The following is a 230,686-nucleotide window of genomic DNA, read 5'->3' on the forward strand; positions in this document are numbered from 1 at the left end:
TGTAGTCATAGTAGGTGTATTGATCCCCGGTGAGAGGGCCGGTCACCTCAGTTAATCCGGCAAGTTCCAGTTCGGCGAAGGCGACACGTTCGGCGGTGCCCACAGAGGTGTGGCCGGCGAAAAGGCTGCGATCCCACACATCGTTGTCGGTGGGGGCGACGTTGAAATCGCCCACATAGACCGCTAGCCGGTGGGGATCGTCGACGAGTTTCTGCCGGGCAGTTTCCGCGATCGCTTCGAAAAACTGCAGCTTATAGTCGTAGTGGGGGTCACCAATACCCCGGCCGTGCGGCACATAGAGGCTGGTGACTTCGACTGGGCCACATTGGGCGGTAATTGCGCGGGCCTCAATAACTGGCTGTGCATCGTCGTCTTTGCTGAAACCTGGCTGATAGGGCAGGGCAGTGGACACATTGCTCAACCCCACCCGGGACAGCAGTGCGACACCGTTCCATTGGGAGAATCCGACTTGGGCGGACTCGTAGCCGAGTTCGGCGAATGCTTCGGTGGGGAAGTGTTCGGCTTTGCATTTGGTTTCTTGCAGTGCAAGCACGTCAATATTGTTGCGTGTCAGCACAGCGGTGACATGGTCGACTCGTGCTCTGACTGAGTTGACATTCCAGGAGGCGATCCGCATGCAAGTGATCCTAGCCAACCTTGGAGTGGTTGTGTGCCCGCACCCGGTTTCGGGATGGTTGTGCTTTCTTGTCATTGGTGGTGTGCGGCGCTGGTTGGATGTGGTTTTTCAAAGCGGGATGTGGGTTTGCTGGCAGAATGCTTTCTGCAGCGTCAATGTTGCGGCGGGTTCGTCGCTGGTGCGCTACAACTAGTACACGCGCTGCGGTTGTTTTTATTGTTCGCAAGAGCAGCCGGCGTTGTTGGAGAAGGAAGATGTGACAGCCTTACACCATGGGGCGGTGCTGTCTTGCTTCGTGGTGAGAGTTCTTTGAAAGTGTTGGTGTGATGAAACGATCGTTGTCGCTGCTGGAGCCTACGCCGCAGCCGTTTGCCCGCCAGGTGGCACGGGTGACGGGGATGTCTGTTGCCGCACAGGTAATTATTCCGTTCTTCCTTGGGATTGCGGTGTTGTTATTGCTGCCGGCGGTGGGCACGGTTGTTGTTGCGCTGTTGACCGGCGAGTCGTTGGAGCAGACTCTGTCGTGGGCGTCGACAGCTGGCATGTGGGTGGCGGTGCTCGGCGGGGCGTGGCTGATCACTCGGGTGTCGCGGATCTCTTGGCGGGCGTTGGGGTTTGATGTGCACCGATGGTGGCAGCAGTTGACGTTGGGATTTGTTGCCGGCAGCGGTCTGATTGGATTGGTCACTGCAGTGCTGGTGGTCACCGGTGCAGTGTCGCTGCGGTGGGTGTGGAGTGCTGATGCTGCTACCGCTTTAGCAGTGGCAGTGTTGTATTTCCTTGCCCAGGGCATGCTCGAGGAGTTGGTGTATCGGGGTTATTGGATGCCGCATTTCGCAAAATATTTTGGGCAAACTGCCGCATTGGCAGCAACTGCTTTCTTTTTTGCGATTATGCACGGCGCTAACCCGGGATTGGGGGTGATCCCGTTGCTCAACCTGGTGTTGTTTGGGCTGGTGTTTGGCCTGTTGTATTGGCGTACCGGTTCGTTGTGGATTACTGGTGCTGCTCACAGTGCCTGGAATCTTACCCAGGGGGTGGTGGTTGGTGCGCAAGTCTCCGGTAATTCCACTGGGGTGCGGCTGTGGGAGGCGACAGCTACTGGTGCGCCGTGGCTTTCCGGGGCAACGTTCGGTTTTGAGGGGTCTGTGGTGGTGACTGCCCTTGGGCTGGTGCTTGTGGTGTTGCTGCTGCGGGTTGGTCGCCCGGCGGGTAACTAAAACTGTTGCCCCGCAGTCGCGGTGGAAACCGGGTGGTGGCCGCCTAGCTGCCATCTTCCCGGTGCACATGGCATATAACTAGCCGAAGTGTTGGTGGCTGGTTTATGGATTGGTGCACTTGCTGGCTGAACCCTATGTTGATGCATGTGGTGTTGTTGTGGCCAGGCTAGCTGGTGGCAATTGCACAGCGGTGCCGATGGTGTTCGGCGAACCCGAGTCGGCGATACAGTGAGATTCCGGCGGTGTTGCTGCTCACCACTTGCAAAAGGGCGTGTTCCGCATTGTGGGTGGCACCCCATTCGAGCATGGCCTGCCCCAGATAGGTGCCGAGTCCTTGGCGGCGGGCATGGGGGATGACTTCGACTGCCGAATACCCCAGCCAGGTACGGCCATCGTCGCTGGCGGTGATAGTGCCGCGGGTGATGGCTACCACTTCGTTGCTGTGGCGATCAATCAGGGAGGCGAAACACATTTGCCCGTTGATGTGTTGCCGCAGTAAGTCGAGTGCATGGGTGGGCAGTGGCTGGCCGCGGAAGTGGTAGAGGGCAAGCCACTGGCTGCTGGGCTGGTCGTCGATGTGCACCGTATAGCGTTCTGCCAGGGCAGCGTGGTGCGCCGCAGGAAGAGGGTTGGTGTCCTGGTCGGGATAATGCAGGGCGCTATAGTCACGTCCCGGGTTTGGTGCCTGCAGTGGCCGGGTCATGACCACAATGTCTGGGCCGAGTTCCCAGCCTGGTTCGGTGCTGATAAGTACTTCCGCCGGTGCCCCGATGCGATCCGGAATAAGCAGCCGCGGCGGCAGCTGGTGGGTGGCATAAAACTCGCGGATTGCAGCGATTGGCACAGGTTGGAAGGCTGCCCCAGGACCGACGGGCACGCTTGAGTTTGACCGTTCGGTGATGCCGTCACCGGCCCGCAGCAGCCAGTCGCCGACCCGGCGGTGGGCAATGCCGGGGAAGGCTTGTGCCGTGGCCTGTTCAACCGCCCGAATATCGGCGTTGCGCACCGGCTGTGGGGCAAGGACTTTGATGACTTCAACGAGGTGGTGGTCGATGGTGATAGCTGTCGCCGCGGAGCGGAGGCCACCAACAGACTGAGGAAGAATCACCAGGGGTTTAAGGCTTGCAACATGCCCAATCACGTCGGTGAGATGACCGGGGGTGTCGGGCAGACGGCGACGAACCAGCACCCGGTCGCCGACCTGTGGGGTGGGGCGGCCGGCGATTCCCCCCGGCAGGCGGCGTCGAATGGCCATCAGGGTGGATCCTTCCTGCAGCGGTGCTAGATCGAATAGGTGCCTGATTGGGTTGTTCCGCCCGCCAGCGGGTCTGGAAGCATCAGGTTCGTGGCGTGGTTACGACTCCGGGGTGGTGCGGAATGCAGCCGCTGCACTGTCCTCGTCGGAGGTGTGTTCAGCAGTATCGTGGCCGAAGGGGTCAGCGTCTTCGCCGGGCATCCAGGTGAGCCCCGGCACTGTCCAACCATTGGCTTTGATCTGTTTTTTCGCCGCCCGCTTCCACCGGCCGATTAATGTGTCGGTGTACAGGAACCCGTCGAGATGCCCGGTTTCGTGCTGCAGGCAGCGGGCAAACAGCCCGTAGCCTTCGATAGCGATTTCGTTGCCGTGCTCATCTAATCCGGTGACCCGTGCCCAGTCCGCCCGCCCGGTGGGGAAGGATTCCCCGGGAACTGACAGGCAGCCTTCTTCATCGTCACCGTTGTCCCGCGGCATCGTTTGCGGGATCGCTGAGGTTTCCAACACTGGATTGATGACACAGCCTTTGCGGTAGGGGCCGCCTTGGGCGTCGATCTCTTCTTGGGTTTTCATTGTCCCATTTGGCCCTTCCACATCGGGGCAGTCGTAGACGAAGAGTCGTTTCGCTACCCCGATTTGGTTTGCCGCCAGCCCAACCCCATTGGCCACTGCCATGGTTTCATACATGTCAGCGATCAGTTCTTGGAGGTCTTCCACCGGTTCGGTGACCGGATTGGTGGGATTGTGGAGTACTGGATCGCCGTGGATCACAATGGGTCGAACTGTCATAGGTCACTATGTTAGAACAAAGCAGGCGTTTACGCGCCCTGCGCGAATATCAAGCCTGCCGGTGGTGGTGGCCGGAATCGGTGGGCAAGCGGTGTTCGGATACCTGGCGAAAGGCTGTGTCGCACACGCTAAGGTAGCAGCACGGTAATCCGTCAGGGTGCCTTGGGCATCTGGTCGGGATGATGGTGGGATTCGAATTGGAGTGTGTCTATGGTGAACGAGCAGCAGCCAGCGCCAGTACCCGCAGCTGAACCAACTTTGCCATTTGGTGAATCCTCGGCGCGCACAATCGCGTCACCCGAGGTGGACTCGGCCAGTGATTTCCCTGTGCCGGATTCTGGTGAATCCGCCCCTGGCAGTGATGACGATCGCCGCCAAGCGGTGTCGCTTGCTGCACCGGCAGCGGATGACCACCATGCACCCGGCGAAGCGCGACCAGATGATGTTGCAACCCACCACGGTCAGGCGGCGACAGCGGAAAACCCGGCAGACGTGGAGGAGGCTGCAGGCGATAGCGTAGAAGACACTGGTGCGGCACCAGCGTTGACGCCAGAGGAAACGATGCTGCTGCAGCTGGCGAAACAGTTAGAGACTTTGCCTGCTGGTGCCCGTGACGAAATGATTGTGCGCCGGACGGGACGATCGTCGTGGCGGTTTTATCAGCAGCTCTATCGCATGATTGACCGGCCTGAGGTGATCGAATTTGATCCGTTGTTTATCGGGCGGCTGCGGCGGCGAGTCGAACGCGGCACCACCTTGGTGTAGCGCTGCGACGGCACCTGGTGCAACAGGATTGCTTGGCGGCGGCGGCCTTCCACGACTCGGGTGAAAAACGCCAGCTTGGCTGTGGCGGGTGTTACTCAAGTGACTGATGTTCTATTGTGGTGGTGTGCGTGATGAAGATCTTCAGCGGAATACTCCAACCCCACAGCCCCGCAGTGGCAGCAATGAACCCGAGGTAGTGTTGCCCGGCGCGGATGCGCTAGCCGACCTTACTGCGGTGCCTACCAGCCCTGCCCCGAGCCGGGGGCAAACCCGTGATACGCAAGGGTTTTATGACTCGCTGCGAGCAGCGCATATGACCAGTCGTCAGGAGGTCAACGACACCGCCAGCAGCGACACAGCTGACAATCCGAAGCAGAATCCTGCGGCAACACACCCGGCAGATCCCGCCGCAGTGGGGATGCGTGCCGCTGATCCTGGCAGGGATGCCACAGATCCGCGGCCCGCGCTTCGCCCCACTGCAGTCTCTGCTGCGGATGATCACCGCCAGCCGGGTGCACCATCCCCGCACGGCGAAGGCACCTATAGTCGCGCCTATATTGCTGCCGCCGATGAGGAAGATGATGTCGACCGCGTCGCTGGGCTGGTGCTTGCCTCTGACGGGGTGTTGCACACCTTAGACGGCGACCAAGCAAATCAGGGGAATCATCGCAAACCTGATTCGACAACTAGCGAAGCTCATAGCCTGTCGGTGCACGCGCAGCAGGATGCTGCCCCTGGTGTCGCTGGTGCCACAGGTGCGGCTATCACCGTTGCCGGCGTTGCCAGTGCTGCCGGTGCTGCCGGTGCTGCTACCGTGCACAGTGGTGGGGCAGGTGTTGATAGGTCGCGTGGATACAGTACAGACAATGATCTGATTGCTGCGGCGCATACTGACGCAATTGGCGACGACGACCAGGCTGCTGTTGCCGACACCACCAGTGCCACAACTCCTGATGCCAACCTCACCGGTGTGGTTGCAGCACCGCTATTAGACAGTGCAGAAACCACAGGTGCCGAGCAACCAGCCGGTGATGAGGTCGCGGAAACTGACGACACCGCCGGCGAGGACACTACTGGCGGTGGGCTGCCGCTGCGCGGCATCGCCATGGTGCTGATTGCAGCTGGTGTGTTCTTCGGCGCATGGGCATTGATGACCATGGGTGGTGGGGATACCACCGATGATGCGGCCACCACCGCACAGCAGTCCAACAGCACCAATGCCACCACAGGTGCTGCTCGCGGGGGGCAGGCCGCACCGCAGCCAACCCAACCAGGTCAGCCACCAGCCAGCCAAGCAAACACCACCCCAGGTGCCGCGGCACCTCGTGCGGATGAAGCAGCCCCCGGCGAGACTCCCCAGCAGCCGACCACACCGGGTGATCCCGCCCAACCGGCAGCACCGGCACCAGGGCAGCCGGCAACCGCCCCCGGTGCACCAGTCGATCCCGTAGGGATTGCGGCGCAACGACGAGTACCGGTGGCTGTACAAAACAATTCACTGGTCAATGGCTGGGCCAACGAAACCGCAGATCAGCTCGCCAAAGCCGGGTGGACCATTGGGGAAGTCGGCAATCTGCCTGGCTACGCCTTCCCAGAAACCACAGTGCTTTTTACCCCCGGAAACAAGCTAGAGGAAGCAACCGCCGCATCAGTTGCCGCCGAATTAGGGGCAGTGACTGCTGCCCGCGACGGCGATAATCCGGGAATGCCACCGGGGGTAGTGGTGGTGCTTGCCGGCCGGTAACACCCGCTAGCATCCAACAAATCGGTGCACCCCGTAACCGGGGAAACACTGCCCTATTGCGGTTGTGGCCATCGCTGACCAGCATCGGTCGGCGATGGCCACACCTGTCTGCCGAGCAACGTCCCTTAAGCGACCATTTCCCGACCGTCTGCTGTCCCTCCCTTGCGCGGCAGTGGTGCGGTGGCGGCATTTGCACAGTGTGCTGCAGCGATATGTCGACAAACCTGCGGTGGATAGCAGCCTGTGGCTGACAGTCGTGGCGAAAAAGCTAGGTTGCAACCCCCACCGATTCGTTGGGACGCAGGCTTGCTGCATACAATAAAGACCACTTTGCACGGCGCCGGGACATCTTGGGTAGCATCGCCGCGTAGCGCTGCTGCCGCAACGAAGTGTGCGCAATATATCGCTTGCGTGAACAGCGAGTTCGCATCGCCGCCACCAACGCTGCGCAACCAGGCGTGCTTGACAGCCTACGGTTGCCACCAGCGTCGCCTGCCGGGGAACCGGAGTTGGTGCCCAGACAGGTGTGGGGTTAAGGAACCATTCGCGCAGCAGGAAGGCAGATCATGTCGCTTCAATTCAACCGATCGCCGCAACCGACAGTCGGTATCGAATGGGAGATCGCCCTCGCCGATCCCACCACCTATGATCTTTCGCCGCACGCCCCGGAAGTCATTGACTATGTCACCAACCATCACCCGTCGGTGCATATTGAACGGGAGTTTTTACAAAACACCGTGGAACTCGTCACCGGGGTGCATGACACCGTGCCCGCCGCGGTCACAGAACTCGCCACCGGGTTGGCGGCTGTGCAAGCCGGGGCGAAAGCTCACGGGGTGCTGCCATGGTCGGCCGGATCGCACCCATTTAGCGACTGGCGCACCCAACCAGTGTCGTTGAAACAGCCCTACACAGAGATCATTGAACGCACCCAATTCTGGGGTCGACAAATGCTGATCTGGGGTTTACACGTCCATGTGGGGGTGAGCCATGAAGATAAAGTGTGGCCAATTATTGGGGCGTTGATGACTCACTATCCGCACCTGTTGGCGATCTCTGCATCGTCGCCGGGCTGGAACGGCAGCGACACTGGCTACGCCTCCCACCGAACCATGCTCTATCAGCAACTGCCCACCGCCGGCATCCCCTACGGTTTCCACAACTGGGATTCGTGGAGTGACTATGTTGCCCAGCAGGCAAAATCCGGCGTGATCTCCCACACGGGGGCGATGCATTTCGATATTCGCCCGGCCAGCAAATGGGGCACCATTGAAATTCGGGTCTCAGATGCGCCAAGCAACCTCAAAGAGCTGGGGGCGATCGCCGCACTCACGCATTTGTTGGTTATCTACTATGACCGGCAGCTTGACGAGGGTGCCCAGCTCCCTTCCCTACAGGCGTGGCATAACCGGGAAAATAAATGGCGTGCCTGCCGCTATGGGATGGATGCCGAGATCATTATCTCCCGCGACACCGATGAGACATTAGTGACCACTGATTTGCTGCGGTGGCTGACCATTCTGGAACCCTTAGCGAAAGAATATGACTGCGTCGAGGAATTGCGATTTATTGAGCAGATCATCACCGGCGGTGCGGCCTATCAGCGGCAGCGTGCCCGCTATGAGCGCAGCGGCACCTGGGCAGATACGGTCGCGTTGACTGTGGAAGAGATGGCCAACAATCAGCCTTTGTGGTTGCCTGCCGGGAGCAAAGAAGACGCGCAGAACCCAACGCAGGTAACCAATGAGGAACACCGCTAGCGAGAAACGTCGGGCAATCAAACCCCCAACCACCCAAACACCCGGCCACCTGCCGAAGGGAAGATCTCAGCAGGTGGCCGGGTGTGGTCATGTTCAGGTGTTTCGCGCTGCGGATTGGTGGTTTCGCACCACCGCTGCGGTTAAGCGTGCACCGCCTTGGGGGTTGCCACTTTGGTGGGGATGACAACGGGAAGATCCCGGTGAGGGAAGACATCCGCGTCGACGTTATACACCTGGCGGATTGCCTGTGAGGTGAGCACCGCTGTAGGGGTTCCTTGGGCAAGCACCTGCCCGTCGTGGAGGATGATAAGTTCATCGCACACCCGCGCGCTGAGGGTGATGTCGTGAATAGCGACCAGGGCAAGTGCTTGGGAATCGACAGCTCGCTGTTTTACGGTTTGCAACACAAAGAGTTGGCGATGCAAGTCCAATGCCGAGGTTGGCTCATCAAGGAGCATTACCTGCGGGTTGGTGACAAGCATTTGTGCCAAAGCCACCATTTGCCGCTGGCCGCCGGAAAGCTCCCCGAGCTGTCGGGAAGCAATCGCATCAAGCCCTAACTCGTGGATGATCGCAGCAGTTGCCTGCAGCGGATCGGTGGCACTGCGCCGGGCAGGAATCAGCACTGCTTCAAACGCCGACAGTGCCACCCCGTCGGGGAGGCCTTGCGGCACATAGCCTGGCCGATCAGTCACCCCGGTGATTGTTATTTCACCGGCGCTTGCCTGATGCAGTCCAGCAATGGTTTTAATCAACGTTGATTTGCCGCAGGCGTTTGGTCCTAGCAGACCAACGAGTTTCCCACCGGTCAGGGGGCGCACAGTAATGTCGTGCAGCACCTGTCGGTTGCCGTAGCCAACCTGCAGCGAGTCAATGCTCATCGTTACCACAGGTTTCGCCTCCTAGTCAGTACGATCCCGAGGAAGAATGGCACACCCAGCACCGCGGTAACAATCCCGATCGGGATTGCCAAGCCTGGTTTGACCAGCAAACTTGTCGCATGGGCGGCGCACATGACCGCCGCACCGGCGGCCATTGCCGCCGGAATGAAGGTGCGTTGATCTTCCCCGACCAGCATCCGGGCAATATGTGGACCGACCAGCCCGATAAAACCGATAATGCCCGCAAACGCCACGGTGGTCGCGGCAATCAGCGACACGAGAATTAGCACCACGATCCGCAGCCGGGCGACGTTAATACCCATTGCTTGGGCGCGGGCATCCCCCAGTCGCAGCGCGGTGAGCTGCCAAGACAGCATCCAAAAGATTGGCACGGTGACAACAAGAACCGCGGTGAGGATGGCAACCCCCGCCCAGTTCGCGCGAGTAAGCGATCCCATCTGCCAGAACACGATCTGTTGGAGGGCATCCGCGGAGGAATGATATTGCATCAGCGCCAGCAGTGCTTGGAAGAAAAACACCAGCCCGATTCCGAGCAGCACCATCGTTTCAGCAGATGCGCCCCGCAGCACCGCCGCCAACACGATCAGCCCGGTGGCGATCATGGCACTCAGCCACGAGACGATGGCGATGTTGATCTGCGGCTGGGCAACCAAGGTGACATGGGTGACAATTGAGGCAGCGCCACCAAATGCGGCTGCGGCAGAAATTCCTAACGTAAACGGTTCCGCCAGCGGATTGTTTAATATCGTTTGCATCTGTGCACCGGCCAGGGATAGCGCCGCCCCAATGAGGAGCGCCATAACCGCCATCGGCAGTCGCAGCTTCCACAACACGGTGCGGGTTTGCTCATCGATACTGCCCGGTTGCGCAATACCGCGCACCACATCGCCGAAGCTGATCGGTAATGCCCCCACCGAATTGGACACAATAAACGCCACAACAGTAATCACTACAAGCAGCGCAACAATTGTCAGCCGTTTAAGGACATGCCGGCGATGCTGGGCAATCAGTGCTGCCGTCGCCGCTTGCGCGGAAGAGGTGTCCGCCTCGGGGGAGGGGTTCACCGGTGAAGCAGTCTGGTTAGTGGACAGTGTGAGTGACACTTATTTCGCCTCAGCGGTGCTAAAGAAGGTGCCGGCAGCACTTACTGGCGAATAGGTGTCTTGCGACGCCTTCCAGGCAGCAGCAACATCAATGTCGGCGAAGGCTTCCGGGTTCACCCATTTTGCGATCTGCAGCAGCGCAACATAGTTAAACGGCGAGTTGTAGAACTGGTGCCACATGGCGTGGAAGTCACCGGTTTGTACCGCTTGCAGGGTATCGAAACCCGGCTGCAGGTCAGGGCCGGCGTTGACCGAGGCCTGCGCCTGATCAGCGGAAATGTCATACCCTAAGGCGATATAGCCGACCGGGTTGCCTTCCTTGTCCTTCTTAGCTGACCAGTCGCCGCCAGTGGCAATAATGACCTCTGGGTTTTGTTCGATGACCTTCTCTGGGGTCACGGCACCAGATTCACCGTCGAGAATCGAGTCGCCAATATTTTTCCCGCCGGCAGCATTCACCAATTCGGAAATATTGGAGTTATTCCAGGTGCCACAGCAGTCCGAGACACCTGCAGCCCGCCACACGAAGACACTCTTGCCATCCGGGGTGGCTTTTGCCTTGATGGAATCAACGGTTTGCTGCCATTCCTTGTTGAATGCGGCAGCCTCATTTTCGTGGCCAAATACTGCCCCGAAAATCTCCATGGAACGGGTGGTGTTCTCTAGGGGATGCTGCCGGAAGTCGGTGACAATATAGGTCAGGCCAGCATCATCGATTTGCTTATCCAGGCCGGTGGTCTGTGCCGCGTCGTATTGATCCTTGGTAAACAGGATGACATCCGGGTTGAGGCTTACCAGGTTTTCAACAGTCACATCGCCTTTCGCAATGTGGCCGATCTCTGGGAGGGATTCCACTTCCGGGAACTGGTTGACAAAGTGTGTGTAGTAGTCGGGCACATTGGCTTTGAGATCCGAGCCGATTGCCACAATATGTTCCAGCGGATCGGTTTTATCCAGAATGCCGGTGGCGAACACGCCGCGGCCTTCGCCGAGGATGATGCGCTCGGGCAGTTTGTCGAGGGTTACCGTGCGACCAACAATGTCGGTGACTGTGATCCCCTCGGAAGATTGGCTCGTCGTGGTCGAGGTCGCGGAGACACTCGACGAGGTGGAGCTAGTCGACGATGCGGACGAGGTGGATTCTTCCGCCCCGGAGCATCCGGCAAGAGCAAGACCGGCACCAGCTAAGACTGCGGTAGTACGGCGCAACAACGACAACGACATTCATTCCTCCAACGATAGGATTACACAACTTGATGTAGGGAGCATCGCCCAAATGGCGATAAATCCTGCCCTATCTTAGGAGATCCTTATTTAGGTAAGGCAAACATCAAAATGACATAATGCGTGATCCGCAGCGAGAAAATTGCCGATACCCTGCACCCATAGGCAAACCAGAACAACCAAGGCCTGCCCCCGTCTACCCCCGGTTACGGGGAACTGTGGCTCGTTATGGCATCTGGCTTGGTCGGCTTCGCCGGTGCCCGGTCTGCTGGTGCCAGATTGACTCGCCGGCAAACCGTCAAGTGGCTGGCGTGTGCAGTTGCGCCGGGATCATCCACCGAAAGGGGGCAGGCCGCATCAATATTCCCATCCCTGTCACGGTGCATGGTTATAAGCCAAGTATCGGCAATTGGCAACGACGGCTTAAGGGTCAAAAAGTGTGTCTCAAACCGCCGATTTCTACCACCTGAACAGCAATGACAACAAAATAATAAGCCTAGAAAGCTTATTCCCCTCTTTTTTCTCCATAACCCTTGACGGCACCACCACCCCATGGTATAGATCCTGTTGGCTTCAGGGTTATGTCAACCAATCGTCCCCGCTGCAGTATCTGCGGTAACCCCACAAAGAAAAACGGCACAACAACAAAAGGCACCACACGATGGCGTTGTATCCACTGCGGTGCCTCTACAAGTAAAACCCGGCCCGATATCACCGCTCGAACCTGGATGAATGAGTTCATCTCCCACCTGACGAGCAATAAAAGCATCGCCGACATCGCCGCTGCTCGTGGCACATCCCCGAAAACAGTTCACCGCCACTTCCAGCCACTGTGGCTGATCAGCGTGCCCCAACCACACAACCACCCCGTCTACGATCAAATCTTTCTCGACGGAACCTACCTCAACGGCGGCTGTCTCCTCATCGCAGCAACCCGTGACTACGTCCTTGCCTGGCGCTGGTGCAAGCAAGAAACCACCTACGACTACACAACTCATCCGTGATATCACCCCGCCACTTATGGCAGTCATTGACGGCGGCAGCGCCTACACAGCGATGACCTCATGCTGGCCACAGACCCTATCCAACGCTGTCTCGTACACGTCCAACGCAACACACGACGCGATATCACCAGCCGCACACCCCAAGGCACCATCATCTACCAACTCGCACTCCAGCTCACCCGCATCACAACCCGTGAACAAGCCGACCAATGGATCGACTACCTCCACCAATTCACACAAGACTGCAACAGCTGGATGAACGAAAAAACCACCATCACCGACCCCCTCACCGGGAAAAAGAAAAAAGTCTTCACCCATCAACGCGCCCGACGCGCGTTCTACAGGCTCTACCACCTGGCAAAAGACGGCAAACTCTTCGCTTACCTCACCCCCCATCCCAGCGCGAAGAACCCTGAGGCGTTCGCCTCCACAACCAACTGCCTCGAAGGCGGTATCAACGGGCCTTTAAAACTCATCGCCAGACAACACCACGGTAGAAAAGGAGAACGTCAACGAACCAATATCGACTGGTGGCTCCACTTTCGCACCCGAGATCCGCTTGATCCCCACATCATCGCGAAACAACAAAACTGGGGCAAAGACTCACTCGCTAAAGTAGAAACCCTCACCCCAGTCAACAACAACGAAGCAAACCATCAAACCGGACGCCCCGCGCTGTACGACAATCATATCGACATCGAGTACACACACTCCGTCGGGATCAGAAAAGGAACGATCTAAACCCCCACAGCCACCCCCACCCCCAGACACACATTTTGTCCCTTAACCCGCAACGACTAGCAATGAATTAGGTTCGGGGCAGGAAAGGCCTGCTCGCTGCGGTATCTGTCGGATATGCCCTGCGGCGCAATGAGAAAAAAGAAAGAAGCCTTTGCAGTGCAAAGGCTTCTCCGGAATTTTCCTAAAGGGCGCGGACGGGAAGGTGGAAGAGCCGAATTCATCAGGGGGGTGTTGTATCGGCAGTGGCAAATCAGGGGGGTGCAGCCACGCGGAGCTTAGCTCAACGCCATCCAACCTTTGGGGGAAAGGTCTCCCCGTCCGACGCGTTAGTCTTGCGAACAAGACTGAGGCTTATGTTATCCCCTTAGGCAAGACTGCGGCAACATAGTGTGTAAGAACTCACAAATCACTCCCCAAAATGCGCTAGGTAACGCTTGCGACCTGGACATTTAGAAGCCGGGTGATGCACCAATTCGGGGGTATGGGCAACGATGATGGGCTGTCAACATCTCCCTTTGTGTAAGCCGCTTGCTGCAAACCTTTACCCACCGGATTGGATGATCACAGCCTTCCTTGGCGTGCCGGAGAACGCAAAGAGGTATCTACGACAGCCGCATTCTTTGCTGTCCATGACAGCTGGCGGGTGATCACAGTGTGGGCACTGCTGCACCAAGTCGCCCACTGGAATACCTGTGACATAACGGTGCTTTGTACACAACACAACAGCCGATCATCAGTAGGTGATGATCGGCTGTTGTCTTCACGTTGGGGGGGTGACCGGGTCCGTTAGGCGCGGGGACGCAAAAATTCGGAACGCACGAGGGGGGAATCGTGCCGTGGAGCTGGGCTCGACACTGCCCGGTCGCAGCTTGCGCCGTAAACGGTGCAAACTATGAGCGCGGAATGAGGGGGATATCCGTCACTCACAGAAAGAAACCTTAGTTCCAGGGTCGGGTCTTGCATAGGGTTTGCACTCGTAATACCAATTTTTTGCAGCTCAGCGCCACTGTGGATACCCACTTTCGTGGGGGTCAAATGGCGTTTTTGGCGTTACAACATGTCCACCTTGCTCGAAGAAACTGCGCACAACTTGCGCAAAGTAGCGCATATTGCGCACATTTCGTGCGCAATGTCACGAAGGAAGTTCTTATCCTGCTCCCGCGGCGAGCCCTGGTTTTTCATCTCGGGGGTGCTACCGGTTGGAATCACACCTCGTATCCATCTGGCAGCGACAGATCCGCGCCGTGGGTAGCAATCACCTTCGCATACCAGTCAAATGATGCTTTCTTCTGCCGGGCAAAACTGCCATTGCCTTGATCATCCCGGTCAACATAGATAAACCCGTAGCGTTTACTCATCTCCCCGGTCGATGCGCTCACCAAGTCAATCGGCCCCCAACAGGTAAAGCCCAGCACGTCGCAACCATCGATAACAATGGCATCTTTCAACGCCTGCAGATGGTCGCGTAAAAATCGCATACGCTGCGGATCGTCAATACTGCCATCCGGATTGACTGTGTCCTTGACACCGATTCCGTTTTCCACAACAAACAGCGGTTTTTGGTAACGATCCCAAATGTCATTGACGGTGGTGCGCAGCCCCAGCGGATCAATCGACCAGCCCCAATCGGAATACTCCAGATAAGGGTTTTTTACAGTCGTAAACAGATTGCCGGACATCTGTTCTGCTGCAGTGCTGCTGTCGGCGGTGGTGCGCGAATTGTAGTAGGAAAACGAGATGAAGTCGACAGTATGCTCGGCGAGAATTTCGGCATCACCGGGTTCCATCACCGGCATAATGTTGTTTCGTTCCAAATAGCGCAGTGCATAGTTTGGGTAGGCGCCGCGGGACTGAATATCGATAAAGAAATACGAATCCCGATCTACCTGCTTTGCTGCCCACACATCTTCCGGGCGGCAAGAGAAGGGATACGCCACCCCGGCGGCGAACATGCAGCCGACCGCGAAATTTGGATCAATCTCATGCGCCAACTTGGTAGCTAAGGCACTAGCCACCAATTCGTGATGGGCAGCCTGATATTTCACTGCTTCTTCATTGTCGCCTGGTGTAAAGACCAGGCCGGCACCTAAAAATGGGGCGTGCATGATCATGTTGATCTCGTTGAAGGTGAGCCAATATTTCACCCGTCCGGCAAAATGGGTAAATAGTGCCTGACACAGTTGGAGATAGTGGTCGATCATCTGGCGGCTGCGCCAGCCCCCGATGGTGTCAATAAGATGCACCGGACAGTCAAAGTGGCAGATGGTGACCAACGGTTCGATGCCGTGGGCGCGGCAGGTGTCGACGATCCGGTCATAAAACGCGAGTCCGGCGGCGTTTGGGGTGGTTTCTTTACCGGTGGGGAAGATGCGTGTCCACGCAATAGAGAAGCGATACACGCCACAGCCCATCTCGGCTAACAGTGCAATGTCTTCTTCCACATGGTGATAGTGGTCAACCCCAAGATGGGAAGGATAGTGTTGTGCCGGATCCAGGCTCAGCGAGGACAAATGTCCGGTGATCACTGCTTCGCGGGCACTACCGGCAGGGCAAAGGTCAACGTTGGCAAGACCGCGCCCGTCTTCGTTGAATCCGCCTTCAAATTGGTTGGCGGCGGTTGCCCCACCGAAGAGGAATCCGGTCGGAAATGGTTGTGCAGCTCCTGTGGTTGCGACAGATGACATGGTGAAAACTCCTGGTGTGGTTGAAAATATCGGGCTGTGGATGTGGTTGCACTATCGTGCTGCGGGATCAGTGGGGGCAAGTACCTTGTGAGGGCTCATCGGTGCCGGTGCACCCGCAGCCCCTGCACACCACTGGCTGCTCGCCAGTGGCTATGCAGTGACAACTGCGGTAGATAAACCTCAAGTTGCTGCTGTCAGTATGCGCCCCACGCCCGGTGATTGGTATCTGGTGTGCTCGACTGGCAGGTGCAGATGGATTGTGCTTGGGCGTTTCTCTGCTAAGTGCCCCACCGATGTGCCGATGTGCCGGTGGGACGGTGGGACGGGAGCACCCAGATTCCGGTGCTTGCTAGCTACCGGTGTTTTCCGGGGCGCTTGCTTCTGCGAATGTGCTTGCGGCATGGAGCAGTGCTTGTCCTGGCGTGACTGTCGCACCACTGGTGACTTGTTCAGTGACAGCAGTAAATCGCTGATGGTTGACAACTACAACCGGTGTGTCGCTGGAATAGCCCCGCTTGGCAAGCAGCTGCAGATCAACCTCGATAAGTCGCTGTCCTAAGGTGACTCGGTCGCCTTTGGCAACTAGTGGATGAAACCCATCCCCGCGCAACTCTACGGTGTCCAGACCGATGTGAATGAGTAGCTCGGCGCCGCTATCGGCGGTGATACCGATGGCGTGACCGGTAGGAAACAGGGCACTGACTGTGCCGTCGACGGGACTGACTACAGTGCCGTCGGTGGGGCGGATCGCCACACCGGCCCCAAGTTTGCCGGAGGCAAACACCGGATCGGACAATGCAGTCAAAGCAAAGACTTCACCGGCAAGAGGGCTTGCAATAGTGGTGGTGGTAACCGTTGGCTTGGAGGCAACTGTTGGCTTGGTGGCAACTGTCTGTTTTGTGGCCACCTGGGTTGCCCCGGTTGTGCCGTCAGCCACGGCGGCTGTGCCATGCTGAACCTCAGCGGGCGCACTTGCCGACTGTGGCATCGCTACAGTTGATGCTTCGCTGGTTGTGGCGGCAGATGCTGCTGGTCGATAGAACACCATCGTCAAGACGAAGGCGACGATCATGGTGATGACGACACCACTGACGGCGACAATAATATTGCCGTTGGTGCCATCAGGGTTGATCATGCCGGGGAATTCGAAAATCCCCATGCCACCCATGATGAATTTGCGGAAGTTCATCGCCCCATAGAAGGCGCCACCGATACCGCCGGCGATACAAGAGATCACGAACGGGGTTTTCAAAGGCAGCAAAATCCCGTAGATCGCCGGTTCGGTCACGCCGAAAATCCCGGAGATAAAGTTCGGCATGCACAGCTTTTTGATGGTGTCATCCTTGGTTTTGAAAAACACGGCCAGCACCACCGCAGAGGTGGCGAAGGTGCAGGCGAAAAACGGCATCATCACATTGTCGTAGCCGTTGACCACAATGTTGTTGATATATACCGGAATAAATCCCCAGTGCAGGCCGAAGATCACTAGGATCTGCCAGGTGGCGCCGACGACGAGTCCGGCTAACAGTGGGGAGAAGTCCCGCAAAGCAATCACTGTGGAGGCAATAGCGTTCGCGCCGAACGATGCCACCGGCCCAATCAGTAAGAAACCAAGCGGAACTGCGACAAGCAGCGTCAACATTGGAGAGAAGAAGAACTTCACCAAATCAGGCACATATCGGTCGAAGAATCGGGCAAGTTTTGCAGCTACCCACACGACGAAAATCACCGGGATCACCGTTGAGGTGTAGTCCATGGCGATCACTGGAATGCCGAAGAAATCAAGATAGACATCGGCAGCAAAATCGGTGCCGGCAAACACAGTCCGTATTGCTTCACGTTCTCCTGACAGGCTCGAGGCTTGGATGGCTGGATAGAGCATGCTTACCCCGACAGCCAGGCCGAGCATGGGTTTCAGGCCAAACTTTTTCGCAGCGGTAAATCCGAGGAACACCGGCAGGAAGAAGAACATGCCATCGCCGACGGCGTTAAATATCTGGTAGGCGCCGGATGTGTCGGCATACCATCCGAGGTGGCTAAACAGCAGATTGAGGCCTTTGATCATGCCGCAGGCGGCCATCAGGCCAAGGATTGGTTGGAAAATCCCGGAAACAATATCGACAAACCGGTGCAACAGGTTGCCGTCCGCTGGGGCAGTGTCTGCGGGGGAATCCTCGTCGGAGAGCTGCGGCAACAGTGGCATGACTTCCGCGTAGACGTCAGCAACCTGGTTGCCGATGACCACCTGATATTGTCCCCCGGAGCGCATCACTGTCACCACCTCCGGGAGGGCTTCTAGGGCAGCAGTGTCGGCGATTGACTCGTCTTTGAGTTGAAACCGCAGGCGGGTGATGCAGTGTGTTAAGGAGGCGACATTATCTTTGCCGCCAACAAGTGCCACGATCTGTTTCGCGGCAGGTGCGTAGGTACCCATCATTGTCCTTTTCTGATGAAACAATTTGGGTCGGATGCGGTTAAGCCACCAAGGTCACAGCAGGTGAATCCTGTGGTGTTACTTCCCGCAACGGTGAATGATGTTGCAGTGTTGCAGGTGGTAGCCACCCAGCCCGGCGGAGCAGCAACCTTCCGGCAGCCCTAGGGCGGGCTGGGATCGGTGGTGGATGCCGGCTCGGTGGGGGCTTGTTGGATCAGGCGCGCTAAATGAATCGCCAGATACAAGCCTTCAGCTTCCTCAACGTGGAAGTCGTAGGTTGCCAGCAGGAAGAGTCGAATTTTTTCACTACAGGCACTAATCCGTGGATGAGTGGTGGTGATCTCTTCCAGCATCCGCTGGGCATGTGCTTGGCTGGTGCCCAGCGGTAAGGATTCGTTGCGAACCAGCCGGCGGATAAAAAACTTCAAGTGGGTGATGAAACGCTGATAGCTCAAGGAGGAAGGATCCAGGCGCAGCCGCAAGTCTTGTTCGACAAGTTTGGTGACTTCCCGAATCACATGGGTGATCTGGCTGACTTCCTCTGGCTGTTCGCCATTGCTCGCGTTGATGATGTGCAGTGCCACAAATGCGGCCTCCGCATCAGTGAGACGCACCGCGAACTGTTCGTTGACCAGGCGGACAGCAAGCAGACCGGCTTGGAATTCTTCCGGATAAAATTCGGCAAGCTCCGCAAAAAGCAGCGGCGGCAGTTCATTGCCGTGCCGGGCACGGTGGAGCGCCCCTTGCAGATGATCAGCAAGCGGCAGCAGCACATTCGTTGTCATAAGGGTGGGCAGTGCTGCTGCGGCCACGTCGAGCACATGCTGGGCGATCGACAGCAGTTCGGGATCGATTGCTGCCAAGACGGCAAGTGCGTGGGGATCCTCCCGCACCGGGGTGCGCTGGCCGGCAAGAGAAAATAGCTTCTCAATTTTGGTCTGGTCGACCGGGCCGCCGACTGTCACCCCAAATCCGACGCCTTTGCCGGTGACGATCGCTTCCTCGCCGCGACGGGTTGCGACAACAACGGCATTGTTGTTGAGGCGTTTGATAACCTGCATCGGGGGCTTAAGGGTCAAAAAGTGTGTCTCAAACCGCCGATTTCTACCACCTGAACAGCAATGACAACAAAATAATAAGCCTAGAAAGCTTATTCCCCTCTTTTTTCTCCATAACCCTTGACGGCACCACCACCCCATGGTATAGATCCTGTTGGCTTCAGGGTTATGTCAACCAATCGTCCCCGCTGCAGTATCTGCGGTAACCCCACAAAGAAAAACGGCACAACAACAAAAGGCACCACACGATGGCGTTGTATCCACTGCGGTGCCTCTACAAGTAAAACCCGGCCCGATATCACCGCTCGAACCTGGATGAATGAGTTCATCTCCCACCTGACGAGCAATAAAAGCATCGCCGACATCGCCGCTGCTCGTGGCACATCCCCGAAAACAGTTCACCGCCACTTCCAGCCACTGTGGCTGATCAGCGTGCCCCAACCACACAACCACCCCGTCTACGATCAAATCTTTCTCGACGGAACCTACCTCAACGGCGGCTGTCTCCTCATCGCAGCAACCCGTGACTACGTCCTTGCCTGGCGCTGGTGCAAGCAAGAAACCACCTACGACTACACACAACTCATCCGTGATATCACCCCGCCACTTATGGCAGTCATTGACGGCGGAAACGGCGCCTACACAGCGATGACCTCATGCTGGCCACAGACCCCTATCCAACGCTGTCTCGTACACGTCCAACGCAACACACGACGCGATATCACCAGCCGACCCCGCACACCCCAAGGCACCATCATCTACCAACTCGCACTCCAGCTCACCCGCATCACAACCCGTGAACAAGCCGACCAATGGATCGACTACCTCCACCAATTCACACAAGACTGCAACAGCTGGATGAACGAAAAAACCACCATCACCGACCCCCTCACCGGGAAAAAGAAAAAAGTCTTCACCCATCAACGCGCCCGACGCGCGTTCTACAGGCTCTACCACCTGGCAAAAGACGGCAAACTCTTCGCTTACCTCACCCCCCATCCCAGCGCGAAGAACCCTGAGGCGTTCGCCTCCACAACCAACTGCCTCGAAGGCGGTATCAACGGGCCTTTAAAACTCATCGCCAGACAACACCACGGTAGAAAAGGAGAACGTCAACGAACCAATATCGACTGGTGGCTCCACTTTCGCACCCGAGATCCGCTTGATCCCCACATCATCGCGAAACAACAAAACTGGGGCAAAGACTCACTCGCTAAAGTAGAAACCCTCACCCCAGTCAACAACAACGAAGCAAACCATCAAACCGGACGCCCCGCGCTGTACGACAATCATATCGACATCGAGTACACACACTCCGTCGGGATCAGAAAAGGAACGATCTAAACCCCCACAGCCACCCCCACCCCCAGACACACATTTTGTCCCTTAACCCGCATCGGGGCTCCTTCGAGATTTCGTCATTTTGGGGTGGAAATGCGAAATGACCTGCCCGAGAACACTGGTCTGTTCGTCCGGAAGGGGCGATACAATCCAGCGCACAGCTGCAGGCGTGCACGCGCACGAGGTGTAAAACCCGGTGCGGAAACACCGTCCAAGCTGTGCTGTGTACAGCGATCGAATACTTTTCCCCAGGTGTCGACTGGTTCGTCGCCTTTGCGCGGCGGGAACCTTAGCAACCGTGCGGAATGGTTCGAAAACAGCACACAGTGTGGCAGGTCAAGCTGGCAAGCTTCAGCGATCTGAAGCGCCATCACTATCCTTGTAGTTGTCCTCACGCTAGCACTATCGCCGTGATGAGCGCAATAGCCGTCGGTGTGATGTGAGCATCTCGTGGATTGGGGGATGGGTTTGCTTGCAGGTTCCCCGATGCAGCGTTCGCGGGACGGTCAGGGGAGTGGATTTGGCACATGGTGGGGTGGTTGGTGAAGGGGGGAAGGTAGCGGCAGGGGGATCGCTGCTGGTGGGGATAGTTGATCGGGGTAGGGTCGCTGCACAAAGCTGTGCAAACCATGCCGAACTAAGCGGTTCACTATTGCGGGAAAAAGGCTGCTAAAGCAGCGCAGCTACCCCCGGCAACCAGGATGTTTTTATTCAGTTTAGCTTTGGACTACTCTGTCTAGTCATGGCTGAATATCCGGCGAAACGTGATCTGCTTGCCGCCCTCAAACAACGGGTGGTGATCGGCGACGGTGCTATGGGCACCCAGCTGCAGGAATATGACCTCGATGTGGAGCAAGATTTCCTCGGCCACGAAGGCTGTAATGAGGTACTCAACCGCACCCGTCCCGATGTGGTCGCCGCCATTCACCGCAGCTATTTTGCGGCCGGCGCCGACCTGGTGGAGACCAACACCTTCGGCTGTAATCATCCAAACCTCAACGACTATGGGATTGCCGACGAATGTCGAGAACTTGCCCGGTTGGGGGCACAGATTGCCCGCGAGGTCGCTGACGAATTCGGCCCCGGTGACGACGGTATTCCCCGGTTTGTGGTCGGCGCCCTAGGTCCTGGCACGAAACTCCCCTCGCTGGGTCATGCCCCCTTTGGGTTGCTGCGCGACTACTACCAGCAAGCAGGTCTTGGCCTGGTCGAAGGTGGTGCGGATGCGATTCTGATCGAAACCGCCCAAGATCTTTTGCAGGTCAAAGCTGCGGTTCACGGGGTGCGGGCAGCATTTCAAGAACTCGATCGGCAACTGCCAATTTTGGTGCATCTCACCGTAGAGACCACCGGCACCATGCTGGTGGGTTCTGATATCGCCGCCGCCTATACTGCTGTTTCTGCCCTGGGCGTGGACGGTATCGGGCTCAACTGTGCCACCGGTCCTGATGAGATGAGTGAGCATCTGCGGTATCTGTCACAAACGTCAACCGTGCCAATCAGTGTGATGCCAAATGCTGGCCTGCCCGAACTTGGCCCCAATGGGGCGGTGTATCCGCTTGCGCCAGCAGGTCTTGCTACCGCCTTGGGGAAGTTTGTCACCGACTATGGGCTGCGCCTGGTGGGCGGCTGCTGCGGCACCACCCCGGAACATATCCGACAGGTCAAAGACGTTGTCAGCACCCTCACCCCGAAAACCCGGGACACAAGTGCAGGTACCATCCCCGGCGGCTGCGTGTCATCGCTCTATGCACAAGTACCACTCACCCAAGACACTGGTATTACCCTCATCGGGGAGCGAACCAATGCCAACGGCTCTAAAGCCTTCCGGGAGGCGATGCTGGCCGGCGACATGGACACCTGTATCGACATTGCGAAAACCCAATCCCGCGACGGTGCTCACCTCTTAGATCTGTGCGTCGACTATGTTGGCCGCGACGGGGTGGAAGACATGCGCCGGCTGGCGCCGCTGATCGCCACCGCCTCCACGCTGCCGGTGATGATCGACTCGACGGAACCTGCCGTCATTGAAGCCGGATTGGAATGCTTCGGTGGCCGCTGTGCTGTGAACTCGGTGAACTTTGAAGACGGCGACGGGCCGGATTCCCGCTACCGGAAAATAATGGATGCAGTTGCCCGCCACGGCGCTGCTGTTGTTGCACTGACCATCGACGAACAAGGACAAGCCCGCACCCGGGAAGATAAAGTCGCCATTGCCTCCCGGCTTATTGACGACATCACCGGCACCTACGGTCTGCAGCAGGAAGACATTATTGTCGACTGTTTAACCTTCCCGATCTCCACCGGCCAGGAAGAAACCCGCCGCGACGGTATTGAAACCATCGAAGCGATCAGGGAACTGAAACAACGCTACCCGCGGGTGCACACCACCCTTGGGCTGTCGAATATCTCCTTTGGACTCAACCCTGCCGCCCGGCAAGTCTTAAACTCGGTATTTCTTCACGAAGCGATCGCGGCCGGCCTTGACTCGGCGATCGCCCACTCGTCGAAACTCTTGCCGATGAACCAGATTGATGACCGGCAGCGTGAAGTCGCCCTCGACATGGTGTGGGATCGTCGCCGTGACGACTATGATCCACTAGCTACCTTTATGGAATTGTTTGCCGGAGTCGATGCGAAAGGGGCAGCCGATGCACGGGCGGAAAAACTCGCCGCCATGCCGCTGGCCGATCGTCTCGCGCAGCGGATTATCGATGGGGAAAAACACGGACTGATCGAAGACCTCGATCTTGCCCGCCAAGAAAAAGACCCGTTGGCCATCATCAATCAAGACCTCCTGCGCGGCATGCAAGAAGTCGGGGAACTCTTCGGCTCCGGGAAAATGCAGCTGCCCTTTGTGCTGCAGTCCGCTGAAACCATGAAACTTGCAGTCAGTCACCTAGAACAGTTCATGGCGGCAGAATCTTCCGGCAGCAACAAAGGCACCGTGGTGCTGGCCACCGTCAAAGGTGACGTCCACGATATTGGGAAAAACCTTGTCGACATTATCCTGTCGAATAACGGCTACGATGTCGTCAATCTGGGAATTAAACAACCCATTGCCACGATTTTATCCGCCGCCGAAGAGCACGCCGCCGATGCGGTAGGCATGTCTGGTCTGCTGGTGAAATCCACCGTGGTGATGAAAGAAAACCTGCAAGCCATCAACGAGGCAGGGCGATTCGATATTCCAGTGATTCTCGGTGGGGCGGCGCTGACCCGCGGCTATGTGGAAGATGATCTCACCAAGGTCTATGAAGGTGACGTCCACTATGCCAAAGACGCCTTTGAGACCCTTCGCCTCGTCGACGAGATTATGGCGGAAAAACGCGGGCACACCACCGATCAGGACAACCCTGAACTCGTCGCTCAAGCGCAGCAGCGGGCTGCCGACCGGGCTGCCCGAGCGGCGCGCCGGGAACGGGCAAAACAAATTGCGGCGAAACGGAAAGCGGAAGCCGCCCCAGTGGAAGTCCCGGAACGTTCCGCGGTGGCGGCTACGATCCCGCGTGCAACACCACCATTCTGGGGAACCCGAGTGGTCAAAGGGTTGCCGGTGAGCGAATATTTAGCGAATTTGGATGAGCGCGCCCTGTTTATGGGGGTGTGGGGTTTGAAAGGCACCCGTGGCGGGGATGGTCCGACCTTCGATGAGCTGGTGGAAGAAGTTGGTCGCCCGCGGCTGCGGGGCTGGCTCAACGAGCTGAAAGCGGAAAAAATCTTAGACCATGCGGCAGTGGTGTACGGCTATTTCCCGGCGGTCAGCGAAGGGGATACGGTGCATCTGCTCACTGAGCCGGATCCGAATGCGCCGATTCGAACCAGTTTCACCTTCCCCCGCCAGCAGCGGGGCAGGCATCTGTGTATTGCTGACTTTATTTTGGATCAAAAGCAAGCCCGGGAAACTGGCCAAGTGGATGTGTTCCCGCTGCAGCTTGTCACGATGGGGAATCCTATTGCTGAGTATGCAAATCAGCTGTTTGCGGCCGAACGATACCGGGAATATTTAGAGGTGCACGGGATCGGTGTGCAGTTGACGGAGGCGCTAGCAGAATATTGGCATTCCCGGATTCGCAAAGAGCTCGCTTTGGACGGTCAGGAAATGGTTGGTGACTATGATGCGGTGGATCCGAAACGGTTCTTTGATCTGGACTATCGGGGCGCCCGCTATTCCTTCGGCTATGGCTCCTGCCCGGATCTTGCGCCGCGCCGCACTGTGGTGGAGCTGCTTGATGCGCAGCGTATCGGGGTAGAGATCTCGGAGGAGTTGCAGCTGCATCCTGAACAGTCGACAGATGCATTTGTGCTCTACCACCCGGAGGCCAAATACTTTAACACCTAGCATCGTCGTAATAAGACCAACAGCAGCGCACAGGACTGGTTCCTGGCGCTGCTGTTTGCGTATCCCCTACTGCTGCTGATGCTGCTGGTGGTGATAGATCCTTACTGCTGTTGGTGATGGATCGCTGCTGCTGTACTGATTGGTAAGGCACAGTTTTTTTGGGGTGTGGTACCAGCGTGCCGGTCGGGTGATGCTGGTCAGGCTCGGCGGGTGCCTGAGGGTTGATCTGGGAAGGTGCCAGAGGGTTGATCTGGGACACATTGGGCAGAAGGGGGCTGCTAGACCGATTTGTCTATTAAGGGCTCACTGTTGGCGGATGATTATTTACTGTTGCCAGACGGATAGCGGGGCGGGGATTGATGTGTTTTTTGGTGGGTGTCCTGCGCTATTCGGGGGTGATAAAGGGGGAGTGATTGGCGGGGGAGGTTTCCGTATTGACGCAGGTCGCTGTGGTATTGCTGTTACCTAGACTGCTCTGTCTAGACTTGAATGGACTGAGCGGTCTATATTTCCTAGCTATGAACAACGCATCACTGCTACACCGCCCCACCCGGCGGGGAAGCGGACAACGAACCCTCCTCGCTATCCTTGCTGCAATACTGCTCGTCGCCGGTGGAATCATCATTTTCGACAACACACGTGCTACCGCCGAAACCAGCAACACCATCACCTATCTTGACCAAGCCAACTGGACAACGCTCTATCCACCCAATGCGGGCTACTATCCCAATGGCGGCATCGTCGGCAACATCACCGACCGGCTGCTCTATCAGGACCCCGAAACCCTTGAACTGTATCCGTGGATCGCCACCGACCTCCCCGAGATCAACGCCGATGCCACCGAATACACCTTCCACCTTCGCCCCGGGGTCACCTACTCTGACGGCAGCCCGTTAGATGCTGCCAATGTGGCGAAAAACTTTGACCTCTATGGGCTGGGCGATAAAAGCCGGAAGCTGTCAGTAAGTTCACAAATCAGCGGCTACTCGCACAGCGAAGTTATTGATCCGCTCACCGTAAAATTCTATTTTCACAGCCCCGCCCCCGGATTCCTGCAATCGACCAGTGCAATTAACTCCGGACTGTATAGCAACGCCACCTTAGACCGCAGCCTTGACGAATTCGGTCCCGGCAACGCCCTTGCAATCAGCGGATCAGGGCCATATGTCATCACCGGGGAAACCATCCGCAAACAAACCGTGCTCACCGCCCGGGAAGACTACAACTGGGCACCCCCAGTATTAGCGAAACAAGGCAAAGCCGACATCGCCCAAATCACCGTCATCGCCACCCCGGAATCCGCTGTCCGGGTCGGTGCCATTGTGGCCGGTCAAGCCGACATTATTCGCACCGTCGATGCGCCGATGGAACAACACCTGCTGGCCAAAGGCATCGACATAGTTTCGGCAAGCACCCGCGGCACGAATAACGGTTTTCATCTTCGCTTCCGGCATCCACTTCTTGCCGATATTCGCGTGCGGCAGGCAATCACGTTGGGCATTAATAGGGACGAGATTTTAACGACCCTGTTCTCCCCGAGCTATCACCGCGCCGATGGGGCTGTTGCACACAATGCACCCGGCTTTGTGGATCTGCGCGCCCAGCATCCCGAATGGTTTGCCTACGACCCTGACCGGGCAAACCAGCTGTTAGATCAGGCCGGCTGGCGTCGTGGGGAGGACGGCATCCGGGTGAAAGACGGGCAGCGTCTCTCCTTGCAAGTCTCCTATGCGACAGTGATGCCCCGCAGCCGGGATGTCATCACCAAAGCGAAGGAACACTTATCCCGCATCGGCGTTGAGATCAACCCCTACTCCGGGGACAACACCGCCCAAACCGTCGCCTCCAGCGACATCACCAAAATCCAAATCTCCCACTCGGTATTTGGCCGCGCCGAACTGGACGCCATGAAAAGCCAATTTTCGGCCGACAATGTGAACAAAATTCTCAACGGTCTGCCCGACGGCACCGTCGGCGACCAGCAGCTGGAAGATCTGCTCCAGCAGATTGCTTCCAGCGCGCAAACAGCTGATCGGATGGCGGCAAGCGCCGCCGCCCAACAGCGCCTGCTCGCCGAAGCCTATTTCATACCACTGTTTGAAGAACCACAGGTGTATGCCGTGGCGCCGAAGATCAGCGGTTTTACCACCGAACCCGTTGGACGCCCCAATTTTTATCTGCTGCACAAGCAGGAGGGATAGTTATGTCGAATCTGCCTCAGCAGCACTCACACCACACTTCGCTGTTGCCACCAGAACTTGGGACGCCGTCGCCGGTGGCTGTCGCGGCTGCCTCCCCGGGGCAAAGCAACGCAACGCCGAACCCCGCAGCAGCAGACAGCAATTCCACCGACCCGGACACATCATCGGCGGTTCCAGCTGCTGTGCGTGGCACCGCCACAGGATCAGCCGCGACCCTGCCCGCAAGCTATGTCATTCGCCGGCTGCTTTCCGGGATCGCCGTCTTATTTGCCGCGTTTACCGTCACCTTTATCCTGTTAGCAGCCCTGCCCGGCGATGCGGTGGCCGCCCGCTTCGAAGATCCTCAACTTGGGCTGACCCCGGAACAAATCGCTGAAATCCGTAACGCCTACGGGCTCGATAAACCACTGCTTGCCCAATATTTTATTGTGCTGAGCGGATTTCTCACCGGAAACTTTGGCTACTCGGCGGCCAGCGGCGCGTCAGTGACCACGCTCATCGGGCAAGCACTACCCGGCACCCTGGTGCTTGCCGCGGCGGCGCTTACTGTTGCACTGATCGTCTCGGTGGCCATTGCCTATCTGTCCTATCGGGTGCAGGCGGGCTGGCTGCGAAAACTTGTCACTGCCCTGCCTGCCACCTTCGTTTCCCTGCCAGTCTTTCTAGTCGGCATTGTCCTCATTCAAGTGGTGAGTTTCCGGCTTGGGCTAGTACCCGTGATTGGGGCAAGCCCCCTGCAGGCATTGATCCTGCCCACGGTAACCCTGGCAGTGCCGATTATCGCCCCCGTCGCACAAGTATTGGTGCGCAGTGTTGCCGATGTCGCCAACCAGCCCTATGTCACGGTTGCCCGGGCCAAGGGTGCCTCCCGCAGCTGGTTGTTCTTCCACACCATTGTCCGCAACGCCCTGCTGCCAGCGGTCACCATGATCGGTTTGATCTTCGGTGAACTCATCGGTGGGGCAGTCGTGACTGAGGCAGTGTTCTCCCGGCCGGGTATAGGTTCCCTGACGGTGTTGTCCGTCGCCAACCGGGACACCCCAGTGCTGCTGGCGATCGTTGTCCTTGCAGTCGCCGCCTATGTGGTCGTCAATATTGTCGTTGACCTGCTCTATCCGCTCCTTGATCCGCGGCTGCAGCGCCGTGCCCCCAACACTGCTGCCCAATCTGCTGCCCAATCTGCTGCCGCCCAACCTTAAGCTTGAGGAACAACCCGTGAACACCCTTTCCCTGCCACCCGCTGCGCCACCGCGCACCACCTCTCGTCGCCCCCACACGAGTTGGCGATTACCATCCGCGGCCACAGTGCTATCCGGATGTGTCCTGTTTATTGCCCTACTGTGGGCACTGGTGCCGCAACTGTTTACCCATTTTGATCCCACCACCGGCACCGACCCGGGGTTGCTTGCCCCGTCAACCACGCACTGGTTTGGCACCGACGCAGTCGGCCGTGACGTGTACGCCCGGGTTGTCTATGGCACCCGCCAATCCCTGCTGGGTGCGACTATTGCTGTGAGCCTCGGCATGATTGTCGGCACCACCATTGGGGTGCTAGCAGCGGCGAAAGGCGGCATCGTCGATAACCTGCTCATGCGGATTATCGACGTACTGTTAAGCATCCCTGGGCTGCTGCTCGCATTAAGCATTGTGGTGCTGCTCGGCTTCGGCACCATCAACGCCGCCATCGCCGTCGGTATCACCAGTATTGCCACCTTCGCCCGACTCTCCCGGGCACAAGCCCTCCAAGCGGCAACAAGTGACTATGTGCAGGCCGCCTACGGCACCGGCTCATCCACATTCGCCGTGCTCTACCGCCATATTCTGCCGAACTCCCTGCAAGCCGTGGTGGCACTAGCCGCAGTCCAATTCGGCTCGGCGATCCTCCAATTATCTGTCCTGGGATTTTTAGGTTACGGCACCCCGCCACCCACCCCGGAGTGGGGAGTCATTATTGCGGAAGCCCGCGACTATGTTGCCACCTCCTGGTGGCTCACCCTCCTCCCCGGCGCCGTCATTGTGGCTGTGGTGCTGGCCACCAACACCATCAGCCGCGCCCTGCAACGACTCGACTAACACCCGGCAGCGACCCGACTCCCGCATTGCTGCGTAGCGTAGTGATCACCCACCACACCAGGAGCCTGTTCGTTTGGCACCACTGCTTATGGGCATGTGCCGCCAGCGCTGTACTGGCCACCAATAGTCCCCCCCAAGAAGAAGAATTGCTTGAATTTCACCGCCATGACTTCACCTACCACCACCACCACCTGGCCGGTGTCACCAACACCAGCCCCCGCCGCCCACACCCTGCCCGAACGCCCCGAATATCCGCTGCTTGATGTGCGTGACCTGTCTATTAGCTATCACAGCAACAACGCGACCCGGGCACGGGTCGACGCCGTCACTGCTGTGAACCTCACCGTCTATCCGGGGCAGGTGACCGCCCTGGTCGGCGAATCCGGGTCAGGGAAGTCCACCACCGCCCACGCCGTCATCGGACTCCTGCCCGACAATGCGCTCATCGGCGGCGGGGATATTCTCTTCCAAGGACAGGTGATCAGCGTCCTCGATGAGCAACAGCTCACCGCCTATCGTGGCCCGGCCATCGGGTTTATCCCCCAAGACCCAGCGAACTCGCTCAACCCCACCAAAACCATCGGGGCAAACCTCCGAGAAATCTTCGACCTGCATCCGGCCGCAACCCGCGCACTTGGGATAAGCGACATCACCGCGGAATGCGAACGCCTACTCGCCCGGGTCGGCATCGACCAACCAGCCCAGCGGCTCAACCAATATCCCCATCAGCTTTCCGGCGGAATGCAGCAACGGGTTCTTATCGCCGCAGCCCTCGCACTACGCCCCAAACTCATCATCGCCGACGAACCAACCAGTGCACTCGATGTGACCGTGCAACGCACCGTCCTTGACCTGCTCGACGATCTCGCCCGGGAATACTCCCTCGGCGTCCTGCTCATCACCCACGACCTGGCAGTCGCCGCCGATCGCGCCAATCAGATCGTGGTCATGCAACACGGCCATGTCCGCGAACAAGGACTCACCGCGGCTGTATTCAGCAACCCTCAAGACCCCTACACCCGACAACTGATTGCTGACGCACCGGCAATCGCCGCCATGGTCGCCCCCACCGCACCAACGATCCGCCAACCCCACACCACACCGGCCGTGCCAGCAAACACACCGCAACCTGCGCCGCTGCTCGAAGTCGACCATGTGGCCAAATATTATGGTGATTTCACCGCCGTTGACCATGTGCATTTCACCGTCGAATCAGGCACCACCCATGCCATTGTGGGCGAATCCGGATCCGGAAAATCCACGTTGGCAAAAATTATTGCCGGTTTCACTGCACCATCACAGGGACAAGTGTTACTGCACGGCAACCCAACAACAATAAACCGGGACTTCCGCCGCCAAGTACAGCTGGTTGCGCAACATCCACTGAGCGCCTTGAATCCGCGGCGCACCATCGGCCAATCGATTGCCGAACCGTTGCAAAATCTCACAAACGCTTCCAAAGCAGAAATCCGCGAACGAGTAGCGCACATGTTATCGACTGTCGCACTCGACCCGGCATTGGCGAAACGGAAACCACGGGAACTCTCCGGGGGTCAACGGCAGCGGGTTGTGCTGGCACGGGCGCTCGTGATCGAACCGGAACTCGTCGTCCTTGATGAGGCAGTCTCGGCGCTCGATGTGACTGTGCAGGCCCGCATTCTTGATCTGCTGCAGCAGCTGCAAGAAAGCCTACAGCTCACCTATGTGTTCATCTCCCACGATCTGGCTGTGGTTCGCCAAATCGCCGACACCGTTTCTGTGATCGGTAACGGAATCCAAGTTGAACATGGGCCGATTGGACAAGTCTTCCAACATCCCCAAGCGCCCCTGACCACAGCCTTGTTAGAGGCTATTCCCGGGCGCGGCTACACCAGTGGTGCTTTCAACCTCGGCCTGTAACCAGGGGTTGCCCAACCTTGCCAACACAGCACCTGCCGTAGCAACCTCTGCCCGCAGGTGCGTTGGGTATGTCGCCGCAAGATCTGGGGTCTAGCTGTGCCGCGCACCGCCTTTGTTTTTGGCAACACTACTCAACACACCGTGCCGGAATGCTGCACCGGTGTTGTTGGCGCTGAAGTTTGCAGGCGTCGTGCTGGCAGGTAATGCTGGCGTATCAAGATAGTGCCGTATCCGCCACTGAGCTGGTGCAGCAGGGCACTAGTGTGCGGCCGCGCAGCTGGGAAGGCCATGGCTGAACACTTGTCGCGCCCACCTGACCGGTGGCGCACCGATACTGCCTTCCATCTTGTTTGCCGCGGTGCTGTTTTGGCGGTTGCACGGGTAAAGTGCAAGCGCTGTCGGGCTGATCGGTGGATTTCTGCAAGCTGCCGTCATTGGATTAATCGCTGGGGTGCGCGACACTATCACCTACTACACCAGTGCCATGTTTCATGTCAGTGACTCTGTGTATTTTTGCTGCGAACCTGGCGCTGCTGGCCATGGTGTGACCGGGTGATGGATGGTACCTCCACCATGTTCGAGATTGCGTTGATTGTCGGGGTGCAGCGGTTTTCCGTCGCATCTGCGCCCCGCGAAGCATGCACTGGGTGCAATATGGCAACCCTAATAACCCCGCAGCGGTGACCCGGGTCTTTGTCAGCGCAACCAACTTACTGCCGGTGCCCCTGTTTTCGCTGACGGCGAGCCGCGCCGGGGTGGTGGTTGCAGTCAGCGGCAGGGGCACTGAAATTCAATCTATCCGCGACCAACTAGAGCAGCCCGTTAGCTTTCAAAGCTGCTTCCACCTCAGCGTTGGAAGGTTCAACCTGGTGGCTGCCGTCGGGATAGACGACGACCGGAATATTCTTCCGCCCAGCGATAGTTTCCGCCTCGTCGGCAAGCGCCGGATCGGTAGCAACGTCAAGATACTCGTAGGCGATACCAAGCTCATCGAGCTGTGCTTTCGTGCGGCGGCAGTCGCGGCACCAATCAGAACCAAAGACACGAAGTTTCATGGTTGCCCAGTGTAGGGCACAACGCGTAAACACAGCACCTGTGCACCCGTCTCTTGGGGACCTGGTTGTCACAGCGCAGGAACAAAACCCGCGGGACAGGCTGCCCCACCACCCGCTTTGCGGAGGATTACTTGTTACCGGCCAACAGCTACTGAGTGCCGTGCCCAGTTGGGGACGGTGTGCTTGAGTCGCGGCCGTCAGCGACTGTGACATGGCCTTTCGCATAAAGCCCTTCCTGGGCAGCTTTCCGACCGACTCGCTGCGCAATCACTGGGGCAGTGATGAGAGAAAACACTACGGTGAGCACAATAATGCCAATATCGCCATGTTCCGCGGCAGTCGCCTGTGGATGGGTAGCGATCCGAATAATCGCCCCGGCGACGGTGACGATCAGTCCAAGGGTTTGCGGTTTAGCGACCGCATGCATGCGGGAAAGCGTATCGGGGAAACGCACCAAACCAATGCTTGCGGTTAACGCCAACACCGCACCAAGAAGCACACATCCCGCCGAGATCACATCGGCGACAACAAGATAGGTGGGGGTGGTCATGACAGATCAGCTTTCCGGTAGCGGGTAATCGCAACGGTGGCGATAAACCCGAGCAGGGCGATGACGATCATTGCCGCGGCGACAGTAGTGTCCAGCGTTAAACAAATATAGGTGGCGAAAACACATTGAATCACCGCCACCATGCCATCCATGCTCACCACCCGGTCGAGCGAATTCGGGCCGACAAGCAGCCGGTAGAGGGTGAAGAAAAAACTCACCCCAAAAAGTGCGGCGGCGATCGCAATACACCACTGGTAGGCATCCACGGTACAGTTCACGCTCCTGAAGGGGAAGGAAAAAGAAAGAACATACACAGCATCAACAGCCAACTAGGCGGTATGCGGGGTTGCTGGTGTCACTGGGGGGATCTGAAAAATCCGACACAGCTTGTGGGCAAAGCGCACTGTCACCTGCTGCTGGGTGCGGATTGCCGCATCAGATCCAGCGTTCAGTAGATGCATGGTGACGGTGTGATGTGTCTGATCAAAGAAGATCACCGTGCCACCTGGTTGAAGATTCATCAACAAAATCCCAAACGCCGCCACAATATCGTCGCTGACTGGATAGTCGCAGGTAATAATGGCTGTTTTCGGTGGTGGCTGGGTGCCAATTGCCAGCTTTGCCACCGCGAACGAACTGGTCACCAGTGAAATCGCAACCTCCCCGAGCAGGGCAAGCAGGGCGACAATGCGGATACGGCCGATCGTGGATGGCAGTGGTGGCAATGGCAGCAGTGCCATCACGGCCACCGCCAACAGGATTCCGGCCAGCACATTGCCGAGGGTGATCTGGCCGACGAGTAAAACCCACAGCAGGGTGAGCACTACCACGGGGAAGGGACGGATGCGGGCTGAGAGTTTCGCCCGTATCGGCAGCCGCGACGAGGGGACAGCAGTATTATCTGTGGCCGGTTTGTGCCCGGTGCGGGAGGTGGAAACATTCCCAAGCTGGTCGGTCATCGCATTTCCTCCGATGAGGTCGGCACTGCCGGCACCCCACTGCTGGTGGGGGTTGCCGGTTGGGTGATTGCCGGTTGGGTGATTGCCGGTTGGGTGGTGGTTGCCTGTGGGGGTGTCGGCTGTGGGGTTGTTGAGTCGTGAACAATCCCGTCACCGCGACTGGTTTTATCATCCGGTCGGGGCTCCTGCGGGGTGGAAGGATCGTCGTCGATCGTTGGCAGGGTTTCACTTCGGCTGGGGCGCAGATAATCTTCCCCCAGCACCGCGGCGCGATAGTTGCCCACATCTTGTGCTGATTCGGCGCTGCGGCCAGTTACCGCACTTAACGGGCCGGCCATTACCGTAATAGCAACACTGGCCGCCACCATGACCGCCGTCGGCACCACAGTACCCACTTTGAGTGGCTTTAACGTGGTCTGATGTGCGGTGGAGTGCGCCGGGTTGGCGGCTGCCGGTTTGTGCAGCGGATGATAGTCCGGGGCGTCGGCCCGGTCACGCCAAAACGCTTTCTGCCACACCAGCGTCATCGTGTACAGCGTCAACAAACTCGTGACGACTGCGGCAGCAATACCGATAAACGCCACCGCGCCACCTTTGGCGGCTAATGCCTGCAAAATGATGACTTTGCCTAAAAAGCCGGACAGTGGCGGAATTCCGCCCAAGTTCAACGCCGGCACAAGATAGAGCAGCCCCACCAACGGGGACAGATAGGCAAGCGATCCTAGCTTTCGCAGCGACGATGTGCCGGCCTGTGCTTCGATGAGGCCGACAACTAAAAAGAGTGCGGTTTGCACCACAATGTGATGCACCGTGTAGAAAATCGCCCCGGCCAACCCCACAGCGGTGGCGCATGCCACCCCAATGAGCATGTAGCCGATGTGGCTGACCAGTGTAAACGACAACAGTCGTTTGATGTCGTTTTGGGCCATTGCCCCTAAAATTCCGACCACCATGGTGAAAATCGCTGCCCATAACAGCACTGTGTCAAGGGAACCATCGGGAAACACCACAAACCGCAGACGAATAATGGAATACACACCAACTTTTGTCAGCAGCCCCGCAAACACTGCCGACACCAGCACCGGGGCGGTGGGGTATGAGTCAGGCAGCCACGAATAGAGCGGGAAAATAGCGGCTTTAATCCCGAAGGCAACCAGTAGGACGGCGAATATTGCGGTTTTGGTGCCGGTCGGTACCAACTCCATGCGTTGGGATATTTGGGCAAGGTTCATGGTGCCAACAGCCGCATACACCAGTCCAATACCGATGACGAAGATCAGCGACGACAGGGTGGAAACCATGACATAGCTCACCCCGGCGCGTACTCGTGCCGGGGAGGCGCCGATGGTGAGCAGCACATAGGAGGAGACGAGGAGTACTTCGAATCCGACGTAGAGGTGGAAGAGATCCCCGGAGAGGAATGCAATGTTGACTCCCATGGTGAGGAGGAGATAGGCGGGGAGGAACACTTCGTTTGGGGTGTTGCGGCCGCTGCCGTGGCCCGTTTGCCCGATGGCGTACCACATGACGGTGAGGATGACGAGGGAGGAGACGGCCAGCATGAGGGTGGAGAGCCGGTCGGCGACGAGGGTGATGCCGACGGGGGCGTCCCAGCCGCCGAGTTGCAGGGTGGTGATGCCGATGAGGTCGGTGGCGGCGATCATGGAGAAGCAGATCGCGATGGTGGCGGTGAGGGCGACGGTGGCGAGGATGCGGGCGGTGCGGGTGAAGCGGGCAAGCAGGAGGCAGCCGCCGGCGGCTGCTGCGGGCAGGATCACCGGCAGAGCGATGAGATACGGCATGATGGTTGCCGCGAGGGTGGGGCTCATCGGGGATCCTTTCGGATGGTGTCCGGCTGGTGGTCGGTGTGTTCGTCAAATGGTGGGGTGTCGTCGACGGCGAGGGGTTGTTCGAAGATGTGGGGGCCGAAGTTGTCGCCGTCTTTGGTGGTGCGGCCAGTGGTGGGGTCGGCGGAGGCGTCGTGGTCGGGGGCGGCAGATGCGACGGTGGGCCGGGCGGCGATGACTTTGTCTTCGGTGTCGTCGCTGACAATGTCGGCGGTGCGGTAGCGGTATTGCCGGTAGGCCAGGGCGGCGAGAAACGCCGTCATGGCCATGGTGATGACAATGGAGGTGAGGATCATTGCTTGGGCGAGCGGGTCGGCGTCGGCCGCGGAGATCAGGGAGCCGCGCCCCATGATGGGTGGGGCGCCGGCGGAGCCGCCGGCGGTGAGCACCAGCAGGTTGACTCCATTGCCGGCCAGCAAAAGCCCGAGGATCATTTTGGTCATTGCCCGGTCGAGCAGCAGATACATACCGCAGGCAAACAGCACTCCGGCGGTCACGAGCAAAGTGAGGTTGGCGCTCATCAGCGGTGTCCTCCTGTTGTAGGGGAAGCGGTGGGCTGCGGTGGATTGCCGGTGGCAGGCGGGGCAGGGGAAGTGTGTATCCCCGCAGCCGTTGATGGCGGGGCGGTGGTGTTGGTGGTGGTGCTGGTGCGGCGGCTGCGCCGCTGGGATTCGGCGTCGAGCCGGATACCGAGGGAGGACAAAATGTGGAGCACTAAACCGACAACGATAAGGAACACACCAATGTCGAGCACCATCGCCGAGACCACATGCAGTTCGCCGATCAGCGGCAGATGCAAGTCCACGACACTTGAGGTCAAGGGGGCTACACCGAAAAGCAGCGGGACAATGGTGGTGCCAGTGGCGATGACGAGGCCTGCGCCGAGCAGCGACGACGGGTTGACTGGCAGGGTTGCTTCAAGTTCGGCGGCACCGCCGGCGAGATAGCGCAGGGTCAACGCCAAACCGACGACCAGCCCGGCGGCGAAGCCGCCGCCGGGGCCGTTGTGTCCGGAGAAGAAGAAGTAGGCGGCAACGATGAGCATGGGGTGAAACAGCAGCCGGGCGGCAACATCGACCATCAGCTGCGGCCGATGCGGCCGGGTTTGCTGCCCGGGGCTCGCCACAGATGATGCGGCAAGGGTTTGTCCGGTACCAGGTGGGCTAGGTTGCCCCGCTGCCGGGTCAACCACCACATCAGACGTCAGCAGGGTTGCCCCATGGGTGGGCAGGGTGGGGCGTTTAGAGCGGCGGGTAAAAGGCCGGGTGCGATACACCAGGGAGGACACGCCCACGGCCACCACTGCGAGCACGGAGATCTCCCCGAGGGTGTCGAAGGCTCGAATATCAACCAGCAGCACATTGACCGCATTCGCACCGTGGCCGATCCGTTTCGCAAGATCGCCGATGACTGCCCCAACCGGGGTGTGCTCCCGCGCATTTGCGGCATACACCCCCAGTACAGTCACCATCAGTCCGCTGGCGGCTGCCAGCCATCCCCGCAGACGTGGATCATAGTCCGGGTCAACTGCGGGGGGACGGTGCGGCAATTTCCGCAGCAGCAACACCATCACCACCACGGTGAGTGTTTCCACGACCGCCTGGGTGAGCGCTAAATCGGGGGCACCATGCAGCGCAAACACCACAACCGTACCGAAGCCAGTCACCCCGACAACCAGCAGCGCAGAGAGACGATGCTGTGCCGCTGTGGCGGCAACAGCTGCGATCATCATCACTGCACACACCACTGCCTGGACGGGATGATCCCACAGCCGCAACGTCACCGGCGCCCGCTCCCCAAGGAGCAGCACGATCCCGGGCAGTGCCACAAACGTTGCCAAAATCACTGCCTCGTTGACTGGCAGCGACCCTTTCTGTGTGGAGGCGGTAATCCGCTGGGACACTAGCCGCAGCTGCTGCACAATCCACTCGTAGGCGTGATCGGCGCTGCCTAGTGCCGGTCGGGTGAACATCAACGTCCGAATCACCCGCAGCTGGGATACAACGATCGCCCCGGTAGTAAACACCACCAGGGTTAAAGCCAGCGGCACTGTCCACCCGTGAAACAGGGCAATATGGCCAAGATTGAAAGCCTCCCCGGCTGTCGAATCATTGCCATGGGCACCGGTAAACCGTTGTCTCACCGGTGGCTGTATCAGCTGTTCAACCAGCTGCGGCAGAATCCCGAAGAGCAGCGACAATCCGGCAACAATCGCCGGTGATGCCAGCAGCAGCACACCAGGACGGTGCACTGTGGCCGGATCGATAAGCCCCGCCGCGGCAGGAACGGTATCTGCCGCAGATGGCTCTTGCCGTCTCCGCCCTGGATAGGCGACAAGCGACCGGCTGCCGAAGGCGCCAAGGAAAAAATATGCCGAATAGGCGAAGGTCAACACTGATCCGGCAACCACCGCAACAGTCATAGCAATCGCCGGCATACCAGCGAAAATCGGTTCCTCGACTACCGTTGCCAGCACTGCTTCTTTCGCGATGAACCCCACCGTCGGCGGCACCCCGGCCATCGAGAAACACGCCACTGCCGCAATGACCGCCGGAATCGGCAATAGCCGACCAAGGCCTTGCAGCCGCCGCAGATCACGGGTGCCTGTCGCATGATCAATTGCCCCAACCACCATAAAGAGCGCCGATTTGAAACAGGCGTGCGCAACCACGGTGAGCAACCCGGCCTGCATAGCCTGTGGTGAACCAATGGCAAACACTGCCACCATAAAACCTAATTGGCTGATCGTGCCGTAAGCCAACACCAGTTTTAAATCAAAGGCTTTCAGCGCCATCCACCCGCCCAGCAGCATGGTGAACAACCCCAGCGGAATGACAATCACATGCCACATCGGCCACTGGCTTGCCGTGGGCGCCAGCCGGGCAATCAAATACACCCCAGCTTTCACCATCGCCGCCGAATGTAAATAGGCAGACACAGGTGTCGGTGCCGCCATCGCCTGCGGGAGCCAAAAATGCATTGGTGCCAGCGCCGACTTGGTGACAGCCCCGGCCAGCAAACACACCACCGCCACCTGCAGGGTGACCTGATCAAATGCATCTGCGGGAAGGGTTTCAAACTCGCTAAACCGCCAAATACCGTGGCCAACCCCCAACAGCACAATGCCGACGAGCATTGCCAGGCCCCCAGCCACCGTCACCATCAGCGCCTGGCCGGCGGCGCGGCGGGACGATGCACGCTCCCCGTAGTAGCCCACCAGCAGAAACGACAAAATTGAGGTGATTTCCCAAAAAATGTACATCACCAGCAGTGAATCGGCGATTACCAGCCCAAACATGGCGGCAGCAAATGCCACCATTTGTGCCCCAAAGAGGGTTAGACGGCGGGCAACCTGGTCAAAATAGCCGGCGGTGTAGCACAACACCAGCCCGCCCACCGTCAACACGATCAGCGCAAACACGGAAGCCAGCCCGTCCATGCGGAAATCGAGGGACAGATGCGCCTGCGGCATCCAGTCATAGGTTGCTGTCGGTGGCTGGTCGCCGGTGAAGAGCCCTGCGCCGATTGCCTGCAGCAGCCATCCGGCACAGGCAAATAGGGCAAGGGCTGCAACGATGAACCCGTAGCGTCCACATGTGCGAACCAATAGCGGCATCACCACAGCGGTAACGGTTACAACACCCAAAATCGTCAACATCGCGCCACCTACTTACCGCCATACCCGCATCAGCATCACGCCGCGGCGGCTGCCACACATCAGGTGGGTGTTGCAGACCACGGCAATTTCAATTCCCAATGATGACATGAATTCGCCACAGTTGCCTATTACAGCGCAAACCCCAGCCACCCCAACAGCAACCCGTCCAGCCCGAATTTCAACCCGCCCATGACGGCAGCCGAACACTGCCCAGACCCCGTCCGGTAACAACTGTTGCGATAAATTATTCTCACCAAACCGGCAGCGTGACACATGCTGTCGTGTTTTCTGCCGCGGCGCGAGTCATTGAGCAGGAAAGACAACACCACGATCCACCGGAAGTAGTTTTCCAACGCTGCATAGCTGACAACGCTCAAACATATCCGATGGATCGTGTTGCAGATTCCCGGCACCTGCGGCTGGTTGCTGTACCTACCAGCCGTTGGCTGCTGTATCAATCGCACACAGCGCCGCGAGGTGCAGGTTCCTGCGGTGATTAGTCCTGGCTGCCGTAGCGCAGCAGGAAGAGTGCTTCAGCGGTGGCGATGGATTCGATCTCGGCGGGGGAGACTGATTCGTTTGCTGAGTGGATCGCGCATTGAGGTTCCTCCACCCCGTAGAGGGCGATAGCAGCGTTTGGATGCAGCTCCTGGAGGGCGGTGGTCAGCGGAATGGATCCACCCGAGCCGATTGCCACCGTCTCCTTATCGTCGAAGGCTTGGGACATGGCGGTGGAGAGAATCTCAGCAACCGGTCCTTCCGTCGTGCCTTGGAATGGCGGGTTCACATCAACGATCGTGACTTCCGCCTGGGCGCCCCATGGGATGTGCCGTGCAACGTGTGCTTTGAGCGCTTCAGCAGTTGCTTGTGCATCCATGCCGGCAGGTACCCGCAGATTGAGGCGGGCGCTGGCAGTGTGCGGCACCGCATTGACTGCATCCTCTACCGGGGTGGAGGTGAAGCCAATGACAGTGACTGCGGGACGGGCCCACACCAGATCGGCTGGTGTGGCATCGTCACCACCGAGCACTGCAACCCCGTCGAGCACACCTGCGTCGGCGGCGAAAGTTTCCTTGTTGTAGGGGGCGCCTGTCCAGCGGCCAGAGCAGTCAACCCCGTCGATGGTGGTTGCCCCGGTGGCGGGATCTTTCAGGGTTGCCAGTGATTGCATCAATGCAGCAACCGCATCAGGTGCCGCACCGCCGAAACTTCCCGAATGGACTGCATGCTGCATGGTGTTGACGGTGACATCAACCAGTGCCCCACCACGGAGCGAAGTCGTCAGGGTTGGCACACCGACGGCCACACCACCTGTGTCGACGATCATAATGGCGTCAGCAGCAACCAGTTCAGGTTGTTCGTGAATCAGGTCGTGCAGCCCTTCGCCGCCCCGTTCTTCACTGCCTTCAATGAGCAGGGTAATACCCACACCAGTGTCGCCGAAGTGGTGCAGTGCCCGCAGCGCGGCAAAGTGCGCCACCACATTGCCCTTACAGTCCGCGGCGCCTCGGCCATACCAGCGGCCGTCCCGCTCGGTGAGCTCGAGCGGATCGGAGATCCACGCATCGCGATCAGGAACAGGCACCACGTCATAGTGGCAGTAGAGCAGCACGGTGGGTTGGTTGTTTTTCGGTGCGCGGTGGGCAACGATCGCCGTTGACCCGTCGCTGGTGTCAAACGTTTTCGTGACAAACCCCATGTTGAGCTCGTCGATGCTTGCCACCAGCAGATCGACAGCCTGCTGCCGGTCGGCAGCGGTGTCGGTCTCCCCGTGGACGGTGTAGAGCGCAACCAGCTTGGCCAGCTCTGCAAACAGGTCGTTGCGCTGCGCGTGAATAAAGTCTTTCACTGCCGCCGGGGTAGCCGATGAGGCAGTGTTGGATGGGCGTTGATTTGAAGTACTCATAGTGGTTGCCAGTTTAGCGGTTTCGCTGAAAGCGAACCTTGCCGCAGTTTTCTTGCACTGTCGATGGCAGACTGCTAAAAAAGCAGTTAGCACTCTCCAGTGCCAAGTGCTGAATTTGCAGGTGTCATTATGGCGATGACCCTGCGCTTGGTGCGTGACACTGGGTGAAGAACAATTCCAGATCCGCCACCGATACCGTCACTGTTGGGTGTCGCACACCAGGGAAACATTGGGCAACGTGCCCACTGCCCCTTGTGGCAGATGCACCACTATCTCGTGGTGCAACTACTGCGGCGATACTGCTTGATCGCCCCTCGTGTTGTCCGGTGATTACCAGTTACCCCGAGCGACGCATCGGCATGGCCTTGTCACCTGCCCGGTTTAAGGAGGTTCGGCGATACGCCGGATTCCCACCGGCGGTGGATGGATCGTTTCGGAACTTGCCGTCGCGGGCACTTCACCTCGAAGCAGTGTAGAGACCGTGGCATTGCCGATGCGGCAAGCTGCAGCACAGTTCCTGCGCACACTGTGTGCCGTGCCAGGAGTTGACTGAACACGCAAGTGTTTTCGCAGCTTGGGCTTCAGGTCACTGTTGCGGCATCACATTTTTGCAACACAATAGAACAAAAAACCATCACAAACATTTGGTGAGTACAGCAAACACTGTCTGCCCCGGCAGAAAGATTCTGCGCGGCCGGTGTTGTCGAAGCGCTGGAAAAGCAGCCAAGAGTGTTGTCCCACAACCTCTCGGATGTGCAATCAGCTGCGGCAATCCACTCGGGAAACAGCGAAGAACACAGGAAGTTTGCTGCACCCATATCAAGGAGAAGTACACCTACATGGCTAAGATGATCGCCTTTGACGAAGAAGCACGCCGCGGCCTGGAAAAGGGCCTGAACACGCTTGCTGACGCGGTGAAGGTCACCTTAGGGCCAAAGGGACGCAATGTTGTCCTGGAGAAGTCCTGGGGTGCCCCGACTATTACCAACGACGGTGTGTCCATCGCCCGCGAAATCGAATTGGAAGACCCTTACGAAAAGATCGGCGCTGAGCTGGTTAAGGAAGTCGCCAAGAAGACTGACGATGTCGCCGGTGACGGCACCACCACCGCTACCGTGCTGGCACAGGCGCTGGTTCGCGAAGGGCTGCGTAACGTCGCTGCAGGCTCCAACCCGATGGGCATCAAGCGCGGCATTGAGCAGGCTGTAGCAAAGGTTACCGAAGAGCTGCTGGCTACCGCGAAAGAAATCGAAACCGAAGAAGAGATCGCTGCAACCGCTGGCATCTCTGCCGCTGATCCGGCAATCGGCAAGAAAATCGCGGAAGCAATGTATGCCGTTGGCGGCGGCAAGCTGAACAAAGAATCCGTGATCACAGTGGAAGAGTCCAACACCTTCGGTGTGGATCTGGAAGTTACTGAAGGTATGCGCTTCGACAAGGGCTATATCTCCGGCTACTTCGCCACCGATATGGAACGCCTCGAAGCTGTCCTGGAAGATCCATACATTCTGCTGGTCAGCTCGAAGATTTCCAACATTAAAGATCTCCTGCCGCTGCTGGAGAAGGTCATGCAGACCGGCAAGCCGCTGCTGATCATCGCTGAAGATGTGGAAGGCGAAGCACTGTCCACCCTCGTGGTGAACAAGATCCGCGGCACCTTCAAGTCCGTGGCTGTCAAGGCCCCAGGCTTCGGCGACCGCCGCAAGGCACAGCTGCAGGACATGGCTATTTTGACCGGCGGCCAGGTTATCGCAGAAGAGGTTGGCCTCTCCCTGGAGACCGCTGATCTGCCACTGCTCGGCCGCGCCCGCAAGGTGGTAGTCACCAAGGATGACACCACCATTGTGGAGGGTGCCGGTTCCGCAGACCAGATCGAAGGCCGGGTCAAGCAGATCCGCGCTGAGATCGAAAACTCCGACTCTGAATATGATCGGGAGAAGCTGCAGGAACGCCTGGCGAAGCTCGCCGGTGGTGTGGCTGTGATCAAGGTAGGCGCCGCCACCGAAGTTGAGCTGAAAGAACGCAAGCACCGCATCGAAGATGCTGTTCGCAACGCGAAGGCTGCAGTGGAAGAAGGCATTGTTGCCGGCGGTGGTGTGGCGCTCTTGCAGGCCTCCCACGTGCTAGAGAACCTCGAACTTGCCGGTGATGAAGCAACCGGTGTGAAGATCGTGGAAGCAGCTTTGGCTGCACCGCTGAAGCAGATCGCTGTCAACGCAGGCCTGGAACCAGGTGTAGTTGCCGACAAGGTTTCCCAGCTGCCTGCCGGCCAGGGTCTCAATGCCGCTACCGGTGAATATGTTGACCTGATGGCTGCAGGTATCAACGATCCGGTGAAGGTGACCCGCTCTGCCCTGCAAAACGCTGCCTCCATCGCGGCATTGTTCCTCACCACTGAGGCTGTGGTCGCCGACAAGCCAGCACCAGCCGGCCAGGGTATGCCGGATGCTGACGCTATGGGTGGCATGGGCGGTTTCTAATCCGCCACCTTCGGAAACCGCCAAATCTGCCGGTGATCACAGCAGCAGGCCGTTGCGCGTTGCGTGAGTTTCCCTGCTCGTGACAGGTTGTGCACACCTGCTACCGGCGGCGTGTTTCCAGCGAAAGATGTGTATGCGCGCCAGCTGCTCCCGTGTGGAGTAGCTGGCGCGTTGTGTATTTCGGCGCCCGCGTTCCCTGCTGCACAGCCTCGTCACAGAGCCAAGCGTGTCGTGGAGAGGATTCCGTTTTTTTCGGGGGATACCTACCTGAGTTTTACCAAGGTTGCAGTCACGCATTGTGGGGGAAGTCGGTGCACGGTGTGCTGCATCAGGGTTGGAGCCTTCAGTAGCACCAGATTGGGGCGGTTGGTGCTGCGACACTGGCAGCAGCTTCAGTAAACCCAAACGGGGGCAAAATTCTCAGTTTCAATTGAAAGAAATCTTATCTATCACGGGTGTATTAGCTGGCCCGGCAGGCAGTGTGGGGATGCCGGGTCAATGCAATAAACCCCCGGTACCAGCAGTGCTACGTCCATCTTCCCGGATGGTTGCAGGAACCCCGCGCCGAAACACATGCCGTCATTGGCGGATTTCCGGCGCTTCGGATTTGTCTTTTGCTGTGGATTTTTTTAGCGATTTCCGGCATTCTATCGACCAACGACTCAGCAGCATGTGTGCTGTTGTCGATTGATACAGCATGTCATTTATTGATGCTTCGAAACCATCAGTGTGATCGCCTTACCAATGGGAAGAGTCAAGCGATCAGCGTTTTCGTACGTCTGGATTACTAGCAGTGTTGCCCATGCCTGGGGTCTGCAACATTCCAAGCATCGCCTCATAGTGACGTGCTTGTCGGAAGGAACACATTACAACCTGGGCGAGGATGCTCGCAGTACAGCAGCAGCAAGTGTGTCTCGGTTTAGAGATATGCAAGTGGCCAGCTTGTGCAAGTGCGCATCGTTAGCCTCACATGACGGTCTCTGCAGCCAAGGGAACGTTACAAGGTGATGGTTGCAGCAGCATCAGCACGCTGTTGCAACTATGCCGGGCCTGGTTACCGCTGCGCTTAGGGATTGTCGGAAGGGACACCACACGTTGATGAAATCACCTCACGTCCGCAAGATTGGACTGTTAGCGAACGGCTCTCGCGTAAAGGTCATTGCTGCTGTTTGCTCAGTAGCGTTGGCAATGCCTGCAGTCGCCGCGGTTGATACCCCGTTTGCTCCTGCTCCACAAGCGCATGCTGGTACCGCAGTAGCCGACGCTTGGCCAATTCCGGCAGAAGTTGGCACTGTCAGCGCAGCCCGCAAGGGTAAGGTGCTGCAAACCGACGTTCGTTACGGCGGCCTTGTTGCGCCTGATGTGGTGCGGCTACAGGTGGCATATCGTGCTTCACTCGATCCAGGAGCCGAATGGCTGTATCTGAAGTTTGACGATCAATTCGCCAAACATATCGTGAGTATTGACGGCCGGTCCAATAAACCAAAGGTTGGGAGCTACGTCCGTTACTTCGAAAAGGTTGACGCCAATTCTAAAGACGGTGTGAACTTTGACGGTTCGTCCACAGCTAATCCTGATCCGTACGCCAAGACCGCCGACGGGACGATTTGGCGCGTTCTGAACTCCTTTAAGGGTGCGCACGCGCCAAACGCGTTGCAATCCGACCAGTTCTATCGCGGTGCGCTGAGCGGTAACTGGGGGCTGTTCGGGCGGCTGAGCCTGTCCGTCGACAACCGGGTGGCGGAGATCAATGTGCACCTGGACAAGCCAGTGAGCGAGATCATTAAGTCAGATGGTGCTCGGTCGACGGTGTATGCCCGCTGGCAGTCCAACCGGAGTAGTGGCCTCGAGCCACTGTTGTTTAAGGGCGTTTTCGAGGAAAGCCCCGACAAGGGTGCAACGATTGACCTCAACGAAACCAATATCGGCGAAGACGACCTCTCCAGCGTTACCACCTGGATTCAGGGTGTCGCTCGGATGAGCCTGAAAAACACCAACAACAATGTGTATGTCGGGGAAGGTGGGAAAACATCGGCACCTGCAGGTACGAGCGTTGTTCGGGCTAGTCACTCAGCCCTGTACAACGTAACTTATAACGGGATCGCTGACTCGAAGCCTTATCGGGTAAAGCTGCATGTAGATCCAACGGTGCTCGCGAATTTGGCCGATAATACCGTGCACGTCTGGCGCCCCGCTCTGGCCGCTGATACGGACAATAATAGGGCGGCGGAGCCAGTGATCTCGATTCCAGTCGACAAATTTGATGACAACGGTGATGTTTGGATTGCTCCAGATAATCCGATGAACGCGGACAACTATGTTCGCGCCAACGTGGCACAGTACATTTCCAAGAACAACTCATTGGACTTCGCTGGCGCGCTCGTCGTTGACATGGTCGTCAAGGATAGCTTCTTAGAGGATACGAACGCTGTCGCCAAGGTACCCAAGGATTCCGTAATTGTGGAGTTCTTCAAGTCCGGCAAGGACAATGAACAGCTTCCGGTGCCGAACTCCCGTGCCAGCGCTCCACTACTAAATCACAGCCTTGTCGACACCGATAATGACGGTATCCCTGATGTAACCGACACCGATGATGACAACGACGGTAACTCGGATAACAACGGCGGCAACGACGGTAACTCGGGTGGCAACGGCGGCAACGGCGGTAACTCGGATAACAACGGCGGCAACGGCGGCAACTCGGATAACAACGGCGGCAACGGCGGTAACTCGGGTGGCAACGGCGGTAACTCGGGTGGCACCGGCGACACTGGTGACACCAATGACAAGGGCGGCCGTGGTCTTTCCTCTGCGGTGATCAACGCCAACAGCACTTCGTCGAATTCTTCTGCTGCCGGCATTATCCCGATTCTGCTGGTGCTCGGGGCACTTGGTGCTGTCATCGGGTTCGCTGGAAACAGCGGATCCGCTGGTGGGGCGATTGTAGCCGGTGGCGGTATGGACGTTCCACTGCGTGACCAACTCTTGCGCCAAGGATTCCCGAAGAATATCGCGGACTTTTTGGCTAGCGCTGCCTGGAACTTGGGCTATCGCACACAGCAGCAAAATGACCAGTAGCCCATATTGGGCTGTTGCTTGAGCTTTCTGATCCTGTGGCGGAGCGCCAGTGCCCGGACTCTCCCGGAATGAGCACTTCTCGACTGGGTTTTGCCAGATGAGCTTCGCCACTGTTGCGGTGCCCACTATGCGGGATCGGAGCAAGCTCTTTGGTGCACACATAGCTGTGGCCACAATTGAAAAAGCACTCTCATCCCATCGGTGATCTGCGCTGCAATGTTGCACCGCACCCGGTGGGATGAGTTTTGTCCCAAGCGCTACATGGACGTTTGTGGGTTGGTTATTTTTGCATCGGCTGCGCTTCCCAGAAACGGTGTCGTTTCAAACAGTCGCCAAAATGGAAGCAATGCCACGGCCGGCTCTGTGGTGTGGGTCGGGTCACTTCCGGCGGTGGCTCTTTGGAGCAAGCACCAATCCCGGCAGTTAGCATCGACGATTTGGTGCTGCGCCACAAGTAGGGCTCTTCAACGAATGAGTCGGTATTGTTCCTAAACCAGCCGGTGCGCTGCATAAAGATAGAGTTGGCAAGAAAAACAACAGACACGTTTTACGCCCCCTGGTTGCAGTGGATTGTTTTGCTGCGCGCTTACTGTTTCCCCGGGGTGCACGGGTGCCAGGCTTAGGGGGAATATCGTGAGCATGAAAAGACCAGATCACAGCCCGATTACAGATGAAGAAACCCTGATGGTGGATGAGGGTAACTGAAGCTCAAATAAAGTATCACCTATGGTAAGTTAGCGCCGAACCATTCACCGGCGGCACATTGCGTGTTTTCGCACCCACCGGGTGGGACTTGCGTTCATGGATTCTTTGCAATGCTTGGGATACACCTTGGAGCGCGCAACGCTGATCGTTTCAGCACCGTTGCAAGCCAAGCGCCGCCGCGTTCCGGTGGATGGGGACTTACTGACAAAGTTTTCAAGAAAAACGACGCACAAGTCATTTCAACTTGTGTTCGATCACAAGGAGAAAAACAATGAAATTCCGCCGTTCTGTACTGTTGTTGTCCGCTGTCGCGGTTACCGCTAGCCTGGCAGCTTGCTCCGACGATGATGAAGCAAAGGTTGCCAAGGTGGAGGGTGTCGATGGCACCACCACTACGGTGGTTGCAACCGAGGATCGCGACCGTGACGACATCCACGACAAGGATCTTGACGACAAGCTCGACAAGGATTTGGACGACAAGATCATTGGCGACGTCAACGGTCTGGCGCTGCTGAAGACTGCACCGGCATGGCTCGTCGGCGACTGGGAAGCTGACGGTCGCGAACTCGAGATCGACGACGACGGCTCGATGTCGATTGAGGTGAACAACCCATTCGACGGCCAATACATTGACGCTGAATTGCAGCTTGCCGCGGTGGAAGGCGACCGCACCGAAGGTGAAGTCACCGCAGTGGTGATGAGCGTTGATAGCGACAACAATGATCCGAACTTCGCTCCAGAGTCGGTAATCAAGTTCACCGTTCGGGAAGGTGTCATTCGTGAATCGACTTCGACGGCGACCTTCTGTGACTCTCGGGCGCTGGTTGATCCGGACAAGGTGAATGTCTGCGCTAAGGGCTAGGATCCTCTTTTTTCGCTCTGCACATGCTGCCATAGTGGTCTGCAGATAGACGGAGTACAACGGTATCCAACACGTGCTGTGTTGGATACCGTTTTTTGTTGGTTGAACAGGTGTTGTTACACCCCACGGTGGGTGCGATATGCATGGGTTTTTGTGCACCGCGGTTCGGTGCGTACCGCCCCTGGTTTTCGCTGTCACGGGGTACAACTTCGGTGCAACCGTTGCCTGCAGCGTGCCGTTTTTCTCTTCGGCTGGTTTAGTGCGCCGGATTGGGGTGTACAAGATCAGCGAGCAGGGTGGCAATCCCGAGCACTAGGTCGTCGATGGTGGTCGGATTGTGCACTGCAGTGTTCGCGGCGCTTGCGGCTGGTAATTCGGTGTTGGGGGATGATGGTGCAGTAGTCAAGGGGTGTGCCGGTGGGTGGAACAGTGCGCGCACCTGTTGCGCAGTCTGTGCGGTGATAGGCTGCTGCAGATCAGCAACTGGCAATGCCGGAATATGGCAAAAACCGCCAGGAATGTTGGATTGTGCCAGGGTGTAGGCCGTCGTGTTGCACACGTATCGTCCCGGATCGTCAGATATTTCGGCCGCCAGTTGTTTGCTGTGGAGGCAAGCTACCAGTCGTTCCGGATCCCAGTTGGCTTTCAGTGGGCTGCCCACGGCGGCGGTAGTGGTGATGGCGGCATTGGTTTTGCGTATTCCATCATTGTCAGCCATGGTCGCGTGGCATTCGTTGTAGGCGTGACGTTCGATCTGTAATGCTTTGCGGGTGCCATCTTCGCCTAAACACAACATGGCTGCTGGGTGAAAATGATCGATGATTTGTTGAAGCTGGCTGCGGGCGCGCCGGAAACTCACCGGGAGTTCTACTGCGAGCAGGCAACACTTTGCTTCCTGGCTAACAAGATCGATGGTTGTGGTGGGCTGCCGCCAAACGCCTGTGGTATCGCCTTGCGTATCGCGGTTGGGATGCTGCGGCGGCGCGGATTGGGGTGTTGACCCGTTGGTATGCGACGGGTCTGTGAGCAGTATGTGGGTGAGCGCGGTGGCTGCTTGTTGTGTGGCGTTGACGGGGCGTCGCCCAAATGGCTCAAAATAGGTCATCACGATGGTGCGATCCATAGGGTTGACGTTAGTTGGTGGGAGTTCCCTGCCGCAGACAAGGGCTAGCCAGATTCCTCTTTTCCCTGCGTGGGAGCGCAGCAAAGGGGTGGATTGTTCGGTATGGTGGTCATCCGCGCAGCATCAGGTGCCAGGTTCCTGAGACTGTGACTGCTCGCAGGTGGTGTTCACCGATTGTTCCCGTCGCTTGCCTGCGGGGCACAGTTGCGCGTTGTTGCTCTTTTTCACCCACGGCAGGCAAATATGGCGCTCGATCTTTCTGTGCTCAACGAACTTTCTTCTGTTGCAGAGGTGCAACAAACTACGAGGGCGTTGCGGGCCACGAACCGGCCGGTGGTGTTGGTTCCGATATTTGGCCGTCCGCACACTGCCCATGCGGAGTTGATTGCGGCAGCGAAAAGTTTGCCGCGGGCTGTGGTGTTTGTCGTAGTGCTGCCGGGGATATGTAAACGGGATGAGGAGTTGACGGCGGCCGCAGCGCAAACAAGGGTCGAGTTTTCCGCGCAGGAAATCGACTATCTGGCGCAAGCTGGTGCGACATTGTTGTGGCGCCCGACAGCCGCGGAGGTGGCCGTTGCGGATGGTCGCACGATGGTGGATGCTGGTCGGTTGGCAACTGCGTTGCAGTCGGCGGTGTCGCCGAAAGCCGTCAACCGGTTTGTGACCACGATGGTCCGCCTACTGGGTTTGACTAGGGCGTCTGATGTGGTGATCGGGGAGCGATCCTATGTGCAACTTGTGGTGTTGCAGCAGGCCGTAAGCGATTTGGCTATGGGGGTGCAGGTGCACACGATTGGAGTGTTGCGAACCAGCAGTGGGCTGCCTTGTTCGCGCATGTTGGGGCAGGCTTCGCCGGCTGTGACGCAAGCTGCAATGACGATTTCGGCGGCGCTGGTGGCCGGCACCCATGCGGCCACCCAAGGCATTGCGGCAGCTATTGCGGCGACTCAGCAGGTTGTCGCGTTAGCACCGGGGCTGGACAGTGTGACGGTGACCGTAACCGATGATTGGTTGCAGGAAGTGACCGATACGACTGTTGGTGCAGCTGAGGATGCATATCGACTGCATGTTGTCGCAACGTGTGACGGTGTGACGTTATATGACCAAGGGACAGTGCTGGTGGGGGATGTGCGTCGGCGGCAGGAAAAAGAGATTGCTCAGGCGGCGTTAGCCGCCGCAGGTTTAGATGCTGAGCTCACTGAGGAAGAGTTCAGCGAATTGCAGCGGCTCCGGGAGTTGGTTGCGCGTCAGCAGACAGTGCGCAAAGCCTTCGGCAACGATGCCTCCGAGTAGTTCTTGGAAGGCGGCGGTGCTCTTGAGGTGTGTATGGTTCGTGTCTTGTTTCCCTCACACCAAGTTCACAGCTTTCACAATATTCACAGTAATTCACATCCGTCACAGCCTTGGCGTGGCCTGTCAAGAGTTTTGCAGGAAAAAGTCTAGTTAGTGCACCGTAATAACCGGCCATAATCGGTGGGGTTATCGCTGTAAAATCGGGCAACTAGCTGTGGCGACGGGGCGACCCCTATCAATTTCATAACAGCCATCCCGCGGCGCCGAGAAGCCCCCGAATTGGGGTAGTTTGCAACGATGCATATCGCCCGGAACGGGGAAATTTTGCACTATCGAAGAAGCATTTCCGGGTGTTACGAAATTTGAAAAATCCCTCTATCGACAATGGGATGCGAGCAGTCCAGAATGCTGCGTATTCCCAGGTGATACGGTTTGCGTCGCAGGTCAGGTGTGGCCTGTTTCACACAGGGTTGTCAATTGTAATGAGGGCGTTACGGAACCGTAATCAAATTTGCTGCTGTGAAAAAGTTGAAAAAACCGCTTGACGGGTGCTCAGGTGCGGAATAAGTTAGTTGCTGACGTCCTGAGGGGCGTCAGCAACTGGAAACATCTACCAGCTCCAGAGCTGGTTCCTCTCAAGGAGTTCACACATGGATCTCTCCCTCATCAAAACCCAGCTGGGCCAGTTCAAGACCTTCGTTGAAGCAACCGGTGGTCTGCTCGAGAACCTTCCGACCGTGCTGTATGACATCTACGGCCTGTTCAGCGGCAAGCTGAGCCTCTTCGGCAACTCTGCTGATTATAACCAGTCTGTCCTCGACTTCGGCAAGGAAATCGCTGAATCCAAGGCTAAGTAATCCAGTAGGTTACTTCAAGCAAATTCATCTCACCTTTTGACATCGCCTGAACAGGTGACCTGTCTTCACGTTCAGGCCGAAATTTTTTCCTAGGAGCTAACATGCTGGATTTCCTTAACACCGTTACCGGTTTCTCCACCGACGGTATCCTTCCTAACGTCTTCGACTTCCTGAAGCCATTCGCGAAGCTCGCTGGCAACGTCAAGGATCTGCTCGGCCTGATGCCGAAATAATCACTCGGCACTGCAGTAAATAACTGCAGAATCTCAAGCCTTTCAAAACCGCTTCTGTCACCAGACGTCTGTGACAGAAGCGGATTTTTGTTGCTGCAACTGCGGAGCCTTCGCTGCGCTGCCCGACAAACGCTGCCGGGGGTAGCTACAGGGGGAGAAACACAGAATGCGGGAAGAAGCACTGTGATAGCCGGGTGGAAAAACGCAGGTGGTCTACACCGTAGAAAAAGGTTGCCAAAAGGTCGTAAAACATCTGACATGCAGCGCCCCCGCGGGCTAGTGTTAAACCTATGGCAGACAACACCGACGAACTCCCAGTTATCAACCTCGCTGCAACCGAAGGATATGTTGTCGACGATTCCGACGATGACGATCCAGTGCTCATCAAACCAAATGGTGAACCTGTGGAAACGTGGCGGGAAAATTACCCCTACGACGAGCGGATGAGTCGTAAAGAATACGACCACATTAAACGCGCCCTGCAGATCGAGCTGCTCAAGTGGCAGAACTGGACGAAAGACACCGGGCAGCGGCATATTATTTTGTTCGAAGGTCGCGACGCTGCCGGTAAGGGTGGCACAATCAAGCGCTTCAACGAGCATCTCAACCCGCGTGGCGCCCGCACCGTGGCCCTGGAGAAGCCCAGTCCACGGGAATCAACTTCGTGGTATTTCCAGCGTTATATTCAGCACTTCCCAGCTGCCGGCGAAATCGTGTTCTTTGACCGTTCCTGGTACAACCGATCCGGTGTGGAACGAGTCATGGGTTTCTGCACCGAATCACAGCATGCCGAATTCCTGCGCGAAGTCCCCATGCTTGAAAATATGATCCTCGGTTCAGGGATTTCACTGACGAAGTTCTGGTTCTCGGTGACGCAAAAGGAGCAACGAACCCGGTTTGCTATCCGCCAGGTGGATCCGGTTCGCCAGTGGAAGCTGTCCCCGATGGACTTAGCATCGCTGGACAAGTGGGATGACTACACCTCAGCGAAAGAGGAACAGTTCCGGTACACGGACACTGATGAGTCCCCGTGGATTACCATCAAGTCCAACGATAAAAAACGTGCCCGCATTAATGCGATGCGCTATGTGCTCTCCAAGTTTGAATACACCGGCAAAGACTATGACATTGTCGGTGAGCCGGATCCGAAGATCGTGCTGCGTGGCCGCGATCAGATCGGCGACTAGCGCAGATATTGGGATTGTCTCGGTGACTTGTGGGCACACCCGCAGCACGGTGTGCTCTACAGAACAACGCCGCCGCCAGAAAACCTGGCAGGCGGCGTTTCTGCTTTCTTCTTCGGTGAACTGCCCAATGTCAAGCCAACATGAGTGCTGTGACCTGGCAATTTGGCGGGTGTGTTGGCTGCGGTGCCGGTGGCGCTTGCGAAAATGTAGTGCTGCGTATAGGGGAGAAAATCTGCAGTCAGCACCAATTGCCTGGGTGTACTATTGGTTCCCATGACCGATTACCGGGAAGCCAAGCAAGCAGCCCCGCGGATCCGAGCCTCGCATGCGGAACGGCAATTTGTTATGGATCGTATTGCTGACGCATTCGCTGAAGGGCGGCTGCTTCTTGCCGAATTTGAAGAACGAACCACAATAGCAGCCGGTGCAGTATTCCGCGATGAACTCACCCACCTGGTGGATGATTGCGGCGGTCTTCCGGCCTGGCCCAACGACACAGCCAATGGGGAAGTCACAGGTCATCAGGTGGATGTGCCAGGTCATACCGCGCAGCTGAGCAATCTGCCGGCTGCGAGAACACCTGAAACCACAGCTGTTGTACCAGCGTTGGTGCAGTCACCGAAGTGGGTTGTGTTGAGTTCCACCACTGAGCACATTGCTACCGCACCCGGCGGCTGCCATCGCACCATCACCGTCTTTGCGGATAGCACGCTTGACACCCGCGAATACTTCCGCAGTGGCAACCATGACCTGGAGATCAATCTGCACGTCGTCTTTGGGGATTGCAAAATTATCGTTCCGCCCGGCATCACTGTTGAGTCGGCGACGCAAGTGATCTTCGGTAATGTTGCGAGCCGGGTGAAGCCACCACGGAAGAAGATGATGCAGCGGGCGCTGCCAGCACCAAAGCACGGCGTGCTGCGCCTGACGGGTCGCGTCATATTCGCCAATGTCAAACTGCAGGAAGGCTAACCCTTCCAGGGGAAGGCTGCCCGGGGTTATCCATCCTGCTCGGTGACGGTGATCTCCTCGGTGGCGATAATCGCTTTCGCCAGCCCACGTAAGTGTTTCAGCTGCTTTTCACTCGACTCGTCCAAGGCCCGCTGTTCAGCTTGCTGAATTAAGGCAGCGAATTTCTTTTGCGCATTGCGACCCCGTTTGGTCGCCGCAACCTGCTGGCGGCGGCGATCTTTCTTATCCCGGGTGCGTTTCACATAGTTGCGTTGTTCAAGACCATCAAGCAGCCGCACCATGTCAGAGGCATCGATAGCAAGGAGTTCCCCTAACGCCGCCTGGGAGGCGGTCGCTTCCTCCACGAGACACGTCAATACCCAAAATTCCCGCATTGTGGTGTCATGTTCGGCCAGGGCGGCTTCCACTTCGTCGCGGGTTCGGCGGCGCAGTCGTTCAAGCTGAAATGAGGGGGATGCAAGAAGCTGCTGGGGGATCGCATCATGGTGCGGCATAGGGGTTAAGTCTACCTGGTAGCAGCGCATTGTTGCGGCAGGTTTCGCCGCGCGTTATGCAGTGGCGTTTGGCAGATTATTCCATTGCTAAACCGGCCGCTGCCCACGCGGAGGTGCCACCATCGATATTGATAGCGGAAATCTGTTGCTCGGCAAGATACGAACACATGCGGGAAGAACGGCCACCGCCGTGGCAGATAACATAAATATCCTGCGACTGGTCTAGTTCGGCGAGACGGTGAGGAAGTTCCCCAACCGGAATGTTTTTCGCCCCTTTCGCATGGCCGGCCTGGTATTCATCAGGTTCGCGAACATCGATGATTTGTGCGCCGGCGGGAACTTCGTTGACAGAAACTGCAGAGATAGCCATGAGTATTGCGTAGTCCTTTTGACTGTGTTCACACGTTGGGATGGGGGAGGTGATGGGATGTGCCGGTAGCTCACCTATCGCCTTGGCCACCAGCACATCGAAGCTGGTGATCAGCGGCGGCGAGGATCACCAACGGATATCACCATGGCGAACGTCGCTGCGCCACGACCTGCAGGTCGGCTGCCTGGCAGCACTAAGCAGACCTGGCAGGTTGCACGTTCACCGGATCAGATCAGAATATGGCCAGCGGTGCGCTAATGCCAACACTCGCCCCTGTACGGATGTGAACGCTCACCGGGGAGGGGAAAGATTCTGCCGCTGCTACAGCAAACGAGGATGCCGCGGGTAGCCATCCCGCCGGCTGTTGGACCTGGCGGGAAAATACGGCACTACCTGGCAGCATCAAGCAGTAACTATGGTGTAGTGCTGTCCTCATCCGCCGGATCCGTGGCGGCAGCTGCTGGTGGTTCGAACGCTGCGGTGTCTGCCACTGGCGGCGGTGGTGCAGCCGGATGTGGGCTGGCAGGTCTAGTCGAATGTGGGCTGGTTGGGGGAGTTGAATGCTCATCCACCGCAGGTGATGGATGATTCGGTGATGCGCTGCGCCGGGTGGGATCGCTTGGAATCTGGTTGACACTTGGGGAAGGGGAGCTCGCCTGAGGGGTGGTAAATCCTTCCCGCTGCAGGCGACGACGGTGCACTGCGGGGGTGGGCTGCTCGTTGTCGGATATCGACGGTGAATCAGCCACTGCTGAAGATTCGGGGGAATCCTGCCGGTTGCTGGCCGGTGGGGTTGGCTTTGCCACCTGGTTTGTTGTCGTAGGTGTTGCAGGGGATGGCGGACGGTGGCTTGTTGGGGGAGTGTCGGTGGCAGGTGGTGTTACCGAATCCGGCTGCGAGATACCGCTGCGACGACGACGTCGCTGCCACCAATGGCTGGGGGAGGCAGGATCGTTGCGGTGATGATCTGACGGTGTTGGAGTGTGCGGCGGCACGAGTGTGCCAGCTTCGTCCAAATAGCGTTTCAACGACGAGGACATGTGGCGTCCCACGAGTTTCAACCCTTCGGTCAACGTGTATTGCTGCACAGCCTCCGGGGCGTGTGGCACACCACCGGTGTGTGCAGGCGGCAAACTGTCGGCCGATATGCCAGGATTTGCGGGATGATCGATCTTCGGTGGGCATTGGTGCTGCCCAGGTTCGGTGGTGTTTTGTTCGGCACAACCCGCATCAGGTGCAGGATTGCTTCCAGCCGAGGGGGTTCCAATGCGTGGAAGCGCCTCATTGCGGGATTCCTCCGCGAAGCCAGTCGGGGAAGATAACCCTGCTGTATCCCCTGCAGCATATGGGGGGTAGGTTGCCGCACCGTTTGCAGACCCTGTAGCCGGAGCAGTCGACTGGGCGAGTTCCCGGCGCAGATGATGCAGCTCTTGGCGCAAAGTTTGCACCTCGTCGAGCAGCAGTTTCCCCTGCACCTCGTTGGCTTCATCGTCGCTTACTTGTTGCACCAACCAGGCGGCCACTGTAGCGGTCACAATACCGGCAACCGCAATACCGCCGATCATCAACACCACCCCGACGCCACGGCCAAAACTCGTCACCGGTGTGATATCGCCATAGCCGACAGTAGTGACCGTCACAATCGACCACCACAGTGCATCGCCGAAGGATTTAATCTGGCTGCCTGGCTGCCCATATTCGGCGTCATATATTGTCAACGCGGCAACCAAAATCATCAATGTGGAACCGATCGCCGTATAGATCGCCACTGTCACCTGCTGGCTTTTCGTGGAGAAGCGTTGCATCAAAAACAGCACCGGCACGACGCGCAGCACCCGCAGCGGTCGAAACCAGGGCAGCAGCACCACAATCAACTCATGCAAATGGGTGAAAAACCATTTCAGGCGGGGTTTCGCTAACGCCAAACGGACACAGTAGTCGATACCAAACACCAGCCACGTCAACCACATGCCCAATTCGGCGATTTGGGTGCCGCGGGCATCCGTTTTGCCTAAGGCTGCGCCGGTAAACAGCACCAAAAACACCACCGAGGCCAACAGCATTGGCCCTTCAACGCTGGCCTCCCATTTCTTTTGTGGGGGCGCATCTTCGGGAACATCCGGATAAAACACCGCATTGTAGGCATAGCGAATCCGGGCAAGACCCTGCCGAAGCGTATGCACTGCTGCTGGTGGGGTGTCTGACGAATGCGAATCAGCCATGGGCATAAGTTTGCCATGAACTCGTCAATTCCGGTGGCCGCAAGCACCCAGCAGCCGCCGCGCCTGCGGTGGGTAACACCTGAGCAGAACAACACCGACACGTGCAACAAAGCCACAGTTGCACCTTGTCCCCGCGGAACCCCCGCCGCATCCTGGTGGGTGAACCCCGGCCACACACCGCCCCCGCACCCCGGCGCGCCCGCACCGGGGTGATAAACCAATCCAGGCAAGCCACAGGCGCGCCCCTGGCCAGAACCTGAAACAATCGCAATCCGGCGAAGCCACCATCGGGGAGAACCACAACCCGAAAAACCACACCACCCGGACTGCTGCCAGTTGTGAGCTGTGCCAGCAGTCCGGGTGGGACATAAGAATGTTCGGCAAACCAGCGCACTATTTGGTGTGGGCAACCCCCGATTGGTGGAAGGTGTGCCGGTGCGCGGCGGTTACCGCCACTGAAGCCGTGCCCACCAAATCGTCGGGGGCAGTACGTTCAGCGTTGGGGAAAATCGATTAGCCCTGGTAGCGGTCTTTCGCCTCGGCAAGGATCTGTTCCGCGGCGGCCTTGTCGCCCCAGCCGGTGCCAGAGACTTCCTTGCCCTTCTCGAGATCCTTGTAGTGGACGAAGAAATGCTCAATTTCGTCGCGCAGATGCTGCGGCACATCGTCGATGGTCTGCATGTGGTCGTAGCGGACATCATCAAGCACGCAGATCAGCTTGTCGTCGCCGCCGGCCTCATCGGTCATGTTGAACACCCCAAGCACGCGGGCATCCACCAGGCAGCCGGGAAATACCGGCTCCGGAAGGATGACAAGTGCATCCAGCGGATCGCCGTCTTCGCCGAGGGTGTGGTCGATAAACCCATAGTCGGTCGGATAAGCCATCGGGGTAAACAGATAACGGTCAAGCTTCACCTTGCCGGTCTCGTGGTCAACCTCATACTTGTTCCGGGAACCGGCCGGGATTTCGATAGTAACTTCAACGCTCATAGCAGCACACATGCCTTTACTTGGGTGAGTATCTTGCGGCCAACAGCTGCCGGGAAGATACCGGGCTGGCTGGCAACAGGTACAACTGATCAATGATCTGGTGTTCACACTGTGGGCAACAGCAGCAGATTAAGGCAGCGGACAGCACGATGCTGCTGCCGCGCAGCTGAAAAACCCGTGACCGGTGATGCCACAGGCGTCTGTGCACATGTGAAAACACCCAGCAGTCTAGTCGTATTCGCCCGGCTGCGTGACACTGCCCAACGAAAACCGGCGACTTTGAGGATGTGACCATCGTCGCGGAAACCGGGGACAGCGGGGCAAAAGAAGTACCTGGTGCTGCCGGAAGTAACAATTGCCGCATACCCCACCTGCTCTTCGGCCAGATCCTGCCAGATCTACGGATCATCCCAGCGGAATAACAGGTCGCTGCCAGGAAACGGCGGCATACTATGCGCAGTAGGAACGCAAGTCTGCTGTGTGAAAATTCACGACTGCACACTGCAGAAGATAGCCAAGCTGACAGGTGGAATACTGCTTGCTTCGTGTCGCAGCAGGCACCGCACCCCGGTGCCTGTGACATGTATGTAGCCGCCGCTGATCCCGGCTGGGGTGTAGCAGCCGTGGCACGCCGCCAGGATTGCCCTTGTGTTCCGCAGTTTGTATCCCCGTGTATCTCCCTTACCGCAAAGGAACACCGCAATGCGTCGCGACTATGGCCGGATCCTTCGACTCATCGCAATCTACTATTTGCTGGCGGCAACCGGATTCGGCATCGCCCACTACGGATTCGGGATCAACTACACCGACCAAGCCATGATGCTTGCCGGTATCCCCATGATGGGCGTCCTCGCCGGTGTGGTGTGGTGGAACCTGCGAACACTGCACCCGCAATGGAATACCTGGCGTCAATTCACCTGGCGCTGGGACTATACCCCGATAGCGGCCGTACCAATCCTCACCCTGCTCGGGGTGGTGTCCACCTATGTGGAGGCCGCGATCGCCGGCACCTTCAGCTGGGTACTCCCCGCAGCAACCGTAGTCGCCGCCTGCATCGGATTTGCAGAAGAAGGCATGTTCCGCAGACTCATCCTCGATATGCCTGCAGCTCGCAGCAGCCTCGGCGGGATGATCCTTGCATTTGCTACCTCGGTGATCAGTTTCGCACTGTTGCACATGATGAACGTATTCGCGGGACTGTCTATCAGCGATGCCTGGAATCAGACGCTCTACACGGTGCGCTTCGGCGTGGTTGCGGCACTCATCTATCTGGTGACCCGCAACTTTGTGGCCGTCGCCGTCTGGCATATGGGCATTGACTACAGTCTTTTTGTGAGCCAAGTCGGTGTGTTTCGCGCTGATGCAATCCTTGGCCTGGGGGTGGACTGGATCTGTAAAATCACCACCATCTTGTGCCTGTGCTACGCGCTCGTCGGCCTCTATCGGTGGTGGAAAGCAGGCCACCGGGGTGCACCCCAACTCAACCCGTGGGCGACACACACGCTATAGCGCCACAGCTGAAAAGACACCGCCCTGGCATGCCTGGTGTTTCCAAGGTGTGCACCTTATCTCGTCACACTTACCGCGCCGGGCCGCATCACACCGCGCCGCAAGCTACAGACTGCAGCGATAGCGCTAGGCGACGAGCAGTGTTGCACGGGAAAACTGCGAGATCCCTAACACTGGCTAGTGGCACATCGGCCAGATCACCACAGCCGGTGGCGCGCCGGGTTATTCACGAAAACCGTGCTCATACTAGCCACCCCAGGTGGCCGCGTTTTATTCTTACACTTTATCTGCCTGCCAGGAGCGCAACAATGATTGTGCATCCCGCACTGCTGTGAAGCTGGCAGGCGCTGCAGAGCCCAGAAAAAACACTGCAGTCACCGATGTAGCTGAAGAATGGTGTAACCAACGCTTTGATGAATACGCAATCCCAACAACCCGGCAAACAGCCAACCACAACACAACAGCAACCCTCCCCTTCACAAACCGGGGCACGTCCCTTAGTGCAGGAACAGCTCGCAGCCACTGATCATCTGCAGCCGGCCGCACCGAAGGGGGATGCTTCCCAAACCCCGGTCGTGGAAGGCATGGGTGCAATTCCGCTGCCCGATGGTGGCTACGCCTTCCGGGTGTGGGCACCCAATGCGACATGTGTCAGTGTGGTTGGTGATTTCAACAATTGGAATGACACTGCCCATCCGCTGCACAGCGAAGGTGCCGGCAACTTCTACGGGGTGGTGCCGGAGGCTGCCACCGGTGACGAATACCAATTCGCCATCGTCAACGGTGATGCCACCTTTTTTCGCATCGACCCGCGGGCATTGAAAGTCACCAATTCGGTGGGCAACGGTGTGCTGTACAACCATGCCGATTTTGACTGGGAAGGCGACAATTTTGTCTGCCCTGGTCTGCACGAGCTGGTGATCTATGAAACCCACATTGGGTCGTTTGTCGACAATGGTCTCGACAAGCCAGCCAATATTGACGATTTGGCCGCCAAGCTGGACTATTTGGTGAACCTTGGGGTAAACGCCATCGAACTGATGCCGCTGATGGAGTTTGCCGGCGATTATTCGTGGGGCTACAACCCGGCAAATATTTTCGCCGTCGAGTCTTCCTACGGCGGACCAGATGCCCTGAAACACTTCATCAAACATGCCCACGCCCGTGGCCTGGCAGTGATAATCGACGTGGTGTACAACCATTTTGGTCCATCGGATCTATCGCTGTGGCAGTTTGACGGGTGGAGCGAAAACGACAAGGGCGGCATCTACTTCTATCAAGATTGGCGCTCCTCTACCCCATGGGGTGATACCCGACCGGACTATGGGCGCAGAGAAGTCCGCGATTTTATCGCCGACAATGCGCGCATGTGGCTTTCGGATTATCACGCCGACGGGCTGCGGCTCGACATGACCCCATATATGCGCAAAGTGGACGGGTTCAGCGGGGATATTCCTGACGGCTGGTCGATGATGAGTGAAATTGGCTGGCTCGTGCGGGAAAACTTCCCAGGCAAGATTGTCATCGCGGAAGATTTGCACAATGATCCAGCAGTCACCTCCGCGGAGGCATATGGCGGCAACATGCACGCCCAATGGGATTCGCAATTTGTCCATCCCATCCGGGAAGCGATCACCACCAGCGATGATCATGCCCGGTCGGTAGAGGCGGTGAGCAACGCGGTCACCCACCAATATCATCACAGTTTTGATCGGGTGATCTACACCGAATCCCATGATGAGGTGGCCAACGGCTCGGCCCGGGTAACTACGGAAGTCGATAGTGCCAACCCGGATGGATGGGATGCACAGAAACGGGCTACGTTAGGGGCGGCATTGGTGTTGACCAGCCCCGGTGTGCCGATGCTATTCCAAGGCCAAGAGTTTTTAGAAGATGAATGGTTCCGGGACACGGTGCCACTTGATTGGGAGCAGGCCTGGAAGTTTCGGGATATCACCCGAATGTTTAGGAACATGATTAGTCTGCGGCGGAATCTGGACGGTACCACCCCCGGGCTGACCGGCCCGGTGACCCGTGTTCTCTTCAGCGATGCAGCCGCCCAAGTGCTGGTGTATAGCCGGGAAACGCTGGACGGCAATGCGACGGTGGTGGCAGTGAATTTTGCCCGCGATCCTCGCGAAGTAACAGTCACCATGCCTTATGACGCGACCTGGAAGGTGCGGTTAAACACTGATGCATCCACCTATTCCACCGTGTTTGGTGGGCATGAAACCTTTGGGTTTACTGGCCGCACCGGGCAGCTGTCGATAGGGCCGTTCACTGCCACGGTGCTCAGCGCCGGATAGGGGATGTGGTTGGCCAGTGTTTGCTGGCAAAAAAGGGGGAATAGGCAGGTGGCGCACATGCGCCACCTGCTTTGTGCGGTGTTGTTCACGGCTGGCATAGGGTGCGTGCTTGCCGCGCACACTAGCGGGATGCGTTGCCGCGCTGCCAGGTGTGGCGGTACAACTCGGCGGGTTGTGCAACAAGTGGGTGGGGAAGTTGTCTGATTGCGGGGGTGTCGGGGGTGATGGGATTGGTTGGGGGATGGCGGCGGAGTTTCGCGTGAGACTGTGGGGGAGGATGCCGCGATCGGAGCGGGGATGGGGGATTTTCCAGCAGCATTAAGCGTGTGTAACTTGGGGTGATTTTTCCTTACAAGGTTGGGTGCTTCCTGCCAGAATCCGGAAGTGTCCGTCATGTGAGATGCGTGCTAGTGTCCTGATGGGTTTGCATGGGGACGCAGCGCGTATGTTGTTGTGGCCTTTGCGACCTTGCATAGGGAATGCTCGACGAATGTTGCCACCGCCAGGCGTGGATGGTTTTTCCGTCGTCTGCCTCCTTATGTGTTATTTGTCCGGCACATCGTTTGTAAGGACTCCGGTTACCATGTCAGATGCTTCACAAGCTTCCGCGGCGATTGTGCCTGCCCCCAGCGCCGCCGCGTCGCGGCCACGGATTTTCGCCGCCACTTTTGTCTCTGAGATTGCTGTCGGCGCCCATGTTGGTGGTGTTGGTGCGCTTATCGCACTGCTCAGCGTCGATTTCGGGTTGCCGATCAGCCACTTTGCGATCCTCGGATCATTCCTCGGGGTTGGCATGGTCGGTTTTTCGCTGCTGTCGAAATGGTTGATGAAAGCTACCGCCGGGATGGTGCTGCAGCTGGCAGCAACCCTGGTGATTGTTGGTGCCCTCGGTTTGGCGTTCGCCCCGTGGGCGAATGTGGCTATCGCTTCGGGATTGTCGGTGGCTTTAGGTACATCGCTGGTGATTTTGATTGTGCCGGCGGTCCTCGCCGGGCCGCGGCGCGCCCGCGATATTGCGCTGGCTAACGGTGCATCGTCGGCGGCTTCCATTGTCAGTCCGCTGCTCTACGGATTGTTTGCATCCATTCCGTGGCTGGAAGGCCGCTGGGCAGCGTTGATGCTTGCTTTGCCAGCAATCTATGTGTTGGCCACTATTCGCCACGTCGACTTTGTTGATACGCCTTCCGCGTTTGCGGAACGGTGGGCTGGCCGCCGGACGAAACGTCGCAAAGATCTTGCCGACAAGTTTGGGGCGGTGGAATCGGTGCAGGCCTTTGGCGGCGCCGAACAGGTTGCTGAAGACGAAATGGGTCGTGCTGCCCTCCCGCAGGCGGCTGGTGCTGTCCACGAGCCGAATATTAGCCAGGGTCGTGCACCGGTGACGAAGAAGCAACGCATCCAGGTTGGTATGGGGCTTGCCCGGGTCGCCTTGTCGCTCGTCGCCGAGTTTGCGCTCTACACCTGGGGTGTGGCGCGTCTGCTGGAGATCGGGGTGCCGAATGCGACCGCTGCCACCTTAGGTGCGGTGTTCCCGCTGGGGATGGCTGCCGGGCGTTTATCGGCCGGTATTTTGATCCGTTGGCGCTATATTTTCGTCACCTCCATTGCCGCTTCGATGATCGGCACCATCATTATCGGTACCGGCACGTCACTGCCGTGGCTGATTTTCGGGTTGCTGCTGGCCGGTTGCGGCAACGCGCTGCTGTATCCGATCACGGTCGACGATTTAGTTGCCCAGCCGTCACTGTCGGCAAACCGGGCGGCTGCCCTGTCCGCGCTTTCCGGCGGGGTAGTGGTGTTCATCATGCCGATTTTGCTGGCATGGGTGCAGCAGTTCCTTTCCCTCGGGCATTCGCTGCTGCTGTTATTCCCCATTACGCTGCTGTTGTTTGTGCTGCCCAGCGGACGGCATTCCAGCACGGTTCGCCGATCCCGGCGGCGGGGCAAACGCATCGATGCGGAAATCCACAACTCACCGGCACCGCGGGTGCAATAGGTGCGGCCATACGAGCCGGAAAACCCCAGCGGGGAACAGTCGGTGGGTGCACTACATGCACGGTGGTGGGAACATCACTTTGCCACGGTGCTGGCGTGCCAGCACCGCTGCGCCGACGGGCGCTCACCGGCTGCTGCAGGCCGAGTAGCCGCTTGGTGATAGACGCTGCTCACTGTTGCCGTGTTTCGCCGCGCCACGGCCCAGGGAGGGTATAGCTGGTGGTAGGTTGGTGCGAATCGGGCTATGTTGCCTGGAATAACACTGGGGAAGGGTGATGGTGTGCAGCGCGGATACATGGCAATAGTGGCGGCAGCAGTAGCTGCCGTGGTGGCAGTTGGTGGGGTGGCTGCCGCAACCGGGCAGCTGGATCGTCCGCTTGTGGTCGATCCGCCACGCACACTGCCCCCGCTGCCGGAGCTGCCCGCCCCGGCAACTATTCCCCTTGACCCGGGGCAGAAACATGCCCTGGCAGCCGCCCTGCAAGAGGCAGCCGCCGATCCGGCGTTGGGAAACTTCACTGCCGCGGTCGTCGATGCCAACACCGGGGAGCTGCTGGTTGGGATCAATCCGCGGGCTGCCCGACCGGCCAGCGTTACGAAACTCTTGACCGCGGCCGCTGGGCTGTGGACACTCGGGGAACAGTATCGGATTCCCACCACGGTGGTGGCAGGTGTCACCCCCGGTGAGGTGATTCTTCGCGGCTTCGGTGACCCCACCCTCAACGAGCAGCGCCTCACCATGCTTGCCCGTGACGTGCTGCAGACCGTCGACGGTCCAATCACCGCGGTCGCTGTGGATACCTCCACCTATTCGCCGGTGACGATTGCCCCTTCCTGGCATGCCGAAGATATCCCCGGCGGATTTATCGCCCCAGTGGAGCCGCTCATGGTTGCCGGCGGCCGTGTCGACGGGCAGCCAACCGGCGATGTGCCCCGCAGCATGACCCCAGCGCTTGATGCCGGCAACCAATTCGCCGCTATTCTTGCCCGGGAAGCGGCTGCTATGGACAACATGTTCAGCGGGAATGGTGAGCCGCCGGCTGTGGTGGACCTGGCCCCGGTGCGGCTGCTCACCGCCGAAGAGGCAGCCAGCCTGCCGGCATATCAACCAACCCCTACTGGTGAACAGTCGTCGGGCAACACGGCAACTTCTGCGAGTGGACAACGTGCCCTTGCCGACGGTGACAACCTGTTAGCGGTGAGCTATGCACCGCCGCTGCGGGAGGTGTTAGCGGTGATGTTAGAAGACAGCGACAATGTGTTGGCGGAAACCGTGGGGCGGCAAGTCGCCCTCGCGCAAGGCGTTACTGCCCCCGACTCGGCGGCCGCGGCAGCCGCGGTGCGGCAAGCACTTGCCGCACACGGAATCACCAGCGACGATCTGGTTCTGGTTGACACCTCTGGGCTCAGTGACGACAACCGCATCAATCCCCAACTACTTGCCGATCTGCTGCAGCACACCACCAGCGACCGGCGACTAGACGCGTTAACCGATGGCCTGCCGGTGGCAGGCGCCACCGGCACCCTTGCCGGCCGCTACCTTGCACTGCCCGGCGCCGGGTTTGTGCACGCCAAAACCGGCACCCTCATCGGGGTGTCCTCACTGGCTGGCACAGTGAGCAACCCCGCCGGCAACGCATTCGTTTTCGCCGCAATCGCCGAAGACACCAACGCGTTGGATGCCCGCCCCGCCCTTGACCGGTTCGCCAGCATCCTGGCGCAATAATCCACCGCTTTGCAACTACTCCTGCAACACTTTTCCCACTGAGCCCCCATACGATCGTTGCGCACCCCACCTATGAGCCGCCACCCACAACCGCTACCTCTTCCAACCCCCGCCACCCCGCCGGCAGAACCCTCCTATTTTGGGCGGATTCGCTGCACCCCTGCGCGGCTCTACCCGCCGGAGCCCAGCCGCCAATTTCTCCGCGTCCGCAACGCAGTTGCCCACCTGCTCAACACCGTCCCCAGCCCGGCTGAGCACCGGCAGCAACCGATCAATGTTGGCTTCTCCGGGGGTATTGACTCGCTGCTGCTTGTTGTGGCGCTGCGCACCCTCGGCCACCCAGTGCATGCAATCATTATCGATCACCAGATACAGCCAGGCCACGAACACTTCAGCGGGCAGGCAGCCCACATCGCTACCCAACTCGGATGCACCACCACTGTTGCCACCGTCACCGTTGACACCACCAGCAGCAACGGGCTAGAAGCGGCCGCCCGGGAAGCGAGATATGCAGCGTTTCGCTATCTCACCAGCACTATCGAATACCGGCCAGGGCAGCGCACCGTCGTCACCGCACCACCCGGGCATCGCCCCACCGAACTTGCTATTGTCGCCACCACCGTCACCCAACCCACCGCCACCGGCATGATCATGCTTGCGCACACCGCCAACGATATGGCCGAAAATGTGCTGTTGAAAATGCTGCGCGCCGAGCCCCAAACCATGCACAGCCACACCGCAATTGGGGAACTTGCCATTGTCCGACCCCTGTTGCGCATCGATCGGCCCACCCTGCTGGCGGCCGCCCGCGAACTAGGAATAGACCAATTCGTCTTTCACGATCCCATGAATGACGACCCCCACTATCGACGCGTCGCCATGCGCAACACCGTTTTGCCGATGCTGGCTGAAATCCATGGCGGCGACGTCATTGCACCACTAGCCGACTATGCCGATCAGCAAGCCCGTGAACAAGACTTTCTGCACGAACTTACCGTTGAACGGCTCGCAAACTATCAGCCCACCGCCACCACCCTGACCACCGCAATCGGTGCCGAACACAAAGTTCTGCAAGAACGCATGGTGCGCCTGTGGCTGCGTCCCACCCAGCCCCGAGTGAACACTGCTGCACTCAACGCAATCCTGGCGCAGGTAAACAACTGGAAAGGACAAGGCCCGGTCGCCATCGGTACCCGCCCCGACGGGGTACGATTGCAGGTAGCCCGCACAGCGTCAACGCTGGTCATCCAACCTGTTGACGCCCCTCCAGCCACCCCGCCCACCCCACACCCGGGTCGGTCACAGTAGCGGGCACACCACCAGTTGCATACTATTTGACTTGCTACATCCGTCGAGCAACAACCAAAGGCGCCACATGACTGCCAATGACAATGCCCCGATCCCTGCCCACGCCTACGGTGACGATGTCGCCAGTATGCTGGTCACCGAAGAACAGCTCAAACAGCGTATTCAGCAGATGGCTGACAACATCAGCGCACAATACGCCGACAGTGAACAAGACATTATTCTCATCGGTGTACTCAAAGGCGCGGTATTTTTCATCACCGACTTCGCCCGGGCACTTTCAATCCCATCCCAGCTGGAGTTTATGGCCGTTTCTTCCTACGGCAATCAAGCATCCTCCTCCGGGATTGTGCGGATCTTAAAAGACCTCGACCGGGATATCACCGGCCGCCACGTCATCATCGTCGAAGACATCATCGACTCCGGGCTGACCCTGTCGTGGCTGCTGAAAAACCTCAGCAACCGGAATCCTGCCTCCCTCAACGTGGTGGCGCTGCTGCGCAAACCAGAAGCTGTCAAAGCCAAGATTGATCTTCTCGACCTGGGATTCGATCTGCCGAACGAGTTCGTCGTCGGCTACGGGCTGGACTATGCCGAACGCTATCGCGATTTGCCATTTATCGGGGTGCTGCGGCCAAGCGTCTACAGCTAGACGGCAATCCACCCAGCTCAAAACAGCAGCACCCTGCGCAGCAACGCTGTCGCGCTACACCACCTCTTATCGTGCACACAGTCGCAGTCACAGTCACTGGCTGACTGTATTTGCCGTGCACGGTAGGAGGTGGCTTGCTGTGCACCCCGCACACTCTTGTCTCACCTGCGCAGCGGCACCGCCGGCATCACAGCTGTTTAGCTGCTCTGCCAGCTACTAATGCCCAGGAGCGTCGATATGTTCCCGGCGGCAGCCTTGCGGATCCAGCAACCGGTCCGCGGATAGGTGGCAATCCGTGGCCAGGTTTTTCCTCTATGATGCTGCTGCCCCAAGGGCTAACGCCTGCGGATTGGCGAAAGAACATCTGAGCTCTTGTGGGTTTACCGAAAATGTTGTGCCGATTTGTGGGGTCTACGGCAAACGGGTGGGGCAGCGGTTCACCCGATAAGGTCAAACCATCACCATCCGATAGGGTAGGGGACGGCCACCGTGCACACGGTGCGCTGCCACCGGGATGGGTCACCCATCAACAACCCCCATGCCAGGGGTGTGGGGATATGCCCTCGGGAACCGGTTACCACAGTGAAACGTTGATAGACAGTTATGGCGAATAAAAAAATCCTGCGCTTCGGGCTGCTGGCGGCCACCATCCTCATCGTGTTGTACATGGTGACGGTGTTTACCGACGATTCCCGCGGCTTCGTAAAAGTTGATACCTCTCAGGCGGTATCGCAGCTCACCGACAACAATGTGAAAAAAGCACGCATTGACGACCGGGAGCAGCAGCTGCTGCTGGAGTTAAAACATCCTATTTCGGTGGAAAAAGTCGAGGGTGTAGAAAAAATCACCACCCAATATCCGGCACGTGCCACCGATCAGGTGTTTGACCTGGTCAAGGCCAGTGACGCGGAGAGCTACACCACCAAGGTGACCAAAGAGTCGTTTATCGGTTCGATGATCACGTTGCTGCTGCCGATGCTGCTGTTTTTTGCCCTGATCATGTTTGTGTTTTCCCGGATGCAGGGCTCGAGTATGGGCATGTTTGGGTTCGGCGCATCACGGGCGAAAGAACTCACCAAAGACATGCCGACAAACACCTTTGCCGATGTCGCCGGTGCGGAAGAAGCCGTCGATGAACTGCACGAAATCAAAGACTTTCTCGAGGATCCTTCCCGCTATGAGCAGCTAGGGGCGAAAATCCCGCGTGGTGTGCTGCTCTACGGGCCGCCCGGTACCGGTAAAACCCTGTTGGCGCGGGCTGTTGCCGGCGAAGCAGGTGTGCCGTTTTATTCGATCTCCGGGTCGGACTTTGTGGAAATGTTCGTCGGTGTGGGTGCTTCCCGCGTCCGTGATCTGTTTAAACAAGCGAAAGAAAACAGCCCTTGCATTATTTTCGTCGACGAGATTGATGCAGTCGGTCGCCAACGTGGCTCCGGTATGGGCGGTGGCCATGACGAACGGGAGCAAACCCTCAACCAGCTTCTCGTCGAGATGGATGGGTTCGGTGATCGGGAAGGTGTCATTTTGATGGCAGCCACCAACCGGCCCGATATTTTGGATCCGGCGCTGCTGCGGCCAGGGCGTTTCGACCGGCAAATTCCGGTGACCAACCCGGATTTGGCAGGACGTGAACAAATCCTGCAAGTCCACGCTAAAGGCAAGCCGCTTGCCCCCGATGTGGATCTTTCCGCGCTCGCGAAACGAACCGCTGGTATGTCTGGTGCTGATTTGGCAAACGTCCTCAACGAGGCGGCGCTGCTGACTGCCCGAGTCGGCGGCAACATTATTACCGCCGACGCGTTAGAAGAAGCCACCGACCGGGTTGTTGGCGGGCCGCGTCGATCCTCGATGATTATCTCCGAGCAGGAAAAGAAAATCACCGCATATCATGAAGGTGGCCACACTTTGGCTGCGTGGGCAATGCAAGACATTGACCGGGTGCACAAGGTGACGATTTTGGCTCGCGGGAAAACCGGCGGCCATGCGATGACTGCTGGTGATGACGATAAAGGCATGTACACCCGCAATGAACTTTTCGCTCGCCTGGTATTCGCTATGGGTGGTCGTGCCGCGGAAGAGGTCGTTTTCGGTCAGCCGACCACTGGTGCCTCTAGCGATATTGAACATGCCACTAAGATTGCCCGTGCCATGGTGTGCGAATATGGCATGTCGCCGGTGGTTGGTGCAGTGAAGTTCGGGGTGGAAGACGGCGATCCGTTTAGCGGCCAAGGCGGCGGCGGAAGTTTGGAATATTCCCCAGCAACTGCTGCAACCATCGATGAACAGGTGCAGTATGTGTTGCACTTGGCTCATGAAGAGGCATATGCGATTCTGCGGGAAAACCGGGACTATCTTGACCGGTTGGCAGCCAAACTGTTGGAAAAAGAAACGCTGCGCCGCCCCGATTTGGAGGCGCTCTTTGACGGTCTCACCCCGCGGCCACGCCTGGAAGTGTTCCCCAATGAGAACGCCCAATTCGGCAAGCAGCCTGATCGAAACCCGGTGAAAACCCCGAATGAGATCGCGAAGGAACAAGGCACCGAGCCGCCGAAACGATTCTCCATTTTGGAAGCTTCGAAAGCTGCCCGGGCACGTCGTGAAGCAGCGCAACGCAACACGGCTACCGGAAGTGGCCACGGTGGGATGAGTGGATCCGGTGCGGCAGTCTCCTATGGTGGCACGCCACCACCGGCGAATTGGGAGGTGCCGACACTGTCTGGGACACCGGCACAGCACGACACCCCAGATCGGCAGACGCCAGCCACACCTGCTGTGCCGCAACCGGAACATCCTGGTGTTGGCGCCTATCCGGCCGATGGCACATCGACGGCTTCGTCTCCTGCTGCAGGGCAAGCATCGTCGGCAGCGGCGCCTGCTGCGGATGAACCGCTCATCGGATTCCGTCTCCCTGATAATGAGCGTCCCGATCATGCTGAAGCTGACGGCTGGGGGGCTACCCGCTACCGCAGCCAGTTTGATGATTTAGCTGAAGCACAGTCAGCTGCTGGTGACACCACTGCGGATTCCCAGCCGGACAACTTCACCGATAGTCCGCAGGATCACCAGCCTGCACGGCATGCTGGCCCGGATACGGATACTGGTGATACGCCGCGTGGTGTGTCAGCTGGCGGTGCGCAAGCAACAGATACTGCCGGTGGACATGCGGCACCTGTGGATGCCAGCAACACGGCAGATCCCTTCGCCGATCCGGCAGCCAACAATTCCACTCCGGCGGCACCGGGAGAACCCTCTTGGCCAGAACCGGAAGAACCCTCCGAGAAGGATCGCTAGGCCGCAGGTGATTGTGTCACTAATTCCGGTTTCAGTGCTGGTGTATTAGCGAGATATCCACGGCGAAGACAATACTTGCATGAACTGCATATCACCCCACCCCGCGGTGCACGCAGCGTTTCGGTTGCTGTGTGCCGTGGGGTGGTTGGCGTCTCAGCGGGTGTGTTGTGGCATGGATGGTTGCTGTCGTAGCCAGGTCGTGGATCCTTCGCAGGAGATGAAATACTTCCCGAACCGGGGAAAACACCAGGTGGAAGTCTGTAGTGGTGTACACCTCAGGGGGATACGACGCGCCCCGCGTTTTGCGGTGCGGGTCGTGCACACCTCCACTAATGCGCCGTGTTGCAAGCAGCTGGATTGGCCGCTTGCAACACCGGATTGGGGGAACATACCTGGACACCCTTGGCCTGCGGCAAGCAGCAGCGCTGGTTTACTGGTGTGCTGCACAGATCACTGGTGGCAACCAGCTATATTGAACATGCAGGCAGACACGCCTCCACAGCAGCGGTGCCGCTAGCCACTTAGGGTCACCCCAGGTGGCACCTGGTTGGTGCGAAGCGAAGCTGCGCCGTGTTACTTGCAGTGTCACCTGTGCAGCACAGGTGGCATGCTTCACAGGATTTTTTGGGAAAGGATCAACGCACTGTTATGACCGACCAGCAGTCACACGAGGTAAGCGGAATTGACCTTCCCCGCGCCGAACGAGCAATCCGGGAACTGCTGCTAGCGGTTGGTGAAGACCCTGATCGGGAAGGGCTGCGGGAAACACCCCGGCGGGTGGCGAAAGCCTATGCAGAGATCTTTGCCGGAATGCATGTTGATCCGGCAGCCCAGTTAGAAAAAACCTTCGATGAAGATCATCAGGAACTTGTCTTGGTGCGTGATATCCCCATCTATTCGACTTGTGAGCATCATTTGGTGCCGTTTTTCGGCCATGCCCACATCGGCTATATCCCCTCCGAGGAGGGGACAGTTACTGGTCTTTCGAAACTTGCCCGGCTCGCTGACCTGTATGCGAAACGGCCACAGGTGCAGGAACGGTTGACCAGTCAGATCGCTGATGCGCTGGTTGACAAACTCAATCCGCAGGCTGTGATTGTGGTGGTGGAATGTGAGCATCTCTGCATGGCGATGCGGGGTATTCGGAAACCTGGTGCGAAAACAATCACTTCGGCGGTGCGGGGCGGGTTTAAAACCAATGCTGCTTCGCGGGCGGAAGCATTGTCGCTGATCAGCCGCCGTGACCGCTAGCTTGTTCGCGGCAACATCACACGTTTGAGCAAAGCGCAGGGCTCCTATAGCCTCCCGGGATGACTGTGCAGTGGTTATTGCCGGGGTTTGTTGTTGTTGGAAATGTCGTCGTTGGTGAGCGCACTTATCGGCGGGGTGCCGCAGGTTGTGCAGCACCCAAGTTCGGGGAGAAATTGAGGAGTTGGTGATGGGGAAATCAGTGGGCAATATCCGCGCTGGACGAGTCACAGATTTAGCAGCATATTTTGCTTCGTTTCGTCCGCACCAGTCGCGGCCTTTGGTGATGGGCATTGTGAATGTGACTGCTGATTCCTTTTCTGATGGTGGCCAGTATTTGCATCATGAGCAGGCGGTGGCACACGGGTTGGCGCTTGCTGCAGCAGGTGCGGACATTATTGATGTGGGCGGGGAATCCACCCGGCCGGGGGCGACTCGTGTGGCTGCCGCGGAAGAAGAGCAGCGGGTGGTGCCAGTTATTCAGGCGCTGAGCAGCCAAGGGATTGTGTGTAGCGTCGATACGATGCGTGCCTCGGTGGCGAAGGCTGCGGTGGCTAGCGGTGCTGCACTGATTAACGATGTCTCTGGTGGGCAAAGCGATCCGGCAATGTTGCAGGTTATGGCTGATGCTGGTGTTCCAGTGTGTTTGATGCATTGGAAGACCCCAGTGTTTGGGGATGCGGCCGGGGCTCATCATGATGCGGCGACTGTGGTCGACGAGGTGCGTACTACGCTGCGGGCATTGGTACGTCGCGCCGAGGATGCCGGGGTTGATCCGGGGCTGATCAGTGTGGATCCGGGGATTGGGTTTGCGAAAACACCTGCCGACAACTGGGCGCTGCTGCAGGGTCTTAGGCATCTGGTCGACGAAGGTTATCCCGTCCTGGTAGGTGCTTCGCGGAAGCGATTTTTGCAGGCTGTTGTTGCCGAAACCAGACCTAGCGGTGCCGAGACACCGCCGGTGATCCCAGCCGATACGGATGTGGCGACGGCAGCGGTGTCGGTATTGGCGGCAACTGCCGGGGCAAGCATGGTGCGGGTGCATGCGGTACAAGAAACCGTGCAAGCTCTGGCTGTGGCACGTGCTTGGGGCAAGATTAGGTGAAGATGCGCTGTGATGCGGTGCTGTGTGATGCAGTGCTGTGTCGCAATGTTGCCCCGTGGAGCTTAAACCAGGTGCCGACCGTGGTTGATCGATACCGGCTGGTGCAGGGGTGAGACCTATTCGTGTGCCAATAGTTGTTCACTGTGGTTGGCATGATGGAAGCTGCACGGGGTGAAAACGAGACGGCGTGTGCCGGCAGGTTGTCGGGTTGCATCAACTGGAATGGTGATAAGGGGTAACGAGGTATGGCTGATCGTATTGTGTTGACCGGTGTTGAGTTCACTGCATGTCACGGGGTGTTGCCGGAGGAGAAAACCACTCCGCAGCCATTTGTGGTTGATGCGGTGGTGTGGCTAGATTTCAGGCCAGCAGCCGGCAGTGATGATCTTCGCGGGACAGTGAGCTATGTGGATCTTGCGACGATCGCCGAGGAAGTGATTGTGGCAGGTCCTCCCCGGGATTTGATCGAGACGTTGGCAACAGTGATTGTGGAAACGATCATGGAACGATTCCCGGTGTTGCATGCCGCGGAGGTGACGGTGCATAAACCACAGGCGCCGATTGGGAAGCCGTTTGCTGATGTTGCCGTGGTTGCCCGCAGATCCCGCAAACGTATGGGTGGTGCTACCACAGTGGCCTAATCTGGTTGCCGGTCGGGCGGTTGCTGGTGGTGTGCGGTGGTGTCGCCGCACTGTTGTTGTGGCCAGCTGCCTGCGTGTTGTGGTGGACAAACCGGGAATTGGGGCCGCAGGTTGTGGTGTTTGCTGCTGCCGTAAATTGCTGTAGCCCTACTGCACCCGGCAAGATAGGTTGCACTGTTGCGTGTTGTTGGTGGTGTCACTGATTGGTGTAAGGGTGAGGGAAGGTTATGGCGAAGCTGCGGGCTGTGTTGTCGATTGGTTCGAATAAAGACGACCGGCGACAGTTGTTGCACACTGTGTGGGAACATTTCCGCCCCGAGTTGTTGCATGCATCGTCGATTTGGGCAACCCCGCCGTGGGGCGGGGTGGATCAGGACGAGTTTTTAAATGCCACCTTGGTGATTGAAACGACCTCCACCCCGGATGAGTTGCTGCGTCGAGGGCAGGCGTTAGAGGCGCAGGCTCGGCGTACCCGGGAGGTGCGGTGGGGGCCGCGCACGTTAGATGTTGACATTGTGCAATGTGTGGTGGCTAAGGATGCGGATATGGCGGCAATGTCCGCGCAGCGTGCCGATGACGAATATCCGTTTACAGGTGTGCCGCATCCGCAAGGCCAAGAGATTGTCAGTGTTGATCCGGCGTTGACGTTGCCGCATCCTTACGCCCATGAGCGGGCGTTTGTGCTGGTGCCGTGGCTTGAGGCGGAGCCGAATGCCGTATTGCGGGGGATGAGTGTGGCGGAATATGTACGGGATTTGTCACCGGCTGATTTAGGTCAGCTGCGGGCGGTTGATAGTTTCGGATAACTTCGGTTGCTGTGGTGTCCCGCTGCTGGTTGGGGCTGGCGGTGGATTGTTGCAACTTGGGATTGCCGCCCGGGATGTGTTTCTTTCCGTGGGGCCGGTAGGCAGCGGAGTGTTGCGGGGTTGTAGCAGCATTGTGCTGTCACAGATGGTGTTGGGCGACTACCGTGGTGGTGCATACGCAACGATTGTTCCACTCGAAAGGAATCAAAGCAGCCACAGCCAGTGGCGGCGTCAATGTCAGCGGGTTACTTGGTGCCTACGGCTACCTGCCAGGCGTGCTACTGACGATGATGGTGGATGGTTTCCCGGTGTGGTTTTGCAGGCAAGGAGTGTGCAGCGGTGAAGAAAACATCTCGTGCCCAGGTCGCAGCACTGGTGGTGTTTGTGGCGTTGGCGTCGTTTATTGTGGTGCGCCGTTTTTATGGTGATCTGTTGCCAACTTCGTGGCTGGCGAGCGTGTTTCTGTGGCTGTTGGCGATTGTGTGTGCAGTGATGGGGAAACAGATTCGGGCAGCTGTCGACCAGGGGCGGATCGGGTTTGATCGAAGCCAGTTTGGTCCGTCAGCAATTGCCGCCTGGTTGGCGGTTGGGCGGGGTGCGATCTATACGGGGGCGATTGTTGGGGCAGTGTATTTAGGGTTGACGGGTTATTTGCTGCTACATGTGTCAACGCTGGTTGCTGCCGCCGAGGATCTTCCCGGCAGTGTGGCGTCGTTGCTGGCGGGGGGATGCTGTATGGTGGCGGGTTTTTATTTAGAGTCTGCTTGTGAGGCACCACCGCCGCCGAGCGCCGAGGCAGCCCAGTAAGCCTCTGGTGGTGTTTCGACACGCCCCTGCACTGCCACACCCCCATTGCTGTGAGGTATGGCACAGTGTTGTGGTTGGTGTGTGCCAAGTTTCGGTGCAAAGTGCGATAGATTAGAGGCCATGACTGACCACGGGCCTGCAGGCGAGATCGATGCTGTTGATACCGTGCCGTTTGATGACGGCGATCGGGGGCATATCGTGCTCACCGTGTTGGTGATCCTGGCACTGGGTGCCAGCATCGCCATGTTGTTCACTAACAACACTGCGGTGATGAAGATTGCTGCGTTGGCAGCGTTGTGGGCAGCGTTTCTGGGGGTGTTTCTTGTTTCCCGCTATCGACGGGGCTGGGCAGATGAGCGTCGCCGCGCCCAACTTCAGGCATCCCAACATGCGGAGGCACTCGCCCGGGAACAAGAGCTGCACAGGGAACAGGAACTCCTCATGGAGCAGTCCTATGCCGACGCGGTTCGGGACGCCCGGGAAACGGCGCTGGGGGACATTGCGGCCGAATTGGAGGCGATGCGGCAGGTGCTGGAGCAGCTCACCGGTGGGGTGTGGGATTATCAGCAGCACACTGTGCAAGTAGAGGCCAGACGCCGCGACGAGCTGACAGAAGCCGAAATTATTTCCGACGAGGCGCCACAGGTTCCGCTGCAGGACAACATCCCGGACAGTAAAGAACGCGGCGAAGATGCCAAGTCGGCGGAAACCACTAGCAGTTTTGCAGCGCTCTCCCCGGAGGCGATCGCCGCAGCGAAAGATAGCGCCGCCGATACTGAAGCGGCAGTGAAGGCGGCAGCAGCTGAAAAAGCAGCCGCCGCAGCACAGCGTGCCGCGAAACTTGCCGCCGAACGGCAGGCCGCGGAAGAGGCGAAACTGGCGCGGGAAGCCGAGTTGGCGCGGCGCCGCGCTGAGGAAGAAGCTACTGCGAAACAGCGGGCGGCTGCGGCGCGGGCGAAACAACTTGCCGCTGAGGAACAGGCACGAAAAGAGCGGGAAGCCGCAGTTGCGAAAGCAAACGCTGAACGGGAAGCGAAACTTGCCGCCGAACGGCAGGCTGCGGAAGAGGCGAAACTGGCGCGGGAAGCCGAGTTGGCGCGGCGCCGCGCTGAGGAGGAAGCTGCTGCGAAACAGCGGGCGGCTGCGGCGCGGGCGAAACAACTTGCCGCTGAGGAACAAGCGCGAAAAGAGCGGGAAGCAGCAGTTGCGAAAGCAAACGCTGAACGGGAAGCGAAACTTGCCGCCGAGCGTGCCGCCGCCCAAGCTGCGAAGGCAGAGCGCGAAGCCAAACTTGCCGCCGCCCGGGAAGCAGAACAAAAATTTGCCCGCAACTTGGCGAAACAACGCGCCGCCGACAGCGCAGAGAGCGACCCCGACACTGGCGACACCCCACCTATTGGACAGACCAGCGGTCACCATCGTCGCAGTGACACCACCGGCACCTCCCCGGTGTTGGCTGCCGCCGGTGCACCCCGTCACCACCGCCGCAAACCAGAACCTCCCACCGACACCACCGGGGGACGCCGCCGCAAACCAGTGGAACAGGAACAAACCTCCGGCGGCCGCCGCCGGCACACAGCCGACGGTAAACTCACCGTCGCCGAACTGCTCGCCCGCCACAAGGAAGCCCAACAACCACATGAGTGACGCCCCCACGCTCACCATCGGCATCGTCAGCGACACCGACCTCGGGGAAATACTGGCCGATGCGCTTCGCCGCGTCGGCCACAATGTCATCGCCCACAGTCGACTGCAAGGTGCTGCCGGCACTGTCGACGTTTGGAGCAAACGCCGCACCACCCCAGCCGCCCCTGACCTGGGTGATCCTCTCGAACACACGCTGCGATGCCCCTGTGTGGTGTTGGCTGTCCAATCCACCCATCTGCCAGTACTCGTCGAACAGCTGCTCGCCGCAGATACCCCACCCCACATTGTTGCCCACACCGCCATTAACACTGGAACGCGGATTCTCACACCGCTTCACAACCGGGGCATCATCACCTTTGCACTCACCCCGCTCGTCGTACTCGCCGGTGACATTGCTAGGGATTGGACAGCTATCGCCAACTGCTCCTGGGCAGTCACCGCCGACGACCTGCCCGGTACCGCGGTAGCCGAAGCACTCGTCGAACAACTCACCGGCCAAGTCATCCACCTCCCGGAGACCAGCCGGCCACTGTTTGCTGCCGGATTTATCCACGCCGTCGACCATCAAGCCACCGTCATCCGCGACAGTCTCGCGATCATGTCCCGGGCACTCGGCACCCGCGACCAGGCAGCCGCCCTGATTCGAGCCCTCGCCCCGCAGCTCGCCGAAGCTGTGATCGCCGCCAGCGCCACCGACCCTGTCCTGCCCACCCCCATCGGGCAAACCCCCGCCCTGGTCGACGAAGCCTACCGGTCAATCCAGGGCTATCCCGAAGCAGAACTGTTCACCGACCTGGTGGCCCGCCGAGCCAGCATCGACCATGTGGTGGATGTGGAACTTTGGGCACACAACAACCGGCAGCATCCACCAGACTCTTCCGGATCCGCCACCCCCTAGCACCGAAACCAGGTGTGAAAAACCCGAAACAATCACCATCCCACCTGCGTCTGGAATCATCGCACCGGGGTGATCACTGCACGGACACGATCCGTAAAATAAGCCGCTCCACCAGGGCTAGCAGCCCAGCCAATCCAAAAAACAATCCGTAGACACCCACCACATTGCGTATCACCGTCGCATAACCCAATGTGGTGACATCCACAATCGAATAGGGATAAAACCCGCCGGTTGCGGCACCCCGATAAAACATCCACACCGTCCACACCACCGGCACTATCAGCGACAATACAACCGTTCGCCACGTCACATCGGGTTGCCGCCGGAGTGGAATAGTGCCCAGCCACACCAGCGGTATCGCCAGCGGCAACACTGTGTGCATAAATGGCGAAGTCACCTGAAACACCGACGTATACGGATCGTGGGTGAGCACAAAATTGTAGATAATCCCGGTAACCACAATCATGGTCACCGCATTGATGCGCAGCACCGCCGCCCCCACCCCGCGGGCAAGCAAGACCAGCCCACAGATGATGCACAGCACGGTCGACCAGATAGTGAAATAGGAATAGTAGGCCAGCAGTTTTTCAGCCACAGAAGCAAACGCCGGCCAGTCAGTAAACGGCTGCCGGGCGGTGGCCACCGATGCGGTCAGCAACGCCACTATGCTCACCGCACTCAGCAACCATCCGGCCAACTGCCAACCCCGGGAACTGGCCGCATCCGGGAAGTAATCAGCTGCCACGAATGTTTCCCCGGCAGGGGCTTTGGACACGCGCATATTCATGAGCCAATAAGCTACTTGTCGCGCACTGGTATTGGCATCTACCGGCAGATACGGCAATGTATGGATCCACGATAGTGCCCATCACGGGGTAGGCCAGAAGGGGGAGCCTGTCGGTGGTCACCAGCAACGCCACGACTCCGCAACCATCCGCCACCGCATCCCCAAGATCCGTGGCAGCAGGCAAGCCCGTCCACCCGGATGCGCCCGCAGAAGGAGAGAATCTTTCGTTTTTCCCCAGCAGATAGGTAGTCTTTTGCACGTGACTGATACCAACCAAACCTCCCCAGACCAGTTAACAGACGACGCCCCGGAACAGATCCGGATCCGTAAAGCGAAACGTGCCCGCCTGTTAGAAGCCGGCATCGACCCTTATCCGGTGTCGGTGGAACGCACCGCCTCATTAGCGGAGGTACGCCGGAAGTATCACGTCAACCGGGAAGACGACGACGCAGCCGCCGCACCAGCTGATTCCCGCATTTTGCAAATCGGCGAAGAAACAGATGATGTTGTCAGTGTTGCTGGCCGTGTCATGTTTATTCGTAACACCGGCAAACTTGCCTTCGCCACCTTGCAAGACGGCGACGGCACCCAGCTGCAGGCCATGCTGTCGCTGCGGGAAGTTGGCGAAGAAGCCCTCGCCCTGTGGAAGAGTGATGTTGACCTGGGTGACTTTGTTGCCGTCACGGGACGGATTATTTCCTCGAAACGCGGCGAACTGTCAGTGATGGCAACCTCCTGGCAGATGGCCGCGAAATCGCTTCGTCCACTGCCGGTCGCACACAAAGACATGAGCGAAGACACCCGTATTCGCCACCGCTACACTGATCTCATCATGCGCAAGCAGGCACGCGACAATGCGATGACCCGCATTAAAGTGATGCGTGCCCTTCGCCATCACCTGGAAGGTGAAGGGTTCGTCGAAGTGGAAACGCCGATGCTGCAAACCCTGCACGGCGGTGCGGCTGCACGCCCCTTTGAAACCCACTCCAACGCCTTAGATATTGACCTGTATCTGCGGATTGCCCCAGAGCTATATCTCAAGCGTTGCGTAGTCGGCGGTATTGATCGGGTATTTGAAGTCAATCGAAACTTCCGCAATGAAGGTGTGGACTCGTCCCACAGCCCCGAGTTCGCCATGCTGGAAACCTATCAGGCGTGGGGCACCTATGACGATGGTGCAGAAACCATCAAAAACCTGATTCAAGCAGTCGCTATGGAAGTTTTCGGCTCCACCACAGTCACTTTGGCAGACGGCAGCACCTACGATTTGGGTGGGGAAACCTGGAAAACCATTGAAATGTATCCGTCGCTCAACGAGGCACTGCAGCGGAAATTCCCTGGCCAGCCGGAAGTGACTGTCGACTCCACAGTGGAAGAACTCCAGGCAATTGCGAAGGTGGTCGGTCTTGACGTCCCAGCCAAGGGCGGCTGGGGTCATGGCAAACTTGTGGAAGAAATCTGGGAGCTGCTGTGTGAAGATCAACTCGAAGGGCCGATCTTTGTGCGGGACTTCCCAGTGGAAACCTCGCCGCTGACCCGTCAGCACCGCGACAAGCCAGGGGTGACCGAAAAATGGGATCTCTATGTGCGCGGTTTCGAGCTTGCCACCGGCTATTCGGAGCTGGTTGATCCGGTGATTCAGCGGGAACGTTTTGTCGATCAGGCACGCCTTGCCGCCAATGGTGACGATGAGGCCATGGTGTTGGATGAGGACTTCCTCACCGCAATGGAACAAGGCATGCCGCCGACCGCTGGCTGTGGTATGGGTATTGACCGGCTGCTGATGGCGCTGACCGGGTTAGGTATTCGGGAAACGGTGCTGTTCCCGATGGTGAAACCAGAAAAGCAGATTCCAGCAAGTGCGGAAGAAGCCTGATATAGGCAAGCCCTAGCGCCACGTGCTGTGATCCGCGTTGTAGTCGATAGCGGAAGCAGTGCGTAGCAGTTACCGGTTCACATCACATGTTGCCGCCTGCCATAGCTCAGCTGCTGAGCTACGGGCAGGCGGCTGCGTTATCTCCCCCCTTTAAGAGAACAGCTGGATGTCGCTAACAGTTCGGCTGCGACTGCTGCACACCACGCCGCAATCGCACAAGGCCGCTGGATACTACCTTCCAAACCAATCCCGGAGTGCAAAAAGTGAGCGAATCACTATCAACTTTGCCGCCGGGAGGTGTGCTGCTGGGCTGGTCAACGGGGGCGGTTTTTGAAAGTGTTCGCTGAAGGCGTACACCTGTGGAAAACTTCCCGCAAAACCGCTATAGCCTGCGGTAATACGTTCTATTGTCTGCGTTTTAGCAGTCGCCAGAGCGGTATTGGTGTGCACGCTCCGCAATGAATGTGAACCTGGCGCGTTAGAGTAGGACGAAACAACCCAATAACACGAGTCTGCTTGCGTGCTCTCTACAGCAACCCGCAAGCACTACACAATGACGACAATGTCGCCGGGGTTGCTGCAGTATCGCGAATCTTTGCAACAAGTATCTAGCGTATTTTGCCACTACGCACCGTTGCTGCAGCATCCAGGAGGCAGCAGTCCGAGGGGAAATTAGAAAAGTATGTTTGAACGGTTTACCGACCGCGCGCGGCGCGTAATCGTGTTGGCACAGGATGAAGCCCGCCTGCTGAATCACAATTACATCGGTACCGAGCATATTCTGCTCGGACTGATCCAAGAAGGCGAAGGGGTTGCTGCGAAAGCCCTGGAGTCTATGGGCATCTCTCTCGACGCTGTCCGTCAGGAAGTCGAAGAAATTATCGGTCACGGCACCCAGCCGCATACCGGCCATATTCCGTTTACGCCACGGGCAAAGAAAGTCTTAGAGCTCTCCCTGCGGGAAGGCCTGCAAATGGGGCACCGCTATATCGGGACTGAGTTTTTGCTGCTAGGTCTTGTCCGCGAAGGGGAAGGCGTCGCCGCCCAAGTTTTAGTGAAGCTCGGCGCTGATCTGCCTAGTGTGCGCCAGCAGGTTATTAAACTGCTCTCCGGCTATGAAGGTGGCGAACAGGGTGGCCAGTCCTCTCGTCCGCAGGTACCGAATGCGGGCGATGTGGTCGGCACCGGTGCCGCCCCTGGCGGCCGTGGTTCAGGTGGTCCGGGTGAGCGTTCCAACTCGCTGGTATTAGATCAATTCGGCCGCAACCTCACCTTGGCTGCCAAGGAAGGCAAACTTGACCCGGTGGTTGGCCGTGAAAAAGAAATCGAACGCATCATGCAGGTGCTGTCGCGGCGAACCAAGAACAACCCGGTGCTGATCGGTGAGCCAGGTGTGGGTAAAACTGCTGTGGTTGAAGGGCTTGCCCTCGATATTGTCAACGGTAAAGTGCCGGAAACCCTGAAAGACAAGCAGCTGTATTCGCTTGATCTGGGATCGTTGGTGGCAGGTTCCCGCTACCGTGGCGACTTTGAGGAACGCCTCAAGAAGGTGCTGAAAGAGATCAATCAGCGCGGCGACATTATTTTGTTCATCGATGAGATTCACACCTTGGTCGGTGCTGGTGCTGCCGAAGGCGCTATTGATGCAGCCTCCCTGTTGAAGCCGAAACTTGCCCGCGGTGAACTGCAAACCATCGGTGCGACCACCTTGGACGAGTACCGCAAGCATATTGAAAAAGATGCAGCCCTCGAACGGCGGTTCCAGCCGGTACAAGTGCCGGAACCTTCCGTCGAGATGACCATCGAAATTCTGAAAGGCCTGCGTGACCGCTACGAGGCTCACCACCGGGTGAGCATCACTGATGGTGCACTTGCGGCGGCTGCAAACCTGTCCGACCGCTACATCAATGATCGTTTCCTGCCGGATAAAGCTGTCGATCTGATCGACGAAGCTGGCGCTCGGATGCGTATTAAGCGGATGACCGCCCCGGAAGGCTTGCGGGAAATCGATGAGCGGATCGCTGATGTGCGCCGCGAAAAAGAACAAGCCATCGACAATCAGGACTTTGAAAAAGCTGCCGGTTTGCGGGATAAGGAACGCAAGCTCGGTGAGGAGCGTGCCGAGAAAGAAAAGCAGTGGCGTGCCGGCGATTTGGAAGAGATCGCAGAGGTGGGCGAGGAACAGATTGCTGAAGTGCTCGGCAACTGGACTGGTATTCCAGTGTTTAAGCTCACCGAAGAAGAGTCGTCCCGTCTTCTGCGGATGGAAGATGAACTGCACAAGCGGATCATCGGTCAGGAAGATGCCGTCAAGGCGGTATCGAAGGCGATTCGTCGTACCCGTGCAGGATTGAAAGATCCGAAGCGTCCATCGGGTTCGTTTATTTTCGCCGGCCCCTCCGGTGTGGGTAAAACGGAACTGTCGAAGGCGTTGGCAAACTTCCTCTTCGGTGACGACGATGCACTGATCCAAATTGATATGGGTGAATTCCATGACCGGTTCACCGCCTCAAGGCTCTTTGGTGCTCCTCCTGGATATGTCGGCTATGACGAAGGTGGACAGCTCACCGAAAAGGTGCGGCGGAAACCGTTCAGTGTGGTGCTTTTTGACGAGATTGAAAAAGCTCACAAAGAGATTTACAACACGTTGCTGCAGGTGTTGGAAGAAGGCCGGCTCACCGATGGCCAAGGCCGCAATGTGGACTTTAAAAACACAGTGCTAATTTTCACCTCGAACCTTGGTACCCAAGATATTTCCAAGGCTGTGGGGATGGGCTTTAGTGCGCAGAACTCCACTGATGCTGACGGCCAATATGAGCGGATGAAGCAGAAGGTCAACGATGAGCTGAAGAAGCACTTCCGACCAGAGTTCTTAAACCGTATCGACGATATTGTGGTGTTCCATCAGCTCACCAAGGATCAGATCGTCGAGATGGTTGATCTGCTCATGCTGCGGGTTACCAAAGCATTGGCGCAAAAGGATATGGGCATCGAGCTTTCGCAGCAGGCGAAAGATCTGCTGGCCAAGCGTGGTTTCGATCCGGTGCTGGGTGCTCGTCCGTTGCGTCGCACGATCCAGCGGGAAATCGAGGATGTCCTGTCGGAGAAGATTCTGTTCGGCGAATTTGGTGCCGGTGAGATCATCCACGTCGATGTGGAAGGTTGGGATGGTGAGTCGAAGGGAACCGATGCGAAGTTTGTGTTCTCTGCGACACCGAAACCGTTGCCGGAGGACAAGTTCGAAAATCTTTCCGATGAGGCAAAGGAAGCAATCCGCGACGTTGCCGAAGCTGCTGAGGATGTAGAGGTTCCGGAAACGTTGACCGCTAACCTCATTGAGGAAGATGAGGCGCGGGCAGCTGAGCATGCTGCTGACGGTGACGAAGCAGAGAACAATAACGCCTAACCCAGCAGTTTCGCCTGATGTGGCAGGCTAGCTGTTAGGTCAAAAGAGAACATCACTTCACCCGTCTGGTTTCGGTCATCGTTTTTCACCGAAGCCAGGCGGGTGTCGTGTTCTCTGCAACCCCGTGAAGTGTTGCGAAGTGTCGCAAAGTTGTGCGAGTATTCGCGGCTGGGTGGTGTGTCGATGGTGGGTGGTCTGTCGTTGCTGTTGCTGCACATGGTTTGGATGGGGTTGTATGGTTATCCCTACAAGCCAGTGATGATGTTCTCTTTGCCGGCGGCAAGGTTGTGGCTGCCGGGCTAAAGGGGCGCGACGGGGAAAAGAGCACGACTGATGGATCTGTCAGATATTCCTGATCCGAATCTTTCCAATGATTGGGAAAAGGAAGCTGCAGTTCAGCATGAGCTTGGGGTGGAAGCGGAAGCTGTGCTGCGCCTTGGGTTGATGCTGATGGGGGCGGGTACTGCTGGCTATCGGGTGATTCGCGGTATGAAACGGGCTGCCCGGGCGCTGGGGTTTAACGCACTGGATGCCATTGTGGGGGTGAACTCGATTACGTGCACCTTCAAAGAGGGAGAGCGTTTCCGCACCATGGTGGCGGTGCAGCAGAAACCGGGTATTCATGCGTCTCGTATTGAAGCTTTGGAAGACCTCACCCATCATCTGCATCATCGGATCACGGTCGATGATCTCAACGAGGCGCTCGATTTTATTGAAGAACACATCAATCAGCGTTTTCATCCAGCGGCGCTGGTGGCGGCGGCCGGGGTTGCTTGTGCCGCATTCGCGGTGCTTAACCATTATGCGTGGGCGGAAATACCAATTGTTGGGGTTGCTGCCGCACTAGGCCAATGGGTGCGGATGGTGTTGACAAACAAGAACTTTAACCAGTTGGGGACGGTCGCGGTGGCCGGTGCTGTTGCTGCGCTCGGGTATTTCGCGGTGACTGTCGGCTTGGATGCGCTTGGTGTGCTGGTGACTGATAGTCGAAATTTTGCCGCCGGCTATGTTGCTGCAGCCTTATTCCTTATCCCAGGATTTCCGCTGTTTTCCTCGCTGTTGGATTTGTCCCGTTTTGATATTACGGCCGGTGTGGCGCGGATGACCTATGCGTTGAGTGTGATTGTGACTGCAACGATTTCGGTGGGCATGGTCAGTGCTGTGACGGGGTTGAATCCGCTGCCGACGGTGGCTGCCGAGCCGCCTCCGTATTGGCCGTTGATTGCCGCGATTGCGAGTTTCCTTGGGGTGGCCGGATTTTCGATGCTGTTCCAATCTTCGCGGCGAATGGTGGTTACCGCCGCTGCGGTTGGTACGGTCGGTAATCTTCTCCGGTTGGCGATGATCAGCCATGGTATTCAACACCAGTATGCGGCGTTTGTGGCCGGTTGCGTGATCGGGTTGGTGGCGGCTGTGTTTGCCAACACTATGCGGATTCCCCGGATCACCGTGACTGTGCCGGCGGCAGTGATCATGATCCCTGGTGTAGCGATGTATAAGTCGATGTATTTTTTGAATTCGTATGATTTGGATCAGGCGATTTCGAATGCGGCTGATGCGGCGTTGGTGGTGTTGTTTATTACTGCCGGATTGGCGACCGCCCGGATGATGACTGATCGAAATTGGACGTTTGGCCGGTTGATTGATTTTGATAAGCCGCTGCGACCCGAAGATGATCTTCCCGCGCATGAGCGTCACCCGCGTGGCACGGCTGGGCAGCGAACCTTGTTGGGGGAAGTAACGTTTCGCATGTTGGGGAGTTCTGCGCAGCATCTGCCGTTACATCGGAGCAAGGATTCAACGCAGTAGGTTTTCCGTCACTGTTTGCGTGCTCGTTTTCCCTTAAGGAGGGTGCGCTATGCCGGTAGGTGGAGGTTTTCTTTGTCGTCGAGGGCGGCTAGCCCATCTTCTACTAGGGAGATCACACAGCTGTGCAGCTGGGCGGGTTGCGCCCACAGTGTATCGATGGTGGCCGGGGAAAGACCGTGCGGATGATGTTCCCGCAGAGCAGCCATGATGATTCCGCGCACATAGCGGTCGGTGCCGAAAAATGATGGTTGGCGTCGTTTTTTGGCTGCTGCTTCGCTGGCCTGGTCGAGTTGGGGTTTGCCGTTGGCTACCCATTGGCATGTTTGGGCTAGGGGACAGCTGTCGCAGTGTGGTTGTCGGGCGGTACAGATGAGTGCCCCGATCTCCATGAGGGCACCACAGACTTCGTGGCCGCGGGAAGGATATGCGTCGACGAGCTGTTGGGCGTCGCTAAGGTCGCGCCGTTTCGGATTGCCGGCTGCGGCAACACCGAATATTGCGCGAGCGATGACGCGTCGCACATTGGTGTCGACTACTGGAACTGCCTGCTGGTAGGCGAAGGCACACACAGCACGGGCAGTGTAGTCGCCAATTCCTGGCAGGGTGAGCAGTGTTTCTACGTCGGCGGGGACGGTGTCGTCATACTTGTTGGCGAGCACTGTTGCACACTCTTTGAGCCGTAAAGCCCGTCGCGGATAGCCGAGCCGTCCCCACAGCGAAAGCACTTCAGGGGTTGCGGCGGCGGCCAGATGATGTGGTTTCGGCCAGCGTCGCATCCATTCCTGCCAGAGTGGTTCAACTCGGGCGACTTGTGTTTGTTGGCTCATCACTTCACTGACCAGCACACCCCATGCGGTTACCCCGGGTTGGCGCCACAGGAGTGGACGTTGATGCTTGGCAAACCAGGCAACTGCTTGGCGTGCCACAGTGTGGTGCAGCTGATCCGGGTTGGTCGGATGCTCCTGGGTGACCATGGATGCTCCTGGTGTGGGTTGGTGGCTTGGTGATGATTTGGTGCCATGGGGGCGGCTTGCACCAAACGGGTGGTTGTTTTGCAAACAATCCCCGGCAAGTGCACCCGCTGGTGGCGCCGTTCGACGATAATAGCAATCAGGTTCGTCACCTGTTTTCTTGCTGCTTTTTCAAGTATCAAGGCAGTGGAACTCTTCGATGTGGAATTGTGGTGTGACCCGGGCTGGTATCTCCCGATCGCCGACTGTTCCCCCCCAATAGGTATTGTGTGCTTCGGCCACAGGATCGCCGCGTAACGCAAGCAAAGAAACGAGCATAGAGCTATCATGACCACTCCTTCGATGCCCACCCCTGCCCAAGCGTGGGAAGCCTTACAAGAAGGCAATCGTCGTTTTATGAACTTCCAGGTGGAGCGCCCCAATCAGGATAGGAAACGTCGCCTGGAGCTGCGCAATGGACAAAACCCGATAGCGGCGGTGTTGGCGTGTTCGGATTCCCGTGCCCCGGTGGAGATGATTTTCGATCAGGGGTTGGGCGATATTTTTGTTATTCGCACCGCCGGAGAGATTATTGATTTGGCAGTGTTGGGCAGTTTGGAATATGCGGTCGAAGGCCTGCAGGTGCCGCTGGTGGTGGTGATGGGGCACGAGTCTTGTGGCGCGGTGAAAGCCACCATGGACGCCATTGATGGTTACGGGATTCCGAACGGTTTCCAGCGGGTGCTCATTGAGAAGGTGTCCCCGTCGATCATGGAGGCACGGGCGGCCGGTCGGGAGTCGACCCGCCAATATGAAGAGCAGCATGTGGCAGAAACTGTGGATCAGATTTTGTCCCGTTCCCCCGAGATTAAAGCCCGGGTGACTAATGGGATGGTGGGCCTGGTGGGTGTTCGCTACCGGTTGAGTGACGGGTTGGCGGAACCGATCGTAGAGATCGGTACCGGCGAGCACGACTAAATTCGGGGGTTGCTGGTTTTTCCTTTACCTCAAAAAAGTCCACGTTCCGGGAAGAGCAAGCTGTTTTCGCAGGCAGCCGCCGAATCCACCGGGGTGGTCTGTTGTTGCGGCCGGTTGCAACAATTTGGCATGGTGACCAGGCGCGGCAGTGGTTCGCCCCAGTGCGTGTCCGGGTGTGTCTTTGTCACAGGAGCGCTGCTGGGGTCGGCGCACCGGGGCTCATGGTGTAGTCAGTTGCGTATGGCAGGCGGCAGTGTTGCATGGCTTAGTGCAGACAGGTGTGTTTTGCCGCATTGCTGTTGCGCGTTTCTCTATTCGAGCAGGAATACCGCAGCCGCAATCATCGACCATGCCCCGGGGCGGGAAACCATGGTGTGTAAGGATGATTGCTGCTACCTGGCATCGATGCTGGATGCGCTGTGTATATTGTGGTGTTTTGTCGGCGGTGTGGGCCGTAAGGCTGTGGGGCGTGCTCTTTAGGCCATGGTGAAACCGGAGCACTGGTGCGAGTACAAGTTGCAGGAACCAGACGAACCGTCTTTGAGTGATGATGCGTTTGTTGAGGGATGGCCGGTTAGAGGCCAACTGCCGGGTTGAGATTAAAGGTCAACGCGTCGGAGTGGTTGTCGCCGATCAGCGCGTGCAGATAGTAGCCGCCGGCAGGTGCTTCCGGCCGCACCGAGCAGGCGCCGGGGGCTGATTCGGTGCGTGACCACACTGCCTCATAGGAGACATCTTTCCCCGCTGTGAAGGTTCGTTCCCCTTCGCCTTCGCTGGAATTGCAATCCACATCCGACCAGACGCGCCGGTTGGTTGCTAGATCATAGACTTCAAAGCGGAGTAGTTCTTCATCCAGATTAATGGTGCAGTCAGCGGTGGTGGGGTTGCTGATGGTCATATAAAACTTGGGTGCCTCCCCAGGGTTGTATGACGCCTTGTCGGAGGTTGCCGTGATCACCAGGTCGGCAAGCGTGCAGGTGTCTTTCTGCGGGAGAATGCTGGTGACTGTGGTGGTGGGGCTGGCAAGCGCGGTTTCGGAGTGTTCACCGGCAGTATCGGTGGTTTCCGCCGCTTTTTTATCATGCGCAGCACTGCTGGTGGTTGTGGTCGTGGCTGTCGCTGTGGTGGTTGCGGTGGTGGTTTCTGTGGCGGTGTCTTGTTCACTGCCGCCGGCGATCGCCGCAATAATCCACCACAGGATACCGACGAGCAGCAGTGCGATGACGCCGACAAAGATGCGTCGCCGAATATAGATCTCTTTCGGCAGTGGAAGCTGCTCGTGGGGATCTTTCGATGAATCCTGCTGACGGCCAGGCTGTGGCCTGGTTGGGGGCGTGGTTCCCCGCGGGGTGCGGGAATATGACGGCCCTTGGCTTCCTCGACGCGACTCCATGCCAAGTTACTTTAGGCGTTTTTCTTCGGCCACCGGTGGTACCGCGTCGAAGGCGGCGTGTTTTTCTGCCGGTGGACGCTATGATCCCCCAAGGAGTTGGCTGATTGCTGCCGTGATGGTGTCAGCGATGATAACCCGGTCAATGTGGCTGGCTGCCTGCCGCGAGTCGCTGGTGTTCGGGATAACAGCTGTCCGATAGCCGAGCCGTTGTGCTTCCTTGATGCGGCGAATCATATCCGGTACTGGCCGGATCTCCCCGGCGAGTCCGATTTCGCCGAAGGCAACGAGCCGTTGCGGGAGTGCAGTGTTTTTCGCCGCCGAAGCGATAGCCAGCGCAATAGCTAAGTCGCAGGCAGGTTCGGTGACTTTCATTCCGCCGACAGTGGCAACATACACATCGGCAAAGCCGACCGATTTTAGTCCGGCACGAGCCTGGAGGACGGCGAGAATCATCGGCACCCGGGTGTTGTCGAGACCGGTGACTGCCCGTCGCGGGTTTGCTGCTTTACTGTCGCCAACCACTAGGGCTTGCACTTCGGCAAGCAGGGGACGGTTGCCGTCCACACACACAGTGATGCAGGAGCCGTCAGGGGTGTGTTCTTTGCTGGAGAGAAACAGCCCACTCGGGTCGGGGACTTCCACGATCCCGGTGTCGGTTTGGGTGAAACAGCCAACCTCATCGGTGGCACCGTAGCGGTTTTTCATGCTGCGCAGGAGTCGCAGTGGGGAATGTTTATCACCTTCAAAGTTAAACACGGCGTCGACGAGATGCTCGAGGACGCGCGGACCGGCAACATTGCCTTCTTTGGTGACATGGCCAACCAAAATGATGGGAATCCCGGTGCGTTTGGCAAGGGCGGTCAGCCCGGCGGTCACTGCCCGGGTTTGTGCCAGACCGCCGGCGGTTCCTTCCACCCCGGGGGCGCGCACAGTTTGTACCGAGTCGACGATCACCAGGGAGGGATGTAGCGCATCCACATGGCCGAAGATCACTTCCAGGTCGGCTTCGCTGGCAAGATAGAGGGTTTCTGCGATGGTGTCGGTGCGTTCGGCTCGTAGACGCACTTGGCCAACGGATTCTTCCGCGGTGATATACAGCACGGTGCGGGTGGCAGATGGTGATGCTGCGGCTGCCGGTGGGTTGGGAAGACGTGCCCAGCGGGCAGCGACTTCCAACAGTAACGTGGATTTGCCCACCCCTGGCTCCCCGGCAAGCAGCACTACGGAACCGGGCACAATGCCACCGCCGAGTACCCGGTCAAGTTCCCCGATTCCCGTGGAGCGGCGAATCGTCACACTGGGATCAATCTCGACCACCGGTAGCGCGGGGGTCGATGGGGCAAGTGAACTAATGACGGTGCCGGAACCAACCTGGGTGGTGGGTGCAGGGGTGCTTGCTTGGCTCATGGTTCCCCACGCGCCGCATTCCGGGCAGCGCCCAAGCCATTTCGGGGTTTGATATCCGCATTCTGAACAGGTGTGTACCGCGCGGGGTTTTCTTGCCATGGCTCTAGAGTAGCGGGCACTGTGCACAAGTTGGTGTGCAGCTGCTCGAGTGCAGCATCTGCTCGTGCATGCGGCATCTGCTCGTGCATGCGGCATCTGCTGTGGTGAGCCGGGCAGACTGCTCAGCAGGGCAGTGCATTGCGCCGGGCAAGCCGGCAGCAGCAGAAAACACCAGGGAAGAAAGAGGGAAACAGCAAGACAGAAGAAAACAAGGCAGGGGGAGCCGCAAGCAACTAAAAGGGGTACCTATGCAACAGCCGTATCCTTGCACACCCGGCAGGTGGGGCAAGAATACGGCTGAAAGTTACACAGTGTGCTCACCGGCAGTGGGGTTGATCACCACACGTCAAGCTTGGTGTGTGCTAGTGCTTCGCATGTGAATCGTCGGCGTGATCGCCCTTATATTCGCGAGGGGTGCTTCCTGCGTCAAGCAGCGGCTCGGTAACGGCAGCATCGACGTCAATCGTGCCGGCGGCACCGAAGTCGAAGGTCACAGGAACGGTGCCACCCGGTGGGAAGCCGATATTTTTCACCGTTGCATCGGTGTAGAACTGGCAGGAGCCCTTCGGCGCATCTGCTTTCGCCTCGCCGGCAGGAATTTCCGGATCAGCAATCAGCAGGCAGTCGCGGTTCAACTCAGGGGAGTTCGACACCGTGGCTTTTTCACCCTGCACTGTGACCGACTTCAGCTGATAGGTGGCAAGATCGGTGTCGTTGTTGATGGCGGTGAACTTCACCCCAGCTACAGGATCCTCGGTGTCGACAACCACCATGACATCGCGAACGAGGAGTTTGCCGTCTTCCGTGCCGCCCTTGGCGCCGTCGACTGCAGCAACCTGGTGTGCGGTCTGGGAAACTTGGCCGGCACTGCAGGCGCTCAACGCACCGAGCGCTACCGCTGCTGCGGCAACAACAGCAAAGGGGCGTGCGACAGTCTTACGGGTCATCACTACATCGTCCTCCATCTGAAGACAGGTCAAAAAGGTATGTGTTAAAGCTTTACCGTTCCTCACTCTAGTGGCTTCACAGGGGTGATTGGTAACGCGGAGAGTGCACGTCCGAAGAACCTGCGGTAGCTGACTGGAGTGCGACACGTGTGAAAAGTGCACGCACGCCGCAAGGCTGGGAACTTTTCGGCTAGTTTATCCGACGATCAGGTTGTGCTGGGATGTTTCCAAGGGTTATTCCTTGGTGCAGGCTGTGTATATGTGTGCAGGTGAAGAAATAAATTCCCGGAAAATGCCAAGTGATGGAGTGCCCTGATGGGAAAAACCGCACAGTGAATGTGACACGTCCCACGCCTAGCGGGGGTAGTGGAAAGTTGGAGAATACTGCCCAGGTGCGGGGATTGTGGCGGGGTATGGTGACTGCTCGCCGGGGAAGGGGACACACCCCATGCAGGTGAGTGCCGCCCCCGGGGACGAACCCTGGTATTGGCACATTGCTGGTGTGGGCGCCGAGCGGGGAAGAAACATGGTAAAATTCGCAAGGTTACCCAGGTCTGTTGCTCTAGTGTGGCCGTGCTGTGCCCCTGCGACGCGCATGGTTGTTGCTAGCAGTATTGCAAACAGATCCGGGGAGTATTCACCATCACGACTCGGCGAACAAGGAGTAACGATTCCGCATGGATTTCAAGGTTGGCGATACGGTCGTCTACCCGCACCACGGGGCCGCAGTAATCGAAGGCATGGAAATGCGAACGGTTGGCGGCGAAGAGAAACAATTCCTGGTGCTGCAAATCCACCAGTCTGATCTCACGGTGAAAGTTCCCGTCGACAAAGCAGAACTCGTCGGTGTCCGTGACGTCGTCGGCGAAGAGGGGCTGCGGAAAGTATTTTCGGTACTGCGGGAAACCGATGTGGAAGAAGCCGGCAACTGGTCGCGGCGCTACAAAGCCAACCAGGAGCGGCTCACCTCGGGTGACGTGAACAAGGTTGCCGAAGTGGTGCGGGATCTGTGGCGGCGTGACCAAGATCGCGGACTGTCCGCCGGTGAAAAGCGGATGCTCAATAAGGCTCGACAGATTCTGGTGGGTGAATTAGCGCTTGCGGAAGATGTTGATCATGCCAAAGCCGACGAGGTGCTTGCCGAATTGGATGTCATCATCGAACGGCAACGTTCGCAAGGGGTGGCCGGCAAAGAGGACACGAAGACGGCGAATAAACCCGACGACGATGACGAGTTGGATCTCGACTTCGACGACGATGACGACGACTAGAGCATAACGACAGCGAAATACCGTTGGCTGTGGCGCGAATCGACCGGCTCACTTGTGTAGGTGGCGCTGCACTGCAAAAGGAGTAACCAGGGTGATGGCATCGCAACAGCAGCAAGCCGGTGGGCAACCGGCGGCGCAGAGTTCCGTTGCGTTGCCACCGACAGTGGTGGTGATTACTGCCGCTGGGCAAGGCACTCGCCTGGGGGCGGGTATGCCGAAAGCCCTCGTCCCGGTGGCTGGGAAAAGCCTGCTGGCTCGGTCACTGGCCGGCGTTATTGACAGTGGTGTCGCCGATATTGTGGTGGTGACCTGTTCACCAGCGATGTGGGATGCGGTTGCTGTGACCCTTGCCGCGTGTGCTGCTACCCAGCCTCAAACGCTGGAAGTTGTGGATGCATCCTCACTGACTGAAGCAGTAGCAAGCACTGCCTCCAAACGCGGCCCCGGCTGCAAGGATTCGCCCACGCTGCTCACCCAGATCACTGGTGGTGCGGAGCGCTACGATTCGGTTGCCCGGGCAGTGCGCTGTGCTGCGGATGCCTTCGCCACACTTTCAGAACCTGCGAATATGCAACCGATTGTGCTGGTACATGACGCTGCCCGGGCGCTCACCCCGCCTGCCGTGTTTGCGCGGGTGGCAGCATCTGTTGCCGCCGGCCATCCAGGGGTCATTCCCACCATCCCGGTCACCGATACGATCGCCGTGGTGGCAGGGGACACCGTGACCAGCAATCCGGATCGGGCTACGTTACAAGCCGTGCAAACCCCGCAAGGCTTCCCGTTGGCACTGTTGCACGCCGCATTTCAGGCCTACTATCAGGCGCACAACACTGCGGCGGGGCAACCAACCAATGCCCTGCAGCAGCCCACAGGCGGCGAAACCGTTCCACCGTATCCAGGGGATGCTGCCGCGGATACGGTATTTACGCCGGAACAATTTCACGACTTCACTCCGACCGATGATGCGTCACTGATGACACAAGCAGGGCTGCCGGTGACCGTGGTCGCCGGTGACACCCGCAGTTTCAAAGTCACCACCGCAACAGATTTACTCCTCGCCGAAGCGATGCTGGCGAACCACACAACCTAGACACACAACATAGACACACCCATGCTGTTTTCTGGCTCATGTTGTCTTTTGGCGCACACTGTGTGCGTACCCGCTACCGGTGCGCTGTAAGGGTCTTGGGTGCCTATAGGGGTGAGGTCGAAGCGGTGACAAGCCGGATCGACAGGTAACGGCTGCACGCTTCGGTAAACAGCGCCGTCCTGCGGTTTGCGTATCAATAAATCTTCGGCGCCTGCTAAACCCCGGCGGGAAGAACCCGAACTACACTCGATAGTTGTTGAAAAAACATCAACTGTTGGGTGCGCGGCCGCTTGCAACACTGCAGGGGTTTTGCACACCACTTTATCCATCACAACGAAAGCACACCATCATGGTTCAGCCCACCCCCGCGCAGCCAGCGCTTCCCCGCGTCGGCACTGGATTTGATGCCCACCAGATCGAAGCCGGTAAACCGTGTTTTATCGGCTGTATCGAAATACCGGCAGCCGACGGCTGCGAAGGACACTCCGATGGGGATGTGGTGGCGCATGCGATTGTTGATGCACTACTCGCCGCAGCTGGTCTTGGGGATTTAGGATCTTTCGTCGGGGTAGGGCGGAAAGAATATGACGGGGTAAGCGGCACCCGGTTGTTAGAAGAATGCGTAGCGTTGCTTGCGCAACACCACTATCGCATTGGCAATGTGTCTGTTCAGCTCATCGCCAACACCCCGAAAATGGCTGCATATCGCGAGCAGAGTGCAACCCGCATGTCGGCGATCCTGCATGCACCTGTCAACCTGTCAGCCACCACCACTGACCATATGGGGTTTACCGGCCGGGGGGAAGGCCGGGCAGCGATCGCCACCGCCCTAGTATTTGAGTCGGCATAGATCTCATCATCGCGCCGGGAAAACCCGGCGAACAGCATGCGGGGTGTTATCGTTACACCTATGGCATTGCACATTTTTGATACCCGCACCGCACAACTTCGCGAATTCACCCCGGTCGTTCCCGGCCGCGCCAGTGTGTATGTGTGTGGGGCAACAGTGCAGTCCGTGCCGCATATTGGTCATCTTCGCAGCGGTGTCGCCTTCGATATTCTGCGGAACTGGCTGGAATATTCCGGCTATGACGTGTGGTTTATCCGCAATGTGACCGACATTGATGACAAAATCATCACCAAAGCCGCCGAACATGATCGCCCGTGGTGGGAATGGGCAGCCACCCATGAGCGTGCCTTCGCCTGGGCGTATGAGGTGCTCGGAGTGCGGCCGCCGTCACTAGAGCCGCGTGCCACCGGCCATGTGCCGCAGATGATCGAATATATGCAGCGCATCATCGACAATGGGCATGGATACGCCGCCGACGGCAATGTGTATTGCACCCCGACGACGATTGCCGACTATGGGGAGTTGTCCGGGCAAAAACTTGACCAGCTTGACCAAGGTGAAAGTAAAGGCACCGGGAAACGGGATCCCCGCGATTTTACGATGTGGAAAGCCTCGAAGCCGGGGGAGCCTTCCTGGCCAACCCCGTGGGGGCAGGGACGCCCCGGCTGGCATTTGGAATGTTCAGCGATGGCGACCACCTATTTGGGCAGCGAATTTGATATTCACGGCGGTGGTATGGATTTGAAATTCCCCCACCATGAAAACGAAATCGCCCAAGCCCATGCCGCCGGTGACAACTTCGCCAACTATTGGATGCACAACGGTTGGGTGACCCTGGCCGGGGAGAAAATGTCGAAATCCCTCGGCAACGTGTTGTCTGTGGAGAATCTGCTGCATCTCGTGCGTCCGGTAGAGCTGCGCTACTATCTTGGCTCCGCCCATTATCGTTCGATGCTGGAATATTCCGAGGCTACCTTGGCTGATGCCGCCCAAGGCTATCGCCGGATTGAAGCGTTTGTGCATCATTTCCCGAAGCAGCAGCCCACCACAGTCACCGACGAATTTGCAGCCGCAATGGACGACGATGTGGCGGTGCCGAAAGCTCTCGCAGTGATTCACAACACGGTGCGTGCCGGTAACACTGCCCTGCAGCAAGGTGAGCATGAGTTAGCGGAAAAGCTCGCCGGACAAGTGCGCGCCATGATGGCAATTTTAGGGGTTGATCCGCTTGCACAACCGTGGTCTGATACTGATAGCGGTGCCAATGCGGCAACCCAGCAGGCATTAGATGTGTTGATCAGTGCAGAACTGCAACGACGCAGTGAGGCGCGGGCGAATAAAGATTGGGCAACCGCCGATGCGGTTCGTGACCGTCTGCAGCAGGCAGGTATCACGGTCACCGACACCGCCGACGGGCCGACCTGGACGATCGAGCGCTAAACGCATCACCCATTGAGCGGTGCAGTGAGCGCAGTGTCGCTCCCCAGGTCGCTGACACAGGTACAGGGGCACCGCAGGTTACGATGAACAGCTACAATGCGACACCATCGGCAATACTGGATTGTTTCGAGGACAGTATTGGTGACCCTGGTGCCGCGGTGTGTCCTTCGATCACTGCGAGCTTTCACCTTTACGCGTCGATCAGAAATCGCACCCACATCACTGATCTCACCCGAATCATCACCTTAAGAGTTAACCCAACAACACCCCACTTCGCCGTTTACCCCAGCAGCAACACTGGCAGCAACACTGTTCGTGTTTTTTTAAAAAACACTCTTCGCACATCCAGATTGCAGTAGACGGCACACACAGAAAGCAGACCGTTTAAGACGATGGCAGGTAATTCGCGACGCCCCGGCGTACGGAAAACACACAAAACCGGTGCACCCAAAGGCTCAGGGGGGAAACATCGCCGCTCACTAGCGGGGAAAGGCCCTACCCCGAAGGCTGAGGATCGCACCTATCACGCCGCATATCGGCGGAAGAAAGAACAAGAACGACGCAACCAAGGCCGCCACGAACAACAAGACACCGGCGAGATCGTGCTTGGCCGTAACCCGGTGGTGGAATGCCTGCGGGCAAAAGTACCAGCCACCCAGCTGTATGTGGTCGCCGGAACAGCTGCTGATGATCGACTCAAAGAAGCAATCGTGATTGCCCGGAAACGTGCCATCGCCATCAACGAAGTGCAAAAACATGAGCTCGACTACATTGCCGGTAATGAGAAACATCAGGGAATCGGGCTGAAAATCCCGCCCTATCAATATGCTGAAGTGGAAGATCTCATCGCCCAGGTGAAAGACTCCGGCGAGCATGGGCTGATCGTTTGTCTCGACAACATCACTGACCCGCGCAACCTAGGGGCAATCATCCGCTCGGTGGCCGCTTTTGGTGGACACGGGGTAGTGATCCCGGAACGTCGCAGCGCCAGCGTGACCGCGGTGACTTGGCGAACCAGCGCCGGCACCGCGGCACGGCTACCTGTTGCGCGGGCAACAAACCTCACCCGCACCTTGAAACAATTCCAACAAAACGGCTACCAGGTGGTGGGGCTTGCCGCCGGCGGCGAGCACACCCTCGACACCTATCAGGGAACCGGACCTACGGTGATTGTGATCGGATCGGAAGGTAAAGGCATCTCCCGGCTGGTGGGGGAAACCTGCGACACAATGCTCAGCATCCCCATGTCTGACTGGGTTGAATCACTCAACGCCTCGGTTGCCGCCGGTGCAGTGCTCAGCGAGTTCGCCCGGCAGCGCCGCGCCGAAGTACGCACCAACCACAGCCTGTAAACCCACCCAATTGAGCGTGTACCGAATGTGTATATTGCCGGTACACGCTCAATTTTTTTCCTTCCCAATCTCTTCGCTACAAAGCCGTCGGGAAGAGTAACCACATCATCAGCGTAGAGTTGCTCGCTGCACGACAACCGGATTATCGACCGAAACCTTGCTGCGCTAACAATGACCGGCAAGCCACAGCGCTTGGCATCAACAGATCTTGACCATAGGTATTCTTCCCCGGCGGAATGCGTCTCAGAACAGATACTTGGCAAGACGGTAAGATACCTTCCAACAAGCAAACGGTGCACGCGCTGATGCGCACGCGCTTCCTCCTTGAAGGGTGTGCCCAGCAGACGCAACACAGGTGAGGTGGGTCAACCATGGGGCGACGGAAAACATTGCGGCGGGGGTGCAGCCTGCTGCTCACCCTTGGACTGTGTGCGGCACATGGCGGTGTCGCTGCAGCAGCACCCGATCAGTTTTCCAACGTCACTTCTGCTACTACTCCGAAAGTGTCAACACCTGTTGACCCCGCAGTATCAACAGCGGTAGCCGTCGCCGAATCTACTGTGCCACCAGCCGATCCGGCACCGGCACCGCCAGCAGCCTCTGCACCGGCACCACAGCCAGTAGATCCAGTGGTGCGAACACCGGTCACAGACCCCGAGAAACCTGTGGCCACACCTGTACCGACGACAACCTACGGCAATGGGATCTGCCCGGATGCGGTGATACTTGTCGCCCGCGGCTCCGGGGAACTCCAACAACCACCCCGCACACTGCCGTCCGGGACAGTACTCAACGGCTGGGAAGGGAAACGCCTGCGACCACTGCTGGAACGGATCGACACCAACAATGTGGTGATCATCGCGATGCCCGCAGACACCTATGAAGCCAGCCCCTTTTGGACAGAGATCTACAAAACAGGGGTACGAACCTCCGCGGTCGGTGGGGCGCAAGCCGCCATTGCTACTGCCGTCGACTTTGAAGATCGCACCGGCTGCCATCCCAGCTATGTGCTGCTAGGGTACAGCCAAGGCGCCATGGCTTTAGGGATGGCGGAACGAATATTGGCACTGTCTGGTCGCCTCGCCGGATCGGTCTATATCGGCGACCCGTATCTAGAACCGCATGATCCCGCACTGGTCGGTACCGCCACCGGCGGCAAAGGGATCATGTATCGAACCGGTCCGCTGTTTTCCTCGACAGCGCTGCGATTCTCCCCGGATGTGGTGGAATATTGCGAAACCGCCGATCCAGTGTGCGACGACACCCTCCCGGTGGTTGATCAGGTGCGCGCCGGGGGTGTGCAACCCCACCTTGACTATTTCGCCGGGCGGCCGGAACGTGCCGAACGTGAGCAATATGTCGTTGAGCGAATGAACACGATGATTGCTCGTGGCCGGGCGGCGGAACGGTTGAAAGTGACCCGCGGTGCGGTCATTCCACCGGTGTGGCGCATGGTGGTGGCAGGTCCTCCTCCAGCTCAGCGCTCCAACTGGATGCTGGAACTTGGCTACCAGATTGTTGCGGATGCGGTGAATGCTGCGGATCAGCAGGCCAAAGTGGTCAATGTGTTGCTTGCCCAAGGCCAGCAGCCGATCCGTCCGGAGGATGCCCAAGTGGGGCTAATCAGCGGCGGTGCCGCGTTGACATTGCTGGCGTTAGGTGATGCTTTTGCCGCCGGCGGTATGCCTGCGGTTGCAGCAGTGTTATCCTCCACCCCGGATGCGTTATCATCCGGGCTGGTTGCACTCAATGCATTGGCCGGCACAATCTCGAGCCCCGGTTCGCTGCTATATGGTACGAATCTTTCGTCGTGGGCAAGTAGCGATATTACCTTGCTGACTTCCTTGTCGGCGGCAGGTTCTTCCCTGTCAGCTGGATCCTTGTAGAGGAGCCGCCTGGTTGGACTGTGCAGTCTTCAGGGTTGCCTGGTGTGGTGGTAAACCGGTTAATTTTGTGGTGGTCTATTGCGTGCCGTAAACACCCGGTACGACTCGTTGAGCCTGGTAGATTGGTCTGTTATGGCACGCCGCACCACGAAACCAACGCTGTCGACCCTCGCTGAGATGTGCGGGGTGTCGAAGACGACGGTGTCGAATGCGTTTAACTATCCCGACCGGCTGTCCCATGAGTTGCGGGAATATATTTTGGCTACCGCCGCCGGAATTGGCTACCCGGGTCCGCATCCTACTGCCCGGTCGTTGAACACGCGGCAAACCGGGGTGATTGGGGTGCTGCTCACCGAGCATTTGACCTATGCATTCGAAGATTTAGCGTCAGTTGATTTTCTTGCCGGGCTTGCCCGCGCCACCAGCAATTCGGGTCACTCGGTGCTGCTGCTGCCGGCTGGTCCACATGCCACCGATGAAGCTGGTCAAGCAACCCGGTTGATGAATGCACATGCGGTGGACGGGTTTGTGGTGTATTCGGTGGCTGCCGATGATCCATATCTGCAGGCGGCGACCACGCATCGGATTCCGATTGTGATTTGTGACCAGCCCACCGGGGTAAAAGGGGCAGGATTTGTCGGCATTGATGATGCGGCAGCAATCGCCCCCGCGGCAGCCGCGCTGGTTGCTGCCGGTCATCGTCACATTGGCATGCTCACGATTCGTCTTTCCCGGGAGGTCAACAATGGGATTGTGGATGATCGACGGCTTGCCACTGCCACCCATCATGTGCAGCAGTCCCGGGTGAGGGGCGCGTTAGGAGTATTTGCCGCGGCAGGGATTCCACGAAGCGATATCACCATTGTTGAGCGGCATATTAACGATCCGGTGCAATGCTATGACGCCGCGGCTGAACTTCTTGCCGCTTTCCCGGCGATGACTGCCGTGTTGTGCACCACCGACTCGATGGCATTGGGGATGCTGCAGGTTGCCGCCGATCGGGGGATTGCTGTGCCGAATCAGCTTTCCATCACCGGCTTCGACGGGATTACGACCGCGTTTCACCATCAGCTCACCACAGTGATTCAGCCAAATAAGGACAAAGGGGAAGCCGCCGCGCAGCTGCTGCTAGAGGCGATCGCGGCAGGCGAGCAGGGTTCTTCCAGTTTGGACGGAGTAGTTCGGCTGCTGCCGACAAAGTTCGCACCGGGTGCCACCGTGGCAGCACCCCGCACAGGTTCACTCCCGGGTGTTGCCGACTAGCGGCAGGGTTGTGCTTGCTAGCGGCAAGGTTGTGAAGGGTGGCGGGCTGGCATGGGTGTGCCGGGTGGCGGGCTACTTGCTAGTGGTCGTGTATCTCCAGCAACTGTCGAAGATATGACAAGGTGCAAGTTAGTGGCACATTGTTGGTTTCGGTTGGGGTGGGGTGTTTAATGGTGGTACGCAAAGCCGCGATCGTGGAATCTTCCGGGATTTCGTCGTGCAACACGCTTGCCCCTTGGCGAAGTGCGACATGACGGAAGTTGATCGGCCCCTGGGAGAGGGCGGCAGCTAATTCCGGGTTGCGGATCCCTAACACCAGCTGTGCGCGCAGCGGATTGAGGGTCTCATCGCAGAACCATTCCTGCAGGAGTGTCACCAGTCGTGGGGTGAGGAAACTGTCGGCGTTGTCAATGACCAGCGTGCCGCCGGTGAGCAGGGTTACCCCAGCTGACAGGGAGACCCGACACCAGGTTTGGGCGGTTTGGGAATGCTCAGCTAGGGCGAGGGAATAGGTGGTAAACCCGGTTTTGTGGGTGATTGCCGCATGGGGCAGTAGCCGGGCAAGGTCGGTGAGGGTGACATGTGGCCACGGGGGAGCAACCCGCTGATTTCCTTGTTTGTGGGCGCGAATCATGGCGCGCACCTGCTCCGGGGAGTGCAGCGGTTCAATGGTGCCGAAGAGTTTCGCGACCGGCTTTAACCGGGCGGTGAGCTTTGCCGAGTTCACCCCAATCCCGGCGGTATCAAAACCGCCGGCGGTCATGGCTGCTGGGATGATTCGCAGCAGTTCCGGGTTTGCCGCGATATGCCGATAGATGATGCGGGATAAGGGTGCTTGCGCACCACCGTCGCGGATACACACCAGTTGGCGGGTGAAGAATGTGGAGGCAGCCTTCGACGGGGAAGATTTCTTGGTTGACCGCAGTGCCGGTAACGCGACCGCCATTTTGCCGCTGGCTTGTGCGATCATTGCCTGATCGGCAGGGGACACATTCGCAGAAGATCCGAATACGACCTCATCGTCGCGATGTTGGAACAGCAGCTCCCAAGAGGTCGCACCCTGCTTATGGTAGAACACTTCTTCTTCCGCTACCCCGCGGGCATCCACATTGACTTGCCAGCGGAAATGGAATCCGTCGTGCACATAGGTGAGATGAAACTTGCAGGGGCGGGCAAGCTGCGCGAGATGCGGCTGATAGAGCTGTTCGACGGTGGTTGCTGAACCGATTGGGTGCAGATTCGACTCGGATAAGGAGGCCAGTGGTGCCAGCAGACTGGTCACCCCGCCGGCACTGGGGCTGTGCAGCACGGTGCAGGTGGTGGCCGACGGGCCGTGGGCGCATACCCAGGTTGCTGGATCGACCAGGTTGAGCACGGTCGGATCATGATGAGATCGGTAATTATGTACTGAGCACAGCACTAACATGCCTGTTGACACCTCTCATTGTTCCAGTCGGCACACCAGGCAGTCGCAGGAATGGATGCTGCTGTGACAGGGATGGGGCGGGGTTGAAGCCGTGCCCCGGGGGTACACGATATAACTATATTATCGGTAAAACTAATCAAAGTTATTTACTTGACCAATACCTGATGGTGGTGGTCGATGCGGATTGCGCGGCTATGGCAAGCTTAGCAGGGGCGAAGTAGAAGTTAATACACTTCAGTGAGGGCAGTTGGTATGCTACACGGCCATTGCAGAACAGTGAACCTGCCGATTCTTACCCCCAACTAAGGGGTGGAAAGCGATGGGTTAAAACACCCCAAGAGAAGACGAGGAATGCTGCTGTGGCGCAGCAGGCTGCGCTGATGGTGGATTATGTGCGCTGCGCAGAGTCGTCGAAGGGGTGCTGCTGGCGGCGGTGGGTGCAGAGTCAGGCACAGCTTCGGTGATGATCTGCAGAAAGCTCGGCGGGTGGAGGGAGCCTTCTTCTTCCGCTGGCACCAGGCTGCGGGATACCCGTTTTAATGCCAGGGTGCCGCCGCTGCCCGGATCGACCCGCCACAGTGCAATCGGCTGCGTTGAAGTGCGCGCCAGATGTTCCGCCACCTGGGATTGTCCCACCGCCACCAGAATCTGGGCAGGGGAGGTGCCATTCGTGCATGCCCGGCTGCGTCCACACATTGCAGTATGTGCCGCCGCCACCACTCGCTGCACATCTACTGTGGTGCGAGCTAAATCGGCGATCACAATGCCCCCCAGCAGCCGGGCAGAGATAATCGCCACCAAATGATACAGCTGCCCGATGGTGGCAATATCGGATCCTTGTGCTGCTAGGCGGCGTCGGGAACCGTCGGCAAACGCTAGCTGCAGCAGGGGCAGTATTCGCAACACTTGGGCGGTGCTTACCGTCACATGGGTGTGACTGTGGGGAATAGGTTTGCCGGCAAGTGCGGCGTTGAGCACGGTACACGCAGAACGATCTTCCACTGCCACCGCCGCCGATGGAATGCTCAGTTCCATGATTGCCGGATAAAGTGCCTGCAGCACTGCTGCCATATCACCCAGCAATGCGGGCTGGTCGGCAAGGGAACGCAGCAATAATTCCCACTGGCCTTCCGGGGTGGGATCCTGGGGGATCGGCGGCAGCATCACCACTGCTTTCGTGATCCATGCGATTGCTTCCGCATGACGTTCCACATTGCCGATTTTCGCCCACGCCGACAGGGTTAATGTCCACGGGCTTGCCATATCGGCGATGGTGCGGGACTGCTGAAATGTCACCCCGGCCTCGGCGTGAAAAAACTGGTTGGTTCCGGTGCGGGTGTAGAGCGGAATCCACATTGTGTCCGTGCGTACCCGCAGTGACTCTTTGACAATCCCTTGCGCGTCGACGACAAGCCGCAGTTCATAGCGCAAACCACCGGCTAGCCAAACCAGCGAAAACTCGGTGGAGTCCTGCAAATTCGCAGGATGTGGATGCGCCAGCATGCGCACCAGTGTGTTGTCTTCCGTCGAATGACACATGCAGGTGCTGAGCAGCTGAAGCCCGGACACGAGATCGGTTTTGCCGCGGGCCGCATCGCCGGTGAGCACCCCCACGGTGGGCATTGCGGCCGCAAGTTCCTCGTCGCTGGTGGTTTCCGAAGCCAATTCTGGGCGTCGAAAATCGATCGTCGCCGCCGCGGCAATGGAACGGAAATTACGCAGTGTGAATTTGACCAGCACGAAACAAAGTATAGCGAGTGTAGCCCCCAAAACTGTGCCGCTGTGGGCAAGTAAGCACCGGCTAATGCCTTCAATTGGGGGCAGTGATGCGGCTAGTTTGCGCTGTAGCGGGCTGCCCGGGCGGCAGCGAGCCGCGCAAACCATTGACTAATTGCCGCAGTGTCAGCCAGCCGGTAGCGGGCACCCGTTGCCCCGGAGCCAACTTTGATACTGATATCGGTGGGTTGAAGTGCGGCAAACCCGTGCTCGTCGGTGACATCATCACCGGCGAAAATCGTCACTGTTGCTCCGGTTGCTTGCTGCTGCGACTGAATCCAGGTTCCCTTCGTGCAGGTGGTGGCGGCGATCTCTACGATACATTTGCCAAATGTGGCCGACAGGCCATCAATGTTCGCGGCGATCGACGCCGCCTCCTCAAGCATGCGGCTGGCGTGTTCTTGATCTGCTACCAGCCGAACATGCAGCGCTAAATGATAGGGCTTGTATTCCACAAACGCCCCCGATGCCTGCTCGGCGATCGCTTCCAGGGCATCTGCTGCACTATGCAGCAGCCGCTGCTGCTGTTCATTCGCGGTTTCTTGGGCACCTGCCGTCTCTGCACCGTGGGATCCTGCTAACACCACCGGTTCCCGCAGCGGCGCCACCTTGGCCAAACTTTGCAGATCCCGCCCCGAGAGCACCGCCACTGTTGTATGCGGCAACTCGCTGAGCTGCTGCAGTGCAGCCACCCCCACCGGATCGGGATGCACCCGCATCGCGTCCCCAGTCAGCGGTGCAAGGGTGCCATCAAAATCACTGACCACCAACAGTTCGGCAGCGTTAACAGCACGGTCGAAAGCAGAATCGATAGCTACAGTCACGGAACAACAATCTCCCTTTTGCACACTCACGTCAGCGTCGGCGACAGGTCGTAACACACTGCAACGACCGCCGATCCTGTCATCGACCCTACTGGGCAAGCCGTCCGCAATGGGCATAATGTGACCGGTACCCCAGTGTGGAACCGTCGCGCGGGCACCAGCTTACGGCGATGGACACCGCCAACTAGTTCGGTGTCCGATCGGCAATAAGCTCCACTGTTGGCACAGCAAGCCCACCAGCAGCATCCGCGGCATAGATCCGCAACGTTGCCTCATCAACCCGTCGCACAATAACCGTTTCACGATTGACAATATCGATGATCGCATCGTGATAAAACTGGTTTTTCGCCGCACACGGATAGGGTTTCGTGTCCCGGTCGGTAAGCGTGACCTGCCACAGTTGTGCATCAGCGGGCAGCACAATATCGCCACCGACATAGTCGTGCTGCTCCTGTTTCGGGATCACTGAAAAGGAGGTGTGGGCACGAAACAGCCCGCACGCATCAGACAACAACATCCCCTGCGGGGAGAACACTGCCTGGCCGCCGCCGGGTAGCTGCGGGGGATATCCGGCAACAAATACCGAACTGATCTCCCACGGATAATCCGTCAGCGGTGCCGGATCATCCGCACCGTGGGCACAACCCACTAGCGATGCAAGCATTGCTCCGGCCAGCAGCACACGGCAGCGAACCGAGAAAGGCACAACGTTCATAAACACCGGTCTAGCTTTTCTAGTGGAACAGTCAGTCGAAGGTGCATCAACCACGGTGATCGATACCAGCTCAAGGGCGTAAACATGCTAAAAACTCATCCGCCCAATATTGCACATCATACTGGGCAATATGTGCCGCCATCGTCGCCAGGTCGGCAACCGCCGAATCCGGGTGATGCTGCACTGTGGTGATTGCAGCCGCAATCGCTGCAGCAAGCTCCTGCTCATCGTGCGGGTTGATCAGTCGCGCCTGCCGCAACTCTTGGGCAGCCCCTGCCGCCTCGGAGAGCACCAACTGGCCAGGTCTCCCATTGCGGCAGGTCACATATTCTTTCGCCACCAGATTCATGCCATCTTTCATGGCGTTGACCACCATAATATCGGTTGCCGCATACAGTTCATAGAGCGCCGGCGCAGCATAGGTGGTGTGATGATAGTGAATCACCGGCCGCCCCAACCGGGCATAGGTACCGTTGATCCGACCCACCGCCTGCTCCACAAGCTCCCGGGTGCGCTGATACTCCTCGATACGTTCCCGAGAAGGGGTTGCGATCTGCACAAACGTCATCGTCGCCGGGTCGAAAACCTGCTGCTGCAGCAGCTGCTCAATCGCTGCAAGCCGGGTCAAAATCCCTTTGGTATAGTCCAGCCGATCCACGCCGGCGAGCACAATCGCCGGATCGCCCAAGGTGGCGCGCAGTTGCATCGGATCGGTGGTTGCTGCGACCTCCCGCACCTGTGCCACATCGATCGAGATGGGAAACGCCCCAACAACACACACATGCCCATTGGGGAGATGAATCTCCGCCTGCACCCCACGGTTACCGGCAGCCGTGCGCACAATAGTCGCTGCAGGGAGAAACCGTGCCACTGTGGCGAGAAAATTCTCGGCACAGTGCACAATCTGAAATCCCAGCACATCACTGGCAACCAGCCCGGCAAGAATGGATTCCCGCCACGGCAACTGGCCAAATAAATCCGGGCCGGGGAAAGGAATATGGCAAAAGAACCCCACCCGCACATCGGGACGCTGCTGCTTGATCATCCCCGGCACAAGCTGCAGCTGATAGTCCTGCACCCAAATCGTGCCACCTGGGGCAGTGACTTTAACCGCCGCATCGGCAAACGCCTGATTCACCTGCGCATAGCGCGCATACCAGTGCGGATGAAACTCAGGGGCAACAACCCGGTCGTGATAGAGCGGCCACAGCGTCGCATTGGCCATGCCCTCATAAAACTCGGCATAGTCACTGCTGGTCAACGACACCGGAACAAGGGATAACCCATCTTCGGTTCGCTGCGGCTGCTCAGCGCCGGCAGGAAGATCAACAAGCCCCGACCACCCCACCCAATGGCCTTTGGTGCGGGCAAGCACCGGTTTGAGGGCGGTGACTAGACCACCCGGTGATGTGGTCGTGGTGATGGTGCCGTCCGCGGCGATCGTGGAATCGACTGGTAGCCGGTTTGCAACCACCACAAACCCGGCCGGGGCACACGAGTCCATAACGCACTCCAAATCACAAAAATAGCAACAATCACACCCCACAAATTGCCCTGCTGCCGCAGCTTGGCGGCGCCGAGGGATCCGGACAGTGCGCCCGGCCACAGTGGTTGATTTAGCCTACCCCACACCCGAACGAAGCGACGGCACAGCGTAAGCAACCCCACAGCCAGCTGGATAACATCAGCCAGACTGTGGGGTTTACTACTACCTAAAACGTTCCCGCGGCAAGCAGTACACGCCCTCACCGTCAACAGCCGCAGCGGGCGAGCCCCTGCCAGCCCCAAATATGTAAGGACTCTCGGGTTTTCCCGCCTACTTGCGTGTTTGGTTACGCCTTCTTGGTGGTTTTCTTTGCCGCAGCTTTCTTCGTGGTCTTTTTCGCTGCTTTCTTCGTTGCCTTCTTGGTGGCTTTCTTCGTTGCCTTCTTCGCCGCTTTCTTGGTGGCTTTCTTCGTAGCCTTGCGGGTCTTCTTCGACGTTTCAGCCGCCTGCTGGGCTTCCAAATGCTCCTTGGCAAGCAGACGATAGTTGAGCTCTTCTGGCTCCACACCAAGCATGCTCATCATCGTTGCCGATTCGAATAAATCCTCAGCATAGGTTGCTACCACCCGGCGCGCCGCCGCTGCTGTAGGCGCATTAATCGAATGGAGTGACTCGGCATTCGGGGAGTTGGTATCAGTAGCCTTAGGTGGCACGAATCCTCCTGGAAAACAATGATGATAATAGGGTGGGTGGCCAATGAGGGGCGGATACGAGTGCACCTGGCGGAGAGCACCAGCTGTCGCAGGCACCATCGTTGACCACGATCACGTCGCAGACGCGAACGGCTATTTTACCATAAATGCCCAGCAGCAGGGGAGGCTAGTAGGCAGGCGGCCAGCATTGCACGCAACGCACTTCCCGCAGCGAACACCAAAGGGTAGGCAACCCGCGATGGCATGCACCGTTGCGGCAGGTACCCGCTACTCGGCGGTGGCGGTTGTATCCGCTGCTGGGGTGGAATGTTCAAACACACTGGTTCGCGGCCGCCGGAATCCCTTATAGAAGTTCAACGTCTTGCGTGGCCGGCGAATCTTACGAGCCATCCACTCGCCCAACACCACCCCGGCAGCCAGGGCGGAACCGATAGCTAATGCTAACGCTAAATTGGAAAAACCCAACAGAATCTGATCATGCAACACGGCATACATGCCGCGATAAATCGCCAACCCGGGAAGCAGCGGTGTAATCCCAGACACGGCGGTAATCAGCGGCGGAATGGCGAAGCGGCGGGCTAGCAAACCACCAATCAACCCGATGATGGTCGCGGCTGCGGCAAGCCCGATCACCGGGGAAAACCCCTGTGGAATGAACACATAGTAGTAGAAGCCGGAACCGATCAACGCAGTCACCCCAGCCACCAGCACTGACGACCAGCGGGCATAGAGTGCGATCGCGAACCCTGCGGAGGCCACCGCCCCGGAGAGTACCTTCGCCAATGAGCCGGCACTGGCAATAGCTTGCGTCTGGAGGGGAGGTAACGAGATATCGAGTGCTCCGGCAAGCTGAATACCGATACCAACACCAGCAATAATGCCGCCGGTGAGCAGGATCGTGTCAAAAAACCGTGCCGATGCGGTCACCGGGGCGCCGGTAATGCCATCCTGCAACGACTGCACCAGTGTTAATCCGGCGAGCATCACCACAATCCCGGAGGCAACAATTTGGGACGGTGTGAGATCGACATCATTGGTTACCGCCCACTGGTAGGTGATCGCCGCAGGCACAGTAGCCACAATGCCGCCGAAAATATTTTTAAAAAAGTCCGGCAATCCCTGCTTACCCAGCAGGGTAAACCCGTGCATGATGACGGCGGCGGAGCAGAGCGAAATCAACGTCACCAACAAGTTACCGCCCAGCAGTACTGCCACAGCCGCTGCCATAATCGCCCAACCAAGCAACGACACGAGATAGCCGTACGGCGGTTTAGCCTGCAAAATCCGGTCAAGGTTTTGTTCCGCTTCAAACGGCGGCAGTTGGCCGGCTTGAATTCGGCGAATCAGCCGATCAACATCTTGCAGTTTGGAGAAATCAAGCGACAGTTTGCGCACCACGCGAAACACGCTGATAGGGCGGCCTTTTGTTGCCCCAACATGGGTAAACACTGTGATGGTGTTGAAGGTGATATCGACGTGACAATAGTGCAGCCCGTAGGCGGAGGCGACCGCGTGAATCTGGGTGCGGGCATCGGTATTTCCGGTACCTGAAGCAAGCAGCACATCCCCGATGCGCGCCGCTAAATCCATCACTGCCGCAACTTCCAGCGGATCGGTGAGATCAACTGGCGCCAACGGGGATGGTGGTGGGGCGACGGCAACCTGGTCGACAGTCGACAACTTTCCCCACCCGGGGAGTAACCCCGTCAAGCGTCGCGCCACGATGAACAACCCCTACCTCTCGCGGTTATTGGACAGTTGTCGGCCGGGGTCTTGCATGACTCCAAGACTAGGCGTTCACCTGCGGATAGTTGGTGAAAACTTCACTATCGAACGACAACAGATTCCTAGCGTACTCGTCACGAAACACACGATGCGAATGTGGGGGCGAAAGGTGAATTTTGACGCTGTGACGCGGCACTGAATTCCGCCAGCGGTAGCGCTGGGAAGATCGTGGTGCAGCTGGCAGTACCACGCCCCTTGGGCGGGAAACTTGCGCTGTACAACGGTGAAAATTTGCCCAATCGTGGTTGTGCTGTACGATGTCTTGCTACGTGCCCACCGTGCGGGTAACCGGCGCTGACTTCAGCAACCGGCCCCTGTGTTCACGGTATGCGGCAAGACTTCGGTGAAGCATGATCGTCTGTATGGGTTCAACCCAGCAGCGAACATGTCTTTACGGCAAGATGTCTTGTCTCGACTCATAAGTGGCATGCTGCTGGAGTGGCGCAATCGGTAGCGCAACGGTCTTGTAAACCGTAGGTTGCGAGTTCAAGTCTCGTCTCCAGCTCACCCGCCTCCTACCTGAAACACCAGGTAGGGGGCTTTTTCGTGCCCAAAACCCACCCCGCAAAACCCAATCCCACGACATTTCCCCGACCCCTGAGAAAACCGGCAACAAAAAAGCGCCCGGCGCGCCAGGCGCTGCAACACCCCCACTATCCCTTGCTTGCTGGGTGTGTTGCCTGTCGGCCTGGGTTATTCGACAAGACTTCCGTCGCGGGCAACGACTGTGCCACGGTGGATGACGATCCGCCCGGTTGGACAGTCCATCACCGCGGAAGTCACGGTTTCCGCGTCAAGAATAAGCAGATCAGCTGGTGCCCCAACCGTGATTCCTCGATTCGCGAGTGCCGCGGCTGAGAAGTAGCGTGGATTGTTGATTTGTTTGCCGCCCACAGAAGCCACCGCATAGGCGTGTTCAATATCGGCATCTGCCCGATAATTGGAGCAAAACGCCAGTTGCCAGGTGCGGCGGAGCATGTCACCGTCGCCGTATGGGCTCCAATAGTCGCGGGTACCGTCTTGTCCTACACCGACGCGAATGCCAAAGTCACGCAACCTATTGAGATCTATGGTGCGGCCAGGTGGGGCAACTGTGGTCACCGCAATATCTGCTTCGGCGAGCTGTTCTAGCAAATGTTGGGTTTGGGCAGGTGATGGCTGGGTGACGAGGGCAAAGGCGTGGGAGATGGTGACCCGGCCGTGCATGTGCAGGGCGCGGGTTCGTTCCGCAATGAGTTCCATGCTAAAAGCACCTAAGGTGCCGCTCTCGTGGAGATGAATATCGACATCTTTGTCGTAGCGCTCCGCTAAGTCGAAGATACAGTCGAGCTGTGCGACTGGGTCACGGTCGAAAGCACAGGGATCAATACCGCCGATACAGTCCGCGCCTTCTTCCAGGGCAGCCGCCAGTAACGCTGTGGTGCCAGGAGAACGGATTACCCCGGCTTGAGGGAAGGCCACAATCCGGACATCTGCCCGATGCTGGTGGTGTTCCCGGGCGGCTAACACTCCGTGGAATCGGTCGAGTTTGGATTGCGGATCAATTTGGGCGTGGCTGGTGATGGTTGTTGCCCCAGCGGCGATCGTGGTGCCTAGGGTGTGGGTTGCCCGCCAGGTGACGTCCTTTTCGGCGCTGCGCCAGTTGGCAAGATCATTATCGACGAGAGATTCAAGGGTGCGGCCTGCCGTGTGTGGACGAAATGGGAGGCCGAGCCGGGTCGAGTCAAGATGGGCGTGCACATCACTCAAACTGGGAACAATGACTCCGCCGCCGCCGTCAAGTATTTCGGTGCCGGTCGGTGGTTGAGCATTGACAGGATCATGTGGCCTAATCGCACAGATCACGCCGTCGCTGATAGTGATATCGCAAGCAGGGGTATCAGGGGTGCGCGCCCACGGCCGCACGCGGGTGATGAACAAGTCCATAGTGCTTCGTAAGTGTAAAAGATTGGGCGGGCTGCCGCGGAAGCAACCTGTTGCTGCCGAATAATTCTTAAGGTAGTACCCCCAAGGGTTGTTTCGTTGGGTTATCGGGGGCGGGGCAGGTGGTGAAAAAATGACCGCCGTCGCCGGGGGAAGTCGCTGCCCGGTGGTAGCAGATGAACGGAAACGTACTACTAAACCGGGTTGTGGCAGTGCTGTCGCCGCCAACACAATGAACTTTGTGTTTGACTAGAAGGGGAAACGACAGCAGCAGCTGGCAACTGGACGCCTGCTGGTCGCGGAGAGTGCGTGCCGTGCAGGGTGTTGTTGGTGTAACGATCACCAAGGAGTGGGGTTGCTGGCGCTGCACCGAGAAAAAAGAAAGCTTGACGAACAATCATGGCGAAAAACTTTGCCCACCAGTTGGTGGAAACCCTGGAGAAGCTCGGGGTAAAACGAATCTATGGGTTAACCGGTGACTCACTCAACCCGATCACCGATGCGGTCACCCAGTCGTCAATCGAATGGGTGCATGTGCGCAACGAGGAGGCGGCGGCTTTTGCCGCCGGTGCCGACTCGCTGGCTACCGGTGAGCTGGCAGTGTGTGCCGGGTCGTGCGGTCCTGGCAATCTGCACCTGATCCAGGGGCTTTATGACGCCCACCGGAATGGGGCGAAGGTGTTGGCGATTGCTTCCCATATTCCTTCCCGCCAGATCGGCTCGCATTTCTTCCAGGAAACCCATCCCACCCAGGTGTTCCAGGAATGCTCAAGCTACTGCGAACTCGTCAACTCGGCGGAGCAGGGTGCAGTGGTGTTGCATCATGCCCTGCAGTCGACGATGGCGGGCAACGGGGTGTCGGTGCTGGTGGTTCCGGGTGATGTGACCACCCAAGACGCGGTGGATACCCCGATTCTTGAATCGGCTATTGCCGTTGATAAGCCAGTGGTCTATCCCAATCCGACAGCTGCAGCACAGCTGGTTGAGGCGATCAACAAGGCTGAAAAAGTTGCCCTGTTCTGTGGGGTAGGGGCGGCTCACGCCCGTGAGGAAGTGCTTGCTCTCGCAGCGAAACTCAATGCGCCGGTTGGTCACGCATTGGGCGGAAAAATGGCTATTCAGCCAGGTAACCCGTTTGATGTTGGCATGTCAGGGCTGCTTGGCTACGGCGCCTGCTATGACGCCTGTCATGAGGCCGATCTGCTGATTTTGTTGGGCACCGATTTCCCATACAACACCTTCTTGCCGACAAAGCATGTCGCCCAGATTGACATTAATGCCAATGCAATCGGTCGCCGCACAAAAATCAGTCATCCGATTGTGGCTGATGTGGCAGCAACCATTGAAAATATTCTGCCGCATGTGGAGCAGAAAACTGACCGAAGCTTCCTCGATTCAATGCTGAAACTGCATGAAAAGAAGCTGCGCGACGTGATTGAGGCTTACACCAAGGGTGTAGAGAACCACACCCCAATTCATCCCGAATATGCTGCCCGGCTCATCGACGAGCTAGCAGCCGATGATGCAATATTTACCGCCGATACCGGCATGTGTAACGTCTGGTCGGCGCGCTATATCACCAACGATTCTTTGCAGCGGCAACTTATCGGCTCGTTTAGGCATGGCACAATGGCCAACGCGTTACCGCAGGCGATCGGCGCACAGATGGCCTATCCACACCGGCAGGTGGTGTCCTTTAGCGGTGACGGCGGGCTGGGCATGCTGCTGGGTGAGCTGCTTACGGTGAAACTCCACAACCTGCCGGTAAAGATTTTCTGCTTCAACAATTCGTCGCTTGGCATGGTGAAGCTTGAAATGCTCGTTGAAGGGTTACCTGAGTCGCAGACCGACCATGAACATGTCGACTATGCGGCGATTGCTGCAGGATGCGGAATCAAAGCGATCCGGGTGACCGATCCAGCCCAGCTGCAGTCGAGTATTGCGGAAGCCTTCGCCCACGACGGTCCGGTGTTGGTTGATATGGTGACCGATCCGAATGCGTTGTCGATTCCGCCGGATATCACCTTCGATCAGATGAAGGGGTTTGCGACTGCTGCGGTACGCACCGTGCTCGAGGGCGGTGTCGGCAAAATGTATGAACTTGCCAAGTCAAACCTGCGCAATATTCCGCGCCCCTAGTATCCGGTCGCGTTGCATACAACCAGCAACCAGCAGCCAAAAATGGTTGAGCCTGCGGGTTGCTGGGCTGTAGCACGACGCAACATTGAACGCCCAGTAATCCCTTCCCCGGTGGTAGCAAACAGCAAGACTGTATCCCCCGGTGGGGAAGACTGGGCGTTTCGCGTTGCAAGGAAAAGATCCTTCAGGCTCATCATCGCTAGGGGATATGGCGTCCCTGGCGCGAGCAGGGGCGAGATGTTCACAGCAATAGTGGCTAATGCGCGGTGATAGTGACGCTGCGCGCATTGTGGCCGGTGCGGAACCTGAAACGATTCGGTTGCGGTAAGCGCAACGAAAACTGTCGTTGTTTTCTACGGTTATTCCCATGCTCCTCCCAGGAAGAGCCGTCATCATAGAGATGCGCATATGCCGCTGTGCACAGGTTGGCTTGCTATGAGTCTCAATCGTCTTTGCAGGACGAAGTCAAGAGTCCGGCACAGATCACCGATGGCGGCAGAATGCGTGGATTAGAATCGAATGGCGTGGATTGGCCACGTCACCTGCTGCCCGTCACCGGACACGAAGCCTTACGGGCTTGCAACGCAATTGGCAGGCGCACACCCGGGAGATGTTTGGGCGTGTCGCGGGCTGGCTGGTTGTGACGGGGCAGGTTGAAGGAAAAGGAGAGCTGTGGCGGCGGAGAAAACCACAGTGTTGGTCTGTGATGATGAGCCCAACATTGTTGAATTGTTGAAAATATCCTTGGAGTTCCAAGGATTCGAGGTGCTGTGTGCTTCCCGCGGGGAGGAAGCGTTAGCGTTAGCGCTCAGCAACCGCCCGGATGCGCTCATCCTTGATGTCATGATGCCCGGTATGGACGGGTTTGAACTGCTCACCCAGCTGCGGCGAAATGAGATTGCTGCCCCGGTGATTTTCCTTACCGCGAAAGACGCTGTAGAGCATCGTATTCATGGTTTGACCTTGGGGGCAGATGACTATGTGACAAAGCCGTTTTCATTGGAGGAAGTCATCACCCGCCTGCGGGTGGTGCTGCGGCGTGGTGCCCCGATTGCTGCCACTGACAGCGTCGATGATCAAGCACTTCACTATGCTGATATCACTCTTAATCCGGCGACCCATGAGGTGACCCGGGCAGGACAATTAGTGGAATTGTCCCCCACAGAGTTCAACTTGTTGCAGTATCTTTTAGAGAACGCCGAGGTTGTCGTGTCCAAGGCGAAGATTTTGGATAATGTGTGGCATTACGACTTTGGCGGGGACGGTAATGTTGTTGAGTCCTATATTTCTTATCTGCGCCGCAAGATTGATGATGGTCATCAGCCGCTGATTCATACAGTTCGCGGAGTGGGATATGTGCTGCGGCAGCCCCGGTCAGGTGACAAATAGCTGAACAACGTTTGCCGATTATGTCTGCAGGCAGGGAGTCGGCAGCATGGTGTGGACAGCCTTGGCATGTGCCTTCCCGACCGGATGATGGTTGCTGATGGGGCTGATCTGCAGGAAGGATTCCACGACAGTGGCCGGAAAGGTCATCTGACTTGGGTTGATCCCTTTTTTCAGTGGGGTTGGTTCACTGGGCTACGGTGCAAGGAGAGGCAGTGTCGATGAGTCACGACAGGGGCGGCAATCCCACAGACCACCAGCCGGAACATCTAGCTGAGTCGCCCGCGGTGGCACCACAGCCCGGGGACGCTGCCAACTCCGCGGCCGGGATTGCACAGTTGCCGCGGGCGCCACATGTCGCGGGTTCGTCGGATGGGACACCAGTACAGCGTTTATCGTTTCGGCAGCGGCTGCACCGGGCGCTACATCCGCGACTGTGGAAACTTCCAACACTGCTGGTGTGTATCGTAGTGCTGCTGTCTGCGGCGGGACTTGTTGCTAGTGCCGGGGCTGTCAATATGACGATGCGGCAAGTTGCAGTGAGCAACATTGATAAAGACCTGCTGATTGCTGCGCATTCGTGGGCGGGTGGACAGCTGTTGCAGCCACTGCCCGCTGAGCATCGGCCGCCGTCAAATTTTTATGTGTATAAAGAAACCGCGGCCGGTGCGATTGTGTATAACGATTCGAATATCAGCCCGGATTTGTCAGCCATCACCGAACTGCAGATACCGGTGACTATTCCTAGTGTGGATGCCGGCCAGCGGTGGGCAAAGTGGCGGGCGTTGGCAATTCAAGATGATCAATCCACCACTGTGGTGGCCATGTCCCTGGAGCCGACCCGGCAGCTCATAGTGTGGCTTACACTGCTGGAAACTCTCATCGGGTTAGTGGTGTTGGTGGCGCTTGCGCTGCTTGCAGCGTTTGTGGTGCGCCGCGCGTTGCGGCCGTTAAAAGAGTTGGAAGATACCGCTACCGCGATTGCGGCCGGTGATCATGAACGACGTGTCCCCACCTGGCCTGCCACCACTGAGGTTGGCCAATTATCGCGGGCGCTGAATGTGATGCTTGCGAAACTCGATATTTCCTTGACCCAGGCGGAAGAAAAAGAAGCCCAAATGCGGCGGTTTGTTGGGGATGCCTCCCATGAGCTGCGGACACCGCTGACGAGTTTGCAAGGCTTCGCTGAACTGTATCGCAGCGGTGCAGTGAGTGATCCGGAGTATTGTCTCACCCGGATTGAGCAGGAAGCACAGCGTATGCGTGCCCTTGTTGAAGATCTGTTGGCGTTAACTCGGGCGGAAGGCCAACCCCTGCAGTTGGCGCCGGTTGATGCGGCCTTGTTAATCGATGATGTGGCGCAGTCGATGCGGGCAGCCTGGCCGGATCGCCGAATCACTGTCACACTTCCCACAGATGACCCTGAATCATTGCAGGTCATCGCTGATAGCGACCGTTTGCGGCAGGTGGTAAACAATATTGTGGCAAACGCTTTAGTGCATGGCGGGTCCCAGGCGCAGGTAACGCTTGCTGTTGAAGCAGTCCCCGAATCAGCATCCCGGCCAGCGGCGGTCGCAATCAAGATTAGTGATGACGGAATCGGAATGGAACAGCACGATGTTGACCATATTTTTGAACGGTTCTATCGGGCTGATACGTCGCGGTGCCGGTCGGCAGTAAACACCGGCAACGGGCTGGGGCTGTCGATTGTGCGTTCGCTGGTATTGGCTCATCATGGTTCGATTGCGGTGCGCTCAGCGGTGGGGGAGGGGTCGACGTTTACCGTCACTATTCCTTGCGAGTTTGTGGCCGGATAAGTGGTGCTGCCGCGGACGATTTTTGCACATCCCCGTGCCAATACTTGCTTCTTGCAGGTAGATGCTGTTTTTCTGGCAGAAAATCTGGTGCTGCGATCGACAGATCCTGAGGTCTTAGGGGATGGGGCGGCTCACGGAAAGCTGCTTGGCGTCGGTGATCACCCAACAAGGAGAGATGGGGCTTGCCTGCGAATAAATAGCGTTCATGGCGCCCCTCGTTGGTGGGAATCCGGGAGCGGCGGTGCTGCTGCTATCGCAGCTCACCGTCGCGCCGCGTTGGTAGGCGGAACTAGTTGCGACGGCTGTGCTATTTACCGCGGTGAGCGCTGTCCCCACCCACCGTATGGTGTGATGATTATCTCCTTCGGAAACGTTTCCGGGAAAAGTCATTGTATTGCAAAAATTTGACTGCTACCGTGGGCAATTAGTCGGAAACGTTTCCGAAACTGGGATTGATGCCCCATGCTGCGGCGGTGGTTCGGGGATTGACTCACCATCCTTGCCGGATACACCCCATCCTGGCAACGCCTACTGGTGTTGTTGTTCATAGCAAGACATGCACAGCGCAACCAGCAGCACGCGCCAACAGTTGGCGCACCACACGATGGCATCATCCTGTTGCAGTATCGATTGAAAAAGAAAGTTCCTGTGTGATGAAACTGACCAAGATCTTGTCGCTGTCCATGGCTGCAGTGCTGGCCACCAGCGGGCTTGCTGCCTGCTCCTCTGATTCCTCTGATGCGGCCGGCGACGGTGCCGGACAGGTGTACTTCCTGAACTGGAAGCCGGAACAAGATGCGGCTTATCAAAAGATTGCTGAAGAGTACACCGCCAAGACTGGTGTGCCGGTCAAGGTAGTTACCGCAGCATCCGGTACCTATGAGCAGACCCTCAAGTCGCAGATCTCCAAGTCGGATGCCCCCACCCTGATTCAGGTCAACGGCCCGGTGGGTCTCGCTTCTTGGCAGAAGTACACCGAAAACCTCACCGACACCGACTTCGCGAAAGCCCTCAACGACCCAGAGCTCGCCCTCAAGGGTGAAGACGGCAATGTCTACGGTGTGCCGCTGGCTGTGGAAGGCTACGGTCTGATCTACAACCAGGAGATCTTCGACAAGTACTTCGCCCTGCCAGGCGCGAAAGCATCCTCAATGGATGAGATCGACGGCTTCCAGAAGCTGAAGGAAGTCGCCGACGACATGCAGGCGAAGAAAGATGAACTGGGAATCGATGGCGTGTTTGCCTCCACGTCTTTGGCAACCGGTGAAGACTGGCGCTGGCAAACCCACCTGTCGAATGTGCCGTTCTACTACGAGTTCAAAGATAACAACGACATGGATCCGGCTGAGGTCGAATTCAAGTACAACGACGAGTTTAAAAACCTCTTCGATCTCTATCTCACCGATTCGACGATCCCTGCCTCCCTTGCCCCCAGCAAGGATGTAGCTTCGTCAATGGCAGAGTTCGCGCTTGGCAAGGCTGCCATGGTACAAAACGGCACCTGGGCTTGGTCGCAGATCTCCGAGATCGACGGCAACACGGTCGCGGAAGAAAACATCAAGTTTATGCCGCTGTACACCGGCCACAACGGGGAAGACAAGCAGGGGCTGTGCATCGGTACCGAAGCATTTATGGCTATCAACGCCAAGGCCAGCGAGGCTGACAAGCAGGCAACCATCGACTTCGTCAACTGGCTGTTCCTCTCCGATGAGGGCAAAGAGCACGTCGTCAACGATCTTGGTTTCATCGCCCCATTCACCAACTACACCGAAGCTGACGTACCAAACGATCCATTGGCCAAGCAGATGGCTGAATCGATGACCAACGGCAACACCAATGTGGTGCCCTGGATCTTCACCGTTTATCCAGGCCAGGCGTTTAAGAATGCCTTTGGTCAGGCACTCGGCCAGTATGCTGCCGGCAACATGGAATGGTCGGAAGTTGTCGACACTGTGAAGGAAAACTGGGCGGCGGAAAAGAAGTAAGCCTGTCCACCTGCACAGCAGCGCAGATGAGTAGCTGGGTCAACAGTTGCCAAGGGGGTGAGCTTCGGCGTTGCCCAGCACACCCCCGCCCAGCCACCTTCCCTGTTCGGTTACGCTGTGCATCCCTTGGCAACCGTGAACTACCGACTTGTGTATTCCCTCATGTGTACTCCCACCTGGGTGAGCCAAGTCGGTGGTGGCGGTGATCCGGCATGTACCAATTCGGCAGTTGCCGCCGGGGTAGGCCACCGACGACTGCCACATAATACTGATTTCGCTTATTGCTCCCACCGTCAATCCCACTACACAAGGGTAGGAAGCCTGGCACCGGCCGCACCGCTCCACTGCAGGTGCGACGCTACTCCAAGTTTCTTCACCCCCAACACAGTGGGCACTGGCGTGTGGCTTTCCACCACCACTTCTAGGGAAAATCATGAGATCCAACCTCAAATATTATTTCCCGGTGTTCGTGCTGCCGACGCTGTTGGCGTTTGCGATCGCATTTCTTGTGCCGTTTTTCGTCGGCCTATTCTTAAGTTTCTGCGATTTCACTACGATCACCGACGCGGAATGGGTCGGCGTCCAAAATTATGTCGACGCCCTCACCGACACCCGCTCCGGATTTGTTGATAGTTTCATCTTCACCGCCATGGTTGTGGTGGTCTCTATTGTCACCGTCAACATCATCGCCTTCTCGATTGCTTGGGTGCTCACCTTAAAGCTCAAGGGCACAAACTTTTTCCGCACCGTGTTTTTTATGCCGAACCTGATCGGCGGCATTGTGCTCGGCTACACCTGGCAGGTGATCATTAACGCGATCCTTGCGAAATATGCCACGACCATCATTGCCGACTGGAAATACGGCTATATCGGCATGATCATCCTCATCAACTGGCAGCTCATCGGCTACATGATGATTATCTACATTGCCGGTCTGCAAAATGTGCCGCCAGAACTTATCGAAGCCGCAGAGCTCGACGGGGCTGGCCGCTGGACAGTGTTGCGGCACGTCACCATTCCGATGGTGATGCCGTCAATCACCATTTGTTTGTTCCTCACCCTGGCGAACACCTTCAAGCTGTACGACCAGAACTTGGCGCTGACCAATGGTGCCCCGCAAAATAAAACCGAAATGGTGGCTTTGAACATTGTGAACACGATGTTCTTCCGCATCGGTGAAGAGGGTGTTGGCCAAGCCAAGGCTGTGATCTTCGTGGTCATTGTGGTGGCAATCGCCATGTTCCAGATTCGCGCGACCCGCGGCCGGGAGGTTGAAGCCTAACATGTCTACGCCACAAACCACGCCGAAAAAGCGGCTTTCAACAAAGGCGAAGGCCACCGAAAAATATCAGGTCGGCACCGCTGCAAAGATCATCATCTACGCCATTTTGGTGCTGCTCACCTTGGTGTTCCTCGGTCCGATCTTCTTTATTCTGCTGAACTCGTTTAAGTCGAAGTTCTCCATCGCCGATCAGCCATTTGTGCTGCCCACCGGGGATATGTTCGTCGGCTGGGAGAACTACATCACCGGCCTGCAGCTGTCTGGGTTCGCCTCAGCGATTTTCTGGTCGTTTTTTATCACGATCTGTTCGGTGATCGTCATTGTGTTCTTCTGCGCAATGACCGCCTACTACATCACCCGGGTGAAAACCTGGTGGACTACCGCCCTGTATTACATGTTTGTGTTCTCTATGGTGGTGCCGTTCCAAATGGTGATGTTCCCGACGGTGAAAATCTCTGACATGCTGCATCTTGGTAACCCGTGGGGCATTGTGGTGCTCTATCTCGGGTTTGGTGCTGGCCTGTCGGTGTTTATGTATTCCGGTTTCATCAAATCCATCCCCTTAGAGATCGAAGAAGCAGCCATGATTGATGGCTGTAATCCGATCCAAACCTATTTCCGGATTGTGATGCCGATGCTGAAGCCAACCGCGATCACGGTCGCCATTTTGAACACCATGTGGGTGTGGAATGACTTCCTGCTGCCATATTTGGTTATCGGGTTGTCCCGCCCGGAGTATCGCACTATTCCGGTGGTGGTGCAGTTCTTGGTCGGCTCGAACGGTAACCGCGATATCGGCGCGCTGATGGCGATGCTGGTGCTGGCCATTATTCCAATCGTGGTGTTTTATATCGCCGCCCAGCGCTACATTATTGAAGGTGTCGCCGCCGGTGCCGTGAAGGGCTAGTAACCCTCAAGGAAAAAACTCATCAGGGATAAACACTGCACTGTCCCACTACTGCCCTTTAGGTTTGCTTCCCAGCTCCGAAGTTCGTATGCAGCGCGGGCGATCTGCTCTCTGATCGCTTGCGCTGTCATGCTGTCGGCAGTCTATTTTGCGCAGCACACTGTTGCACAGGGCGTTGTGTGCTGCTGCCAAGCAGAAGTGGGGTGGCTAAGGGTTTGTGGGTGCTTACAGGGTGGATGGTGCAGAAGAACAACATTGCGGGAAGAAAAGGCGGGTCAATGGTGATGCGGAGTGCAGCTAAAGCGGTAACAATCCGGGATATTGCGCTGGCATCCGGGGTGGGGGTGACGACCGTGTCACGGGCGTTGAATAACAGTCCCGGGATCGCCCCAGAGACCCGTGCCCGGGTGCTGGCGGAAGCCACCCGGTTGAACTATCAGCCGAATATGTACGCCAAGTCGCTTCGCGCCGCCGACGCCCGCACCGTCGCGGTGGTAGTCAAAGGGCCGTCGAATCCGTTTTTTCAACTGCTCTACGACGATCTTGAACAGCTGTTGCGCGGTAATGATTGTACTGTCAGCCTGTTTCGGGCAAGTCACGATGCAGACGAGTTTGCTCAGGCGCGCGAAATTTGTTCCCGCTATCAGCCGGCAGCAGTACTGTTTTTAGGTGGTGGCGTCGCCGGAAAAGCAGCACCTAGTCTGCCCGTGCCGTCGGTGGTGGCAACAGCCCCGGCGTGGCCAACGAACGACACGGTGAGTGTGCGGATAGATGATCGGCGCGCAGTCGCCGATGTGGTTGATCATCTCGTGGCGATGGGCCATGAACACATTGCGTTGCTTTCCACGGATGAAAATCCGGGCACGGTCGGCGGTATTCGGCGCAGTGCTTTCGTGGAGCGGATGGCTCACTATGGTTTGCATGTGCCCAGCCAGCATATTGTTACCGCCCCGTTGAAACATCGCCCATATTCTTTTGACTACGGCTACCAGTTGGGGAAGGCCTGCACCGAGCAGGCTGCGTCCTGCACTGCTGTGGTGGGGTCATCGGATGTGTTGGCACTAGGGGCGATGCGGGCCTTGCATGATCAGGGGATTTCCTGCCCGGATGATATCGCGATTACTGGTTTTGATGGCTTGGATGTGGCGCGTTGCACGATTCCAACATTGACTACGATCGATCAGCCAGTGCAGGCTATTGCTGCGAGTTGTGTGTCGAATTTGACTGGGCTGATTGCCGGGCGGAAGGTGCCGAAAGAAACTACGCTGCGCGGTTCGTTGCGGCTTGGTGAATCGACAGCGAAACCCCCACGGGTGCGACGATAATACTGTTACACAGTGTCGCAGTGGCACTCCAGCGACACCATGGCCACCTGACCTCTCGGCGAGACGGTCACACAGTGGCACGGTCGCACTATTGCATGGTGCACGATTGTACGAGTGTGTGCCGGCAGTGGTGCACAGCAGCTGCCTGGGCAGGCCAGTGGGACAAGCTAGTGTGCCGCCTGGTGATCGTGGGCGTTGCAGAACACATAAGCGCTGCTGCAGGTGGAAATGTACCGCCTGCAGGTGGTGGTAGAACGAAAGGATCCGGCGGTGAAGGGACTGCTTGATATTGATGGTGGGCTGTATGCGGCCTTGCAGCTATTCGCCGAGATCGTGCTGCTCAATCTATTAATGGTCATTGGGCTGTGTTCGATAGTGTGCGGTGGGGCAGGGATTACTGCCAGTTTCGCGGTCGTGCACACCCGCCTGAATGGGAATAGTTCGCCCCTGTTTGCCACGTTTATGCAGGCGCTGCGACGAACATGGTTGCGTGCTATTGCCCCGTGGCTGGTGATAGTGGCCATCACCCTGATCGCCCTCTGGGAGCTTGCCCTGCTGGCGAGTTTGCCGATGAGTCTGGCCACCCAGGCTGGCCGGGCGTTAGTGATTGTCGCCTATTTGGTGGCTGTTGCTTGTGTGGTTTGGTATTGCTGCTTGTTAAGCGCAGACGTGCACAATGCTTCGGTGCGGGAGCTTGCCCGACAGGCGATGGTGACCACCATTGTGCAGCTGCCCCGCACCGCGCTGGTGGTGTTGGTGGTGATCGTGCCAGTGGTGGTGGCCGCGATCTCGCTGCCGTGGGCGCTTCGCCTGGTCGGATTCTATTTGGTTGTGGGTATCGGCTTGTCGGTGTATCTGCAAGGCCTTGCCACCCATGCGGTGCTGTACCCGCGACCTGAAAGCAGGGCCTGACAACCCGATGGGGCAACAGTATGCATCCCCACATTGGGATGGGTGGCAACGAAGTCACCAGGAAAGATGTGTCCCTGGGGAGGGGGATGATCCCTAGGGGTGAGGGATGGTTGCTTGCGCGTGGGGATTGCGCCGCGGGTGCCTGGGTGGTGGCGATAGGGAAAGCTGTCTGGGGGATGCTTACACTGATATGTCATGGGATCTGCACCACACGATGCAAGCTTGACTATGCGCACTCTACCCGCGCAAGCAGGCGGCATTACCGTTGCGTTTATCGACAATGAGGATTCATTCTCAAGGCTGCTGCTTGATGCGATCTGGCAGGCAATAGGGGTGACACCAGTGGTTATTCCCCGCACCATGCAACCGGATCAGGCACGAGATACACTCGCGCAAGCCGATGTGATTGTGGTGGGGCCAGGCCCTGGCCATCCCGCCAATCCCGCGGATGTGGGAATCAGTGCACTGGCACTCACAGTGGGGAAACCCGTAGTGGGGGTGTGTTTAGGGCATCAGCTCATCGCGTTGCAGGCAGGGGCAACAGTCAGCCGCGCAGCCTTCCCGCAACACGGGGTATCTTCCAAGATTCAACACCATCACACCGGGGTGTTTGCTGGGATAGCAAACCCGATGACAGTGATGCGTTACCATTCGCTGGACGTGACCATCGATGATGATTCCCTGCCCTTGGAGGTGCTAGCAACTGCCGCCGATGGCACAGTGATGATGCTGCGACACACCGAACTTCCCCAGTGGGGTATGCAATTTCACCCGGAATCCTTCGGCACCCCGCAGGGAACCCTGCTGCTGCGCAATGTGCTGCTGCAAGCCCTGGGCGTCGACCGGTGGCCGGATACCTATCCGGCCGCAGCCTGGCTCGAATTCGCCAACCACACCCTGCTTGCCGCAGGCACACAACTGCTCAGCGCAGCAGAAGTGCAACAGCGCCGCACCACACCACCGGCCGATCCACCATGGATTGTTGCCCTATCCTATGAGGCAACCGAATTACACGACGGTGGCGCACTCACCGGTCCGGTCTGCGGGTTTATCCCTTCCCGCTGGATATCCTTTCCGGGACGCCGCGCCATCGACCCGGATCCGATCCTGCCGCCGCCACTGGTTGACGCCCCACAGTTACGCACCAACCAGCACACCTATGAGCAGCAAGTCCGTTCCTGCCAAGAACATATCGCTGCGGGGGACGCCTATGAGCTGTGCCTGACCACCGCAGTCACCGGACAGTTCACCACCACCGACAGCGACCGCCACCAGTGGATGCAGCGCGCCTGGCAGCTCTACCGGCGGGTGCGGCAGCTTACCGATGCACCATTTACCGGAATTTTGACTATTGCGGAATCCTCCAACCCACCGCTGGGGATCATCTCCGCAAGCCCGGAACGATTCCTGTGTGTTGACAACGACACCGTAATCACCCAACCAATGAAAGGCACTCGCCCCCGGGGCGCTACCCCTGCCCAAGACGCCGCATTGCGTGCGGAGCTGGCAGCAAGTGAAAAAGACCGGGCAGAAAACATGATGATTGTTGATGTGTTGCGCAATGATGTGTTGCGCTCCTGCGCGCCGGGCAGTGTTACCGTCCCCGCCCTGCAGGAGGTGCACACCTTCACCCATTGGCATCAGATGATCTCTACGATCACCGGCAGACTCACCACCACCCCGCTGCAGGCGGTGGTGCAAGCATTCCCTGGTGGATCGATGACCGGGGCGCCAAAACAGCGCGCCATGCAGCTGCTTGCCGCTATCGAAGGGCACCCCCGCGGCTGGTATTCCGGCGCATTAGGCTATCTTGGTGTCGATCGCAGCGATGTGGCGATGCTCATCCGCACCCTGGTGATCACCGGTGACAGCTTCACCTATGGTGCCGGTGGGGCAGTGACTAGGCTCTCTGACCCTGCAGAGGAGTTCGCCGAAGTCCAGGCCAAACTGTACTTCCTTGAAAAGCTGTTAGCTGCCCCCATCACCACAGCGCCGTAAATCACCTGCCGAGTGTTCACTTTTTCCGCGAGTGTTCACTTATTCTCCGAGATCTTTCCACATCCCGGCGGATCACAGGTGTTTGCAGGTCACCGGCGCTGCCGGTCGAAGTGCCGGGCCCTTACAGTGCCTGCACCGGCATTCCGCGGCACGGCATACCCTTATTTCAGGCGTTGCCGTGCAGCTGTGCACCAATAATTCGGTGTGCTGCCAAGATCAGCGCACCCCTTGGTTTTGCAAGTTGTTCTTTTCCACCCCTAGGAGCTACGACGTGGCCGCTCATCTGCCCGCGGTGATGACCTCATTCCGGATGATCAACAACCGGGTATGTAATTTCCCCGCACACCTCACCCGGCTGGCAGCCCACCGCGAATTGAGCCGCGAAGATGAACACCACATTCGCTTAGAACTGCTGCGGCTAGGACCTGCCGCCAGCAATCCGAAAGTGGAATATCAACCGGCAACCGGTAATTTTGTGGTGACCCGGCGGCCGGATCGCCCAATACCTGACACGCTGACCCTGTGGGGGCATCCCATCACCGATCAACGAATAGCCCCCACGGTGAAAGGCCCCGATCTCATGTGGTTGGCCGGATGCCAGGCACAAGCCCGTCGACATCACAGCGACGAGGCGCTCCTCTGCGATGACCAGGGTTTTATCGTGGAAGCCAACTATGCCAGCATTGTGTGTTTCACCGGGCCAGATACGATCACTATCTCCGGGCATCCAAGGGCTCTTGCCTCAACCACACTGCCGGCAGTGGTGCATTATCTCACCGGGCACGGCTATCAAGTGGACACTGCCGTCGACGGTCTGCAGCTTGCGCAATTACGGGCTCACCCAGTGTGGCTCATCAATGCGTTTGCTGGGGTACGGGAAGTCACCCATTGGCGGGAATATGCCACCACTGCGGCGGCCCCCAGACTCACCAGCCCCTCGACGATGATTCACCACACCGCCGTGAACCGGTGGTTGTGGCGCAATGCCCAGTCAGTTGCCCCGACCATGTAACCACCGGGGAACAGATACCGCTCGGGCTGTAACACCTCCGCCCCAGATAGCGACCCGAAGCTTTCTTTCACAAAGGGTAAACGTGCTGCAGGTGCCCACCACGGCGGTGCTCATACGCCCACCACGGCGTGCTCAGCGATGTGCCGGACGCGGCGCCTGCCCCGGGTGCTGGAAATTGGTCTGCGATTGTGCACCCATTACGCTGCTCAATTATGCCTGATTCCTTTTCCCCATCTGGTCAACCAGCGACACCTGGGCCATACCCGACCGCCGGGCAGCCTGGGGCTGCCCCGCTGCAGCCGACCGGCCAGGTGCAACGCACCCCACTGCCGCCAACCAGTGCAACCGTGCCCTTCCCATCGCCAACAGTGTCCCAACTGCGTCACCGCTTCGAGATGCCGCTGATTATGTTGGGGGTGGTGCTCACCGTGCTGGTGGCGTGTCTGGCAATACTGATGATCCTGCTCGACATTCCACTCGACGACATCACCACCGGGGTGCTTATCGGTCTTGCGGCACCAGCATTGGCAGTGTGGTTTATTCGCTACTTGTATTGGAATCAAATCAGCAACAGTGTCGAAGTTACCGAGCGGCAATTCCCGGAAGTGTATGCGGTCTACCAGTCGCTGCTTGGGCCGATGGGGTTTACTGCCAGCGAAGGAATCATGTCGCCGCCGCGACTCTATATCACCAACGGCAACGGGCAAATCAACGCCTTTGCAGCGAAATGTAAAGTTCGCAAAGGCTATGTGGTGCTGTACTCGGACATTGTTGATATCGCCTATGCCCACAACGATTTCGGATTTTTACGATTCGTGCTCGCCCACGAACTTGGCCATATCAAGTGCGGCCATGTGAACCTGTGGCGCAATATTATCCGGCCTGTTACCACGGTGTTGCGGCTGTCGCCGTCGGTCACCCGCGCCCAGGAATACACTGCTGACCGCTGTGCCCTCTACTATGCGCCGGAACGCGCCGAACAGATGATTTATCTTTTCGCCGGGAAATATCGCGGCGCCCAAGTAGATTTAGATGAATACTTCCGATCCGTTGCCGACCACGGCGAATCAATTTGGATGAAATTGGCGAACTTCCTCGCCGACCATGCCGTCGGTTTTCGCCGCATGGCCGCGATCCGGCAAGCGAAACTATCCGGCACCTGGGATGTGCACGGCAAAATGCTGTAACCAGGCAGTCCCGTACAGTATCCAAGTGTGACCACTAAGACAGGTGCAGCCTGCAACAATGCGCGGTTCACTTCGGTGAACCCGCTCCTGTGCCGGCCGTGTAGGCCTTCCTCATCCCAGCCAGGGGAGACGGGATGGCTGCTTTTTTCTCCTGCTTGCCGGCGCGATACAGTGCACACCGGCTAGGTGGTGCACTGTGCACGATACTCGTAGGCAACGGCTTTCCCTGCTGCAGCGCACCCAGGTGGTGTGTGGTCACTGTGTGACGGCGATCGCCTGACACCACTGCACCACCGGCGCTGTGACTCGCGCCATCGCCGCGTGGCTTACCCCGGCGATAGTGTGCACTTTCCCAAGGGCACTACACGACAGCGGAACGATAGTGTCGGCGGTACTGCGCAGCGACCACACCGGTATTCCTGCGGAAACAATTGCTTCAGGTGGGATGCCTGTGTGGGCAAGCGTGCCACTAACAAACTCGGCAGCAGCTTTGCCCGCGAATACTCGCACTAAGAGTCGTTTCGCTAATGATAACGGCCGGGCAGGTTCGCGAAACACGCCGGCAAGCCCGATAATGCCGCGAACCTGTGGCATGATCCGGGGATCGAAGGCTACCTGGGTGGCAACCCAAGCCCCCAGCGAATGACCGATCAACACCATGGGTCGATGCGTGGGAAGAAGCGCTGCAACGTGGGCTGTTGCATCCTCCACACAGCGGGCAAGTCCATCAGTGCCGCGATGGCCATAGGACACAGCCACAACCGGGAATCCTGCGTCGCTCAACGCCTGCAGCAGAGGCTCACTATTGCCTGCGGAGGACATTGCCCCATGGAATACCACGATGAGTGGACGGCCAGCAGGTGCGTTATCGTCGCCGGGAGATATATTGCCGTCTGCGGCAGGATGCCGAGCACTGGAAGATAACAATCCGCAGCTCCTGGGAACCTGGCCTTGTGGTGGGATGAGCCGCAACAGTGCAAACGCCATATTATCGCGGCGTCCCATCGGTATTGTTCCCGCCGTTGTGCCCGGGAGCATCGCCAGTTTCGTGGCATGGGTCAGTCTCCGGGGCATGGTCGGTGGTGCTTTTGGCGTTGCGGTCACTTGATTGGCGGGGATCACGGGTGGACGCTAGCCGGTCGGGGGCATGATTTTGCGGATCGTTGAGATCTTCCTCCGGGGAAAACGCGAAGCTGCGCGGGGTGGTGTGCTGCCGGTTGCGGTGCCGGGTGGAGTCTTTCGCAGCTTTTTTATGTTTCCGCTTTAATTTCCGCACTTTGCGGCGGGTTAATTCCGGGGTGTCGCTGGTCGACCACTGCTGCAACAGTTTGTTGGTGGCCGCCCCAGGCAGAAGCGCTGTAGCGGCGAAACCTTGTTCATCAGTGGGATCATCATGGTCAGGATCAAAGGCTGCATCAAACCATGATTCGTCATCCGCTTGCGCCGACGGTGCTTGGAAATCCGAGGCGGCGCGCAACGGTGAATCTGCCCGCGAAGACGGTGATAACCCAGTATGAGTTTTCACATCAGCCTCAACCACATCTGGTGTGGGATGGTCAGTGGAACTTCGCTCGTCGCTGCCTGCTGAAGCGGATGCGGCGATGGTGGAAGCTGGCTGCTCCGCGGCAGGATCTTCCCCCGGTTCGTAGCGGCGGTGTAAATCATCTACCCCACGGGTAAGCACCCCGGGACGTAAATTGGTGGCTTCGCGTAGCGCTGCTGAGGCAGCTGTGAACGCCAAGTGTTGCAGTCGGTCAATCACGATGCGCCGAATCTGGCGATCCCGGACAAGATCCCCATGTGACGCCGGGTATAGCGGGAAAATATCTTGCACAAAAAAGTTTGTCACCTGCCCCGGGATTGGGGAGGAAAGAAAACAACTCGACGGTGGGCGCACTGTTGCATCCGAACGGGTAGCAATGAGCGTATAGCCCACCCCAGGGACGGTTTCACTGGGAGTGTTGAGTTCGTGTAAAAACGTCGAACCGTGCAATTGTTGCCGACCGGCCTGCCCAAAATACACATCGACTGCTTTTTCCGCGACAGCCACTGTTGCATCCCGGGCAATCAGTGTGGACACCATCCCACCCAGGGAGGTGCCATGGTTCGGGGTGCCAAGACACAACAGGTGGGCAATCCGAGTTGCCCCGTCGAAATGGCGCAAAATATAGCGGGCAACCAGACCCCCTTGAGAGTGGGCGACAACAATGCACCGCCCCGCCCCGGTGGCGTGTAACACCTGATCGATATAGGCCGACACCTGGGAGGCGGAATCCTCAATCGGCCGCGTCCCCCGATGGCCAAATTCGGGGGTGAACACCACCCAGCCGGCGCGGCGCAGTGAGCGCACCAGAAGAAAGAGATCACCTGCAGCCGTGAGTGTGCCGTGCAGTAGCACAATAGGCCACGGTTTCTCCGGGACGGGACGTGCCCGCCAATCGTCTTCCACATAGCCGCGTTGCCGCATGCGGTGCAGGGCAGCCAGTGCAGCAGGTCCACCAGTAGACCCGGCATTGGTAGGGGTGGTCACCGGGGCAGATCACTTCCTCATGTGTTGTGGCGCCGTGTAATCGTCACGACAGGCAACCATCGCTGGGCAACAAAATATTGACGAAAAGATGAAAGGATATACACCCTCGCCACCAGGCAGCAGGGGGAGATCAGGGCAACAGCATCGCGTAGTAAGCGTTGAGTGCTTTCGCCCCTGCGGGTTTGCTGCTAACAGTTGTCGGCGCGCCGGAAACCGTTGTCGTCAGTTCCCAGATACTTCCGCATTGCAGCCGCAGTTTCCGCGAAACGTTCCTGGTCAACCGCATCAGGGGCAATCTGATTGGCGAAGTTGTAGTCGGCGAGTGAATTGGCTGGGAAAACATGAATATGGGTGTGGGGAACATCAAAACCAGCAATCACTTCCCCCGCCCGGGCGCTGCCGCACACTGCAATGACGGCCTGACCAATGATTTGCGCCACTTCGGTGAGATGCTGCCACAGTTCAGGGGACAAGTCAGTCCAGCGATCTACTTGTTCCACCGGAACCACCAGGGTGTGCCCATAGGCCAGCGGGCTAATGTCGAAAAACGCCACTACCTGTTCATCCCGATAGATGAAGGTGCCGGGGATTTCATTGCAGATAATCTTGGTAAAAATCGAGTCCATGACTGTTTATCCTACTCAAGAAGACCGCCCCCTTCGCTCCGAGTCAGCGGGGCAAACCTGATCCGGCAACCAGTTGTGTGCCGCGGTTGTTGCTGTGTCTGCAGGAGTTGTTGCTGTGTTTGTCGAATAGGTTTGGTGCGCTGCAATGGTGATGGGTGAAGCTGTCCCCGTTCCCTCAAAGATGCCAACGCCACATCAGGGTGGTCTCACGGTGTGGTGATGAGGCTGGGTGCGGCTGGTGCTTCAGGCCTGGTGTGCGATGGGCAGTGCACAGCGGGCAAGAATCGGGGGTAGGAGTGTGCACCCACATAGTTGGTTCGTGGGAGATCCGGGGGTGATGCACCGCCGGCGATGGGTAGGATCAACTGTTATGCGCGTCCTTCTTCTTGGCTCTGGTGCCCGTGAACATGCTCTTGCTCTTGGACTTTACGCTGATCCGGCAGTGAACTCCCTCACGATCGCCCCCGGAAATGCGGGAATGGCTGATCTTGGGGAACTTGTGGCCGAAGTAGAGAATCAGCCAGTCGATATCACCGATGGCGCCATGATGGTGTCGCTAGCGCGTGCGGTAAACGCTGATTTGGTGGTGATCGGCCCCGAGCAGCCACTTGTTGCCGGGGTTGCTGATGATTTACGGGCAGCCGGCTTTGCGGTCTTTGGTCCGTCGAAGGCCGCCGCAATGCTGGAAGGTTCAAAGCTGTTTGCCAAACAGGTGATGGAAGAAGCTGGGGTGCTTACCGCGGAGGTTACCCGGGTTACTCCGGCGGATTCGGCCGCAACGCTGGACGCCGCATTAGACGCCATGGGGCCTACCTGGGTGGTGAAAGATGATGGTTTGGCCGGTGGTAAAGGTGTGGTGGTCACCGCAGATCGAAATGATGCTGCCGCACATGCGCAAGCAGTCCTGCAAGCCGGGCATGACGTGTTATTCGAATCTTTCCTCGACGGTCCGGAGATTTCCCTGTTCTGCCTGGTCGATGGGGAAACCGTGGTGCCACTGCTGCCTGCCCAGGATCACAAACGCGCCTATGACAATGATGAAGGGCCAAACACTGGCGGCATGGGGGCCTACACCCCACTGCCGTGGGTGTCCGCAGCAGCAGTAGAGCACATCGTGCAGACCGTGGTTGAACCGGTAGCCGCTGCCATGGTGCGGCGCGGCACCCCATATTCAGGATTGCTCTATGCAGGCCTTGCTTGGGGAAAGCGGGGACCTGCGGTGGTCGAATTTAACTGCCGCTTCGGCGACCCGGAAACCCAAGCGGTGCTATCGCTGCTCAAGTCACCACTGGGGGAAGTATTGCACGCAACTGCCACTGGGAAGCTGGCCTCCCTGCCGCCACTACAGTGGAAAGATGGCGCTGCCTGCATTGTGGTGCTGGCGGCGGAAGGCTATCCGGCAAAGCCACGTACCGGGGATGCCATCGTGATCGAAGAACATCCAGGTGACGCAGCTATTTTGCATGCTGGAACTCGCGTTGACGAGCAGGGAACATTATGTTCTGCAGGGGGTCGAGTGCTGGGCATTGTTGGCCACGGTGCGGATCTTACCGCCGCCCGGAAACAGGCCTATGACACACTCGGACACATTAGCCTGCCGGGGAGTTTCTACCGGCGCGATATTGGGGCTACCACCATCGACCCGGTGGTGATCCCCGAGACGTAAACCCATCGTTGCTTACTGCATCGCAGGAAAGGCAGGCTCCGCCGCAGGTGGTGCCTGCCTTTCCTGGTTTCCAGGGGGCATGCCTGCAAAGAAGCATTCGGTTCGTTGTTGCAGCGACGGCTTGTGGTCAGCCGGTTACTGTTGTTGCGTACAGCATGCGGGGCGTCGCCGGGGGGATGCTGTGCCGGCAGCTGCCTTCCTGCAGCCAGGGATGATGTACTGGTTGTTTAGGGACAAAAATCCGTGGTTGGGGTTGATCGATGAGTGAACCTGGAAGTGTGAGCAGTCCCACAAGCTGCCCGCTTATGCCGTGATGAGGTGTCGATGAAACCGCCTGAATAGGGGGAGGTTTCTCTGGCTGCAACTCATCGCTTTTGTTTGCTGCGGGGTAGCACTTAGGGTGTGTGTTCGACGACATAATCGTCGAATAGTATGACTAAATGATACGGTCAGTGTGCAAGGTTGCGCAGCTAGCCTTCCAAAGAGACTGGCGTCACAAACGGCCTGCAGTTGTTAAGTAGTCAACGCCGTTGGGCAGAAAAGGGTGCTACTAATCGTGAGTCCGCGACCCTTTCACCATCAGGTGATCTACCAGATTTACCCCAAGTCATTCCAAGACTCCACCGGCGACGGGGTCGGCGACCTGCGCGGCATTATCGAGCGGGCGGACTATATTGCCAGCCTGGGCGTCGATATGGTGTGGTTCAACCCCTTCTTCGTCTCCCCGGGACGGGACAACGGCTACGACATTGCCGACTACTATGCGATCGATCCGGCCATGGGCACGATGGACGACTTCACCGAGCTTGTTCAAGCACTGCGGGATCGCGGAGTTGGCGTCATGCTCGACATGGTGCTCAACCACACCTCCACCGAACATGAGTGGTTCCAACGTGCACTTGCCGGTGAGCAAGAATATATCGACCGCTATATTGTGCGACCCCCGCAGGAAGACGGTTCCCTGCCGACAAACTGGGTGTCGAAATTCGGCGGTCCCACCTGGGAGCCGTTGGGGGAGAGCGGCCAATATTATTTGCACCTTTTTGATGTCACCCAGGCTGATTTGAACTGGCATCATCCAGCAGTCCGGGAGGAAGCCGCCCGCATTGTGAATTTTTGGCGTGACCGCGGGGTGACTGGTTTCCGTTTTGATGTCATCAACCTAATTGGTAAAAACACGGAATTGCTTGATGCGCCAGCAGGGGTTGATGATCGCCTCATGTACACCGATGGGGTGTATGTTGACGAGTTTTTGCAAGAGCTCAACCAGGCAAGTTTCGGGCAAGACCCGGCAACCGTCACCGTGGGGGAGATGTCTTCGACGACTACTGAGCGGTGTGTCGGCTATTCGAATCCGGACAATCACGAACTTGACATGGTGTTTAGCTTCCACCATCTCAAGGTGGACTATGAAAACGGGCAAAAATGGACCACCATGCCCGCTGATCTTGTCGCTTTACAGCAAATTATTCACGATTGGGCTGCGGGGATGCAGGCCGGCGGCGGCTGGAATGCGCTGTTTTGGAATAACCATGACCAGCCTCGGGCTATTAATCGTTTCGGTGATGCCGGCGAATATCGGGAGAAATCTGCCATGATGCTGGCGGCAATGCTGCATCTGCTGCGGGGCACCCCGTTTGTGTATATGGGCGAAGAGATCGGCATGGTCGACCCGGAATACACCAGCATCGACGACTATGTCGATGTTGAGGCACGCAACGCGTATGCCGCGCTGGTGGCGGCCGGATCATCCCCGGACGATGCGTTCGCTGCAGTGCTTGCGAAAGCCCGGGATAATGCACGCACACCAATGCAGTGGGATGACACACCTGGAGCCGGGTTTACCACCGGCACCCCGTGGCTGCAGCCATCCCGGCAAGATGAGATCAACGTCAAACAAGCAGCAGCCACCGGTGAAATATTGCCGTTTTATCGGAAACTCATTGCATTGCGCCACGACATGCCGCTGATTGCTGATGGTGACTATCAGCAGGAATTCGCCGACTATGCCAACGTGTTCGGTTATCGCCGCACGTTAAACAATGAGCAGCTGCTTGTCGCGGCGAATATGACTGCGGAGACGCAATCCATCACCGTCGAAGCACCCTTTATCGACGGGTCTGTGCTGATCGGTAACTATGACGCACCGACGCTGGCACCCACGATGGAACTGCGCCCCTATGAGGTGGTTGCCGTGCTAGTCGATACGCGTAGCTAAGTCACTGCATCGCGGATCGCTGCAGCTCACCAACAGATAACTCGGTGAACCTGCAGCACTGCACCCCACCTGGTTCGTTTCTGCACTTACCCACCTCGTTTCATTGCTTACCCACTTCATTTCTTCACCCTCTCACCGGCCACATGGTCTTCAACGCTGTGGCACTATTTGGAAAGGCAGGTTGATGATATGACTGATAACGTTGCTCAGCTGACGTTGCTGTCGCCCGCCGCGGGCACCATCATCCCGATTACTGACGTCCCCGATAAGGTCTTTGCCTCGAAAGGGGTCGGTGACGGCTTCGGGGTGTCCCATCCGGCAAGTGACACCGTTGTTGCCCCCATGTCCGGAAAAATCACCATGGTTGCCAAAACCGTCCATGCCATCGGTATCCGCACCGACGACGGGGTGGATCTGCTCGTTCACCTGGGTATTGACACCGTCGAACTTGGCGGCGCGTCATTTACCTTAACTGTTGCTCGTGGCGATGTGATTACCGCCGGTGACCCGTTTGGCACCATGGACACCCAGGCCATCGTGGACGCCGGGAAAGACACCACCATTGTGGTGGCTGTCACTAACTCGAAAAAACGAGTCGACGGTGATATTGCGCTCAGCCTCGGCCAGGCTGCGGCTGCCGCCCCGGTGGCACAGGTAGCTGTGCTGCCGAAAGCCGCAAAAAAGGCAGCAGCACCGGTTGCGGCGACATCTGCAGGAACCGCTGTAGCGACGACCACCGACTCGCCAGCGCCGGCAGCGCAACGTCCGAGCGAACTCACCGGTTTTGATGCGCTTGCCTGGGACATCATCAACCTGGTTGGCGGGAAATCCAATGTGAAGTCGGTGACGCACTGCATCACCCGGGAACGTTTCTATCTGCACGACGAAAGCAAAGCCGACGATGCAGCGATCGCCGCCCTGGACGGGGTGATCGATGTGGTGAAAGCCGGCGGCCAATATCAGGTCGTCATCGGCCCTGATGTGGAAGATGTCTACGATGCGATCGTCGCCCAGCTGGGCGACGGGGCTGCCGGCGGCGACGCCCCCGCGGAGAGCGCACCCCGCCCAGATTCCTTCTTCGGCTGGATCAAATGGGGCTTTTCCTCCCTCATCGGGGTGATCACCGGATCAATGATCCCCATCATTGGTCTGCTTGCCGCATCCGGCATTATCAAGGGTATTTTATCCCTGCTCACCACCTTCGATCTCACCACTAATGATTCGAACACCTATCAGATCATCAATGCGATGTCGGACTCGGTGTTCTTCTTCCTGCCAATATTCGTCGGTTTCACGGCGGCGAAACGCCTCGGTGCCGACCCGATTATTGTGGCGATTATCGGTGGTGTGCTCACCCACCCGTCGATTATCACCTTGGCCGGTCAAGACGCTACCGGTTCGGTACTGTCGGTGCCGCTCAACGGTGATTTCTTCGGGTTGCCGATCAACATTGCGTCCTATAGTTACTCGATTTTCCCAATCATTGTGGCCGCCTGGGTTGCCTCCAAGGTCGAGCCGTGGCTGAAGCGGATTATTCCGAACACGGTGCGCATGATTTTCGTTCCACTGTTGGAAGTGGTCATTGTTTCGTTGGCGATTTTGCTGCTGCTCGGCCCGATCGTCATGCTGATCTCTGGTGGTATCGCGAACTCTATCCAGTGGCTCTACGATCTGTCCCCGACGATCTCGGGGCTGTTTATCGGCGGCTTCTACCAGGTGTTGGTCATTTTCGGCCTGCACTGGGCAGTGATCCCGCTGGTGGCGCAAGATATTGCCAACACCGGACATTCCTATCTCAATGCGATCATCTCTGCGACCATGGTTGCGCAAGGTGGTGCAGTGCTCGCTATTTTCGTCAAGTCGAAGATCGACAAGATCAAAGGGTTGGCCGGACCTGCCGCGATCTCCGCGTTCTGTGGTGTTACCGAACCGGCTATGTATGGTCTCAACCTGAAATATGGTCGGGTGTTTATTATGGCCTCGATCGGCGGTGCCGCAGGTGGTTTGCTCACCGGGCTGTTCAACGTCAACATGTGGGGGTTCACCGGTTCGCTCATCGGCTTTACCTCCTTCGTCAACCCGGAAGGCCTCGACTTTAGTTTCTGGGGCTTCCTCATCGCCTCCGGGGTGGCGCTGGTGGTGTCGTTTACCTTGACGTATCTGTTCGGGTTTACTGACGCCGATGTGGAACAGGCCAGGGAAGTGAAAAAGATTCGCCTCGGCAACCGGGAACCGGTTGCGAAATAGCTTGCAGGAGCACTTGCTATAGCACCATCATCAGTCTCGCTGTCGATTCGGTTTACCACGGGCAGCTGCATACTGTTGGTTGCATCACTAAGCAGGGCTGGGGTGTGATGCCTATCTTCGGCATCATCCCCAGCCCGGTGATGATTTCCGGGCAGGATTGCTGTGGTGATTGTCTGCGGGGTGCCGGGTGCAGTGCTAGTGTGTTGTCCCGTATCGCTCACAGCGTGACCGTCTGACTGATAACCAGCCGCGGTGCCATGCGTGGTGTGTTGCTGGCTGGTCGGCTGGCGCTTGCAGCATCATTGCAGTGGTGCAGTGTGCACCTGGTGGTGTTGCACCTTGGTGTGGTGTTGCACGAGCTAAGGATGCTGTGTCCGCAGCTGTTGATTGACCAGTCGGTGCAGGTGTGCGACGGATTGATTTGTTAGTGGTGCAGCCGTGTCCGATGGCGGTGCGGGAAAGGGGTTTCCATGGCACAAAAAGCAGCCGTGGTGCTGCGCCGTTGGCAGCGCAACCATTCCGGCGGCGCGCAGGCGAAGCCCGCACAGCTAGTGGCGTTTTCTTTTCTGTCGTTGATTGTGCTCGGCACGATTGTGCTGCTGTTACCGATTGCCCGTCCGGCTGGTGCCGGTTCCGCCGATTTGGTGACCGCGCTATTTACTGCCACGTCGGCCACGTGTTTAACAGGGCTGATTGTGGTCGATACGGCCACCTACTGGTCGCATTTTGGCCAGTTCGTCATCCTCATGCTTATCCAGCTTGGCGGATTAGGCATTATTATGCTTTCCACGCTGGTGTCGTGGATTATCGCTGGCCGTATCGGGGTGAAATCCCGGCTGAACACCGCCGCGGAAGGTCGCGGCGGGGTGCATTTGGGGGAAGTGAAAACACTCCTGATCGCCACCTTGTCGTTTACGTTCGCTATTGAAACGTTGGTTGCTGGACTGTTGACGTGGCGGTTCCATTTCGGATACGGCTACAGCTGGGCAGCCGCCACCTGGGAGGGGATTTTCCACTCTATTTCGGCGTTTAACAATGCCGGATTTTCGCTGCGCACCGACAATCTGGTGCCCTACGTGTTTGATATCGGCATGCTGCTGCCAATCTCTATAGCGATTGTCATCGGCGGGCTTGGCTATCCGGTGCTGCTGGAATTATCACTGCGGGCACGACGCCGCAGTCAACGTGTCCGGCATTTGCCGCAGCTCTCGCTCACTGCCCGGTTTACCCTCATCGGTACCGTCCTGCTGCTGGTGGTGGGGTTTGTGGGCTTTGCCACAATGGAATGGAATGGGGCGTTTGCTGGGCAGCCTGTGTCCGGCAAACTGCTGTCTGCAGCATTCCAATCAATCACCACCCGCACCGCCGGGTTTAACACCGTCGACTTTGGGGCGATGCATCCTACCTCGTTGATGCTCACCGACGCATTAATGATCACCGGTGGTGGCTCCGGTGGCACTGCGGGCGGCATTAAAATCACCACCCTCGCGGTGCTGGTGGCAGTGGTCATCGCCGAAATCCGCTCCGACGAACAGGTGATGGTGTTTGGTCGCCGCATCCAAAACCGGGTCGTCCGGCAGGCGATGGCTGTGGCCACCATGGCTGTTGTGCTGGTGACTTCCGCAATCGGTGCCCTGATGCTGCTGGTGCCATATATTCCCACCTCACAGCTCGCATTCGAAGCGATCTCGGCGATCGCCACCGTCGGCCTGTCCACCGGTATTACCGCTGTGCTGCCGACAAGTGCGAAACTGGTCATCACATTGCTGATGTATGCCGGGCGGATCGGGCCGATCACCCTGGTGGCAGCCCTGGCCGCCCGTCACCACACCCGCCTGTATTCCTATCCTGATGAAAGGCCGCTCATTGGTTAAGTTCTGGTCGAAGAAAAACGTGCCCCTGGTGGTTATTTTGGGGCTGGGTCGCTTCGGAATGGCCCTCGGGGAAGAGCTGGTGGCCTCCGGGGTGGAAGTATTGGGCATCGACGACGATGAAGAAGTCGTCAAACGAGCAGCACCACTGCTCACCCACGTCGCCCAAGCCGACACCACCAACCCGGATGCGTTACGCCAACTCTCTGTTCACGAAGCACAGCGGGTCGTCATCGGTATCGGCTCCGACATGGGTGCGTCGCTCTTGACCGCCTCCACCGTCCTCGACCTTGGGGTGCCGAATGTGTGGGCGAAAGCCGACAACGTCAACCATGCCAAAATCCTTTCCCAAATCGGGGTACATCATGTCATCCGTCCCGACCGGGACACTGGCCGCCGAATCGCCCATGTCATCACCGGCCGGGTGGAAGAATACGCTGAATTTGACCGGGACTTCGCCCTGGTGAAAGTCGCCCCGCCGGTAAGCCTGCTCGGGCAGCCGATCTCCGCGGTGCAAGGCGAGATCTCTATTGTGGCGATCCGACCCGCCGAAGGAACCTTCCGCATCGCCACCCCGGAGACCATCATGCACTCAGGTGACTTAGTGATCGCCGCCGGCTCTATTCAAGCCCTAGAAGAGTTCGGCGCCGCTGACTAGCAACACTGTGGCACCATGCACAAGGAACACACCCGCATGGTGCCAGAGCACCCGGCAACCGCTGACCGTGCACGCAACCACCGCAACCATGCTGCCGGGGTGCAGTGACCCATCACCTTGCCGCGGCACAGCAGTGATGCAACAAAACACGCCTAACACATAGCCAACCCATCCGATTCGCACCGCACCGTCGCCACCCCCAACCCCCGATCAGCGAACCAAGCACCACAGCATCGCCCTGAACAATGGCCCACCCGCTGGGCGACACACCCCGCTGCTTTCTGGGATAATGAATATTTGTGACTGACAACGCCCCCATCGCCAATATTCTTGCCACCCGCTACGCCTCCCCGGAACTCACCGACCTGTGGCGGGCAGAAAACAAAATCATCGCCGAACGTCAACTGTGGATCGCGGTGATGAAAGCCCAAGCCTCCCTGGGGATCGACATTCCCCCAGCCGCCATCGACGCCTACGAACAAGTCATCGACCAGGTGGACTTAGACTCCATTGCCGCCCGTGAACGAGTCACCCGGCATGATGTGAAAGCCCGCATCGAAGAGTTCAACGCCCTCGCCGGGCAAGAACACATCCACAAAGGCATGACCAGCCGTGACCTCACCGAAAACGTCGAACAGCTGCAAATCGTTGCCTCGCTGAAACTCATCCTGGTCAAAGCAGTAGCAGTCGCCGACCGGCTCGCGCAGCGTGCCGCCGCCTACGAAACCCTTGTTATGGCTGGCCGTAGCCACAACGTCGCCGCCCAAGCCACCACCCTCGGCAAACGATTCGCCACCGCCGCCGACGAACTCCTCGTCGCCTGCGAACGCATCGAACAACTCATCCACCGCTATCCGCTGCGCGGCATCAAAGGGCCGATGGGCACCTCCCAAGACATGCTCGACCTGCTCGGCGGCGATGAGGCAAAACTCGCCTCCCTCGAAACCATCATCGCCGACCATCTCGGATTCAACCGACTCTTCGACTCTGTCGGTCAAGTCTATCCTCGCTCCCTCGACTATGAAGTGCTCAGCGCCCTCGTCCAACTCGGCGCCGCACCCTCCTCGCTGGCACACACCATCCGCCTGATGGCCGGCAACGAAATCGTCACCGAAGGATTCAAAGAAGGCCAAGTCGGCTCATCGGCCATGCCCCACAAAATGAACGCCCGCTCCTGCGAACGAGTCGGCGGCCTGCAAGTCATCCTTCGCGGCTACGCGGCAATGGCCGGCGATCTCGCCGGACAGCAATGGAACGAAGGCGACGTCTTCTGCTCCGTGGTACGCCGCGTGGCACTGCCGGATGCGTTCTTCGCCATCGACGGCATGTTTGAAACCTTCCTCACCGTGCTCGACGAATTCGGCGCCTTCCCCGCCATGATCGACAAAGAACTCACCCGGTATCTGCCATTTTTGGCTACCACCCGCATCCTGATGGCTGCGGTGCGCGCCGGGGTTGGACGGGAAACCGCCCACGAACTCATCAAAGAACACGCGGTGCAAGTTGCCCTCGATATGCGGGAACGCGGCGGGGAGCAGGATCTCCTCGCCCGATTGGCTGCCGATCCCCGGATGCCGCTGAGCGAAGCAGAACTCAGCGAAGCGCTCGCCGACCGGAAAGCCTTTATCGGTGCTGCATCGTCACAGGTGCGACGGGTAGTCGGCCGGGTCAATGATCTCCTTGACTCCTACCCAGAGGCGAAACACTACGCCCCCGGGGAGATTCTGTAAGAACACCATCGGTGCATCCCCTTCTCGCAACCCCCACGTCCCGCCGAGTGGGGACGTATCCCCGCTACCCCGGGGGAGTATCCCTCCCGGGGTAGAGGGAGCACTGCCTGGTGGGTGATCCGCCCGCCAGGTGGGCATCGCGCCTCGCGGTTGGTTCGGCGAGCCACCCGGCTGGAATCAGCCCTCTGCCTGCGGCGGGCTGCCCCGTGTACTGGTGTGACTCATGCTTGCCCCACCGCTTACCGCCGATACACACCTCGCCTTTTACCGCTGATACACGCCCCGCAGTGCACAACGTGGCCTGTAGCCGTCTTGGCCATCGTGTACTGTGACCTGATATTTACAGCGATCTGGTGCCGACGATGGGCGAGTAATCCTTGCGATGGTGCGGCGACGCAGGGTTTGGAAAGGCGGGTTGGTGGCGGTGCGCCTAGTTTCATCACCGCAACACTGGCACCGAGTCACTGCCCCAGTCACCATTGCAGTTTTGGGAGAATCACAATGCCGGCGATGTTCTATGAGATGCCATATGCGGTCTTGTACACCGTGTTTTTCGTCGCCGGTTTCGGCCGCGGCCATCTCACCTATTCGATTGCCAAATATTTCACCGAACATGCTGTCCTGGGGCGGCAAGCAAACCATCGCTGGGTGCAGGCAATCCAAGGCTGGCTGCAATCCCCCCGGCTTGCCAGCGGAACAACCATGCTGCACCGCTACGGGCTCATTGCAGTACCAGCCTGCTATCTGACCATTGGGTTGCAAACAGTCGTGCTTGCGGCCGCCGGGGTGATCGGAATGCCCCGGCTGAAATTTGCACTCGCCCAACTCCCCGGGGTGGCGGTGTGGGCGGCAATCTATTCCACGATCGGTTGGGCTGCCTGGGAGGCGATGATTACCCAAGCGGCTACCTCGTGGATAGGAATAGCAGTACTTGTTGCCCTGCTGTCGGTGGTGGTGATGTTGGTGATTCAGCGGCGCCTGAAGCAGGCAGCGGCCAGTAATAGGTCACGTATTCATCCCACCGACCCGGCCGGTAACACTCACCAGCAGCAGTAGCAGCGGGAACCAGTCGTCGAAGCCCAAGCAGCCAGTCGCAAAGGAACAAACACCACAGCAGTGCAAGCTATTGCTTCAATAGCAGGCTGTAGGCCTCAACCGGATGAGCGCAAATACAAGCCTCAACCGGATGAGCGCAAATACTTGCAAGACAGCTGCTCGTGGCCACCGTCGCAGGAGACAGCGGCCACCCATCATCCTTGATCACAACACCATGTCGCGGCTGTTGACGACCTGATTAACGCGGTGGGAACAGAGCCGGGGGATGAGTAAGAAACTCCGGAAGACGAGCCATAACCGTCGGACCTGCCGCCGCAACAATAGCGATAAACACCGCAATCACTGTTAACACCGCATCAGAGTCGAGATCGGAAGAATCCCCGCGGAATAAGTGCACCGCCTCCAGGGGGGCGAAAATACCAGTGTCGCCAGGGCCGGAGGTGCCAGCAATCCGACTAGTGTCCGGCACATACAAATCCGGCACAACCTGATTAAACGAACCAGCCTCAGCGGTGATACCAGCGGCGTCGAACGCTGTTGCGCATTCAGCAGCAGCACGCGCATAGGCGGCGTTGACTGTGCGGAAATCAGTTGCCTGTAACGATCGCGCACGCCCCACAAGATCAGCTGCGCCAGCCCCAATGAGCTGCTGCAGCCGGGGGGACGCATGAGCAGTTAACGTTTCAAGCCCATTGATGTAGGCGCCTAAACGGGCATCAACTCGTTGCCCATCAATCGCCGCCTGGAATCCGGTCGGATTCGCAGCGATTGCAAGGGCCGCGGCAGGATCGATCGCTACCCGTGGATCAAATGCCCTATTGTTGGCGATGGCTTGCGGGAACGCTAGCCGCCATTCGCCGAACTTGTAGCCCTGCTCATGCATTGCCGAATCAATCTCGACGTAGAGCTTGCCCAAGGCTTCTTGTGCACTACGATCAACCCCGCCGCTTGCGGCAAGCTGCTCATTGAGTTGATCTGCGCGCAGAAACTTGTCAGCAATCGCTGGGTTATCAGTGCGGATACGCTGCCTCAGGTCGGTGAAGAACTCACCAGTCGCCCCGGATAAGGCACCCAAATCGGTGTAGGCCTGTTCACCTTCCACCTGGCAGGTGTTGCCGATGACCGTGGCGGTTGCGGCATGTGCCGGGGAAACTGTGGTACAGGGGATCGCCGCGGCGACGGCGACTGCAAGAACACGAGAGACGAAACGGGATGTCATAGCACCTAATCCAATCATTGAATTGGAAAAATGCAATCTGCCACGACCACTATTGAGCAATCTGCCAGATTGCCAGCTGCCACTATCGGCGGCAGTGAAGCTGCCCACCAGGTTGTATGGCAACCCCTGCCGCACCTGTCGTAGCTGCACACCGCATGAGATGCAGCGCATCGGTGCTGTAGCGGCCAAGCGGTAACACACAGTCAACAAGAGTGAATGGAAACCCCACACCAGGGGAGGGGAGCTGCAAAAACTTTGCAGACATCTGCACAATTGTTTCCAGAAGGACTACACTGCCAAACCATGCGTGCTGAACTGTCAGACTATACCCATCTCACCGCCGGTAAAGTCCGGGAAATCTACGAGATAGACGACGATACGTTACTGATGGTGGCGTCTGACCGGATCTCGGCCTACGATCACGTGCTCGACACTGAGATTCCCGACAAAGGACGCATTCTCACTGCGATGAGCTGCTACTACTTTGATCAGCTCGACTTTCCAAACCATCTCGCAGGCGCGGCGGATGATCCCCGTATCCCGGAGGAAGTATTAGGGCGTGCCCTGCTCACCCATCGGCTGTCGATGATTCCGTTTGAGTGTGTAGCCCGCGGCTATCTCACCGGCAGTGCTCTGGCCGAATATCGCGAAACAGGCAAAGTGTGTGGCATTACGCTTCCCGCAGGATTAACCGAATCTTCCCGGCTACCGGAACCCATCTTCACTCCGGCTACGAAAGCCGATATCGGTGACCATGATGAAAACGTCACCTTTGAGCAGGTTGTCGAAGTACTCGGCCAGGATCGGGCGGAAGAACTCCGGGATGCAACCTTGTCGCTGTACACAGCTGCCGCAGAGATGGCGCTTGCCCACGGGCTGATTTTGGCTGACACCAAATTCGAATTCGGCCTGGATAAAGCCGGCCATATGCTACTTGCCGATGAGGTACTCACCCCTGACTCGTCCCGCTACTGGCCACTGCGGGACTATAAGGAAGGCCAAATTCAGCCATCCTTCGACAAGCAATATGTGCGTGACTGGTTGACCTCCCCAAAGTCCGGGTGGGATAAACGCTCCAACACTCAACCCCCTGAGCTGCCCGGCTCGGTGGTGGAAGCTACCCGGCAACGCTATATCGAAGCCTACGAGCAGGTTTCGGGGCGCAAGTTTAGCGACTGGATCGGCTGCTGCGTGTAGCTTCCCGGCCTGTTGTCGGGCGAGCATGCCGCATGCTGGTGGTGCCGACGCAGAGGTGTGAAATTGCTACCAAAGTAGCGCATTGTTTCTTGCCGGTGCGTAGGGTTTTTCACTATGAGTGAACTTGCCGACAACATCTTCGACACCACTGTCACCACCATCGACGGGGACGTATTCACAGTCGGGAATTATGAAGGCCATGTGCTGCTGCTGGTTATTGTCGACCCGGACAGTGACCGGCTAGCGCAGCTTGCCGAACTTCAGGAAGTATTCGACGAGTTTTATATGCGTGGCTTTTTCTGTGTTGCAGTAGTCACCGAAGATTTCGCGACCAGCCCGCATTCAGCGGAAGATATCGCCAACACGTTACGTGACGACTATGGGGTGACCTTCCCAATCGTTGGACCAATTCCAGTCACCGGAGAGCAGCAAGCTGAGCTTATCTCTGTGCTGTTAGCAGCGGTAAATGACGCCGACGAGGATGCGGTAATCATGGGGCGCGGACCTATTGCTGGTGGTTTTGAAAAATTCCTTATTGACCCGGAAGGGGCGGTGATTGGCCGTTTCCCAGCCCGGATGGAACCATCGGCACACACCATTGTGGATCTCATCGACTCGCAGGTGCCAGTGCAGTAACCCGGGTAGGAAAAACAATCCCGGTAAGACACACGGTAGCGCCAGCGAGAAATAACCCAGTGAGCAACCACCTCTGGGCACCTCAGCGCACAGCTTGCGCAATAGTGCACATGGAACGCTTCACTGTTGCGGTCAGTGCAGCTAGTGAAATCGGCGTACAGACGATCACCGGGGAAGGGGAGCGAGCAGGAGTGCCGCGACGGCCACGGTTGTCTTGCTGGGACGCGACTTACCAAGAGGGGTAATGAGGTGCTGGTGATGGCCAAACTGGCAGGTTATTGCAGCCCCATGTGTCCGATGCGGAAATGGGGTCGCGGCATCACGAGTTCTCCCACAATCAGGGGTGAAATTGGGGCAGTTGGGTGGAAGTTCTCACACGCAGACGGGGGCAAGTGTGGACATTGGTGCGGTAAGCTGGGGGCGCATGTGATCGATACTGTGTGAATACTGTGCAATTCACTGTGCTACATGCCAGCATCACTCCCCTCGAAAAACCTCTATACGCTGCGAATATCTTTCCTGCTAGAAGCAGCGTTTCTTCAGGGAGTGAAAGGATCAACGGGTTGTGTGCTCGTGGCCTTACTGCGCTGGAACAGAGTGGTATTTTGTGGTGGTATTCGCCGGTGACGATCCCGCGGTCAGCAAAATATTGCTGGCACAACTTGTAACTATTCACGTCGCATAGGGAGAGCCGCCAAGTGGCCCGTGTCGTAGTCAATGTGATGCCCAAAGAAGAAATCCTCGACCCGCAAGGCCAGGCAGTGCAACGTGCACTTGGCCGGATCGGTATCACCGGGGTCAACGATGTTCGCCAAGGTAAACGGTTTGTGATTGAAGCCGATGACTCGCTCACCGCCGAGCAGGTGCAGCATATGGCTGAAACCTTGCTGGCGAACACGGTTGTGGAAGATTTTGAGATTGTTGACGTTGCAGTGGAAGGTGGCAAAGCGTGAGCGCCACAATTGGGGTTGTAACCTTTCCTGGCACGTTAGATGACGGTGATGCCCGACGTGCAGTGAAGCTAGGCGGGGCTACTGCGAAAGCATTATGGCATGCCGATCAGGATCTCAGCGGGGTTGATGCTGTGATTATTCCGGGCGGGTTTTCCTACGGGGATTACCTTCGCTCGGGGGCAATTAGTGCACTGGCGCCGATGATGACTGCTGTTGTGGAAGCAGCCGGTAAGGGTATGCCAGTGTTGGGGATCTGTAACGGGTTCCAGATTTTGACCGAAGCAGGCTTGTTGCCGGGTGTGCTTACCCGGAATCAAGGCCTGCATTTTCATTGTGTGGATACCTATCTCACCGTGGAACAAGCTGACACTGCTTGGACTTCCCAGTTCACTGCCGGGGAGAACATACTTGTTCCTGCGAAACATGGTGAGGGGCGCTTCCAAGCTTCCCCGGAAACAGTGGCGATGCTGGAAGATGAAGGCCGGGTAGTGTTCCGCTACACCGATAACTTCAACGGTTCCATCAATGCAATTGCCGGGGTGTGTAGTGAAAATCGCCGCATTGTGGGGTTGATGCCCCACCCAGAGCATGCGATTGAACAGCTCACCGGCCCTTCCACTGACGGGTTGAAGCTGATTGCTTCGGTGACGCAATCACTGCTGGAAACAGCGTAACAGCAGCGCTTTCCCCATGCTGTGCTGGTGACCCTGGAACACAACCCTATGTTGGCAGCTGGTGCCGCAGATGGCGTGCCCTAAGGTTGGGTGCAACCCAGCTCGCCCGCCGGTGTGAGTGTCCAATGCTTACAGCAGGCGTGTTCCCTGGTGTGCAGGTTGCTCTTCCTGTCCTCGCGGTGACCTACATTGTGGGGCGGGAAATTACTGCACACGCCAGTATGCGCTGTGGGGTGTTCACAATTGTTGCGCTTAACTCCTTTTTCTGTTGTTTTCGTCGTTCATTCACACTTTTTCTCGTTTTTCGTTTCTCGTTTCTTCTTTTTCTTCTCGTTTTCGTTTCCTCCTACTTCGCGGATCAAGGACGTCGACACCTATGGCCGAGCACACTTCCCATTTTCAAGACACTGTCGCTGATGCGACCGCAAACCCTGACCAGTCCCAGCCGTACGCATCGCTGGGCTTGAAAGACGATGAATACGCCCGGATCAAAGAGATCCTTGGCCGCCGCCCCACCGATGCGGAACTCGCCATGTATTCGGTGATGTGGTCGGAGCACTGCTCCTATAAGTCCTCGAAGGTGCATCTGCGCTACTTTGGGGAAACCACGACCGAAGAGATGAACTCCAAGATTTTGGCCGGTATCGGCGAAAACGCTGGCGTTGTCGATGTTGGTGACGGGTGGGCGGTTACCTTCCGCGTCGAATCCCACAATCACCCTTCCTATGTGGAGCCACACCAGGGTGCGGCCACCGGTGTGGGCGGTATTGTGCGGGACATTATGGCGATGGGGGCGCGCCCTATTGCGGTGATGGATCAGCTGCGGTTTGGTCCAGCCGACGCGCCCGATACGCAGCGGGTGCTTCCCGGTGTCGTTGATGGTGTTGGCGGCTACGGCAACTGTTTGGGGCTGCCGAATATCGGTGGGGAAACAGTTTTCGACGACTGCTATGCGGGCAATCCGCTGGTCAATGCGCTGTGTGTGGGCAAGCTGAAGAAGGAAGACCTGAAACTGGCGTTCGCCTCAGGGCTGGGCAATAAGGTGATGCTCTTTGGCGCCCGTACCGGTCTTGACGGCATCGGCGGGGTGAGTGTGCTTGCCTCAGACAGTTTCGAAGCAGGGGCGGAACGCAAACTTCCTGCTGTGCAGGTTGGCGATCCGTTTGCGGAGAAAGTCCTTATCGAATGCTGCCTTGAGCTGTACCAAGCTGGGGTAGTTGTTGGTATTCAAGACTTAGGTGGTGCAGGGCTTTCCTGTGCAACCAGTGAACTGGCTGCCGCCGGTGACGGTGGTATGCAGGTTAATCTTGACCGGGTGCCGCTGCGGGCCAAGAACATGACTGCCGCAGAGATTCTCTCCTCTGAATCCCAGGAGCGGATGTGTGCAGTGGTGCGCCCAGCAGATGTCGAAAAGTTCCAGGCTATTTGTGCCCACTGGGATGTGACCTGTGCAGAGATCGGGGAGGTCACCGACGGTGACCATCTCATCATCACCCATCATGGCGAAGTGGTTGTTGATGCACCGGCGCACACGATCGCCCATCAAGGACCGGTATATGACCGTCCCTATACTCGCCCCGACTGGCAGTCGGAGATCCAGCAGCAGCGGGAACTTCCTCTCCCGCAAGACAGTGACGCTATCCGTGAGCTGATCTTGACCATGACCGCTTCGCCGGCGCTGTGTTCGCGGGAATTTATCACCAACCAATACGACCGTTATGTGCTTGGCAACACAGTGTTGGCGAAAGACGCTGATGCTGGGGTGCTGCGTATTGACGAAGACACCAACCGGGGTGTGGCAGTATCTGCGGACTGCTCGGGTCGCTATACGAAACTTGATCCGCGTACTGGTGCGCAGCTTGCATTGGCGGAAGCGTTCCGTAACGTTGCGGTCACCGGGGCAACCCCTGTGGCGGTAACGAACTGTCTCAACTTTGGTTCTCCGGAAGATCCGGCGGTGATGTGGCAGTTTAGGGAAGCAGTCCGCGGTCTGGCGGATGGCTGCGCGGAGCTTGCTATTCCAGTTTCCGGCGGGAATGTGTCCTTCTATAACCAAACCGGCGACCAAGCTATTCACCCCACCCCGGTGGTTGGTGTGCTTGGGGTGATCAGCGATGTGCGCCGCCGCATCGGCCACACCCTTGGTACTGTCGACCAGCCGGAAGAACTCTTCCTGTTGGGCACCACCTGCCAAGAATTTGGCGGTTCGATCCTGCAGCAGGTGATGCAAGATGGGGAACTTTCCGGTTTGCCGCCACAAGTCGACTTTGCTGCGGAACAGGCGTTGCAGGCATTGCTCAGTGCACAAACCGAAGCTGAGACACCAGTGATCACCGCCGCCCATGATTTGTCTGAAGGTGGCCTGGGGCAAGCCCTCGTCGAGATGGCTATCACCGCCCGGGGTGGCCATGTGGGTGTCACTGTTGATCTGCGCGGGGTTCATCCCGATGCGGTGACCGCCCTCTACTCGGAGTCCGCTGGCCGGGCAGTGGTGGCCACCACTGCCGCACATGCTGGCAAACTCCAAGAACTCGCCGATGCACACGGAGTGCCATGTGTTCGCTTGGGCACGACGGGTGCTGCCGGGAACCTGGCGCAACTTGTCATCACCGACGGCCACGATCTGCACATTGAGATTCCTGTGCAGGAATTGGCGGATGCCTGGTACGGCACCCTGCCTGACCTGTTCGGTCATGCCGTGGGGGCAAACTCTGTCGTGGAGTAATTGATTACCGCTGGGCTGCCTCGGACACCACCTGGGTGTTGGAGGCAGCCTTTCTTATTTCCACTTCTACAAGCCTGCAAATACTTGATACCTACGAAAAACGGTGGTGCTGCGATATCACCCGGTGGGGGGCAATGCACCGATACCTGCCACTAGTCGAAGCTTCACCACCATGTCTCGCTGAACCGCTACTCCCCGTTGCACACCGTCGAATCGTCCAGCCGGCCTTGGTTCGTAGCTGTGGGGAACCTGCCCCACCGGCGTATGGATCCGCGGCACTGTTTCCTCAAGAACTGCACGACAACATGGTCAGATTGCAGGGTGCTGCTAGATTAGTGCCATGCTTAAGGCCATTCGGCGCGTCGACTCCATTGTCGATCAATTCTGGTTCATTCCCGCAGTCATGTCGATCATCGCCGCACTGCTTGCGTATCTGCTGATCTGGCTGGAGCAATCTTTCGGTGTGCCGAGCTGGCTGAGTTTCATCTACCAGGGCGGGGAATCCGGTGCCCGGTCGCTCCTGAGCTCAATGACATCAATGTCGATCGGGGTTGCTGGCACCACGTTCTCTATCACGATTGCCGCCCTGTCCTCGGTGATCTCCTCAATGGGGCCGCGCCTGCTGCACTCCTTTGTGCGCGACCGGGGCATCCAAACCACCTTAGGTGTCTTCGTTGCCACCTTTGTGTTCTCCCTTTCATCACTGCGAGCCATCTCCGCCGGGGAGAACGGGGCGGTGTTTGTCCCACACTACAACGTCACCGTCTCCATGGGATTCGCTGCCCTGTGCGTGGGATTTCTGGTCTACTACATCGCTCACATGGCCATGTCGATCTCGATGAGCAGAAACGTGTATCTGCTCACCGCCGACACCAAACAAGCCTTCGACAAAGCAACAGAAGAAGCCGCCGATGAACACACTATGCCAACAGTCGACAAGACCCTGTTTAGCGGTGCTGAAGCACTAACCCTGGATCAATCCGGCTATGTGCAGGCAATCGACTATGCGGGACTCGCGGAATACGCCGCCAAGCATGACCTGGTCATCAAACTGGACATCAAACCAGGCGATTTCATTGTGCGGGGGCAACGCATCGGGAAAACAACAGCCCTCATCGACCCTGATGTCCTGCACAACATGGTGTTCGTCGGCGACACTGCTGATCCGGAACATGACGTCACCTATGCGGTACGGCAAACCGTGGAGGTCGCAGTCCGCGCGTTAAGCCCTGGCACGAATGACCCCTACACAGCAACCGATGTGATCCGTCGGCTCTCCCAGATCCTCGCCGAGTTGAAAGACCGTCAACTCCCCAGCGGTATTGTGACCATTGACGGTGAAGTGCGTCTCGTGCACGACGTGGTCACCTTCGATGAACTTGTCGACACGATGTTTTCTGATATTCGCCGGCATGCTGCCGGCACTGTCGTGGTCTACACCACCCTGCTGGAGCAGTTCGTTGCCTTACAACACGTCATCACTGATCCGCTGCGGGTCGGACTGTTGCATGCCCACGGTGAGGCGGTGTATGCCGACGCGAAACGGCTCGTCGACAACGACAAGGATATGCAAGTCATCGAATCGGCCTACCGAAAGTTTAAGACCGTCAATGCGGTCACCGGACAGGCAGTGTAGCGTTCATGTTTGCGTAATCTTTTACAGTGTGACGCCAACGGATAGTTTGTTGGTGGGGAAGTGGAGGTAGCGAGCTACTTTCCGGTCACCAAGGAGAGCTGAAAGAAGGAACCTCTCAGTGCGCGGCGAAAGTAAATAGAATTTTCGTTGGCGCCTTGCGATATCCTGTCGCGGCTGTTACGATAGTTCTCGTCGAACCTCAATAAGTAATGGACTCGTTAGCCATTACGGAATTCTCCAGCCGGCGCCTTCGGGTGTCGGCTCTTTTTATTTTCTAGGGAGCAAGGCGGTCTGGTGGGTTAAGGGACAAAATGTGTGTCTGGGGGTGGTTGCAGCTTCCCTTTTATTCGCCCTTTTTCACTTTGGCAGAGCGTTTCCCTCACAGTCGATATGATTGCCGCCCAATAGAGAACGTCCCCGTGTCGCGATTTGCTGGGTTGCTTGACACTGGGGTGCGGATCGAAACATTCGCGGATACCAGCGGGTCTGTGAGGGCCGGTGTGTAGGTGAAGCCGTTGTTCTTGGTGGGCTAGTTTCAAGCACTGCAATGGGGAAGGTTGGTATCCATAGGCGACAAGCAATCCGGACTTTTACCCTTGGGCGTCAACAGAGTCAAGGGTTTGGATTCACTTGGCGAGCATATATTTTGGTGTTGGTGCTGGTTGGGGTAGGGATTTCGGCCTTTCAGACACACTTTTTGACCCTAATCTCTCCCTTGTCGATAGTCGTCATTGGTCTGGCGATCGATGAACTGGGAGTTTCCTCATTTCATATTTTCGTCAAAGAGCCTCTCCTGAATCGCCTAATTTAGGGAGCTGCGAGCCCAATTCGTGTACCAACTACTGCATCTTTGTGATCTGTTCGAACGATTCATTGAAGTTGGTAAGCGTGTGCACAATCATTGCTACTGTGAGAACAGATGACAAAACTTTTCCATTGCTGCGGTAACGGGGTAGGTGCCGCACCTCCTGAGGAGAAATGAAATGCAAGTTCAAAAACGCTATACCGTGGGGCTTGACGTTGGATCCTATTCGTTAGGTATGGCTGCCATTGAGCTCAATGAAAACGGTAACCCAGTGAGTATTCTCAGTGCAGTGTCGCACATCCATGACGCTGGGTTGGATCCAGACCAGGTTAAAAATGCGACAACACGCCTTGCGCAGTCCGGTCTTATGCGACGTACCCGCAGGCTATATAGGGAGCGGCGCCGGCGTTCCCGCAAACTACATGAGTTTTTAGTAGAACAACAATGGAAAACTTTGCCGTTCGAGTCATATGCTGACCCGTACCATCCGTGGCGGGTTCGAACGATGCTTGTGGACTCGTATGTGGAAGACGATGTAGAACGGGGGGAGTTACTTTCGATTGCGCTGCGCCATATTTTCAATCATCGCGGATGGCGCAACCCATACACCCGGGTGCAGAGTCTTTACAATGTGGCAGAGCCAAGTGAAAACTTTGAACAGATTCGCAACGATCTGGAAGGACGGTACGGTGTCCCAATCGATCGTGATATCACCGTAGCTCAGTTAGTTTCGGTTGCCGAGTTTGGTAAAGACCGGTTACGGGGAGCGGTGAAGTCCAAGAAAAATGGCAACGCCAAGGGTGCACCCGAAAACGAAGTGAAGGAAGCCGTCCTTTCCCATCGTTTACAACAGAGCGACAACGCGCGTGAGATATGCCGGATTTGTCAGGTGCAACGCATCGATGACGACCTTTACAAGAAAATTATTGATTTAGTCTTTGATGCAAAGTCCCCAAAGGGTGCACAACAGGAGAGAACTGGAAAAGATCCGTTTTTCCCCAAAGAATATCGAGCCCTGAAAGCGAGTGATGCATTTCAGCGATACCGAATCGCCTCAATCATAGGTAACTTACGTATTCGTGAGGATGATTCCAACGTTCCACTCGATCATGATCAACGCCAGCAACTCTTTAACTTTCTGGTAAATCATACTGGGAACAACCTTCCGACTTGGCAGGATGTAGCAGAAGAACTTGGTATCGATCGCGGGTTGCTTCGTGGGACAGCGGCGGTCACAGAGGATGGAGAACGAGCCAATAGCCGTCCCCCTATCCATGAAACGAATCGAGCGCTGACCAATTGCAAAGTCAAACCTTTGGCCTCTTGGTGGAAATCTGAAGATTGGCCTGCGAGAGAGGCATTGGTTAAGGCGCTCTCCAATGCAACCAAGGCCGATTTTGCGTCTCCAGCAGGACTCAAGGTGGAGCAATTCCTCAGGAGCGTAGACGATGAGCTGCTTACTGAGATCGACAAGCTGAAATTGCCAATTGGTCGTGCAGCCTATGGTGAGACTACACTCATCAGGCTTACAAATACGATGTTGGAAAATGATCTGGATTTGCGAGGTGCACTAGAAGCGGAGTTTAACATTCCAAAAAATTGGTCTCCACCAAAGCCACCAATCAACGAGCCAGTCGGCAATCCGGCAGTCGACCGAGTGTTAAGGGAAGCGCATCGCTGGATTGAAGCTGCAGTGTCCCAGTGGGGTGAACCAGAATCGGTGGTGGTTGAAGATACGCGTGCAGGATTCACCAGTGAGGCTACTCGGCGCGAAATTGAGCGTGGTATTGAGAAACGTACAAAACGAAATCTCGCTCTGGCAGACCAAATGCGGCTGGAACTTGGCATCGATGGCCCAATTCGCCGCTCCGATCTATGGCGATACCAGTCAATACAACGCCAAAATGCGCAATGTGCTTACTGTGGTAATCCGATCACCTTTTCAGCCAGTGAGATGGATCATATTGTGCCACGGGCCGGGGCTGGATCTACTAATGTTCGCGAAAATCTGGTGGCTACATGTGCGCGTTGTAATCGGGCAAAATCAAACAGACCATTCGCTAATTGGGCTCGCACCTGCGGTATCCCAGGAGTGAGTGTAGATGAAGCTGTGGAACGAACCAGGCATTGGGTGCGAGACTCAGCAATGAAAACGGGGGAATTCAAACAGTTTGTCAAGGATGTGACGGATCGGTTTAGGCGAACTGAATACGATGCGCCACTGGATGCGCGATCCATCGAGTCGGTGGGATGGATGTCCATCGAATTGCGAAGTCGAATCATGCAGCGATTCCCCAATGCGCGTGTAGATCTTTACACAGGTAAGACCACGTCTCAGGCACGTGGTGCTTCCGGTATCACTAAGCATTTGGAGTTTATCGGGGGTACCGGTAAGTCCCGGCTCGACCGACGCCATCATGCGATCGATGCAGCAGTTATCGCAATGATGCGGCCCTATGTAGCTGAAACCCTGGCGATTAGAAATAACATTAAATTCGGAGAGTTTCTTGAACATGGAGGCTCCGATAATCGGCGGTGGAAGGAATTCATCGGGGAGGATCAGGCTCACCGTCAGTCGTGGCAACGCTGGATGCAAGCCATGCACGCGTTGCTTCCACTACTTCAAGAAGCTCTGGATCAGGATCGAATCCCAGTCACGAGGAATTTACGGCTGCGCCTGGGAAATGGCGCTGTGCACAAAGCCGAGATTCATTCGCTGGAAACTGTTTCATTGTCGACAGCGCTTACCGTGGAACAAATTGATCGTGCCGCAACTGAGGCTCTGTGGTGCGCTCTGACGAGGCACCCCGATTTCGATCCCAAGGATGGTCTGTCAGAAGACCCGCAACGCCAAATAACGGTGAACGGTAAACTGATTAAGTCCGATGATCAGATTGAATTGTTTCCAGTCCAAGCTGCGTCAATCCGAGTTCGTGGTGGATATGCACAGCTTGAGAAGATACACCATGTGCGCTTTTACCGAGTGCCTGGGAAAGTAAAACCCAAGTACTTCATGCTGCGAGTTTTTGTCCACGACTTAGTCAATTTCGGTGGTCGGGATCTTTTTAGTGTTGAACTTGCCCCCCAGACACAATCGGTTCGGCACTCCAGGAAAATTCTTCGGGAAGCGCTTGTGGATGGAACCGCGGAGTATTTGGGGTGGGTAGTCACGGGAGATGAACTACACCTAAACCCAACTGTTCTTCCAAAATCGGTGACGCCCCTATTGGAAGAATTCGGCCACCTCCATCGTTGGACGATTGATGGTTTTCCTGATGAGAGGCGTATTCGTCTGCGCTCGCGATTGCTGAGCGGTGAAGGTGCAGAGAATCTGCCAGAGGAGTGCAGAAAAGTTCTGACGGGAAGGGGAGTTCTTACCTCAGTCAATGCGTTGCTTGCACAAGGTGAGCTTATGGTTGTGCGGCGGGATGCCTTAGGCCGTGTCCGCCTAGGCAGCAGAGCTAACCTCCCCGTATCTTGGCGCTTGGATCGGCAATGAATCTTGGATGGCGTGTGTTGGACTGCTCACAGCTTGATGGCAGACTCCGCTATGAACGAGGAGTTATGAAAGTCCTGGATCGTGAGGGTTCTGAGCTCATAACTGCACCACTTTCGCAGATAGCTATTGTTCTAATTGGTGTACAAAGCTCTATATCCGGAGCGCTCATTGCCAAGTTCGGTGAGTATGACATTGCTTTGCTGGTCTGCGATTGGCGCCAAGAGCCAGTCGCAGGGGCAATGCCTTGGCATGACCATTCGCGGATCGGCGCACGACAGGTTGCCCAGGCAAGATTATCTGCGCCAAGAGCAAAGCAGGCATGGAAAGCAATAGTCAAGGCGAAAATTGCTGGACAGTCATGTTGTCTAAGTTCTGTACGAGGCATCTCGCCGATATCAGAGCGTTTAGGCGAGCTCGTTGGTCAAGTGAAATCGGGCGACAGATCCAACGCGGAAGGTCAGGCCGCTCGAATCTACTGGCCGGCAATCACGGAAGACCCTACTTTCCGTCGTACACCCCAGTGCTCCGATCGCGGTTGGAACATGTATTTAAACTACGGTTACACCTTGCTTCGAGGGCATGGCATTAGAGCCGTCACAGCTGCTGGACTGTGTGGCACGCTTGGTATTTTTCATCATCATCGGGAGAATGCTTTTGCTCTTGTTGATGACCTAATTGAGCCATTTAGACCGTTGATCGACTATCACATATTTTCCTCATTTGACGAGTTGTGTGAACTAGATAGAGATTCCAAAAAGATTATCATTAACTGTTTTGATAAGCCGTTCAACGGAAATGGAAAAAGTCTGGTGACAATGCTTGAAGAATTTGCTCACCATTATGGTGCCTATGTTGAAGATAAAATCGAACGTTTAGTTGTTCCCCGATGGGAAGGTAGGAGATGATGCCTGCGAAAGGAGCAGATCCCGTGTGGTCGATGGTGATGTTTGATGTGCCTACCAAGACTGATGTTGACAGACGAAATGCAAACAGGTTCCGACATTTCCTTGTGGATGAAGGATTTGGCAGAGTTCAGTTGAGTGTCTATGCACAGTACTATCCGAACGGGGCCAGGGCGGTGACTGTATTGAAGAAAATCAAACAGAATTTGCCTCCAGGCGGAGACGTTAGGATTCTTCATATCACTGACAAACAGTGGTCGACCGCGAGCAGATTTTCACGGACTAAGGCTGCATCGATCGAGGAAAAGCCCGAAGTGGGCGTAGTTTTTTAGCCAACGATATAATAAAACCCCCTGGTAGAGCCCGCTTTTTGTGATTTAGGGAGTATACCAGGGGATTTTTGTGTCGAACCCCAACATGAAAGCATACTCATACGACAGCCCTAGGGAGTATACCAGGGGATTTTTGTGTCGAACCCCAACCTGCACTTGTCGTTTGTGGCGCGTGCCGGGAGTATACCAGGGGATTTTTGTGTCGAACCCCAACCTACCGGGCTCACCCCGCAGGCCTCGGAGGAGTATACCAGGGGATTTTTGTGTCGAACCCCAACGTGCCGCTGCAGCCACTGTGACAGACAAGGAGTATACCAGGGGATTTTTGTGTCGAACCCCAACGTGCAGTCTGAGGTGGCGCCGCTGAAGGGGAGTATACCAGGGGATTTTTGTGTCGAACCCCAACGCCATCCGCCATGTAGTAGCACAAGGCGGGAGTATACCAGGGGATTTTTGTGTCGAACCCCAACGTGCTGAAAGACAATGCGGCGGCGGTGCGGAGTATACCAGGGGATTTTTGTGTCGAACCCCAACGCAGAGCGCGGCGAGGTGTGTTGGCTGTGGAGTATACCAGGGGATTTTTGTGTCGAACCCCAACTTTGAGGTGTCGGTGGTGCCGATCGGTGGGAGTATACCAGGGGATTTTTGTGTCGAACCCCAACCCACTAGGGCTCGCCGCACTTGGATCATGGAGTATACCAGGGGATTTTTGTGTCGAACCCCAACGGGCAGATGATCGAGACAGCGCTGGGTGGGAGTATACCAGGGGATTTTTGTGTCGAACCCAAAGGTTGGTTTGGTCTGCAGAGGCCGGTATCCCTCACCGCGTTCGCCTTCGTTGCGTTCAAGGTCGTAGTACGACCGTGAACGCTGGTGATGGTTGAGGCTGGCGAAAGCTGACATCCACAAGGAGTTCTTTGGTTTCTTGGTGACTCCTCGGTTCGGGGTTAAGGAGCGGATTGATGCCTCTGATCGTCGTTGTTGGGGACTGAGACCTGCGTATGCTGCCAGCTGTGCGGGGCCGTGGAACGCTGAGAGGTCGCCGACACACGTAATGAAGATCGCCGCGATGTGTTCTCCTGTTCCAGGCATAGATTTGTCGATTTCGTACTCTGGCACGGTTTTCGCTGACTCGATCATGCGTTGTTGCACCTGCTGCCGTTTTTGGCCGTTGCCAGCATGATTGTGGTGTGAGTTTGCATGCTGTACCAATGATCTTGCTTCGCTGGCGTTGCAACAGTTTATCGGCTCTTCGCAGTTTAGAGTGCACAACCGGTCGCAAGGCATAGCAGCTGCCTCAATCCCAGACTCAACATTTAGTAGCATCCACCCCTGCAGCCACATGCCGCTGTACTGGCATCGACACACTAGTGTTTGGGTTTGCTAGCGAACAGCTTTGTTGTCGACATTGAGGTAGCGACATCTATCTGGCGGAATGGTGGAATGAGAGGAGCTGTATGAAGTACCTGGCTATCGGATCTGTCGATGGCTTGCATCACTAGGGCGGTGCTCGGTGGTGTTTTTGCCGCTGCTTGCTTCCATCACGCCGGTGGGTCCTGGGCAACGAGTTTCCAGAATCTCTGGCGGATCTGGTGAAGGTGCACGTTCAGGATTGCGGCAAGTTCGTTCTCTGTGAGTGGGAGGGTTGCTTTACAAGGTCGATGAGGGGGAGTCACGGTTTTGCGGATTTGGGCTGTGCAATGCTTCGGGATGGGGCGCTGTTGTGTTCCACAACTGACGGTGCGTCAGATTGTCGACGATCGCAGCCGATGCGAAGTTCGCATGAGGCATCGACGAAATTGAGCACGAGCAATCCTGCTACGTTCCATAGTTTTAATAGGTGTGGGCGCGCCACTGCCTACCCCTTTAATGGTGCGTGCTCCATCGCTTTATTGCCATAGTCGACAGGTATTGTTAAAGGGCAGGTTTGCAAGCACTGTTTTGCCGTGCTTTGTAGGCGTGCCGTCGATATTCCCTCATGCCCGCCGAGGTTCGTGATCACAAGTTTGCGTGACCTCTATTGCGGTTCTCCTCATGTTGGCTCGATGAGCGGATCCAGTGTGCAATGAATCATTGCATTTACGATGAGTTCGTACACCCAAATGCGTCGGTGCGCGGGGAATTCGAGTTTGAACTGGCAGCAGTCTGCTCTCTTTAGGTGTGTTAGCTGGCAGTGTTGTTGCCGTCGGCATTATCGACGAGGGGTTCCGGGGCATATGCGGCGCGCAGCTTTCGCAACGTGTCCGCATGCTCGTGGAGCCGCTTGTCTTCTGCTGTTTGTGGAATGAATTGCCGTGCTGGGAGCGGATAGCCGTCAATATCGATACCGACAAAGGTGACGGCAGCATGGATTGCTGTGCGAAGATTTTCACGTCCACCGGTTGGTTTGCCGCTGCGCACATGCACACTGACCTGCATTGAGCGGGTGTCGGTGCGCATAATTCGGGAATCGACTTCGACTAAATCGCCAATGTGAATCGGGGCGTAGAAGCGGATCCCGCCGGCGTAGACGGCAACTGTGCGCTCCCCGGAGAATTCCATGGTGCAGGCGGTGGCGGATTCAATAATCCATTCCATAGCGGTCCCGCCGTGCACATTGCCACCCCAGTTCACGTCATTCGGGGACGCTAAGAAACGGGTGATGAGGCGGGGTGCATCAGAGGGGCCGTCATAGGTTTGCTTCGCCATTTCTTCTTCAATGGCATTACGTAAATCGATGCGGCGGGTAGCAACCTCGTTGAGGCGCTGCTCGGCGGGGGTTTCCGGGGTGAAGGTTGGTACTGCGACAGCCTTGTTTGTTTCTTCGTCTTTTGCCACGAAAATCACCAAACAGTCGCAGGCGCGGGTAAACACCCCTTCGCGGGGATCCGCGGAAAGCACCTCGTTGACAATATGCATTGAGGAGCGCCCGGTGAGTGCAATCCGGGAGCGAACTTCGACAATGTGTCCCACAGGGATAGGGCGGGTGAAGTGAATATGTCCCACATAGGCGGTGACACAATATCGTCCCGACCAGGCGGTGGCGCAGGCATAGGCTGCCTTGTCGATCCACTCGAGTACCCGGCCGCCGTCGACGCCAAACGCACCGGCGGTAATCACATCGGTGGGTGCGGCCATAAACCGCAAAACAACTTCGTGGGGACGTTGTGTGGACAAGACAGAAAACCTTTCACACCTTGGGTTAGCAGCAGCTTGCCACAGGCAAAACCGCGGATGGCATGCGGATGGGCAACACTGTTGCGCACCATTCCCGCATGGTCTGTGAGCGTTGACACAGTGTACCGGACGGGGATCGGCATCCCTGATAGACGGTTCCGGTTGGCAGATATCGATGGTTAAGCGATGGGGACGCGTGGACGGTGGGGATCGCTGGCCGGTGATCTCAGGTGGCGAGTGCTGGTGTTTGGCTCGTAGTCGTGATCACCAGTGGTTCAACGAGGCGAGTGATATTGATCGGTTGGTGAACATGAGTGGCTAGTTGCCGGTTGGCATGATTGGTTGGTCGCCGGTGGACATGGTGGCACAGTGGCCGGTGGCGACGCTTTGGCGGGCTGCTGGAACTGGGGGAAGGTGTTGTTGCGGGTGGAAATGCTGTGGCGCACATCCCGCAAAATGGTGTGGGTGATCAAGGTGTGGATGGTCAATAGGATGGCTGTTTTTTCGGTTTGGTGTGCGTTGCGCAGTGGTGAAACCGGGATACTGGTGGACACTGTGGCAAAGTTACAACGTATGACTGGAAAACGCATCGACCCGCAGCAGCTCCGGGAAGCAGTGATGGCGATCCTGCCGTGGATTGCTGATCCTGCCACCCAACCGGAACCGACCCGGCCGCAACTCGCGGCGGCGTGCCGCATGTTGGCGCGCACGGCCGCCCAAGACGCCCCGGGGAAAACCGTCGAGTTGCGGGTGCCGCCATTTGTGGCTGTGCAACTTATAGACGGACCTGCCCATACCCGGGGAACACCGCCGAATGTGGTGCAGCTCGATCCGCTCACGTTTTGTCGACTGGCCTGCGGCTGGATCACGATGGCTGACATTGTTGCTACCAGCAGCCCGCTGATTGAAATTTCCGGGACAAGAGCACAGCTGGTCGACGAAGTCATGCCGGTGGTCGATGGGCAAAAGCTGATGTCGGCTGCCGTGTAATGCAACTGCGGATAGAGGATGGCTGTGGTGAACTTGGGGTGGGGCTTTCGCTTGTCGGCGGGGGGACTTTCCGGGTGAGCTGTTCCCGGTTTGGTGTCGAACTTTGCACGCTAACGGCTACAGTAGGAAATTGTGGCTTCGCAACAACCAAGACAGGCAAGTGCATGTTCAACCCGTCAAGGGGGGTATAGCGGGGGGTTAGCCTCCCCGTTGGATGATCAAGGCGAGACCGCACCCCGTGAAGAATGTGGGGTGTTTGGGGTGTGGGCGCCGGGGGAAGACGTTGCCAAACTCACCTACTATGGGCTCTACGCTTTGCAGCATCGCGGCCAAGAAGCAGCAGGTATTGCTGTTGGTGATGGGGATCAGATTGTGGTGTTTAAAGATTTGGGACTCGTGAGCCAAATCTTTGACGAACAGTCGCTGGGGGCTTTGAAAGGTGACTTAGCGATCGGGCATACCCGCTATTCCACCGCCGGTGGGGCGTGCTGGAATAACGCCCAACCAATGTTTCGGATGGCGAAAAACGGCACCGATGTGGCGCTAGGTCACAACGGCAACCTGGTGAACTATCTGCAGCTGCTCGATATTGCCCACGACAAGGAACTAGTCGACAAAGAGCAGGCACCATCGGACTCTGATGTGTTGTGTGCACTGCTCGCCGACGGCATTGATGATAAGACTTCGCTGGAGCAGTCAGCACTTGCCCTGCTTCCGCAGGTGGAAGGGGCATTCTGCCTTACATTTACTGACGGCAACACTTTGTATGCGGCGCGTGACCGCAATGGGGTTCGCCCACTTTCCCTTGGCCGACTGGAACGTGGCTGGGTGGTAGCCAGTGAAACTGCTGCCCTCGATATTGTTGGTGCCTCCTTTGTGCGGGAGATCGCCCCCGGGGAATTGGTGGCAATTGATGCAACCGGGGTGCATTCCACCCGGTTTGCTGACACCACCCACAAAGGCTGCGTCTTTGAATATGTGTATTTGGCTCGACCTGACTCGGTGATCCGGGGTCGGGCGGTTAACGCCACCCGCGTTGAAATCGGGCAACGGCTAGCGAAACAATATCCAGCAGATGCTGACCTTGTTATTCCGGTACCAGATTCGGGTACCCCGGCGGCGGTCGGCTACGCCCAAGGTTCCGGGATTCCCTTCGGGCAAGGACTGGTGAAAAACGCCTATGTGGGGCGGACATTTATCCAGCCTTCACAGACCATCCGGCAGTTAGGTATTCGCCTCAAACTCAACCCGCTGCGGGAAGTCATCAACGGCAAACGACTTGTGGTGGTCGACGATTCCCTGGTGCGTGGTAACACGCAGCGGGCCTTGATTCGGATGCTGCGGGAAGCCGGCGCCCGGGAAGTGCATGTGCGGATCGCATCCCCGCCGGTGAAATGGCCATGCTTCTATGGCATCGACTTTGCCACCCCCGGTGAGCTTGTGGCGAATGCCGTCGACACTGCGGATGAGGCAGCCATGGTCGAATCGGTGCGCACTGCAATCGGGGCGGATTCGCTGGGGTATGTATCCATCGAAAACATGGTGGAATCTACCCGGCAAACCCGCAGTGAATTGTGTTGTGCCTGCTTTGATGGGGACTATCCGCTGGGGTTGCCAGAAGGCAACCCGAATGCGGCACTCGTGCGTAAACTGCAAACCCCGGCCGCATCGGCGGAGCAGTAAACACAGCAGGAGGCAGCAGTGTGGAATCATGCACTGCTGCGGATAGGTGCGCGAACAGTTGCACCCCACAACCACCCTACTTGCCGCCCTGATTGATATTTGATTGAACAACACGAACAAAGAATGTGAACAAACCCTGATGACGAATCAACCACACAATCCGGCTTCCACAACACCTGCTGCAGCCCCGCAGCCTGCCCCGGAGGGGGTCTCCTATGCGGCAGCCGGTGTCGACATTGTTGCCGGTGATCAGGCCGTGGAACTCATCGGCCCACTGGCGAAACGAGCCACCCGCGAAGAAGTCACTGGTGGTATTGGGGGATTCGCCGGATTATTCAAACTGAAACAATATGAAGAACCACTGCTTGCCGCCGGCAGTGACGGGGTGGGCACGAAACTCGTTATCGCCCAAGCAATGGATAAGCACGACACCATCGGTATCGACCTGGTTGCAATGTGCGTTGACGATCTCGTGGTGTGCGGGGCGGAACCCCTGTTCCTGCAAGACTATATTGCTATCGGGAAGGTGATCCCGGAGAAAGTCGCCACAATTGTCAGCGGTATTGCCGAAGGCTGTGTGCAGGCTGGCTGTGCCCTGCTGGGTGGTGAAACTGCGGAACATCCCGGGGTGATGGAGCCCGACCACTATGACGTGTCCGCCACTGCGGTCGGTGTGGTGGAAGCCGCACAGCTACTCGGACCAGATAAGGTTCGCACCGGGGATGTGGTGATTGGTATGGCCGCCTCCGGGTTGCACTCGAACGGCTATTCGCTAGCCCGCCACGTCCTCCTTGAGATCGCCGGCCTTGATCTGCACTCCCATGTTGAGGAACTCGGCCGCACGCTTGGCGAAGAGCTCTTGGAGCCGACAAAGATTTATGCGAAAGACTGTCTTGCCCTGGCCAGTGAATGTGATGTGCACACCTTCTGTCACGTCACCGGTGGGGGATTGGCTGGCAACCTGGCGCGGGTCATTCCTGACGGCTACACCGCTACGTTGCACCGGGCGGCGATCACCCCAAATCAGATTTTCCGGGTCATCGAAGACTTAGGGAAAGTATCCCGGGAAGAGATGGAAAAAACCTTCAACATGGGGGTTGGTATGGTGGCGGTAGTTGCCGCTGAGGATGCGGATCGGGCAATGGCAATGCTGACCGCCCGCCATGTGGACAGCTTCATTCTTGGTGAAGTGCACACCGCCGCAGCGGATGAGCCACGAGTCGTGCTCACCGGGGATTACGCCGACGAGTAACAGCATCTGGCTTTTGGCGGTGATCGCAGGTCGCTGATCCGGTAGTGCAGTGGCGTGTGGGACTTATGGTGCACACAGTCAACGCAACTACCGGGAAGTCGCGCTACAGGGAATTGCTGGCGGTAGCATCCACGGTCACTGCAGGCGCGGCAGGAATCCTCCACTACAGTAAACGCAATGCTGCTGCCCCTTCGTTGACGGTAAATGAGCAGCGTACGACGTTGATGTAGGGTGCCGTTCCCACAGCCCGACTAGGTGTTGCCCGCTGGGTTGCATGGCGACTGCTTGCACCCGGTACCAGTGGTGACTCATTCCGCGGTGGAATAGGGGCTTTGCTCCTGTGCGACACCTATCGGCATCGGCGCGGGCAAACTGAACACCCCAGTTTCGCGTTGCAGAAGCAACACCAGGCTAAGGAACAATCATTATCACCCACGCACGGCGGCACCGAAGGTGCTGCCAGCGGCCTTTGAACATGGAATAGCTGTGGCAATGTAGGCAGCGGAAAAACCACCGTGGCCGGCTATGGAAAAGCCGAGCGACGGTGGTTGCACAAATAGATTGCACGCTTTGCAGTTATTGCTGCACGTGTCAGCATCGCGCTGGTACTCCGCTGGTAACGGGATCAGTTCAATGCAACTTCGCCCGCCACCGCACACGGTGACGTGGATATTCGCCTGGCACACCAGCTAGCGCTGCGGCGCCTCATCCGCCCAATCCGACCACTTGTCATAGTCGTCGTCATAGTCGTCAGCACCATAGTTCTCGTGATCACTCGAGTTGCCCTTGAGTTCACGTTGCAACTGATCCAGGTCCATGTCCGGGATGTTGTACTTCAACTGACGAGCAACTTTGGCTTGTTTTGCTTTAGCACGGCCGCGACCCATGGTCTGACCCCCTTGGGTTTTCGTCGGGCGTAAGAGTACGCCCGGAATGTCTCTCAATGTGTATTCCTGTTAGACAACAATAGCGGTTTCTGTGTGAAAATACCGCAAATAGTCATTGAGCTGCAGAAAACAACACATTCCCGACGCGGTGATCGGACGCAGCCCGGTTGTTGATGCCCCTTTTTTTGCATCAAAGGCACATGGATGATTTTCGCTACGCTTCCCCGAGACTTGGGTCGGTGGTCCTTCGCGGCAGGCGAGCAAACAATTCTTGGTGGCGCTGTGGCCGACAAACTGGGTTCCTCCCGCAAGGCGGGGTGTCGGACCAGGGGGCAGGGTGGGGCACACCTAACGGTGTCAAGGAACCTGGGTTTTGTTGTCGCCTGCTTGGGGGGTGGGGCAGCAATCTGCCAAGCATTGTGTTCTGCTGGCTAGTCGTCGGTGGGATCAAGTCCGCGCAGTTTCGCCAACGCCACCCGTCCAGCTTTCGGACCGGAATCCGGGGGTAGTGAATCCGGGTCGATAGCAATCGATTGACCGGCGGCGGTCAGGGTGCCGGTTTTGCCGACGGCAGACCGTTTCACCAAAGCAAGGGCAATCGGACCATATTCGTGGTGCTCAATGACACTGCCGATGGTGCCAACAGTGCGGCGACCATTGCTGATCGCAGTACCTGGTGCTGGTAGCTGTGGTGCGGAACCATCTAAATGGGCGACCACCAGCAGTTTTGGGGGTTGGCCAAGGTTTTCAACGCGGGCAACAGTTTCCTGCCCCGGATAGCAGCCTTTGTCCAAATGCACCGCGGCAGGGGTTGCCCCCCGGCCGAGCAGATGATGACTTTCATGCGGGATCGAATTGGCGGCCAAATCTGGTTCCCGGCGGGCAATACCGGCCGCGATCCGCAGCGCTTCATAGGCCATCATGCCGGCCAGGGATATGCCATCGCCGGTGAGAGTAGTAATCAATGCGGGAAGGTGTTGCGGATCGACCAGTAAGTCAGTGCGACACAGCCCCGCCCAGGTGATGTGGGCGGCAACCGTGACCAGTGGTTGCAGGGCAGGATTGGCAGCAAGCTGCCCATGGTGTGAAGCAGTGCCACCCAGGATCACCACCCGGTTCAGGACGGTGGGGGTGACGGTGACATCTGACCAAAACTTCATTCGGGTGACATGGTCGCTAAAAGCGGTGACATCCGCGGCCGCGCCAACACCATAGATTGCAGTATCGTCGCCGGTAAATACGGTGAGCTGCTGGTTGATATGCCCCTGGGCGGAAAGCGTTAACAGCCCGGCGCCATTAATACTGGTCGTATCGCCGAGAAAATGCTGTGTCGTTAGCCGATGCAAGAGATCAGGGGCATCTGCGCCGCTGATGCGCACAGCATGCTGTTCATCGGTGACGATCACACGCGGCCTGGTACCGGCCGCAATCGCTGCTTGTTCCCCGAAAGGATCCCCATAATGCCACGGTACTGTGGCATCCCCCTGATAGCTTGGCCGGAGCGTGGCCGGCACATCGGCAGCAAAATCAACGATCAACCCGCCATAGTCGCGGGTGAGGAATCCAGTTGCCGCACTGTCGGCTGATTCCACCATCGCTGGGGTGTGCCCATCATTGGGGGGAGTAAGCGTCGCCTCATTGGTCACAAAAGAAGATCGTAGTTGTTATCCGAGCCATAATCTAGGTATGCCCTTTTCGACGCCCAAACCAGTCATTGTGATTGTTGATCCGCTCGGCGGATCGGCGCGCGCCCACAATCCGACCATGCCCCACATTTTCTTTGATGATGCGGCAGTCACCAGGGGGGATGCGGTGTTTGAAACATTACTGGTCAGTGCCGGTAAACCGGTGGGATTGTCGGCACATTTGCAGCGCTTTAGTAACTCTTGTGTCGCCCTGGGGCTGCCGAATCCACAGCAGGAACAATGGATCACCGCCACAGAGATTGCGGTTGCACAGTTTAATCAGCAGGCCACCACCGATGCCCGGTGCACGTGGACACTCTCCCGGGGACGAGCCGCAACCGGGCAGCCCACCGGCTGGGTGACGGTGACCGCTATTCCAGCGGCACAACTTACCGCCCGGGAACAAGGGGTGAAGGTGCTCACCGCTTGCCGGGGATACACCATTGATCGTGGCGACGATGCAGCCCCCTGGCAGCTTGCGGCAGTAAAATCGGTGAACTATCAGGCGGCGATGGCGGCAGTACGGTGGGCACAAGATAACGGTGCCGACGATGTGATTTTCACGAGCAGCGACGGACTCTTGCAGGAAGCAACTACAGCTGCGCTGCTCGTCGTGCAAGGGAAAACATTGCTGACCCCGAAACCAGACCGGCATATTTTGCCGAGTACGACAATCGGTGCGTTATTCGACTATGCCCCCAGCCAGGGCTATACGGTGCAGTATAAGAAAATCAAGAAAAAAGATGTGCTGAAAGCCGATTCGGTGTGGCTGGTTTCTGCGGTGCGGATGGCTGCCCGGGTGCGCAGCATTGACGGGGAGAAACTCGCCAAACCCGATAACCCTGGTGCAATCCCGGCTCTGGTGGCACAAGCCTTAGCCGCCGCAGCAGTGGTCGTCGATGAACGCGCGGCACATCGCCTTGATAGTCCCGTTCAGCGGCCAGCCGGCAAGGCATTCGATGCACATGCAGATATTGACGCAGCTGTTGGTGCAGCAGGCCTACTCGGTGAACATGGCAACGCTAACGGTGATGGTGCAGCACAGAGCACCGGCACTGCTAAAACCGGGGGGAAGTCACAAGATAGTGCTGGGCGGGAAGAAAAATCCAAAGACAAAAAGCATCGCAAGCGGAAATAGCGCTGGTCGCCTTTGCGGCGGTGGATGCCAGCGCAGCAGTGTGCTGCGTGTTCCCCGCACACGCTGTGCTCGGCTAATCTGCTGTGCACCCAAACAGGACGTGCATCCAACGGAATGCACAGCGGTGCGCAAGACACAACAAGCCTTGCCCCGAAAAAAGCGGTGACAGACCACCGCGGCAGAATCGGGCAAGGCTTGCTGGCGGCACACGGTTTGCAACCAGTGCCGCGTGTGCGTTGTCTTTTTTTGCAGCAGCTGCGGCTATTGCTTGCTGGCGTTAGTTACAGCTGCAACGTGGTGTTCTTCCTTACAGATGCAGCGCCTGCAGCTGCTTGTTTGTTCCTGCTGTGAAATGTTGTGTTGCGGGGGCAGGCACTAGCCGACGATGCGGCGCAGCTGCGCGGACATGCGGGGCAAGAGTTCACCGTCGACGACCCGCTCATCAACCCAGCCCAAATCATTATTTGGCATCAGCCCGTACAAACGTTTGCCAGGGCCTAATGCTTTCGGGCCGGTGGCGGTCACCATGGTAGAGGCGGTTTCGAACTGCCAGGCACGCTCGTTGAGCGGATCACCATAGAAAATCTCGACTGCGCCAGCGGCGTGAGTGATGACAAATTCCATCTCATCGGATTCGCTGATCCGCAAAAAACCGGCTTCTTGCTCCGCCCAGCCGATTGCTTCCCCATGTTCGTCGAGCTTGTAAATCTTCGACGAATAGCTGATGTAGTTTTCACCATTGTGGGCAAAGGTGAGCCGCTGCCCAAACGGGTAGCTGCCACCTTCTGCGGTATCAGCCTGGCCTTGCCCTTCCCACACACCAATCAGCGGCAGGAGGGCAAGCAGACCGTCGTGAAGATTGGGGCCTTGCCGCAGGTTGGCGGTGTCATCGGCAACCGGCAGACCTTCCAAATTGGGGATATTTTTCTCGGCGGTGATTTTGGATTGTTCGGCAGCCAGATTCACTGCTGCACTCCCGGACAAGAACGGGCTTTGCGGGGCAGCGGCCTGCGCATCGGCTGCGGTATCGACCACCGGACCGGTGGTGGTGGCGGCATCGGCTGCTGTGGCACCAGTGGCTTCTTCACTGTGCTGTGGATTCGTATCGTTTTCGCTCATGTCCTGATCATAGCGGCCAGCAGCGATTGCCTTAAAGTGTGTTCGCCGCCAGCGCACAGCAGCGTCTAACCGGGTGCCGCGCTATGAGCCTGCTGGCTGCTCCTGCTTGCAGTGGTGACGGGTGCGCTAGGGTCGAAGCCATGGCTTTTCGTATCGAAACCTACTCCCAGCCCCTGTCCGACGACCTGCAGACCACGCTGCTCAGCGTGATCGACGAGGCGACCTCTGTCGACGGAATTGCAGCAATCAGTGAACAATTCCGCAGGGCAATCACCGATGGAAGAACCGACAGTACCGCGGCGGTGACCGTGTACGGGGTGGTCGATACCAGTGAGCAAACCCAACCCATTGTGGCAGTGGCTGTCCAACGCGATGCACAGGCCGAATGTGTGGTGGCGCCACACTCACGAAATGCCGGCATCGGCAGCCAGCTGCTTGCCCACCTCTTTGCCGCCGGGGTCGTCGATGTGTGGGCACATGGTCAACATCCAGCCGCTGTGCATCTTGCGAAGCAATTGGGTCTGTCCATCACTCGAGAATTGCTGGTGCTCGCCAGTGATAATGATAATGCTGCAAGGGTGGTGGCAAAGCAGCAAGACACTACCGGGCTGATGACACTTCCCGCTCAGCGTCGTTTCACCACCTATGAGCAAGCCTGTAGTGTTGCTGATCCCACCGCTGTTGCGGCAGCCTGGGTGGCGGTCAATAATGCCGCATTCGACTGGCATCCCGAACAAGGCGGCTGGTCGCAGGCAACGCTGCAGCGGGCAATGGAGGTGGACTGGTTTGATCCGAATTCGGTCCATCTGCTGTGGGATACTGCTGCTGAACCGGGTGCCGAGATCCACCCGCCAGCAGCTGATGCGAACCATGATCCGGAAGTAGTTGCCGGACTTGGCCGACTGGCTGGATTCCACTGGGTGAAACGACACCCGGATGGGGTGGGGGAAGTCTATGTCATCGGTATTGCCCCGCACTATCAAGGCACGGGCCTGTTTCGACCGCTGATGGCGCAAGGTCTGCGTGACCTGCTGCAGGGGCGTGCCGGTGCGCCAGCAGTCACCAAAATTGTGCTGTATGTGGAAGCAGATAACACTCCTGCAGTGGCCGGTTATCGTCGCCTAGGGTTCACCACCGCGGAAACCCATGTGGTTTTTCACCGGCACAATGACGGCAAGGACACCCCGGGCACGAGCGGTGCCGCAGAGGCAGCCGGCGACTAACTACAGCGGCCTGGATCTGCCCAGTTTCCTGCCACAGTTTTCCCAGGTTAGCGAGACGCTGCAGTCCAGCCGGGAACACCAGCTGTAGCCTGGGGCAGGGACATTGCAACGCGGCAGCGCCGAAGGTGGGATCGCAGCGCTAGTGGGGGGTGAACTTTAGGTAACCCAAGACACCTGGCGGGGAGTCCCAGGGGTGTGCCATGCCCGGCTTTCACCCCTGAACGTGGGCGGGGGTGAGGGCATGCTGTTGCTCATGTGAAAAGTCATACTTCACAAGCTGTTTACTTGACTGTTACCTGCCGCACAGCGGGGATGTGGGGCATCGCTGATGGCAGGGCAGCACCAAATGCTGCCCTGCTTCGGATATCAGCGTGGCCGGGTTGCCGGTGTTCAGGGGTTACCTCTTCAGCAATGCCGCAGCAGGCGGTGATGGGGAAGCAGCAATCATGGGTGCTGCCCTACGACTGGGTGGCGGCGAAGCCAACCTCGGGTGTTACAACGGCGCCCGATGGGGGAAGAAGTTTCCTTTCTGGTCGCCTACCCGTTACTTCGCCTCGTTAGAGTCCCTTGATTGTCAGGGCAGGTAGCACCCAACCACCTGGGTATTCCAGCAGCTTTGCTGGGCTGGCCAACGGCATGGTTAACCAGTCCACCAGCCGGCGGAAGCACTGCCAAGAAGGTGCTTGGCTGATGGGATAACCATCATTGCACCCCCTGAGACTTTCCCTTCACCCTGTGTATAGCTTTTCGGTTCAAGGAAGTAGGTATCCGTGTACAACCCACGTTATCGTCGCAATTGTTCAATTATCGCCGGTGTCGCTGCCGCCGCACTCTTGCTTGCCGGCTGTAATGAACAATCCGAACAGGCTGCACCGGTCAGTGCTGCCGCTGATGCTGAAGTGACCGGCCAAACCGGTCAGCTCACCGGGGAAGGTGCCACCTCCCAGCAGAAAGCAATGGAATATTTCCGTGCCGCCTACGGGCAGACGATCCCCGGGGCAAGTTTCGACTACACCGCCACCGGTTCCGGCGCGGGGCAGAAACAGTTCATTAACGGCACCGTCGATTTTGGCGGCTCCGACTCGCCTTTAAACGATGAACAACAAACCGCGGCACAAGCCCGCTGTAACAACAATCCTGCCTGGCATCTGCCATTGGTGATCGGCCCGGTTGCTGTGGCCTATCACCTTTCTGGGGTTGATACAGTAGTGCTGTCCCCGCCAGTGATTGCACAAATCTTCGCAGGAACCATCACCACCTGGAATGATCCTGCTATTGCGGCCCTCAACGAGGGAGTGAGCCTGCCTGATACCCCGATTGCGGTGATCTACCGGTCGGAAGAATCCGGAACCAGCGACAACTTCCAAAAATTCTTAACCGCCGCCGCCCCTGGGCAATGGTCAACCACCGGGAAATCCTTCCCCACCGCCACCGGTGCCGGGGCAAACGGCTCGAAAGGGGTAGTGACAGAAGTGGCTGCCACCGAAGGTGCCATCACCTATGTGGAGGCCGGTTTTACCCGCGATGTTGCTGACGTCAATGTTGCGGCAATCGATTTTGGGGCAGGACCTGTTGCCCTTGATCCCGATTCGGTTGGGATTGCGCTCGACAACCTCACCTATGTTGGCAGCGGTCACGACATGGTGGTGGATGCGAAGCAACTCTTCGCCATGCAAACCCCCGGCGCCTATCCGCTGGTGTTGACCACCTATGAGATTGTGTGCTCGAAAGGCTACGAACCTGAGGTTGCAGCCAGGGTAAAAGACTTCCTTTCCGTGGCGCTGTCCGTGCAAGATGACACCCTGGCGGAAAAGGGCTATATCCCGGTTCAAGGTGACTATAAAGCCAAACTCGAAGCAGCAGTTGCCGCCATCGAATAGCGAAGCGACCACTGGCGAATATGCGTCACCCTGGTGTGCAGCAGCAGGAAGCTATCAAGCAGCAGTGAGTCTGTGCTGGCACCACCCCGCATCGTGTACCAGGGCAGATCCGGGGTGGTGCAACAACCTTCGCGCATCTTCCCGTGGCAGTGCACCGGCAGACGTTGTAGAACAAATGCGTGCCGGCGTGGGGTGTGCTGCAGCAACTTGTGGTGCCCACGGCACCTCCAAGTTTCCCGACTGTGCAATCTTAGCTCCCACCCCGCTTCTTCCCCTTCATGTTCGTCTCACCGCCTTCCCATAACCCTTACTTCTTCTCCCCTCTTTTTCGCTGAAATTCCTTCGCTGCTCGCGCACTTCCGCCACCCTTTTTTCCAGCACGACTACTCCTTATTGCTTGACTCCGGTCGGTGTGGTGCGGCATGCGCAGCAACATGCGCTTTGCAACAGTCACCGCGCAAACCACCCGTACTCGCACTACAGCAACCGACCACCCCGAAACTGTCCATCCCCGCTGTGGAAGCCTGCTTGGATACGATGACTCATCTTGATCACGACATTCGCGGCCGCACCGGCCGCGGTCCCGCCCAACTCCCGTCAAACACCCCGGCCACACCGCCCCCACCACCGACTGGCACACCCACCAGCACCACCCCGCCTGGATTGCTCACCACTGGTGGGAAAACCCGACGGGCAGAAACCCTCGCCCGGCTCGGCACCACTAGTGCCGCGATCACCGTAAGCCTGCTCATTGGGGCAATTGGACTCTTCCTCCTGTGGCGGGCTGTCCCTGCCCTCCAGCGCAACGCCGCCGGCTGGCTCGGATTTTTCAGCTACACCGGCGACTGGGACACCACCAACCGGGAAGCGATGTATTTCGGTATCCCCAACCTGTTCGGCGTCACCGTGGTGATCTCCCTGATCGCGCTCCTCCTCGCTATGCCCGTTGCCCTAGGGGTAGCGATCTTTTTCACCTGCTACAGCCCACCCTGGCTGAAACAGCCACTCGGATTTGTCATCGACCTGCTCGCAGCTGTGCCCTCAATCGTCTACGGACTGTGGGGTATGACAGTGCTAGGTCCTGCACTTTCACCACTTTTTACCTTCCTCACCACCCATTTCGGAGCGCTGCCACTATTTACCACCTACGCCAACAGTCCATCGCTTGCAACCTCCCGCAATCTGGCTACCGGTGGGGTAGTGCTCGCGGTCATGATTTTGCCGGTGATTGCCGCAACCGCCCGGGAAGTATTCGCCCAAACCCCAACCGGTCACATCGAATCGGCACTCGCTTTAGGAGCAACCCGGTTAGAAGTCGTGCAACTTGCTGTGTGGCCTTTCGGGCGCGCCGGGTTCGTGGCGGGCAGCATGCTGGGGTTGGGGCGTGCCCTCGGGGAGACCATGGCGCTGTATTTAGTGGTGTCCTCCGCGCCGGGATTCCGCTGGTCAGTATTTGATGGCGGCAACACGTTTGCCACCGCGATCGCCAACGCCGCACCTGAGTTTAACGACGATATCAAAGCCGGCGCCTATATCGCCGCAGGGCTTGTGCTGTTCGCGCTTACGTTTGCCGTCAACGCTGTTGCCCGCCTGGTCATTACCCGTCGTGCCGTCGGGAAAGCCAAACGATAGCCCTGTTGAGACCACCTGATACCAATCCTGCTCGATCCAGCTTGTTCAACGATCAGAAACGAGTGTGACCATTCGTGACCTCACCGACAACAACACCAGCTACTCGCAAGACGCCCGCCCCCTTGGCGGCTGGACTCACCACCCGCCGCCGGATCAACAACCAGCTAGCAACAGTCATCATCACTGCCACCATCGGCATTGCGCTGATCCCGCTGCTGTGGGTGGTCAGTGAGCTTGTTCGCCGCGGCATCGGGAGCATTATCACCGCTGAATGGTGGACAAAATCCCAGCTTGGTGTCACCAGTGACATGGCCGCCGGCGGTGCGATCCACGCCATAGTAGGCACCGCAATGCAAGTCGGGGTCTGTGCCGCGATCGCTATCCCCATCGGCTTGGCCACCGCCATCTATCTGGTCGAATATGACGAAGGTGGCCGCTTGGGCAAGATCACCACCTTTATGGTCGATATTCTCTCCGGGGTGCCCTCTATTGTGGCGGCACTGTTTATCTACTCGGCATGGATCGTGCTCTGTGGTTTTCAACGCTCCGGGATCGCGGTAAGTCTGGCATTGGTGCTGCTCATGATCCCTGTGGTGGTGCGCACCACCGAGTCGATGCTGGAAGTAGTGCCCCACGATTTGCGGGAATCCGCCTATGCGCTCGGCATTCCCAAGTGGAAAACCATTATCACTATTGTGCTGCCCACCGCACTGTCGGGCATTGTCACCGGGCTGATGATTGCTATTGCCCGTGTCATGGGCGAATCTGCCCCAGTGCTGATCCTGGTGGGATCCTCCGCATCGTTGAACTTTAACCCCTGGCAGGGCAATCAATCCTCGCTGCCACTGATGATGCTGGACATGTATCGCGCCGATTTTCAAGGCCCTGCCGTTGACAAAATGTGGGGTGCGGCACTGACCCTGGTGTTCTTTATCGCGGTACTCACCATAGGTGCGAAACTTCTTGCCCGCATGTGGGCACCAGCAAAACGCTAACCATATTGCCCGCCGGCGGCCTGTCGCCGCCCGGCCAGTGGTAGGTCCGCAGCGTCAAGTCGGCTGCCCGAAGCTGCTGGCTGCTCGCGCCCCCTTTTTATCAAGCAACAACGTCGAATAAGGATTCGGGAAGAAACACAGTCATGGCTGAACAACTCGATTTACACGATGTCAATATTTATTACGGTGATTTTCATGCGGTGCAAGATGTGAACTTGCACGTCCCGGCGAATGCGGTGACCGCGTTTATCGGTCCGTCCGGATGCGGAAAATCCACAGTGCTGCGCACCATCAACCGTATGCATGAAGTCACCCCCGGTGCGCGGGTCACCGGTGAGATTCTGCTCGACGGGAAAAATATTTACGACCCCGATGTGGATCCGGTGGCAGTACGCTCCACCATCGGGATGGTGTTTCAAAAACCGAACCCGTTTCCCACAATGTCCATCGCCGAGAACGTGACAGCAGGTCTGCGCCTTGCCGGGGAGAAGAATAAGGACAAACTGGCTGCCGTCACCGAAGAAGCCCTGCGGGGGGCGAATCTGTGGGAGGAAGTCAAAGATCGCCTCGACAAGCCGGGCGGTGGGCTGTCCGGTGGACAGCAGCAGCGGCTTTGTATTGCCCGGGCGATCGCAGTAAAGCCGAATGTGTTGCTTATGGATGAGCCGTGTTCGGCACTTGATCCGATCTCGACGCTGGCGGTGGAAGAACTCATCACACAGCTGAAAGATGACTACACCATTGTGATCGTCACCCACAATATGCAGCAGGCGGCGCGGGTGAGTGACCAGACTGCGTTTTTCTCATTGGAGGCAACCGGGAAACCGGGTCGGCTGGTAGAAGTAGGGCCTACTGCGGCAATGTTTGAACATCCGCAGGAACAAGAAACCGAAGACTATATCTCCGGACGGTTCGGCTAACCCGCGTGAAGTAATGCGCCAACCACATTGAATGGAACCGTCGCACGGCTTCCACGGCTGCATCGCCGAAAAAACAGCGCCGACAATGGTGTTGAGCAAGGGTGATCCCCTTGCCGCAAGAAACCTTGTCGGCGCTGTACTGTGTGCAGCGGTTACAGCGGCCGCCACCGGCTACGCTGCACCGGTGGTGCAGGTGGACGCTTGCGCGCGTGGGAAGTCAACCGTGCCGGTTTGTGCCAGGTGGCGGGTAGTGTGTTACCGCTTTTGGTAGAGCGACTTTTTCGCGAACACGGGATCGCTGGTGACCAGCACCCCAAGAGAGCGGAAAATTCCCTCATCGACACTGCCCAAAATAGTGGTGGTGTGCGCATCGCAGCCTTGCAGATTCTTCAACTGCTCTAAAGCCTTGCGCGCATCCTCATCGTGGCCAGCAGACACCGACAGTGCAATGAGCACCTCATCGGTGTGCAGCCGCGGATTCCGGGAACCCAAATGCACCGTCTTCAACTCTTGGATCGGCTCGATGGCTTCCTTCGACAACAGATGCATATCGGGGTCGAGGCCAGCTAAATGCTTCAAAGCATTGAGCAATACTGCCGCGGAACAGCCCACCAGATCACTGGTGCGGCCGGTAACAATGGTGCCATCGCCCAACTCGAGGGCAGCCGCAGGAAGACCAGTGGCTTCTGCTTTGGCACGGGCAGGCTGCACCACAGTGCGATCTGTGACTTTCAACCCGGCTTTCGCCATCACCACTGCCGCCCGATCCGAATCGGTGGAATCCTTCGCGCCGCGTGCCTCGTCGACGAGCGCTTGGAAGTAGCGGCGAATAATCTCATTGTTTGCAGCAGCCCGACAGGCTGCATCGTCAACAATGCAATTACCGGCCATGTTCACACCCATATCGGTCGGGGACTGGTATGGGGTGTTGCCGGTAAGTTTCGTCAGCAGGGTTTTCAGCAGTGGGAAGGCTTCCACATCCCGGTTATAGTTCACCGTCGACTTGCCATACGCCGACAGGTGGAAATGGTCGATGACATTGGCATCATTCAAATCGACCGTTGCCGCCTCATAGGCAAGATTCACCGGATGCTCCAGCGGCAGATTCCAAATCGGGAAGGTTTCAAACTTTGCATAGCCGGCATTCACACCCCGCTTATGCTCGTGGTAGATCTGCGAAAGACAGGTGGCAAGTTTCCCGGAACCAGGACCTGGGGCGGTCACCACCACCAGGTTACGGGTGGTTTCGGCGAATTCGTTGCGGCCAAGTCCCGCCTCCGAGACGATAAAGTCCGTGTCGGAGGGATAACCGGGAATGACCCGATGGCGGGAAACTGTCAACCCCAGCCGTTCCAGGCGCTGCTTGCATTCCACCGCTTTGGTGTTGGTGTCGTCCATTTGGGTGAGCACCACATTGTTGACCAGGAATCCCCGCTCCCGGAACACATCCACCAGACGCAGCACATCATCTTCATAGGTGATGCCCAGGTCGGCGCGAATCTTGTTGCGTTCGATGTCTTTAGCGTTCAAACAGACAAGGATTTCTACCTCGTCTTTGATTCGATCGAGCATGGCAATCTTGTTGTCAGGGGTAAACCCTGGCAGCACCCGGGAGGCATGCATGTCATCGAAGAGCTTGCCGCCCATCTCCAGGTACAGTTTGCCGCCGATTTCTTCGCGTCGCTGCCGGATATGTTCCGACTGCATTTCGATATATTGTTCGCGATCAAATCCTGTTACATGTGGCATGGAAAAAGTGTACTCTGCTCAATTCCGGCAGTGAAAACTCTCATTGTTTCCGCTGCTCACAGGCCACTTTCTGGCCGTAGTTAGGGTGCGTGGGGAATGCCTATTCCTGTCGGTCTATAGGTTGTGGGGTTTGGGTTGTGGCGCGATCCCCAGCCGATGCTCTAAGGCGGCGAGTCGATCATCGAAGCGTTCCCCGCGTTGGGCGGCTTCCCGGTTGGCCAGATATTCGGCTGGTTTCATGCCGGTGGACAGATAGATGATTCGGCTAGCAACGTTGACAATGTGGTCGGCGTAGCGTTCGAAATAGCGCGACAGCAGTGCCACATCGACGGCTTGGGTGGTGGAGTGTTCCCACGGGCGGGCGGTAAGAAGAAGGAATAAATGTTTCTGAATATCGTCGACCGCGTCATCGTCGGCGCCGAACACCACTGCCACATCCACATCATCCGGGTCGGTGAGGAGATCACCCAGTTTTTGGGTCATCTCTTGGGCGAGCCGCGAATATTCTTCGAAATAGCCGACGAGCGGCTCAGGGAGCACCTGTGCAGGATGCCGCAGCCGGGCGGTGGTGGCGATATGTTTTGCCAACGTCGCCATGCGGGAGATGTCTTCCACAATATAGATACTGGACACTACTTGCCGCAGGTCGCGGGCGAGCGGTCCTTCCAAAGCAAGCAGCTGCACGGCTCGTTCTTCGCAGCGTTGAGTGATCGGTTTGAGATCATCGGTGAGGGTAAGTGCTTGTTCGGCGGCGGTGAGATCCTGCGCTAGCAGCGCCTTCGCTGCCTGCTGCATGATGACCTGCACAGTGTCACACATGACGATGAGATCTTGGGCAAACCGGTCGAGTCGTTCCTGGTAAGAGCTGCGCATACTATGCAATATATTGGCTATCGTGCGGCAGGGAAAGCCTCTTGAGGGGTACTTCCGGGGGATACGAGTCGCCGGGCACGAGGGTGTCTGCGCCGGGATGTTCAACCATTTTCCCGAGATCGACATCAACTGGCGAATGGGGGAGGTGACGGTGCAATATCGGCACCGCAGCTGTTTCGCCAAGACTGTATATGGGCTGTTTTGTGGCCGGTAACTTGACGGTACTGCTGCGGTTACTCGCCGGTAACCTGTGCAAGTCTGGTCAACTGGCAAACCGGCTTACCACTTTGGTGCGATTTGCCGCCAGAACGGGCGCTGCACTGCCTCGCCAAGAAACTGGTTTTTATTCCCCCAAATGGGTGGGCTGTGTGGTGGTTGGGTGCCACGCAGTAGGGAAGTGTCATGACGGAACGTTGGAAGCGCTTCGCTCGGAGAAGCAGCGGTGCGCCAGCCGCACCGCAACTAGGGGAGTCAAAGTACCTTAAGAGTGTCGCAAGCCCAGTCTGTCGAGACAGGCATCAGCCAAGTGTGCGGTGAGCAGGGGGCAAGATATCTTGTGAGCAACAGCAGCCATGTTGTGTTATTCACCGCCACAGATCAGATCATCACCAGCCTGGTGGGGTTGTTATCCCTCCCTGCGGCGTGTGTTAGCCCTCACCGGCGGCGTGTGTTAGTTCTCACCGTCGGCGTGTGTTAGTTCTCACCGTCTGCGTGTGTTACTCCGTGCCAGTTCCCTTGGATCCTGGTGTGCGCTGATAGCTGCGGCATCCAAGCCGGGTACTTGCGGTGCTGGCTGCTCGCTGAATGCTGGCGGTGTTAGCTGCTAGCCGCCCGAATTTTCAATCTCTGCACCAACCGGAACGGTGAGATCATAGGGATCATCCAACCAGCCTTCCGGCAGGGTAACTTTCTTTGCCCGGCCTTGCCGACCACGCGCCCCATCAGCATCATCGGCGACTGCAACCGCATCACGATACGGTGCCAGTAGTTCACATAATTCGTGAAAAGTCGATACCCGGGCAAGATCAGCGCGCAGCTGGCCGCCGACCGGGAACCCGCGGAAATACCAGCCCATATGTTTCCGAATGTCGCGCATCGCCCGCTGCTCACCATCATGCGCGATCAACAATTCGGTGTGCCGCAGCACAATACTGCACACCTGCCCCAACGTCGGTGGCGCTGGTTTTTCATGACCATTGAGTACTGCAGCTAACTCGGTAAACAGCCATGGACGTCCCAAACAGCCGCGACCCACCACAACCCCGGCACAGCCGGTGTGTTCCATCATTGCGGCGGCATCCTCGGCAGCGAAAATATCCCCATTGCCTAACACTGGAATCCCAGTAGGGCGAAGATGCTCCACCAATTCGCCGATCGCATCCCAGTCGGCGTGACCGGCATAGCGTTGCGCGGCAGTACGACCATGAATCGCGACCGCCTGCGCGCCTTCTTCCACCGCAATCCGGCCGGCAGCAAGATGCGTCATATGCTCAGCGTCAATACCGGTGCGCATTTTGACGGTGACCGGAATATCGGTTCCTTCACAGGCTTTCACTGCAGCGCCCACAATTGCTGCGAAAAGTCGCTGCTTGTAGGGTAGTGCGGCGCCGCCGCCGCGCCGGGTCACCTTCGGTACAGGGCAGCCGAAATTCATATCGATATGGTCGGCCAAGTTCTCGTCAACGATCATTTTCGCTGCAAGATACGTGTATTTCGGATCAGTGGTGTATAGCTGCAAACTGCGCGGCTGCTCATCGGGGGCGAAGGTGGTCATGTGCAGCGTTTTCTCGTTGCGTTCGACCAGCGCCCGAGCAGTCACCATTTCACAGACATAGAGTCCGGCGACGGTACCGAAGGCGTCGCGTTCGAGTTCCCGGCACAAACTACGAAATGCCACATTGGTCACCCCGGCCATCGGTGCCAAAATTACCGGCGATACTAGCGTCAGCGCCCCAATGCGCAGCGGATCGCGTTGCGCTGCGGATGCTGTCTGTTGTGTTCCACTGTCATCAACCACGGCGTTAGTGTTCCAGGTTTCACCACCGTCGTCCAACTTTGGGCGGCAGCGAAGGCTGCGACGCGGTATTCGGGCGACGCGGTCTTTGGACACCGTATCGCAGGGTGTCTCGACTTGTGTGGGAGGACTACGACTCGTTTGGGAATTTGGGAAGCTGTCCCAGCTTGTTTGGGAAGCTTTCATAGCCGGCAGGCTCAATCTGTGCACTCTGGGGTGGGATGAGTTACGCACTACCGGCAGTGATGATCTGTGGCCATACGGGAAGAACGGAGAGACGCACAGCCCAAGCTGTCCGACTGCGATGGCGACCACCGCATGCCGGGGGTGAAGGATTTGGGGTGATATTCTCCAGGGATTTCGAGAGTATATGCCCGAATGCGGCACCCTATCTGGGGGTATTGGGGTGGCGATCTTTGCGCCGACTTGTCGCTAGCTCAGGGGCTGCAAGCGTGCCACTGGATAGCGGTTTTTGCAGCGTAGTCCTGGTGTGGGCCTTTTTCGCGGCGGGGGGATTGTCGGGTTATTGTCATCCCCCAATCGTCGAAATCGATCCCATCGCCGGTGGAACTCCCCTATTGTGGGGAAAGTAACGTGACCGCGGGAGCAGCGATCTAGCCCACCGGCTGGTGGATACCCGCATCCCTACCGCGGCGCACCCTACACCGTCACATTTTTCCATCCTGCCAATCGCCGAAACATTCCGATCAGTGAAGTGACTGTGCGATCAGTGAAGCGATCGGCAAGCTCACCCGCTGCCCAAACTGGCTGCAGGATGGAACATAACAGGAGGAAGTACATGTCCGACCGGATCGCCAATGCCAAGCTCCGCGGCAAGGTAATGACGGCTGAAGAAGCCGCCGAGTTCGTCAACAATGGCGACAATGTAGGAATCTCCGGGTTTACCGGTGCTGGCTACCCGAAGGCACTGCCAACCGCTATCGCGAACAAAGCGAAAGCCGCCCACGAGCGTGGCGAAGAATACATGATCAGCCTGTTTACTGGCGCTTCCACCGCACCTGACTGCGATGGTGTGCTTGCTGAGGCTGACGCCATCCGCTTCCGCACCCCATACCAGTCGGATCCGATCCTGCGCTCGAAGATCAACGACGGCACCACCTACTACATGGACTATCACCTCTCCGAGTCTGGTCTGTATGTGGAACAAGGCTTCTTTGGCCAGATGAACGTCGCGATCGTTGAAGCGGTGCGGATCACCGAAGATGGCCACCTCGTGCCATCCTCCTCGGTGGGCAACAACGTGGAATACCTCGACAATGCTGAAAAGATCATCATCGAGGTCAACTCCTGGCAGTCTGAAGAGCTGGAAGGCATGGCGGATATTTACCGCATCAATAAACTGCCGAACCGTCAGCCAATTCCGATCACCGACCCAGGGCAGCGCATCGGTACCACCTATATTGACATCGACCTGGACAAGGTTGTGGCAGTGGTGGAAACCGACCTGCCAGACCGCAACGCCCCATTCAAGCCGATCGATGACCAGTCGAAGCAGATCGCTGGCCACTTCCTCGACTTCCTGGAGGGCGAAGTTGCTGCCGGCCGTCTCACCTATGACGGCTACATCATGCAGTCCGGTGTTGGTAACGTGCCAAACGCGGTGATGAGTGGTCTGCTGGACTCGAAGTTCGAAAACATTAAGGCCTACACCGAAGTGATCCAGGACGGCATGGTCGATCTCATCGACGCCGGCAAGATGACGGTCGCTTCTGCAACCTCGTTCTCCCTGTCGCCGGAATATGCCGAGCGGATGAACAAGGAAGCCAGCAAGTATGCCAAGACCATTATTCTGCGTCCGCAGCAGATCTCTAACCACCCAGAGGTCGTGCGTCGTCTCGGCCTGATCTGCACCAACGGCCTGATCGAAGCTGACATCTACGGCAACGTGAACTCCACCAACGTCACCGGCTCCCGGATGATGAACGGTGTGGGCGGCTCCGCAGACTTCACCCGGAATGGTCTGATCTCCTCGTTCATCACCCCTTCCGATGCCAAGGGTGGCGCAATCTCGGCGATCGTGCCGATGGTTTCCCACGTCGACCACACCGAGCAAGACGTCAAGGTCATCATCACCGAATATGGCTACGCCGATCTGCGTGGCCTGGCACCACGCCAAAAGGTGAAGAAGATGATCGCACTGGCTCACCCGGACTACCGTCCGCTGCTCGAAGAGTACTACGAGCGTGCACTGGCTAAGGCTGAAGCAAACAAGACCATGCAAACCCCGCATGATCTCGCCACCGCGCTCAGCTTCCACCAGCGCTTCCAGGACACCGGCACCATGAAACTGTCCTAAGCGACACTTGGAGCACGCCCGCTGAGTGAACACACAGCGGCAACTCCTCACCTGTGGCCACTTATCAAGCCCCCTCGCTGGCAGCCGCCAACGAGGGGGCTTGACTGTGCAGTCGACGTTGGAAAAAACTCGATCACTAGATAGTAAAGCTGTGCTGTCGTAGCGGCACGAAATACGGAGCCCAGCAACCGTGGGCTAAAAGTATTGCGGCGCAGCTCAAACAAGGTCGACCGCCGGCGGAAGATGGGTGCTCTCGACTGTTGCGCAGCGCTAGGTTTGTGCGAACGGCAATCGCCCTATACAATAGCTGCTGTGGTTGGGGCGTGTATGCGCCGCCATTCCACAGTGGGCCTTTAGCTCAGTTGGTAGAGCTACGGACTTTTAATCCGCAGGTCCCGGGTTCGAGCCCCGGAGGGCCCACAATAAATTCAGTGCCCACAGCAAATGATTCCGCATCTGCTGTGGGCACTGTTTTTTTGACCTATACCGCACATGCGGTTTTGGGGAAAATTCGGGAGTCCTGTGCAGAGCTGATCTTGCACAGAACTCCCATTTTTTAAGGACACATGCGGTGACGATTGCAGCCGTCTCACACTCAGAAATCCGCAGTCGTTAGCCTTCGCTCTGCCAATGTATAGCGCCAGTTGAAATTGGACGGTCAGTGCCAGTCGTTGATGATGTAAATTCCACCGATGATCGGCCCCTGCGATGTCTGATGCTGGTTTGTGGCGTGTGTGTGGCTGCCGATCAACGAGCTCGAATATGGGGATCAGCTCGTCGTGGTGATGGTCGGTGTAGACCTGCTGTCGATTCCCGTTTTAGATGGCATCGACGGTGGCTGGGGTGGTGATGGTGGTATCAGCGATCCAAGGATCTCGTTCCCTGTGGTTGTTGTTAGCGATTTACATTCTACTTAGGGACAAGGGTCGTCTTTTGTATCGAGTTGTGTTGGCGGTGGGGTGCAGTAGCCCTGGGGCTTTCGGGGGATCTGCTGCTCGGTGTCGTACCCCTGGGTTGAGGCAGGTTCTTCACTCCCACGCACTTACTTTTGTGCAGAGCCTCCTTAACACATGCACGTGAGCCAACTTAGGCAGCGCGGCTGGATAGCCCGCCCCCTGCGACTTTTCCGCCCCTGTCAATGCCGTATGTAACGTTGTCTTGGTTATTGCAGTTGCATCTTTAACTACGAAAAAGTCGACGCAGAAGACATAAATACGACTCCTGCGCCGGCTGGTTACGTTAACCGTTTTTAGGTCTCCCTATTCTTTAACTCTTTTGATATTTGCTCAACGTCTCTCTGGAGCTTCATTAAATGCTTTGCCCCTTTGAAGGCGATGAAAATGATAAGAGCAGGAATGAAGAGAATGGCTGCTATGAGTAGTGCTTCGATGGGGCCGATCATAGCGTTACGGGAGGATGTTGATGCACGCGTAGTTACCCCAGTTCTCGCCGACACGGACTCGACCGCAGAAGGGAGTGTGTGCATCCACGTCTTTGTAAAGGTCAAACCGGTGCGTTACCCGGCCTACGGCGCAGTTGCTGCCAGCGGTTTCGGTGATTCGTTGCCCATTTTCGTAGTAGGCAATTTCGAACTCATCAACGCATGCATTGTTTTGAATCATGTTTGACCCTGCCATGTACGCCACAGCTGCAGTACGTACGTTCAGGCCATCGCCTTTGACATAGAGCCAGTTTGTCGCGCCTGCGCCACCAGGTGCCCATGATGCGCCATCTGTGTCTCGCGGTGCGTAGACGTTCTGTGCCGGGGCTGGGGCAGAAGCCTTTTGGACAGAGACTCCATCGTCGCCCACTTCACTTGCGTGTGCGTATGGCGTGATGGCGGTTGCTGCTGCGATAGCTTTTGTTGGCGCTAGCATCTTCATGCTTTTCTCCTTTGGTGCTTGGGGCTGTTAAGCCAAATCTTGGGTTCCGGAGTTGGGATCACCCCTTGTGACTTTGGTCACTAAGTGTGATGTCGAATACCTTAATGGCAATGATTCCAACTAGCACGGACAGGGGTAAAGCGCAGACAAACCACACCTGAAGAGAATGGCAGCGCGTCGCCCCCGATTAGCCGAAGCGCTGAAATCGGCGACGGGGATCCCTCGGTGTCCTTTTAAGAGGTGCCAGACCTGGTAGGGGGCTACCTGCGGCGAAACGAACTCGCCCAATCCCCGAACGGTTCCTCCGCCTGCCCAAAGAAGCCGATATGTTGGCGGTTAAAGGCTGTTACAACGATGAGATCGGCAGGGGCATTGGAATCTTCCCGGCTACGTTGTTTAACTGGTGATGCCAGTACGGTGGCATGAGCATCGATAGCGCTGAAGAGTTTTAAAACCCTCAAAAATGAAAACGCCCGCTTCAAGAGCCTGTTGGCTGATCAGGTATTACATGCGCAACCGCTCGAGGGGATCGCGAAGGGAAAAGTTGTAAGCCCGGCGGCTCAATGCCGGGCAGCCCTAAAACTTCGAGGCCCCCTGGGGCTTAAGGCCATGTCAGGCTTGTTGCTAGGTGTGTATGCCCTGCAGCAGGTTGCAGTGCACTCTTTAGAAAACACACCACCTGCGACCCGGATAATCACCTCCGTCGGATGCTGCGGGAGTACGCACTTAATCACCCGTGTGCGGGGTTCATGCGGGCGTACGCGTGTGTGTTCATGCCGAGGGCATGGCGATCAACCGAGAAAAGGTATGGCGGTTATGGCGGGAGGAAGGACTTGCTCAAAAGGGGATCCGCCTAACGTGGCGGACTAGCGTAAGCATTGTGGACGAGCCGGTGGTGCCCGGCACACCACACCACACCACACCAGGTGTGGAGTATTTGACTTGGGTTTCCAGGTTACTGCTGATGGGAAGCCCTTGCGAGATCGACGAATACACAGTATGTCGCTGAATGTTGTGGTCGAATGTTCGGTGATCGCTGATCATTGGGGCGGCGCGCTGATCCGCCTGTTGCAGGCAGTGGGGTGTGCTGGACTTCCTGCGGATGGACAATGAGCACGAATGTATCTCGCGCTGGCTTGTTGGGCTATGTGCGAGAAGGTGTAGATGTGTTTTATCCCGCCGGGTAGGCCGTGGACTAGTGGTTTCGTGGACTCCTTTCGTCGGGGTCGCCGTTATGAGTGCCTGCAGCGGCACGTGTTCGATACGAGGCTTCAAGCGCGTGCGCTGATCGGCGGCTTTCGTGGGGAGCGCAATCTGGGGCACCTTTATTATTCCTAGAGGATCTGACCTCACGGGAATTCGCGGCGAAAGCCGCTGCTTAGCTTACCGATTCATTCCCGGTAAGCCCTGACTCGGGACGAGGGGATCCCCTCAGATATTTTCTAAAAAATCGGCACTTGACCTGGCGATTTGTGTTCTTGGTAGGTGGTGGGTTAAATTATTGGAGCCGACAGGGAAGCCCCCTGGAAAGCAAAGCTCCCATCGTCTAGGGGCCTAGGACACCGCCCTTTCACGGCGGCGACACGGGTTCGAATCCCGTTGGGAGTACAATTGCCCCCTACCTGAAACGCCAGGTAGGGGGCTTTTTCGTACCCATAACCAACTCCTTAAGTTCGGGTTAGGGTTAAGGTACAAAATGTGTGTCTGGGGGTGGGGGTGGCTGTGGGGGTTTTGGTCGCAACGCCCCGATACCACCCTTATTTACCTGCCACGCCCAGTGAGAAATCAGGTCCGGCGATGACAACCCAAATTCTTGAGCAAGATCAAACCTTGTTTCGCCGGCTTTATAGCGGCAAAGGATCTCCATCTTCGTGTCAAAAGAATACTGTTTCTTCGATGGTTTACTCACAAGACATAGTCTGCCATGTAGCCTAAACCTTCTTTCGAGACGAAGTACACGGTCACGGTTGACCCCTAGACGGGTAGCTACCGCACGTGCGCCGTAACCCTCCTCGAAGAGATCGACTGCTAGCTCACGCTGAGTCTGACTGAGTTTGCTGCGTGGATGCATTGAAACTCCCCACAATCTGGTTTTCTGATTGCTCAGTCCGGATTATGGGGAGCAGTTCAAACACGGCAGTTGTTTCATCTCGTAAATGCCCGAAAAAATACAGCAGTCGATCGTCAATAGTGGGGCGCAAAGCCGTGGTGCTTGCTGACGCCGCAGCGAGGGTCAGATTCGTTGATCCGGGTCTTGCACCAACAGTGGGCAACCCTAATGTCCGGTGGTAGCACGGGCGGTGAGATACGCTGCGTGCCGAAAATTGCACAGCCTCTTTCCATCCGGCTGCGCCGGCGAATGGCGGCACCACACAGTACCCGCAACCCCAATTGCGCCAGTGTCTATCACAAAGTGGGGTAGAGTTTTCGCTGGCCAGAGCCCTATTGAAATGGTGCAATTTGCACAGACACGAAACTGGTACACGATTGTTGACCCTTGCGCGGATGTTTCATGCCAGCAAGCCCGCTTCGTCGGCTTCGTGCTCTCCAGCCAACGAGGGGATCGACTCGGATCCAAGGACGATACGGGAACGCTCAACGTTCCCAGCAGCTATCACGTCGGTTCTGCGGGGTAACGCTTGATTCCGGTAGCCTGACTCGCAACAGTTGGCCAGACAGATAAATGCTACAGCCTTTGACTCTCCTAGCGAATCCTCGCGGCCGGAAGTGCACCATCGGCAATTGGAAAATTCCGCAGTAGAACTGAACGTCCAGAAGGTACCTTGCCACCATTCGCAGGGGAATACCCGCTGATTTTTGTGCAGCGAATTTTATCCTGGAACAGTGACATGGACGGTGTTCGGTAAAGCGCTTCGGTACAGGCCCCAAGGCGACTCTTTGAGACTCTTCGTCTTTTCATGGTGATTACAGCCGGGATGCACAGCACTGATTTATTCGCAAACCATGCACTCCATTTGGCGCCGCAAGCATCGAACCCTGAAATTGCAACAGCGCACGAAGCAGGAAACTACCTGCCACGTGCGCTGTGCGTTTTTACCATTTGAGCATTGAGTGCAAAGCCTCGATGCTCACAAGGTGGTTATGGATTACAACTGCCGACGACGACTGCGGGCGAGAAGAACCAAACCAGCAAGGAGGAGTGCCAGGCTGCCGAGTGCGAGCCCGGTCACGTCAGCACCGGTGACTGCCAACACTGGAGTCTTGGCTGCCTCAGGATGCGGATTTTCCGCAGGAACTGGTGCTGGTGTCGGAGCAGGAACCACAGCTGGTAACTGGGTTGCAGGAACCAGCGGCGGTACCGATGAACCGTTAGAGCTCAAACCAGGAAGCAGTGGGATAATCGCAATCGGAATCAGTGGCACGAGCCACGGAATGATTGAGGAACCCCCAGTGTTGCTGCTGCCTGGCGTTTCTTTACCAGGCTTATCCTTGGTGTTCTCTCCGTCGTCCGTATTTGGAGTGGTCGGAGTGGTAGGCGAAGGCTCTGGCTCCGTTGGCTCCGCCGGCTTCGTCGGTTCCGTCGGATCGGTTGGCTCCGTCGGCTCCGTCGGTTCCGTTGGCGTAGTCGGTTCCGTCGGGTTTGTAGGCTCGGTCGGCTCTGTCGGCTCCGTTGGCTCTGTCGGCTCCGTTGGCTCCGTAGGCTCCGTCGGTTCCGTAGGCTTCGTCGGTTCCGTAGGCTCCGTAGGCTTCGTCGGTTCCGTAGGCTCCGTCGGTTCCGGTGTGACGGTCGAATCGTACACGGCTTCAACCATGGCTACTGCTGGCCGGATCGTCGACAAAGGAGTGCCGTCTTCGGAGGTCGCACGGGATGCGATGCGGTTCACCGCATAATGTCCCTCGCCAGTGATCGCCTTGCCATCGACCGTGGTCGTAGGCATCGCCATTGGAACTGGAATGTCGAAGTTACCGGTGAATGTCGGATCAAAGGCGATCCGCAGATACTTCACGTCTGCGAAGTCCTCGACTTGATCTTCGGTCACCCAGTCGTTGTTGCTATTGAATTCCGTGCAGCCGGAGTTCGCCGGGTACTCCGTTGCCTCGTTGCCCATCTCTGGGCGGCAAGGGTTCATGTCAGTGGAGTAGTAGATCGTGCCCGGAATCTTGCCTGACACCCACCGGTTTTGCTGCTTGTCAAAGTAGCGGGTCTCTGGAAGGTCAAGTTTGCCCTTCAGGGTTGGCACCAGATCAGGCGCACTGTCGCGTCCCGTCGTTTTTGCTTGATCAACTGACTCTGCATTGAGTGCTACCCAGTCGGCGGCAGGAAGTGCGTCGTAGAGCACATAATCCTTGACCGGAATGGAACCATTGACCGCCACATTCAGGGTGAAGGTGACATCTTTGGAAGCAAACGAGGTCGGTTCCCTGTTCCCATCGGTGGGGAACTTCTGCGTCGGTTCCGTGATGTTCTTTTTTTCGTCCTTGTCACCGGTAGCGAACTTGTTGACATTTGCGCTGGAGTAGCGATCAACAAACAAATCCACACCTGCACGGTAGTAGCGTTTCTCCGTGTCGCAGGAAACAAGCGCATCATCACAGGTGAGCTCATTTGACAGCTGCAAGTAGGTATCAGGTTTGTCGACGATGACGGTCTGCGGGTCAGCCGCGGTGATAAACATGCTCAGCTGTGAAAGCGGATCGCTTAACGATTCCTGTTTGTAGTTCCCAGCAATCGCACCGACAGTCTTCAGCGGTACATTGAGGCGGCAATTGAAATTTTCCACCACATTGCCGCGCATCACCATGTTCGACGGCACAGTAAGCGTCCACAGTTCACCACCATTTGGGGTGGTGGTGTCGAGTTTGGTGAAGGTGACTTCCCGCGGATCATAGGCGACATTCGACGGGAAATCCTGGTCGACATTGCCTTGCGCCTCGATGCACTGTGCTGCGGTAGCTACCGGCAGCACAGATTTGCCTTCACTATCGACATCGAAGGTAAATCCTGGAGGAACCGCAGCAACGATAAACGGCGAGTAGATGTCTTCTGGTGAATCTGAGAGGTTCACCGGTCGCACCGATACCTTGGCGGGTGCAGGTTCTTGGCCGTTGACTGCACCGAAGCGGTTATCGGTGATCTCCAGCCGCAGCTCTGGGGCGTTCACCGACTGGCGCACCTGAATATAGGCTGTCGTCTCCAAGGTGTTGGGTTGTCCAGTGCTGTCTGGGAAGGTAGCCGACAAGTCATTGAAAACTTGAACGGTTTCCCGGCTGGCACCACTGGCGTCTGCCGCAAACACTTCAGCAGGCAGGTGCGGAACACCTTCCATACGGAAGCGGAAGCCTGCATTTTGTTGCAGCTCGTCCATGTGGACTTCGATCTTCACTGGTTTGATACCGTTTGGTACCGCAAGCTCACGGTTTTGGGTGGTGACTTCCTCTTCGAGACTGACCGTCTGAGAAGAACCATCGGCAGCCGTAAAAGTAATCCGTGCGGCAGGATGTGCTCGGGTGATTTCCCCATTGACTTCCATCGTTACTGCGTCGAACACAAGCACGGTTGGCTCGAAGAACACTTTGTTGTTGTCAAAGGAAGCACCTTGCTCGCATTCTTGCGACTTGTAGGCCGTTGTATCGGTCCATTCGAGGCAGTATTGCGGACGTAGTTCGTCGACAATATCAACCGGGCCGGTGGCGGCAGGACGCAGGCCGACAGTGTAGAGGCCAGAACCATTATTCGGGCTTGGCGATTTGCCCTCTTGCTCTCCCCAGCCATTTTTCCTCACATAGCCGTTCAATTTGTCGCTTGCCAGCACGTCAGAGGTCGCAGGTTTGCCAAGGCCTTCCGTGTCCGCCGGTACTGGGGTGGTTCCGTCAAGCTGGGTGACGCCATCGGCCCATTGCAAGGTGTTGACATAAGACTTCGCATCACCTGCTGGCTTGCCTACTACCTTGGCGATATAGCGCACGCGGAAGCGTTCATTGCCGCGCATCGACAGCACCTGGTCGACGTTAGTATCCACATCGATGCGGATCTCATTGTTGGCTTTGTCGAAGGAGATATATCGGGAGTTCAGGATCGCTTCCTCGTCCCGGTCAAAGACTGCCTTCGGGTTGGTCACTCGGCGGGTTGCCGGATCGACGTTCACTTCACCACGGTCAGTGTTGAGGAAACGAACAAATTCGAGCCCTTCCGGCAGTTTGTCGGTGAGGGTACCGATTACACCTGTCGTCCCGGAACGACGGTAGGTGAGATCGTAGAAAATATAGCTACCAATGGTGGCCTGGTACTCGCTGTTGCTTTTGGCCAGGACATTGTCGAGCTTGCCGGTGATCGTTGAGGTTGCCTCGGAGGACTGTTTTTGATCTTTGTAAGCAGCCGACCACAGTATCGGACGGGTGCCGGGGAAGGACGGGTTATCGTTCACCGGCCACGTCAGAGTCATGACGTTGTGGTTGATGAGCTTGGTAAAGGTAATCGTCGGATTAGCGCTTTGCGGATCTTTGATGGTGGCTTCCGCCTCAGATGCGACAGAAAGTTCCGCATCAGGGGCGATGTTATCGGGACGCTGCACCTGCACGGTTACTGGATCGTCACAGGAACCTTGCGTACAGGTGATGGTGAGCTCGGACTGGACGACGGTGCCGGTACCGGTTTCGCCGGTGGCATCCGACAGTGTGACTGTGGCTTCACCCAAGTTCACTGAGTGGGTGTCTGCAGCATAACTGCGGGGCACGCCAGCCTGCTGTTGAGCTGCGGTAAACAGCACCACTGCCATCACCGCTGCCCCAGCGCGTCGCATGATGCGTGATCTGTGCCGCGACACAGAAGAAGTGTTGTGGAACATCTACATCCTTCACGGAATCGTTAGGTTGTTCTTCGGTTGGGAGCTTGGGCGCAGGGTTGTTGCTGTGGGCAAGGATCATGCTCCGGCCTGGCGCACTTCACTTGCGGACAACCTTGCGCTATCCACCTGGCAATATACAGATGATTGGTGAGTGGAACCAACGATTAATTTGCCCGATATGCTGGAAAAACGGTTCCTCGCCACTGTGGTGATGGAGAAAACTAAAGGGTGATCGGTAATTTGATGCTCTTTCGTTGTTATTCACTGTGAGGTACCAAACGGGGGTAAAAAACGTTGTTTGTGACTGTGGTGGGTGGCTGTGCAGGGTGGCGAAAGAGTGAAAATCGCCACAATGGTTACGTCGGCGGCTGTTGCTGGCCTGAGAGTGGGCTGAGGTGTCTCTGGCGGGTTGCACGAGGTGCCATACAGGTAGTGAGGCAAGTCAAGCAGGGGGTTGGAGCCGGTGCAGAAGCGAGAATGATCTACCCCGCGATGGGCAAAGTAAATGAGTGAGAACGATCGCTAGAACGAGGTTTGTGCCCGAACAGGTGAATCTTTTCTGCGCTGGGGTGGTGGGGTGATGGGGAGCCTCGCGTGCAATACTCCGACATTCGTGCTTTAGCTCGGGGAGGCAACCTTCAGCGTCGGGCGGGGAAGCGCACAGTGCGACATGAAGCGGCAGCGATGTGCGTTGCCTGCCGCATATCTGCGCGACGAATGTTCGTGAAAAATAGTCTCTGAACAGCTGTTTAGGATGATTGCGTAGGGCGTGTTACTGTGTATATCGCTAGCAAGGCGGAAACGCTTTGTGGCGACAATGGAATGTTCCATATGGCCCTGTGGCGCAGTTGGTTAGCGCGCCGCCCTGTCACGGCGGAGGTCGCGGGTTCGAGTCCCGTCAGGGTCGCCATAACATTCATAGCAACGATCCGGAGTGTAGTGAAAGCTACGCTCCGGATCGTTTGCATTGGGCGCGTAATGTGCTGTTGCGGTAGTAGCAGGGGTGCAATTCGGCAAGGTTGGCAAATAACATCTTTGGTGGCCTTGTTGTGGGCGCAGTGTTTCTTGGTGGTAGTTGCCGATTTTATTGCTCGTTGCGGCAGCTGAAATGGCTGTAAATAGGGCGCTGGGCAGGGTATTTGTTGCTTGCATCGATGTTGTGTAAGCTTTCTTTTCGTTGCACGGCAAGATGCCTTGCTGTGTAATGCAAGATAAGTAAATTATCTGGCCCTGTGGCGCAGTTGGTTAGCGCGCCGCCCTGTCACGGCGGAGGTCGCGGGTTCGAGTCCCGTCAGGGTCGCAGAACAACACTGTTGTTCTGGCCAGATAGCTCAGTCGGTAGAGCGTCCGCCTGAAAAGTGGAAGGTCCCCAGTTCGATCCTGGGTCTGGCCACAATCACCCGGTTTCATCGTTGATGGAACCGGGTTTTTGCTTGTCAGTCTCAGGTGGGCGAATGTGTGCAGTGTTCCTCAGTCAACAGCACATCTCTAGGAAAGCAAAGGGTGCCAATCCATTTTTTGCCTCGTTGTTGGCCGGGCAACCCCATCGAGCTTTTGCAATGCGTCCCGGCAGGGTGTTCGCGGGCGAACTGGCACAGATCATTAGCTGATCAACAATGCGCAGGGTTTGCGGGATACGAGCGCGGTAAGGGCTGGTGGTGCCGTTCCTGCACCCCCGCAGCGCCCCAAAGGAGAGCCCAGCAATTCGTGCAACAGCTACCTCATTGCGTAAACTCATCCTTCTCTGTGAAGTTTATTTTCACTTTTTAGCAAATTCCTAAGTAGGGGCGGCAGACGCTTCCACTGGGGTGGCTGTTGAGTGAATTGTTGGTTTTATCGAAAGACTCGTACCTTATGACTACCCCTGAAGATCCGTCGAATAATAACGGGTTCCCACAGTTCCCACAGGGCGGCAACGGCGCCAACGGGATGAACACTGGAGCAAATGCGTTCAACAATCCAAACGCCCAAGCATTCGGCGGTTACCCAAACCAGGGTTTTCCAGCAGTTCCACCGGTACCGAAGCCGGAGAACTATCTTGTTTGGGCTATTTTGACGACGCTGTTTTGCTGTTTGCCGTTGGGGATCGTCAGCATCGTCTACTCCACCCGCGTGGATAGCGCTTGGAATGTTGGCAACTATCAGGAAGCGATGGACAACTCCCAGAAGGCAAAACAATTTGCCATCTACAGCGCTATTGGGGTTCTTGTCTTCCCCCTGCTCTATCTTGTCATTTTCCTGCTCGGTGGTTTAGCCTCTGTCGCCGGCTATTATTAGGCCACAACTTCGCTGTGCCGTGGAGTGAAGGGCAGTGTAGTACACCCGCTGTATTAGCTGCCTGAAGATGCAGGTGTCCCCTCTGGGGATCGCTGCACGCTACCGTGAACCGGGTGCGGGAACCGGGAATTACACCGTTGCACCTGCTGTTGATGATGCTCTAATACCATTGATGGTTCTCGTCGCACACCGGGTTGCACAGAACACTGCATCGTTGTGCTACAAGGACGTGCATTATGACTCACCAACTACCTGTGCCGGCGCCACATCAGCGACCAGTGTCGGCGAAGCAAGGACAAGCGTGCACACCTGCTAGTTCGCGGAGGCTTCGACAGTTGTGGAAGCCGATCATTGTCGGGGCTGCGGCAGGAAGTGCCCTGTTCGTGGTGAACGCTGCCGACCCGACCACCCCTGGCGGGATCATCCCAGTGTGCCCTTCCAAGTTCGTGTTTGGTCTGTGCTGTCCTGGTTGTGGTGCTTGCCGCATGCTGTACAGCCTCATGCACGGGGATCTGCTGGCAGCTGCTGCCTATAACGCGGTGGCATTGGTCGCCCTCGGGTTGTTGTTGTGGGCGTATCTGGCGTGGATTGTGCGCCTGTGTGGGGGACGGATCCCTACCTGGGAAAACGGGCGCTACACAGCGAACGTGACGTTGGTGGTAGTCATCTTGTGGCTAGTGATAAGGAATCTTCCCTTTGCGCCGTTTACAGCACTGTGGGTGTAGTTCTCCCGCCCTGCGGGTGCGATCAGGGTTGGCTTGTACCGCGGGTGCGTTGCACGCGACCCGGCCACGGTGCGCATGTCTGAGTTGCCGATAGGCGGCTGTCCGCAACAGGTCTGATACGCGAACATTGTTTAAGTGGGGGTGCGAAACCCCACGAGGTGCCGCACCGCAATGTGGGGAAAGCTGCCCCTTTATTGGGGTATTTGGGGTGTCTTGAACTTGGGAGATGTGAAAACTTGCGCAACTTGCTCGCAGGCCATACACGGGGTTCGCTAGTCTTTCCCATGGAGTGAGACAGTCGTCGCTAGGCGGCGGGGTTGTCCGAACTCTTCGAACGTATCTGTCGCGGATTCTTGGCTGCCAGCTTCATGTTTTAGAGGCACCAAGGTGGGGCGATGGGGCGAGCTATATCAGTGTTAGTTCTATTCACCTTTTGAGGAGTCACATCATGGCTGATAGCAACATCACGGTGAGCTTTGACGAGCAGCAGCATCGGTATTATCTTTCCGTCGACGACAAGGCCGCGGCCTATGTGCAATTCGTGGCGGAAGATGGGGTGTGGGACCTGCAACACACCGTCGTGGATCCGTCCTTCCGCGGGCAAGGTCTGTCCAAGCAGCTGATTGCGGCGGTGCTTGAGGAGGCTCGGGCAAAGTCGGTGAAGGTGAAGCCAACATGTTCCGCGGTGGCCGGGTTCATTGAGAAGAATGAGCAGTACGCTGACCTCGTCGCAGCAGAGTAATACATCACTACCTTGGTTTCCGCCCAGGACTCGGTATCGCCGCAGCTGGTGATCAAGAGCCCTGGGCGTTGGTGTTTCCTCGGGGGTTGAGGATTGTGTTGCTTTTGCGGCAGGCAAGGTCTAGCTGTACAGCCCGTCACTAGCAGGCTTATTCCGGTGAATATAGAAGTCCGGGTCGACGAGTTTCTTGCACTCTTCCGTTTTGCGTGGCCGATTCACCGCGGGAATCCCTACCGCAATATGGTTTGGTGGCACATCTTTCGTTACCACCGCATTCGCCCCGATCGCAGAACCGCAGCCAATCGTGATAGGGCCTAACACTTTGGCACCTGCCCCAACGGTGACGTTGTCTTCCAAAGTGGGGTGGCGTTTGGTTTGGGTGAGCACCTGACCACCCAATGTCACCCCGTGGTAGAGCATCACCCCGTCGCCGATCTCAGCGGTTTCCCCGATGACCACACCCATGCCATGATCGATAAAGAAGCGACGGCCAATTGTTGCCCCGGGATGGATTTCAATTCCGGTGAGGAACCGAGTTGCTTGCGCCAATATGCGGGCAGGTCCTTTCATGCCGCGCACCCAGAGCCAGTGCGCAACCCGATGCGACCAAATCGCATGCAGCCCGGAATATACGATGGCGTTTTCCATATCGCCGCGGGCAGCCGGATCGTGGGCGCGGGCGTTGACGAGATCTTCCCGCATGGTCTGCAAAACTCGGAACATACTTTCAAACAGTACCAACGGCTGCGGCTGCAGGAGCTATTGGGCGGTCTTGCCGGGGAGCAAGGTGAAAGCTATGGGACTGCAATGGTCGACCATTTGCGGCATAAGTCGGTGCGGAGTAAACCAGCACAACGCCGACGTGCGGCCACCTTGTCGCAGGAAGATGGTGGGCGCCCGTCGGCGTCATGTTGGCAGTTTCGTCAGTGCCGGCGGAAAGCAGGCTTGCGCAAAACACTTGTTCACACCGTGTCTACTCGGCGTTGCCGCAGTCAGTGGGTAAAGCCTTGTGCCCACCGGGTCGCGGCGAGTTGTTGCTCTGTGCCTTCGCCGTTCGGCGTCGAAGTTGTTCGGCTACGCGTCTTCGTAGTGCTGAACCGGCCGTCTAGTTGCGAATATCGTCGTAGAGCACTGTGGAAACATAGCGCTCACCATAGTCGCACACCACGGTGACGATGGTTTTGCCCCGATTTTCTTCCAGCTTCGCAAGCTCAAGGGCGGCGTGCACATTCGCGCCGGTAGAAATACCGCCGAGGATCGCCTCCGTGGAGCCGAGTTTCCTCGAGGTGGCAATCGCATCTTCACTACTCACCGCAATAACGTCGGTCAACAGTGAGCGATCGAGATTTTCCGGCACAAAGTTGGCACCCAACCCTTGAATCTTGTGCGGACCTGCTTTGCCGGTGGTCAACAGGGCAGATTCGGCCGGCTCCACTGCGTAAAGTGCAATATTTGGATTGTGTTCCTTTAAGAATTTGCCCGCCCCGGAGATGGTGCCACCGGTGCCGACCCCGGCGACGAAAATATCGACTTTGCCGTCGGTGTCTTCCCAAATCTCAGGACCGGTGGTGGCGTAGTGAAATTTCGGATTTGCTTCATTGGCAAATTGGTTGGCCAATATTGCACCCGGACGCTGGGCGACGATCTCATTGGCTTTATCCACCGCGCCCTGCATTCCCGCTGAACCGGGGGTGAGGATAATCTCTGCCCCGTAGGCGCGCAGCATCACCCGGCGTTCTAAGGACATGGTCTCCGGCATAGTGAGCACCACATTGTAGCCGCGGGCGGTAGCGACCATGGTCAAAGCAATACCTGTGTTGCCGGAGGTGGCCTCCACAATAGTGCCGCCAGGTTTGAGATCGCCTGCTTGTTCGGCTGCATCAATAATCGCCAAACCGATGCGGTCTTTCACCGAGTGAGCCGGGTTGAAGGATTCCAGCTTCACCAGCACGTCAGCTGCAAGCCCTTCGGTAAGTTTATTAAGCCGAACTAGCGGGGTGCCGCCAATAGTTTCGGTGATGGACTGATAGATACGGGACATGGCTACTCCTTTTTCATCGCAGCGCGCTGACTGGCAGCTGTAGTTTGCTGCTGATAGTCGTCGCGCACCAGCTGTGATGTATGCGTTTTCTTCATAGGACAGTTCGTGGTGTGCAGCGATTTATGCTTTGGGAATCGGATACCCGTCGTGCACACTGCTGGCGCTAACGCTAGCACAGGATTTGAACCGTCTAGTAGACTGTGCTGTCTATATTTTCCGTGGTAGTGCAGGCAGCAGCGGCTTTTCGCTGCAAGATCTTCGCGGCGTTTTTTTACACAATTCGATGTGTTCCTGAGCATCATCGCAAGGACTTGGAGCAGGAGATCGTCTCCCAAACCGATCCTCGATGGCGCCGGGAATCCCTTAGGCGCTAGGGGCGTCGAGTGCTGATTTATCCCGGCAGGGAAAGTTCTAGACAACAGCGTCCCTCGGGTTGGGGAAGGGTGGCGTTGGTCGGGGTGAGTATCGGCGGCATTGTGCAGGGAATCCGAGCCGGATTGCTAATTGCCGTTGTTGCACCGCTGGTGCTATATTCAACTAGGTAAACCAACGCTTGGTCGCAGAGTGCCCTGCGACTGGTTTCGGCAACTACTACTCGACAACACTGCAGGTGCCGCTGCGGGGGATCGGGTCAGGCGAGCACCACACAAGCGCAGACAACCGTAAGCAGGCCCAAATGATCGGCTCGGCGGCGGTTGCTGCGAAGCTTGGGTTTGCCTGGTGCCGGATTAGCGATGGTGCTGCCGGATGCTACAGGAATCACTGAGCTGTACCGCCTGCGCAGGATAGGCTGCGGGGTGAACTGCTCGTGGTATTGATGTTGCGGCCGGCGGCGGCGATCCTTGGAGAGAGATCGGTAACAATTTATTGCACGGTTGTTGTACGGGCGAATAGGGCTACTGCTGTATCCCTTCCCCTGGTGTCGTGCCACCACCATGGCGTGTTGCCGCAGAGGAGAGCCAGCCTCTGCACCGGCATGCCGGGGGAGGGGAGATACCGCGCTGCCCTGAACACCACTGTGATATCTACCAGTTCCCTGCTTTCTGGTGGATCTTGGCAGTGACGCAGAATCCATTCATATTCCGAGTTTTCCCAAGGATCATTATGCATATTGCGGAAGCATTCCTACCCGCCAGCCACTGTGTTGCGTGGGGTGTTGCGGCTGCCCCGTTTGTGGTGCACGGCGCTGTGGCGGTGAAGAAACAAATCAGCAAACAGCCAGAAACTTCCCTGTTGTTGGCTGCCGCAGGCGCCTTTAGTTTCGTGCTGTCGGCCATCAAAATCCCGTCGGTGACAGGTTCTTGTAGCCATCCGACTGGTACCGGTTTGGGGGCGGTGCTGTTCAAACCGCCGGTGATGGCGTTTATGGGCGGTATAGTGCTGCTGTTTCAGGCGCTGCTCTTACAGCACGGCGGGTTGACCACCTTAGGGGCAAATATTTTCTCCATGGCGATCGTCGGTCCGTGGGCTGGCTATGGGGCTTGGCTGCTTGCCCGCAAACTGGGGGCATCCTTTGATGTCGCTATTTTCGCGGCGGCATTCTTCTCTGATCTGCTCACCTATGTCACCACCGCATTGCAGTTAGCGGCCGCACATCATGCGGTGGGTTTTGTGCGTTCCGCGGTCACCTTCCTGGCCATGTTTGGCCCCACCCAACTGCCGCTGGCGGTCATCGAGTCGATTGTGACAGTGCTGATTTTCCGGATGCTGCGCCAAGTCGCCGCCCCTGAACTGCGGATGCTCGGCTTTGTCCGGCGCCCCACCACGGACGAAACCGAATCCGCCCCAGTAGTCGTCAATTCTTAAAAACCCACCGCATGTAGGGGCTGTGCAACCCGGTGCTGCGCTGGGGTGGTGTGCCGCTAGCGGCGTGGAGTGGTTCGACACGTCTGTACCTGTTCCCCTTGGAAACAGGGGGGTGGCGTAGTCCACGCGTTGGCGTTGTTGCCCACCCTCCACCCACCTTAGGTGCCCTGTCGGCGGGTTCGTTGCCGCTGAAATCTGCCCTTACAGTGATGCTGTCATCCATGCCTGAAGGATAAATCTATGTCTGCGAATAATGCTGTGTTCCCCACCAATCAACCCGCTGTGCCAAACCAGCAGGCGCAGCCAGCTGCTCCTGATCCGAAAACCGTCGACTCTGGTGAACGGCATTCGATCGGTTCGACGATAGCCCTGATTCTGGTGGCGTTAGCGTTGGCAGGGTTGCCACTGTTTTACAATTTGGCTGACCCTAATTCGGAAGAACAATTCGCCGGAACAGATTCCACGGCCGAACAGGTCGTAGAAGAGGTCGCCCCCGGCTATGAGCCGTGGTTTGAACCGATCACCCCAGAACTCGCCCCAGAGGTGGAATCCGGACTGTTTGCTTTGCAGGCAGCGTTAGGTGCCGGGGTGTTAGGTTATGTGCTGGGTGTGTATCGTGGCCGCAGCCGTACAGTCAAACGCCGCAACTAGGCGGGCTTAGCGGTAGTCCCCACTGCGGCGGTGAACGCTCACAGGTTGAGTGAAGGTCTGCCTGGTTTCTAGGTGGCCGGCTACGGTAGGAATCAGTAGCCCAAGCTGGTGGCATGCGGTGAAACAGCCTTCATAGGTGTTTGCCTGTGACGCTGCTCTTACCTGGGTGGCGGGAGCACAGCGTTCCACCCCTGGGAGGGCTGTGCCGCCGGCTGGGGCTGCTCCAGGTGCGGCGCAGGCTGTTTGACAAACAATGAGAAGCGATGAGGTAGACGGATGCGATCCCTGGAATTGGCGGCGGCGCGCAACCGGTTTGCGCATGCCCCCGTCGGGGAGAAACTCGTCGCCCTGCTTTTGGTATTCAGTGGGGTGTTGCTGCTGCCGCCGCTGCCAACGCTGCCGCTGCTTGCGGGTGTTGTGCTTCTTACCGCCTTCCACGCCCGGGTGCCGTGGCGGCTTTATGGGGCGATGATTATCGCCCCCGCCAGTTTCCTCATCCCCGGGCTGATCCCGCTAGTGGTCACCTTCGATCACAGTGGGCTGCTGCTCATCGAAGGGGGTCTAGTTACTGCCGCAACAGTGCTTGCCCGCTCCACAGTGGCGATGAGTGCAACTATGCTGTTTGCCCTGACCACCCCGATGAGTGAACAACTGATGTTCGCCCGCAAACTGCACCTTCCCGACTTTGCGGTGCATATGGCGATGCTCACCTACACGATGATTGGATCGTTGGTCACCACCGCCCAAGCGATGCTGTTTGCGCAATCCTCCCGGCTCGGATTCCGCAATCGTCGCCGGTGGATTGCCAGCAGCGCCGCGCAGGCCGCCAGCCTATTTGTGGTCGCCTTTGCTCGGGCGCGTCGCCTCCAGGAAGGACTCGAGTTACGTGCCGATCCGACAGCCCTTGCCACCGGTCGCACCCAGGTTGCTACCGCCTCCAGCCGCCCGAGTCGAATCGTCGCTTTACTCGTTGCGGCGCTGATAATCGTCGGTGTTTCCTGGTTTACTACCGGCAACTGGATTGACCCCGGCAGCAGGTGGTAGCCGATGCACACCAACCCCCAGCAGGTGGATCCGGTCACAAAATCCCCCGTCTTACCACGCTGCGCCGACAGCGGTGGTGTCGGCTGGGGTGCACACGAACCATGAACCGCAGCGATAGGAGCAGGGAAATTGCCGCCTAAACGGGCTTCATCCCGGCGGCAGCATCAACGGCACACGAAGAAGTTCACGACGCAACATAAAAGGATTGGTGGTTGACATCATGGGTGATACTGAACCGGCAACCCAGCCGCCCACCGCGGCATGCCTCCGCGCAGTAGGCATCTCCTTTGCCCACGAACCCCACCATCCCATCCTGCACGACTGTTCACTGGCGGTCTATCCCGGCGAAATCATTGCCCTTTTAGGGGCAAACGGCTCCGGGAAATCAACCCTGCTCAAACTCCTCGCCGGGGCGTGGCGTCCCGCCACCGGCCACGTGGAACGGCACGGCACCCCGCTGGACTACAGTCGCAAAGGCCGCGACCAGCACCGGCAAGCAGTGCAGCTGGTACTCCAAGAACCCGATGATCAAATCTTTGCGGTTTCCGTTGCCGCCGATGTCGCATTCGGTCCGACCAATCTTGAACTAGACCCGGACACCATTGCACAACGAGTGGCGTGGGCAATGGAAGCCTGCGAAATCACTGATCTGGCGCGCCGGGTACCTCATCAACTCTCCTACGGGCAGCGGAAACGAGTTGCCCTCGCTGGGGCGTTGGCCATGCAACCATCCGTGCTCCTCCTCGACGAGCCCACTGCCGGACTTGACCCGGCCGGGGCAAGACAGCTGCTTGCAACAATCTCCCTGCAACGTGCCGCCGGGCGGGCAATCCTGCTCGCCACCCATGAGGTGGATACCGCCTGGGAGATAGCTGATCGGGTGGCGATTATGCATGAAGGCACTGTGCGAATCGGCCCTGCCCGCACCATGCTGCGGGATCAACAACTGCTCGCGGCTGCCCGGCTGGGTCAACCGTGGGCACCAATGGTCGAACAGCTCACCGGCACTACGATCACCAAGCCGGCGGATCTTGCCGCCTGGCTCGCCGCCAACCAGCCCCCCCTCGGCTGAACAACATTAAAACAAGAACGCGGCAGCATCGCAGCAGTCATCGCCGCAAAAATAGGGCGCCACTGTAGTCATGCGGGAAGCCGCGGCGGCAACCGGAAAAGCCGCAACCTAGAGGAGTAGCAACAATACTTCGCGCCCTCTGTCATCGCCGCCGCAATAGCTCACAGCCTTTGAAAAAAGGAGATCGTCGAACCGGCTAAGGCAGTGTCCTTGCGAACCGCTAGGCCAGATAGTCAAGCGGGGCATAGTCTCAATGCAGGGAAAGAGCGTTCGGTTTCCCCGGTGGAACGTTTGGAGAAGCTGGCAAGCACCGGCGACCATCACCACCCACCAGCAACCGGGCATTGCTGCCAAAGGATCTTTGCCATCAATGCTTGCTGCCACTGGAAAAACAGCTAGATACGCTCACTGCGACACACCAGCCAAGTGGTACGCGGTTGGAGAGAAGGCTTACGGGCAGTACGCGGCGGCGAACATCACTGTGCAAAGCAAACCTTTACGCAGTGACATTTTTTCGCGCAACCGCAAAACCCGCACCACATGGAGTGTGTCCAGCAAGCATCACAGCGGTGCTCCCTGGTGGGGTAGCTGCCTTCCACGAAAATACGCGGATGGCAGCGGTGATGGTTGCGCCGGTGAAGTGTTTCCGCCTCCCACGCAGCCCCCCACGAAGGAGGAAGCGACAGGAATGCTCAAGATTTCTGGAAAACATGCCCGATTGTGCCGATCGAACACTCCCTGAGATCTTGCCGAAAACCAGCATCCGCCCCAGCAGGGGGAATGACTGCTTCTTGCTGCACACCAGCTATTTCTCAACCAGGTGGGGGAGGAACCACGAACAGCACCCGCAGTGCATCGCAAAACAGCCAGCAGACGAGATGTTCAGCATGAAGGCGATGGCGTTGTTCGGCGGAGCCGGTTTGCGGTAGGGAATAAACCCTGCAACCGAAGCTGCCGCGACAGAGCAAAGCGCCGACAGTTTCACCACAGCTACCTGGATAGTCCAGGGTAAACCCGGGAACCGGGGTGGTGAACACCATCGACGCGGAAACGTTGTGCGAAGCGCTGCAACACACCATCAGCAACAGGAAATACCAGCAGCAGCTGCGCCAACCAACCCCCTTGCTGGCGCATGGCAAACAGCGTGCTCGGGGTGCCGCCCGAGTGCTGCGGTAGCCATGAATCAACAAGATGGTTACCGCCGCAATCACCAACTGGCCTTCACGCATTACACCGTGAAAGGCTGCACGCTGACAATATTGATTGCACCGACCCACCGAGAATCCACGCCCGTGGTGCCTCACCCAGTAGCAATGCGCATTCCTCAGCCGGTGCCAGGAACTCGCTGGTTGCTACCAGTGAGAGAAGCTGGTGCGAGAGCCAATCTTCCGCCCAGAATCCACCCATGATCGCATCACAAACGATGGCTGGGGTATTCCGCGCAGGACGATTCGGAAACCTCTTGCACAAGCAACACAACTGACAGGTATCGGACTTGTGGGCTGATGTATTCCCCGGCGTTTGGTGACGCCAGCGACAACCCCTTACCGTTGCGGGACAGTTCCGGTTTTGCACCGGATTCCCTTATTTCACGCCGCCACGCACTGCCACACCACGGTATATAAACCAGTGGTTATGCAGCTATTGTGCTGCTGTGGAAGCAACAGTGGCGACGACCAGTTGCACCGGTGATCCTACAACGAACCCGCCAGCTTGTGCAGTGCAATGTTGGCCATACCCCCAACTTCATACCCCCAATACTTGAGCCCACTTGGCAAACTACCGCCGCATGAGATGCCGCATCTGGCATAGCTGGTGTCTGCAGCAGCGGCACGGTGCGGTGAAAGAGAACAGCTGGCATCCGCCCGAGTTGCAGCGACCCGGTGAGGTGGGCTGTGGCGGGTGCTTCCACTAATGCTTGCAGGGGAAGGGCTGCGCCGGGTGAACTGTCGCATAGGGGAGTCGGCAGTGGGGCAACGGGGATGCGCACTGTTGGGCAACTTGCGTGGAATTTGTCACAAAACCTGGCAATTGCAATGGTGTAAATCTGGGTCTCGGGTAGCTGTGCTCGGTGAGGAAACAAGGTGCTAACCGGCGTCGTGCAGGGGGTATTCCGAATCCCCCCACGGGGCTAGAAGGTGGATGGGGGCAAAATGGGCACCCAAGCGGGCAATGCCCCGATGAGCGTGTGGGATAAAAAACAGCGCAACCGCTAGATTACCCCCATCTCAGCGGTTATACTGCCTAGCGAACGTAGTAACAATTGCCTGCCGGGTGTACCTAGTCGGGTGGGCTGAGCTATAGAGGAAGAAGCACGTGGACTCACAACGGATGAAGGATGACGACGATGCCATCCGCGAGGCATTGTCCTCGTTAAAGACCGCGACTGGTATTCCGGTGACCATGTTCGCCACCGTGCTTAACGACAACCGGTTGAAGATCAGCTCCTGGGTTGGACTGCGCACCCCCGCGCTGCAGAACCTGGTTATCGATTCCGGCTGTGGTGTCGGTGGACGGGTAGTCACCACCCGCCGCCCGGTCGGTGTGTCCGACTATGCACGCGCCAACGTGATCAGTCACGAATACGACAACGCCATTCAAGATGAAGGGCTGTTTTCGATCGTGGGCGTGCCAGTCATCGTTCACCGGGAAATCCGCGGCGTGCTCTATGTGGGTGTGCATTCAGCGGTACGGCTCGGCGACAAAGTCATCGAAGAAGTCACGATGACTGCCCGTACCCTTGAACAGGAATTAGCTATCAATGCTGCAATGCGCCGCAGCGACATGACTCGTGCCCCGGGGGCGAAATCCGGCCGGGTGATGAACGGCGCTGAATGGGAACAAATCCGATCCACCCATTCCAAACTGCGGATGCTCGCCAACAAGGTCACCGATGAGGCGCTGCGGCAAGAATTAGAAGAGCTTTGTGATCAAATGGTCACCCCGGTGCGAGTAAAACAAACCACGAAGCTTTCCGCCCGCGAACTCGACGTGCTCGCCTGTGTGGCGCTTGGCCACACCAATGTGGAAGCCGCCGAAGAAATGGGGATCGGCGCGGAAACGGTGAAGTCGTATCTGCGCAGTGTTATGCGCAAACTTGGGGCACACACCCGCTATGAGGCAGTCAACGCTGCCCGCCGCATCGGTGCACTCCCTTAAAAAAGCAACCAATCCTGGTGCCTGCGGGGATGTTGCTGACCGCATCCAAGAGCAGGGACAACACTGAACCAATACTGCAACCCCTGAGGGGTGCTTTCCGGAGTTGAGTTATCCGGGCAGCACCCACCAGGGGTTGCGATCTACTAGCGGTGCAAAGCACCTGCGGGTTGGCGGCGAATCGGCACCTGAGCAGGTTTACTCGCTGGCGTCGCTATAGCCGCGACCTGATCCTGGCACCCACAACACATCGTTGCCGTCATTGACCACTCGGCCGATGATAAACAGCAGATCGGACAACCGGTTCAAATAGGCGGCCGGCAGCGTCGAAGTCGTTTCTGGGTGATCCGAAATCGCCTGCCAGGCAGCGCGCTCCGCGCGACGACACACAACCCGAGCCACATTGATATGGGCGGCCGCTGGTGTGCCACCTGGCAAAATGAACGAGTCAAGCTTGCCGAGCTGCTCGTTGAGCACGTCACAATCGGCCTCAAGCGCATCGATATAGCTTTGCGCCACCCGCAACGGTTCCCACTTTGGATTTTCTTCCACAGGTGTCGCGAGATCAGCCCCAGCATCAAACAGCTCGTTTTGTACCCGCTGCAATATTGCTCGCACCTGATCGGGAATGCCATCGCAGGTCAACGCCACCCCGATATGGCAGTTGGTTTCCTCACAGTCGGCATACGCTGCCAGTCGTGAATCGGTTTTTGCCACCCGTTCAAAATTCGACAGGGCAGTCTCACCTTTGTCGCCGGTACGGGTATAGATTTTCGTCAAATGCACAGCCATACCTCACCAGCCTAGCGAAGAACCATTGCGCAAGCGGCAACAATTCCTGTTGCAGCGCGGTAGAACAATCCTTGCGCGTTGCGGTAAACCATCCCCTCGCGGCAACCGCAGACATGCTCGCTGCCACAGCAGCAAGACGGCCGCAGCTGGTTTCCGATCCGGTGAAAGTGAGCGGTGGGTATGCGGAAGCTTTGCGGTACCCTGGAAACCTGTGACCGGTAAACAACGTTTTCAAGTAGCAGGTGGCGCTAGGCTGCAAGGCTCTGTGCGGGTAAGCGGGGCAAAAAATAGTGTCCTGAAGTTGATGGCAGCGGCGTTGCTGGCAGAGGGCCGCACCGTATTGACGAATTGCCCAGAGATCCTCGATGTGCCGCTCATGGCAGAGGTGCTGCGCGGTCTTGGCGCGGAAGTAGCAATTGACGGTACCACTGTCACTATCGATGTGCCTGCCGCATTGGAATATCGAGCCGACTTTGACGCAGTGCGTCAATTCCGGGCAAGTGTTTGCGTGCTGGGGCCGCTGACTGCCCGCTGTGGCCAGGCAGTTGTGGCACTGCCTGGTGGGGATGCGATCGGTTCACGACCGTTGGATATGCACCAATCCGGGTTGGAGAAACTTGGGGCTACCACCCGTATCGAACATGGTTGTGTTGTGGCACATGCACCTGCATTAACCGGCGGCCGAATTGATCTAGATTTTCCCAGTGTTGGCGCGACGGAAAATATTCTCACCGCAGCAGTCCTCGCCGACGGGGTGACTATTCTTGACAACGCCGCTCGCGAGCCAGAAATCGTTGATCTTTGCCAGCTACTCACCGCGATGGGGGCAAAGATCACCGGTGCGGGATCGAACACCATCACCATTGAAGGGGTCGATAGTCTGCATCCCACTACCCATGCGGTGATCGGTGACCGCATAGTCGCCGGAACCTGGGCATATGCAGCAGCAATCACACAAGGCGATGTGACGGTCGGAGGGATTTCCCCGAAACACCTGCATCTCCCGTTGGAAAAACTCAAGCTTGCCGGGGCATCGGTGGAAACCTACGAGCAAGGTTTCCGGGTAGTGATGAATGGCCGCCCACAGGCAGTGGATTATCAAACGCTGCCGTTTCCTGGTTTTCCCACTGATCTGCAGCCGATGGCTATCGGGCTTGCCGCGGTCAGTGATGGATTGTCGATGATCACAGAAAACGTGTTTGAATCCCGCTTCCGGTTTGTCGATGAGATGCAACGACTCGGTGCCGATGCTTCAGTGGACGGTCATCATGTTGCTATTCGCGGCACTACCGAATTGTCCTCGACCAGCGTGTGGTCATCAGATATTCGGGCAGGTGCCGGTCTCGTGCTGGCCGCACTCGCAGCCGACGGGGTCACCGAAGTGCACGATGTGTTCCACATTGACCGTGGCTATCCACACTTTGTTAAACAGTTAGTTTCCCTTGGTGCTGATGTAAAGCGAGTAGGGGATGGCGCTGCATAGCGCGCAATCGTGTGCACTGCGGGTGCAATAGCGGTGACAACTCACGTCCACAACCACCACACTTGTGCCGGTGTGCAGCCCTGCTGCGCACCGGCTTTGTCGATGTAAAACGACCCTGTGCAAGCACAGTGTGCGGGCTGGTAGCGGCACGTGTTGGTGTCTTCGCTGTTGTTCCCATTGTTATTTGCGGGGCTGACCTGGTGTTTTGTGTTTATGTGTGGGGTGTGTGTAAATTCTTCCAAGCAAGCACGGCGCAGCCTGCTGGAGTTTCTTGAAGTGTTTCGTCTTGGACGGGATGTTTTTTAAGAAGGGTTCTGGTGGTTGCGGGTGTGGGAAGACTGTGTTTCAACGCTGTTGGTTTTCCCTGATGTTGCTGGGTGTTGTTCCAGGATTGTGATGCTGGGTTGACATTCTGGTGGCGGATTGTGTAGGTTGGAACAACGTTGCCAATGCGGCTGTCAGTTTTGTGTGATGGTTGCGTGGTGGACGCATGATATGTGAGAACTCGATAGTGTGCCAATGTACTTCTATGTTTTATAGTGCCAGTGGCCATGGTGTTCGGTGTTGTGCCGGACAGCTGTTGGTTGTTGGTGTGATCATGGATGCTTTCTTTTGCTTTGGTGATGATCATGCTGGTGTAGACCGGGGATTTGCTAGTCCCTGAGTGTTGTTGTTGGTTCGTGGTGGACGATCTTAGTGTTCACGTGGGAGCAATGATGATTAGCTGGATGATTGTTTTTATCCAATGGCATGGAAGTGTTGTTTGGTTGAAACATGGTTATGGTTGATTGTCATGTTTGATGTGGTGTGGCCTTCCTCGTCGGGAACCTGCTGCAGAATTCTGCCTGTGTTGCATGCATGGTGTATGTGTGTGGCGTGTGGGTGGGTGCGTGATGGTTGATTTTCATCTATTTTTATATATTTTTTTGCAACAATTGTTGTTGCCATGGCAGCTCTGCTTGTTGATCGGGTTGGGGTTGTTGTGGTGGCTGGTTGTTTGTTTTTGCTAGTTTTAGGCTTTCCAGCCTTTGTGCCTTGATGGTTCAGTGTTGTGCTGATTGTTTTGGTTTTTAATGGAGAGTTTGATCCTGGCTCAGGACGAACGCTGGCGGCGTGCTTAACACATGCAAGTCGAACGGAAAGGCCCTGCTTGCAGGGTACTCGAGTGGCGAACGGGTGAGTAACACGTGGGTGATCTGCCCCGCACTCCGGGATAAGCCTGGGAAACTGGGTCTAATACTGGATATTCACTGCCTTCTAGGTGGGTAGTGGAAAGTTTTTTCGGTGTGGGATGAGCCTGCGGCCTATCAGCTTGTTGGTGGGGTAATGGCCTACCAAGGCGGCGACGGGTAGCCGGCCTGAGAGGGTGTACGGCCACATTGGGACTGAGATACGGCCCAGACTCCTACGGGAGGCAGCAGTGGGGAATATTGCACAATGGGCGCAAGCCTGATGCAGCGACGCCGCGTGAGGGATGACGGCCTTCGGGTTGTAAACCTCTTTCGGCAGGGACGAAGCGTAAGTGACGGTACCTGCATAAGAAGCACCGGCTAACTACGTGCCAGCAGCCGCGGTAATACGTAGGGTGCGAGCGTTGTCCGGAATTACTGGGCGTAAAGAGCTCGTAGGTGGTTTGTCGCGTCGTCTGTGAAATTCCGGGGCTTAACTCCGGGCGTGCAGGCGATACGGGCATAACTTGAGTGCTGTAGGGGAGACTGGAATTCCTGGTGTAGCGGTGAAATGCGCAGATATCAGGAGGAACACCGATGGCGAAGGCAGGTCTCTGGGCAGTAACTGACGCTGAGGAGCGAAAGCATGGGTAGCGAACAGGATTAGATACCCTGGTAGTCCATGCTGTAAACGGTGGGCGCTAGGTGTGGGGGTCTTCCACGACTTCTGTGCCGTAGCTAACGCATTAAGCGCCCCGCCTGGGGAGTACGGCCGCAAGGCTAAAACTCAAAGGAATTGACGGGGGCCCGCACAAGCGGCGGAGCATGTGGATTAATTCGATGCAACGCGAAGAACCTTACCTGGGCTTGACATACACGAGATCGCTGCAGAGATGTAGTTTCCCTTGTGGTTCGTGTACAGGTGGTGCATGGTTGTCGTCAGCTCGTGTCGTGAGATGTTGGGTTAAGTCCCGCAACGAGCGCAACCCTTGTCTTATGTTGCCAGCACGTGATGGTGGGGACTCATGAGAGACTGCCGGGGTCAACTCGGAGGAAGGTGGGGATGACGTCAAATCATCATGCCCCTTATGTCCAGGGCTTCACACATGCTACAATGGTCGGTACAGCGCGCTGCGAGCCTGTGAGGGTAAGCGAATCGCTTTGAAAGCCGGCCTCAGTTCGGATTGGGGTCTGCAACTCGACCCCATGAAGTCGGAGTCGCTAGTAATCGCAGATCAGCAACGCTGCGGTGAATACGTTCCCGGGCCTTGTACACACCGCCCGTCACGTCATGAAAGTTGGTAACACCCGAAGCCAGTGGCCTAACCGTTTTTGCGGGGGGAGCTGTCGAAGGTGGGATCGGCGATTGGGACGAAGTCGTAACAAGGTAGCCGTACCGGAAGGTGCGGCTGGATCACCTCCTTTCTAAGGAGCTTATATTTTTTTGTGTTTATTTGAATCGGTGTGGACTACCGCTGCAACTGTTATGTTGGGTTGTGGTGTTGGTGTGATGGTCACTGTGTTGAGGCTTGAAGAAAGCGGTTGATGATGCTGGTGTGCTGCTGCAAACCTCGTGTTTGCGGTGGTGGTAAACAGTGTTGTGGTTGATCGGGTATGTTGGTGCGCTGTTGGGTGTCTCGGGTGTTATGCCCGTGGCATTGTTGGCATGCTTATGTCTGCTGCAACAGGATGCTGGTCTTGGTGGCTGGTGGGTGTTGTGGTGTGGGTGAGTGTGTGTGTTGTGTGTGAACTGTATAGTGGACGTAGAGCATCTTTATTTTTTGCGTCTATCAGTGCCTTTGAGCCAGACCGCTGCTGTGTTTGTTGGTGGTGTGGTGTGGGTGCTGGTAGTGATTGTTGATTCTTGTTTGTTTGTGTTCTGGTTTTTTAGGGCACACGGTGGATGCCTTGGCATGCTGAGCCGATGAAGGACGTGGGAGGCTGCGTTAAGCCTCGGGGAGTTGTCAACCGAGCGTTGATCCGAGGATGTCCGAATGGGGAAACCCGGCCATGGTTATGTGTGGTCACCTGCAACTGAAGACTTGTGTATAGGTTGTGTGGAGGTAACGCGGGGAAGTGAAACATCTCAGTACCCGTAGGAGAAGAAAACAAGAGTGATTCCGCTAGTAGTGGCGAGCGAACGTGGATTTTTGGCTAAACCGTGATTGTGTGTGATACCCGGCAGGGGTTGCATGATCCGGGGTTGTGGGGTTTATAACGTCTGTTATCTGCCGGTGACGGGTCTGTTGTTGGTGCTGTTAGTGGAAGTGGTGTGGAAACGCCTGCCGTAGAGGGTGAGAGTCCCGTACATGAAAGCAGTTGCCTGATGGATGGTTATTTGTCCCCGAGTAGCAGCGGGCTCGTGGAATCTGCTGTGAATCTGCCGGGACCACCCGGTAAGCCTGAATACTCAGTGTGACCGATAGCGGATTGAGTACCGTGAGGGAATGGTGAAAAGTACCCCGGGAGGGGAGTGAAAGAGTACCTGAAACCGTGTGTCTACAATCCGTCAGAGCCCTTTTGGGGTGATGGCGTGCCTTTTGAAGAATGAGCCTGCGAGTCAGCGGCATGTCGCGAGGTTAACCCGGTTTGTGGGGTAGTCGTAGCGAAAGCGAATACTAACGAGTGTGTTGTAGTGGCATGTCCTGGACCCGAAGCGGAGTGATCTACCCATGGCCAGTGTGAAGCAGCGGTAAGACGCTGTGGAGGCGCGAACCCACTTAGGTTGAAAACTGAGGGGATGAGTTGTGGGTAGGGGTGAAAGGCCAATCAAACTTCGTGATAGCTGGTTCTCCCCGAAATGCATTTAGGTGCAGCGCTACGCGTGTTTGCCGGAGGTAGAGCTACTGGTTGGTTTAGCGGGACTATCATCTTAGCGACATCAGCTAAACTCCGAATGCCGGTGAAACGGTTCGTGTAGTAGTGAGACTGCGGGGGATAAGCTTCGTAGTCGAGAGGGAAACAGCCCAGATCGCCGGTTAAGGCCCCTAAGGGTGTGCTAAGTGGAAAAGGATGTGGGATCGCCCAGACAGCCAGGAGGTTGGCTTAGAAGCAGCCATCCTTGAAAGAGTGCGTAATAGCTCACTGGTCGAGTGGTTCCGCGCCGACAATGTAGTGGGGCTCAAGCACACCGCCGAAACCGCGGCAGCAGCATCTTGTTTAGGGTGTTGTTGGGTAGGGGAGCGTCGTATGCTGCGTTGAAGCTGCCGGGTGACCGTGTGGTGGAGTGTATACGAGTGAGAATGCAGGCATGAGTAGCGAATGACGGGTGGAAAACCCGTCCGCCGGATGATCAAGGGTTCCTGGGTGAAGCTAATCTTCCCAGGGTGAGTCGGGACCTAAGGCGAGGCCGACAGGCGTAGTCGATGGATAACGGGTTGATATTCCCGTACCCGTGTGTATGCGAAAAGTGGTGACGCGATGATACTAACTGCCCGTCGCATCCTTCACGTCAGTCTTTTTAGGCTGGTGGTTGTGGTGTGTTCGCGTAGGACCTGAGTTGTTGGTAGCCAAGTGATGGGGTGACGCAGAGTGGTAGCCGAGCCAACGGTTGGAAGTGTTGGTGTAAGCGTGCAGCCCGTGGGATAGGGAAATCCGTTCCACATTATATGGGTGAGGCGTGATGCAGACCCACATGTTGTGGGGGAGTCGGTGTGCCTGTGCTGTCGAGAAAAGCCTCTAGCGAGTGTATGCATGGCCCGTACCCCAAACCGACACAGGTGATCAGGTAGAAGATACTAAGGCGATCGAGAGAACTGTGGTTAAGGAACTCGGCAAAATGCCCCCGTAACTTCGGGAGAAGGGGGGCCGCTACGGGTGCCACTGCCTTGCGTGGTGGTTGCGTGTGGTGGCCGCAGAGAATAGAGGGAAGCGACTGTTTACTAAAAACACAGGTCCGTGCGAAGACGATAAGTCGATGTATACGGACTGACGCCTGCCCGGTGCTGGAAGGTTAAGAGGACCTGTTAGATCTGTTTGGGTCGAAGCGGAGAATTTAAGCCCCAGTAAACGGCGGTGGTAACTATAACCATCCTAAGGTAGCGAAATTCCTTGTCGGGTAAGTTCCGACCTGCACGAATGGCGTAACGACTTCCCTGCTGTCTCAACCACAGACTCGGCGAAATTGCAGTACGAGTAAAGATGCTCGTTACGCGCGGCAGGACGAAAAGACCCCGGGACCTTTACTATAGCTTGGTATTGGTGCTTGCTACGGTTTGTGTAGGATAGGTGGGAGATGTTGATCGCATGACGCTAGTTGTGTGGGAGTCGTAATGTGAAATACCACTCTGATCGTAGTGGGTATCTAACTTCGGCCCGTGATCCGGGTCAGGGACAGTGCCTGGTGGGTAGTTTAACTGGGGCGGTTGCCTCCTAAAGAGTAACGGAGGCGCCCAAAGGTTTCCTCAGCCTGGTCTGTAATCAGGTGGTGAGTGTAAGTGCACAAGGGAGCTTGACTGTGAGACTGACAGGTCGAGCAGGTACGAAAGTAGGGACTAGTGATCCGGCACCGGCTTGTGGAAGCGGTGTCGCTCAACGGATAAAAGGTACCCCGGGGATAACAGGCTGATCTTCCCCAAGAGTCCATATCGACGGGATGGTTTGGCACCTCGATGTCGGCTCGTCGCATCCTGGGGCTGGAGTAGGTCCCAAGGGTTGGGCTGTTCGCCCATTAAAGCGGCACGCGAGCTGGGTTTAGAACGTCGTGAGACAGTTCGGTCTCTATCCGCCGCGCGCGTTGAAACGTGAGGAAGGCTGTCCCTAGTACGAGAGGACCGGGACGGACGTACCTCTGGTGTGCCAGTTGTTTCGCCAGGAGCATTGCTGGTTGGCTACGTACGGGAGGGATAACCGCTGAAAGCATCTAAGCGGGAAGCCTGTTTCGAGATAACGTTTCGTTTGAGGTGTCCGGGAGATGACCGGGTTGATAGGCCAGGGTTGTAAGCGCTGTGAGGTGTTGAGATGACTGGTACTAATTCACCGATACCAAACACAACCACCCTTTTCCGGTGTTGTTTCACCGTATGGTGATGGCCAGGTTAGGGTGTGTGGCGAGGGTTGATGATCAACAGCCGTAAAAAAATTCCCAATGTTTTGGGTTGATGAGTGTTCTACGTCCACTGTGCGGTGTCACACACAGCACGGTCGAGCCAGCCTATTGGGGTGGTTTGATGGCTGATAATGGTGTTCATAATAGAGTTTGTCGGTGGCGATAGCGGTGGGGAAACGCCCGGTCCCGTTCCGATCCCGGAAGCTAAGCCTACCTGCGCTGATGGTACTGCACACGGGAGTGTGTGGGAGAGTAAGACACTGCCGACTTGTTTCGTAGAAGGGGTGTGTGTGTTGTTTGCTGGAAAGCAGACAGCATACACACTCCTTTCTTTTTTTGTGTTTAGTGGTGTGTGGGGTGCTGTGCGTGGGGGTTTGACGGGGTACAGGTTTTTTCCGCGACTGCTGCGCGGGTGGGGTAGCGGGGAGCTAGGCAAGCCAGCGGCTGGGATTCTTTGTGAATGGCTGGTGCGTTGTGTTGTCACCACAGGTGTGTGGCAACAGCGGCCGCAATCTCATAGCTTATTAATCCGCCGAGTAGCGTGGAGCCAAGATAACTACTGGCTTGGCCTCGGTTTTCCTGCCAGGTGTCAACTACCTCGACTGCAAATGAAGACCAAGTGGAAAGTCCTCTTGTTACCCCAACGATGAGGCCTAACAGCAGCAAGGACTTGCCCTGATTTGGGGACGGAAAACCTGTCAACAACCCGAGAAGTCCGCATCCCACCATATTGGCTATCCAGGTTCCCCAGAGCCGTGGCGCTACTTGGGCGATCTGATATCGGCACGCAGCACCGCAACCTGCGCCCATAGCCACCGCGGCCAAATTTGAGATATCCATGTTGTTCTACCGGCTGCCTTTCCGGGCGGAGGTGCGCCACTTGTTGCCTGCTGCTGCAGCACAAAGACACATCAGGGGCGTGATGAGTATATATACGATCCCAAAAAGGCCGGAACTGGCGCTTGCCGCAATATATGCGCTGAAGCTAGTCAACCCTCCCAGGAAACCGGTACCCCAAACAGGTGACGGTCGCAGCCACGCAAGGAGGAATGCGCCGATGATGTTGATACCGAGTAACACGCCGAGTTGGTGTGTCCCATATATGTTGGACACCAGTTGGTGGATGACTGCGCCTGCCGCACCACCACCGGCGACTAAGAGAAGTTGCTTCACACCCGTCGAGCTTAGCGTTGCTGTTGCCCGGGGCAAGGGCTAATTGTTTGCTCGTTGTTTCCGCGGGTGGCTTGCTGGTGGTTGGTACTAACTGCCAGCACACGAATGTTGCTGTCCGGTGTTTCTACGTTAGCGGTGTGGGGAACACACAGATCACCCCTGCGGAGTTGTTGGAACGACCGCAGGGGTGCTGGTGTGGTGCCGGGGTGGGCTGGTTGATCAGGGTGGTTGCTTGTCAGATACGAATGTTGTGAATTGCGCAGTAGCTGGCAACCTGGTCGCTGCTGGCGGTGAGTTTCGGATCGAACTCGAGATATTGCCGGGTTTCCTTGGCAACGAGACCGCCAAGGAGTAGCAGGCCGATAAGGTTGGGAATGGCCATGAGCCCGTTGGCAATGTCACTAAACGTCCACACCATCCCAAGTTCACTAATCGCTCCGATAAACACCAGGCTGGTAAACAGCATCCGGTAGGGGACTGACGCGTGGCGGCCAAAGAGTGATTGGAGTGCCCGTTCACCGTAATAGAACCAGCCGAGAATGGTGGAAAACGCGAAGAACACAATGGACAAGCTGACAATAGTGCCACCCCATTGGCCGGGGAGTCCTTGTTCGAAGGCGGCCGCAGTCATTGTTGCGGCGTGTTCCTTGCCCATTGTCCAGGTCCCTGTGGTCACAATCGTCAAACCGGTAAACGTCACCACCACAATGGTGTCGATAAAGGTTTGCGTCATGGACACGAGGGCTTGCCTGGTGGGATGGGAGGTTTTTGCGGCAGCGGCAGCAATCGCTGCTGTGCCGATACCGGATTCGTTAGAGAAAATACCGCGGGCGACACCCATTTGGATGACGAGGATGATCGCAGAACCAGCGAAGCCGCCGGTGGCTGCGGTACCGGTGAATGCGTCGCTGAAAATGGTGGCAAATGCTGCGGGGATCGCGGCCGCGTTGCGGATGAGCACAATAATTGCCCCACCGACGTAGAGCACAATCATTAGCGGCACAAAGGCGCTGGTGATCTTCCCGATAGCAGTAATTCCCCCCAGCAGTACGGTACCGACCAGAATAAACATCACGATTCCGGTGATCCACGGGTCGACACCAAAGGTGGTGTGCATGCCGGCCGCGATTGCGTTCGACTGGGTGAGATTGCCGATGCCGAGCGCCGCAATTGGGGTGAGTACTGCGAAGGCAACCCCAAGTATGGTGCCGAGTCGGCCGCCGACCCCGTGTTTGAGATAGTATTGCGGGCCGCCTGATTGGCGGCCGTAATAGTCGGTGGTTCGGAATCTGACCCCAAGATAGGCTTCTGTGTATTTGCTGGCCATTCCGACCAAACCGGTGATCCACATCCACACCAATGCACCGGGACCGCCGAGGGATAATGCGGTGGCAACACCGACAATGTTGCCCACCCCGACGGTGGCTGCCAGGGCGGTAGTTAATGCCTGATAGTTCGAGATATCGCCGTCGGTGTCCTCATCGTCGGAGTCGAGGAACCCGTGTCGGAACCCTAACAGCAGATGACGGAACTGGAGGCCGCGCAGCCGGAAGGTGAGGTACAGCCCGGTGAGCAGCAGCAGGGGGATGAGGAGGAATGGTCCCCATACGAAGCTGGCGATAGCGCCGAGAAGATCACTGAAACTGTGCTGTGACATAGCTGAAAATCCTACCGGCAGTGAGTTAATTTTCCTTAATTTAACTGAAAACTCACTTCAGTGACTGTGGTGATGCGCCGCGGCGACGCATTGCGTGACATGGTGGTGCCAGCCGGGGAGATCCTGGTGCGGCACGCCGTAAGTGTGGACAGCAAGGCTCAGCCATCAATGGTTGTGGGGTTGTGCCTGCGGGGAGGTGGTGCCGGGACGTGTGGGGGAAAGTTGCGTTTCGGGGCAGATTCTTCGTTGTACACAGCAGGGATACGAGGCAACAGTGTGGCACTGCTTGCATTTAGCGTATTTTTGTGGCGAAGTGCACCAAAGTGCAGGACAATGGGAATACGTATCTGGCTTAGCCGGGCACCAGCGATTCCCTTGTGCCGCGTATTGCACAGTATGCAGGGCAGGAGAAATCGATGGGGCTGGGCTAAGCCAACGCCGCGCGCATCTGTGAGAAGTGGCTGGGATGGCGTTGGATGATTTGTGCCACTACAAGGAAAGAAGTGACAACAATGGCTCACGAGCGTGCTGGTCTTCCCGCCCGGGATTCTGACCTTATCGATATTGCCGAGGTGGTTACCGCCTACTACACCCGCACCCCTGATCCGTCGAATCCGGACCAGCAGGTTGCCTTCGGCACTTCCGGGCATCGGGGATCTTCGCTGGACACAGCTTTTAACGAGCAGCATATTTTGGCAACCACTCAGGCGATTGTTGACTATCGGCGGCGGGAAGGGATCACCGGGCCGATGTTTATTGGGCGCGATACGCACGCCCTGTCCGAGCCGGCTATGGTTTCCGCCCTTGAGGTGCTGCTAGCCAACGATGTGGCAGTGATGGTGGACGATCGGGGACGCTACACTCCAACCCCTGCAGTATCGCATGCGATTTTGGCATATAACGCGAAACTCAGTGGGGGTGTGACCGGTACTGATCCGAAACGAGCCGATGGTGTGGTGATCACCCCGTCGCATAATCCGCCACGCGATGGTGGGTTTAAATACAATCCGCCAAATGGCGGTCCGGCAGATACCGATGCCACCGACTGGATTGCGGCGCAGGCTAACCGCTACTTGTTTGAAGGGATGAAAGGGGTAAACCGCACCCCGGTCGAGGGGGTGCTGGATTCCCGCGCCACCCGCCACGACTATATGGGCGCCTACATTGCTGATTTACCGAATGTGGTGGATCTGGAGGCGATTGCTGCCTCTGGGTTGACTATCGGTGCTGATCCGATGGGTGGCGCCTCAGTGGATTACTGGGGTGCGATCGCTGATGCACACGGCCTGAATTTAACAGTGGTCAACCCGCGGGTCGACGCAACGTGGCGGTTTATGACGTTGGACACCGATGGGGCGATCCGGATGGACTGCTCGTCGCCAAACTCGATGGCGTCGCTGGTGAAAAATCGCAGCAGCTTCGATCTGGCCACCGGTAACGATGCTGACGCTGACCGGCACGGCATTGTCACCCCGGATGCTGGGCTGATGAATCCCAACCACTATCTTGCTGTCGCTATCGACTACCTGTATCGTCGCCGCTCCCAGTGGAGTGACAATATTGCTGTCGGTAAAACGTTGGTGTCTTCCTCGATGATTGACCGGGTGGTCGCTGATCTGGGCCGGAAACTTGTTGAGGTGCCGGTCGGGTTTAAGTGGTTTGTTCCCGGGCTGATTGACGGCACCATCGGCTTTGGTGGGGAAGAGTCTGCTGGTGCATCCTTCCTGCGCCGCAACGGCCAGGTGTGGTCGACGGACAAGGACGGTATCATTCTTGACCTGCTAGCCAGCGAGATCACCGCGGTGACGGGGAAGACCCCATCCCAGCGGTATGCCGAACTTGCCGCCCAGTTTGGGGCACCGGTGTATGCCCGCACCGATGCACCAGCCAACCGGGAGCAGAAAGCCGTGTTGAAGAAGCTTTCCCCCGACCAGGTGACTGCTGACACGCTGGCCGGTGAGGCGATCACGGCCAAGCTCACCACTGCACCGGGCAATGGTGCAGCCCTTGGCGGGTTGAAAGTGTGCACCGAAAACGCCTGGTTTGCGGCGCGTCCATCCGGGACGGAAGACAAGTACAAGATTTATGCGGAATCCTTCAAGGGGGAGGATCATCTCGCCACCGTGCAGCAGGAAGCCCAAGAGCTTGTCTCTGCTGTGCTTGGCGGATAACCACCATCCTTGGGTGGGCAGGACAGGGTTCACCCCGGCAGGTGCGTCTGGATGGTGCTGCTTGTGGCTATGTGTTGCGGCAGGCCAGCCAACCAGCTGCCGGGGTGTAGCTGTGCCCCGGCTATGAGCTTGGTTACCGCTGTCGCTGCCATCACTCACCCCACCGGTGGAGCATGCTAGAAGGTGATTGACAGCAAACTTTATAGTTGGCAGCCATCTGTCGTGATCCAAGGGGCGTTCTTGCACCGTGCTCAACACCCAAAACCTGGCCGTATCCTGCGGGTTTTCGTGATTCGTGCGGGGCAGTGTGGTCTTGCCAGCGTTCTTTAACCCCCGTTATCTGCCGTGGGGTGGATAGCTGTGCCGTATTGGCATTCGCTGTGTGGGGCTTTAGGCTTCTATCTTATGAACCTGCGTAACAGCACTCTGCTGCATTGGGTCAGCGCGATAAGCCGTTTCGGTTTGGCGCTGGTATGGCTGGTCTCTGGGGGGTCGAAAATTATCGATCCGCTGGCGACCAAACAATCCATTTACGCCTACCAGTTGTTTAGCCCGCAGATGGTGAACTTTATTGGTACCGCTTTGCCCCCTGTAGAGATCGCGCTCGGGGTGATGCTGCTTATCGGGCTGCTTATTCGTCCCGTCGGGGCGATCAGTGCTGTAATATTTGTCGGGTTTATCGCCGGTATCGCCTCAGCGTGGGCGCGGGGCTTGACCATTGACTGTGGATGCTTCGGTACCGGCGGCGACAATCCCAATGTGACCGGCTGGACTTATGCGGGTGAAATCCTGCGGGATCTTCTCTTCGTCGCGATGGCGATCGTCTGTGTGTGGCGGCCGTTTCAACGCTTCGCCTTCCCGCAACTGTCCACCCGCCGCACCTAGCCAAGCACTGGTGTAGTGGCCAGCTGCTCGCTGCGGTGGACCGCGCCGGCGAGCAGCAGTGTCTGATCGTGCAGCTGGTCTCCCCGGTGGCCTGGTGTCGAACCAGCGCACCACAAGGCATCATCTGCTGGCTGGTGGGACAGAAGTTTTCCAACAAACCTATCGAGCAATACTATCGAGAAACGAGAATTTTTCCGTGGCATCAACTGTGAAAAAACCCAATGAGAAAAGTAATGCTTTTCTCTACACGCTTGTGGCGGTGCTCGCTATTGTGGGTATCGTCATTGGCTACATTGTGATCAACGGCAAAAACGCTGCTAATGAGGCGATCACTGCGAACGCTCAGTCAGTTGGCGATGTGACCGTGAATGCGGCTGGGGATACGATTACCTTGCAGGCAGCGAACCCGAAGGCTGACGCCCGGGAAGTGAGCCTATATGAGGATTATTCCTGCCCGCACTGCGCTGAGCTGGCTGAGGCCACCGACGACTCGATGCTGGAATCCATCCAGGATGGCGATTTGATTGTTCATGTGCATTCGCTGAACTTCCTCGACGGCGACCAGTGGGGTAACTCCTCGAAAGCAGGCGCTGCCGCGGAGGCTGTCGCCCAGCAAGGTGACGCGGAACTGTATTGGAACTACCGCAAATATCTGTTCGACAACCAGCGGTCGATCTATTCGGCTTGGGATGAAGCAAAGTTCGCCGACCTGGCGAAAACCTTAGGTGCTAGTGATGCAACCGTGGCAGCTATCACCGACGACAAGTTGCACAGCGACTATGAAGCTGTCGCTACCAACAATGCGGAACAGTTGAAGAGCGAATTAGGGAAGATCTCTTCCCCGCAGGTGACCATCAACGGCAAAGCAGTCAACATTGCTAGTGAAGGTGCCTTCGCTGACTGGCCGAAGGATGTTGTGGCCGGCAAGTACGACAGCTAGGCCGCCCAACTGTCGATAGAGCACTTCATTTTCACCCATCGCTGCGCGTTGCTTCCACGTTCGTGCCGCGGTGGGTGTTGTTTGCTTGCAGCCGCACAACACGGCGGTGTGGTGTGGTGGCTGCTGCACCACCTGTTGACACTCACGGAGTGGATAACTGACGTAGTGGATGCTGCCGCTGCTAGCTCGCAAGGCTGTTTTCGCTGCAACGATCACCCGCCATTTCGTGCCGCTGGCAGCAGGCGCAGCTTCAGCTTCGCCGCCTGCGTCATATCACCGCTGGTAGCAGTGATAGCATTTCACCTTGCGTGTGGGGTAGCTGTCGGTTGTGGTAGGTAACGCTGCCGGGATGCGCTGGAATGCGTGGTGCTAACAGGCAATTTGTTCCCCGTTTTGGTGCCCGTGTACTATAAATCAGGTCGCTTGCCACAAGCAGCGCTCTTGCAGTGAAGCAGTTGGCAGCAACACAACAACATATGGGGCTATGGCGCAGCTGGTAGCGCACCACACTGGCAGTGTGGGGGTCACGGGTTCGAGTCCCGTTAGCTCCACGGCGACGCGAAGATCATCGCTTGAGGGATCCGTGGTACGCACAAACACAGAATTCAATACTGTTTCTTGGGGCTATGGCGCAGCTGGTAGCGCACCACACTGGCAGTGTGGGGGTCACGGGTTCGAGTCCCGTTAGCTCCACTTCCTTACTTGAGCAACGCCCATGCGATACGGTGCTGGTTTGTACAAATCAGCCTGTGGCAGCATGGGCGTTGTTTTTTTTTTGCAGGGAAACAGGCGCCCACCGTGGGTACAGGCTGCAATCGGCGCCGTGAAAAAGGGTTGCGCCTAGCCGTATGTGATCCATCCGATAACGTTGCTCGCCGCTGTGCACTGGGCAAGTGCCAAGATGCACGCTGTGGTGAGTGAACTTCCGACAGGAGTGGATTGTCCATCGCAGGTGGGCGGTTGCGGCTTGCCTGTGGCCGAATGGTTGCAAGGCCGGTGTCGGCTGGGGTGTAAACCTGTCTGGAGTCCACCATGGTGGGTTTCAGCCCCTGGTATGTGGTGCTGCTTTATAAGATTTAACCAATCGTTTGGCATGAGCGATGGGTGGCAGAAGGGAAATCCAACACCGAGCGGCCACCGGCACGGCTTAAGGGTCAAAAAGTGTGTCTCAAACCGCCGATTTCTACCACCTGAACAGCAATGACAACAAAATAATAAGCCTAGAAAGCTTATTCCCCTCTTTTTTCTCCATAACCCTTGACGGCACCACCACCCCATGGTATAGATCCTGTTGGCTTCAGGGTTATGTCAACCAATCGTCCCCGCTGCAGTATCTGCGGTAACCCCACAAAGAAAAACGGCACAACAACAAAAGGCACCACACGATGGCGTTGTATCCACTGCGGTGCCTCTACAAGTAAAACCCGGCCCGATATCACCGCTCGAACCTGGATGAATGAGTTCATCTCCCACCTGACGAGCAATAAAAGCATCGCCGACATCGCCGCTGCTCGTGGCACATCCCCGAAAACAGTTCACCGCCACTTCCAGCCACTGTGGCTGATCAGCGTGCCCCAACCACACAACCACCCCGTCTACGATCAAATCTTTCTCGACGGAACCTACCTCAACGGCGGCTGTCTCCTCATCGCAGCAACCCGTGACTACGTCCTTGCCTGGCGCTGGTGCAAGCAAGAAACCACCTACGACTACACACAACTCATCCGTGATATCACCCCGCCACTTATGGCAGTCATTGACGGCGGAGCGGCGCCTACACAGCGATGACCTCATGCTGGCCACAGACCCTATCAACGCTGTCTCGTACGTCCAACGCAACACACGACGCGATATCACCAGCCGACCCGCACACCCCAAGGCACCATCATCTACCAACTCGCACTCCAGCTCACCCGCATCACAACCCGTGAACAAGCCGACCAATGGATCGACTACCTCCACCAATGCAAACAAGACTGCAACAGCTGGATGAACGAAAAAACCACCATCACCGACCCCTCACCGGGAAAAGAAAAAGTCTTCACCCATCAACGCGCCCGACGCGCGTTCTACAGGCTCTACCACCTGGCAAAAGACGGCAAACTCTTCGCTTACCTCACTCCCCATCCCAGCGCGAAGAACCCTGAGGCGTTCGCCTCCACAACCAACTGCCTCGAAGGCGGTATCAACGGGCCTTTAAAACTCATCGCCAGACAACACCACGGTAGAAAAGGAGAACGTCAACGAACCAATATCGACTGGTGGCTCCACTTTCGCACCCGAGATCCGCTTGATCCCCACATCATCGCGAAACAACAAAACTGGGGCAAAGACTCACTCGCTAAAGTAGAAACCCTCACCCCAGTCAACAACAACGAAGCAAACCATCAAACCGGACGCCCCGCGCTGTACGACAATCATATCGACATCGAGTACACGCACTCCGTCGGGATCAGAAAAGGAACGATCTAAACCCCCACAGCCACCCCCACCCCCAGACACACTTTTTGTCCCTTAACCCACCGGCACCAGGCAATAGCTTCCCCGGGGCGATGACCGCTCGCTGTTACTGATACGCGGTGCTGCACCGTCGTATCTGGTTATTTAGGTTTGAAAACGGTGCGGAATCTGTTGGCTACATCCCGTGATGGGTGCGACGCTCAGAATCGCCAGAATAGTGACGCTCCAGCTGATATTGTGCCCCGTCCAGGATGAGGGTGACACATTCCTCCCACCAGATACGATCATCTTCCCGCACATGGGTCATGCGCAAAATGGTTTCCAGTTGGCTGGGATCGGTGTTATTGGTGGCGTTCGCAATGACCTGTTCGGCATGCTCTGCTTTCAACACTGCCGTGGCGGTAACATGCAGCAATGTTTCCAAGATCCGCAGCGACTGCTGGGCGGTAAACCCGTAGCCTTGCAGGACGTCGATGGTTTCTTGGGTGCGGCCAGTTAACTGTTCTGGGGTGGGGGCGTCGAGTTCGAAAATCACTCCGGCCAGCCCAGGATGCTTTTCCAGCATGTTCCACACAGTTTCAGCGATCGCAGTCAAATAGTTGCGCCACGAATCATGATGCTGGGGGAATGTGGTGTCGGCCACCACCCGGCGGATAGCAGCAAGCAGCAGTCCACGTCGGGAGGAAATATGCCGATAGAGCGAAGACTGCTCGACTCCTAAATGTTTCGCCACCACTGTGGTCGATACCTTGTCGAAGCCGACTTCAATAACTGCCGATTCGATGAGATCAATATTGATGCGTGCGGGACGTCCCGGTGTTCCACGTGCCATGGTTGTTCTGTCACTCTTCCTTCCCAATTGTATTGAGTGCAACACCTCGGTGTGCGGTCATGTCGATCAGCTGCAACGAGATGGTCTAAAACTGCGGTGGTTAGTTGATAATCGATGTATATGGTGTGCCAGATCCGCCTGCCTGCAAAGCAAAAACAGTGCTGCTGCGAATGCGTGGTGCAGGTGAGTGGCGTTAAGACACCAGTGGTGCGATAACCTCTAGGAATACCACACTTCTTCCGTTAAGCGTAGAACACACCCACTAGAAAGTGAAACAGCGTCAAAAATAGGGTTTGTCCCGCTTGCCGCTGGTTTTTTCCATTGCATCATCACGGGGCAATGCAGGGGGCGAAATACAGCAAAAAGTCCAAGCATTTGTTGGCTGGGTCACGGTTTATCGGCAGCTTTCTTTGCGTTTTGGTTGCAAACCTGCCCGTTCCCGCCCACAGATGCACCGACAGTGGAACAATAGACCCATGAGTGAGCAAGAGGTTGTAACTGTTCTATCCGATGATGAAGCTTTGGCGTTGATGTCGACTGCCCAGCTGGGCAGGCTCGTCGTTCGCCGGAATGACGATATGGATCTGTTCCCGGTGAACTTCGTCATCGACGATGGCATCATCTATTTCCGTACCGCTGAAGGTGCGAAGTTGTTTACCGTCAATCTCAACCATGACGTCCTGTTTGAGGCTGACCATTACGCCGATGATGCTGCCTGGTCAGTTATCGTGAAAGGGACGGCGTCGGTGGTGACGGCCACCAAGGATATTCAGCATGCCGATACGTTGCCGCTGCGGCCATGGTTGCCGACGGTGAAGTACAACTATGTAACGATCACCCCGAATTCGATTTCGGGGCGGAAGTTCCGGCTGGGGGAAGAACCAGAGCGCTACTGATATCGCCGAGCAGATCGGGAATATAGCCAGTATTCGGTGCCAGCTTGCGCTTCACCACCGCTGGAGGGGCTGCTGCCGCACATGTGTGCTGTGGCACCCCGCGGCAGGGCAGCGATACACCAAATCACGGGGCTCACACTTGGCGGGCTGCGGAAGGCGAATGCTGCTTCGATGGGCAGGCATGTGCGGGGCAGGTATGCGGGCGCACTGCTCGACATGGGTATCGCTGCGCCGGCTGGGCGTTTGCCTGTGAGCGGGTTTGTGGGCGGATGGGGGATAAGAATAACGCAAGGAGTGGAATGAATACACCGGTGTTTAGCAAACGGACAGCAACCCTAGACATGGCCAGATATGAGGTTGCCAGTCTGCTGTGGCTTGGTGAACATGCGCCAGGTTTTGTTGCTGTACCGTGTGACCCGCACACCGGCGAAGCAGTGACGGTCCTGCCCACCGCACCGACCGTGGCTACGGTGCAGGCGACACCAGTGCGACCTACCCCGGCTGCGGCGTTTGCAGCTGGTGAAGCATTAGCAGCCCTGCACCAAAATCCTGCACCCGCATTTGGGGCGCCGCCGAGCTACGGCGGCAAACCCTATGCAGGGGAAACCTATATCGGTCGGCTTGCCCAGCCGTGTGAGCCGACCGATCACTGGGCAGAGTTTTACACCGCGCAGCGGGTACTCCACCCTGCCCGCCTTGCCCGCGACGCTGGCACGCTGTTACCGGAAGAATTCGCACTGTTGGAGGAAGCCTGTGCCGCCCTGCTTGATTGCGCGGAGCCTTGGGCACATCGCGATCCTGTGCTGGTGCATGGTGACTTGTGGACTGGCAATCTGCTGTTTACCACCACCGGTCCGCTGCTTATTGATCCGGCGGCTCATGGCGGCCACCCGGAGGTTGATATCGCCATGCTTGCACTCTTCGGGGTGCCGTATTGGGAAGAGATTGTGGCTGGATATTCCCGGGTCGCGGGCGACTGTTCCGCCGCCCTTGAGCGGCTGTGTATTCACCAGCTGCACCCGTTGGCGGTGCATACGCTCACCCATGGTCGCAGTTATGCATCTTCATTGGTGCAGGCTGCCCGCGCAACGCTGGCATATGTGCAATAGTTTGCTTTTTAACCGGCTGTTGCAGGTTTGGTGCTGTTGCGTGAGTAGCGGTGTAGTCGGTGTTGGGGCTGTAATTGGAGTTGGTGAAAAAATACTCACCACCAGAGGCTGGCAGCAGCGTCAGGCGGTGAGTAGAAAGCGGTGTCGCAGATAGCGTTACGTCCACCAGGTATCAAAGGGGGTCACCGGCAGATGGCGCTTGTGTTCGCCAATTTGCCACAGGTGGTCGAGCCGTTGCCTAGCAGCCGGGGTGACCTCTTCACCTGTGAGATACGCGTCAATTTCGCTGTAGGTGACGCCGAGCGCTTGTTCATCGGCCAGCATCGGGCGATCGTCTTCTAAGTCGGCGGTGGGGACTTTCTGCCAAGTAGAGTCCGGGGCGCCTAGCTCTCGTAACAAAGCGGCACCTTGGGATTTGGTGAGTCCGGCAAGCGGCAAAATATCGGCCGCGCCGTCGCCAAACTTGGTGAAGAATCCAGTAACGTTCTCTGCGGCGTGATCGGTGCCGATGACTAACATGTCGAATTCCCCGGCAATGGCATATTGGGCAGTCATTCGCATCCGTGCTTTCACATTGCCTTTATCAAAGTCGGTCATCTCAGGTTTCGACAGACTTGCAGCAACCTGTTCGGCGAGAGCATCGGTGGCGGGGGCAATATTAATGGTGATGGTTTCATCCGGCTGGATGAAGTCCAAGGCGATTTGGGCGTCGGCTTCGTCTTGTTGCACCCGGTAGGGCAGACGAACAGCAACAAATTTGGCGTCATGACCTTGTTCGCGAAGGTCTTCGACAGCACGTTGTGCCAGGCGTCCAGCTAAGGTGGAGTCTTGCCCGCCGCTAATACCCAAGACGTAGCCGCGCAGCCCCGTGTGCAGCAGATAGTCGGCGAGGAACCGTATCCGGCGATGGACTTCGGCGGCCGGATCAATCGTGGGGGCGACATGATTGCGGTCAATGACGGTTTGCTGAATTGACGCTGACGAGTCGTCGGAACGGTGTGTGTTGCTCATATTTGCCCATGATACCGGGGGCTGGCTGAAGGTGACCGGTTTGCATCCCTGGCCGGTCGCGGGCTAACATAGCAGTTCGTGTCCTACGCCGGGGACTGATTTTGCCTGCAATTCAGGCGCTCAACGAGCGAAAGATTGCACAGCATAGCTGCCGCTTTCACTCTCGAGTGATATCAGATCGTCCGGGGTAGCAGCTAGCTTGTTTTCGCAACAGGCCAGCGTTGCTAACTTCGTCTCACAGTGTGCGGCCGAAGCAGTAGCCACGAGCAGGTTGTCTGTTACGGTCAATATTGGTAAAACACTGAGTTTAAAGAAAGGAGCGCCCGATGAAGGTTCGTAAATCCCTGCGGTCGCTGAAGAACAAGCCGGGCGCTCAGGTTGTGCGTCGTCACGGTAAAGTATTCGTGATCAACAAGAAGGATCCGCGGTTCAAGGCTCGCCAGGGCTAAAACCTGCGTGTGAAGGGAAAACCTCAGCGGTTTCACCTTCACCCCTCATTACACGTTGCAGCAGTATTGCTGCGCTGCGCCCTGCAAAAACGTATCGCTTGAAACGATATGTTTTTGCAGGGCGTTTCCTTGTTTCTGCGGCGATACTCACAGCGGCACTAGGGGGCGATCGAACTCCTGCCGGGTGGTATCCGCAGGGGTGGCCGTGCGGCGGTGTGGCAGTGCCTGTATCCCGGTGCGTCCTGCCGCGTCATTGTTTATGCCGTGAACTGTCGTCGTATCAGGCGGGGCGCGCCGGGACGGTTGCATTCGGTTGCAGGTGCGGCTGCTGTTGTGCAGCGCCGTAATCGCGTGGCAGCTCACCTGGGGTTTTGTGTATCGTCGGGGCGTGTTACCCCGAGTGGGGGCAGGGGGCATCCCCCTTAAATGTAACAAAATTATAACGGCCGCAAGTGGCGACCTGTGTAAATGTCATCGATGTGCTTTTCGGATCATTCGGGGACTGTGGCAGCGAGCAATAGATGTGGGGCAAGGCGATGAAGTATCCTGCGTATTTCATCGATGTAACTACTAGATGTAGTGCCTGTTGCGGACTTCGGCCACAACGTATAGTGTTTCGGGTGTTGCTCAAGCGGGGCAGGGAAGGTGGCGAGCACCACGCCATACACACCCCGTTAGCAGAACAAATCAGCCGAAATCGCTCCATGCGAATGGCTGCAATGAACGTTCCTGCAAGCACAACCGCGCCCGCGCATGGTGCACTGGGATCAAAACCACGATGCCGACTACTGTGCCAACTCGCAGCCACCTGCTGGCTGGTGTTGGCAGCCCCTGCGGCATCCACCGATAAAAGCACAACAGGCAGCATCCTCACCTGTTAGCTGTGTGGTTGCTGGTGGCATCATGATTCCAGGCGCAATGATGACGTACCACGACCAGTTAGAGGCTAAGACGAATGTCGATCACTTTGTACACCAAGCCCGCCTGCATGCAGTGCACCTTCACCAAAAAAGCTCTTGACCGGGCTGGCCTGGAATACACTTCCGTCGACGTGTCGCTTGATGAAACCGCCCGGGAATACGTCATGTCGCTGGGCTATCTGCAGCTGCCAGTCGTCGTCGCCGACGGGGATCACTGGTCGGGATTCCGCCCAGAGCGCATCGATGCGCTGCAAGCCGCTGTGGCCTAACAGGTCACGGGCGCCGCTATTGACGCGCTCTACAACACACAACGTATTCACCCTGGATGTGCGGTGGCATTGCAGCCGAAGCAACAGACAAACGCAGCAATCCACGCACCGCAGCCAGGGTGATTTTTATTTACCCATCTGCCAAACCTTGGTCGTCTGTTGTCTATCGGCGGCCTGCTGTAAGGATTGGCAGGCTGCCGCGAACACGCAGCAGACGCTCTGCAAAGCCGGTGATTATCCATGCTGGTAGTGTATTTTTCCTCGGTGACCAACAACACGCACCGATTCGTGAGCAAGCTTGGTTTGCCAAGTGCCCGGATCCCCATCAAAGCCAGCGACGAGCCGCTCGTCGTCAACGAGCCCTACGTGTTGGTGTGCCCAACCTACGGGGGAGGGGTTTCCATACGGGGTGGGGCACCAAAACCGGTACCCATTCAAGTCATTAAATTCCTCAACAATCCGCACAACCGGTCGTTGATTCGGTGTGTTATCGCCGGAGGCAACACCAACTTCGGTCCGGACTATGCCACTGCCGGAGACCTCATCAGCGCGAAATGTCACGTGCCGTTCGTCTATAAATTCGAATTAATGGGTACCCCCGAAGATGTCACAAAAGTCCGGTCAGGGCTTGCTGAATACGCTGCAGATTTAGGGTTAGAACCCGCCGCCTAGCAGGGGTTTTAGTAAACCTGAACAAGCAGCTTGCCGGGTGGTCACAAGCGTGCATTCGCACCTGTCGTGTGCGCCCAATCCGGTATCGTCGTCTGCGGCTAATACCCCGCGGTGGCGTGATCGACACCAGCACGGGGAGCTGCTGCGCGAATAGTTGGCGAAACCTGCGGTTGCACCCGACTAGCCGATGCCCGCACCGAGTCAACCCGGTACAGGCAACCTGGCAGCTGTTTCCCGCGGCAGACGTCTACCACACCGGCACCATCCCGCACCGCCGGTTGCCATTGGTGCGAAACGCACCATGTTTTTTACCTCGAGCAGGAAGAAGATCGAAGAGCACATGAGCACCCTCGGAAGAAAAGTTGCCGAACCGGTGAGCCAGCGAGAGCAGTTGGACTATCACGCGCTCAATGCGTTGTTGAATCTCTATGACGAGAACAACCAGATCCAGTTCGACAAGGATCGGGAAGCTGCAAACCAATACTTTTTGCAGCATGTCAACCAAAACACGGTCTTCTTCCATGATTTGGAAGAAAAATTCGAGTACCTCCTGGAGAACAACTACTACGAGCCGGAGGTTGTTGAAGCCTACGACTTTGGGTTTATCAAGTCGCTGTTTAAACGGGCGTATGCGAAAAAGTTCCGTTTCCCCACCTTCCTTGGGGCCTACAAGTATTACACCTCCTACACCCTGAAAACCTTCGATGGTCGGCGCTATCTGGAGCGCTACGAAGACCGGGTGTGCATGGTGGCATTAAAGCTTGCCGCCGGCGATGAAGCTTTCGCCGAATCGCTCGTCGACGAGATTATGTCGGGTCGCTTCCAGCCGGCGACGCCGACCTTCCTCAACTCCGGCAAAGCTGCGCGCGGTGAACCGGTGTCCTGCTTCCTGCTGCGGATCGAAGACAATATGGAATCGATTGGGCGCAGCATCAATTCGGCGCTGCAATTGTCGAAACGCGGCGGCGGGGTCGCGTTGCTGCTGAGTAACCTGCGGGAAGCAGGGGCGCCAATTAAACGCATCGAAAACCAGTCTTCTGGTGTCATCCCGGTGATGAAACTGTTGGAGGACTCCTTCTCCTACGCCAACCAGCTTGGTGCCCGGCAAGGCGCCGGGGCAGTGTATCTTTCCGCCCACCATCCCGATATTCTGCGCTTCCTGGATACCAAGCGGGAAAACGCGGATGAGAAAATCCGGATCAAGACGCTGTCGTTAGGGGTGGTAATCCCAGATATCACCTTTGAGCTGGCAAAACGGAATGAGGACATGTATTTGTTCTCTCCCTACGATGTGGAACGGGTCTACGGCAAACCATTTGCGGATGTGCCAATCACCGAGCACTACCATGAAATGGTGGAAGATCCACGGATCCGGAAGTCGAAGATTAACGCCCGCCAATTCTTCCAAACCTTGGCGGAAATCCAGTTCGAATCCGGTTATCCCTACATCATGTTTGAAGACACCGCGAACCGGGCGAATCCGGTGAAGGCCGGCCGCATCACGCTGTCGAATCTGTGCAGTGAGATCCTGCAGATCTCTACCCCGTCGACCTATAATGCGGATCTCACCTATGAGCATGTGGGTGAAGATATTTCCTGTAACTTGGGTTCGCTGAATATCGCCAAGGCGATGGATTCGCCTGATTTCTCGGCGACGATTCGTACCGCTATTCGCGGGCTGACAGCCGTCTCGGAGCAGACTTCAATCGATTCGGTGCCTTCGATTCGCAAAGGTAACGATGCTGCCCATGCAATCGGTTTGGGACAGATGAATCTGCACGGCTATTTTGGCCGGGAGCGTATCGAATATGGCAGTGAGGAAGGGCTGGACTTCACCAACGCCTATTTCGCGGCGGTGATGTACGAGTGCATCAAGGCGTCGATGGAAATCGCGAAAGAGCGTGGCCAGCGTTTCGCCAAGTTTGAACAGTCTGAATATGCCACTGGCGAGTTCTTTGACCGGTTTGATCCAGCTGAGTTTGCACCGACCACAGCGAAGGTGAAAGCGCTGTTTGCAGAGTCGTCGATTGCTACCCCGACTGCTGAGCAGTGGGCACAGCTGAAGGACGATGTGGCCAAATATGGCATGTTTAACCGCTATCTGCAGGCGGTGCCGCCGACGGGCTCGATTTCCTATATCAACAATTCCACCTCGTCGATTCACCCGATCGCTTCCCGGATCGAGATCCGTAAGGAAGGCAAGATTGGGCGGGTGTATTATCCGGCGCCCTATATGACCAACGACAATCTTGAGTATTACAAAGATGCCTACGAGATTGGCTATGAGAAAATCATCGACACCTATGCGGTGGCGACGAAATATGTGGATCAGGGCTTGTCGTTGACATTGTTCTTCAAGGACACAGCGACCACCCGCGAGATCAATAAGGCGCAGATTTATGCTTGGCGCAAGGGGATTAAGACAATCTACTACATTCGCCTGCGGCAGACTGCGTTGACCGGCACCGAGGTGGAAGGCTGTGTTAGCTGCATGCTGTAGC

The 230,686-nt window shown here is 57.4% G+C and carries 167 protein-coding genes, 8 tRNA genes, 3 rRNA genes, 4 pseudogenes, 1 CRISPR repeat array and 1 riboswitch (1 of these 184 running past the window's edge); of the genes and pseudogenes, 118 read left to right on the forward strand and 64 right to left on the reverse strand.

The window, feature by feature from the left end:
• Positions 1 to 637: the 5' portion of an exodeoxyribonuclease III gene (locus CCHOA_RS01210; RefSeq protein WP_123925940.1), read on the reverse strand. Its footprint begins 164 nt before the window's first position; 637 of the gene's 801 nt are visible here — the first part of the coding sequence; its start codon is at positions 635 to 637; its stop codon lies off the left edge, out of view.
• Between the two features lie 326 nt (positions 638 to 963).
• On the opposite strand from CCHOA_RS01210, the gene CCHOA_RS01215 reads away from it, so the two are divergent.
• A complete protein-coding gene (locus CCHOA_RS01215; RefSeq protein WP_123925942.1) occupies positions 964 to 1,857 on the forward strand; it encodes a CPBP family intramembrane glutamic endopeptidase in 894 nt (297 codons plus the stop codon).
• A 166-nt stretch (positions 1,858 to 2,023) separates the two neighbouring features.
• Here CCHOA_RS01215 and CCHOA_RS01220 read toward each other — a convergent pair whose 3' ends face one another.
• Together CCHOA_RS01220 and CCHOA_RS01225 are read right to left on the reverse strand one after the other, a co-directional pair.
• The gene (locus CCHOA_RS01220) at positions 2,024 to 3,112 is read right to left on the reverse strand and encodes an N-acetylglutamate synthase, CG3035 family (protein WP_123925944.1); all 1,089 of its coding nucleotides are present in this window, start codon (positions 3,110 to 3,112) and stop codon (positions 2,024 to 2,026) included.
• A 99-nt stretch (positions 3,113 to 3,211) separates the two neighbouring features.
• Complete coding sequence (locus CCHOA_RS01225; RefSeq protein ID WP_123925946.1) at positions 3,212 to 3,901, reverse strand: peptide deformylase; 690 nt, start codon at positions 3,899 to 3,901, stop codon at positions 3,212 to 3,214.
• Between the two features lie 210 nt (positions 3,902 to 4,111).
• On the opposite strand from CCHOA_RS01225, the gene CCHOA_RS01230 reads away from it, so the two are divergent.
• The 3 genes and pseudogenes from CCHOA_RS01230 to CCHOA_RS01240 form a co-directional block, all read left to right on the forward strand.
• Positions 4,112 to 4,666, forward strand: a complete 555-nt coding sequence (locus CCHOA_RS01230) for a DUF3263 domain-containing protein (RefSeq protein ID WP_123925948.1) — start codon at positions 4,112 to 4,114, stop codon at positions 4,664 to 4,666.
• 124 nt (positions 4,667 to 4,790) lie between these two features.
• Positions 4,791 to 6,410, forward strand: a complete 1,620-nt coding sequence (locus tag CCHOA_RS01235) for a LytR C-terminal domain-containing protein (protein WP_164472337.1) — start codon at positions 4,791 to 4,793, stop codon at positions 6,408 to 6,410.
• Positions 6,411 to 6,976: 566 nt separating this feature from the next.
• Positions 6,977 to 8,101, forward strand: a pseudogene (locus tag CCHOA_RS01240) (glutamate--cysteine ligase); the annotation flags it as partial.
• Positions 8,102 to 8,310: 209 nt separating this feature from the next.
• On the opposite strand, the gene CCHOA_RS01245 reads toward CCHOA_RS01240, so the two are convergent.
• From CCHOA_RS01245 to CCHOA_RS01255, 3 genes are read right to left on the reverse strand one after another with little or no spacing between them, the layout of a single operon-like run.
• Entirely contained in the window at positions 8,311 to 9,051 is a 741-nt protein-coding gene (locus CCHOA_RS01245) for an ABC transporter ATP-binding protein (RefSeq protein ID WP_123930596.1), read from the reverse strand.
• A gap of 2 nt (positions 9,052 to 9,053) precedes the next feature.
• Positions 9,054 to 10,136, reverse strand: coding sequence for a FecCD family ABC transporter permease (locus CCHOA_RS01250; RefSeq protein ID WP_206425806.1), 1,083 nt, complete (start codon positions 10,134 to 10,136; stop codon positions 9,054 to 9,056).
• A gap of 39 nt (positions 10,137 to 10,175) precedes the next feature.
• Positions 10,176 to 11,399 (reverse strand): ABC transporter substrate-binding protein, encoded by a 1,224-nt coding sequence (locus tag CCHOA_RS01255; RefSeq protein ID WP_123925954.1) that lies wholly within the window; start codon positions 11,397 to 11,399, stop codon positions 10,176 to 10,178.
• Between the two features lie 581 nt (positions 11,400 to 11,980).
• Between CCHOA_RS01255 and CCHOA_RS01260 the strand changes: the two are divergent.
• A pseudogene (locus CCHOA_RS01260) lies at positions 11,981 to 13,144 on the forward strand (IS1249 family transposase).
• 1,205 nt (positions 13,145 to 14,349) lie between these two features.
• Here the strand turns inward: CCHOA_RS01260 and CCHOA_RS01265 are convergent.
• From CCHOA_RS01265 to CCHOA_RS01275, 3 genes are all read right to left on the reverse strand, one after another.
• Positions 14,350 to 15,828: a 6-phospho-beta-glucosidase gene (locus CCHOA_RS01265; RefSeq protein ID WP_123925956.1), complete on the reverse strand. Its 1,479-nt coding sequence runs from the start codon at positions 15,826 to 15,828 to the stop codon at positions 14,350 to 14,352.
• A gap of 349 nt (positions 15,829 to 16,177) precedes the next feature.
• Positions 16,178 to 18,265, reverse strand: coding sequence for a beta-glucoside-specific PTS transporter subunit IIABC (locus CCHOA_RS01270; protein WP_245992160.1), 2,088 nt, complete (start codon positions 18,263 to 18,265; stop codon positions 16,178 to 16,180).
• A 158-nt stretch (positions 18,266 to 18,423) separates the two neighbouring features.
• The gene (locus tag CCHOA_RS01275) at positions 18,424 to 19,341 is read right to left on the reverse strand and encodes a PRD domain-containing protein (protein ID WP_206425807.1); all 918 of its coding nucleotides are present in this window, start codon (positions 19,339 to 19,341) and stop codon (positions 18,424 to 18,426) included.
• 147 nt (positions 19,342 to 19,488) lie between these two features.
• Between CCHOA_RS01275 and CCHOA_RS01280 the strand changes: the two genes are divergently transcribed.
• The 6 genes from CCHOA_RS01280 to CCHOA_RS01305 all read left to right on the forward strand — a co-directional run bounded on the left by CCHOA_RS01280 (position 19,489) and on the right by CCHOA_RS01305 (position 31,176).
• Entirely contained in the window at positions 19,489 to 20,664 is a 1,176-nt protein-coding gene (locus CCHOA_RS01280; RefSeq protein WP_123925960.1) for an IS1249 family transposase, read from the forward strand.
• Positions 20,665 to 21,403: 739 nt separating this feature from the next.
• On the forward strand, positions 21,404 to 25,003 hold the full coding sequence (gene metH, locus CCHOA_RS01285; RefSeq protein ID WP_123925961.1) for a methionine synthase: 3,600 nt from the start codon (positions 21,404 to 21,406) through the stop codon (positions 25,001 to 25,003).
• Between the two features lie 518 nt (positions 25,004 to 25,521).
• Positions 25,522 to 27,204: a TIGR04028 family ABC transporter substrate-binding protein gene (locus tag CCHOA_RS01290; protein ID WP_123925963.1), complete on the forward strand. Its 1,683-nt coding sequence runs from the start codon at positions 25,522 to 25,524 to the stop codon at positions 27,202 to 27,204.
• Positions 27,205 to 27,419: 215 nt separating this feature from the next.
• Positions 27,420 to 28,403 (forward strand): ABC transporter permease, encoded by a 984-nt coding sequence (locus tag CCHOA_RS01295; protein ID WP_123930602.1) that lies wholly within the window; start codon positions 27,420 to 27,422, stop codon positions 28,401 to 28,403.
• Positions 28,404 to 28,419: 16 nt separating this feature from the next.
• Positions 28,420 to 29,277, forward strand: coding sequence for an ABC transporter permease (locus CCHOA_RS01300; protein WP_377740226.1), 858 nt, complete (start codon positions 28,420 to 28,422; stop codon positions 29,275 to 29,277).
• A 165-nt stretch (positions 29,278 to 29,442) separates the two neighbouring features.
• Positions 29,443 to 31,176, forward strand: coding sequence for a dipeptide ABC transporter ATP-binding protein (locus CCHOA_RS01305; protein ID WP_123925967.1), 1,734 nt, complete (start codon positions 29,443 to 29,445; stop codon positions 31,174 to 31,176).
• A gap of 809 nt (positions 31,177 to 31,985) precedes the next feature.
• On the opposite strand, the gene CCHOA_RS01310 is transcribed toward CCHOA_RS01305, so the two are convergent.
• The 8 genes from CCHOA_RS01310 to CCHOA_RS01345 form a co-directional block, all read right to left on the reverse strand.
• Positions 31,986 to 32,231, reverse strand: coding sequence for a glutaredoxin family protein (locus tag CCHOA_RS01310; RefSeq protein ID WP_123925969.1), 246 nt, complete (start codon positions 32,229 to 32,231; stop codon positions 31,986 to 31,988).
• Between the two features lie 148 nt (positions 32,232 to 32,379).
• Positions 32,380 to 32,781 carry a monovalent cation/H(+) antiporter subunit G gene (locus tag CCHOA_RS01315; RefSeq protein WP_123925971.1) on the reverse strand — a complete coding sequence of 134 codons (402 nt, stop codon included), beginning with the start codon at positions 32,779 to 32,781 and terminating at the stop codon, positions 32,380 to 32,382.
• The gene (locus tag CCHOA_RS01320; protein WP_245992161.1) at positions 32,778 to 33,059 is read right to left on the reverse strand and encodes a monovalent cation/H+ antiporter complex subunit F; all 282 of its coding nucleotides are present in this window, start codon (positions 33,057 to 33,059) and stop codon (positions 32,778 to 32,780) included. The genes CCHOA_RS01315 and CCHOA_RS01320 overlap by 4 nt, the downstream gene beginning before the upstream one ends.
• Before the next feature lie 51 nt (positions 33,060 to 33,110).
• The gene (locus tag CCHOA_RS01325) at positions 33,111 to 33,740 is read right to left on the reverse strand and encodes a Na+/H+ antiporter subunit E (RefSeq protein ID WP_123925973.1); all 630 of its coding nucleotides are present in this window, start codon (positions 33,738 to 33,740) and stop codon (positions 33,111 to 33,113) included.
• Complete coding sequence (locus tag CCHOA_RS01330) at positions 33,737 to 35,569, reverse strand: Na+/H+ antiporter subunit D (protein WP_123925975.1); 1,833 nt, start codon at positions 35,567 to 35,569, stop codon at positions 33,737 to 33,739. The genes CCHOA_RS01325 and CCHOA_RS01330 overlap by 4 nt, the downstream gene beginning before the upstream one ends.
• Positions 35,566 to 36,108: a Na(+)/H(+) antiporter subunit C gene (locus CCHOA_RS01335; protein WP_123925977.1), complete on the reverse strand. Its 543-nt coding sequence runs from the start codon at positions 36,106 to 36,108 to the stop codon at positions 35,566 to 35,568. The genes CCHOA_RS01330 and CCHOA_RS01335 overlap by 4 nt, the downstream gene beginning before the upstream one ends.
• Positions 36,108 to 39,245 carry a Na+/H+ antiporter subunit A gene (locus CCHOA_RS01340; RefSeq protein ID WP_123925979.1) on the reverse strand — a complete coding sequence of 1,046 codons (3,138 nt, stop codon included), beginning with the start codon at positions 39,243 to 39,245 and terminating at the stop codon, positions 36,108 to 36,110. Before CCHOA_RS01340 ends, CCHOA_RS01335 begins: the two co-directional genes overlap by 1 nt.
• Positions 39,246 to 39,741: 496 nt before the next feature.
• The gene (locus tag CCHOA_RS01345) at positions 39,742 to 41,151 is read right to left on the reverse strand and encodes a M20/M25/M40 family metallo-hydrolase (protein WP_123925981.1); all 1,410 of its coding nucleotides are present in this window, start codon (positions 41,149 to 41,151) and stop codon (positions 39,742 to 39,744) included.
• A gap of 254 nt (positions 41,152 to 41,405) precedes the next feature.
• On the opposite strand from CCHOA_RS01345, the gene CCHOA_RS01350 reads away from it, so the two are divergent.
• The 4 genes from CCHOA_RS01350 to CCHOA_RS01365 all read left to right on the forward strand — a co-directional run bounded on the left by CCHOA_RS01350 (position 41,406) and on the right by CCHOA_RS01365 (position 48,276).
• Complete coding sequence (locus CCHOA_RS01350; protein ID WP_123925983.1) at positions 41,406 to 41,627, forward strand: hypothetical protein; 222 nt, start codon at positions 41,406 to 41,408, stop codon at positions 41,625 to 41,627.
• Positions 41,628 to 41,990: 363 nt separating this feature from the next.
• Positions 41,991 to 43,631, forward strand: a complete 1,641-nt coding sequence (gene groL, locus CCHOA_RS01355; protein ID WP_123925985.1) for a chaperonin GroEL — start codon at positions 41,991 to 41,993, stop codon at positions 43,629 to 43,631.
• A 1,098-nt stretch (positions 43,632 to 44,729) separates the two neighbouring features.
• Positions 44,730 to 46,709 carry a hypothetical protein gene (locus CCHOA_RS01360; RefSeq protein ID WP_123925987.1) on the forward strand — a complete coding sequence of 660 codons (1,980 nt, stop codon included), beginning with the start codon at positions 44,730 to 44,732 and terminating at the stop codon, positions 46,707 to 46,709.
• A gap of 976 nt (positions 46,710 to 47,685) precedes the next feature.
• The gene (locus CCHOA_RS01365; protein WP_123925989.1) at positions 47,686 to 48,276 is read left to right on the forward strand and encodes a hypothetical protein; all 591 of its coding nucleotides are present in this window, start codon (positions 47,686 to 47,688) and stop codon (positions 48,274 to 48,276) included.
• A gap of 256 nt (positions 48,277 to 48,532) precedes the next feature.
• Here the strand turns inward: CCHOA_RS01365 and CCHOA_RS01370 are convergent, their stop codons facing one another.
• On the reverse strand, positions 48,533 to 49,483 hold the full coding sequence (locus tag CCHOA_RS01370; RefSeq protein ID WP_164472339.1) for a pyroglutamyl-peptidase I family protein: 951 nt from the start codon (positions 49,481 to 49,483) through the stop codon (positions 48,533 to 48,535).
• 159 nt (positions 49,484 to 49,642) lie between these two features.
• On the opposite strand from CCHOA_RS01370, the gene CCHOA_RS01375 reads away from it, so the two are divergent.
• From CCHOA_RS01375 to ppk2, 4 genes are all read left to right on the forward strand, one after another.
• Entirely contained in the window at positions 49,643 to 50,692 is a 1,050-nt protein-coding gene (locus CCHOA_RS01375; protein ID WP_123925993.1) for a pantoate--beta-alanine ligase, read from the forward strand.
• Between the two features lie 650 nt (positions 50,693 to 51,342).
• Positions 51,343 to 51,549, forward strand: coding sequence for a PorH family porin (locus tag CCHOA_RS01380; RefSeq protein WP_123925995.1), 207 nt, complete (start codon positions 51,343 to 51,345; stop codon positions 51,547 to 51,549).
• A 101-nt stretch (positions 51,550 to 51,650) separates the two neighbouring features.
• Positions 51,651 to 51,782, forward strand: coding sequence for a PorA family porin (locus CCHOA_RS01385; protein WP_123925997.1), 132 nt, complete (start codon positions 51,651 to 51,653; stop codon positions 51,780 to 51,782).
• A 290-nt stretch (positions 51,783 to 52,072) separates the two neighbouring features.
• Positions 52,073 to 52,969, forward strand: a complete 897-nt coding sequence (gene ppk2, locus CCHOA_RS01390) for a polyphosphate kinase 2 (RefSeq protein ID WP_123925999.1) — start codon at positions 52,073 to 52,075, stop codon at positions 52,967 to 52,969.
• A gap of 56 nt (positions 52,970 to 53,025) precedes the next feature.
• Here the strand turns inward: ppk2 and CCHOA_RS01395 are convergent, their stop codons facing one another.
• Positions 53,026 to 53,217, reverse strand: a complete 192-nt coding sequence (locus CCHOA_RS01395) for a hypothetical protein (protein WP_123926001.1) — start codon at positions 53,215 to 53,217, stop codon at positions 53,026 to 53,028.
• A 25-nt stretch (positions 53,218 to 53,242) separates the two neighbouring features.
• Between CCHOA_RS01395 and CCHOA_RS01400 the strand changes: the two genes are divergently transcribed.
• Positions 53,243 to 53,941, forward strand: a complete 699-nt coding sequence (locus tag CCHOA_RS01400; protein ID WP_123926003.1) for a DUF1707 SHOCT-like domain-containing protein — start codon at positions 53,243 to 53,245, stop codon at positions 53,939 to 53,941.
• A 26-nt stretch (positions 53,942 to 53,967) separates the two neighbouring features.
• On the opposite strand, the gene CCHOA_RS01405 is transcribed toward CCHOA_RS01400, so the two are convergent.
• The 4 genes from CCHOA_RS01405 to CCHOA_RS01420 form a co-directional block, all read right to left on the reverse strand.
• Entirely contained in the window at positions 53,968 to 54,435 is a 468-nt protein-coding gene (locus CCHOA_RS01405; protein ID WP_123926005.1) for a MarR family winged helix-turn-helix transcriptional regulator, read from the reverse strand.
• A 76-nt stretch (positions 54,436 to 54,511) separates the two neighbouring features.
• Complete coding sequence (locus CCHOA_RS01410; protein ID WP_123926007.1) at positions 54,512 to 54,805, reverse strand: rhodanese-like domain-containing protein; 294 nt, start codon at positions 54,803 to 54,805, stop codon at positions 54,512 to 54,514.
• 413 nt (positions 54,806 to 55,218) lie between these two features.
• Complete coding sequence (locus CCHOA_RS01415) at positions 55,219 to 57,027, reverse strand: potassium channel family protein (protein WP_164472340.1); 1,809 nt, start codon at positions 57,025 to 57,027, stop codon at positions 55,219 to 55,221.
• A gap of 513 nt (positions 57,028 to 57,540) precedes the next feature.
• On the reverse strand, positions 57,541 to 58,017 hold the full coding sequence (locus tag CCHOA_RS01420; protein WP_123926011.1) for an inorganic diphosphatase: 477 nt from the start codon (positions 58,015 to 58,017) through the stop codon (positions 57,541 to 57,543).
• Between the two features lie 702 nt (positions 58,018 to 58,719).
• On the opposite strand from CCHOA_RS01420, the gene CCHOA_RS01425 reads away from it, so the two are divergent.
• The 15 genes from CCHOA_RS01425 to CCHOA_RS01490 all read left to right on the forward strand — a co-directional run bounded on the left by CCHOA_RS01425 (position 58,720) and on the right by CCHOA_RS01490 (position 77,953).
• Positions 58,720 to 59,526: a CPBP family intramembrane glutamic endopeptidase gene (locus CCHOA_RS01425; RefSeq protein WP_123926013.1), complete on the forward strand. Its 807-nt coding sequence runs from the start codon at positions 58,720 to 58,722 to the stop codon at positions 59,524 to 59,526.
• Between the two features lie 413 nt (positions 59,527 to 59,939).
• A complete protein-coding gene (locus CCHOA_RS01430) occupies positions 59,940 to 61,832 on the forward strand; it encodes an alpha-amylase family glycosyl hydrolase (protein ID WP_206425808.1) in 1,893 nt (630 codons plus the stop codon).
• A gap of 583 nt (positions 61,833 to 62,415) precedes the next feature.
• Positions 62,416 to 63,828: a hypothetical protein gene (locus CCHOA_RS01435; RefSeq protein WP_123926015.1), complete on the forward strand. Its 1,413-nt coding sequence runs from the start codon at positions 62,416 to 62,418 to the stop codon at positions 63,826 to 63,828.
• Positions 63,829 to 64,071: 243 nt separating this feature from the next.
• Positions 64,072 to 65,553: a D-alanyl-D-alanine carboxypeptidase/D-alanyl-D-alanine endopeptidase gene (dacB, locus tag CCHOA_RS01440; RefSeq protein WP_123926017.1), complete on the forward strand. Its 1,482-nt coding sequence runs from the start codon at positions 64,072 to 64,074 to the stop codon at positions 65,551 to 65,553.
• A gap of 72 nt (positions 65,554 to 65,625) precedes the next feature.
• Positions 65,626 to 66,861: a PP-loop family protein gene (locus tag CCHOA_RS01445; RefSeq protein WP_123926019.1), complete on the forward strand. Its 1,236-nt coding sequence runs from the start codon at positions 65,626 to 65,628 to the stop codon at positions 66,859 to 66,861.
• Positions 66,862 to 66,928: 67 nt separating this feature from the next.
• Complete coding sequence (gene hpt, locus CCHOA_RS01450; RefSeq protein ID WP_123926021.1) at positions 66,929 to 67,510, forward strand: hypoxanthine phosphoribosyltransferase; 582 nt, start codon at positions 66,929 to 66,931, stop codon at positions 67,508 to 67,510.
• Between the two features lie 295 nt (positions 67,511 to 67,805).
• A complete protein-coding gene (locus CCHOA_RS10595; RefSeq protein ID WP_164472341.1) occupies positions 67,806 to 67,958 on the forward strand; it encodes a hypothetical protein in 153 nt (50 codons plus the stop codon).
• Between the two features lie 155 nt (positions 67,959 to 68,113).
• Positions 68,114 to 70,801, forward strand: coding sequence for an ATP-dependent zinc metalloprotease FtsH (ftsH, locus tag CCHOA_RS01455; RefSeq protein WP_123926023.1), 2,688 nt, complete (start codon positions 68,114 to 68,116; stop codon positions 70,799 to 70,801).
• A 648-nt stretch (positions 70,802 to 71,449) separates the two neighbouring features.
• Positions 71,450 to 72,052, forward strand: a complete 603-nt coding sequence (gene folE, locus CCHOA_RS01460) for a GTP cyclohydrolase I FolE (RefSeq protein ID WP_123926025.1) — start codon at positions 71,450 to 71,452, stop codon at positions 72,050 to 72,052.
• Positions 72,053 to 72,335: 283 nt separating this feature from the next.
• A complete protein-coding gene (folP, locus tag CCHOA_RS01465; protein WP_245992214.1) occupies positions 72,336 to 73,154 on the forward strand; it encodes a dihydropteroate synthase in 819 nt (272 codons plus the stop codon).
• A gap of 245 nt (positions 73,155 to 73,399) precedes the next feature.
• Entirely contained in the window at positions 73,400 to 73,795 is a 396-nt protein-coding gene (gene folB, locus CCHOA_RS01470) for a dihydroneopterin aldolase (RefSeq protein WP_123926029.1), read from the forward strand.
• A 236-nt stretch (positions 73,796 to 74,031) separates the two neighbouring features.
• Positions 74,032 to 74,601 carry a 2-amino-4-hydroxy-6-hydroxymethyldihydropteridine diphosphokinase gene (gene folK, locus CCHOA_RS01475; protein ID WP_123930611.1) on the forward strand — a complete coding sequence of 190 codons (570 nt, stop codon included), beginning with the start codon at positions 74,032 to 74,034 and terminating at the stop codon, positions 74,599 to 74,601.
• A gap of 339 nt (positions 74,602 to 74,940) precedes the next feature.
• Complete coding sequence (locus CCHOA_RS01480; RefSeq protein WP_164472342.1) at positions 74,941 to 75,408, forward strand: DUF3180 domain-containing protein; 468 nt, start codon at positions 74,941 to 74,943, stop codon at positions 75,406 to 75,408.
• A 120-nt stretch (positions 75,409 to 75,528) separates the two neighbouring features.
• On the forward strand, positions 75,529 to 77,055 hold the full coding sequence (locus CCHOA_RS01485; RefSeq protein ID WP_123926033.1) for a DUF6779 domain-containing protein: 1,527 nt from the start codon (positions 75,529 to 75,531) through the stop codon (positions 77,053 to 77,055).
• Entirely contained in the window at positions 77,048 to 77,953 is a 906-nt protein-coding gene (locus tag CCHOA_RS01490) for a DUF2520 domain-containing protein (RefSeq protein WP_123926035.1), read from the forward strand. Before CCHOA_RS01485 ends, CCHOA_RS01490 begins: the two co-directional genes overlap by 8 nt.
• A 73-nt stretch (positions 77,954 to 78,026) precedes the next feature.
• On the opposite strand, the gene CCHOA_RS01495 is transcribed toward CCHOA_RS01490, so the two are convergent.
• Entirely contained in the window at positions 78,027 to 78,740 is a 714-nt protein-coding gene (locus CCHOA_RS01495) for a Pr6Pr family membrane protein (RefSeq protein WP_123926037.1), read from the reverse strand.
• Positions 78,741 to 78,999: 259 nt separating this feature from the next.
• On the opposite strand from CCHOA_RS01495, the gene lysS reads away from it, so the two are divergent.
• The 3 genes from lysS (at position 79,000) to CCHOA_RS01510 (ending at position 85,831) form a co-directional block, all read left to right on the forward strand.
• Positions 79,000 to 80,616, forward strand: a complete 1,617-nt coding sequence (gene lysS / locus CCHOA_RS01500) for a lysine--tRNA ligase (RefSeq protein WP_123926039.1) — start codon at positions 79,000 to 79,002, stop codon at positions 80,614 to 80,616.
• Between the two features lie 682 nt (positions 80,617 to 81,298).
• Complete coding sequence (locus tag CCHOA_RS01505) at positions 81,299 to 84,022, forward strand: ATP-dependent Clp protease ATP-binding subunit (RefSeq protein WP_123926041.1); 2,724 nt, start codon at positions 81,299 to 81,301, stop codon at positions 84,020 to 84,022.
• 333 nt (positions 84,023 to 84,355) lie between these two features.
• Complete coding sequence (locus CCHOA_RS01510) at positions 84,356 to 85,831, forward strand: threonine/serine exporter family protein (protein ID WP_123926043.1); 1,476 nt, start codon at positions 84,356 to 84,358, stop codon at positions 85,829 to 85,831.
• Positions 85,832 to 85,878: 47 nt separating this feature from the next.
• Here CCHOA_RS01510 and CCHOA_RS01515 read toward each other — a convergent pair whose 3' ends face one another.
• Complete coding sequence (locus CCHOA_RS01515; RefSeq protein WP_123926045.1) at positions 85,879 to 86,805, reverse strand: HhH-GPD family protein; 927 nt, start codon at positions 86,803 to 86,805, stop codon at positions 85,879 to 85,881.
• Between the two features lie 324 nt (positions 86,806 to 87,129).
• Here CCHOA_RS01515 and CCHOA_RS01520 point away from each other — a divergent pair, with 324 nt between their 5' ends.
• Entirely contained in the window at positions 87,130 to 87,759 is a 630-nt protein-coding gene (locus tag CCHOA_RS01520; RefSeq protein WP_123926047.1) for a carbonic anhydrase, read from the forward strand.
• A 574-nt stretch (positions 87,760 to 88,333) separates the two neighbouring features.
• On the opposite strand, the gene CCHOA_RS01525 is transcribed toward CCHOA_RS01520, so the two are convergent.
• The 3 genes from CCHOA_RS01525 to CCHOA_RS01535 all read right to left on the reverse strand — a co-directional run bounded on the left by CCHOA_RS01525 (position 88,334) and on the right by CCHOA_RS01535 (position 91,605).
• On the reverse strand, positions 88,334 to 89,152 hold the full coding sequence (locus CCHOA_RS01525; RefSeq protein WP_245992162.1) for a hypothetical protein: 819 nt from the start codon (positions 89,150 to 89,152) through the stop codon (positions 88,334 to 88,336).
• Between the two features lie 78 nt (positions 89,153 to 89,230).
• On the reverse strand, positions 89,231 to 90,658 hold the full coding sequence (radA, locus tag CCHOA_RS01530; RefSeq protein WP_123926049.1) for a DNA repair protein RadA: 1,428 nt from the start codon (positions 90,656 to 90,658) through the stop codon (positions 89,231 to 89,233).
• 362 nt (positions 90,659 to 91,020) lie between these two features.
• Positions 91,021 to 91,605 carry a hypothetical protein gene (locus tag CCHOA_RS01535; protein ID WP_206425809.1) on the reverse strand — a complete coding sequence of 195 codons (585 nt, stop codon included), beginning with the start codon at positions 91,603 to 91,605 and terminating at the stop codon, positions 91,021 to 91,023.
• Positions 91,606 to 92,282: 677 nt separating this feature from the next.
• Between CCHOA_RS01535 and CCHOA_RS01540 the strand changes: the two genes are divergently transcribed.
• The 7 genes from CCHOA_RS01540 (at position 92,283) to CCHOA_RS01570 (ending at position 100,757) form a co-directional block, all read left to right on the forward strand.
• Entirely contained in the window at positions 92,283 to 92,876 is a 594-nt protein-coding gene (locus CCHOA_RS01540; RefSeq protein ID WP_123926053.1) for a CarD family transcriptional regulator, read from the forward strand.
• Between the two features lie 94 nt (positions 92,877 to 92,970).
• Positions 92,971 to 93,966 (forward strand): IspD/TarI family cytidylyltransferase, encoded by a 996-nt coding sequence (locus CCHOA_RS01545; RefSeq protein ID WP_123926055.1) that lies wholly within the window; start codon positions 92,971 to 92,973, stop codon positions 93,964 to 93,966.
• 349 nt (positions 93,967 to 94,315) lie between these two features.
• Positions 94,316 to 94,816 carry a 2-C-methyl-D-erythritol 2,4-cyclodiphosphate synthase gene (gene ispF / locus CCHOA_RS01550; protein WP_123926057.1) on the forward strand — a complete coding sequence of 167 codons (501 nt, stop codon included), beginning with the start codon at positions 94,316 to 94,318 and terminating at the stop codon, positions 94,814 to 94,816.
• Between the two features lie 60 nt (positions 94,817 to 94,876).
• Positions 94,877 to 96,256, forward strand: a complete 1,380-nt coding sequence (cysS, locus tag CCHOA_RS01555) for a cysteine--tRNA ligase (protein ID WP_123926059.1) — start codon at positions 94,877 to 94,879, stop codon at positions 96,254 to 96,256.
• A gap of 392 nt (positions 96,257 to 96,648) precedes the next feature.
• The gene (rlmB, locus tag CCHOA_RS01560) at positions 96,649 to 97,608 is read left to right on the forward strand and encodes a 23S rRNA (guanosine(2251)-2'-O)-methyltransferase RlmB (RefSeq protein WP_123926061.1); all 960 of its coding nucleotides are present in this window, start codon (positions 96,649 to 96,651) and stop codon (positions 97,606 to 97,608) included.
• Between the two features lie 371 nt (positions 97,609 to 97,979).
• A complete protein-coding gene (locus tag CCHOA_RS01565) occupies positions 97,980 to 99,494 on the forward strand; it encodes a cutinase family protein (RefSeq protein ID WP_123926063.1) in 1,515 nt (504 codons plus the stop codon).
• Positions 99,495 to 99,626: 132 nt separating this feature from the next.
• Positions 99,627 to 100,757, forward strand: a complete 1,131-nt coding sequence (locus CCHOA_RS01570; protein ID WP_123926065.1) for a LacI family DNA-binding transcriptional regulator — start codon at positions 99,627 to 99,629, stop codon at positions 100,755 to 100,757.
• 79 nt (positions 100,758 to 100,836) lie between these two features.
• On the opposite strand, the gene CCHOA_RS01575 is transcribed toward CCHOA_RS01570, so the two are convergent.
• The 7 genes from CCHOA_RS01575 to thrE form a co-directional block, all read right to left on the reverse strand.
• Positions 100,837 to 102,195 carry a hypothetical protein gene (locus CCHOA_RS01575; RefSeq protein WP_123926067.1) on the reverse strand — a complete coding sequence of 453 codons (1,359 nt, stop codon included), beginning with the start codon at positions 102,193 to 102,195 and terminating at the stop codon, positions 100,837 to 100,839.
• A 312-nt stretch (positions 102,196 to 102,507) separates the two neighbouring features.
• Positions 102,508 to 103,923, reverse strand: coding sequence for an AAA family ATPase (locus CCHOA_RS01580; RefSeq protein ID WP_123926069.1), 1,416 nt, complete (start codon positions 103,921 to 103,923; stop codon positions 102,508 to 102,510).
• Positions 103,924 to 104,015: 92 nt separating this feature from the next.
• Positions 104,016 to 104,783, reverse strand: a complete 768-nt coding sequence (gene otsB, locus CCHOA_RS01585) for a trehalose-phosphatase (protein WP_164472343.1) — start codon at positions 104,781 to 104,783, stop codon at positions 104,016 to 104,018.
• A 184-nt stretch (positions 104,784 to 104,967) separates the two neighbouring features.
• Positions 104,968 to 105,498, reverse strand: a complete 531-nt coding sequence (locus CCHOA_RS01590) for a hypothetical protein (protein WP_123926073.1) — start codon at positions 105,496 to 105,498, stop codon at positions 104,968 to 104,970.
• 70 nt (positions 105,499 to 105,568) lie between these two features.
• A complete protein-coding gene (locus tag CCHOA_RS01595; protein ID WP_123926075.1) occupies positions 105,569 to 107,002 on the reverse strand; it encodes an alpha,alpha-trehalose-phosphate synthase (UDP-forming) in 1,434 nt (477 codons plus the stop codon).
• 328 nt (positions 107,003 to 107,330) lie between these two features.
• Positions 107,331 to 107,696 carry a hypothetical protein gene (locus tag CCHOA_RS01600; RefSeq protein ID WP_123926077.1) on the reverse strand — a complete coding sequence of 122 codons (366 nt, stop codon included), beginning with the start codon at positions 107,694 to 107,696 and terminating at the stop codon, positions 107,331 to 107,333.
• 267 nt (positions 107,697 to 107,963) lie between these two features.
• Positions 107,964 to 109,418 (reverse strand): threonine/serine exporter ThrE, encoded by a 1,455-nt coding sequence (gene thrE, locus CCHOA_RS01605; protein WP_245992163.1) that lies wholly within the window; start codon positions 109,416 to 109,418, stop codon positions 107,964 to 107,966.
• 495 nt (positions 109,419 to 109,913) lie between these two features.
• Between thrE and CCHOA_RS01610 the strand changes: the two genes are divergently transcribed.
• Positions 109,914 to 109,986: transfer RNA gene (locus tag CCHOA_RS01610), tRNA-Thr, on the forward strand.
• A gap of 188 nt (positions 109,987 to 110,174) precedes the next feature.
• Here the strand turns inward: CCHOA_RS01610 and CCHOA_RS01615 are convergent.
• Positions 110,175 to 111,407 carry an amidohydrolase family protein gene (locus tag CCHOA_RS01615; protein ID WP_123926079.1) on the reverse strand — a complete coding sequence of 411 codons (1,233 nt, stop codon included), beginning with the start codon at positions 111,405 to 111,407 and terminating at the stop codon, positions 110,175 to 110,177.
• Positions 111,408 to 111,803: 396 nt separating this feature from the next.
• Here CCHOA_RS01615 and CCHOA_RS01620 point away from each other — a divergent pair, with 396 nt between their 5' ends.
• Positions 111,804 to 113,543 (forward strand): pyruvate dehydrogenase, encoded by a 1,740-nt coding sequence (locus tag CCHOA_RS01620; protein WP_123926081.1) that lies wholly within the window; start codon positions 111,804 to 111,806, stop codon positions 113,541 to 113,543.
• Here the strand turns inward: CCHOA_RS01620 and CCHOA_RS01625 are convergent.
• Entirely contained in the window at positions 113,540 to 113,788 is a 249-nt protein-coding gene (locus tag CCHOA_RS01625) for a hypothetical protein (RefSeq protein WP_123926083.1), read from the reverse strand. The two genes, CCHOA_RS01620 and CCHOA_RS01625, sit on opposite strands and share 4 nt — an antisense overlap.
• Before the next feature lie 427 nt (positions 113,789 to 114,215).
• Here CCHOA_RS01625 and CCHOA_RS01630 point away from each other — a divergent pair, with 427 nt between their 5' ends.
• Positions 114,216 to 114,932: a response regulator transcription factor gene (locus CCHOA_RS01630; protein ID WP_123926085.1), complete on the forward strand. Its 717-nt coding sequence runs from the start codon at positions 114,216 to 114,218 to the stop codon at positions 114,930 to 114,932.
• A gap of 18 nt (positions 114,933 to 114,950) precedes the next feature.
• On the opposite strand, the gene CCHOA_RS10995 is transcribed toward CCHOA_RS01630, so the two are convergent.
• On the reverse strand, positions 114,951 to 115,079 hold the full coding sequence (locus tag CCHOA_RS10995) for a hypothetical protein (protein WP_281273276.1): 129 nt from the start codon (positions 115,077 to 115,079) through the stop codon (positions 114,951 to 114,953).
• 71 nt (positions 115,080 to 115,150) lie between these two features.
• Between CCHOA_RS10995 and CCHOA_RS01635 the strand changes: the two genes are divergently transcribed.
• The 9 genes from CCHOA_RS01635 to CCHOA_RS01675 all read left to right on the forward strand — a co-directional run bounded on the left by CCHOA_RS01635 (position 115,151) and on the right by CCHOA_RS01675 (position 127,354).
• A complete protein-coding gene (locus CCHOA_RS01635) occupies positions 115,151 to 116,746 on the forward strand; it encodes a sensor histidine kinase (protein WP_245992164.1) in 1,596 nt (531 codons plus the stop codon).
• Positions 116,747 to 117,399: 653 nt separating this feature from the next.
• Entirely contained in the window at positions 117,400 to 118,731 is a 1,332-nt protein-coding gene (locus CCHOA_RS01640) for an ABC transporter substrate-binding protein (RefSeq protein WP_123926087.1), read from the forward strand.
• A 433-nt stretch (positions 118,732 to 119,164) separates the two neighbouring features.
• Positions 119,165 to 120,013 (forward strand): carbohydrate ABC transporter permease, encoded by an 849-nt coding sequence (locus CCHOA_RS01645; RefSeq protein ID WP_123926089.1) that lies wholly within the window; start codon positions 119,165 to 119,167, stop codon positions 120,011 to 120,013.
• 1 nt (position 120,014) lies between these two features.
• Positions 120,015 to 120,920, forward strand: a complete 906-nt coding sequence (locus CCHOA_RS01650; RefSeq protein WP_123926091.1) for a carbohydrate ABC transporter permease — start codon at positions 120,015 to 120,017, stop codon at positions 120,918 to 120,920.
• Positions 120,921 to 121,156: 236 nt separating this feature from the next.
• On the forward strand, positions 121,157 to 122,245 hold the full coding sequence (locus CCHOA_RS01655) for a LacI family DNA-binding transcriptional regulator (RefSeq protein ID WP_123926094.1): 1,089 nt from the start codon (positions 121,157 to 121,159) through the stop codon (positions 122,243 to 122,245).
• Between the two features lie 228 nt (positions 122,246 to 122,473).
• On the forward strand, positions 122,474 to 123,157 hold the full coding sequence (locus CCHOA_RS01660) for a DUF624 domain-containing protein (RefSeq protein ID WP_123926096.1): 684 nt from the start codon (positions 122,474 to 122,476) through the stop codon (positions 123,155 to 123,157).
• Positions 123,158 to 123,352: 195 nt separating this feature from the next.
• Positions 123,353 to 125,155, forward strand: coding sequence for a chorismate-binding protein (locus CCHOA_RS01665; protein ID WP_123926098.1), 1,803 nt, complete (start codon positions 123,353 to 123,355; stop codon positions 125,153 to 125,155).
• A 271-nt stretch (positions 125,156 to 125,426) separates the two neighbouring features.
• A complete protein-coding gene (locus tag CCHOA_RS01670; protein ID WP_123926100.1) occupies positions 125,427 to 126,167 on the forward strand; it encodes an aminotransferase class IV in 741 nt (246 codons plus the stop codon).
• 212 nt (positions 126,168 to 126,379) lie between these two features.
• Entirely contained in the window at positions 126,380 to 127,354 is a 975-nt protein-coding gene (locus CCHOA_RS01675; protein WP_245992165.1) for a M48 family metallopeptidase, read from the forward strand.
• A gap of 255 nt (positions 127,355 to 127,609) precedes the next feature.
• Here the strand turns inward: CCHOA_RS01675 and CCHOA_RS01680 are convergent, their stop codons facing one another.
• The 3 genes from CCHOA_RS01680 to CCHOA_RS01690 all read right to left on the reverse strand — a co-directional run bounded on the left by CCHOA_RS01680 (position 127,610) and on the right by CCHOA_RS01690 (position 130,510).
• Positions 127,610 to 128,359: an alpha/beta fold hydrolase gene (locus CCHOA_RS01680; RefSeq protein ID WP_164472344.1), complete on the reverse strand. Its 750-nt coding sequence runs from the start codon at positions 128,357 to 128,359 to the stop codon at positions 127,610 to 127,612.
• Positions 128,343 to 129,884 carry an esterase/lipase family protein gene (locus CCHOA_RS01685; RefSeq protein ID WP_245992166.1) on the reverse strand — a complete coding sequence of 514 codons (1,542 nt, stop codon included), beginning with the start codon at positions 129,882 to 129,884 and terminating at the stop codon, positions 128,343 to 128,345. The genes CCHOA_RS01680 and CCHOA_RS01685 overlap by 17 nt, the downstream gene beginning before the upstream one ends.
• A 188-nt stretch (positions 129,885 to 130,072) precedes the next feature.
• Positions 130,073 to 130,510 carry an HIT family protein gene (locus CCHOA_RS01690; RefSeq protein ID WP_123926104.1) on the reverse strand — a complete coding sequence of 146 codons (438 nt, stop codon included), beginning with the start codon at positions 130,508 to 130,510 and terminating at the stop codon, positions 130,073 to 130,075.
• 370 nt (positions 130,511 to 130,880) lie between these two features.
• On the opposite strand from CCHOA_RS01690, the gene purD reads away from it, so the two are divergent.
• From purD to CCHOA_RS01725, 7 genes are all read left to right on the forward strand, one after another.
• Positions 130,881 to 132,176, forward strand: coding sequence for a phosphoribosylamine--glycine ligase (purD, locus tag CCHOA_RS01695; protein WP_123926106.1), 1,296 nt, complete (start codon positions 130,881 to 130,883; stop codon positions 132,174 to 132,176).
• A gap of 556 nt (positions 132,177 to 132,732) precedes the next feature.
• The gene (locus CCHOA_RS01700; protein WP_123926107.1) at positions 132,733 to 134,394 is read left to right on the forward strand and encodes an alpha,alpha-phosphotrehalase; all 1,662 of its coding nucleotides are present in this window, start codon (positions 132,733 to 132,735) and stop codon (positions 134,392 to 134,394) included.
• 189 nt (positions 134,395 to 134,583) lie between these two features.
• The gene (locus CCHOA_RS01705) at positions 134,584 to 136,641 is read left to right on the forward strand and encodes a PTS sugar transporter subunit IIABC (RefSeq protein WP_123926109.1); all 2,058 of its coding nucleotides are present in this window, start codon (positions 134,584 to 134,586) and stop codon (positions 136,639 to 136,641) included.
• A 470-nt stretch (positions 136,642 to 137,111) separates the two neighbouring features.
• Positions 137,112 to 138,515, forward strand: a complete 1,404-nt coding sequence (locus tag CCHOA_RS01710; RefSeq protein WP_123926111.1) for a TrkH family potassium uptake protein — start codon at positions 137,112 to 137,114, stop codon at positions 138,513 to 138,515.
• Complete coding sequence (locus CCHOA_RS01715) at positions 138,508 to 139,170, forward strand: potassium channel family protein (RefSeq protein ID WP_123930629.1); 663 nt, start codon at positions 138,508 to 138,510, stop codon at positions 139,168 to 139,170. Before CCHOA_RS01710 ends, CCHOA_RS01715 begins: the two co-directional genes overlap by 8 nt.
• A 299-nt stretch (positions 139,171 to 139,469) precedes the next feature.
• A complete protein-coding gene (gene purB / locus CCHOA_RS01720) occupies positions 139,470 to 140,900 on the forward strand; it encodes an adenylosuccinate lyase (protein ID WP_123926113.1) in 1,431 nt (476 codons plus the stop codon).
• A 510-nt stretch (positions 140,901 to 141,410) separates the two neighbouring features.
• The gene (locus tag CCHOA_RS01725) at positions 141,411 to 141,956 is read left to right on the forward strand and encodes a DedA family protein (RefSeq protein ID WP_123926115.1); all 546 of its coding nucleotides are present in this window, start codon (positions 141,411 to 141,413) and stop codon (positions 141,954 to 141,956) included.
• A 238-nt stretch (positions 141,957 to 142,194) separates the two neighbouring features.
• Here the strand turns inward: CCHOA_RS01725 and CCHOA_RS01730 are convergent, their stop codons facing one another.
• Complete coding sequence (locus CCHOA_RS01730; RefSeq protein WP_123926117.1) at positions 142,195 to 143,175, reverse strand: hypothetical protein; 981 nt, start codon at positions 143,173 to 143,175, stop codon at positions 142,195 to 142,197.
• 82 nt (positions 143,176 to 143,257) lie between these two features.
• Complete coding sequence (locus CCHOA_RS01735; protein ID WP_123926119.1) at positions 143,258 to 143,440, reverse strand: hypothetical protein; 183 nt, start codon at positions 143,438 to 143,440, stop codon at positions 143,258 to 143,260.
• Positions 143,441 to 143,478: 38 nt separating this feature from the next.
• On the opposite strand from CCHOA_RS01735, the gene CCHOA_RS01740 reads away from it, so the two are divergent.
• The 9 genes from CCHOA_RS01740 (at position 143,479) to cas2 (ending at position 156,534) form a co-directional block, all read left to right on the forward strand.
• Positions 143,479 to 144,372 carry a phosphoribosylaminoimidazolesuccinocarboxamide synthase gene (locus CCHOA_RS01740; RefSeq protein ID WP_123926121.1) on the forward strand — a complete coding sequence of 298 codons (894 nt, stop codon included), beginning with the start codon at positions 143,479 to 143,481 and terminating at the stop codon, positions 144,370 to 144,372.
• A 114-nt stretch (positions 144,373 to 144,486) separates the two neighbouring features.
• Entirely contained in the window at positions 144,487 to 145,008 is a 522-nt protein-coding gene (locus tag CCHOA_RS01745; RefSeq protein ID WP_123926123.1) for a hypothetical protein, read from the forward strand.
• Positions 145,009 to 145,706: 698 nt separating this feature from the next.
• On the forward strand, positions 145,707 to 145,961 hold the full coding sequence (gene purS / locus CCHOA_RS01750; RefSeq protein ID WP_123926125.1) for a phosphoribosylformylglycinamidine synthase subunit PurS: 255 nt from the start codon (positions 145,707 to 145,709) through the stop codon (positions 145,959 to 145,961).
• Positions 145,958 to 146,635, forward strand: coding sequence for a phosphoribosylformylglycinamidine synthase subunit PurQ (gene purQ / locus CCHOA_RS01755; protein WP_123926127.1), 678 nt, complete (start codon positions 145,958 to 145,960; stop codon positions 146,633 to 146,635). Before purS ends, purQ begins: the two co-directional genes overlap by 4 nt.
• Before the next feature lie 376 nt (positions 146,636 to 147,011).
• Positions 147,012 to 149,360, forward strand: coding sequence for a phosphoribosylformylglycinamidine synthase subunit PurL (gene purL, locus CCHOA_RS01760; protein ID WP_123926129.1), 2,349 nt, complete (start codon positions 147,012 to 147,014; stop codon positions 149,358 to 149,360).
• A 340-nt stretch (positions 149,361 to 149,700) separates the two neighbouring features.
• On the forward strand, positions 149,701 to 150,996 hold the full coding sequence (locus CCHOA_RS01765; protein WP_123926131.1) for a DUF2254 domain-containing protein: 1,296 nt from the start codon (positions 149,701 to 149,703) through the stop codon (positions 150,994 to 150,996).
• Positions 150,997 to 151,979: 983 nt separating this feature from the next.
• Positions 151,980 to 155,300 carry a type II CRISPR RNA-guided endonuclease Cas9 gene (cas9, locus tag CCHOA_RS01770; protein WP_245992167.1) on the forward strand — a complete coding sequence of 1,107 codons (3,321 nt, stop codon included), beginning with the start codon at positions 151,980 to 151,982 and terminating at the stop codon, positions 155,298 to 155,300.
• Positions 155,297 to 156,205: a type II CRISPR-associated endonuclease Cas1 gene (cas1, locus tag CCHOA_RS01775; RefSeq protein ID WP_123926133.1), complete on the forward strand. Its 909-nt coding sequence runs from the start codon at positions 155,297 to 155,299 to the stop codon at positions 156,203 to 156,205. Before cas9 ends, cas1 begins: the two co-directional genes overlap by 4 nt.
• Positions 156,205 to 156,534: a CRISPR-associated endonuclease Cas2 gene (cas2, locus tag CCHOA_RS01780; RefSeq protein ID WP_123930635.1), complete on the forward strand. Its 330-nt coding sequence runs from the start codon at positions 156,205 to 156,207 to the stop codon at positions 156,532 to 156,534. The genes cas1 and cas2 overlap by 1 nt, the downstream gene beginning before the upstream one ends.
• Before the next feature lie 49 nt (positions 156,535 to 156,583).
• Positions 156,584 to 157,324: direct repeats of the CRISPR family, unit length 36 nt; unit sequence GGAGTATACCAGGGGATTTTTGTGTCGAACCCCAAC.
• A 74-nt stretch (positions 157,325 to 157,398) separates the two neighbouring features.
• Here the strand turns inward: cas2 and CCHOA_RS11165 are convergent.
• Both CCHOA_RS11165 and CCHOA_RS01790 read right to left on the reverse strand, forming a co-directional pair.
• Positions 157,399 to 157,878: pseudogene (locus CCHOA_RS11165) on the reverse strand (IS110 family transposase); the annotation flags it as partial.
• 819 nt (positions 157,879 to 158,697) lie between these two features.
• Positions 158,698 to 159,651, reverse strand: coding sequence for an acyl-CoA thioesterase (locus CCHOA_RS01790; RefSeq protein ID WP_123930639.1), 954 nt, complete (start codon positions 159,649 to 159,651; stop codon positions 158,698 to 158,700).
• 612 nt (positions 159,652 to 160,263) lie between these two features.
• Between CCHOA_RS01790 and CCHOA_RS01795 the strand changes: the two genes are divergently transcribed.
• From CCHOA_RS01795 to CCHOA_RS10600, 4 genes are all read left to right on the forward strand, one after another.
• Positions 160,264 to 160,680, forward strand: a complete 417-nt coding sequence (locus CCHOA_RS01795; protein ID WP_123926135.1) for a sterol carrier family protein — start codon at positions 160,264 to 160,266, stop codon at positions 160,678 to 160,680.
• 210 nt (positions 160,681 to 160,890) lie between these two features.
• Entirely contained in the window at positions 160,891 to 162,363 is a 1,473-nt protein-coding gene (gene purF, locus CCHOA_RS01800; RefSeq protein WP_245992217.1) for an amidophosphoribosyltransferase, read from the forward strand.
• A gap of 139 nt (positions 162,364 to 162,502) precedes the next feature.
• On the forward strand, positions 162,503 to 163,615 hold the full coding sequence (purM, locus tag CCHOA_RS01805) for a phosphoribosylformylglycinamidine cyclo-ligase (RefSeq protein ID WP_123926139.1): 1,113 nt from the start codon (positions 162,503 to 162,505) through the stop codon (positions 163,613 to 163,615).
• A 65-nt stretch (positions 163,616 to 163,680) separates the two neighbouring features.
• Positions 163,681 to 163,845 (forward strand): hypothetical protein, encoded by a 165-nt coding sequence (locus CCHOA_RS10600; RefSeq protein WP_164472345.1) that lies wholly within the window; start codon positions 163,681 to 163,683, stop codon positions 163,843 to 163,845.
• A 459-nt stretch (positions 163,846 to 164,304) separates the two neighbouring features.
• Here the strand turns inward: CCHOA_RS10600 and CCHOA_RS01810 are convergent, their stop codons facing one another.
• Together CCHOA_RS01810 and ygfZ are read right to left on the reverse strand one after the other, a co-directional pair.
• Positions 164,305 to 164,502, reverse strand: coding sequence for a DUF3073 domain-containing protein (locus CCHOA_RS01810; RefSeq protein ID WP_123930642.1), 198 nt, complete (start codon positions 164,500 to 164,502; stop codon positions 164,305 to 164,307).
• A 431-nt stretch (positions 164,503 to 164,933) separates the two neighbouring features.
• Positions 164,934 to 166,148 (reverse strand): CAF17-like 4Fe-4S cluster assembly/insertion protein YgfZ, encoded by a 1,215-nt coding sequence (gene ygfZ / locus CCHOA_RS01815; protein ID WP_123926141.1) that lies wholly within the window; start codon positions 166,146 to 166,148, stop codon positions 164,934 to 164,936.
• 40 nt (positions 166,149 to 166,188) lie between these two features.
• On the opposite strand from ygfZ, the gene CCHOA_RS01820 reads away from it, so the two are divergent.
• On the forward strand, positions 166,189 to 167,325 hold the full coding sequence (locus CCHOA_RS01820; protein WP_123926143.1) for an aminodeoxychorismate lyase: 1,137 nt from the start codon (positions 166,189 to 166,191) through the stop codon (positions 167,323 to 167,325).
• 375 nt (positions 167,326 to 167,700) lie between these two features.
• Here the strand turns inward: CCHOA_RS01820 and CCHOA_RS01825 are convergent, their stop codons facing one another.
• The gene (locus CCHOA_RS01825; RefSeq protein ID WP_123926145.1) at positions 167,701 to 168,444 is read right to left on the reverse strand and encodes a heme-binding beta-barrel domain-containing protein; all 744 of its coding nucleotides are present in this window, start codon (positions 168,442 to 168,444) and stop codon (positions 167,701 to 167,703) included.
• Positions 168,445 to 168,584: 140 nt separating this feature from the next.
• On the opposite strand from CCHOA_RS01825, the gene mshD reads away from it, so the two are divergent.
• From mshD to pstB, 5 genes are all read left to right on the forward strand, one after another.
• Positions 168,585 to 169,667, forward strand: coding sequence for a mycothiol synthase (gene mshD / locus CCHOA_RS01830; protein WP_164472346.1), 1,083 nt, complete (start codon positions 168,585 to 168,587; stop codon positions 169,665 to 169,667).
• 770 nt (positions 169,668 to 170,437) lie between these two features.
• Positions 170,438 to 171,547, forward strand: coding sequence for a phosphate ABC transporter substrate-binding protein PstS (pstS, locus tag CCHOA_RS01835; protein ID WP_123926149.1), 1,110 nt, complete (start codon positions 170,438 to 170,440; stop codon positions 171,545 to 171,547).
• A gap of 537 nt (positions 171,548 to 172,084) precedes the next feature.
• A complete protein-coding gene (gene pstC / locus CCHOA_RS01840) occupies positions 172,085 to 173,179 on the forward strand; it encodes a phosphate ABC transporter permease subunit PstC (protein ID WP_123926151.1) in 1,095 nt (364 codons plus the stop codon).
• Positions 173,180 to 173,301: 122 nt separating this feature from the next.
• A complete protein-coding gene (gene pstA, locus CCHOA_RS01845; RefSeq protein ID WP_245992218.1) occupies positions 173,302 to 174,174 on the forward strand; it encodes a phosphate ABC transporter permease PstA in 873 nt (290 codons plus the stop codon).
• Between the two features lie 143 nt (positions 174,175 to 174,317).
• Positions 174,318 to 175,094: a phosphate ABC transporter ATP-binding protein PstB gene (gene pstB, locus CCHOA_RS01850; protein ID WP_123926157.1), complete on the forward strand. Its 777-nt coding sequence runs from the start codon at positions 174,318 to 174,320 to the stop codon at positions 175,092 to 175,094.
• A gap of 255 nt (positions 175,095 to 175,349) precedes the next feature.
• Here pstB and CCHOA_RS01855 read toward each other — a convergent pair whose 3' ends face one another.
• The 3 genes from CCHOA_RS01855 to dusB form a co-directional block, all read right to left on the reverse strand.
• Entirely contained in the window at positions 175,350 to 176,843 is a 1,494-nt protein-coding gene (locus CCHOA_RS01855) for a DUF1846 domain-containing protein (protein WP_123926159.1), read from the reverse strand.
• 114 nt (positions 176,844 to 176,957) lie between these two features.
• Entirely contained in the window at positions 176,958 to 177,716 is a 759-nt protein-coding gene (locus CCHOA_RS01860; protein ID WP_123926161.1) for a phosphate signaling complex PhoU family protein, read from the reverse strand.
• A gap of 823 nt (positions 177,717 to 178,539) precedes the next feature.
• On the reverse strand, positions 178,540 to 179,679 hold the full coding sequence (dusB, locus tag CCHOA_RS01865) for a tRNA dihydrouridine synthase DusB (protein WP_281273296.1): 1,140 nt from the start codon (positions 179,677 to 179,679) through the stop codon (positions 178,540 to 178,542).
• A gap of 850 nt (positions 179,680 to 180,529) precedes the next feature.
• Between dusB and scpC the strand changes: the two genes are divergently transcribed.
• The 3 genes from scpC to CCHOA_RS01880 all read left to right on the forward strand — a co-directional run bounded on the left by scpC (position 180,530) and on the right by CCHOA_RS01880 (position 182,964).
• Complete coding sequence (gene scpC / locus CCHOA_RS01870; protein ID WP_123926165.1) at positions 180,530 to 182,047, forward strand: succinyl-CoA:acetate CoA-transferase ScpC; 1,518 nt, start codon at positions 180,530 to 180,532, stop codon at positions 182,045 to 182,047.
• A 347-nt stretch (positions 182,048 to 182,394) separates the two neighbouring features.
• Positions 182,395 to 182,467 (forward strand) — tRNA-Lys (locus tag CCHOA_RS01875).
• 305 nt (positions 182,468 to 182,772) lie between these two features.
• A complete protein-coding gene (locus CCHOA_RS01880) occupies positions 182,773 to 182,964 on the forward strand; it encodes a hypothetical protein (protein WP_123926167.1) in 192 nt (63 codons plus the stop codon).
• Between the two features lie 489 nt (positions 182,965 to 183,453).
• Here the strand turns inward: CCHOA_RS01880 and CCHOA_RS01885 are convergent, their stop codons facing one another.
• Both CCHOA_RS01885 and CCHOA_RS01890 read right to left on the reverse strand, forming a co-directional pair.
• Positions 183,454 to 183,924 (reverse strand): hypothetical protein, encoded by a 471-nt coding sequence (locus CCHOA_RS01885; protein WP_123926169.1) that lies wholly within the window; start codon positions 183,922 to 183,924, stop codon positions 183,454 to 183,456.
• Positions 183,925 to 184,190: 266 nt separating this feature from the next.
• Positions 184,191 to 184,412 (reverse strand): hypothetical protein, encoded by a 222-nt coding sequence (locus CCHOA_RS01890; protein ID WP_123926171.1) that lies wholly within the window; start codon positions 184,410 to 184,412, stop codon positions 184,191 to 184,193.
• A 682-nt stretch (positions 184,413 to 185,094) separates the two neighbouring features.
• On the opposite strand from CCHOA_RS01890, the gene CCHOA_RS11170 reads away from it, so the two are divergent.
• Both CCHOA_RS11170 and CCHOA_RS01900 read left to right on the forward strand, forming a co-directional pair.
• Positions 185,095 to 185,268 (forward strand): integrase core domain-containing protein, encoded by a 174-nt coding sequence (locus CCHOA_RS11170; RefSeq protein WP_123926173.1) that lies wholly within the window; start codon positions 185,095 to 185,097, stop codon positions 185,266 to 185,268.
• Positions 185,269 to 185,465: 197 nt separating this feature from the next.
• Positions 185,466 to 185,538 (forward strand) — tRNA-Glu (locus tag CCHOA_RS01900).
• Between the two features lie 76 nt (positions 185,539 to 185,614).
• Here the strand turns inward: CCHOA_RS01900 and CCHOA_RS01905 are convergent.
• Positions 185,615 to 185,839: a helix-turn-helix domain-containing protein gene (locus CCHOA_RS01905; protein WP_123926175.1), complete on the reverse strand. Its 225-nt coding sequence runs from the start codon at positions 185,837 to 185,839 to the stop codon at positions 185,615 to 185,617.
• A gap of 541 nt (positions 185,840 to 186,380) precedes the next feature.
• Here CCHOA_RS01905 and CCHOA_RS01910 point away from each other — a divergent pair.
• Positions 186,381 to 186,566 (forward strand): hypothetical protein, encoded by a 186-nt coding sequence (locus CCHOA_RS01910; protein WP_123926177.1) that lies wholly within the window; start codon positions 186,381 to 186,383, stop codon positions 186,564 to 186,566.
• A 471-nt stretch (positions 186,567 to 187,037) separates the two neighbouring features.
• Here CCHOA_RS01910 and CCHOA_RS10835 read toward each other — a convergent pair whose 3' ends face one another.
• Complete coding sequence (locus CCHOA_RS10835; protein WP_221339802.1) at positions 187,038 to 190,715, reverse strand: hypothetical protein; 3,678 nt, start codon at positions 190,713 to 190,715, stop codon at positions 187,038 to 187,040.
• An 854-nt stretch (positions 190,716 to 191,569) separates the two neighbouring features.
• Here CCHOA_RS10835 and CCHOA_RS01920 point away from each other — a divergent pair.
• The 6 genes from CCHOA_RS01920 (at position 191,570) to CCHOA_RS01945 (ending at position 194,480) form a co-directional block, all read left to right on the forward strand.
• Positions 191,570 to 191,646 (forward strand) — tRNA-Asp (locus tag CCHOA_RS01920).
• 316 nt (positions 191,647 to 191,962) lie between these two features.
• Positions 191,963 to 192,036, forward strand: a tRNA-Asp gene (locus CCHOA_RS01925).
• 20 nt (positions 192,037 to 192,056) lie between these two features.
• Positions 192,057 to 192,129, forward strand: a tRNA-Phe gene (locus CCHOA_RS01930).
• A 461-nt stretch (positions 192,130 to 192,590) separates the two neighbouring features.
• Positions 192,591 to 193,013, forward strand: coding sequence for a CD225/dispanin family protein (locus tag CCHOA_RS01935; RefSeq protein ID WP_245992169.1), 423 nt, complete (start codon positions 192,591 to 192,593; stop codon positions 193,011 to 193,013).
• A gap of 236 nt (positions 193,014 to 193,249) precedes the next feature.
• A complete protein-coding gene (locus CCHOA_RS01940; protein ID WP_123926179.1) occupies positions 193,250 to 193,738 on the forward strand; it encodes a DUF2752 domain-containing protein in 489 nt (162 codons plus the stop codon).
• A 448-nt stretch (positions 193,739 to 194,186) separates the two neighbouring features.
• Positions 194,187 to 194,480 carry a GNAT family N-acetyltransferase gene (locus CCHOA_RS01945; RefSeq protein WP_123926181.1) on the forward strand — a complete coding sequence of 98 codons (294 nt, stop codon included), beginning with the start codon at positions 194,187 to 194,189 and terminating at the stop codon, positions 194,478 to 194,480.
• 120 nt (positions 194,481 to 194,600) lie between these two features.
• Here the strand turns inward: CCHOA_RS01945 and epsC are convergent, their stop codons facing one another.
• Positions 194,601 to 195,203 (reverse strand): serine O-acetyltransferase EpsC, encoded by a 603-nt coding sequence (epsC, locus tag CCHOA_RS01950; RefSeq protein WP_123926183.1) that lies wholly within the window; start codon positions 195,201 to 195,203, stop codon positions 194,601 to 194,603.
• A 382-nt stretch (positions 195,204 to 195,585) separates the two neighbouring features.
• On the reverse strand, positions 195,586 to 196,521 hold the full coding sequence (gene cysK, locus CCHOA_RS01955) for a cysteine synthase A (protein WP_123926185.1): 936 nt from the start codon (positions 196,519 to 196,521) through the stop codon (positions 195,586 to 195,588).
• 1,104 nt (positions 196,522 to 197,625) lie between these two features.
• Here cysK and CCHOA_RS01960 point away from each other — a divergent pair.
• The 6 genes from CCHOA_RS01960 (at position 197,626) to ramA (ending at position 204,253) form a co-directional block, all read left to right on the forward strand.
• Positions 197,626 to 198,327 carry an energy-coupling factor ABC transporter permease gene (locus CCHOA_RS01960; protein ID WP_123926187.1) on the forward strand — a complete coding sequence of 234 codons (702 nt, stop codon included), beginning with the start codon at positions 197,626 to 197,628 and terminating at the stop codon, positions 198,325 to 198,327.
• Positions 198,328 to 198,567: 240 nt separating this feature from the next.
• A complete protein-coding gene (locus tag CCHOA_RS01965) occupies positions 198,568 to 198,978 on the forward strand; it encodes an energy-coupling factor ABC transporter substrate-binding protein (protein WP_123926189.1) in 411 nt (136 codons plus the stop codon).
• A 276-nt stretch (positions 198,979 to 199,254) separates the two neighbouring features.
• On the forward strand, positions 199,255 to 200,022 hold the full coding sequence (cbiQ, locus tag CCHOA_RS01970) for a cobalt ECF transporter T component CbiQ (RefSeq protein WP_123926191.1): 768 nt from the start codon (positions 199,255 to 199,257) through the stop codon (positions 200,020 to 200,022).
• A 220-nt stretch (positions 200,023 to 200,242) separates the two neighbouring features.
• On the forward strand, positions 200,243 to 201,094 hold the full coding sequence (locus tag CCHOA_RS01975; RefSeq protein WP_123926193.1) for an energy-coupling factor ABC transporter ATP-binding protein: 852 nt from the start codon (positions 200,243 to 200,245) through the stop codon (positions 201,092 to 201,094).
• Between the two features lie 1,026 nt (positions 201,095 to 202,120).
• Complete coding sequence (locus CCHOA_RS10605) at positions 202,121 to 202,270, forward strand: hypothetical protein (protein WP_164472348.1); 150 nt, start codon at positions 202,121 to 202,123, stop codon at positions 202,268 to 202,270.
• 288 nt (positions 202,271 to 202,558) lie between these two features.
• A riboswitch (cobalamin riboswitch) is annotated at positions 202,559 to 202,722 on the reverse strand.
• A 688-nt stretch (positions 202,723 to 203,410) separates the two neighbouring features.
• Positions 203,411 to 204,253, forward strand: coding sequence for an acetate metabolism transcriptional regulator RamA (ramA, locus tag CCHOA_RS01980; RefSeq protein WP_123926195.1), 843 nt, complete (start codon positions 203,411 to 203,413; stop codon positions 204,251 to 204,253).
• Between the two features lie 195 nt (positions 204,254 to 204,448).
• On the opposite strand, the gene CCHOA_RS01985 is transcribed toward ramA, so the two are convergent.
• Positions 204,449 to 205,042: a cob(I)yrinic acid a,c-diamide adenosyltransferase gene (locus CCHOA_RS01985; RefSeq protein ID WP_123926197.1), complete on the reverse strand. Its 594-nt coding sequence runs from the start codon at positions 205,040 to 205,042 to the stop codon at positions 204,449 to 204,451.
• 211 nt (positions 205,043 to 205,253) lie between these two features.
• On the opposite strand from CCHOA_RS01985, the gene murA reads away from it, so the two are divergent.
• Positions 205,254 to 206,525 (forward strand): UDP-N-acetylglucosamine 1-carboxyvinyltransferase, encoded by a 1,272-nt coding sequence (murA, locus tag CCHOA_RS01990; RefSeq protein ID WP_123926199.1) that lies wholly within the window; start codon positions 205,254 to 205,256, stop codon positions 206,523 to 206,525.
• A 211-nt stretch (positions 206,526 to 206,736) separates the two neighbouring features.
• On the opposite strand, the gene CCHOA_RS01995 is transcribed toward murA, so the two are convergent.
• The gene (locus tag CCHOA_RS01995) at positions 206,737 to 207,156 is read right to left on the reverse strand and encodes a hypothetical protein (protein WP_123926201.1); all 420 of its coding nucleotides are present in this window, start codon (positions 207,154 to 207,156) and stop codon (positions 206,737 to 206,739) included.
• Positions 207,157 to 207,595: 439 nt separating this feature from the next.
• On the opposite strand from CCHOA_RS01995, the gene CCHOA_RS02000 reads away from it, so the two are divergent.
• From CCHOA_RS02000 to rrf, 3 genes are all read left to right on the forward strand, one after another.
• Positions 207,596 to 209,119 (forward strand): 16S ribosomal RNA (locus CCHOA_RS02000).
• Positions 209,120 to 209,569: 450 nt separating this feature from the next.
• Positions 209,570 to 212,686: ribosomal RNA gene (locus CCHOA_RS02005) — 23S ribosomal RNA — on the forward strand.
• Between the two features lie 207 nt (positions 212,687 to 212,893).
• Positions 212,894 to 213,010: ribosomal RNA gene (rrf, locus tag CCHOA_RS02010) — 5S ribosomal RNA — on the forward strand.
• The 16S, 23S and 5S rRNA genes sit together here, the layout of an rRNA operon.
• Positions 213,011 to 213,221: 211 nt before the next feature.
• On the opposite strand, the gene CCHOA_RS02015 is transcribed toward rrf, so the two are convergent.
• The 3 genes from CCHOA_RS02015 to CCHOA_RS02025 form a co-directional block, all read right to left on the reverse strand.
• Positions 213,222 to 213,581 (reverse strand): fluoride efflux transporter FluC, encoded by a 360-nt coding sequence (locus CCHOA_RS02015; protein ID WP_123926203.1) that lies wholly within the window; start codon positions 213,579 to 213,581, stop codon positions 213,222 to 213,224.
• 6 nt (positions 213,582 to 213,587) lie between these two features.
• The gene (locus CCHOA_RS02020; protein WP_123926205.1) at positions 213,588 to 213,914 is read right to left on the reverse strand and encodes a CrcB family protein; all 327 of its coding nucleotides are present in this window, start codon (positions 213,912 to 213,914) and stop codon (positions 213,588 to 213,590) included.
• A 235-nt stretch (positions 213,915 to 214,149) separates the two neighbouring features.
• The gene (locus CCHOA_RS02025; RefSeq protein WP_123926207.1) at positions 214,150 to 215,571 is read right to left on the reverse strand and encodes an alanine/glycine:cation symporter family protein; all 1,422 of its coding nucleotides are present in this window, start codon (positions 215,569 to 215,571) and stop codon (positions 214,150 to 214,152) included.
• Between the two features lie 512 nt (positions 215,572 to 216,083).
• On the opposite strand from CCHOA_RS02025, the gene pgm reads away from it, so the two are divergent.
• The 6 genes and pseudogenes from pgm (at position 216,084) to CCHOA_RS02055 (ending at position 222,039) form a co-directional block, all read left to right on the forward strand.
• Positions 216,084 to 217,742 (forward strand): phosphoglucomutase (alpha-D-glucose-1,6-bisphosphate-dependent), encoded by a 1,659-nt coding sequence (gene pgm / locus CCHOA_RS02030; RefSeq protein ID WP_123926209.1) that lies wholly within the window; start codon positions 216,084 to 216,086, stop codon positions 217,740 to 217,742.
• 405 nt (positions 217,743 to 218,147) lie between these two features.
• The gene (locus CCHOA_RS02035; protein WP_206425812.1) at positions 218,148 to 218,627 is read left to right on the forward strand and encodes a MauE/DoxX family redox-associated membrane protein; all 480 of its coding nucleotides are present in this window, start codon (positions 218,148 to 218,150) and stop codon (positions 218,625 to 218,627) included.
• A gap of 196 nt (positions 218,628 to 218,823) precedes the next feature.
• Entirely contained in the window at positions 218,824 to 219,567 is a 744-nt protein-coding gene (locus tag CCHOA_RS02040) for a DsbA family protein (protein ID WP_164472349.1), read from the forward strand.
• Positions 219,568 to 220,045: 478 nt separating this feature from the next.
• Positions 220,046 to 220,118: transfer RNA gene (locus CCHOA_RS02045), tRNA-Ala, on the forward strand.
• A 69-nt stretch (positions 220,119 to 220,187) separates the two neighbouring features.
• Positions 220,188 to 220,260 (forward strand) — tRNA-Ala (locus CCHOA_RS02050).
• Positions 220,261 to 220,872: 612 nt separating this feature from the next.
• Positions 220,873 to 222,039 (forward strand): annotated as a pseudogene (locus CCHOA_RS02055) (IS1249 family transposase).
• Positions 222,040 to 222,202: 163 nt separating this feature from the next.
• On the opposite strand, the gene CCHOA_RS02060 reads toward CCHOA_RS02055, so the two are convergent.
• Complete coding sequence (locus tag CCHOA_RS02060) at positions 222,203 to 222,859, reverse strand: TetR/AcrR family transcriptional regulator (RefSeq protein ID WP_123926215.1); 657 nt, start codon at positions 222,857 to 222,859, stop codon at positions 222,203 to 222,205.
• 476 nt (positions 222,860 to 223,335) lie between these two features.
• On the opposite strand from CCHOA_RS02060, the gene CCHOA_RS02065 reads away from it, so the two are divergent.
• Positions 223,336 to 223,755, forward strand: coding sequence for a pyridoxamine 5'-phosphate oxidase family protein (locus CCHOA_RS02065; RefSeq protein ID WP_123926218.1), 420 nt, complete (start codon positions 223,336 to 223,338; stop codon positions 223,753 to 223,755).
• 299 nt (positions 223,756 to 224,054) lie between these two features.
• The gene (locus tag CCHOA_RS02070) at positions 224,055 to 224,864 is read left to right on the forward strand and encodes a fructosamine kinase family protein (protein WP_245992170.1); all 810 of its coding nucleotides are present in this window, start codon (positions 224,055 to 224,057) and stop codon (positions 224,862 to 224,864) included.
• A 156-nt stretch (positions 224,865 to 225,020) separates the two neighbouring features.
• Here the strand turns inward: CCHOA_RS02070 and nadE are convergent, their stop codons facing one another.
• Positions 225,021 to 225,875 (reverse strand): ammonia-dependent NAD(+) synthetase, encoded by an 855-nt coding sequence (nadE, locus tag CCHOA_RS02075; RefSeq protein WP_123926221.1) that lies wholly within the window; start codon positions 225,873 to 225,875, stop codon positions 225,021 to 225,023.
• Positions 225,876 to 226,201: 326 nt separating this feature from the next.
• Between nadE and ykgO the strand changes: the two genes are divergently transcribed.
• The 4 genes from ykgO (at position 226,202) to nrdE (ending at position 230,685) form a co-directional block, all read left to right on the forward strand.
• Positions 226,202 to 226,324: a type B 50S ribosomal protein L36 gene (gene ykgO, locus CCHOA_RS02080; RefSeq protein WP_012732041.1), complete on the forward strand. Its 123-nt coding sequence runs from the start codon at positions 226,202 to 226,204 to the stop codon at positions 226,322 to 226,324.
• 955 nt (positions 226,325 to 227,279) lie between these two features.
• Positions 227,280 to 227,513 carry a glutaredoxin-like protein NrdH gene (nrdH, locus tag CCHOA_RS02085; RefSeq protein ID WP_123926224.1) on the forward strand — a complete coding sequence of 78 codons (234 nt, stop codon included), beginning with the start codon at positions 227,280 to 227,282 and terminating at the stop codon, positions 227,511 to 227,513.
• 240 nt (positions 227,514 to 227,753) lie between these two features.
• Complete coding sequence (gene nrdI, locus CCHOA_RS02090) at positions 227,754 to 228,185, forward strand: class Ib ribonucleoside-diphosphate reductase assembly flavoprotein NrdI (protein WP_123926226.1); 432 nt, start codon at positions 227,754 to 227,756, stop codon at positions 228,183 to 228,185.
• Between the two features lie 340 nt (positions 228,186 to 228,525).
• On the forward strand, positions 228,526 to 230,685 hold the full coding sequence (nrdE, locus tag CCHOA_RS02095) for a class 1b ribonucleoside-diphosphate reductase subunit alpha (RefSeq protein WP_123926229.1): 2,160 nt from the start codon (positions 228,526 to 228,528) through the stop codon (positions 230,683 to 230,685).
• Position 230,686 lies beyond the last annotated feature (1 nt).

The organism is Corynebacterium choanae, assembly GCF_003813965.1.
Classification (GTDB): domain Bacteria; phylum Actinomycetota; class Actinomycetes; order Mycobacteriales; family Mycobacteriaceae; genus Corynebacterium; species Corynebacterium choanae.

Bases quoted from the DNA above. Each gene is read 5' to 3' on its own strand.
- CCHOA_RS01215 (WP_123925942.1), top strand. From the start codon at position 964: ATGAAACGATCGTTGTCGCTGCTGGAGCCTACGCCGCAGCCGTTTGCC.
- CCHOA_RS01220 (WP_123925944.1), bottom strand. From the start codon at position 3,112: ATGGCCATTCGACGCCGCCTGCCGGGGGGAATCGCCGGCCGCCCCACC.
- CCHOA_RS01225 (WP_123925946.1), bottom strand. From the start codon at position 3,901: ATGACAGTTCGACCCATTGTGATCCACGGCGATCCAGTACTCCACAAT.
- CCHOA_RS01230 (WP_123925948.1), top strand. From the start codon at position 4,112: ATGGTGAACGAGCAGCAGCCAGCGCCAGTACCCGCAGCTGAACCAACT.
- CCHOA_RS01245 (WP_123930596.1), bottom strand. From the start codon at position 9,051: ATGAGCATTGACTCGCTGCAGGTTGGCTACGGCAACCGACAGGTGCTG.
- CCHOA_RS01255 (WP_123925954.1), bottom strand. From the start codon at position 11,399: ATGTCGTTGTCGTTGTTGCGCCGTACTACCGCAGTCTTAGCTGGTGCC.
- CCHOA_RS01265 (WP_123925956.1), bottom strand. From the start codon at position 15,828: ATGTCATCTGTCGCAACCACAGGAGCTGCACAACCATTTCCGACCGGA.
- CCHOA_RS01270 (WP_245992160.1), bottom strand. From the start codon at position 18,265: ATGATGGGTACCTACGCACCTGCCGCGAAACAGATCGTGGCACTTGTT.
- CCHOA_RS01280 (WP_123925960.1), top strand. From the start codon at position 19,489: ATGTCAACCAATCGTCCCCGCTGCAGTATCTGCGGTAACCCCACAAAG.
- metH (WP_123925961.1), top strand. From the start codon at position 21,404: ATGGCTGAATATCCGGCGAAACGTGATCTGCTTGCCGCCCTCAAACAA.
- CCHOA_RS01290 (WP_123925963.1), top strand. From the start codon at position 25,522: ATGAACAACGCATCACTGCTACACCGCCCCACCCGGCGGGGAAGCGGA.
- CCHOA_RS01305 (WP_123925967.1), top strand. From the start codon at position 29,443: ATGACTTCACCTACCACCACCACCACCTGGCCGGTGTCACCAACACCA.
- CCHOA_RS01310 (WP_123925969.1), bottom strand. From the start codon at position 32,231: ATGAAACTTCGTGTCTTTGGTTCTGATTGGTGCCGCGACTGCCGCCGC.
- CCHOA_RS01315 (WP_123925971.1), bottom strand. From the start codon at position 32,781: ATGACCACCCCCACCTATCTTGTTGTCGCCGATGTGATCTCGGCGGGA.
- CCHOA_RS01325 (WP_123925973.1), bottom strand. From the start codon at position 33,740: ATGACCGACCAGCTTGGGAATGTTTCCACCTCCCGCACCGGGCACAAA.
- CCHOA_RS01330 (WP_123925975.1), bottom strand. From the start codon at position 35,569: ATGAGCCCCACCCTCGCGGCAACCATCATGCCGTATCTCATCGCTCTG.
- CCHOA_RS01335 (WP_123925977.1), bottom strand. From the start codon at position 36,108: ATGAGCGCCAACCTCACTTTGCTCGTGACCGCCGGAGTGCTGTTTGCC.
- CCHOA_RS01340 (WP_123925979.1), bottom strand. From the start codon at position 39,245: ATGTTGACGATTTTGGGTGTTGTAACCGTTACCGCTGTGGTGATGCCG.
- CCHOA_RS01345 (WP_123925981.1), bottom strand. From the start codon at position 41,151: ATGAGTACTTCAAATCAACGCCCATCCAACACTGCCTCATCGGCTACC.
- groL (WP_123925985.1), top strand. From the start codon at position 41,991: ATGGCTAAGATGATCGCCTTTGACGAAGAAGCACGCCGCGGCCTGGAA.
- CCHOA_RS01360 (WP_123925987.1), top strand. From the start codon at position 44,730: ATGAAATCACCTCACGTCCGCAAGATTGGACTGTTAGCGAACGGCTCT.
- CCHOA_RS01365 (WP_123925989.1), top strand. From the start codon at position 47,686: ATGAAATTCCGCCGTTCTGTACTGTTGTTGTCCGCTGTCGCGGTTACC.
- CCHOA_RS01375 (WP_123925993.1), top strand. From the start codon at position 49,643: ATGGCGCTCGATCTTTCTGTGCTCAACGAACTTTCTTCTGTTGCAGAG.
- CCHOA_RS01380 (WP_123925995.1), top strand. From the start codon at position 51,343: ATGGATCTCTCCCTCATCAAAACCCAGCTGGGCCAGTTCAAGACCTTC.
- CCHOA_RS01385 (WP_123925997.1), top strand. From the start codon at position 51,651: ATGCTGGATTTCCTTAACACCGTTACCGGTTTCTCCACCGACGGTATC.
- ppk2 (WP_123925999.1), top strand. From the start codon at position 52,073: ATGGCAGACAACACCGACGAACTCCCAGTTATCAACCTCGCTGCAACC.
- CCHOA_RS01400 (WP_123926003.1), top strand. From the start codon at position 53,243: ATGACCGATTACCGGGAAGCCAAGCAAGCAGCCCCGCGGATCCGAGCC.
- CCHOA_RS01405 (WP_123926005.1), bottom strand. From the start codon at position 54,435: ATGCCGCACCATGATGCGATCCCCCAGCAGCTTCTTGCATCCCCCTCA.
- CCHOA_RS01410 (WP_123926007.1), bottom strand. From the start codon at position 54,805: ATGGCTATCTCTGCAGTTTCTGTCAACGAAGTTCCCGCCGGCGCACAA.
- CCHOA_RS01415 (WP_164472340.1), bottom strand. From the start codon at position 57,027: ATGGCTGATTCGCATTCGTCAGACACCCCACCAGCAGCAGTGCATACG.
- CCHOA_RS01420 (WP_123926011.1), bottom strand. From the start codon at position 58,017: ATGAGCGTTGAAGTTACTATCGAAATCCCGGCCGGTTCCCGGAACAAG.
- CCHOA_RS01425 (WP_123926013.1), top strand. From the start codon at position 58,720: ATGCGTCGCGACTATGGCCGGATCCTTCGACTCATCGCAATCTACTAT.
- CCHOA_RS01430 (WP_206425808.1), top strand. From the start codon at position 59,940: ATGAATACGCAATCCCAACAACCCGGCAAACAGCCAACCACAACACAA.
- CCHOA_RS01435 (WP_123926015.1), top strand. From the start codon at position 62,416: ATGTCAGATGCTTCACAAGCTTCCGCGGCGATTGTGCCTGCCCCCAGC.
- dacB (WP_123926017.1), top strand. From the start codon at position 64,072: ATGTTGCCTGGAATAACACTGGGGAAGGGTGATGGTGTGCAGCGCGGA.
- CCHOA_RS01445 (WP_123926019.1), top strand. From the start codon at position 65,626: ATGAGCCGCCACCCACAACCGCTACCTCTTCCAACCCCCGCCACCCCG.
- hpt (WP_123926021.1), top strand. From the start codon at position 66,929: ATGACTGCCAATGACAATGCCCCGATCCCTGCCCACGCCTACGGTGAC.
- ftsH (WP_123926023.1), top strand. From the start codon at position 68,114: ATGGCGAATAAAAAAATCCTGCGCTTCGGGCTGCTGGCGGCCACCATC.
- folE (WP_123926025.1), top strand. From the start codon at position 71,450: ATGACCGACCAGCAGTCACACGAGGTAAGCGGAATTGACCTTCCCCGC.
- folP (WP_245992214.1), top strand. From the start codon at position 72,336: ATGGGCATTGTGAATGTGACTGCTGATTCCTTTTCTGATGGTGGCCAG.
- folB (WP_123926029.1), top strand. From the start codon at position 73,400: ATGGCTGATCGTATTGTGTTGACCGGTGTTGAGTTCACTGCATGTCAC.
- CCHOA_RS01485 (WP_123926033.1), top strand. From the start codon at position 75,529: ATGACTGACCACGGGCCTGCAGGCGAGATCGATGCTGTTGATACCGTG.
- CCHOA_RS01490 (WP_123926035.1), top strand. From the start codon at position 77,048: ATGAGTGACGCCCCCACGCTCACCATCGGCATCGTCAGCGACACCGAC.
- CCHOA_RS01495 (WP_123926037.1), bottom strand. From the start codon at position 78,740: ATGAATATGCGCGTGTCCAAAGCCCCTGCCGGGGAAACATTCGTGGCA.
- CCHOA_RS01505 (WP_123926041.1), top strand. From the start codon at position 81,299: ATGTTTGAACGGTTTACCGACCGCGCGCGGCGCGTAATCGTGTTGGCA.
- CCHOA_RS01510 (WP_123926043.1), top strand. From the start codon at position 84,356: ATGGATCTGTCAGATATTCCTGATCCGAATCTTTCCAATGATTGGGAA.
- CCHOA_RS01515 (WP_123926045.1), bottom strand. From the start codon at position 86,805: ATGGTCACCCAGGAGCATCCGACCAACCCGGATCAGCTGCACCACACT.
- CCHOA_RS01520 (WP_123926047.1), top strand. From the start codon at position 87,130: ATGACCACTCCTTCGATGCCCACCCCTGCCCAAGCGTGGGAAGCCTTA.
- CCHOA_RS01525 (WP_245992162.1), bottom strand. From the start codon at position 89,152: ATGGAGTCGCGTCGAGGAAGCCAAGGGCCGTCATATTCCCGCACCCCG.
- radA (WP_123926049.1), bottom strand. From the start codon at position 90,658: ATGGCAAGAAAACCCCGCGCGGTACACACCTGTTCAGAATGCGGATAT.
- CCHOA_RS01535 (WP_206425809.1), bottom strand. From the start codon at position 91,605: ATGACCCGTAAGACTGTCGCACGCCCCTTTGCTGTTGTTGCCGCAGCA.
- CCHOA_RS01540 (WP_123926053.1), top strand. From the start codon at position 92,283: ATGGATTTCAAGGTTGGCGATACGGTCGTCTACCCGCACCACGGGGCC.
- CCHOA_RS01545 (WP_123926055.1), top strand. From the start codon at position 92,971: ATGGCATCGCAACAGCAGCAAGCCGGTGGGCAACCGGCGGCGCAGAGT.
- ispF (WP_123926057.1), top strand. From the start codon at position 94,316: ATGGTTCAGCCCACCCCCGCGCAGCCAGCGCTTCCCCGCGTCGGCACT.
- cysS (WP_123926059.1), top strand. From the start codon at position 94,877: ATGGCATTGCACATTTTTGATACCCGCACCGCACAACTTCGCGAATTC.
- rlmB (WP_123926061.1), top strand. From the start codon at position 96,649: ATGGCAGGTAATTCGCGACGCCCCGGCGTACGGAAAACACACAAAACC.
- CCHOA_RS01565 (WP_123926063.1), top strand. From the start codon at position 97,980: ATGGGGCGACGGAAAACATTGCGGCGGGGGTGCAGCCTGCTGCTCACC.
- CCHOA_RS01570 (WP_123926065.1), top strand. From the start codon at position 99,627: ATGGCACGCCGCACCACGAAACCAACGCTGTCGACCCTCGCTGAGATG.
- CCHOA_RS01590 (WP_123926073.1), bottom strand. From the start codon at position 105,498: ATGAACGTTGTGCCTTTCTCGGTTCGCTGCCGTGTGCTGCTGGCCGGA.
- CCHOA_RS01595 (WP_123926075.1), bottom strand. From the start codon at position 107,002: ATGGACTCGTGTGCCCCGGCCGGGTTTGTGGTGGTTGCAAACCGGCTA.
- CCHOA_RS01615 (WP_123926079.1), bottom strand. From the start codon at position 111,407: ATGGACTTGTTCATCACCCGCGTGCGGCCGTGGGCGCGCACCCCTGAT.
- CCHOA_RS01620 (WP_123926081.1), top strand. From the start codon at position 111,804: ATGGCGAAAAACTTTGCCCACCAGTTGGTGGAAACCCTGGAGAAGCTC.
- CCHOA_RS10995 (WP_281273276.1), bottom strand. From the start codon at position 115,079: ATGACCTTTCCGGCCACTGTCGTGGAATCCTTCCTGCAGATCAGCCCC.
- CCHOA_RS01635 (WP_245992164.1), top strand. From the start codon at position 115,151: ATGAGTCACGACAGGGGCGGCAATCCCACAGACCACCAGCCGGAACAT.
- CCHOA_RS01640 (WP_123926087.1), top strand. From the start codon at position 117,400: ATGAAACTGACCAAGATCTTGTCGCTGTCCATGGCTGCAGTGCTGGCC.
- CCHOA_RS01645 (WP_123926089.1), top strand. From the start codon at position 119,165: ATGAGATCCAACCTCAAATATTATTTCCCGGTGTTCGTGCTGCCGACG.
- CCHOA_RS01650 (WP_123926091.1), top strand. From the start codon at position 120,015: ATGTCTACGCCACAAACCACGCCGAAAAAGCGGCTTTCAACAAAGGCG.
- CCHOA_RS01655 (WP_123926094.1), top strand. From the start codon at position 121,157: ATGGTGCAGAAGAACAACATTGCGGGAAGAAAAGGCGGGTCAATGGTG.
- CCHOA_RS01660 (WP_123926096.1), top strand. From the start codon at position 122,474: ATGTACCGCCTGCAGGTGGTGGTAGAACGAAAGGATCCGGCGGTGAAG.
- CCHOA_RS01665 (WP_123926098.1), top strand. From the start codon at position 123,353: ATGGGATCTGCACCACACGATGCAAGCTTGACTATGCGCACTCTACCC.
- CCHOA_RS01675 (WP_245992165.1), top strand. From the start codon at position 126,380: ATGCCTGATTCCTTTTCCCCATCTGGTCAACCAGCGACACCTGGGCCA.
- CCHOA_RS01680 (WP_164472344.1), bottom strand. From the start codon at position 128,359: ATGGGACGCCGCGATAATATGGCGTTTGCACTGTTGCGGCTCATCCCA.
- CCHOA_RS01690 (WP_123926104.1), bottom strand. From the start codon at position 130,510: ATGGACTCGATTTTTACCAAGATTATCTGCAATGAAATCCCCGGCACC.
- purD (WP_123926106.1), top strand. From the start codon at position 130,881: ATGCGCGTCCTTCTTCTTGGCTCTGGTGCCCGTGAACATGCTCTTGCT.
- CCHOA_RS01705 (WP_123926109.1), top strand. From the start codon at position 134,584: ATGACTGATAACGTTGCTCAGCTGACGTTGCTGTCGCCCGCCGCGGGC.
- CCHOA_RS01710 (WP_123926111.1), top strand. From the start codon at position 137,112: ATGGCACAAAAAGCAGCCGTGGTGCTGCGCCGTTGGCAGCGCAACCAT.
- CCHOA_RS01725 (WP_123926115.1), top strand. From the start codon at position 141,411: ATGTTCTATGAGATGCCATATGCGGTCTTGTACACCGTGTTTTTCGTC.
- CCHOA_RS01730 (WP_123926117.1), bottom strand. From the start codon at position 143,175: ATGACATCCCGTTTCGTCTCTCGTGTTCTTGCAGTCGCCGTCGCCGCG.
- CCHOA_RS01735 (WP_123926119.1), bottom strand. From the start codon at position 143,440: ATGTCTGCAAAGTTTTTGCAGCTCCCCTCCCCTGGTGTGGGGTTTCCA.
- CCHOA_RS01740 (WP_123926121.1), top strand. From the start codon at position 143,479: ATGCGTGCTGAACTGTCAGACTATACCCATCTCACCGCCGGTAAAGTC.
- CCHOA_RS01745 (WP_123926123.1), top strand. From the start codon at position 144,487: ATGAGTGAACTTGCCGACAACATCTTCGACACCACTGTCACCACCATC.
- purL (WP_123926129.1), top strand. From the start codon at position 147,012: ATGGCCGAGCACACTTCCCATTTTCAAGACACTGTCGCTGATGCGACC.
- CCHOA_RS01765 (WP_123926131.1), top strand. From the start codon at position 149,701: ATGCTTAAGGCCATTCGGCGCGTCGACTCCATTGTCGATCAATTCTGG.
- cas9 (WP_245992167.1), top strand. From the start codon at position 151,980: ATGCAAGTTCAAAAACGCTATACCGTGGGGCTTGACGTTGGATCCTAT.
- cas1 (WP_123926133.1), top strand. From the start codon at position 155,297: ATGAATCTTGGATGGCGTGTGTTGGACTGCTCACAGCTTGATGGCAGA.
- cas2 (WP_123930635.1), top strand. From the start codon at position 156,205: ATGCCTGCGAAAGGAGCAGATCCCGTGTGGTCGATGGTGATGTTTGAT.
- CCHOA_RS01790 (WP_123930639.1), bottom strand. From the start codon at position 159,651: ATGGCCGCACCCACCGATGTGATTACCGCCGGTGCGTTTGGCGTCGAC.
- CCHOA_RS01795 (WP_123926135.1), top strand. From the start codon at position 160,264: ATGACTGGAAAACGCATCGACCCGCAGCAGCTCCGGGAAGCAGTGATG.
- purM (WP_123926139.1), top strand. From the start codon at position 162,503: ATGACGAATCAACCACACAATCCGGCTTCCACAACACCTGCTGCAGCC.
- CCHOA_RS10600 (WP_164472345.1), top strand. From the start codon at position 163,681: ATGGTGCACACAGTCAACGCAACTACCGGGAAGTCGCGCTACAGGGAA.
- CCHOA_RS01810 (WP_123930642.1), bottom strand. From the start codon at position 164,502: ATGGGTCGCGGCCGTGCTAAAGCAAAACAAGCCAAAGTTGCTCGTCAG.
- CCHOA_RS01820 (WP_123926143.1), top strand. From the start codon at position 166,189: ATGCCCTTTTCGACGCCCAAACCAGTCATTGTGATTGTTGATCCGCTC.
- CCHOA_RS01825 (WP_123926145.1), bottom strand. From the start codon at position 168,444: ATGAGCGAAAACGATACGAATCCACAGCACAGTGAAGAAGCCACTGGT.
- mshD (WP_164472346.1), top strand. From the start codon at position 168,585: ATGGCTTTTCGTATCGAAACCTACTCCCAGCCCCTGTCCGACGACCTG.
- pstC (WP_123926151.1), top strand. From the start codon at position 172,085: ATGACTCATCTTGATCACGACATTCGCGGCCGCACCGGCCGCGGTCCC.
- pstB (WP_123926157.1), top strand. From the start codon at position 174,318: ATGGCTGAACAACTCGATTTACACGATGTCAATATTTATTACGGTGAT.
- CCHOA_RS01855 (WP_123926159.1), bottom strand. From the start codon at position 176,843: ATGCCACATGTAACAGGATTTGATCGCGAACAATATATCGAAATGCAG.
- CCHOA_RS01860 (WP_123926161.1), bottom strand. From the start codon at position 177,716: ATGCGCAGCTCTTACCAGGAACGACTCGACCGGTTTGCCCAAGATCTC.
- scpC (WP_123926165.1), top strand. From the start codon at position 180,530: ATGTCCGACCGGATCGCCAATGCCAAGCTCCGCGGCAAGGTAATGACG.
- CCHOA_RS01885 (WP_123926169.1), bottom strand. From the start codon at position 183,924: ATGCTAGCGCCAACAAAAGCTATCGCAGCAGCAACCGCCATCACGCCA.
- CCHOA_RS11170 (WP_123926173.1), top strand. From the start codon at position 185,095: ATGTGTTTTATCCCGCCGGGTAGGCCGTGGACTAGTGGTTTCGTGGAC.
- CCHOA_RS01910 (WP_123926177.1), top strand. From the start codon at position 186,381: ATGGTGCAATTTGCACAGACACGAAACTGGTACACGATTGTTGACCCT.
- CCHOA_RS01935 (WP_245992169.1), top strand. From the start codon at position 192,591: ATGACTACCCCTGAAGATCCGTCGAATAATAACGGGTTCCCACAGTTC.
- CCHOA_RS01940 (WP_123926179.1), top strand. From the start codon at position 193,250: ATGACTCACCAACTACCTGTGCCGGCGCCACATCAGCGACCAGTGTCG.
- CCHOA_RS01945 (WP_123926181.1), top strand. From the start codon at position 194,187: ATGGCTGATAGCAACATCACGGTGAGCTTTGACGAGCAGCAGCATCGG.
- epsC (WP_123926183.1), bottom strand. From the start codon at position 195,203: ATGTTCCGAGTTTTGCAGACCATGCGGGAAGATCTCGTCAACGCCCGC.
- cysK (WP_123926185.1), bottom strand. From the start codon at position 196,521: ATGTCCCGTATCTATCAGTCCATCACCGAAACTATTGGCGGCACCCCG.
- CCHOA_RS01960 (WP_123926187.1), top strand. From the start codon at position 197,626: ATGCATATTGCGGAAGCATTCCTACCCGCCAGCCACTGTGTTGCGTGG.
- CCHOA_RS01965 (WP_123926189.1), top strand. From the start codon at position 198,568: ATGTCTGCGAATAATGCTGTGTTCCCCACCAATCAACCCGCTGTGCCA.
- cbiQ (WP_123926191.1), top strand. From the start codon at position 199,255: ATGCGATCCCTGGAATTGGCGGCGGCGCGCAACCGGTTTGCGCATGCC.
- CCHOA_RS01975 (WP_123926193.1), top strand. From the start codon at position 200,243: ATGGGTGATACTGAACCGGCAACCCAGCCGCCCACCGCGGCATGCCTC.
- CCHOA_RS01985 (WP_123926197.1), bottom strand. From the start codon at position 205,042: ATGGCTGTGCATTTGACGAAAATCTATACCCGTACCGGCGACAAAGGT.
- CCHOA_RS01995 (WP_123926201.1), bottom strand. From the start codon at position 207,156: ATGATCATCACCAAAGCAAAAGAAAGCATCCATGATCACACCAACAAC.
- CCHOA_RS02015 (WP_123926203.1), bottom strand. From the start codon at position 213,581: ATGGATATCTCAAATTTGGCCGCGGTGGCTATGGGCGCAGGTTGCGGT.
- CCHOA_RS02025 (WP_123926207.1), bottom strand. From the start codon at position 215,571: ATGTCACAGCACAGTTTCAGTGATCTTCTCGGCGCTATCGCCAGCTTC.
- pgm (WP_123926209.1), top strand. From the start codon at position 216,084: ATGGCTCACGAGCGTGCTGGTCTTCCCGCCCGGGATTCTGACCTTATC.
- CCHOA_RS02035 (WP_206425812.1), top strand. From the start codon at position 218,148: ATGAACCTGCGTAACAGCACTCTGCTGCATTGGGTCAGCGCGATAAGC.
- CCHOA_RS02060 (WP_123926215.1), bottom strand. From the start codon at position 222,859: ATGGCACGTGGAACACCGGGACGTCCCGCACGCATCAATATTGATCTC.
- CCHOA_RS02065 (WP_123926218.1), top strand. From the start codon at position 223,336: ATGAGTGAGCAAGAGGTTGTAACTGTTCTATCCGATGATGAAGCTTTG.
- CCHOA_RS02070 (WP_245992170.1), top strand. From the start codon at position 224,055: ATGAATACACCGGTGTTTAGCAAACGGACAGCAACCCTAGACATGGCC.
- nadE (WP_123926221.1), bottom strand. From the start codon at position 225,875: ATGAGCAACACACACCGTTCCGACGACTCGTCAGCGTCAATTCAGCAA.
- ykgO (WP_012732041.1), top strand. From the start codon at position 226,202: ATGAAGGTTCGTAAATCCCTGCGGTCGCTGAAGAACAAGCCGGGCGCT.
- nrdH (WP_123926224.1), top strand. From the start codon at position 227,280: ATGTCGATCACTTTGTACACCAAGCCCGCCTGCATGCAGTGCACCTTC.
- nrdI (WP_123926226.1), top strand. From the start codon at position 227,754: ATGCTGGTAGTGTATTTTTCCTCGGTGACCAACAACACGCACCGATTC.
- nrdE (WP_123926229.1), top strand. From the start codon at position 228,526: ATGAGCACCCTCGGAAGAAAAGTTGCCGAACCGGTGAGCCAGCGAGAG.